This window comes from Plantactinospora endophytica, from assembly GCF_016862915.1.
GTDB classification, from domain to species: Bacteria; Actinomycetota; Actinomycetes; order Mycobacteriales; family Micromonosporaceae; genus Plantactinospora; species Plantactinospora endophytica.
On the sequence record NZ_BONW01000044.1, the window covers coordinates 1 to 228,867 of the forward strand.

Below are 228,867 nucleotides of genomic sequence, written 5' to 3' on the forward strand. Positions count from 1 at the left end.
AGACAACCAGCCGAAACCAGCCACCCGGGGCTCATCTGTCCGCGCCTTCCGTTTCCGTCAGGCACTTTTACTACGTTAGCTGACCGTTTTCGCTTCGTCAAACCGATTGAATTCGGCCCGACATCTGCTCAAAGTCGATCGAGCTTTCCCAGATCAGGACGCAGCCTATCGACTTCGCCGATCAAGGATTCCGGCAGTCCGGCCGCTCGCGGAGTTCCCCACGCGCTCGCCCGGCTCGCTGCCGATCGTTCACTCTACCCGGTCGGGTCCGCAACTCCAAATCGCCCTGTCCGAGCCTCCGGAGTCGCCCCGCCCGCCAGGCCCGATGCGGCGGTTACCCGCCGTCTGACCTGGTACCTCACCTGTAGGTTCCGGCCTTTGCGCGTTTCGCGCCGTTCGTCCGTTCCCCTGCGGGCAGAGAGAAAATTACGCGGCGGGGCGAGCCGGCGTCAAATCCACGGAAGGCATTCCGCGTCACATCACCGCGCCGGCACCAGCTCCACCCCGGCGAACGTCCGCTTGCCCCGGCGGAGTACCAGGAAACGGCCGTGCAGCAGCGCCTCGGACGGAACCGTCGCCTCGACGTCGGTCACCCGCTCGTTGTTCACGTACGCGCCGCCCTCGGTGATCGCCCGCCGTGCCTCGTTCAGGCTGCCAACCAGGCCCGTCTCGCGAAGCAGCCCGGCCACCGGCGGAAGGGTCTCCAGTTGGACCAGGCCGGCCTCGGACAGCGCCGCCCGCAGGGTCTCCGGGGCCAGCTCGTCCAGGGCGCCCCGGCCGAACAACGCCTGGCTGGCGGCGACCGCCTGCCGGGCCTCCTCCTCGCCGTGCACCAGCGCGGTCAACTCCTCCGCGAGCGCCCGCTGGGCCACCCGGGCCGCCGGCCGCTCCGCCGTCGCCTTCTCCAACTCCTCGATCTCCGAGTGCGAACGGAAACTGAAGTAGCGTAGGTACTGCGCCACGTCCCGGTCGTCGCTGTTGACCCAGAACTGGTAGAAGGCGTACGGGCTGGTCATCGTCGGGTCGAGCCAGATCGCGCCGCCCTCGGTCTTGCCGAACTTCGTGCCGTCCGCCTTGGTCACCAGCGGGGTGACGAAGGCGTGCACCGGGCCGGCGCCACGACGGCGTACGTAGTCGACCCCGGCGGTGATGTTGCCCCACTGGTCCGAACCGCCGAACTGCAACGTGCAGCCGTACCGCCGGTGCAGCTCGAAGAAGTCGTTGGCCTGGAGGAGCTGGTAACTGAACTCGGTGTAGCTGATCCCACTCTCCAGCCGGGCCTTGACCACCTCACGGGCCAGCATCCGGTTGACCGGGAAGTGCTTGCCGACGTCGCGGAGGAACTCGGCGACCGACATCTCGCCGGTCCAGTCCAGGTTGTTCACCGGACGCGCCGCGTTGTCACCCTCGTACGACACGAAGGGCGAGAGCTGGGTCCGGATCCGCTCCACCCAGCTCGCCACCACCTCCGGGCTGTTCAGCGTCCGCTCGCCCCGCTCGTTCGGGTCGCCGATCAGACCGGTGGCGCCACCGACCAGCAGCAGCGGCCGGTGACCGGCGAGTTGCAGCCGGCGGGCGGTCAGCACCTGCAACAGGTTGCCGATGTGCAGGCTCGGCGCGGTCGGATCGAACCCGACATAGAACGTCACCGGACCCGAGCGGAAGTGCTGCGCCAGCTCGGCGGGATCGGTCGAGTCGAAGAGGAGACCCCGCCACCGCAGGTCGTCGAGCGGAGACTCCCCGCCGGCGGGCGCGGCGGAGGAAAGGCTGCTGTCGGTCACGGTGCAGATTCTCCACCATGCCGGCGGCCGGCCCGTAGCCGGTTTCGACGGCCGGGCGGCCCCCGGTGGGTGACACCGGACCGTTGACGGGACAGGACGGTCGAAGGCACGCTACCCGGGCCAGCCCGGAACAAATCTCCCGACCCGTGGAGGCGTACCCCCTGTGACCGTGCCGAGTCAGACCCGCCCGCCTGCCTCGGACCCCGTCGCCGACGGCGGCCTGGTCCACCTGCGCCGGGCCGGGGTCAGCCTGCTGCTCGACGGCACCGATCCCGGGATACCGGCAGTGCTGCACTGGGGCGCCGACCTCGGGCCGCTGACCGGTCCGGAACTCGCCGATCTCGGCGCCGCGTTGCGCCGGCCGGCCCGCCCCGGCACCCCCGAGGGCCGGGCGGTCGGCATCCTGCCGGAACACACGTACGCCTGGTTCGGCCGGCCCGGCCTGTCCGGGCACCGCGCCGGCCGCGACTGGTCGCCCCGGTTCCGCCGGACCGACCTGCGGGTGCGGGACGGACAGGACGACACCGGCGCCACGATCGTCGTCACCGCCACCGACGACGCCGCCCGACTCGACCTGGTCCTCGAACTCGAACTGGACCCGGCCGGGCTGCTCCGGCTGCGCGCCGAACTGGCGAACCCGCCGGACGCCGACCCCTACCAGCTCGACGGTCTGGTGCTCGGGCTGCCGGTGCCACCGCAGGCGGACGAACTGCTCGACCTCACCGGCCGCTGGTGCCGGGAACGCGCACCACAGCGGACCCCGTTCACCGTGGGCACCCGGTCCCGGGAGAGCCGGCGCGGCAAGCCCGGACTGGACGCCTCGCTGCTGATGGTGGCCGGTACGGCCGGCTTCGGCTTCCGCTCCGGCGACGTCTGGGGAGTACACCTGGGCTGGAGCGGCAACCACCGGATCTACGCCGAGCGGACCCCGGACGGCGAGGCAGTGCTCGGCGCCGGCGAACTGCTGCTGCCCGGCGAGATCACGCTCGCGCCCGGCGAGCGCTACCGGACGCCCTGGCTCTACGCGTCGTACGGGCACGGGCTGGACGAGCTGTCCGGGCGGTTCCACGCCCACCTGCGCCGGACGGCGGAACCGGAGCGGCGGGCCCGACCGGTGGTGGTGAACACCTGGGAGGCGGTCTACTTCGACCACGATCTCGACCGGCTCACCGCGCTGGCCGACGCCGCCGCCCGGGTCGGCGCGGAGCGGTTCGTCCTGGACGACGGCTGGTTCCTGGGCCGCCGCAACGACCAGGCCGGGCTCGGCGACTGGTACGTGGACCCGGCCGTCTGGCCCGACGGACTGCACCCGCTCGTCGCACACGTACGCGGGCTGGGGCTGGAGTTCGGGCTCTGGGTCGAGCCGGAGATGGTCAACCCGGACTCGGAACTGGCCCGTACCCATCCGGAGTGGATCCTCGCCACCGGGGACCGGATGCCCCGGCAGGCCCGCTGGCAGCAGGTCCTCGACCTGACCCACCCGGAGGCGTACGCACACGTGCTCGGCCGGCTCGACGCGCTGGTCCGGGAGTACGAGATCGCGTACCTGAAGTGGGACCACAACCGGGACCTGCTCGACGCCGGCCACCAGCCGTCCGGGCGTCCCGGGGTGCACGGGCAGACCCTGGCGACCTACCGACTCCTCGACACGCTGCGGGAACGCCATCCGGGCCTACAGATCGAGTCGTGTTCCTCCGGCGGCGGCCGGGTCGACCTGGGCATCCTGGAACGGACCGACCGGATCTGGGGCAGCGACTGCATCGACGCGCTGGAACGGCAGTCGATCCAGCGCTGGACCCAGCTCCTGCTGCCGCCGGAGCTGATCGGCTCGCACGTCGGGTCGGCCCGGGCGCACACCACCGGACGTACCCACGACCTCGGGTTCCGGGCCGGCACCGCGTTCTTCGGCAGTTTCGGCATCGAGTGGGACATCACCGCGGCCAGCGCCGAGGAGGAGCGGGAACTAACCTGGTGGGTGGCGCTCTACAAGCGGCATCGCACACTCGTGCACGGCGGGACGGTGGTCCGGGTCGACCATCCGGACCCCGCGCTGTGGGTGCACGGGGTGGTCGCGCCGGACCGCAGCGAGGCGATCATGGCGATTGTGGCCACCGCGACCGGCACGCCGGTCAACCCCGGTCCGGTACGCCTGGCCGGGCTGGACCCCGACCGCCGGTACCTGGTCCGGGTGGTCGCGCCGGAGAACGCCGACCGCATCCTGCCCGCGCCGCCTGCCTGGACGACCGATCCCGGGGTACGCCTCACCGGACGCGCCCTCGCCCACGCCGGCCTACAAGCCCCGCCGTTGCGCCCGGAACAGCTCCTGCTGGTCCACCTGGACGGCAACTGACCCGGCCGGGATGAGCCGCGTTCCGGCGCACTGCCGGGGACCGCGCCCGACGAGACCGCCCGGCACAACTCCCCGTCCCGGGCTACGGTGTGGTGCCGTCGGGGCCGGGCACCGGTCAGCGGCCCGGTACCGTGACCAGTCCGGTCCGGTAGGCCACGATGACGAGCTGGGCGCGATCCCGGGCGTGCAGTTTGCCGAGCAGCCGGCCGACGTGCGTCTTCACCGTGGCCGGACTGAGCCGCAGATGGCCGGCGATCTCGGAGTTGGACAGGCCCCGCCCGATCAGCGTGAGCACCTCCCGTTCCCGGTCGGTCACCCCGGTCAGCTCGCGGGCCACCGGCCGGTCCGGCTCCGGCCACCGGGCGAACTCGGCGATCAGCCGACGGGTCACGCTCGGGGCGAGCAGCCCCTCCCCGGCGGCGACCACCCGGATCGCCGTCAGCAGATCCTCCGGCGGGGCGTCTTTGAGCAGGAAGCCGCTGGCGCCGGCCCGGATCGCCGCGTAGACGTACTCGTCGAGGTCGAAGGTGGTGAGGATCAGCACCCGGACCCGACCGGCGGTGGGTGAGGCGACGATTCGCCGGGTCGCCTCGATGCCACCCAGCTCGGGCATCCGGACGTCCATCAACACCACGTCCGGGTGCTCCCGCTCGGCCAGCTCCACCGCTGCCGCACCGGTGCCGGCCTCGCCGACCACGGTCAGTCCCGGCGTGGTCTCGATCAGCACCCGGAAACTGCCCCTGAGCAGCGCCTGGTCGTCGGCGATGAGTACCCGGACGGGCTCGGTGCTCACCGGTCGCCGGCCGCCGGGTCGTGCACCGAACCGGCTGCCACGCCGGCTGGCAGGCCATCCGCCCTCAGGTCGGCGGGCCGGATCGGCAGCCTAGCCGAGATCCGGAAACCGCCGCCGCCGGTCGGCGCGGCCTCGAAGGTGCCGCCGTACAGGTGGACCCGCTCGCGCATGCCGATCAGGCCCTGTCCCTTCGGGTCCGCCGGCCGGACCGGTCGACCGGGCTCGTTGACCACCTCGACCCGCAACTCGTCCCCGGACCCCGTCACGGCCACCCGACAACGGACCGGCCCGGCGTGCTTGACCACGTTGGTCAGGGCCTCCTGGACGATCCGGTACACCGAGCGGCCGACATCCTCCGGCGGTCTCGTCCCGTCGGGCAACTCCAGCACCAGCTCCGGAACCAGGCCGGCCGCCGCCGCCCGGTCCAGCAGGCCCGGCAACTCGGCCAGGCCGGGCGCCGGACCGAACTCGGCCGACGCGTCAGGCGTACCGGCCCGGAGCACGCCGAGGGTACGGCGCAGCTCCGCCAGCGCACTCCGGCTGGTCGCCTCGATGTCCCGCAGCGCGTCCCGGACCTCCGTCGGGCGCGACTCCGCCACGTGGTTCGCGATCGCCGCCTTGACCGTGATCACGCTCATGCTGTGCGCCACGATGTCGTGCAGCTCGCGGCTGATCCGCAGCCGCTCGTCGACCGTGGCCTGCCGGGTCAGCTCCACCGCCGACCGGGCCGCGTACGCGCGCCGCTCGCGTACGGCGCGGCCGAGGATCCAGGTCGCGATCAGGAGCAGCAGCAGAAAGCCGATCCCGGCGACCGCCTCGTCCCGGTCCGACGTCTTCGGCAGTACCGCCAGCACGGCGCCGGCCAGTACCAGCGACAACGCCTGGACCGACCGGCGCAGCGGCAGGACGACCGCCGCCTGGTAGAGCGCGAAGGCGACCGCGACGAACACCGGTGGCGAGGCGTAGACCGGTACCACCTCGAACAGCAGGGCGGCGCCCGCGCCGACCGTGACCACGAACAGCACCGGTACCGGCCAGCGTCGGCGTACCGCGATCGGGACCGAGACGGCGAGCGTGAACAGCAGGGAGAGCCAGACCGGCTCGTGCACCAGCGGATCGGGGATCCCGGTCTCCGCCGGCGGATCCGCGGCGGCGTACCCACAGACCAGCGCCAGCCCGACCGCCGCCAGTACGTCGAGGACGATCAGGTCGACCCGGCGCAACCGGCGGGTGAGCAGCGGACGCGGGTGGACGGCGGTCATCCGTCGACGGTAGCGGCCGACCCGGCCCGGCGCGTCCACCCTCGGCGGGTCATCCTCCGGTCTGACCCGCCGTGCGCGGAGGCCGCCGGCATACCCCGCCGGGCCGGGCCGGAAGTGACGGCTCCGCTCCGATGTGCCGGGCCGGCCGATGACCGATCTTCGACGACATGACGGAACTCTCCGACGGCACGACAGAACCAGCCGGAACGACAGACCGAGCCGGGACAGCGGGACCAGCGGGAACGACAGACCGAGCCGGGACAGCGGGACCAGCGGGAACGACAGGACCAGCCGGGACAGCGGGACTGGCCGAAGCGACGGGACGAACGGGAACAGCGGGACCGGCCGGAACGACGCGACGAGCCGGAACGACGCGGCACGAGGGGGCACCGGAGCTGACGGTCGCCGTGCGGCTCCACGAGGTGGTCCGGGCGTACGGCGACGGACCCCGGCGGGTGGCCGCGCTGGACGGGGTGACGGTCGACTTCGACCGGGGTACCTTCACCGCCGTGATGGGGCCGTCCGGCTCCGGCAAGTCGACGCTGCTGCACTGCGCCGCCGGGCTCGACCGGCCGACCGGCGGCACGGTCACCATCGACGGAACCGACCTCGGCACCCTCGGCGAGACCGCGCTGACCCTGCTGCGCCGGGCCCGGGTCGGGTTCGTCTTCCAGTCGTACAACCTGGTGCCGGCGCTGACCGCGGCGCAGAACGTGGCGCTGCCGCTGCGACTGGCCGGCCGCCGGCCCGACCCCGCCGAACTCGACGCCACACTTGCCGAGGTCGGCCTGACCGGGCGGGGCCGGCACCGCCCGGACGAACTCTCCGGCGGCGAGCAGCAGCGGGTGGCGATCGCCCGGGCCCTGATCAGCCGGCCGGCGGTGCTCTTCGCCGACGAGCCGACCGGCGCACTGGACACCCGGACCTCCCGGGACATCCTCCGGCTGCTGCGCGACCTCGTCGACCGGCACCGGCAGACGGTGGTGATGGTGACCCACGACCCGGTGGCCGCCGCGCACGCCGACCGGGTGGTGCTGCTGGCCGACGGACGGGTGGTGGACGAACTCGGCGGCGACCTGGCGGCAGAGACGATCGCGGCCCGGATGACCAGGCTGGAACCGGCATGCTGACCCTCGCCGCGCTGCGGGCCCGCTGGACCGGACTGGTCGGCCCGTTCGTCGCGCTCTGCCTCGGCGTGGCGCTGATGTCGATGACCGCGCTGATCCTGGTCTCCGCGCAGCCCCGGGTGCCGGACCGGTACGCCGGGGCGGCGGTGCTGGTCGCCGGGCCGACCGTGGAAGGGATTCCGGGTACCTTCCACGAGCGCCGCCCCTGGTCGCCGGAGCAGGTCGCCGCGCTGACCGGACGGCTCGCCGCGATCCCCGCGGTGACGGCGGCGGTACCCGACCGCTCGTTCTACGCCCAGGCGGTGCTCGACGGCCGGCCGGTCGGCGAACCGGCGCTGGCGGACCCGCAGGGGCACGGCTGGTCGAGTGCGGCGCTGGCGCCGTACCGGCTGACGGCGGGAGGCCCGCCGGAGCGGCCCGACGAGGTGGTGCTGGACCAGGCGCTCGGGCTCGCCCCGGGCAGCCCGGTCACCCTGCTGACCGCTACCGGACCGGCCCGGTACACCGTGGCGGGCACCCTGGACGGGCCCGGGTTCTACCTCGCCGATCCGGTGGCGGCACCGCTGGCCCGAGGGGTCCGGCTGATCGGCCTGGTGCTCGCGGACGGCGCCGACCGCTCGGCGGTGCGGGTCGCGGCCGAGGCGGTCGTCGGCCGGGACGGCACGGTGCTGACCGGCGACGGCCGGGCGGAGGTCGAGCCGCCCCGGGACGTACGGACCCGGTGGATCGGGATGCAGGTACTGACCGCGATGACGGCGCTGGCCGGATTCGTCTCGATCTTCCTCGTCGCCTCGACGTTCGCGTTCGGGGTCGCCCAGCGGCGCCGGGAGTTCGGGCTGCTGCGTGCCGTCGGCGCCACCCCGGGACAGCTCCGCCGGCTGATGTACACCGAGGCGCTGACGGTCGGTGCCGTCGGGGCGGCCGTCGGGGCGGTGCTCGGTACCGCCTGCGCGCCGGCCTTCGGCGCCGTACTTGTCGACGCCGGCTTCCAGCCCGCCGGGTTCCGGGTCCGGCTCGCGCCCTGGCCACCCGCTGCGGCGTACCTGGTGGGCCTGGTCGTCGCCCTGCTCGGCGTCTGGGCGGCATCCCGCCGGGCCGGCCGGGTACGCCCACTGGAGGCGCTGCGGGAGGCGGTGGTGGACCGTCGGCCGATGACCCGGTCACGGTGGATCGGCGGGATCGTCAGCACGGGCGGTGGACTGCTGCTGACCGTACTGCTGGCCGGGGCGGGACCGGACGACATCGTGAACTACGCGCTGTACGCCTCGATGGCGCTGACCGCCGGGCTGACCCTGCTCGCCCCGGTGCTGGTGCCGCCGCTGACGTACGCGCTGACCTGGCCGTTGGAGCGGCTGCCCGGTGCGACCGGGATGCTGGTCCGGCGCAACGCGCTGACGGCTGTCCGGCGTACCGCGTCGACGTCGGCGCCGATGCTGCTCACCGTCGGGTTCGCCGTGCTGATCGCCGGCTCGGTCGCCACCTCGACCGGCGCGTACGCGAGTCGGGACGCGGGGGCGATCCGGGCCGGTTCGGTGCTCGTTCCGGCCGGTACCCCGGGACTGTCGGACGCGGCGGTGGCCACCGTCGCCGGAACCACGCTGCTGCCCAGCACCGTCTACGCCGAACCGGCGGACGGGGCGCTGTCCGGGGCCGTCGGCGACGCCGGGTGCACCGGCGGCGGGTGCGACCGGGCGGACGGGACCGGCACCGCCGGTGGTGTGCCGGTCGTCGCGGCCGGGGTCGAGCCGACCGGGTTCGCCCGGGTCAACGGGCGGCTCGACGTGCTCTCCGGGGACTTCGCGGCGTTCGGCGGCCCGGAGACCACGGTGGTGACGGCCGGGCTGGCCGAGCGGCTGGGCTGGTCGGCGGGTAGCGGTGTCGGGGTCGGCTATCCGGACGGCACCAGCGGTATCGTCCGGGTGGTGGCGGTGGTCGCCGACGGCTCCGTACCGGTCGAGATGCTGTTTCCCCGGGAGGTGATCCGGGCCCACGACCCGTCCGCGCTCACCGAGGCGGTCTTCACGGCAGGAGCCGCCGGGAACGGGAACGAGGACAGCGGAACAGGAAACGGCGGGGTCGATTTCCGTGCCGCGCTCGGCGCTCGGCTGGTCACGGTCTCGGAGTACGCGGCGGAACGGGACGCGGCCGAGGACCGGCTGGTCTGGCTCGCCACGCTGATCCTGATCGCGGTCTCGGCCGGCTACACCGCCATCGCGCTGGCGAACACCCTGCTGATGGCGACCGCGCACCGGGCCCGGGAACTGCTGGTGCTGCTCCGCTCCGGTGCCACCGTCCGCCAGGTGCTGGCCACGGTCGCGGCCGAGTCGGCGCTGGTGGTGGCGATCGGTACCGCGCTCGGCCTGCTGGTGCCGCTCGTCGCACTGCTGGCGATCCGGTCGGCGCTGAGCGAGCAGTTCGGGGTACCGGTCGACGTGGTGGTGCCCGGTCCGACGATCGGGTTGGTGGTGACCGGCTGCCTGGTGCTGGCGCTGGCCGCCAGCGTGCTGCCGGCCCGGCTGGTACTCCGGGCCGGCCCGGGTGGCGGCGGGCACCGGGTGGAGTGACTCGGACCCGTACAAGATCAGGGGTGTTCCGCGGCGGTGCGGACCGGGAAGAAGCCCCGGGTGGGTCGGGTGGTGGGCCGTCGGTGCCGGTGCGGCCACCGGCGGCAGCCGATCGGACCCGAGCTGGGCGTGGGGGCTTGACTCCCCGGCGCACCGGGTCGACAATCCCTATGGGTTAGGTGGGGAATTGACGCAGCGGTGCGCGGTTGCCCAGCACCCCGTACCCCGTCCCCTGGTACGCCCGGACGTCCGAACTGCCGGCGCCGGCCCCCCGGCCGGAACGCCTCGACCGCCAGCCCGGACAGCCTCCCCCGACCACTTTCCCGGGAAGGAACGCCCGTGCGAAAACTCCTGCTCCTCGCCCTGGTGGGGCTCGGCGCGCAGCTCGTCGACGGCAGTCTCGGCATGGCCTACGGCGTAACCTCCACCACCCTGCTGCTGGCGATCGGCACCAACCCGGCGGCGGCGTCCGCCACCGTGCACCTGGCCGAGATCGGCACCACCCTCGCCTCCGGCGCCGCCCACTGGCGGTTCGGCAACGTCGACTGGAAGGTCGTCGCCAAGATCGGCATACCCGGGGCGGTCGGCGCGTTCGCGGGCGCCACCTTCCTGTCCAGCCTCTCCACCGAGGTCGCCGCGCCGATCATGGCGCTGCTACTGCTCACCCTGGGCGTCTACATCCTGGTCCGGTTCACCGTCGCCGGCATCCCCCGGGACCGGCTCGGCCAGCCGCTGCGCAAGCGGTTCCTGGCCCCGCTCGGACTGGTCGCCGGCTTCGTCGACTCGACCGGCGGCGGCGGTTGGGGGCCGGTCGGCACCCCGGCGATCCTGGCCAGCGGACGGATGGCGCCGCGCAAGGTGATCGGCTCGATCGACACCAGCGAGTTCCTGGTCGCGGTCGCCGCGAGCCTCGGCTTCCTGGTCGGTCTGGGCAGCGAGAACGTCAACTTCGGCTGGGTCGTCGCGCTGCTCATCGGTGGGGTGATCGCCGCGCCGATCGCCGCCTGGCTGGTCCGACACATCCCGCCACGGATCCTCGGCTCGGCGGTCGGCGGCGTGATCATCGTGACCAACACCCGTACCCTGCTGCGCAGCGACTGGATCGACGCGCCCGACAACGTGCGCTACTCCGTCTACGCGATCATCTACCTGGTCTGGGCGCTCGCGCTGGCGTACTCGATCCGGCAGTACCGCGCGCACCGCCACGAGGAGACCGTGGAGGCGATCGACACCGTCGCACCGGCCGCCGCCGGGGACGCGTCGAGCGAGAAGAGTTCCGCGCCGACTCCGGTGTGACGCCGGAGGCGATGCGGCGGGACGTACCCGAAAATGACCGGCGGCCGCGACCTTCCTGGTCGCGGCCGCCGCGCGTGGTGCCCGCCGGTCGGGGCGGGCTACTGCACCGCCAGGATGTCGACCACGAACCGGAGCGGGCCGGCCGGCTGGCCACCGGTCGGGTTGTCGCCGTACGCGAGGTCCGCCGGGATGTCGAGCTGCACCCGACTGCCGGCCTTGACCCCCACCAGGCCCTGGTCCCAGCCGGGGATGACGCCGCCGACACCGATCTGCACCGGGAACGGCTCACCCCGGTTCCACGAGGCGTCGAACTCCTGGCCGGTCTGGTAGGAGACGCCGACGTAGTTGACGGTGATCGTCTGGCCGGCCCGCACCGCCGGGCCGGTCCCCTCGATCAGCGGGGTCACGGTGAGCTTGGTCAACTCACCGCTGCCGCCCTTGACCTCCGGCCGCTGCGCCAGCCGGGGATCCAGGTCGGCGGGCGGCCGGGCCGACGTTCCCGGGCTCTCCGGCGCTCCGGTCGGCGCCGGCGGGGCGGTCGGCGCGTCGGCCGGGGGGTCGGCGGGCGACGGCTCGGCGCTGGCCGCCGGAGCGGCCGAGGACGTCGGCTCGTCCATCAACTGCGGCAACACGACGATGGCGGCGACACCCAACCCGGCCAGGAGGACTCCGATGGTTCCGCCGGCCACCCGCTGCACGCGGGCCCGGGACGCGGCGGCCTGGGCAGCGGCCGCTTCCGCGGCGGCCCGGCGCTCCTGCTTGGTCGGGCGCCGCTGGCTCGTCGGCCCCGGCTGCTCGGGGCTCTGGACCGGATCACTCATCTGATCTTGCACTCCTCGGTGGAAAAGTGGAGTAGGGCGGGACGCCGTCGGCCCGTCGAAGGGCTCCGCACACCGTACCCGCGTCGATGCTGCCAGCTTCGGCACGGTCCGCCGGCACGAGCTGGGACCGGTCGGTGTCGATGCCGCCGGCTCGACCGCCCCCGTCGACTTCGGGGCTTTCGTCGATTTCGGGGCTTTCGTCGACTTCCGGGCCTCGACCGGCGTCGGTGCCTTCAGCGGCTTCGGGGCCGGCGCGTTCGATCGGGTCGTCGGGGCCGTCTTCCTCGGTCCAGCTCATGGTCACCTTCCCGGCCAGTTCGCGGACCAGCCGCAGCGCCTCCTCCACCCCGCCGGTGACGTCCGGGACCGGATACCGCACCGCCCGGACCGTTCGCTCGGCGTCGACGACCAGGGTCAACCGCTTCAGGCGTACGGTGCCGTCGGCCCGGAAGGTCGGCAGCCGCAGCGCGCTGGCGAGTTCGAGCCCGGCGTCGGGGAGCAACGGAGAAAGAGACTCACCTGTCCTAAGCTCTGGCCGGACGGAGTCCACCCCGTCCCCCTCCACCTCGTCCACCCCGTTCACCCGCACGTCGACGGCGACGGGCCGGGACGGAGCCTGCCGCGCCGGGAGGAGTTCGATGCGCGACGTACCCCGGGTCGTCTGGACCCTCGCCGCCGGACGGTTCGTCAACGCCGCCGGTTCGTTCGTCTCGTTCTTCCTGTTCCTCTACCTCACCGGGCCGCGTGGCCTGCCGGTCGGCCAGGCCGGGCTGATCAGCGGCGCGCTCGGCGCCGGAATGCTGCTCGGCAACTTCACCGGCGGCTGGTTCGGCGACCGGTTCGGGCACCGGCGTGCCCTGCTGGCCGCGTCGGCGGTCGCCGGGCTGGGCACGCTGGCCATCCCCTGGCTGCCGGTGCTGACCCTCGGACTGGTCACCCCGTTGATCGGCTATGCCGGCGCCGCCTCGGGAGTGGCCCAGGGCGCGCTGGTCGCCCTCGCCGTACCGGCCGGTGAACGGAGACGCTCGGTGGCGATCACCCGGGCCGCGTTCAACGCCGGCTGCGTGATCGGGCCACCGGTCGGCGCGCTGCTCTCGACGTACAGCTTCAGTTGGCTCTTCGTCCTCGACGGTGTGCTCACCCTGCTGGTCCGCGCGGTGACCGCGCGGCTGCTGCCGGCCGACCCGCCGCGCCCGGCGCACCGGCCGAGCGGGCTACCGGCGCTGTGGCGCGCGGTCCGCGCCGACCGCGGCCTGCTGGTGCTGCTCCCGGCCGTCGTGGTGGTGGACGTCGTGTACCGGCAGCTCTACTCGACGCTGCCGGTCTGGCTGCGCGACCACGGGCAGCCCGTCGGGCTGTACGCCGCGCTGATCGCGCTCGGCTCCGCGATGATCCTCTGTCTGGAGATCCCGGTGACAATGGCACTTGCCCGGCGACCGGCGCTCGCGCTGATCGGTGCCGGTTACTGCCTGGTCGGAGTCGGCTTCGGACTCTTCTCGCTGGGTACCGCCGCCTGGCTGGTGGTCGCCGCGATGGTGGTACTCACCTGCGGGGAGATCCTCTACAAGACGACGGCCACGGCGCACGTGCTCGACGCCGCCCCACCCGCCCTGGTCGGGCAGTACCAGGGGCTCTACATGGGAGCGGCGACCAGCGGCACGATCCTCGCCCCACCGGTCGGCGCCCTGGTCTACACGGTCGCCCCCGGACTGCTCTGGCCACTGTGCGCGATCGCGGCCATCACCGCCGGCCTGGTCGCGTGGAGCACGGGACGGCGGCGGCCGGAGCCGCTCCCCGACCCGTCCGACCCGACCGGGCAGTCCGCTCCGACCGATCCGACCAATTCGGCTGATCCGACCGGGCCGTCCGACAGGTCCGGTCCGACCAGGCCGGACGGACCGGCCGGCAGCGGTGGGGCCGACCGGTCGGAACCGCCTGCGGTCGTCAGCGGCCAGGCCCGGTCGGGGCAGCAGGGCGACTGAGGGGCCTCGTCGTCCGCCCGCTCTCTTCGAGCGCGTCGGCGCCGGCCAACGGGCGCCGGACCGCGCCGGCCGGTCAGCCCAGGACCATCCTCGCCGGGCCCGGATCCGACCCCGGACCGGCCGGCTTCGCAACGGTGGGACTCGGACCGGAAGAGCTCGGACCGGTGGAGCTCGGGCCGGTGGAGCTCGGGCCGGTGGAGCTCGGGCCGGTGGAGCTCGGGCCGGTGGAGCTCGGACCGGTAGGGCGTGGACCGATAGAGCTTGGACCGGTAGGGCTCGGGTCGGTGGGGATCTGACCGGACGGTGACCTGCCGTCGGGCGGGTCGGAGGGCGGCTGCGCGGCGCCCCGGATCGGGCTCAGTGCCCAACGCCGGGCCAGCACGGTCGCCCCGCCCAGTGCGGCGGCCACGATGCCCGCCTCGACCAGCAGCACCGGCGGCGACAGGCTGTAGCCGGTCAGCGCGGCGAACCCCATCGTCACCGGAACGGCCAGGATCCCGGCCGGCGGCACCAGCAGTGCCATCCGGACGACGGTGCGCCCGATCCCGGCGCTGTCCCGCATGCCGTACCGCACCGCGAGCAGGCCGCCGCCGACGAAGACGAGGGCGCTCAGCACGTACCGGAGCAGGACGTTCAGCACCGGATCGGGGCCGGGCAGCACGTGCAGCGGTACCAGCCACCAGGTCCAGACCAGCACGAAGGCCAGCAGCAGCCCGGGTACGCCGCCTGCCAACGCGGTCAGCAGCAGCCGACGGAACTCGTACGGTGCCCGGCGCGCCCCGGCCGCCACGGCGAGTTCGTGGGCGAACCGGCGTACGTCGTCGCCGAGCAACTGCCGTGGCGCCACGCCGTCGGCCGCCGCCCCGACGAGTTCCCGGCGCAGATCTCCGGTCAGGGCGGTCCGCTCCGTCATGACGATTCCCATGGCCCGCCACTCCCGGTCGGCCAGCGCGACGGCGCGTTCGACCGGGTCGTCGGGGCCGTCTTCCTCGGTCCAGCTCATGGTCACCTTCCCGTGCCTCCGGTCGACGGCGCCACGTCGGTCAGCGTGGCGTTGACGGTCTCCACGAATCCGCTCCACTGGCTGGCCCAGAGGTCCAGCGTCTGCCGGCCGGCGGCGGTCAGCGCGTACACCTTGCGGGGTGGTCCGGCCGGGCTGTCCTGCACCTCGTCCGCGACCAGTCCGAGCCGGCGCATCCGGGTGAGCAGGGGATAGACGGTGCCGTACCCGACGGTGCCGAAGCCGACGGCGTTGAGCCGGCCGACCAGTTCGTAGCCGTGCGCGGGTGCGCCGGACAGCAGCGCGAGCATGCACATGTCGAGCACTCCGCGCAGCAGTTGGGTCTGCCGGTCGGCACCGTCGTCACCGCGTCCGGGAGCTGTCATGCGTCACATAATAGTGCCGCTATTAGGTGACGTCCACTAGTTTGCGACACCTGATAGCGGCCCCGAGCCCGGCGAGAAGATCGACTTGTCGTGGCAAGAAATTGGAAAGACCGCCGGCCAGCCGTTTCTGGCATCGTCGGAAGCACCACGACGGGCCGACGAGGGAACATCGGACACCCGGGGCCTGCCCGGCCACGCGTCCAAGGGGGACGTCGGACACCCCGGGGTCCGCCCGGCCACGCGTCCACGCCCGCACGGGTCCGCTCGTCGCGCCCGGAAGCGGGCGGAAGGACGTCGTACGGAGACGGGGGTTCCGGCCGGCCGGCACGCCGACCGGAGCACTCCGCCGCCGATCCGCAGGAGGTGCCATGTCTCTGCCTGTCGCCGCCACGGCACTGCTCGGCATCCTCGGCGCCGCCAACCTGGCGCTGACCCTCTGGCTGGCAACCCGACTGCGCGACCAGGCCAACCAGCTCGCCGAGCTGTCCCGGCCGGCCACCACCCCCTGGACCGGAATGGCGGTCGGCGACTTCACGACCTCGTCGGTCGACGGCGAGCCGGTCAGCCGTGACCTGCTCCGGGAGGACACGCTCGTGGCGTTCCTCGATCCGGCCTGCGCTGTCTCGGAGGAGCGGCTGACCAAGCTGGTGACGTACGCCCGAGCTGTCCGTGGCGGACGGTGCCGGGTGCTGGCGGTGGTGGTCGGCGAGGCCCCGGAGACCGAGGCGTTCGTCGACCGGCTGCGCCCGGTCGCCCGGGTGGTGACCGAGCCGGACCACACCGCCCCGCTCGGCACCGCGTTCCGGGTCGCCGCCTATCCGGTACTGCTCAGGGTCGCGACCGACGCCGCCGGAAAGCTGGTGGTCACCAGCAACAGCCTGGAAATCCAGCGCGTCACGGCATCGAGATGACCGGCAGGACACGTGAGCCCGAACCGCCGGAGCCGCGCCACCCGCTCTCCCGCACCGTCCACCCGAGCAACACCTCGCGCCGAACAGGCGGACGGTGCCGAGCCGGCTACCGCCCGGCTCGGCACCGTTGCCTGCTGCCGGGTCAGCCCACTGCGGAGGAACTCTCCGTCGTCGAACCCGGACGCCCGCCGAGCCGCTGGTGGTCCCGGATGATCTCGGCGTACCGCAGTCCGCTCGCCTTCATCGTCCGCCGCTGGGTGGCGTAGTCGACGTGGATCAGGCCGAACCGCTTGTCGTAGCCGTACGCCCATTCGAAGTTGTCCAGCAGCGACCAGTAGAAGTAGCCGTCGACCGGTACGCCCCGGGCGGCAGCCGCCGCCACTGCCTGGACGTGCTCCTCCAGGTACGCCGTCCGCTCCTTGTCCTCGATCCCGCCCTCCGGGGTGAACGTGTCCGGCCAGGCCGACCCGCTCTCGGTGACCAGGATCCGGCTCGGGGCGTACCGCTCGGTCACCGAGACCAGCAACTCCTCCAGCCCGGTCGGGTACGCCTCCCAGCCCATCGCGGTCTGCACCGAGCCGGGTACCGGAATCTGCCGCGCGTGCGGTACCGGCCCGTCCGGGTCGTCGACGATGACCTGCCGGAAGTAGTAGTTCAGCCCGAGGAAGTCGGTCGGGGCGGCGATGCACTCCAGGTCACCGGGGCGGACCGGCGGCTCGACGCCGTACACCTCCAGCATGTCGGTCGGGTAGCCCCGCCCGTACAGCGGGTCCAGCCACCACCGGTTGACGTGCCCGTCGGCGCGGACCGCCGCCGCGACGTCCTCCGGCCGGTCGCTGCCCGGCTCGCACGGGCTCGGGTTGAGCACGATGCCGACCGACGCCGGCCGGGCCGCCGCGGCCCGGATCGCCGCCATGCCGAGGCCGTGCGCGAGCAGGGTGTGGTGCGAGGTGGCGACCGCCCGGGTCAGGTCCTGCTCGCCGGGGGCCATCCGGCCGTCCAGGTGACCGATCCAGGAGACGCAGAGCGGCTCGTTCACGGTCACCCAGTCGGTGACCCGGTCGCCGAGCGCCCCGGCGACCACCGATGCGTAGTCGGCGAACGCCTCGGCGGTGGCCCGGTCCGGCCAGCCGCCCCGGTCCTGGAGCGCCTGCGGCAGGTCCCAGTGGTAGAGCGTGACCAGCGGCCGGATCTCGGCGGCCAGCAACGCGTCGACCAGCCGGTCGTAGAAGGCCAGCCCGGCCGGGTTGACCCGACCGGTCCCGTCCGGCATCACCCGGGGCCAGGCCACCGAGAACCGGTACGCGTCGACGCCGAGCCGGCGCATCAGGGCCACGTCCTCCGGCCACCGGTGGTAGTGGTCGCACGCCTCGTCACCGGTATCGCCGTTGTCGACGTTACCGGGCACCCGGCTCCACGTGTCCCAGATGGACGGACTGCGGCCGTCCACTCCGACAGCCCCTTCGATCTGGTAGGCCGCGGTGGCGACGCCCCAGGTGAAGTTCGGCGGTAACTTGGACAGATCCGGCACTGGTCGACTCTCCTTCAGATGGTTCGGAGCGTGATGACCGCGCTGGTCATAGCCCGAGATGGACGTGGTTCTGCGGACAGGACGTACTTCACCGCTATTTGACCGCTCCGGCGGTCAGGCCGGCGACGAAGTAGCGCTGGAGGGCGAGGAAGCCGATCACCACCGGGATGCTGACCACCACCGAGGCGGCCATCGCCTGGTTCCAGTAGACGTTGTACTGCGTCGCGTAGCCCTGGAGCCCGACGGCGAGGGTACGGCTGTGCTCGTCGGTCATCACCGAGGCGAAGAGCACCTCGCCCCAGGCGGTCATGAAGGCGTACACGGTGACCGCGACGATGCCCGGCACCGCCGTCGGCAGAATGACCTGGAACAACGTGCGCAGCGGTCCGGCGCCGTCGACCTGGGCCGCCTCGTCGAGCCCGCGCGGGATCGAGTCGAAGTAGCCGACCAGCATCCAGATGGAGAACGGCAGCGAGAAGGTCAGGTAGGTGATGGTCAGCCCGAGCCGGCTGGCGTACAGCTCGATCCCGGTCGCGTTGCCCAGGTTGACGTAGATGAGGAAGAGCGGCAGCAGGAAGAGGATGCCGGGGAACATCTGCGTCGAGAGCACGGTGACCGAGAAGAGCTGCCGACCCCGGAACCGGTAGCGGCTGATCGCGAAGGCGGCGAAGATCGCGATCGCCACCGAGACCACCGCGGCGGAGCTGGCCACCAGCAGGCTGTTCACCAGATACCGGCCGAGCGGCACCGTCTGCCACATGTCCACGAACGGCTGGAAGGTGACCCGGCTGGGCAGCCAGGTGAAGGGGCCCTGCACGTCGCGCAGCGGCTTCAGCCCGGAGCTGAGCATCACGTACAGCGGGGCGACGACGAAGAGGGTCAGCAGGCTGAGCACGATGCGGCGGGCCCAGCGTTCGCCGGTTGACTCACGCATGCTCTCTCCTGCGGTTGGTGACGAGCAGGTAGACGGCGGTGACGACGAGCAGGAAGAGCAGCAGCGCCACCGACATCGCCGACCCGAGACCGAAGTTCCAGGTGACGAAGGAGCTCTGGTAGATGTGGATCGAGATCAGGTCGGCCTGCCTCGGCGCGGAGCCGCCGAACAGCACGTACGGGGTGTTGAAGTCGTTGAAGGTCCAGAGGAAGAGGACCAGCAGCAACACCTGGTTGACCGGCCGGAGCATCGGCAGGGTCACGTCGCGCAGCCGCCGCCAGAAGTTCGCCCCGTCGATCGCCGACGCCTCGTAGAGTTCCGGCGGCACGTTCTGCAACCCGGCCATCAGGCAGAGGAAGGCGAACGGCCAGGACTTCCAGACCGAGACGATCAGCAGGGCGACGAAACTGTTCTCCCCGATCAGCCAGAACGGCGGGTTGGCGCCGTCGATCAGGCCGAGTTGGTCGAGGGCGTGGTTCACCAGGCCGGTGTCCCGCTGGAACATGAACGTCCAGGTGATCACGGCGGTGTAGACCGGCAGCGCGTACGGGGTCAGGAAGAGGGTACGCAGCAGCGCCCGGCCCTTGAACGGCCGTTGCAGGAAGACCGCGGCGGCCAGTCCGAGCATCCAGGAGAAGCCCACCGAGAGCGTGGTGTAGAGCGCGGTGACCCAGAACGAGTGCAGCAGGTCCTTGCCGGTGGCGGAGTCGAAGTCGAAGGTGACCCGGTAGTTCTCGAAGCCGGCGAAGGGCGCGGTGGACCAGTCCCGGATGTGGAACTGGGTCAGTTCGAGCAGGCTCATCCAGACCCCGACCAGCATCGGGACGACGTGGATGCCGAGTTCGAGCAGGGCGGCCGGGACGAGCAGCAGGTACGGCAGGTACGACCGTCGTACGGTACGGCGCTTGCGCCGGCTCGGCGGGCCGTCCTGCGCTGGTCGCCCGGCGGGCCGTACGGGGCCGGGGGCGGTGGTGGTGGCCATCGGATCCTCTCAAGGTGGACCGTGGAGGGGGCGGCGGTCCCCCTCCACGGTCAACCGTCGGCGTCGCGGCTCAGCTGCCCATCTTCTGTTGCGCTACGCCGAGCTTCTCCTTCACCTGCGCCTCGGTGACGGGCTTGCCGCCCGCGGCGTCGGCGAAGAGCTCCTTCATGGCGGTACCGACCAGGGTCTCGAACTGGCTCTCCTCGGGCACCTGCGGCAGCGGCGCGGCGGTGGTGCCGAGCACCTCGCCGAGGACCTTCTGCTCCGGCGCCTGGAACGCCGGGTCGGCGTTGGCCGTCTTGACCGACGGCAGCGAGCCGTAGGTCTTGTTGAGGATCACCTGCTCCGCGTCGCTGGTCATGAACTTCACGAACTCCAGCGAGCCGTCGAGGTTCTCGGTGTGCTTGAAGACCGCCATGTTGATGCCGGCGACCATGCTGTTGACCTTCTTGCCGCCCGGCGGGGTGGTGGCCGGGAACGGCACCGGGGCGATGCCCCACTCCTCGGGGCTCATCCCCTGGGCCTTGAAGTTCGACCCGGCGGCCTGCCAGAGCAGCATCGCCGCCTTGCGGTTGGCGAAGTCGGCGACCGACTGGTTCTGGGCGTACTCGGCGTTGCTGGGGTTGACGATCTTGTCAACCGCCATCAGGTCGATGTAGCGCTTCACGGCCGCGACGTTCTGCGGGGTGTCGAAGGTCGGCTTGCCGGCGGAGTCGAACCACTCGCCGCCCCACTGCTGGCCGAAGGTGAAGGCGTGGTGGGAGTTCTCCGACGGGTTCGCGCCCTCCACCGCCAGGCCCCACTGGCCGGACTTGGTGAGCTTCTTACCGGTCTCGACCAGTTCCTCCCAGGTGGTGGGCGGGGTGGTGACGCCGGCGTCGGTGAACATCTTCTTGTTGTAGTAGAGCGCGTACGCCAGGCTGTAGAGCGGCACGGCGGCCGGCGGCTTGCCGGGGGCACCGGCGGCGGCCAGCGCGGCCGGCACGAACCGGTCCTTGCCGCCCACCTTGGCCAGGGTCGCGTCGTCGAACGGGACCAGCGCGTTGGTGGCCTGCAACGACGCCGACCAGGTGTTGCCGATGTTCACCACGTCCGGGCCCTTGCCCGAGGTGGCGGCGGCGAGCAGCCGGTTGAGCAGGTCCGACCAGGGGACCACCTCGACGTTGACCTTGATGCCGGTCTGCTGCTCGAACTTGTCCAGCTCGGGCTGGAGGGTCTGCTTGTCGAACTCGATGCTGGCGCCCTGGTTGCTGGCCCAGTAGGTGAGCGTCTTGGCGGCGCCCTCGGACGAGTCGCCGGAGTCGCCGCAGGCGGCGATGGAGGCGGTCGTCAGCAGGGCCGCGACAGCCATAACGAGGTGTCGTCTGGACACGACTTGCCCTTCTGCGTCGGCCGGCGGCCTCGCCGACCCGTCGGCGCTGACGCCGGAGCGGGGCTGGTGGGGCGGCCGGGGGTGGTGGAGCGGTACGGGCACGATCACCGTCGGCGGAGGGATGGAGCTGGCGCCACCGAAGGGGGTTCCATCAAGGCTTAATTTACGCGGTTATTAAAGTGTCTAGTAGCTCCGACGTCAAGGAGGAGCCGTACAGTGACACCCGGCGAACCCGGGTTTATCGAGGTGGTGGGTGGACCTGGAACGGACGACGAACCGGATCGTGCGACAGCGCAACCGGTCCGCCCTGCTGTCGAAGCTGTTCCTCGAGGGGCCGCTGACCCGGCAGGATCTCGCCCGCTACACCGGGCTGAGCCAACCCGCCGTCAGCAACGTGGTCGGCGACCTGATCGGGGCCGGCCTGGTGGTCGAGGCCGGTGCCGTGGAGTCCGACGGCGGCCGGCCCAGCATGATGCTCCGGGTGGCACCCCGCTACGCCCTGGTCGCCGGGGTCGACGTCGGCGAGACCCGGATCCGGGTCGAGCTGTTCGACCTGGCGATGACCATGCTGGCCAGCGCGGACTACCCGCTCGACGCGGCCGGGCCGGCACCGGCCGCCGTGGTCCGGCACATCCTGGCCGGGCTGGACGCCGTCACCGAGCAGGCCGGGGTACCCCGGTCGGACATCCTCGGCATCGGCATCGGCGTCTCCGGGGTGGTGGTGCAGGGCGGCGAGGCGATCGTGCACGCCCAGACCCTCGGCTGGCACGGCGTACCACTGGAACGGCTGATCCGGGCCGAGGTCGACCTGCCGGTGCACATCGACAACGGCGCGAAAACCCTCGGCCAGGCCGAGATGTGGTTCGGCGCTGGACGGGGCAGCCGGCACGCCGTCTTCGCGCTGGTCGGCTCCGGTGTCGGCGCGGCGGTGGTGACCAACGGGGTGATGTACCGGGGCGTCTCCAGCAGTGCCGGCGAGTGGGGGCACACCACCCTGGTCTACGACGGCCGCGCCTGCCGGTGCGGTGCCCGGGGCTGCCTGGAGGCGTACGTCGGCGCCGAGGGGATCATCGACCGGTACCGGGAGGCCCGGCGCGGTCACGACGTACCCGGTGCCGACGAGGAGTCCCAGATCGGCGCCCTGATCGAGGCGGCGGACCGGTCCGAGACCGCGCGTCGGGTGCTGGAGGAGACGGCCGGCTACCTGGGCGCTGGCGTGGCGAACCTGATCAACCTGTTCAACCCCGAGCGGGTGGTGCTGGGCGGCTGGGCCGGAGTGGCGCTCGGCGCCCACCTGCTGCCGGCGATCCGGGCGGCGGCGGCCGGGCAGGCGCTGCACCAGCCGTACGAGCAGGCCGCGATCGAGCTGGGCCAGCTCGGCGTCGACGCGGTGGCGCTGGGCGCCGCCACCCTGCCGGTGGCCCGGCTGCTCGCCGCCGGTGGCACCCGCAACTGACCCGGCCAGCCGTCTACGCCCGCCCGGCGGCCCGGCCGCTCGCCGCCGGCGACACCCGCAACTGACCCGCCCCGCCGTCCGTGCCTGTCGGGTGGCCCGACTGCTGGCCGCCGCTGGCGCCCGCAACTGACCCGTCCGGCCGTCCGTGCCCGTCCGGCGGCTGGTCTGGCGGCCCGGCCGGCGCCGCCGACCCCCGTCGATATCGCGGCTTCCGTGCGTTCCGGCATTCGGGATAAATTACGTCGTAATAAATTGATGTCTTGACGCGGCCGGAACGTGGGCGCAACACTCGTGATCCTCCGAGAGCGCTCTCTAACGTCCACAGCCGACCGGTCGACGCCGCCCGCCGTCGGTCGTTCTCGCAGGTCGGCGCCGACATCCGACCCCCGACACCCCACCACGAGCACCGACGAGCACCGCAGGCCGCCGCAGCATCCCCGCGGCCGGCCCATCCACACCGCCACTGGCCCGTCCACTCCCGACCCTGGAGGGGTGGACGGCGCCAGACACCTCCGCACGGACAGGCAGGGTCATGATTTTTCATCGTTTTCCTCCCCGGGCACATCCCGGCGGCCGACCTCGGACCCGGCGGCTCGCCGGCGTACTCGCGGCGACGCTGGTGTTGGTGCTGACCCCGTTCGCCGGCCCCACCCCGGCGGCGAGCGCCGCACCCACGCTGATCTCGCAGGGCAAGCCGGCCACCGCCTCCTCCACCGAGGGCGGGGCGTTCGGCGCCTCGTCCGCGGTCGACGGGAACACCGGCACCCGCTGGTCCAGCGCGTTCAGCGATCCACAGTGGCTCCAGGTCGACCTCGGCGCGAGCGCCACGATCAGCCAGGTCGTGCTGCGCTGGGAGGCCGCGTACGGGCGGGCGTTCCAGATCCAGCTCTCGGAGAACGGCAGTAGCTGGACCAACGCCTACAGCACGACCACCGGCACCGGCGGTACCCAGACGCTGAGCGTCTCCGGCACCGGCCGGTACGTCCGGATGAACGGCACCGCCCGGGGCACCGGCTACGGCTACTCGCTCTGGGAGTTCGAGGTCATCGGCGAGTTCGGCGGTAGCAACCCCGGCGACCCGGTCGAGCCGACCGACCCGCGCAACCCGAACTTCGGGCCGAACACCTTCGTCTTCGACCCGTCCACCCCGACCTCCACCATCCAGGGCCGGCTGAACTCGCTCTTCACCCAGCAGGAGACCGCCCAGTTCGCGCCCCGGCGGTACGCGGTGCTGTTCAAGCCCGGCACCTACACCGCCGACGTCAACCTCGGCTTCTTCACCCAGGTCGCCGGGCTCGGCATGTCACCGAACGACGTCAACCTGAACGGGCACGTCCGGGTGGAGGCGTTCTGGATGGGCGGCAACGCCACCCAGAACTTCTGGCGGGCCGCCGAGAACCTCTCGGTGACCCTGCCGGCCGGCACCATCGTGGAACGCTGGGCGGTCTCCCAGGCCGCGCCGTACCGGCGGATGCACCTGCGCGGCGCCGGCAACCAGATCCAGTTGTGGAACGGCGGCGACGGCTGGTCCAGCGGCGGCCTGATGGCCGACACCAAGATCGACGGCATGGTGGTCTCCGGCTCGCAGCAGCAGTGGTTCTCCCGGAACAGCGAGTTCGGTAGCTGGACCGGCTCGGTCTGGAACATGGTCTTCACCGGAGTCACCGGGGCACCGGCCCCGAACTTCCCGAACCCGTCGCACACCGTGGTCGGCCAGACCCCGGTGGTCCGGGAGAAGCCGTTCCTCTACATCGACGGCACCGGCGAGTACCGGGTCTTCGTACCGGCGCTGCGCACCAACAGCCAGGGCACGAGCTGGTACAACAAGACCCCGGCCGGCTCGTCGATCTCGCTGAGCCAGTTCTTCGTGGTCCGGCCCGGCACCACCGCGGCCACCATCAACGCCGCCCTGGCCCAGGGCAAGAACCTGCTCTTCACGCCTGGTCTCTACAAGACCACCGAGACGATCCGGGTGACCCGACCGGACACCGTGGTACTCGGCCTCGGCCTGGCCACCATCGAGCCGCAGAACGGCATTCCCGCGATGACCGTGGCCGACGTCGACGGGGTGAAGGTCGCCGGCATCATGTTCGAGGCCGGCGCCACCAACTCGTCGGTGCTGATGGAGGTCGGCCCGGCCGGCTCCTCGGCCAGCCACGCCGCCAACCCGACCTCGCTGCACGACGTCTTCTTCCGGATCGGCGGCGCGGTACCCGGCAAGGCCACCACCAGCCTGCGGATCAACTCGCACAACGTGATCGGCGACCACATGTGGCTGTGGCGGGCCGACCACGGTGACCCGGGCACCTACGGCTGGAACATCAACACCGCCGACACGGGGCTGGTGGTGAACGGCAACAACGTCACCATGTACGGCCTCTTCGTCGAGCACTACCAGAAGACCGAGGTGATCTGGAACGGGCAGGGCGGACGGACGTACTTCTTCCAGAACGAGAAGCCGTACGACCCACCGAACCAGGCGGCCTTCATGAACGGGTCGACCCGGGGCTATCCGGCGTACAAGGTGGCGGACTCGGTGACCAGCCACCAGGCGTGGGGGTTGGGCAGCTACTGCTACTTCAACGTCAACCCTGGCGTGGTCAACGAACGCTCGTTCGAGGTGCCGGTCAACTCCGGAGTCCAGTTCCGCAACATGGTGACGGTCTCGCTCGGCGGGGTCGGCACGATCAACCGGATCATCAACAACAGCGGTGGCACCGCCAACACCGCCAACCAGGTGCAGTACCTGACCAACTTCCCGTAGGCCGGCCTCCCACACCCGGCCGGTAGCCCGGGCCCGCGTCGTGACCACCACCACGGCGCGGGCTCGGGCCGCCCCGACTCCGGCGCCGCCACGACCGCACGCCCGGTGCGGTCAGGCCGGCGCGGTCAGGCCCGGCGCGGTCAGGCCCGGTGTGCTCAGGCCCGGTGTCGTCAGGCCCGGTGTCGTCAGGCCCGGTGCCGTCAGGCCCGGTGTGCTCAGGCCCGCCGGGGCACGTGCCGGCGGTAGGCGCTCACCGTCGGGTCGGCGTCGATCCAGAACCGCCACGGCAGGTCGTGCGCGCCGGTGACCCCGACCCGTGGACCGGCCGCGATCGTTTCCGGCGGCAGCGGTGCGGCCGGCGGGCGCAGCCGGACCGGTCCGTCACCGAGCAGGTAACGACCGTAGACGGCCCGGTCCAGGCCGAGCGCCGCGCAGAGCCGGGCGGGTCCGCGCGCCAGATCCACATCCCGGCGTACGGCGGTGCGCCGGCTCCGCGAGATCTCCACCCCGTCGACCACCTCACCGGCCCGGAGCAGCACCGCCGACGCCTCGCCGTCCGGCCCGGTGACCACGTTCACGCACCAGTGCATGCCGCAAGCCTGGCACTAAGCACGTACTTGCCGGCGGGTCTGTCCTCCAAGTTGCAAACGGCCGGGGCGGGTGCGCCAACACCCGATCTCCCCGGCCTTGGCCGACGCAGGAGGTCGACCCGCCTTGAGTGTAGAAGCTGTCTCGTGGGCGCTGAACGATGCGCCCGACGTTCCCCCATCCTGCTTGGCCGTGCTGCTCGGCCTGGCCAACCACGCGCACGCCAACGGCCGAGGCGCGTACCCGTCGCAAGAGCGGCTTGCCCACTACGCCCGTAAGTCGACCCGTTCGGTACGTGCTGACCTGGCCAGCCTCGAACGTCTCGGCATCATCCGTCGTGGCGATCAGCGGCACGTCGCGTTCATCCCCGTTGACCGCCGACCGGTGGTGTGGGACCTGGCCGTAGAGCGCACCCGCCCGATCCCTACGGCACTCGACCGGTTCGCCGAGCCGGTATCGGGTCGCTCAGCCGAGGTTCCTCAGCCTGTGGATAACCGGGCGGAAGCAGAGTTCCGGGCGGTACCCAACCGGGCGGAAGCACAGCGCACGACGGCCGGAAGCACAGCGCAGAGCGGCCGGAAGCCTGCTTCCTACAAACCGTCCTTGAACCATCAAGAACCAACTACCCGCGCGGCAGCGCGGGATGGTGCCGGGTCGTCTGTGGATGCCGGGTCAAACCGGATTGCTTCTCCGAAGGATCAACCCCAAACCTCGGCCCGTCGTGGCTGGGAACCGCCGAGGGGTGCGGCCTTGCCGCCCGCTACGGGTGACGCTCGCTGCACGAAGCCGGGGCACGTAGGCCAGCCTGCCGGTTCCTGCGCCGTCTGCCGCAGTGAGGCGCTTGGGGGTGCCGCGTGACTCCCCTTGCCATCTGGGCTCTGTCCCTTGCTGGCGCCGGGCTCGCCCTGGTCGTCGCCCTGGTCGCCTTCATCTCTCACCACTCGGTCGGCAGCCACGCCGACCAGCTTGCCGACGCCATCGCCCACCGCTCGGACGTTCCCCGCGTCCCCACCCGCCGCTGAGGAGCGTCCCCCGTGAACATCACCTCCATCACTTCCCGCGCAACTACTGCCCTGGTCGCACTCATCGCCGGCTACGCCAGCTTCCGTCACATCGTCCAGGTCGCCACCGAGGCAGGCGAACACTCGTCGGTTGCCGTTGCCCTGCCGTTCGCCATCGACGGCGCGATCCTGGTTGGCACGCTGGCGATGCTCGACGACAAGCGCAGCGGCCGGAAGCCTCGCGTGTCTGCTCGGCTGGCTGTGGCGTTCGGCATCGTCGCCACCCTTGCCGCCAACATCGCCAGTGCACAGCCGACGTGGACTGCTCGTGCCGTTGCCGCCGTTCCCCCGGTCGCCTTCCTGCTCGCCATCGAGGTGCTGTCTCGGCGGGGCAAGCTGATCCGGCCTGAGCCGGTCGACCAGGGCGAGCCAGTCAAGGTGGCTGAGCCGGTCATCGTTGAGCCGGTCGAGAGCCTTGCGGCTGAGCCCGTAGCCGAGCCGGTTGCGGTCGAGCCGGTCAAGGCTCAGCCGGTCAAGGCTCAGCCGGTCAAGGCTCAGCCGGTCAAGCGGGAGCGGACCAGCGAGCCTGCCCGCAAGCCGGTCCCCCGGTCGCTCACCTCGGCTGACCGGATCATGTCGGCTCACCTCGCCGAACCCGAGGCGACTCACGGCCGGATCGCTGAGCTTGCCGGGGTGTCGGTGGCGACGGTGAAGCGGTACCGGCCGACCCGCTCGGCTTCTCCGACGCAGCCTGCGGAGACTGCCACCACCGGCATCATCCCTGAGCTTGCCGGGGTGACGGCATGACCGAGCTTGAGCGGGCTATCCGCAAGCTGCGGCGCAAGCACACCGTGTCGCGGGTGGCCTACCGGTACGTCTCCGGTAGGCCGCTCAGCGGCAAGGCCGGTCACCCGTACCTGAGCCGGGGTGCTGGTCGGCTCGCCGGTTGGCAGCGTCAGGTGATCCGGTTCGCGGTGCCAACCGTTGGGTTGGTCGCAACGGTTCACCCTGAGCCGGTCGGCTCACTGGTCGGCTCAGCCGTTCTGGTCGCTGGCTACCGGCTCAGGCGACGGCTCACCATGCGCCGGTTCAACCGGGAGTACGTCACCCCGACCCTGGCTGCCCTTGCACCCGCGATGGGTCTACAGACGGGCGTACGGCTACACGTTGACCCGTCGTTGGGCAACCTCACTCCTCGGCTGGCCAAGCCTCTGAGTCCGGCTGAGACAGCCGTACGTGCCTGGTACGGCGAGCGGGTAGAGCCGGTGATCCGGTGGCTACCTGAGCGTGCACAGCGGGCAGCCTGGTCGGTGCAGCGCACCGCTCGCCCGGTCACATCCAAACTGGCCGCGTTCCGTCGCCCGGTCGACCCCGACCAGGGTCCGCGTATCGAGCTGACGGCAGACACCCCGTACCTGACCAAGGAACAGCGGCAGTTGGTGTCATCCATCATCGGCAGCAAGATCCCCGTCTCTGACCTGGTCGAGTCGTGGAACCAGGTAGGCCAGCGGGTGCGAGCCGTCTGGACTGTGCGCAAGCGTCCGCCCGCACGGGTCGGTGTCGACCAGGTCGCCGAGCACCTCCCCCGGCTGGCTGAGTGGGAGTTCTACATCGGGCAGGGTGCAGGCGATCGGCCGGTGATCCTGTCTCTACGCGACGACTCCCCACACATCGCGGTGAGCGCCGGATCGGGCGCGGGCAAGAGCGTGCTTGCCGAGCTGGTTGCCGTGCAGGTGCTCGCCCGGGGTGGTCGGGTGGTCATCCTTGACCGCAAGGGCTCGCACCGTTGGGCGCTCGGTCTGGCTGGCGTCGACTACTGCACCCGCCCTGAGCAGATGCATGATGCCCTGGTCAAGCTGGCTGCGCTCGCCGACGAGCGGAATACCCTTGCCCTGCATGAGCCGGAAGACTGGAACCCCGGTGCCCGGGTGCTGGTCATTGCCGAGGAGTTGAACGCGACCATCGGGCAACTCGTCAACTTCTGGGCCGAGGTGCGCAGCAACGGTGACCCCAAGCGGTCCCCTGCCGTGTCGGCTCTGGCTGACCTGCTGTTCATGGGTCGCAGTGCCAAGGTCAACGTGCTTGCCATCGCGCAGATGTTGACCGCTCGGGCGATCGGCGGACCCGAGGCACGGGAGAACTTCGGCATCAGGTGTCTCGCCCGATACACCGCAAACAACTGGAAGATGTTGGTTCCCGAGGCAGCCATGCCCCGGGCATCTCGCACCCTCGGCCGGTGGCAGGTGGTCATCGGTGGACAGGCAACTGAGGTGCAGGTTGCCTACCTGTCCGCCACCGAGGCACGGGCGCTTGCATGTCCCCGGTCCTCGGGGACTTCCGAGGTCAGCGGCCTATCAAGCCCTGCCGGGGACTTCCTGACGCTGCGGCAGGCGATCGATGGTGGCGTGATCCCGTGGAAGTTGGACGCTGCCAAGAAGCGCCTACAGCGCAAGGTGGGCAAGGTGCCTGCGCCGAGGGGTAAGAGCGGCAACGCGGATCTGTACGCCCGAGCAGATCTGGTCCGGTGGGCAGGGAGCGAGAGCGACGAGAGGATCAGTCAGTGATCGAGACCGTGGCCTACGCCAGCCACACCGCGCACATCGACCCGATGACCGGTGAGGGTCTATTGGTCCTGCCGAGGGTCGCCGACGACATCGACCCGCTCGGCGGGGTGGTCACCTTGCACGCCGCTGACTGGGATCACGCCATCGGGGATCTCGGCCAGCGAGGCTGGCAGCCGAGCGAGGATGACGGCGGGGACCTGGTCCACGTCGGCACCACCGTTGACGGTCGCCCGGTCATCGGTCTCTACGGGCGAGAGCCGGTCACCTCGCTGCCGAGTGTCGACCAGGCTGCCGAGTCGTGGCGGGAACTGCTCACCGTCGCCGAGGTTGTCACCGAGTAGGCAGCGAACCAGCGAGCCCGGCTCTCTCACGTCGAGGGGGTCGGGCTCTCGCTGTGCTCAGCCCTGGTCGGGTCGGTTCTCCCTGATCCACTTCTCCACATCACGCCGACGCCAGACCTTGCCCATGATCAGCTTAGCGACCGGATCGGGGAACCCCTTGGAGTTGGTGATCACGTTGGCACGCTGCCGGCTGATGTCGCCGAGCATCGCCCGAATCTCCGCCACTCCGACAAGGTCCACAGCTATTGACGGTAGACGTGGACATGTGCTACGGGAGCGACAACGTCCTAAGACGCGAGCACAGGCCGTTGACGGTCGACTACGTCAAGCGACACCATGTGAGGATGTCCAGCGAGAGCACACCCAAACCGGCCCGGTTGTCGATCTTCCGCCGGAACCGCCCCCGTCCGCTTGTCGCACCAGGCGACACCGTGCACGCTCCCGAGTTCGCGCACTTCCAGCCGTACGACGACACGGCGCGGATACTCGGGGACCTTCGCCTACGGGTTACCGCCATCCCGGTCGGCACGGCGCCAGTACGGGAAGGCTTCCAACTGTTGCGCGGGTACGTGGTCGACGCTGACGGGTTCGAGGCTGTCGCCGAATCCTGGCACTACGTGCGGTTGGCTTCCTGTCGGGTGTCGATGCCACCCGGGGAGCGCCCCTGACCGGCGGTGCGTTGGCTGGACACGTCGAGGGATGGCCCATTGAGCCAGACGCGAAGATGCCCCGGCACCCATCACGGGTGACCGGGGCTCTTGTCGTTCCCGGGAGTCAACGGTACCGCTGGCGTGCCGTCGCAAGCTGCGTCTTGATCGTTTGCTTCGGCACCCCTAGACGGTCCGACAGCACATTGATCGGGGCGGGGTGGCCGGCTGCGTCCAGCATGTCGAACAGCGCAAGAAGGCCACGGTAGTACTCATCCGCTCCCTTGCGCGGACTGTCCGGCATCCTGGCTACAGCGCCCCTCAGAGCACGTGCCGAGATCCCCGATAGGTGCGCTGTCTCGGGCTGGCCGACTACCTCGGCTTGCATCTCGGAGATCAACCGCTCGACCCGGCGGGCTACGCCCGTCGTGTATCCACGAACCTTGACCTTCGGGTCAGCGTCCACGGCCAGCGACACCGACACCTCAGCCGGTCCCTCAGACAGTGGCTTTCCATCCTTGGTCTCCCAGGTCGCGGTGACGATCCAGCCCGCTTCCGTCTTCGTCTTCGTGACCCTGCCTGCTGCGCTCATACCGACAGCCTGACAGGCTCAACCCCGCATTGACAACCTAGGACTGTCAGACATGTGCCGTACATCACTCAGCTCTGGCCTGTCAACCCTGGGTTGGATGGAGTAGATTGGTTGTTGTGGGGCTGACTGCCCCGCGCTGGAAGTTGACAACTCAAGATCAGTGCGAACCGAGGCAGTGCGACCCGGGTCAACCAGCGCGGACCCGACGCAGCGACGAACTACGCCACGACCCGAGGATCGTCCTCGGCGAGCGAGACGGCGTGATGCGACCCGCGCACAGATAGGCGACCGGCCACCGGGGCCGGATGCGAACGACAACGAGAAGGAGCGCATGAGGGGCCCGACCGGCGGGCCTGAATCACGGAAGCAGGTGATCAACCTGACCGACGAACTGCGCGAGATCGCCCGGCGGATCGCCGAGGCTGCACCACCCCTGACCCCCGACCAGCGCGCCCGCTTGCGCGGGCTACTCAGCGCGACCGACCGCCACGGGGTGGCCGAGTGACTGGATACCTGGTCGCCGAGTGGACTCGGTCCGAGGGGTACGCCGATACCGGCATCCGCACCGACACCTACGCCGAGGCCGAGGCTGAGGGGTGCCGGCTGCACCGGACCTACGGTCCACAGTCCCGCTACCTGCCGATGTCCCTGCCACGGGCTATCGACCTGGGTGTGGTCTGGAGTGGTGGCCGGTGAACATCCCCGCAACGTTCAACCCATCTGCCCTTGTCGAGGCGTACAGGCAAGCGCTGAGCGCCTACGACTACTACCGCGAGCTGAAGGCCAAGGGAGACGCCGAGTCGATGGATGAGGCGCGATGCCTGCTCCTCGGCTGGGGCGAGGTCTGGGAACTGCTCGACGCGATCGGCCTGCCAGTCGAGCAGGACGAGGACAGCGACGGAGCCGGTGATGAGGCCATCGACTGATGACCATCAACTTCAACGGCGACCCCTGGGGCGGCATGAACCAGGCGGCACAACGACGGAAGGCCAAGGACCCCCGACACGCGCTGGTCTACCGCGTAGAGGCTGCCGCGATCGGTTGGGCCAACAACATCGGGCATAGCCGGTTCGACGGTTTGACCCTGAGGCAGATCCTCACCGACGGGCGGGGCAACGAACCGAGCCGGCAGATCATCGACAAGGCCGTCCGCAAGGCGAAGGAGCTGGGGCTGATCGAGCCTGAGTCCAACTCCCGGTGCCTGGTCGTGTCTCGTCGAACCTTCCAGCGGGGCGGCCGGGGCTCCTACATCTGCCAGGTACACGGCATCTCGCGGGGACGGTGAAGCCTGGGGGGTGAAGCCTGCGAGGCTTCAAGGTGAAGCCTGTGAGGCTTCGCCATCTGTCCTCTGAGCTGGGAGAACGCAAGCGTTCTCTTATCTCTTCTACACCCTCACCACAACCCGAACGCCGGTAGCGCTGGGGCCCTGTGCGCTTCGCGCGCTGTGCCGCTGCGCTCCTGGTAGTCCATGCAGCGGCGAGAGCATGAGCGGCCGGAGGCCGCAACGCCCGAGAGACCTGCTCAACAGGTTGGGGCCCGTTCGGGCCCACCATCGGGAAGCTTCCTGCCGCTGCCCCGAGGTACCCGGGCACTCTGCTCCGCGCTCGCCACTGCACCGCGAGAGCAACCCCAACTGATCACCCTGCCGACAAGAGCCGGCTATCACCCATGAACGGAGACACCGACCAGTGACTACCCCTCCACCCAAACTCACCAAAAAGGAACGCGAGGCTGCCCGCAACCTTGCCGAGCAGCGATGGGCCCTGGCCCATGACGTCAAGCGCAACGCCGCTGCTCGACTCGCCCAGGTGCAAGCCGATCCCAACTGCACTGCCGACGAGATCACCGAGGCGACCGAGGCACTGAGCGAGGCAACCGCGCTCTACCGCTCTGCCCAGGCTGCCGCTCAGGGTGATCGGTGGTGACCTACGCCTGCCGCGCTCCCCGGAAGCATCGGCTGCGCGCGTCTCGGGTCTGGGATGAGTCGAGCATGATCCTGCCGACGCTGGTCTCTCAGGTACTCACCAACGTCTGCGGGAACCTGGTCGACATCCAACCCTCTGCACCTCGGGGCGAGGTAATGCGACCGGAGATCCGGCCGGCGATCCGGGTACGTCCGAGGTGCATCCCGTGGGTCGAAGGTAACCGGCTGACCGGTCGACTGCTGGTCGTGACGTTCGTTGACGGTGGCGACCCGCTGACGATCAATCCGCTGACCCTGGTCAACCGGGTGACTGGCGACGTGCTTCCCGAGCACATGACCGGCCTGCCCGGGGTGGCGATGAAGCTGCGCACGATGGATCGGCCGATCATCCGCGACAAGATCCCGCACCGCCCGTCCTACGTGGCGCACTACTGGTCGGCTGTCGCGACCCTCTGACCACCAACCCAACCACTACCACCCATCCCGGGCCGGCTACCTGCCGGCCTTCAACTGTCTCTGGAGGAATTCCCGTGGCTACGAAGCCCAACAGCAAGACCACCCGCACCGCTACCGACATCGCTGCCGAGAAGCTGACCGAGGCTCGGGCCCTGGTCGACCAGCGACGCACCGAGCATGAGCAGGCCGAGGAGACGCACGCCGAGCTGATCACGCGGTTAACCCGTGGCGACGCCAGCGTGAGCGCGCTCGACCTGGTAACCGCCGAGGCTGAGATCACCCGTCTTGGCTACCTGGTCGAGGCTGCCCGGAAGGCAGTCACTCCGGCTGAGAAGGCGCTCGACTCCGCGCAAGCGATCGACTCGCCGACGCTGGCCCGGTTCGTTGCTGAGCGGATCGAGGCTGACCCGTTCGCCTTCGGGGTGTACGGCTTCCCGGTGACGGTCAACGCCGACGACCGGACCAAGCCGGGCGTGTACGTCAACCAGGCGACGGCGACCAAGACCGATCCGGGTACCGGCATCATCTCCGGCCACGTCGGCATCACGGTCGTCACGCCGAACGGCTCGCCGATCGATGGCGCTGCCGTGCTGGCCGGTCTGGCTGCCATCGAGCGGGCCGGCGCTGCGCTGGTGAACGCCAACGCCAGCCCGAGCCCTGACGGGGTGACCGTCGATGTTCGGCTGACCGACGTCAAGCCGGACATGCCGACCCTGACGGCCGACATCGACAGCAACGCTCTGCGGAACTTCGCCCTGGACCTGATCGAGAACATCACCAAGCAGGGCGGCTGGTCCAGCCGGGGCGACAGTGACCCGTACGGCGGTGGCCTGTACGGCGGTAGCGGTCTCTGGGATCGCGGAACGAGCGTCAGGCGGATCCTGTCTGGGCTCGACACCGTGACCGTCACCAGTCAAGGGCGAGACGGCGACCAGGAGCAGCGCACCGTGCGGGTTGTCTTCGACCTGTCGTCTCGGCAGTTCGGCGCCCGTGACCTGAGCGAGTTCACCCGGACCAGCATCGGCAACCTGGTCGGCGAGATGGCGGCCGGTATCGGCCGGATCGAGGCTGCCCGCGTGGTGAGCGGGGAGCCGACCATCGAGAAACCAACCCCTGGCCGGGAGTTCAGCGACTCCGCCAAGTCCGGAGTGCGGTTGGTCGTCGAGGTTGACGCTGTCGCCCGGATCGCCGGCTGACAAGACCATGATGGGGCGGGGTGCTGGGTGCGATCCCGGTGCCCCGCCTTCGGCGTATCCGGCGGCCGACCCTGCAACAGTGGCACGTTTCGACACCATCTCAACCAGCATCTGCCCTGCTCAAGGCCGAGATACCCCGATCCGAGCGACTTCGGAACCGTGGCAAGATCTCAGCCGCTAAGACGTGGCGGTAGCGAAGCCCCGGCCGAGGGGGTCATACCCCCAGGTTGCTCGGGCGGAGTGGGCGCCCTGTGGTTGGATCGCCTCATGACGTCACCAGGGCTGTCAACCGCAACACAGTTGCCTGCGCTGATCGTGATCTCGGACCTGGGTAAACCCAGCGTCCTGGATGTCGCGGACTACTTCACGTCAATCGGCGGACTCTGGGCGTGGGCATGGGAAGTTGCTCTGGACGTGACACCCGATGAGGCGAATGACCTGGTTGAGTATCAGAATTGGGCCGTCGAACCGGAGCAACCAGAACTTCTGGCTACCTCGATCCGTCTCGGAAGTCCATTAGAGTCGGTCTTAACGACTGCCGTTGACAACTATCTGCCGATCGCCTACAGCGTTACTGGCATAGCTGTCGTTGAGCGTGTTATTCGTCTGATCATGGATTGGCAGGCGCATCGGCAGACCCTATCGCTGCAACGGCGCGAGATGGACACACAAGAGGCCGAGGAGGCGATGCGGGAGGCAGCAGGCGCCGAATTGCGGCCTCGACGGAGTGGCAGTAGCCAACTTCGGCGGACTGAGACCGCGATCGTCCGGCTAGCGCGACACCGGATCATCGAGGTGCGTCGCGAGGACGGAGGCGAGGGGGCTTGATGTCAGAGCACGACAGCCAACCAGTGATTTCTGAGCGGAAAAACGGGGATCGGCTGATCGGCATCGCCGGTCCGTTGGCTCAAGACCTGTACGACCAGGGCACTCCACCTGTGCACGGACTCGCCAGCAAACCTGTGCCGTCGCCCCGCGTCGCCGACGTGCGGATAGGGGACCGGCTACGAGTGGAGCGGGTAGGCGATCAGTGGACCGTGCGGGACCGTGAGGGGCAGCTCGGCATCCTGCGTTGGCGACGGGCCGACGACGGCAGGCGGCACGCAGTGACGGGCAAGGTTGTCCGGCTACCGCACGCGGGCACCCTGCATGTACAACGGCTCGTCATCGACCCGCAAGGCGCGGTGAAGGACATCGGCGGGTACGTCGAACCGGAGCAGACTCCCGGTCGCTGACCAAGGGTGAGGAAGGCAGGGCCGAAAGGGTCACGTCCCCAGGGCGAATCAGGCTCGTTCACACCTTCGCGGACACCTCTGGCGGTTCATCCTCATCGGGTCGCTGCGGAAGAACGAATCGATGGGTCCAGTCCACTCTTCCAAGGCGAGGCTTCATCGACTCGTGTTTTTCGAGGAACAGACGAAGCGAGGAATTATCCCATGCCTTTAAGTGATCATCGTAGTACACAGTTAGAAGATTTTGCAGCGAAGACACCTCATGCTGCGCGCCGTGAAGCGCTTTGTCGGCAGACTGCGCGCTCCGCTCAACACCCCTGAGCCGTTCACTCTCCTCAACACTCGCAGCCCTTGTCTTTTCAAGCTCTAGGCGCAATTCTTCGTTCTCGCGCTTCGCTACGGCCAACTCTTCTTGCACGCGATCAAGGCTATCCGTAAGGCGGGTCATCATGGTGTCAGCAACCTGTACCGCCTTTTCGGCTATGTTGATCTTCTTCTCTCGCCGATTAAGCAGATGACCGACCAGCAATGAAATCAACGTGCCCAAGCCAAGGGCAGTCGCAATCGCAACACCTATGGCAACCTTCTCGGCCGTAGTCACGTCGCCTGCCCTCGTCAGCTCTGGCACCTAGCCGAGCAGACTACCAACACATGCCCATCCCGCGATCCTCGGAACGGGCGGCCGGTAAAGCCGATCATGTCGGGTCGTGTCCTACACCAACCACGCTCTGCCCACCGTCTGCGAGTCCCCACGCCAACGGGAGTTGCCGAGCCGGGCTCAGTGGTTAGCGCGACAGGCTCGCGCTGGCCAGCTTGCTTCGCCGGTACGCGGACACGGTCGGATCACCCGTCAACCAGTACCGCCAGGGCCAGTCATGCGCCCGGCTGACACCGACCCTCGGTCCAGATGAGACAGCCGCAGGCGGGCGGGCAGGCGGAGCCAACACCAGCGATCCGCCGTCGAGCAGGTGCGCGCCGCTGTGCTGGGTTGTCAGCGCCAACGATTGACCCAGGTTGCCGGGACCACGGGCGAGCGACCGCAGAGCAACGTGCTCACCTCGGCGATGCTGCGCCAGGTCGACCCCCTCGACTACCCGACCAGCCCTGAGCAGGACAGCCGACGCGTCACCCTCGGTGCCGGTGACCACGTTGGCGCAGAAGTGCAGCCCGTGCGACAGGTAGACGTACAGCCGTCCGGCCGGACCGAACATGACGGCGTTGCGGGCAGTCTGACCACGCCACGCATGCGAGGCGGGATCGGTCTCGCCCGCGTACGCCTCGGTCTCGGTCAGCTCGACGGTGACCACGCCGTCAGGTGTGTGATGGGTGAGCGTCCAGCCGATCAGCGCAGGGGCGACCAGGGGGGCGGGTTGCGCCAGGATGGCGAGCGGATCAGGCGACAACGGGTGAACCCTCCCGAGTCTCGGTCTGCGGCATCCGCCAGGTGAGCTGAACGTCTTCACCCCGAGGCAGCCTGGCACCCTTGCGGCGAGGCATCAGGCGGATCGACTCGCACGCGGTCTCGATAATCGTGCGTACCCGCTCGGTCTCCATCTGGTCGATGGCTTCCCACACGGACTCGATGTCCGACAGGTCGACACCAACCCGCGCTGTCGCGATCTCGGCGAGGCGATCACGGATCTCGGTCAGCCGGCTGTCTGCCGCAGCAGTACCGGCGGCAAGCGCAGCCTGGTCGACCGTGCCAGCGACGAACAACTCAGCCAGTGACTGCTTCCGGGCGAGTACGGCGGACTCTTCTACCCGCAGTTGCGTCGACTCCTGCTCGGCTTCCTGGTCGACAGGCTGAACGTTCCACTGGTCCGCTTGGTTGATCAGCCGGCGCAACACGTAGGAGTCGAGCCAGTCGGCAGGGATGGTGATACACCGACCTTCCCGGCAGGTGTAGATCCGGTACCGCTCGCCTGCCTGGTTCTGCTTGGACCAGCCTTGCGACGCCTTCCCGCCACACCGCGAGCAGGTCGCTACACCTACCAGCAACCCCTTGCGCCTGCCACCCCCGCCCGTGTTGCGGCTGGGCTCTGACAGGTGACGGACGGTCGCGCGGTACACATCCTCAGGAACGATCGGTTCCCACGTCGCGGGGTTGCCAGTCTCTGCCCCGTTGTACGTGAGGATGGCAGCGTTCCGCTCGCACATAAGGACATGCCTCAGGTTGGAGGAACGCCAACGGTTGCCCTTCGGGGTGAGGATGCCGGCAGCGTTCCACCTGGCAGCGATCGAGTAGACCGACTGCCCCGTCAGAACATCCGCGTACGCCTGCCGCAACGGCTCAGCCTCGCTCTGCCGGTGATCCCCGTTCCGCTCGAACCCGAACGGGCGAACGGTCCACCAGGGGCGGCCGGTTTGTACCCGCTGGTGTTGCGCTGCCTTCTGCCGGGCGGACTTGATCTCGACCTCTTGCCGTGCGGCGCTGCCGAGGATGCGAGCGAGGAACCGACCGTTCGGCGTCGACAAGTCCAACTCTCCGGACACCGTCGCCAGCGTGACTCCGGTCCGCTCGGTGAGGTCGACCAGGTCTTCAAGGTCTCGCAGGTTCCGGTACATCCGGTCGACCTGCCAGGCAACGACAACGTCAACGGCACCCGAGGTGATCAGGTCGAGCACCTGCCGCCAGCCTGGCCGAACCTTGCGGGTAGAGGCTGAGACCGAGTTGTCGACGATCACCGCAGTGACCTGCCAGCCTCGCTGCTCACACAACTCTCGGCATGCCTGTTCCTGCCGGGCTACGCCCAACCCCTCGCCGGTGGCGTCCAGCGAGATACGCGCGTAAATCACAGCCCGTTTGCCCATCGTGCTATCCTACATGCTCACGGACAGACCTTGCCGTAGGTGAAGTACGCGTAGGCGTACCCGGCCGGCCCGAACATCACCGAGTTGCGTGGCGTACGCCCCCGGTGCGCGTGCGACGCCGGGTCCCCGCCACTGCCGGCGTACGCCTCCACCTCGGTGAGCCGGACGGTGACGCCGCCGGCCGAGAGGGTGGCGCCGAGCAGCCCGCGCGCCGCCGGTACCACCGGGCCGGCCAGCAGGGCGGCGAACTCCTCGACCCGCGTCATCCGGCTAGGACATCACGGTCCGGTGGCCGGGCCTCGGCCGGGGTGGGCAGCACCGGAACCGTTGGCGCTGTCCGGCGTGCTCCGCCGACCCGACACTCAGGTGCCGACGGACTGCTCCGCCGACCCGACGCTCAGGTGGCGACGGGCCAGGGCGACGAAGCCGTCCGCGTCGTCGACGAAGAGGCGCAGTTCGTGCACGGGGTCGTCGGTGCCCTTCGGCACGGGCAGCACGGTCGGCTCGCGCAGCAGGACGTCGACACTGGTCTGGCTGGCGACGCCGACGCTGAGTACGACCCGGGTGTCGGTCCGCTCCACCTGGACGGCCCGGCTGGACGGCAGCGAGCGGTGCCGCCTGCGTACCGTCTCGATCGCCGTCCAGGGCAGCGTGAGGTCGAGCGAGATGCCGTTGCGGATCCGCACGCCCGAGTCGCCGAGCAGGTGGGGATGGACGCGCAGGCTGGCCAGCAGCCCGATCATCCAGAACAGTCCGTAGACGCCCACCACGGCGGCGATGATCCGGGCGATCTTCCAGGGCAGGATCAGGTCGAGGATCGGGATCTCGATCGCGGAGACCACGATGAAGACGATCAGCAGCGGCGTCACGACCCCCGCGTACCCGAAGGGCACCGTCCCGGCCGGGCCGGTCGGCCGGCGCGTTGTCCACCGAAACAGACTGCGCCACATGCCCAGCTCGTAGACGGTGGCCTTGCGCAGCAGTGTCCAGACGGCGCGCAGGACCCGCGCGGCGGTGCTGCGGTTCACCGGTCCCCCTCGGAAGGTTGCTGCCGCGCCGGGTCGAGGCCGCGCAGCCGGTTCAGGATCTCGCCGAGCCCGGCGGTGAGGCAGTCGAGCCGCTCCGCCGGCATCTGCGCGAACAGCAGGTCGGCGAACTCCCGCTGGCCGTGCTCCATCGCCTCGACGGTCCGCAGGCCGCGCTCGGTGAAGGTGACCAGGGTCGCCCGCCGGTCCGTCGGGTGCGGCTGACGGCTGACGAACCCGGTCGCCTCCAGCCCGTCGACCAGCCCGGTGACGGTGCGGGCGCTCACCCGGAGCGCGGCGGCGAGGTCCCGCTGCGGCATCGGACCGTGCCGGCGCAGCTCCCAGAGCAGGTGCGTACGCGAGACGGTCAGCCCGTCCCGGGCCAGGCTCCGGGTCATGTCGTCGTTGATCAACACGACGAGTTCGAGGATCTGGTCGAGTGCGTTGATGCGTCTGTCACCAATCATGTGCCTGCCACACCGTGAGTCATGCTCACTAGTTTGTCACAGCACCGGTACGAGCGTCACCTCCCGGGCGACCGCCGGAGCGATGATTCATGGTGCTCAATTGCTCACTCGCTCGGGATCTCGGTCTCCGGCCTTGCAGGTTGCGATAGGCGAGGCAAAGGTAACTTTCAGTCGCCGAAATGGAGGACCCATCATGTATGTCACCGCGGCAGGGCTCGCCGGGATGGCGTTGGGTTTCATCGCCGGCCTGTGCACCTACCGAACGTCCCGCCGCTGGTGCGCCGCGTGCGGCGGCAGCCTGAGCTGCCCGGCCTGCGCCAGTGTCGGCGTACGCCGGAACACCGCCGCCCGGCGGTTCCGATGAGCGCCACCCCGTCCGCGTCACCGAACGTGCCCCCGGGCACCGTGCTGGAACTCGCCAAGGAGGACTGGCGGTACGGCGGCCACCCGCTCCGGCTCAGAGTCGAGTTCGTCCGCCTCGACCTGTCGACGTACTACGACAACCAGTGGGTCTGGATCAGCGGGCAGCGCCTCGCCCAGGACGGCAGCCCGCTCGGTCACCTGGACGCCCTGGTCCGGGTCTCCGCGCTGTCCTGCCCGGGTGGCGACAACGGACGCGGGACCACGCCCGGGACGTCGGCCGACGGCAGCCGTACCGCTGGTCGTCGCAACGCAACGATGCCTCGGACCGCGCCTCGACAGCGCACCCGGCAGGGCCGCGGCCGACGGTCGGGTGAGGTCGACCGCGGCCCGGACCCGCAGGACGAGCCGCGGCAGGAGCGTCCCGGCGGCGAGAACCGCGAGAACCGAAGCCACCCGTAGCCGCGCCGTCGGCTAGCGGAGCAGAACCGCTCGCTCGGTTCAGCCGTCCGTGGCCGTCGCGACCGCGTCGTGATGCGCCAGTACGCCCCGGGCGGCGGCCAGAGCGGTCTCCGCCTCCGGTGTGCGCGCGCCGGCCGAGCGGACCACGGTACGTAAGTGCTGGTCAACCGCGTCCGCGAGGTGGCGCCAGCGGGCTGGGCGCCCGGTCGCCGGGTCGAGTACCGAGCCGGAGTCGCGGGACCGCAGCGTCTCGGCGAGGGCGGCGTCCAGCCCGCGTACCGCCCGGTCCAGGGACTCGGCGGACCCGTCCGGGGCGGTGTAGCCGGGTGCCTGGTCGAGCACCATCCGGAAGACCGTGACCAGGTCGTCGGCGTGCCCGGAGACCCAGCGCCGGGTCCGGTGGATCCGGCCGAGTTCGGGCCAGCGCTTCCGGGCCGCCTGTCGGGTGCTGCCGGTCGACTCCCCCAGGTCGGCCAGGCTGGCGCCCAGCCACACCGCGTCCGCCGCGTCCTCGGCGGCACACCTGGTCGCCACCTCGGCGAGCAGCGCCTGCGCGGCCTGGCCGGCCCGGACCCGGCGCAGGTACGCCGCCCGGCGGAGCCGCTCGTCGTCGACGTCCCCGGGCTTCGCCGCACCGTCGGCCAGATCGTCGTCCGGATCGTCGGACGCCGGCTGCTCGGCCAGCGTCGTGATGATCCGCCGACTGAACTCCTCGACCAGACCGGTGAGTTCGTCGTACTCCCGCTCGGAGAGCTGGTCGAACGATGCTTCCATCCGGCGTACCCGGGCCATGGTCACACTCCTGACAACCTGAGGTTTACAGCGAGAACCCTAGCACTGTAAACCTCAGGTTCACAACGAGGCGTCAGTGAGCCGTCGAGCCGAGCGTCACCGCCCGCTCAGCGAGCCGAAGAACGCGCGGATCTCGTCGGCGAGCAGGTCCGGCTCCTCGTGTGGCATGAAGTGACCGCCCACCCCCGGCTCGCTCCACTGGCGCAGGTCCGGGCAGGCCCGCTCGGCCAGTTGCCGGGGAAAGCCCGCCATCCCCGGTTCCGTGCTCAGGGTGACCGCCACCGGCACACCAATGTCCGGCCGGGGCGCATTGTGCGGATAGTCGAGGTACTGCCGGAACGACGAACCGACCGCACCGGTCGCCCAGTACAGGGTGATCACGGTCAACAGGGTGTCCCGGTCGAACCGGCTCGCCAGGTCGCCGTGGCAGTCGCTCCAGTCCCGGTACTTGTCGACCAGCCAGGCCGCCAGCCCGGCCGGCGAGTCCACCAGTGCCGCCGCGACGGTGTCCGGCCGGGTACCCATGATCGCGCTGTAGCCACCGTCGGTCTCGTCGTAGCGCTGCTCGGCCTCGACGAAGGCCCGCTCGGCGGAGTCGAGAGGCCGGGCGTCGAAACTCGCCGGGAAGGGCGGATGGATCAGGTGCACCCCGACGACGTGCTCCGGCCACGACGCGCCCAGCCAGCCGGCCACCGCACCACCGATGTCACCACCGAAGACGCCGTACCGCCGGTGGCCGAGCAGCTCGGTCATCAGCCGGTGCAGCGTCCGGGCCATCACGGCCCGGGTGAGCGGCTCCGCCGGCAGCTCGGAGTAGAGGAAACCGGGCATCGACGGCACCACCACGTCGAACGCGGTGGCCGGGTCGGCGCCGTACCGGCCGGGGTCGGTCAGCCGGTCGGCCAGCGGCAACAGCTCCACGAAGCTGCTCGGCCAGCCGTGGTTCAACAACAGCGGCGGCGGCGCCGGCACCCCGGCCGGCCGCCGTCCGGGTATCCGCAGGAAATGCAGGCGCCGGCCGTCGATCTCGGCCAGATACTGCGGGTACGCGTTCAGCGCGCCCTCCCGGGCCCGCCAGTCGAAGCCGTCGGCCCAGTAGCCGACCAGCTCGCGCAGGTAGTCGGGATCGGTGCCGGCCTGCCACGGCCGGTCGGTACTGCGATCGGTGAACCGGGTACGCCGGAGCCGGTCGCGCAGGTCGTCGAGGACCGGATCGGGAATCTCGATCCGGAACGGGGAAATCATCGAAGTCCTCCAGTATGGAGGGCGTCATCCCCTGGCCGGTGCCGGCGCGGAACGCACCGGGGTCAGGGTCAGCGGAGACAGCTGGCCGGAGAGGACGCCCGAACGGAACGGTCGCATCGCATCGGGCTCACCTCCTCTCGGCGCTGACCGCAGGATCCTCGCACGGCCGGCAACGGCCCGCAAACCGGTTTCCCGACCTGCCCCCGGCGCTGCTTGCAGAGCTGGAGGACCTCCGGGAGGTCCGGTGCGGCGCTCAGCTTCGCGGTACGACCTGCTCGGTGGACCACTCCCGCCAGCCGTCGAGCTGGTCGGTGGCGGAGACGAGCTGGTCGGCGACCGGCCCCGGCCCGGTCGAGCCGGGGGTGGTCCGGGCGGCCAGCGCGGAACGGACCGAGAGCACGTCCCGGACACCCGGGTCGAGATGTTCGCTGACCAGCCGCAGGTCGTCGTCGGAGACCTCGTCCAGCTCACAGTTGCGGGCCACGCAGAGCGCCACCAGCCGGCCGGTCACCTCGTGCGCCTCCCGGAACGGCACGCCCTTGCGGACCAGCCAGTCGGCGACCTCGGTGGCGAGCGAGAAGCCGACCGGCGCGGCGGCGGCGAGCCGGTCCACCCGGACCGTCATGGTGGAGATCATCCCGGCCAGTGCCGGCAGCACCAGGTCGAGCGTGTCGATCGCGTCGAACGCCGGCTCCTTGTCCTCCTGCATGTCCCGGTCGTACGCCATCGGCAGGCCCTTGAGCATGGTCAAAACAGTGACCAGCCCGCCGATCAGCCGCCCGGACTTGCCCCGGGCCAGCTCGGCGACGTCCGCGTTCTTCTTCTGCGGCATGATCGACGAGCCGGTGGCGAACGAGTCGTCCAGCTCGATCCAGCCGAACTCCTGCGAGGTCCACATCACCACCTCCTCGCCGATCCGGGACAGGTGCACCCCGAGCAGCGCGGTGACGAAGAGGAACTCGGCCACGAAGTCCCGGTCGGCGACCGCGTCCATCGAGTTGGCGAACGAGGTCCGGAAGCCCAGCTCCTTGGAGACCGCCACCGGGTCGAGCGGCAGCCCCGAGCCGGCCAGCGCGCCCGCGCCGAGCGGGCTCACCGCCGCCCGGTGGTCCCAGTCGCGCAGCCGGTCCAGGTCCCGCAGCAGCGGCTGGACGTGCGCCAGCAGCCAGTGCCCGAAGGTGACCGGCTGGGCGTGCTGCACGTGGGTCATTCCCGGTGCCGGGGTCTCCAGGTTGCGGGCCGCCTGCTCGACCAGCGCGTCGGCCAGCCCGACGATCCGGGCGCCCAGCCCCCGGGCGTGGTCACGCAGATAGAGCCGCAGGTCGGTGGCGACCTGGTCGTTGCGGGACCGACCGGCCCGCAGCTTGCCGCCGAGCGTGCCGAGGCGTTCCAGCAGGCCGCGTTCGAGCGCGGTGTGCACGTCCTCGTCCTCGACGGTGGGCCGGAAGGTGCCGGTCAGCACCGCCGCCTCCAGGTCGTCCAGCGCGGCCAGCATCCGACCGAGTTCGTCCGGGTCCAGCAGGCCGGCGGCGGCCAGCACCCGGGCGTGGGCCCTGGACCCGGCCAGGTCGTACGGGGCGAGCCGCCAGTCGAACTGCACGCTGACCGACAGCCGGGCCAACGCCTCGGCCGGGCCACCGGCGAACCGGCCGCCCCACAGGCTCGTACGGTTGGTTCCGGCGCTGTTCTCGGTCAAGCTCTTGTCGTCCACGCCGAACATTGAACCCTTCACTTGTCGGAGCCGCCCAACCGGGCGTCCCGGGTCGTCGCCAGCCTGCTCGGCGCACCCCACACCCGCACGAAGCCCCTGGCCGAACACGCAATGACGGCCGAGGTGTCCAGCCTCCCGGCGTACGCCGGTACGACGCGCCCACTCATGGTGCGGCGTTCCCTTCGGCATGTTCCTCCCGGCCCGCCCAGGCGGAGAGCTTCTCCCCCAGCGCCGCGCCACCGGTGACCTCCCGGGCCACCACGAGGATGGTGTCGTCGCCGGCGATGGTGCCGACGACCTCCGGCAGCCCCGCCCGGTCCAACGCGCTGGCCAGGTACTGCGCGGCACCCGGCGGGGTACGCAGCACGGCGATGTTGCCGCTCGAGTCGACCCCGTTGAGGAGTTCGCGGAGCAGCCGGATCAGCCGGGCCGGCGCCTGTTCGGCGTCCCGCAACGGCCGCTTGCCGTCCTCCGGGATGAGGTAGACGGCCGGACCGTCGCCGCCGCGCACCTTGACCGCGCCGAGCTCGTCCAGGTCCCGGGAGAGGGTGGCCTGGGTGACCTGCACCCCACCGGCGGCGAGCAGGTCGGCCAGCTCGGTCTGCGAACGGATCTCCCGCTCGCGGATCAGCTCGACGATCCGGGCGTGCCGGGCGGCCCGGGTCAGCGGTCCGGTCATGCCGACTCGCCCACCACGGAGGCGATGACCGAGGCCGCCGACGGCTCGCCGGCCGGCCGCGCAGCCTGTTCCCCGGCGGCGGCCAGCTCCTCGGCGTGCCGGTCCAGCAGCCAGGCGAGCAGCGCCTTCTGGGCGTGCAGCCGGTTCTCGGCCTGGTCGAAGACCACGCTCCGGATGCCGTCGAGCACCTCGTCGGTGATCTCCTCGCCCCGGTGCGCCGGCAGGCAGTGCAGCACCACGACCTGCGGGGCGGCGCCGGCCAGCATCGTCTTGTTGACCTGGTACGGCTGGAAGGCGGTGATCCGGTCCCGGCCGTCGCCCTCCTGCCCCATCGAGGTCCAGGTGTCCGTGGCGACCACGTCGGCTCCGGCGACCGCCTCGGCCGGGTCGCGCAGCACGCGTACCGAGCCGCCGGTGCTGGCGGCGATCTCGGCGGCTCGCGCCACCACGGCCGGGTCGGGGTCGTGACCGGCCGGGCCGGCGACCCGGACGTGCATCCCGGCGGTCGCCCCACCGACGAGGTAGGAGTGCGCCATGTTGTTTGCCGCGTCGCCGAGGTACGCCAGGGTGCGGCCGGTGGTGCCGCCGCAGTGCTCCCGGACGGTGAGCAGGTCGGCGAGGAGCTGGCAGGGGTGGAAGCCGTCGGTCAGCCCGTTCACCACCGGCACCGTCGCGCCCTCGGCCAGCTCGGCGATCCGGTCGTCGCCGAAGGTGCGCAGCACGATCGCGGAGACGTACCGGGACAGCACCCGGGCCGCGTCGACCAGCGACTCCCCCCGACCGAAGTGCGTGACCTGGGTGTCCACCACGATCGGGTGGCCGCCCAGCTCGGCGATGCCGACGTCGAAGGAGAGCCGGGTACGCAGGCTCGGCTTGTCGAAGAGCACCGCGACCGCCCGTGGGCCGGCGAGCGGGCGCAGGGTGTACCGGTCGGACTTCATCCGGGCTGCCAGGTCGAGTACCGCCGACTGCTCGGCCGGGCTGAGGTCGTCGTCGCGCAGGAAGTGCCGGGGCATCAGTGCCCACCCCGGGTCTGCTCGACGACGCCCGGCGCCGACGTGTCCAGCCCCGCCGGGCTGTTCGCGTCAGGCGTTGCCGGGCTGGCCGCATCCAGGGCTGCTGAGCTGGCCGCTGGGCTGGCCGCGTCCAGGGCTGCCGGCAGGGCGGCGAGGAAGGCGTCGGCCTGGTCCAGGCCGAGGATCAGCGGCGGAGCAAGCCGGATCGTCGCCGGCTGCACCGGGTTGACGAGGAAGCCGGCGTCCCGCAGTACCCCGGCGGTGGCGGCAGCGGCCGGCGCCCGCAGCACGATGCCGAGCAGCAGACCCGCGCCGCGCACCTCGGCCACCAGCGGATGGTTCAGCGCCTCCACCCCGCGCCTGATCCGCTCGCCGACCCGCTTGACGTGGTCGAGCAGCCCTTCGTTGGCGATGGTGGAGATGACGGCGAGGGCTGCGGCGCAGCTCACCGGGTTGCCGCCGAAGGTGGTGCCGTGCAGGCCCGGCCGAAGCAGTTCGGCGGCCTCGCCGAAGGCCAGGCAGGCGCCGATCGGCAGCCCGCCGCCCAGCCCCTTGGCCAGGGTGACCAGGTCCGGCTCGATCCCGTCGGCCTGGTGCGCGAACCAGTGCCCGGTACGCCCGATCCCGGTCTGCACCTCGTCCAGCGCCAGCAGCGCGCCGTGTGCGGCGGTGATCCGCCGGGCCGCCGCGACGTAGCCGGGCGGAGGTACGACCACTCCGTTCTCGCCCTGGATCGGCTCCAGGATCACCATCGCGGTCTCGTCGGTGACCGCTGCCGCCAGCGCCTCGACGTCGCCGTACGGGACGTGGGTCACCTCGCCCGGCAGCGGGCGGAACGGGTCGGCCTTGGCCGGCTGGCCGGTGAGCGCCAGCGCGCCCATGGTCCGGCCGTGGAAGCCGCCCTCGGTGGCGACCACGTGGGTCCGGCCGGTGAGCCGGGACAACTTGAAGGCGGCCTCGTTCGCCTCCGCTCCCGAGTTGGCGAAGAAGACCCGGCCGGGACGGCCGGCCAGCGCCAGCAGCAGCTCGGCCAACGCCACCGGGGGTTCGGCGACGAACAGGTTGGAGACGTGTCCGAGGGTGGCGACCTGTCGGGAGACGGCCTCGACCACCGCCGGGTGGGCGTGTCCGAGCGCGTTGACGGCGATGCCGCCGACCAGGTCGACGTACTCCCGGCCGGCCTCGTCGACCACCACCGCGCCGCCGCCTCGGACCAGCGCGAGCTGCGGGGTCCCGTAGTTGTCCATCATGGACTGTGTCCAGCGGTCGACCAGGGTCGAGGTCATGACGGGACCGCCCCGGAATCGGGAACCACCATGGTGCCGAATCCTTCCGATGTGAAAACTTCCAGCAGGGTCGAGTGCGCCACCCGACCGTCCACCACGTGCGCGGCCGGTACCCCGCCGCTGACCGCCCGCAGGCAGGCCTCCATCTTCGGCACCATGCCCGACTCCAACTTCGGCAGCAGCGCGGCGAGCTGCCCCACGGTGATCTCGGAGACCAGGCTGTCGGTGTCCGGCCAGTCGGCGTAGAGCCCGGGTACGTCGGTCAACACCACCAGCTTGCGGGCGTTCAGCGCGACGGCCAGCGCGGCGGCTGCGGTGTCGGCATTGAGGTTGTGCAGTACGCCGTCGGCGTCCGGCGCCACGCTGGAGATCACCGGAATCCGGCCGGCCGAGATCAGGTCGGCGACGGCGGAGACGTTCACCTCGTCCACGTCACCCACCTGGCCGATGTCGACCGGTTCGCCGTCCACGTACGCCGGCCGGCGTACCGCGGTGAAGAGCCGGGCGTCCTCGCCGGAGAGGCCGACCGCGTACGGGCCGTACTCGTTGATCAGGCCGACCAGCTCCCGGCCGACCTGACCGACCAGCACCATCCGGACCACGTCCATCGCCTCCGGCGTGGTGACCCGCAGCCCGCCCTTGAACTCGCTGGTGATGCCGAGCCGGCGCAGCATGGCCGAGATCTGCGGCCCGCCGCCGTGCACCACCACCGGCTTCAGGCCGGCGTAACGCAGGAAGACCATGTCGGCGGCGAACGCCCGCTGCAACTCGGGCTCGACCATGGCGTTGCCGCCGTACTTCACCACGACGGTGGAGCCGGAGAAGCGGGCCAGCCAGGGCAGCGCCTCGATGAGGGTGGCCGCCTTCCGCTGCGCCTCGGTCAGGTCCCGGGTGAGAATCATGTCGAGTACGCCGAGTTCTCGTGCACGTACGCGTGCGACAGGTCGTTGGTCCAGATGGTCGCCTCGGCCGGGCCGGCGTGCAGGTCGATCCGGATGGTCACCTGCCGGCCCGAGAGGTCCACCTTGGCCCGGTCCTCGGCGGCGGCCCCGCCCCGGCAGACCCAGATCCCGTTGACCGCCACGTCGATGTCGTCCGGCTCGAAGGCCGCGCCGGTGGTGCCGACGGCGGCGAGGATCCGGCCCCAGTTCGGGTCGTTGCCGAAGAGCGCGGTCTTGACCAGGTTGTTCCGGGCGACGGACCGACCGACCTCGACCGCGTCGTCCTCGTCGGCCGCACCGACCACCTCGATGGCGACCTCCTTGCTCGCCCCCTCGGCATCGGCTATCAGTTGCCGGGCCAGGTCCCGGCAGGCCTCGGTGACCGCGGCGGTCAGCTCGGCCTGGCTCGGTGCGATTCCGGAGGCGCCGCTGGCCAGCAGCAGCACGGTGTCGTTCGTGGAGAGGCAGCCGTCCGAGTCGACCCGGTCGAAACTGACCCGGCAGGCTTCCCGGAGCGCCTCGTCGAGCACGGCCGGCCCGGCGATCGCGTCGGTGGTGACCACGCAGAGCATGGTGGCCAGGGCCGGCGCGAGCATGCCGGCGCCCTTGGCCATCCCGCCGACCGTCCAACCGGTACCGGCGACCACAGTGGTCTTGGAGCGGGTGTCGGTGGTCATGATCGCCTCGGCCGCCGCCAGCCCGCCGTCGACGGCCAGCTCGGCCACCGCCGCCGTGACGCCGGGCAGCAGCCGGTCCATCGGCAGCCGCTCGCCGATCAGCCCGGTCGAGCAGATCGCCACCTCCCCGGCCCCAATCGCCGGCCCACCACGGCCGGTACCGGTGCCGTCGTCATCGCCGATGCCGATGCCGATGCCGGAGAGGGTCGCGGCGGCGTGCTCGGCGGTGGCGTGGGTGTCCTGGAAGCCGGGTGCCCCGGTGCAGGCGTTGGCGCCGCCGGAGTTGAGCACCACCGCCCGGACCAGACCGGCCCGCAACACCTGCTGACTCCAGAGCACCGGGGCCGCCTTGACCCGGTTGGCGGTGAAGACGCCGGCCGCTGCCGCGTCCGGCCCGTCGTTGACCACCAGCGCGACGTCGCGGGCACCGCCGGACTTGAGTCCGGCGGCGACGCCGGCCGCCCGGAAGCCCCGGGGTGCGGTGACGCTCATGCCATCCCTCCCTGGTCGCCCGTCAGTTCTACCGTCGTCGGTGCCTGCCGATCCATCGTCGTCGGTGCCTGCCGCGTCCGGTCGGCCGCTGCCGCGTCGCCCCCTACGGTTGCGGAGCGGCCCGCCGCCCCGGTCACGGTGCGACTCCGTGCACGGAGAGACCGGTGGTCTCCGGCAGCCCCAGCATCAGGTTGGCACACTGCACCGCCTGGCCGGCGGCGCCCTTGCCGAGGTTGTCGATGGCGCTGACCACGATCAGCCGACCGGAGTCGACGTCGACGGTCGCCTGCAGATGGCAGGAGTTGCTGCCCAGCGTGGCGGCGGTGTGCGGCCACCGACCTGCCGGCAGGACGTGCACGAACGGCGCGTCCGCGTACGCCTGCGCCAGCACCTCGCGCGGCTCGGCCGGGTTGTCGCCGACGGGCGGTGCGGTGACGGTGGCCAGGATGCCGCGCGGCATGGGGGCCAGGACCGGGGTGAAAGACAGTCCGGTCGCCCCGCTGGCCTGCTTGATCTCCGGCACGTGCTGGTGTGCACCGACCTTGTAGGGCGAGAGGTCGCCCATCACCTCGCTGCCCAGCAGGTGCGGCTTGGCGGACCGGCCGGCCCCGGAGGTGCCGGAGGCGGCGACCACCACCACGTCGTCCGGCGCGGCCACCCCGGCGGCGAGCAGCGGCGCCAGGGCCAGGGTGGTGGCGACCGCGTAGCAGCCGGTTGCGGCGACCCGGGTCGCGGTGGCGATCGCCGCCCGCTGGCCGGGCAGTTCCGGGAGCCCGTAGGTCCAGGCGCCGGCATGGCTCCCGCCGTAGTAGCGGGTCCAGGCGGCGGCGTCGGTGAGCCGGTGGTCCGCGCCCAGGTCGACCAGGCGGACCCCGTCCGGCAGGGCGGCCGCCAGTGCCGCCGACTCGCCGTGCGGCAGGGCCAGGAACACCAGGTCCGCGTCGGCGAGCACCGCCGGTTCGGTCCGGCCGAAGACCAGGTCTAGGCCGGTGAGCTGCGGATGTACGGCGGCGACCGGCTGACCGGCCTGGCTGTGCGCGGTGGCGGCGACAAGGTCGAGTTCGGGGTGCCCGGCGATCAGCCGGAGCAGTTCACCGCCCGCGTAACCGCTCGCACCGGCGACCGCTACTCGAATTCCCATGCCCACCTCCGCATTTCTATGCAGAGAGCACGCTAGCAGGGACGGGAATTGACTGCAAGTCTATGCGGTGCACTGAATGGTCTATCGCAGCAGCTGGGCTGCCGAGCTCCGACCAGCCCGGTGGTGCTTCGGCGCAGTGGGTGTCTGCGGTCGGGACTGTCGAGCTGCCCCGTCTGTGCCTCCACCGGACGCGCCGGATGTCGGACGCCCTGGTCAAAGGCGCAGCCGCCACAGACCCAGCCGGTCCGGAGCGGTCCGGCAGACCAGGGCGGTCGACCCGGCCCGGCAGTCCACCACGCCGGCCGGCAGGGCGCCGATGATCCGCAGTTCCGCACCGTCGGCCACGGCCAGCAGCGACCGGCCGCCGTACGCCTCCGGGCGGATCAGGATGTCCGGGGACCAGACGATCGAGTTCCATCCGTACGGCCGGGCCCGGCTCCACTGCTCCGCACCGGTAACCGGGTCCAGGGCGACCACCCGCGACTCGCCGTCGAGGCAGGCCATGCCGGCACAGTCCCGTACCACCTCGCCGGTCCCGGCACCCGGACGGGTCCAGCGCAGGCTCAGTCCGGGCAGGTCGTAGCCGCTGATCGTCGGCTCCTGCCCGACGGGGTGCCGCAGCACCAGCCGGTCGCCGACCACCCGGGGATTGCTCTGCGCGTAGTCCGCCGGCGGCAGTTCCCCCGTGCCGACCAGCGCGCCGGTGGCGAGGTCGTGCAGCTCGGCCGTGACGTTGTCGTTCACCACCAGCACCCGGTCCGGTACGCCGGGCACCGGCTGCACGACCGCGGTCGACGACAGCGGCAGCCGCCACCGCACCTCTCCGGTGGCCAGGTCCACCGCCTCGACCGCGCCCTCCAGCCGGCGACCGGCGCCGGAGACGCTGCGCACCTCGGAGACCCCGAGCCCCACCTCGCTGCCGGCGACCCGGATCACCCGGCCGGGCCGGCTCCACCGGATCTCACCGGTACGGGCCGAGCGGGCGGCGGTCACCGTACGCCGGCCGACCGAGTCCACCTCGGCGACCAGCAGGAGGTCACCGACCCGCTCCGCGTGGTGCCGACCGGCGATGGTGACCGGTACCGTCCAGCGCCGCTCCCCGCTCGGCAGGTCGTACGCGGTGAGGGTGCTCGACCGGCCGACCAGCGCGGCGGAGACGAGCAACACGTCGTCGGCGACGAAGTAGGTGCTCTCGGCCGGTACGTCGAGAGATCCCGTCGGCCGCAGTGCACCGCCGGGCGGGGCGGCGGCGGTGAGCCCGAAGAGCACCAGCAGGCCGGAGAACAGTCCCGCCAGCCAGCGCACCGAGACCCGGCGGGAGCCGGGCGAAGGTGGCGTCTCGGCGTCCGGCAGGCCGCGCTCCACGCCAAGGTCGATGAGCACCGTCATTCCGGCTCTCCACCTGATCTTCCGATCCGACGCGACGCTGACGGGCGCCGGCCAGCCGAGCGTAGCCGGGTTCAGCTCGACGGCAACCGGCGCACACGCCCGCCCACCTGCTATGCGGTCTCCTCCACCAGCCCATGCTGGCGGCGGTACGCCTGAAGCGCCACATCCCATGCCTCGGTGTACTCCGACGGCCCCATCTGGAGGTCACCGTGGCCTTTGACCGCGTACTCCAGCAGGGTGATCAGATCCGGCACGGCCTGGTTCCGCTCCTGCACAAACTCGCCGAAGACCTTGGCGAACCGCTCACCGGTGAGCCGGGCCGCGTGGGACGTCACCGGATCCTTGTCGAGGCTCTCCAGCACGTCACGCCACCGCCTGGTCATCTCGTCGGCCTGCTCGGTCCGCAGCATCCCGAGTTCGTGTTCGCACTCCAGCCTGATCCGCTCCTCCCAGTAGGGACGGAGGCGCTCGCGTACCCGGGGGTCAGGGGTGACCCAGACGTGCACGCTGAACCGGGGTGTCGGGCCGTCGGCGCCCCGGGGCCAGCGCTGGCCACCGAGGTCGGCGTTCAGCGCCCGCTGCAGTTCGTGTGAACGGTGCGGGGCGAAGGTTCGGGCGATGGTGGCGGTCCGCTCCCGGACGAGTACGTTCGCCCAATGGCTGTGCTGGTGCACCCGGTACCGCAGCTCGTCGTAGGTGATCCGGTTCGCGGTCCAGCTGAAGACGGCCCGGATCAGGAAGTCGAAGGCGTCGCCCATCGCCGGCACCACGATCGGCTCTGGCGTCTCCCAGCGCAGTGTCACCACCTCGGGCGGTGGGGGTACCGGTGGCACCGACGGCGGAGGCGGCAGCGGCGGCCCGAACAGACGCCGCCACCAACCGACCTCGGGTTGCGACTCTGAACCGGCCGGCGGTGGCGTCGGCGGCCGACCGGCGGGGAATCCAGGTGTGACAGGGGGAAGTGACATGTCAGCCCTCGATCGTCAGACGGGAGACCCGGAAGAGCAGTTCGTTCCGGGGCATGATGGGACGCCACACGTGCCGCACCTGGTGGTCGAGACGGCGCCGCAGTGGCCGGTCGGTGATGGTCAGGCGGAGCAGTTCCAGGCAGCTGTCGGCGACTTCGGGCCGGCCATCAGCGCGGTTGAGCCAGTAGCCGAGGGTCCGCCAGGACCGGTACGCGGTTTCCGGCAGGGAGAGAGCGACGGCCCAGAGCGCACCCACGTCGGACATCCGCAGCGTTCCGGACCGGACCAGTTCCAGCAGCTCCGGCCAGTGCGCCTGAGGTGGCTCCGCCCAACGTTCGGCGAGGACCCGCAGTGCCCGCGCGGCGTGCAACCGCACCTCCCTGTCGGCCGACCCGGCCCATCGGACCAACGCCGGCACCACCAGATCGGCCGAGCCGGCCTGGTAGATCTCCACCAATGCCCGGACCACGGAGTTGTTCCGGCGCTGCAACCGGGCCCGGGCCACCTTGCCCAGTTGGTCGATCGCGGCTTCGGGCCAGAGCCAGCCGAGGCCGAGCGCGTACGCCCGAGCGACGGTGTCACGTTGGTAGGCGCTGCCGTCCTTTGCCCAGTTGTCCAGTTCGATGCGGATCCGACGCTGCAGTTGGGGCTGCAACGCCGTCGCGACCAGGGCGATCCCGGCGGCCTGCCGTACGCCCGGTCGCCGTTCTCCGGCAAGTTCGCGAATCAACCCGATGGCGGCGCCGGCATCACGTCCGGCGGCCCAGCCGATGGCCCCGGCGGCGGCCTGCCGAGACCCTGGTGCCGCCGTCCGCACCAGATCGGCAAACCAGTTCAGTAGCCGCTCGGGGACGGCCCATTCGCGCCACGCGACATCCAGCATGTTGGCCGGCAGTTGGGCGGACTCCGGCCGGAATCGCAAACTCCGGGCGCCGGGGCGCAGGTCCGGATTCTCCAGCACCGTCGCCTGGCGCAGCGGCGGTCCGAGCAGCAGTTCGAGATCAGGCTGCCGAAGCGTCGATCCCATCCCCGGTTCTTCCGATCCGGGGCCGCCGAGCAGCCGCTCGGCGGCGGCGCCGATCTCGGCAAGGGGTTGTCCGGCGAGCACGGCACAGGAGAGCCGGAAGGCGCGTAGATAGTCGGCTCCGCCGAGTTCCGTCAGCGTGGCGTCCGACCCGGCTGGCTCGAGGATCTCCTGAGCGCGCTGCCGTAGTTGTTCCGGCAACTGACGCCCCAGCAGTTGGGCGAGCGCCGTACCCCTGGGGATACTCTGCGCGATCGCGTCGACCAGCCGGACGACCTCGGCTGGCCGGGGCGAACCGGCCAGGTACGCCCGCAGCGTCGACTGGGTGAGACATTCCCTTGAGATGTAGTCGGATCGGCAGCCGCCGTCGCAACCCGGGCAGCCGGCCAGGCAGCGCCCCCGCAACCGATGCGCAAGCTGCCGACGAAACACCTCCGACGCCTCGGCGGCCTGGTGTTCCACCAGTTCACCGGCGAGATCCTGGCTCTGCCGGGCGAAGTCGCCGATCAGGATCAGGCTGGATCCGAGAGTCTCCATCCTGGCGGCGAGGCCGATCCTGGTGAAACCGTCCACCGGAAGCTGACCAGGGTCGAGCCTCAGCAGATATCCGAATCCACCCCGGAGCAGCCGGTCCCGGCGGATGAGTTCGCCGAGCTGACCGGCGGAGAGCACGGCGACCCGGTCCCCGGCGTGCCGCCGGGCCAAGGCGAGACAGGCGGCGGTGTACCGGCCGGTGCCGGGCCGACCGTCGAGGCAGACCAGATGCTTGCGCTTGAGGAGCAGGTCGAGCCGGTCGTCGGTGGGTGCCGGGGCGTAGCCGCCGTCCATGTCGCGTACGGCCGCCGCCGACAGCACCTGACACCAGATGGTGCTCTCCGTATCGGAGACGGTGATGTTGTTGATCGACCCGATCGCGGTCGCCCCGTGTCCGGTGGCGTTCTGGCCGTCGACCCGCACGTCGCGGACGCCGATCTCCGCTCCCGTCAGGCCGAGCGAGCTGAGCCGGGCGAGTACGTCGCTGGCGGTAGCAAACTCCTCCTCGTCCTCCTCGTCCTCCCCATCCGGGTCTTCCTGGCCGGCCAGGTCGGGAGCATGCTCGGCAGCGGCTTCCGGAGCCTCTTCCCCGACCATCGGCGACGGCGCCTCGCCACCGATGCCGGCACCGGCAGCGAACGGCTGGTCGGGCCGTGGATCCGGATCCGGGACCGACGGTACGGGTGCCGGCCCGATCTGTGGCTCACTCATCGCGCCCGGCCCTCGCCGCCGAAGTTCGCATCTTCACCGATCGACCCGATCGCCATCGCGCCGTGTCCGACAGCGTTCTGGCCGACGACCCGGATCCCGCCGACGTTGATCGCCCCTGCGGGGTCGGCGCCACCGGCGGTCGTACCTGGCAATGCGGGGCCGTCCTCGCTGGATGTGCCGGGTTCCGGCTGGCCGGGCCCGGGTGTCGGCTCGGCGAGGAGCATCTCCGTCGGAACCGCCGACAGGTCCTCGTCCACGACGCAGATCCAGGCGGACTCGCGGAAGTCCTTGTCCGGAAGGTGCACCTCGATTCGCCGAAACCGCTCGGGCCGGAGTTCTTCCGGGTACTCGCTGACCACCTCCCGGTAGATGCCGGAGGAGACGATCAGGGCCACTCCGGCGTCCGGAAACAGGGTCAGCGCCTTCTTCAGTTGACGCGCGTCGCAGAGCCGGCAGACCTCGATCACCGCCGTACCCGGGAAGCCGTTGGCACCGTCGAGGTGGACCAGCCCCTGGTGCAGGGCCACCCGGAGCCGGACCCTCGCCTCCGGCAGCCGGCTGCTGTTGTAGTGCCGCAACCGCCGGTTGAGGTCCGGCACCAGCCGACCGATCACCTGCGGTTCCCTGGCGTCGGCCGGCAGGATCGCCAACTCGCCGTCGCCCGCCTGCTGGGTCTTCCACGAGATCCGGTCCAGACCCACGGCCGTGGCCGCCTCGTGGAGCAACTGTTGAAACGCCTGCTGTGCCTCGTACTGCCGTACATTTCCACGTCTGCTGTACCGCTCCATGTCCACCGAGATGAGCAGCCGTCGCTCCGGGTGGTTCATGCCTGATCCATCCTTTCCGCAGCCGAACGCCCGTCCGGGAGACGGGCGCCGAGGGCACATCAAAGCGGTATCGAGCCATCGAGACTCCGTAGAAGTACGGGTTCTGCCACTACTGCCCGGACACAGTCGGGAAGGCGGCTTTCCCTCCTGGCGAGGGATGCGACGGCAGATCGTCGGTTCTGCTGGGGGAATGGCCCCACTCTGGACAGCACACCTCGCCGACCTGCTCGCCGCAGCGGGCGGACCGCCTCTCGTCGTGCTGGCGGCTCTGTTGCTCGAAGCCCTTCTCCGAGAAGGCGCCCGCCGATATAGATCGCGCAGGGCATCTGTCCGGCTACGCTTCGACGACGTCCGGCCCCATCTCCCAGGAGTCGCCGTGCCGCCTCGACCTGACCTCCCGCCCACAGCCGACTGGCCGCACGGGACGTTGCTGTCCAGACTCGACCCGGACGCCCGTGCGGAACTGCTCGGGCTCGGCGTCCGGCGACGGGTCGCGGCCGGGCAGATCCTGCTGCACGAGGGGGCGGAGGGATCGCATCTGGTGCTGCTGCGGCAGGGTCTGACCAAGGTGACGGCAAGCCATCCCGACGGGCGGAGCACGCTGCTCGCCATCCGGTTCCGCGGCGACCTGGTCGGCGAGATGTCCGCGCTGAACGGACGGCCACGGTCGGCAACGGTCACCACCTGCGGCCCAGCAGTGGTGAACATCATCCAGTTGCACCAGTTCAAACCGTTCCTGCGCAACCATCCGGAGGCGGCTTTCGAGATGACGGCGATGGTGGCGGACCGGCTCCGCTGGTCCAACCAGCGACGGATCGAGTTCACCTCATATCCGGCCCGGGTCCGGGTCGCTCGGATCATTGCCGAACTGGCCCGCAGCCATGGACGCCGTACGCCGGACGGGATCGTCATCGACATCCACCTGACCCAGCCGGAACTCGCCACCGCCTGCGGCGCCGCCGACACCACGATCGAGAAGACGCTGCGCCAACTACGCGCCGACGGAGTCGTGGATACCGACTACCGGCGGATCACCATCCGGGACCTGGGCCAGTTGTGGGAAATCTGCCGCTTCGACCCGATCGACGGCCGCTAGCCTAGGGGCGATGTCGTAAGCGCCGTCATGGTTGATGTTCGGAGCCGTTAGGTGCGGTGAACCAGCCCGCTTCGGCGTCGATGCTGTGCGAGGCGACCGGCAGGAACCGGTTCGGTGGACGCGTGCGTCGACGCGCCCGGGGAGGTGTGCGTCGTCGGGCTTGGCATGACGTTCCGCAGAGTCACGTACGACACGCGCCGCTAGCGTCCCGCCACGTCCGGCCGGTCGGCGGTTCCGCCGGTCGACTGCTGCCCCGGTAGCCGGGTCGCCGCCGACGGCTGGCCAGCCGAGCGTAGCCCGTCGACCGGTACACCCGGCTCCGGCCGCAGTCGGCGGATCTGCCAGATCGCCAGGCCCACCAGCAGTACGCCGACAGCGGCCCAGACCCCGGCGGCGAACGCGGTCGAGCGCTGCTCGGACAGGATCCCGAGGCCGGGACGGGCGACCGCGATCCCGACCCCGGCCAGACTGGTGACCACGCCGAACACGAGGGCGCGGACCCGGCGCGGGGTGGCGTCGTTGGTCAGCACCTCCAGCACCGTCATGCCCAGCGCGTAGCCGAATCCCATCACCGGCAGGAACAGGAACGGGCCGAGCCACTCCGCCTGGCTGACCGCGACCAGGGTGGCGAGGACGAGCAGGAACGACACCGTCAGCGCAGGCCGGCGACGCCGCACCGGGACGTACCCGGCCAGCAGGCCGCCCAACACCGAGGCGGCCGCGAACGCGGCGTACATCCCACCGGTGAGCTGCGCGGAGAGGCCCAGTTCCAGGGCCAGCGGCTGGAACAGGATCCGCGCGCTCCAGCCGAAGAGCAGCAGCAGCACGCCCAGCCACACGGCCTGGCGCAGCCGGACGTCGGTGATTGCGGCCCGGATGTCGGCGACCACGGAGGAGAGTGTCGTGCGCACCCGCGATCCGGCAATCTCCGGCAGGGTGAGGGCGAGCAGGAAGGCCAGGGCGGCCAGCCCGGCGGTCACCGCGAACGGCAGCCGTGGGTCCGCCTGGTAGAGATAGCCGGCGGCCAGCAGCGAGAGCAGTACGGAGCCGCTGCCCACCGCCCGGATCAGCCCGAAGGCCCTGGTCGGGTTGATCTCCAACTCGTCCTGGAGGCAGAGTTCGTAGAGGTAGGCGCTGGCCGCCCCGGAGGTGAGCGCCCAGAGCACGGCCCAGAGCACCCAGGCGGCGAAGAGCATCTGCACGGTACGGATCTGCGTGATCGCCACGAACGTCAGCACCGCCCCGCCGGCCAGCATCAGGTACGCCCGCCGCCGCCCGACCCGGTCCGCCAGCACTCCCACCGGAAACTCGCAGGCCACCGAGACGATCCGGAACACCCCGTCGGCGAGTACCGCGGTGGTCAGTGGAAAGCCGAGGTCCAGCAGGTAGATCAGCCAGACCGGGAACCAGAACTGCACCTCCAGCAGGAACTGGGTGACCGCGAAGGTGCGGATCGCCCGGCTGCGCAGTACCTGCCTCATCCGACCGGCCCGGGTTGCGCGCAAGTCGGTCCGGCGGCGTGCGCTCGGCAGCGACTCACGTGCTGCGGTCCCGCCGGAAGAAGAGGTAGACGATGACCAGCAGCGCGGAGACCACTCCGGAGGTGACCAGGATGGCGTCCGCCGGCTGTGAGGCGACCCAGGCCACCAGGGAGGACCGACCGAGGTCGTAGACGGCCATCTCCGGGTCGGTGGCGATCGACCGGCCGAACTCGGTGACCGCGAGGGCGGTACCCAGGATCGAGGTCATCGCGATGCCCAGCAGGATCAGGTCGGTGAACATCGCCGACCGGGCCGTACGCCGGGCGGCCAGCTCGGCCAGCCGCCGGCCGCAGAGTTCGACCTTGAACATGACCGGCTGCTCCAGCAGCTTCTCGTAGTCCCAGAAGTCGAGGATGGCGTCCATCTCGACCCGTACCGCCCGCTTCAGGTACTTCGACAGGTCCTGGCGCTCCATGATGATCAGCTCGGCCCGCTGGCTCAACCGGGTCAGGTGTCCCCTGAGCTGCTCCAACTCCCAGCGCGAGCCGGCGGCGGCCGAGTCGGCGAGGATCTTCGACAGCCGGGCGTCGACCCGTTCCAGCACACCGTAGAAGACCTGGGCGTAGCGCAGCGCCTCCCACTGGTCGCGGAACGGGTCGCCGGGCAGCATCCGGCCGCCCGCGCCGGCCCGGTCCAGGAACAGGTAGTTCAGCCAGCGGACCAGGTGGTCGGCCTCACCGTCGAGCAGCCGGTCGGCCGGCGGGCGGTGGTCCCCGCTGATCACGACGTCCTTGAGCCAGTGCCGGGTCATCATCTCGGCTCCGGGCGCGGACGGGTCGACCACCAGGCTGCGGGTGACCCAGAGCGTCTCGCCGTACTCCGCCGTCACCGGATCGTCTGCCGGGGTGGCCGCGCGGAGCACCTCCTCGTCCCGGTCCGCCTCGCGCAGCAGGGCGAGTACCGGATCCAGGTACCGCCGGACCACCTCCCGGGCCGCCTCCTCGCCCAGTTCCACCGCCCGGGCCTGCAACCCGTCGAGCCGAACCGGCAGCTCGTCGGCCGGGCCGGCCAGCCACGGGTCCACCTCCGCCAGCAGTTCCAGCAGCATCAGCCCGTGGTCGTAGAGCCGGAAGCTGATCTCGACGATCCCGGCCCAGAGCAGGTCGGCGGAGCACTCGGCCAGGTGTTCGGGGCGCAACGTGCCGGTCAGCACGTGCAGGGTCCGCTCCGCCGCGTGTTCGCTGATGGTCCGGTAGAGGTTCAGGGAGCTGCGCGGCCGGGTGTGCTTCAGCACCACCACCGGCGGCGTCCCGGCGGGTGCCGGCGAGGTGGCGGCCAGCGGTGCCGGCCCGGCGACGTCCGCCGGGACCGGCGGCACGAGCCGGGGCAGCAGTTCGTCCAGCGCCGGTTGCCGCTCGGCCCAGAACCGCGCGTGCGCCTCGGGGTCCCGCAGTGCCGCTCCGGGTACGGCGTAGAAGTCGACCACCACCGGGGTGAGGATCCGTAGCTGGGTCATCGGCCCTCCGTTCCCAGCCGCAGCGCCCGGGCGTCGACGTGCAGTACCCGCCCCTGTGCCGGCCCGTTCGTCAGTTTCACCTCGACCAGGATCCGTGCCGGGCTCGGGCCGGCCCGGTCGACGAACTCCGCCGGCCAGTCGAGCACCTGCGCCCGGGTGCCCTGCGGGGCCAGCAGCACCAGCCGGCCCCGGTCGTCGAGCAGTTCCACCAGCCCGCTCGGGCCGACCGGGTCCAGGGTGACCTCCCGGTGCGCGGACGGATGGAGTTCGGCGACGATCTCCGCGTACTCCTCCGTCTGGCGGAGCTGGGCGAGCACCCGGTTGAACTCCCGCATCACCGGGGCCGCCTCGGCGCTGTCCGCCATCATGAAGTACAGCCCCTCGGCGGAGTGCACCAGCGGGTCGTCGCCCTGGAGGTGGCCGAAGTCCGCGACGTCTCCGGCGAAGGCGGGATCGGCCAGCGCCGCCTGGCCGGAGAGCAACCCCTCGGCGAGTACGTCGATCCGCCCTTCGGCGAGCGCCCGGAAACCGTCCAGCGTGGACGGGAACTCCACGAACCCGGTGACGGCGGACTCCAACTCGTCCCAGTAGTCGTACCCGGTGATCCCGCCGACCCGGAGCGCGCGCAGGTCGGCGGCGGAGGTGATCTTCGGCTGGCCGGCCCGGCGGTCGTAGAAGAGCACGTACTCGAAGTCGACGAGGGGATCCGACAGCAGCAGGTCGGCCCGGCGCGACTCGCTGCCCACCAGCGGGAACGCTCCGACGGTGACGCCGGAACGGACCTGTTCCTCGGCCAGCGACCAGGAGGTGTACCTGATCTCGGGCCGGTACCCGGACCGGTTCAGCACCTCGACCACCAGTTCGGTGACCGGGCCGCCGTCCGGCAGCTCCCGGCCCACGAACGGCGCCCAGTCGCCACTGGAGACCAGTACCGGCCGGGACGGGGAGGTGGGTGACGGGCGGAGTCCGACCACGACGAACACCCCGGCACCGACCACCAGCACGAGCAGGGCGAACACCGGGCCCCAGATCCGGAGCGGCTTGAGCAGTGCGGACAACCTGATGGGGTTCGGCGTCACGTTCGATCTTCCTATCCGGACAGTGACGTCCCGGCTGCCACGGCACGGCGTACCCCGGGACGTTCTCCGCGAGACCGTAGGGTACAAGATCCGCGAAACCGGACGGACCCGCTGCGCCGGTAAAGCGCGCGGTCCACGTCGGAACGACGACGGCCGCCGCGCCTGTGCGCGACGGCCGCCACCTATCCTCCGAACGGGATCCCCCGCGTCAGGCGCCCCGGAGCACCGCACCGAACCGGCGGGCCGCCTCGGCCACCGCCGCGTCCCGGGCCGCCACCGCCTCCTCGCCGGTCAACGTCCGGTCCGGCGCCCGGAACACCAGCTTGTACGCCAGCGACCGGCGTCCCCGACCCAACTGCTCCGCCTCGTACACGTCGAAGAGCCGGATCGACTCCAGCAGTTCACCGGCGCCCTCGGCCAGCGCCCGGCGCACCTCGTCGGCCGGCACGTCGGCGTCCAGCACCAGCGCCACGTCGATCAGCGCGGGCGGGTACCCGGAGATCTGCGGCGCCGGCACCACCGGGGCGGGCGGCAACGCGTCCAGGTCGAGTTCGAGGGCACTGGTCCGGGCCGGCAGGTCCAGCGCGGCCAGCGCCGCCGGATGCAGTTCACCGGCGTGCCCGACCAGTACGTCGTCGACCCGGAACTCGGCACACCTGCCGGGGTGCCAGGGCGCGTACGCCGTCTGCCGGACCACGATCCGGTCACCCGCGATCCCGGCGGCGGCCAGCACCATCCGGCCCGCCTCCACCGCGTCCGCCCAGCCGGCCGGGCGACCGGCGCCCCACCAGCCGGCCGGCTCGACCTCGCCGCTGAGTACGGCGGCGACCCGCCACGGCTGGTCCGGGAGTACGGCGTCGGCGGCCCGGAACTCCTCGTCGCTCGGCCGGTGGTCGACACCCATCGCGGGCGGCGCCCCGGTGTGCGGTCGGGGCAGGAAGACCATGCCGATCTCGTAGAGCGCCACGTCCCGGTGGCCTCGGCCGAGGTTGCGACGCAGCGTGCCGAGCAGGGTGCCGAGCAGCATCGTCCGCATCAGCGGCTCGGTGTCGGCGAGCGGGTTGGCCAGCCGCACCGCGTTCCGGCGCGGGTCGTCGGCGGGCAGACCGAGCCGGTCGAACAGCTCCGGGGCGACGAACGGCGGGGAGAGCGCCTCGACGTAGCCGTTCTCGGCCAGCGTCCGGCTCACCGAGCGGCGCCGCCGCTGCTCCGGGGTCAGCCCCCGGCCGGGCGGCGCGACCGGCAGCACCGACGGCACCTTGTCGTAGCCGTCCAGCCGGATCACCTCCTCGACCAGGTCCGCCGGGTCGGTGAGGTCCGGCCGCCAGCTCGGCGGGGTCACCACCAGGGTGTCCGGGCCGCTCGCGTGCCGCCCCCCGTGCCCGTTGCCGGTCGCGGTACGCCCGTCGCCGATCGCCACCGCGCAGCCGACCCGCTCCAGCAGCGCGATCGTCCGCTCCGGCTCGTACGCCACCCCGGCGCGTCGAGCCGGCAGGTCCGCCTCGATCACGATCCGCTGGGCGGGGCGGACGTGGTCGATGTCCAGCACCTCGGCGCCGGCCGTGCCACCGCCGTACGTGGTGAGCAGCTCGACCGCCCGCTCCAGGGCGACCAGCGGCAGGGCCGGGTCGACGCCCCGCTCCCAGCGCTTGGCTGCCTCGCTGAACAGCCGGTGCCGGCGGGCCGTCCGGCCGACCACCACCGGGTCCCAGTGCGCCGCCTCGAAGAGCACGTCGGTGGTGCTGTCGGCGACCTCGCTGGTCTCGCCGCCCATCACGGCGGCAAGCGAGATCGGCACCCCGCCGTTCGACGCTCCACCGTTCGGCACTCCGCCGTCCCCGGCAGTCCCGCCGTTCCCGCTCGCCCCGCCGGGCAGGCCGGCGTCGCAGATCACCAGGTCCTCGGGGTCGAGGGCCCGGTCGACGCCGTCCAGCGTGGTCAGCCGCTCCCCGGGCACCGCCCGGCGGACCACCAGCTCGCCCCGGAGCGCGGCCAGGTCGAAGGCGTGCATCGGCTGGCCCAGCTCGACCATCAGGTAGTTGGTGATGTCGACCGGCAGCGAGATGGTCCGGATGCCGGCGTGGGTGAGCCGCTGCCGCATCCACTTCGGCGACTCGGCGGCCGGGTCGATCCCCCGTACCACCCGGGCGGCGAACCGGTCGCAGCCGACGGTGTCCAGCACCCGGACCGGGTACGCCGGCTCCGCCGTCGCTCCCGTGGCGGGCGCCAGCCCCGGGTCGCGGAACGGCACTTCGAAGGCGTGCGACAGCTCCCGGGCCAGGCCGCGTACGGAGAGCGCGTACCCCCGGTCCGGGGTAATCTCGACCTCGACGATCACGTCGTCGAGCCCGACCAACGGCCGCGCGTCGTCGCCGGGCTTGGCCGGCACGTCCTCGGGCAGCACCAGGATGCCGTCGTGGTCGTCGCCGATGCCCAGCTCCCGGACCGAACAGATCATCCCGTTCGAGTTCCGCCCGTACGTCTTCCGGGCGCCGATGGCGAACCCGCCGGGCAGTACGCCACCGGGCAGGATCACCACCACCCGGTCACCGACGACAAAGTTCGTCGCCCCGCAGACGATCTCCTGCGGCTCGCCGCTGCCGTTCGCGGCGCCGACGTCGACCCGGCAGAACCGAATCGGCTTCTTGAACCCGGTCAACTCCTCGATTTCGAGCACCTCGCCGACCACCAGCGAACCGGTGACGGTCGTCCGCAGGTCCACGATGGACTCGACCTCGATGCCGAGGTTGACCAGGGCCTGGTCCAACTCCTCGGGGCTCAGCTCGGCCGGCAGGTCGACGTACTCGCGCAGCCAGGAAAGAGGGATTCGCATGACTCAGACCACCGCATCCGTTCCGTCGTCCACCAGGATGTCGTCCATCAGGATGTCGTCCGTCAGGATCACGTCGTTCGCCATCCCGCTCACACCTCGACCCCGAACGCGCGGGTGAACCGCACGTCGCCCTCGGCCATGTCCCGCATGTCGCCGATGCCGTGCCGGAACATCAGCGTCCGCTCGATGCCCATCCCGAAGGCGAAGCCGGAGTAGACGTCCGGGTCGATGCCGCAGGCGCGCAGCACCCGGGGGTTGACCATGCCGCAGCCGCCCCACTCGACCCAGCGCGGGCCGTCCCGGTGCTGGGCGAACCAGACGTCGAACTCGCCGGACGGCTCGGTGAACGGGAAGTAGTGCGGGCGCCACCGGGTCCGTGCCTCGGCGCCGAACATTGCCTTGGCCAGGTGGTCCAGGGTGCCGCGCAGATGCGCCATGGTGATCCCCTCGTCCACCACCAGGCCCTCGACCTGGTGGAAGACCGGGCTGTGCGTGGCGTCCAGCTCGTCGGTCCGGTAGACCCGGCCGGGGCAGACGACGTAGATCGGCGGCTTGCGGGCCAGCATCGTCCGGGCCTGCACCGGCGAGGTGTGCGTACGCAGCACCATTCCCGGCACGTCCAGGTAGAAGGTGTCCATGGTGCCCCGGGCCGGATGGTCCGGCGGGATGTTCAGCGCGTCGAAGTTGGTCCACTCCAACTCGATCTCCGGACCCTCGGCGATCTCGTAACCCATCCCGACGAAGAGGTCGCCGATCCGCTCCGCGAGGGTGCTGATCGGGTGCCGGGCGCCGCGCGGGCGCCGGTCGTAGGGCAGGGTGACGTCCACCCGCTCCTCGGCGAGGATCCGCTCGGCCTGCGCCGCCTGCACCACGGCCAGCCGCTCGGCGTGGGCGGACTCGATCGACCGCCGGGCCTCGTTCACCCGCTTGCCGGCGTCGGACTTCGCGGCCGGCGGCAGGGCGCCGATCTCCCGCCGGGCCAGCGAGACCGGTGCCCGGTCGCCGAGGTGCTGCCGGCGCAGTTCGGCCAGGCCGTCGGGGTCGGTGGCGGCCTCGAACGCGGCCGTCGCGTCGGCGACCGCCGCCGCCAGCGCCGCCGGGTCGAGCAGGGCGACCTGTTTCGGGTCGTACGGGTCGTTGCGATACGTCATGACGTGCAGTCGCTCCCTCTGCGTCGCGGGCGGGATCCCGCTGCCTCCGCGTCGAATGTCCCACCGCGCCGCGCGGGATGCCCTCCCCACCACGCCGGACGCCCGGGTCGGTCCGCTCCACGGCGGTACGGCGACCCGGCGTACGGTCGGTGCACCGGGCAGGACCGGCGACGCCGTGCACAGGTCAGTGGGCGGCCCTCACGGGCGGCCACCAGAGTCTACGGACGCGCGGCTGGGCCGCAGCCCGCCGGTCGGAGGTGCGCAGGGAGGATCTGGAGTCAGCCCTGCCGCCCGCCGAGCGCGGCGGGCCGGCTAAACGAGTGGCGTCGCGGGTCGCGGACACCCCACTCATCGGACTCGGTCATCAGGTCGACAACTCCCTGGTCGGTTCTGCTGCCCCGGGCTCCATTATGCGCCCTCGGGCGCGGAACGGGCGGCCCCGGGTCGCAGGGCTCTGGCCGAAGCGTACAGGCAGACGGCGGCGGCAGCAGCCAGGTTGAGGCTCTCGGCCCGGCCGTGCAGCGGCACGCGTACCCGGGCGTCGGCGGCGTCGGCCAACTCCGCCGGCAGGCCGTGCGCCTCGGAGCCGAACAGCCAGGCGGTCGGCCGGGCCAGGCCACCGGCATCGGTCAACTCGTCCAGGTCGGTCTCGCCGTAGCCGGAGGCGGCCAGCACGGTCAGTCCGGCCGCGCGCAGTTCGGCCAGCACGGCGATCGGGTCGGCGGCCCGGACCACGTCGAGGTGGAAGAGGCTGCCGGCTGACGAGCGCACGCACTTGCCGTTGTACGGGTCGACCGCGTCCCCGGCGAAGACCACCGCACCCGCCCCGGCCGCGTCGGCGGTACGGAGCACGGTGCCGGCGTTGCCCGGATCACGGATCTCGGCCAGCACGGCGACGAGCCGGGGGCGCCTGGCCAGCGCCTCGCCGATCGACACGTCCACCTGGGCGCAGACGGCGACGATGCCCTGCGGGGCGACGGTCTCGGCCAGCGCCGCCAGCCCCTCCTCGGTCACCCCGGAGACCGGCACTCCCGCCCGGCTGGCGGCGTCGGCCAGCTCGGCGTACCGGTCGAGCCCGGCCGGGGTGCCGAACAGCTCGACCAGCACGCCCGGTGCGGCCAGCGCCTCCCGGACGGCCTGCGGGCCCTCGGCCAGAAACCGGCCGGTGGTGTCGCGTTCGCGGCGCCGGTGCAGCCGCCGCGCCGCGACGATCCTCGGGGTACGCGGAGTGAACAGCGGCTGCTCCGCCGCCCGGACATGGTCGAGGCGTCCCACCTGCGGGTTGACCGGCATGCGGGACGCCTCGATCGGGTGTCGCGGAATCAGGCGGCCTGAGCCGACGCGCCACCGGTGCCCTCGGCCGCCACGGCGGCGCGGGCGACCTCGACGATGGCCGCGAAGGCCGTCGGGTCGTTGACGGCGAGGTCGGCCAGGATCTTGCGGTCCACCTCGACGCCGGCCAGCTTCAGGCCCTGGATGAGCCGGTTGTAGGTCATCCCGTTGGCGCGGGCTGCCGCGTTGATCCGGGTGATCCAGAGCTGCCGGAAGTCGCCCTTGCGGTCGCGCCGGTCCCGGTAGGCGTACTGCATCGAGTGCAGCACCTGCTCCTTGGCCTTGCGGTAGAGCCGGGACCGCTGGCCACGGTAGCCGCTGGCGGTCTCCAGCAGCGTACGGCGCTTCTTCTGGGCGTTCACTGACCGCTTGACGCGTGCCATCTCAACTACTCCTTCAGGTCAAGGGGCGCGCGTCAGCGGGCCAGCAACTTCTTGATTCGCTTGAAATCGGCCTTGGCCACCTCGACGGTGCCGGTGAGCCGGCGAGTCCGGGTGGAGGACTTCTTCTCCAGGTTGTGGCGGAGGCCGGCCTGCTGGGCAACGATCTTGCCCTTGCCGGTCACCTTGACCCGCTTGCCCATCCCGGTGTGGCTCTTCATCTTCGGCATCTTGGTGCGTCTCTCCCCTGTTACTCGCCGGTGGTTCCGGCGGGTCCGGCCGGGCCGGGCGCTGCCTCGGCGACCGGCGATGCCTCGGCGACACCGGCCTCCCGCTCACGCGGCGAGCCAGCCCGGGCAGCCGTGGCGGCGGCCTTGGTGGCCCGGTGCGGAGCCAGGACCATGATCATGTTACGGCCGTCCTGCTTGGGAGCGGCCTCGACGTACCCCAGTTCCGAGATCTCGGATTCGAGTCGGCGCAGGAGCCGGTAGCCCAGCTCCGGTCGACTCTGCTCGCGACCGCGGAACATGATCGTCACCTTGACCTTGTCGCCCGCCTTGAGGAACCGCACCACGTGACCCTTCTTGGTCTCGTAGTCGTGCGGGTCGATCTTCGGCCGGAGCTTCATTTCCTTGATGACGGTCTGTTGCTGGTTACGCCTGGCTTCGCGCGCCTTGAGTGCGGACTCGTACTTGTATTTTCCGAAGTCCATGAGCTTGCACACCGGCGGGCGCGCCATCGGCGCAACCTCGACCAGGTCCAGGTCGACGTCCGCGGCCAGCTGCAGAGCGCGCTCCAGTGGGACGATGCCCACCTGCTCGCCCTCAGGGCCGACCAGTCGGACCTCACGTGCCCGGATCTGCTCGTTCACGCGTGGCTCGACGCTGATGGGGCCTCCTCGTGGTGATCCTCACCGGCCGCGCGTCAGCGGTGGCCGGTCCTGTTGTCTTCGACCCAAAGCAGAAGGCCCCGGCACATGCCAGGGCCCGCTCGACCGGTCGTGGCGATCGACGATCGCACCCGAATCGGCAAAGCCGAACCGGTGACCGGACCCGGCCACCGGAGATGGCGACGCGGGTGGGAGCAGGCGCTCCGCTTCTTGACTGCCTGTGGATAGACCCAGACAGTGGTCGACTGGTAAAGACTAGCAGGTCAGCCCGCAGGATGCCAAAACGGGCACGCCGGGGACGGCGGGCCGCCGAGGGACGGTTTTACTCCGCCGGTCCCGCCGGGGCGGCCAACGACGCCGACGGGGCTTCCTGTCCCGGGCCGGGCTCGTGTGGCAGGTGGGCCGCCTGGTGCGCGGCGTGCAGGGCGCGCAGTCCGCGTACCCCGTCGACCGCCAGCTCGCGGTCCACCGCCTGCAACGCCAGCACCGACACCAGCTCGTCGTCGTGCAGCTCCAGGCTGGCCCAGGCCGAGCCCCGGTCGAACCGTACCGCCCGGACCACGTCCCAGGGCAGGTCGTAGCTGCCGAAGACGTTGCGCACCCGGACCCCACGGGCGTCCGCCTCCACCCGGGGCCGGGTGAAGAGCAGCACCACGAAGCCGCCCAGCACGCCCAGCCCCACCATGGCGAGCTGGTCGCCGCGCTGGAAGGTGGCCGCACCCGAGCCGGTCGAGCCGCGCAACCCGATGCTCAGCAGGGCGAACATGACCACCAGCGCGGGAGCCAGGATCCAGCAGACCAGCCGGATGCGTCGCGGACGCACGCTGACGGTGCCGGGATCACGGGCGACGGCGGAATCGGTCACGCCGCCCAGTCTGCCATCCGACACCCGGCCGACCACCGCCAGCCCGGCGCACCGGCCCGAAGATCGGCCGCCCGGCACAGTGAGCCTGCACCGGCGGAGGTCCGGGACGCAGTTGACGCAGCCCGATGCCGATCGCCCGAGTCCCGTCCCGACCGACAGCGGCGGCGGGGCGGTTCAGGTGGCAGGCGGGGCAGTTTAGGTGGCGGCCGGGGTGCCCCGGGCGGCCCGGCCGGAGACCACCACCGCGAGCAGGGTCAGCACCGCGCCGACCAGTACCGCCAGGCTCGCGCCCGGTCCCCCGGGCCGCAGGTCGAGCAGGAGCGCCCCACCCAACTGCCCGGCGACCAGGGCCAGGCCGGTCCGGAGCAGCCCCATCGACCGGATCCCGACCAGCAGTGCCACGGTGATGCTGACGCCGAGCGGGCCGCCGACGTACAGGTACCACTCGTCGGGCCAGTCGACGGCGCCGAGTTGGGCTACTGCGCCGGTCACCGCCGCCACCGGCAGCATCGCCGCGCTGCTCACCGCGAAGTTGACCGCCGTGGCGGCGGCCGGGTTGGCGGTCGTGGAGATCCGGCCGTTCAGCGCACCCTGCACGGCGACCAGCACCCCGCAGACGACACCGAGGAGTACCAGCCCCACCGCCAGGTCGCCGACCGGCCGGCCGAACTGGGCCAGCGCCACCGCCGCGATCCCGAGCAGCGCCCCGGCCACCCGGGACCGGGTCAGCCCCATCCGGCCGGCCGGAGCCAGCCGGGTCCGGTCGACCACGAGTCCGCCGCCACTGTTGCCGGCCACCTGGGCGATCGTGTAGACCGCGACCCCGAGTACCGGGACGATGTACGTCGCCGCGACGATGAAGAACGCCCCGCACAGTCCACCGAGGTACGTCCACCACGGCAGCCGGGTCCGGCGCAGCACCCCCAGCGCGGTACGCATCGACGGCAGCGCGACCAGACCGAGCAGCACCAGCGCCACTCCCCCGGCGTTGTTGACCAGCGCCCCGATGATCGGATGCCCGGCCCGCTCGCCCATCTCGGCGTTGGCCAGGCTCTGCGCCGCCGACCCGACTCCGGCCAGCACGGTCAGGCCGATCGCGGCCCAGCCGGGCAGTACCTTCACCGGGATACCCGGCACCCGTCCCACAGCGACACTCCGTCCAGTCGCACCGTCCGGTCGGGTCGCCGTTCGACCCGCCCCTCGCACAGCGCCGGTCCAGCTTCACAGCCGGCGGGTACGGCTGGCAGTGATCGTGACCAGGATCGCTCCGGCCCGGCCGGGCGCCGTTCGGCGATCACAGCCGATACCTGCGCGATCACAGCCGAGAACTGCGCAATCACAGCCGAGCCTGCGCGATCGCGGCCGTCGGCGGGCGGACGTCGGCGGGCCGGTCACCTGGACCTGGGAGCATTCCGGCGGCGACGGTGGACACCGGCACCGGCGGTCGCTGGTCCGGGGACGACAATCGTCGGGTGGCGAAACGTAGGACCCGCCGGGCGGGCGGCGACGAGTCCGGCCGGCCCTGCCCGTGCGGCGCCGGACCGGCGTACGAGGAGTGCTGCGGCGCACTGCACCAGGGGCGTACGGTCGCGGCGACCGCCGAGGCGCTGATGCGCTCCCGGTTCACCGCGTACGCCGTCGGCGACCCCGGGTACCTGCTGCGGACCTGGCACTCCCGCACCCGCCCGGCGCGGCTGGCGCTCGACCCGGCGGACCGGTGGACCCGGCTCGACATCCTCGACACCGAGCGGGGCGGGCTGTTCGACACCGCCGGCATCGTGGAGTTCCGGGCCCACTACCGTCACTCGGGCCGCCCGGGCGAGCTGCACGAACGCAGCCGGTTCGGTCGCGAGGACGGCCAGTGGCGCTATCTCGACGCGGGATGAGTCCGTCGGTAGCGGCTCGTCTTCACCCCCGACGCGGGTCACCACGCGACCGGTCACCACGCGACCGGTCATCGGGCGACCGGATCGGCGGACGGCAGTGGGCACTGCGCAGTTTCCGCACACTCGACCAGGTCGGCGCAACCGGCCGACAGCGCCGCGCGTAGCGTGTCCGCGACGGTGGTCAGCTCGGCGATCCGCCCCTCCACCTCGGCCAACTTGACCCGGGCCCGCTCCGGCAGGCTGGGCTCGGCTCTTCGGCGCAGCGCCGGCCGGCCGGTGTCGAGCAGTTCGGCGACCTCGGCCAGGCTGAAGCCGAGCCGCTGCGCCGTCTTGATCGCCCGGAGCAGTGTCACCGCCTCCGCCGGGTACGTCCGGTGCCCGCCAGGTGTGCGGGCCGGCTCGGCGAGCAGGCCGCGCCGCTCGTAGTACCGCAGGGTCTGCTGGTTGACCCCGGCTGCCGCCGCGAGCTGGCCGGGGCGCAGGCCGTCAGGCACGGTGCCCGTCTGCCGGTACCCGGGCGGCCAGCGCGTCGAGCACCCGGAGCTGCCCGGCTGGCACGGTGATCTCCCAGCACAGCCGGCCGTCGACCAGACCGAGGTGGAAGGCGAAGAAGGAGCAGCAGCCGGCCTCCCGGACCATCAGGTCGGCGACCCGGGCCGCCACCTGCGGGGTCGGAGTCAGTTCCAGCCGGAGCCGGGCCGGCTCGGCCCGGTACACCGAGCGGACCGCCGTGCCGAGCACCTCGTCGAACTCCGCGAGCCGCAGCGGCTGCTCCGCCGTCGGCAGGGTGCAGGCCGCCGGTACCGCCCCGGACGGGAAGTGTGCGATGTCTGCCATACCTCGACGGTAAGCCGGTACCCCGGTACCGGTTGCAAGCCTGGGGCGGCACAGACCGCTGGCCGCCACGCGGCGTCGGCCGTACGGTGAGCCGGATGTGGGCGCCGTTCGTGCCGGGGCTGCGACTGTGCCGGCTCTTCTACACCGAGGCGGTACGCCCGCTGCTGGTCGAGGCGTTTCCCGGGCTGCGTCACGCGGCGGCCCGGCTCGGGGCCGGGTCGGAGGTGCTCGGCTTCGACACCGAGCGCTCGGTCGACCACGACTGGGGCCCCCGGCTCACCCTGTTCCTCTCCCCCGCCGACCTGGCCCGGTACGGCGAACGGATCCCTGCGCTGCTGGCGGAACGGCTGCCGAAGCAGGTCGCCGGCTGGCCGACCCATTTCCTCCCGGCGGAGGGCCGGTCCCGGGTGCTCGCCCCGACCGACGGGCCGGTGACACATCTGGTGCAGGTCACCGAACTGGGCGCCTGGTGCGACGCACAGCTCGGCTTCGATCCCCGGCGTGGGGTCGACACCTTCGACTGGCTGGCCACCCCGACGCAACTGCTGGCCGAGGCGACCGGTGGTGCCGTCTTCGCCGACGACAGCGGTGAGCTGACCGCGCTGCGGACCGGCCTGCGGTGGTATCCGGACGACGTCTGGCGCTACCTGCTGGCCTGCCAGTGGGCCCGGATCGGCGAGGAGGAGCCGTTCGTGGGACGGGCCGCCGAGGCGGGCGCGGAGGCGGGCAGCCGGATGCTTGCGGCCCGGCTGGTCCGGGACGTGATGCGGCTCTGCCTGCTGCTGGCCCGCCGCTATCCGCCGTACGGGAAGTGGCTGGGCAGCGCGTTCGCGGCCCTGGACGACCCGGCAGCGATCGGCACCGCACTGGACGACGCGTCGGCGATCGGCGCCGCACCGGGCGACGCGTCGGCGATCGGCACCGCACTGGAGGGGGCGCTGACGACCGGGGACCCGGAGCAGCGGCAGGCGGCGCTCTGCACCGCGTACGAGGCGGCCGGGGCGTGGCAGAACCGGCTCGGGCTGGCCGCACCGGTCGAGCCGACCCGACGGTTCTTCCACAGCCGGCCGTACCCGGTGATCGACGCCGGCCGGTTCACGGCCGCCCTGCTGGCCGGGATCACCGACCCCGAGATCACCCGGCTTCCCCTGGTCGGCGGCATCGACCAGTACGTGGACAGCACGCCGTTGACGGCCGGTACCGCCTACGCGCACCAGGTCCGCCGGGCATTCGTCCAAGCTTGGGCCGGCCCCTGCTCCAACGAGTGGGCAGGGCCGGCCGAGCCATCCCCGGCTGTACGGGTTGAGCACAGGCGAGGATCAGATGATCGGCAGGTCGGCTCCGACTGAGCCGAGGCGACGAGGACGAGCAGGGCTGACCCGGCGGTCGCGTCGGTGCCCGCCGAGCTTGACCAGGGCGTTGACGGCCGCCGCGCGGGGCAGTCGGAAGTTCTCACCAACCGTGTACCCGTCCCGGAGCGGCGGGCGAGAACACCGGCCAGCTCCGACAGCAGGGGCGTCGGTCCACTTGCGATGGCCGGCTACCGTCCTGCCACATGACCCACGCAGTGCTGCGCACAACTCGTCACGCCTCCGGCCGTCGCGAGCGGTGGCGGAGTACCGGACCGGTCCATCTCGGTCTCGTCGGACTGTCGCTCCTGGCGTCGGGCTGTACCGGTCAGCAGCCGGCCGCGACGAGGCCCGCAGCACCGCCGGCGGTGACCGCCTCGCCAACCCCGAGCGCCCTGCCTGGCACCGCAACGCCGAACACCCCGCCGGCTGCGGAGGACGGCTGCCCGGTCGACGCGGCGACCCTCTACACGGCGCTCAAGGCCAACCGGGAACTGACCAACGCCCTCAGCGCCGAGATGACCGGCGTCCGGGACCCGGCCTGCCACCGGGGGTACGCGACCGGGACGACGATCGTGCCCCTGGACAAGGCCGACCCGGCCCTGGTCGCCTTCAAGTACGACCGGGACAGTGCGACGTGGACGGCGCTGATGGCCGGTACCGACGGAGTCTGTGAGGATGTCGTCCCGGCCGACATCATTCCGAAATTGCCCGGCTGCATCGGCTCCTGACCACCGGCCGATCATGCCCGATCGGCGTATCATCGCGACCTGGCCCGCCAATTCCGCGTATCGACGGCTCCAAACATGCTCCGGTAGGCTCCTCGGCGATTATCTGAAAATTTCCGGAAGTTGATCCGACCAACTGCCGGAAAGCCACTTTTCCCACCGGACCGATCCGGCCTTCGCGATCCGCAGAGCGGCTGGTGCAGGAGGTGATGGCCGTGGTCGACCGCCCCATTATCGGCGTGCTCACCATGTCCGTCGGTTGCGACTATTTCGGCAGCATTCTCGGTGGAATCGCACGTACGACGGCAGCCGCCGGCGGACGCATGATCGCGATCCAGACGCTGGGCGCCGGGACGTTCGACGTCGACCCACCCGAGGCTCCGGACTTTCCGCACCTGGTGGCCTGGGACCACGTCTCCGCGTTCGTCGTGATCCTCAACTCCGCGCCGTCGGCCTACCTGACGGCGATCCAGCGCACCGGCAGACCGGTAGTAATGATCAGCCACGAAACGCCCGGCGTCTCCTGCCCGGTCGTACTGCCCGACAACCGCAGTGGTGTCCGGCAGGCCGTACTGCACCTGGTCGAACACGGGCATCGGGAGATCGCCTTCGCCGGCTACCTGGAAGTAGGTGACCTGCACGAGCGGTACGAGGCATATCGCGACGCCCTGGTCGAGTGCGGGATAACGCCCCGCGCCGATCTTCATTTCGACACCGGCGACAACCGGGAAAGCGGCGGCGAGCGCGCTGCTCAGGCAATGCTCGCGGCCGGACTGCCGTCCACGGCGGTGATCGCCGGAAACGACCTCAACGCGGTCGGACTGCTCCGCGCGTTGCGGGCGGCCGGCGTCGACGTACCGGGCCGGCAGGCGGTGGTCGGCTTCGACGACATGGAAGGCGTCGTCTACCTCACCCCGAGCCTCTCCACCGTCCGGCAGAGCTTCGACAACCTGGGCCGGGTCGCCGCCGGGCTGGCACTGCGGGCCGTCGCGGGCGAGGAGATCGAGGCCGGCGCCCGCTACGTACCCACCTCGTTCCAGGCCCGCGAATCGTGCGGCTGCCCGGACACCCTGGCTCCGGGTACGCTGCCGGCCGCCTCGGACGACGAGCTGTCGACCGCCGACGACCTGGTCACCCGGCTCGTCACGGCATTCGCCCCCGGCCCGGTCGACCCGGCCCACCGGGCCACGGTCACCCGGGCCGGCAAGCTGGTCGCCGACACCCTCACGGCAGCCGCCGACGGCACGCCGGGGCCGGACCGCCTCGAGTTCCGTCAGGCGCTGATCGGCCTACAGGCGCTGAACCAGCGGCATCCGGAGGAGGTGGCCCGGATGATGCAGTACGTCCGGCGGTTCGGGCTGAACCTGGCCCGGCGTACGGCGGCCCGGGACGAGGCCGGGGCCGAGCGGGTCCGGTCCGGTACCGAGGACATCGTCGTGGCGCTGGCGCAGAGCCGGTCGCGGGCTCGGAAAATCGAGGAGGACGAGTTCCAGACCACCCTCAAGATGCTCTACACGGTCAGCAAGAACCTGCTGCGCAGCCACGAGCGGGATCCCCGGGGACTGGCCTGGATCCAGGACACCAACGCCCGCGGCGGCTGCCTCGGCCTCTGGTCCGGCGCCCCGACCGGCACCGACGACGGCGAGTCCACCCTGGACGTGGTGACCATGTTCGAGCGGGACCGCGGGCCGGTACCGGCGCCGGTCGGCCCGGTGTCGCCCCGGTCGTTCCCGCCGGCCGAACTGGTCGACCTCGCGGACCTGGACGCCGACCAGATGGTCTACGTGGCGCCGCTGCGGATCGGCTCCAGCGACTGGGGGATGCTCGCCCTGGTCGGCCCGATCGAGGCCGACGTGGCCAGCGGCCGGGAGATGATGAACCAGTGGGCGGCGCTGCTGACCATCGCGCTCGACCACGGTGCGGTGCTCAAGTCCCTGCGTGCCCAGGAGGACCTGCTGCGGCACGCGGCGCTCTACGACCCGCTGACCGGGCTGGCCAACCGGACGCTGTTCCTGGACCGGCTCGAGGCGGCGGTGGTCGCCCAGGCCCGCCATCCGGAGCGGCACTACTCGGTACTGCTGCTGGATCTCGACGGCTTCAAGCTGGTCAACGACAGCCTGGGCCACCTGGCCGGCGACCGGCTGCTGATCCAGGTCGCCGAGCGGATCCGGGCCAGCGCCCGGGAGGCCGACGTCGCGGCCCGGTTCGGCGGGGACGAGTTCGCCGTACTGCTGCGACACCGGCCCGGGGGTGAGGACCCGGTCGCGGTGGCGGAGCGGATCCGGGGCGCGCTGGGCGTACCGTTCCGGCTCGGCGAGGAGGAGTTCGTCGTCTCGGCCAGCATCGGCATCTCCCGCAGCACCACCGGCTACCAGCACGCCGAGGACGTGATCCGGGACGCCGACACCGCCATGTACTCGGCGAAGTGGCAGCGCAAGGGCTTGCACGCGGTCTTCGACATCGCCATGCACGAGCGGGTCGTCGGGCGGCTGCGTACCGAGGCGGAACTGCGCCGGGCCCTGGAGGTCGGCGGCTTCGAGCTGCGCTACCAGCCGATCGTCCGACTCGGCGACGGCGGCACCTCCGCCTTCGAGGCCCTGGTCCGCTGGCGGCACCCGGTACGCGGGCTGGTGGCGCCGGGCGACTTCCTGCCGATCGCCGAGGAGAGCGGGCTGATGCCGCCGATCGGGCGCTGGGCGCTGACCGAGGCGTGCCGGCAGCTCGCCGCCTGGCGGGCGAGCGGTTCCGCCCCGGACGGGCTGCGGATGAGCGTCAACGTCTCCAACCGGCAGTTCTGGCACACCCGGCTGCTGGAGGACATCGAGGAGAGCCTGCGGGCGGCCGGGTTGGAGCCGGCGGCTCTGATCATCGAGATCACCGAGGGCGTGATCGTGCACGACGTGCCGGCCGCCCGGACGAAGCTGGCCGCCCTGCACGAGCTGGGCGTGCAGCTCCACATCGACGACTTCGGCACCGGGTACTCGTCGTTGCAGGCCCTGCACCACCTGACGATCGACGCGTTCAAGATCGATCGGTCCTTCGTGGCGCCGCTGGCCACCGACGGCAAGAGCCGCGAGCTGGTGCGGTCGATCGTGTCCATGGGGCTCAACCTGGGGCTGGAGCTGGTGGCCGAGGGCATCGAAACCACCGCCCAGCGGGACCAGTTGCGCCGCTACGGCTGCCATCACGGCCAGGGCTACCTCTTCGCCGGGCCGGTCTCCGGGGCGGAGGCCGAGGCGATCCTCCGCGACGGGATGCCGACCAGCGTCCCCCGGCTGGCGGCCCGGGCCGTCCGCTAGCGGACACCCGCGCCGTCGTCGGCCATCGGGCCGTCCGCCAGCCGGCCGGCGCCGCTCTCGGCCGTCCGGGCCGTCGAGGCCGATCAGCGCCGTTCCCGGCCGTCCGGGCGGTCGGGGCCGATCAGCGCCGTCCTCGGCCGCGTGGGCGGTCGGGGCCGATCAGCGCCGCTCTCGGCGGCGCGGGCCGTCGGGGCCGACCTCCCGATCGGGTACGCCCGGGCCGGCGGTACGCCCGGGCCGCCGTACGCCGGATCGTCGCCGTCGCGCGGCGGTGCGTGCGCGTTCCGGGGTGGCGGAACCATCACTAGACATCGATGGTTGCCGTTGAATATATTTCGATCGACGCTCCGAAATGTTTCAACGCCCACCACCACCGGCAGGGCAAGCCCTGCCATGCGCCGAGGAGTTGCCATGCCCCATCCGCGTTCCGCGCCGAGAGGCCTGTTCGCCATGCTCGCCGCCTCCGCCCTGGCCGTCGCCGCCGGAGCCGTGACCCTCACGGTGGCGACGCCGCCGGTCGCCGCCGCCGCCTGCAACGGCTACGTCGCACTCACCTACGACGACGGCCCCAACAGCGGCACCACGACCGCGCTGCTCAACGCGCTGCGCTCGGCCGGTGCCCGGGCCACCTTCTTCAACGTCGGCCAGCGGGTCCAGCAGAACGCCGCCCTGACCCGCGCACAGCAGCAGGCCGGGATGTGGATCGGCAACCACAGTTGGACGCATCCGCACATGACCCAGCTCAGCACCGCCCAGATGACCTCGGAGATCAGCCAGACCCAGCAGGCCATCCAGCAGGCCACCGGGAGCGCGCCGAGGCTGTTCCGGCCGCCGTACGGCGAGACCAACGCCACGCTCAGGTCGGTGCAGGCCCAGTTCGGACTCACCGAGGTCTTGTGGAGCGTGGACTCCCAGGACTGGAACGGGGCCAGTACGGCCGCGATCGTGCAGGCCGCCAACAGTCTCCAGGACGGCGGCGTCATCCTCATGCACGACGGCTACCAGACCACCATCAACGCCGTACCGCAGATCGTCTCGAACCTGGCCAACCGCAACCTCTGCCCCGGGATGATCTCCCCGACCACGGGCCGGGCAGTCGCCCCCGACGGCACCAACCCGCCCACCAACCCACCGACGAACCCGCCCACCAACCCGCCCACGAACCCGCCGACGCAGGGACCGGGGGGCTGTACCGCCACGGTGTCGCTGAACTCCTGGAACGGCGGCTTCGTGGCCACCGTACGGGTGACCGCCGGTTCGTCCGGCACCAACGGCTGGTCGGTACGGCTGACCCTGCCCTCCGGGGCCACGATCACGAACTCGTGGAACAGCCAGCGCAGCGGCACCAGCGGCGCGGTGACGTTCACCAACGTGAGCTTCAACGGCCGGATCGCCGCCGGCCAGTCGGTCGAGTTCGGTTTCCAGGGCACCGGCAGCGGGAGCGGCATGACCCCCACCTGCACCGCGAGCTGAGCCACGGATGACCGGTGCGGAGGACCGTCCTGACCTTCGTACCGGCACCCGGCCCGGTCGCCGCCAGGACTGCGGCGCGGAGCGCGAGGGCGTACCCGATGGGTCGACGTGTCCTCGGCGGATCACCGATAGGGCAGTGATCTGACGTCGGGCGCCCGGCGGGCCGTGAGGCCGCCAGCCGGGCGCCCGACCCGGACCTCGGGTGTCACGGACGCGCCGCCGCCCCCGGCAGTTCGTCCGCGGCGCCGTCTACGACGGGCCTTCGGTCTCTGCGAAACCTTGTCCCGTCTCCCCCGTTCACGACGACACCTCCCCAGGTTCGCCCGCCCCGGCATAATCCTCTCGGCGTGCCTGCCCGAGCGTTCGCAGCGATGATACGCACACGGCAGGTGATCCCGTCAACATTTGTGGACACCCCTGTGGCATGCTGTAAACCACTGGATCCAGTCCCGAAGGAGGCCGGATGGCTGAGGAGTCGGGCGAGGTCCGCGTTCCCGGGGTGCTGGCCGACCGGCTGGACCGGCTCTTCGACCGGATCCGGAAACCCGACGGCAGCGCGTACAGCCTTCGCGAGGTCGCGGACGCGATCACCGCGCAGGGCGAGTCCATTTCGCACACCTACATCGGACAGTTACGTACCGGCAAGAAACGCGACCCCAACCTCAGCCACCTCCGGGCGCTGGCAAGGTTCTTCGGCGTACCGGTCGAGTACTTCACCAGCGACCGGCTGGCCGCCGACGTCGACAAGGAACTCGACCTCGCCGCCGCGTTGCAGCAGGTACGCGCCCGCACCGTCGCGCTGCGCAAGTCCGTCATCCCGGAGGCACAGTCGGCCATCGACGCCCTCACCGAACTACTCGGCGTGATCCGCGAGCTTGAACAGGGCAAGCCGGACGCGGATGATGGCGCGTGAATGCGGATCGCGGTCTGGCGACAGCACGCCGCACTGAGGGACGGTGGGCCCATGACGCTACGGCAGGTTCGCCGACGCTGTGAGCAGCTCGCGCGCGGTATCCGGGTGCCGGACCCGTTCGATCTCGACACGTTCATCAGCGACTTCGGCACCGACCGGGGGCGTCCGGTCCACCTGATCGCGTTCGACCTGCCGCCGGGAGCACCGTGCGGGCTGTGCGTATCGACCGACGTGGCCGACTACCTGGTGGTGACCTCGGCCGCGACCGGGATGCAGCGGGTGCACATCGCCCTGCACGAGCTGGCCCACCTGCTGCTCGAACACCGACTGCACCTGATCGACGACGTACAGGGCAGCCGGCAACTGTTCCGGCACCTCGATCCGGGCGTGGTCCGCGCGATGTTCGCCCGGACCAACTACAGCAGCCAGGAGGAACAGGAGGCGGAGACGCTGGCCTCGTTGCTCGGGCAACGGGCCGGGCTGTGGCGCCCGCCGGCACCGCGTACCCCGAGCGACCCGGTGGTCGAGCGGCTCGGCCGGTCGCTGGAACACTAGCGTTCACCGGAGCGGTCGCTGAAATCGTCGCCGGAACACCAGCGTTCACCGGAGCGGTCGCTGGAACACCAGCGTTCACCGGAGAGCACTAGAGTGATGCCGGATGGACGGTAAGAGCGGCATCTTCCTGTTCTGCGCGGCGGTGGCGTGGATCGCGGTCGGCTACAAGGTCGCCGCGCTGGCCCGCAACCCCCGCAACCTCAACCTCTGGATCCTGACCCTCTGCATCGCCCTGCCGGCCGCCGGGTTCACCATGGCCATAACGGCCGTCTACACGGCGGTGAGCCGGCTCTTCGGCGTACCGAACCTGGCCTCGCTGCTGGTCTACAGCTGCATCGTCGGCTACAGCATCACCGCGCTGATCATGCTGATGCTCTGGCACATGCCGGCGGCCGAGGCACTGCCCCGGGCCAGGGTGCTGGTGGTCTTCTACGGCCTGGTGCTCGTCGCGATGGCGGTACTCTTCGCTTTCAGCGGGGCCACCGTCGAGAGTCCCAGCGACTTCGACGACATCTACGGCCCCCGGCCGGTCGGCGGCACGTTCCTGCTCGTCTACGTCTCCGCCTTCGCCTTCGGGCTCGGAGTCGCCGCCTGGCGCAGCCTCCAGTTCGCCAACCGGGTCGCCCGGACCGACGGCCGCCCGTGGCTGCGCCGAGGGCTGCGACTGGTCGCGGCCGGATCGATCGTCGCGCTCGGCTACTGCCTCGGCAAGGCGGGGTACGTCATCGCCGCCTGGCTCGGCACCCGACTGCCGGCCCTCAGCGACATCGGTACGCTCTGCGCCTGCCTCGGCGCGCTGGTGATCACCGTCGGCTTCACCATCCCGTCCTGGGGGCCGCGCCTGTCGGCCGGTGCGGACCGGGTCGGACGGGCCCGCAGCTACCTCCGGCTCTATCCACTGTGGCACGCGATGTACCAGGGGATGCCGGAGATCGCCCTGGACCCGCCGACGTCACGCGGGGCCGACCTGCGGATGCTGCGGGACCTCGACTTCGCGCTCTACCGGCGGCTCGTCGAGATCCGGGACGGCCGGCTCGCCCTCGCGCCCTACCTGACGCCGGTCGACGCGGCGGATCTGCCGACCGGCCGGAACGCCCGGTCGGACGACGCGACCCGGGAGGCGATCCGGATCCGCGACGCGCTCACTCGACTGCGGGCCGCCGGCCCGGAACAGCAGCCGGGCGGGGAGGCCCCTACGGCACGACAGGCAGGTCCGACCGCACCGCAGGCAGGTCCGGGGGCGCCGTCGTCGGGCGGTGACGAGGACCCGGCCGGGGACCTCGAATTCACCGTCAGGGTCTCGGCGGCGCTGCGCCGACTGCCACCCGCCGCCGCGCACACCGACCCCGGCGTACCGGCGCGGAGCTGACCGGGACGATGCTGCACCGCCCCGGCCGCTTCGACCGGCTACGCGAGATCCGCCGCCTCGACCCGGTACGGGACAGTCACCGGATCTACCGGACCACCGCACTCTGGGAGTTTCCGTTCGACGTCCGGATGGGACTGCTGCTGGCGTTCTGGCGTACCTTCGCCGTGCCGTCGATCGCCGAACTGTTGGCCGCGACGGGTGAGACGACGCAGCGTACCGAGCGGCGGGCCGACGACACCGGCATCCTGATGTACACGCTGATCGAGCACGGCCTGGACCACCCGCTCGGGCGGGCGGCCACCCGCCGGCTCAACCAGTTGCACCGGCGGTACGCGATCGACAACGACGACTACCGTTACGTGCTCGGCACCTTCGTCTTCGTCGGTCTCCGCTGGCTCGACCGGTACGGCTGGCGCCCGCTCTGCTGTCACGAGCGCACCGCCGTCTACCACTTCTACGCCGAACTCGGCCGTCGGCTGCGGATCGCCGACATTCCGCCGGACCTCGACAGCTACGCGAAGTGGTACGACGCGTTCGAGGCGGAACGCTTCGCGCCCAGCCCCGCCGCGCGGCAGCTCATCACCGCGACCAAGAGCCTGCTCGCCGACCTGCCGAGGCCACTGGTACCGGTCGGCGGCCGGGTCGCCGACGCGCTGCTCGATCCGCCGCTGCGCGAGGCGGTCGGGGTGTCCCCGCCACCGTGGTGGGCCCGGGCACTGCTGGCCGGCGGGCTCGCCGGACGGGCCGCGTACCTGCGGCACGGCGCGACGCCCCGGAGCCGGCAGTATCTCGAAGGTGGCGTGCGGGCCAAGTCCTACCCCGCCGGCTACGACATCGCCACGGTCGGCCCGCCCGACCACCGTCCGGGGCCCGCTCGGGAGCGGACGGAGTTGCGGGTGGAGGTCGTACACCTGCTCGTCGGCCGCGGCCTGCTGATGCTCTCCGGACGACGTACCGGTGGCCCGCTCGCGATCGGAGACATGGTGTCGATCCGGACGCCGGGCGGCGCGACCGTCCGGACCACCATCCGGGTCGTCGAACTGCACGGTCGACCGGGCACGACGACGGTCGGGATCGAGCCCGGCGTCGGCGAGATCCCGGCCGGTTCGGTCCTGCACACCGGCTAGACGTCCGCGCTCCTGGCCGCTGCCGAGGCCGTCGGCGAGATCGGACCGGGCGGGGAGTTCGCGTCCAGCCTGCCACGCTTCAGAGCAGGGACGATCAGCCCGTCCACGCCATGGGAGTTCGCGGCCGGCCACGCTTCCGAGCGGGGACGATCAGCCCGCCCACATCGCCGGCGAGCAGCCCGGCCGCGTTGTCCGCGCGTCCGCCGGACCTCGGCCCGCGTCGTCTCCGCGCCACCCTCACCCGGGCGCGGGGTGGCATCGACGCGATGTCGTTCATATGCGTGTGGCATCGACGCGCTGGCACAATGGCCGCGCTCAGACGCCGGAACGGGGACGGGAGATCGATGGTGACGACGACCGACGAGCGGAACACGCCGGACGAGCGGATGGCGCAGGACGAGCGGAAGATGCACGACGAGCGGATTGTGCCGGACGAGACGACAGTGCCGATGCTGCCCTGCGTGTCGGCGGACGAGACGCTGGCCTTCTGGCGGGCGCTCGGTTTCGAGGTGACCTGGGAGCAGCGGAAGCCGTACCTGTATCTGGCGTTCCGGTGGAGCGGGTTCGAGCTGCACTACGGCGCCGCTACGGCCGGCCTCGACCCGACGGCCGAGAACACCGGCGGCTGCCTGGTGATGGTCGGCGCGGTCGCGCCGTACCACGCGGCGTTCGTGGCGGCGATGCGGAAGACGTACGGGAAGGTGCTCGCCAAGGGGCTGCCGCGGATCACCCGGTACCGGCCGGGTGCCTCCCGGTTCAGCATCGTCGACCCGTCCGGGAACTCGATCGTCTTCATCCGGCGCGACGAGCCGGAAGGACTGGAGTACGGCGGTTCGAAGCGGCTTACCGGGCTGGCCAAGGTACTGGACAACGCCCGCATCCTGCGCGAGTTCAAGACCGACGACAGGGCCGCCTTCCGGGCGCTCAACTCGGGGCTGCGCCGGCACGGCGACGCGGCCACGGCCGTCGAACGGGCCACGGCGCTCGCCGCCCTGATCGAGCTGTCGATCGCGCTCGACGAGCCGGACCGGGTGCCGGAGTGGGGTTCCCGACTGCGGGAGATCCCGCTGAGCGGATCGGACCGGGAGCAGGTGGAACGCGCCGTCGCCGACCCGGCGACGCTGAGCGGGTGGCTGGCTGACGAGGCGTGAGCCTCGGGGCGGCGCGGAGGAGCGCGACGAGGCGTACGGCGAGGGGTTGACCGAGCAGGATGCCGAGGAGAACCAGTACGAGCCCGCAGATCTGTTGCGGCGCCAGGGTCTCGCCGGCCACGGCCGTGCCGAGCAGTACGCCGGTCACCGGGTTGAGCAGCCCGACCAGGCCCACCGTGCCGGCGCTCAGGTGCCGCAGTCCGGTGAACCAGGCGGCGAAGGCGAGCGCGGTGGCCACCACCGTGACGTACCCGAAGCCGGCGACCGCCGGCCAGTCCAGGGCGGGCGGTCGTCCCTCCACCGCGACGGCGGCCGGCAGCAGGACCATGCCCCCGGCGACGAGCTGCCAGGCGGTCAGCGAGAAGACGTCGGTGCCCGCGCTCCACTTCTTGGCCAGCACGTAGCCGAGTGAGGACATCAGCATCGCCGCGACGGAGGCGAGTACGCCGGAGAGGTCCACGGCGACCGCGCCGTCGAGTAGCAGGAGGCAGACGCCGCCGATCCCGATGCCGGCGCCGAGCAGGTGCGTGATCCGGGGACGTTCGGAGAGCGCTGCCCAGGCGATCAGCATCATGCTGACCGGTGCGGTCGCCATGATCGTCGAGGCGATGCTCGTCGGCAGGACCTGTGCCGCCAGGTACACCAGGGCGAAGAACGCGCCCATGTTCAGGGTGCCGAGGACCAGTGACCGCCACCACCACGAGCCGTGCGGAAGATTCCGGCGTACGAGCAGGAGCAGGAGGCCGGCGGGGAGCGCCCGGATGGCCGCCCCGTACAGCGGATAGTCGGCCGGCAGGAACCGGTGGGTGACGAAGTAGGTCGCGCCCCAGGCCACCGGAGCGATCGCGGTCACGGGTACCCATCGGAAGTTAGCTTCCATGGAAGACACCATACCTTCCGAGGAAGGTATAGTGCGAGGGTGACCGAGTACCTGGATCATGTGGCCCGGATCCAGCAGGCCTGGGCCCGCGAACGGCCCGACCTCGACGCGAGCCCCCAGGGCGTGATCGGCCGCCTGCACCGCCTCGCCGACCACCTCGGCGAACAACTCCGGGTCGTCTACCGGCGGTACGGGCTCGGCGAGGGCGAGTTCGACGTCCTCGCCACACTCCGCCGGGCGGGCGCGCCTTTCGAGCGCGCCCCCGGCGAACTGGCTGCCTTCACCATGGTCACCACGGGCGCGATGACGAAACGCATCGACCGACTGGAACGCGACGGGCTGGTCACCCGGCGCCCCAGCACTTCCGACGGACGAGGACGGGTCGTCGCCCTCACCGAGGCCGGTCGGGAACTCATCGACCAGGCGTTCACCGAGCACATGCGCAACGAGCGCCGCCTACTCGACCTGCTGCCGCCGGACGACGCCGCTCAACTCGAACGACTCCTCGCGACCTGGCTCGCGTCCTTCGAGGCGCCACTTCGGACGGAAGTGTCGGACGACGATTCGTAGCCGCGCGGCGCGACGCAGCACAGCCGTGCGGGGTGACGCCACAGCCACTCGGCGTGACGCACCGGGAAACTGTAACCCAACGGTCCCGAACCCCTCCGGCGCCCACTTGAACCGACCTTGCCATTGAGATATGTCTCTATAGATATGTCTAACTCGTAAAGGTATCTACGATGAGCGAAATCCGACGGATCACCACCGAGTCCGCGATCATGCCGGCCAGCCCGAGCGCGGCGAAGACGAGCGCGGCGACGAGCAGGCGACGGGCGAGCACGGGTTGGCCGCCGACCAGGTAGGTGGAGACCCCGAAGGCGCCACCGACGACACTCAACGCCATCGGAATCAGCCTCATAGGCGTGACGTCACCCGAAAAGATCAAGAAGCCGGAGACAACAGCGAAGAAGATCGCTACGTTCGCGAGGGCGTTGCGGAACAGCCGGAAGGAACTCTCCCGCAGTGCCCCGACCTCCTGCTGATATCTCTCAAGTGGCTCCTGTCCCGGCTTGGAGGCTCGTCGCCATACGTCACGCCGCGGTTGCCCTGGGCTCATGGCAGACACGATAGTAACGTCGGGCATTACCGTCAGTCCCAGTCGATCAGGGACCGTCACCGGGACACGCGCCGCTGCTTTCTCGACGCATCGAGTGGGTCGCACACGTCGATGGCAGGTCAAGGGCACTGACCGGGTCGAAGATCGTGAGCAGATCGGGGTGGCTCCGATGCCCTGACAAAGATGCCCCTCACGCTGACTCGCGCGCCCTGCCGGTATCCCGGTACGCCGGACCCGGTGCGGCGGGGGCGTCCTTCCCTCCGCACCGGGTATCCGCCGGCGTCAACTGGCGGCGCCGGTGGGCCGCCGCCGTTGCCTGGCAGCACAGGTGACGCTCGTCCCGGCCCGGATCCGGTGCCGTGGAAGCCGGATCCGGCTCGACGGCCCGGCAACGAGCAGCCGTTCGTAGCTGATGCCCCGCCACCCGCAGGCGGCCCGGCATCGGATCGGTGGCATCCCGCCGGAACCTGACGACAGGTTGCCGAAAACTTCCGATAATCCAGCCCCGTCGATGAACCGTACCACTATTAATACCGATCGGAGCCCGTCCACACAAGACCTGGGTGGGATGGATGTGAGCCCGCCAACAGCTCCCGGAAGAGAGCCGGAACTTCCGGCGCCACGATCGCCCAGCGGTGTCTCCGACCCATGGCCGACCAGCGCTTCCACCCCGGCTCGGCACGGCCGAGCAGGGACTCGCCCGTCCGGGGCCGGAGAAACAGCCTGCGGAACGGGTACGGGTCCCTGCTCGGCAGCACCGATCTAGCTGCGGCGGTACACGGAGACGTGACTCTGGCTGTCGCCGTCGAACGGTCGCCGGTGCCAGTCGGCGTACCGCTCGGCGAGTCGGAGACCGGCCTGTTCCGCCATCTGGTCGATCTGCTCGGGCCAGGCGTACCGCATGCCGAACGGCTTCAGGTGTACGCCCTGAGCGTCGAACCTGATCGTCTGCCGGACGAACGTCTGCGCGGCCCGGTCGAACCGGTGCAGCCGGATGGTCGCCGAGTCTTCCGTCACGTCCCGGACCTGGACCTGCTGCTCGCTCCGGTCCATGTCGGCCGGGTCGGGGACGTACGCCTCGATCACGAATGCACCGTCCGGCGCCAACACCCGGGCGACGTTACGGAAGCAGTCCTCCTGCCGCCGTACGTCGACCAGGTTGAACAGCGTGTTGTAGACCAGGTATGCCAGTGTGAACGGTCCGGTGACCGGTACGTCCGCCATGTCGCCGATGGCAACCGGCAACTGCTCGCCGCCCGGCTTGGCACGGAGTTGCGCCACCATCTCCTCGGACGCCTCGACGCCCTCGACGGCGAGGCCGCGCGCGGCCAGCGGAAGCGCGACCCGGCCCGTGCCGATCGCGAGTTCCAGCACCGGCCCGCCGTCGGCGAGACCCTCGAGGAAGTCCACCGCCGGTCCTGGGTCCGGGTTGGGGCCGTTGTCGTAGCCGGCGGCCCAGAGCCGCCCGAAGAGCCCGGGATCGTCGAGTACGGACATCAGATCCGCCCTCCGCGACCGCCCGGCGCCATCGCCGGGAGCGTGCCGGTCGGACCTGTCCTACCGACCGCCGCCCACGGCGTGTTTGCTGAGATCAGCGTAGTCATGAAGCCTCGTATCTCCTGGGTAGACAACGAATTCCTGCTGGCGGGTCCTCGACGTCGGCCTCATGGTCGTCTCCCTTCGATCGGCTCGGCACAGGACAACAGATGCCCGAACGCGGCGGCAACCGGATTACCTCCCACGCGTCCCGAGCGCTGACGCGCCGCAGCCCACCAGCGGTCCTGCGGGACATGGTCACGAGCGGCGTCGCCAGCACCCGGGCAGGCGCCGGCCGGACGACGACCTGAGCCGGGTCGGCCGACCCGCCGGTTGACCGCTCGTACCGGCACGGCGGGTCCGTGGCGGATCGCTCACGGACGATCCGCCGGAGCGGACCGGTTGTCGCCGGACCCGGCAGACCCTACGGGGAGTTGTGCTGACCGAACGACGGGTGACGCCCGCCAGGGCCACGGCACAACACTGTGCACCGTGACATATCAGGACTCGCCGTACCCGTGGCAGCCGCCACCGCCGGGCCAGGAGTTGGCCCTGCCCGACCGGCACCTGCCCACGCCGTTGCCGCCCACCCTGCCGTTGCCGCTTTCCCCGCCGGCCGTACCGGTCCCGGTGGTACCGATGCCCGTTCCGATGGCGGTTCCGATGGCGGTTGCCGTGCCGCAGAAGTCGGCAGGTGCCGCCGTCGCCCTCGAACTGGTACTCGGACTCTTCGGCATCTTCGGGGTCGGCAACCTCTACGCCGGCCGTACCGCCGCCGGGGTGATCCTGATGCTGTCGTTCTGGGGGTTGTTCTGGGTCAACCTGTTCCTGGTCCTGCTGTTCATCGGCTTCGTGACGATGCCACTGACCTGGGTGGGCTACCTCGTGATCAGTCCACTGCTCGCCGCGCGCGGCGTCGAACGCCACAACGCGCGGGTCCTCACCGGATATCCCGGCTACTAGCTCGTGGTGCCGCCGGACGAAACTACCGGACCGGCGGCGGGCCCCAGCAGGTCCCACCGGTTCCCGGCAACGTCGAGAAACACCGCCACCCGCCCGTACGGCTCGGTTCTCGGTACGGTCACGAACTCGACGCCGGCCGCCACCATCCGGTCGTACGCGGATTCGAAGTCGTCGACGCGGAGGAAGAATCCGACGCGCCCGGCCACCTGGTCGCCGAGCACGGCAGCCTGCCGCTCGCCGTCGGCGCGGGCGAGCAGGATGCCGGTCTCGGCGCCGGGCGGCCGGACCACGACCCACCGTTTCGGCCGGCCGTCGTTCGTCAGCGACGGCGAGTCCTCGACCAGGTCGAAACCGAGCACTCCGGTGAAGAACTCGATCGCCGGCTCGTACTCCGCCACCACGATGGTCACCAGGTCGATCCGCACCCGCCGAAGCCTAGACGCCCCGGCCGGCGCTCGGTCTCGGCGGGCAGGAGCCCACGTCCGCAGTCGCAACGCGGCTGCCGCGAACCCGGGCGATGCTGCCTAGGCGTCCCGGCCGACGCGTACCCGGTCGAGGTAGTCGACCAGCGCGCGCATCTGGTCGGTCGGCCACGGCAGGCGCCGGCCGATCTCCTCGCTGTTCTCGGCCCACATCCGCCGCGCCACCGTCCTGGTCCGTTCGCCGTCGGCGCCGGCCGGGTGGAACCGGTCCGCCAGCGCGTCCCAGCGGTCGACCAGCGCCCGTACCGCCGGGTCGTCGGTCGGGCTGTCCTCCTGTACGTGCCGCAGCAGTTCCGCCACGAGTCCGGCCCACTCCAGCCTGGCCGTCTCCACGCCGTCCGGGCCGAGTGCCGCCCGCCGCTCGGCCAACTGCTCCCGCTGTTCGGTGCTGAACGAGGTGTCGAACACAGAGATCATCTCCAGGGTCGTCAGGAACTGGTCCGGACCGGGCATCGACGCCGATTCGAGCTGGCCGAGCAAGCCGTGCAACCGCTCGGTGAGCTGCCTGAGCCGGATCGCGTGCGTCTCCAGCCCACGCAGTTGGGCCGTCAGCAGCTCACGCATCGCGGCCAGGTCGTCCGCCGTGTCGGCCAGTACCGCCGCGATCTCCTCCAGGGACAGGCCGAGCCCCCGCAGCGCCCTGATCCGGTACAGCCGGCGCAGGTCGCGCTCGGTGTACCGGCGGTGCCCCGACGTGGTGCGTTCGGCCGCCCGGAGTAGGCCGATCTCGTCGTAGTGGTGCAGCGCACGGACCGTCGTCCCGGTGAGCCGTGCCAGCTCACCGATGCTCCACCGACGTCCGGTGGCGTCTCTCCCGGTCACGTCGGGAACGCTACGACCTCCCGTGGCGTCAGGTTCAAGTCCGGCCGGGGCCGACCAGGAACCCCGACGGACCACAGGAACCCCGACGGACCACCGGACACCAAGCACGCGGCCACCGGGCCCCGGGCACCCGGGCGTCTGGGCACCACGCATCTCGGCACCCAGGCATCCGGGCATCCGGGCACGGGACACCCGGCACCGGACATCAGTTCCTCGGGGCGACAGCACGGGACAGCAGCCGGAAGCACGGGCTGCGCCGGGAGCACGGGACAGGGCCCTGAGCTGGATCAACAGCGGAGCGCCGTCCGAAACCCGCCGGGTACGCTGGCTCCCACCACCGGCTCGGCCGACCGTCACGGCTGGGCCGGGGACCGCACCGGAGTCCGCCGAACCGGAAGGACGTACCGAGGAGTCAGCGCCCGATGAGCCGGGAACCGATGGACGTGGCCACCGCCAGTCGTACCCAGGATCTGCTGACCCTCGCCCGCCTGGCGGTCGGTCCGGACGCGGTACGCGGCGTCCTGGACTGGCTCGGTCGGCGCAGTGGCGGCGTCGCCCTGCTGGTCGGGGCCGACGGGAAGGTACTCGCCGGACCCGGTGGCCGACGTACGCCCGAACCCCGGACGCTGCGGTCCGTCGCCTCGGCCGTCGCGGGACTGACCGAGCGTGGGGCCGGCGCCGCCGTCGTCGACACCGACGGGCCGGCCAGCCTCCACCTGCTGCGGCTGGGCGGCACCGTCCCGGACCGGTCCGCCGCGTCACTGATCGCCGGGGCCGAGGAGCAGCTCGCGTACCTGGTGCTGGTCGCCGCCCCGGAGCAACAGCTCGGCGACCTGCTGGCCGACGCCGCGCGGACGCTGTCGCTGTGCTGGCGGGTCGAGCAGGCGGACCGGGCCCGCCGACGGATCGTCGCCGCCGACGCGCACGGCCGGGAGGCGGTGCTGCACCTGCTGATGGTCGGCGACGTGCCACCGGCCCGGCGGATCGCCTCGGCACTCCGCCCACACCTGCCGGACGCGATCCGGATCTGCGTGATCGAGTGTGTCGGTCGGCAACGGTACGAGGTCGCGGCCGAGATCGACCGGTCCCTGACCGGACGTGCCTGGATCATCCCGTGTCCGGTCCGCTCGAACCATCTCATCGCACTCGTGCCGGCCGAGCTGCCGTTCGGCGACGACCGGTCGCCGGGGCACGTGCCGATGCAGCGTGGCAGCGGCCGTACCGATCCGGCGGACCGGCTCGGGCGCCTGATCACCGCCCGCGCCCGGCAGTGCCGGGTCGGGATGAGCGAGCCGGTCGGGCTGCCCGACACCGCCACCGGGTACGAGCAGGCGTTCCACGCGCTGGCGGTGGCCCGGGCGACGAGCGGCGGGTACGCCCGCTTCGACCGGCGGCACGACCTGGTGCCGCTCACCGGCACCGACGGGTACGCCTGGGCACAGCGGCTGCTGCGGCCGTGTCTCGAGTACACCCCGGCCCGCCGGGCCGACCCGGGGGCGGCGGAACTGCTCGGTACGCTCAGCTCGTGGCTCGCCTTCGACAGCGCGGCCAGCCGACACCTCAAGATCCACCGGAATACCCTGGCCAGCCGGTTACGACTGCTCAACACGCTGCTCGGGCTGGATCTCCTCCGGGTCGGTGACCGGTCAGCCGCCTGGTTGGCGCTGCGGCTGCGCGACGCACCCCGGCCGGACGGCCCGGACACCGCGCCGCGCACCACCGAGGGAGCCGGGACGACCACCGGTCAGGGCTCCGGAACGACCGCCCGGGTGAGCGCCGCTCCGGAAGCCGAGACTGTCGCTGCTCCGGGAGCCGGAACGACAGCCCGGACGAGCGCCGCTGCGGAAGCCGAAACAACCGCCCGGACGAGCGCCGCTCCGGGAGCCGGGGCGACGGCCACCGGGTGGGTGTCGGTCGACGGGGAGGTGACCCTCGACGCGCTGCTCGCCACACCGGCCGTGACGGCGTGGGCGCGGAGCCGGCTCCGGCCGTTGCGGACGGGCGACCGGTCCACCGGGTTCGAGACCGTCCGGGCCTGGCTGGCGGCCGACACCAACCTCGCCGCCACCTCGGCCGTGCTCGGCATCTCGCAGTCGGCCACCCGCAAGCGGCTGGCCCGGGCCGAGCAGGCGCTCGACCGCTCGCTGCTGCACGCACCGGACGCCCGACACGAACTCTGGCTCGCCCTTCGCGCGACCGAACTGGCGGACGGCTGACCACCGGATCCGCGTACCGGCGGGCGGGAACCTGGAAGACAGTCGGTGCCGACGGCCCGGAGCAACGTCACTGTGCAGGGCGGAACCGGCAGCCCGGTCGCTGTGCAGATCGCTCCCTCGCGGCCCGGTCCCGGACGGCCGTACGGTGGGCCTGCCGACACGGGGGGACGGGCCACCGGCTGGCGACCCTTCGGAGTGCCACGAGGGCGAGGGGCAGCCAGCCGGGTGGCCCCGGCGACGACGTACGCGCCGCCGGGGAGTCGACCGGGTCCGCCCGGGAGCGGCCGGGAGCGGCCGGGCTACAGCCGGCAGGCGTCGATGGCGGTGACCAGGATCGCCCGGGCACCGACGTCGTACAGCTCGTCCATGATCCGGTGTACGTCCTGGCGCAGCACCATCGCCTGTACCGCCACCCAGCCCTCCCGGTGCAGCGGCGAGATGGTCGGCGACTCGATTCCCGGGGTGAGCGCGGACGCCTTCTCCAGCAGGTCGGCCCGTACGTCGTAGGCGAGCATCACGTAACGCCGGGCGACCAGCACCCCCTGGAGGCGCCGGACGAGCTGGTCCACCTGTGCGTTGGCCGGGGCACCCGTCCGACGCACCAGTACCGCCGACGAACGCAGGATCGGCTCCCCGATGATCACCAGTCCGGCCTGCCGGAGCGTGGCGCCGGTGGAGACGACGTCCGCGACCACGTCGGCCACGCCGAGGCGTACGGCGTTCTCGACCGCGCCGTCGAGCCGGATCACCGTCGCGCTGATCTGGTGTGCGGCGAGATAGCCCTCGACCACCCCCGGATAGGCGGTGGCGATCCGCCGGCCGGCGATCTCGTCGACGGTCGAGACCGTTTCCGGCCGAGCGGCGAAGCGGAAGATCGACCCGCCGAAGTCGAGGTCGACGACCTCCTCGGCCGGGCTGGCCGAGTCGACCAGCAGGTCCCGGCCGGTGATGCCGAGGTCGAGGTCGCCGGAGCCGACGTAGGTGGCGATGTCCTTGGGGCGGAGGTAGAAGAATTCGACGTCGTTGGCCTCGTCCCGGCAGATCAGGTCGCGGTCGTCGGCGCGTTGGCGGTAGCCCGCCTCGCGCAGCATCTGGGCGGCCGGGCCGGACAGGGTGCCCTTGTTGGGAATGGCGATGCGCAGCATCGGAGGTGCTCCTCGCTGGTCAGAGATCGAGATCGGTGGTCGGGGATCGAGATCGGGCTGACGCGCGGCGTCCGGGCCGGAGAGGATGGCCGGGACGCGGCGGGGCACTCACAGATGTCGGTAGACGTCCTTGAGCTCCAGGCCGGTGGCGAGCATCAGCACCTGCGCCTGGTAGAGCAACTGGGAGATCTCCTCGGCGGCCCGCTCCGGGCCTTCGTGCTCGGCGGCCATCCACGCCTCGGCCGCCTCCTCGACGACCTTCTTGCCGATCGCGTGCACGCCGCGCTCCAGCGCGGCCACCGTCGCCGAGCCGGGGGTGCCGGCAGCGGCCTTGGCCTGCAACTCGGCGAACAGCTCCTCGAACGTCTTCACGGCTTCCGATTCTCGCAGCCGGCCGACACCGGTCCGGTCGCCGGGTCGGCCGGCGGCCCACCAGGTGGACCGCCGGCCGCTTCCCACCGCACCCGTCGGGGGGCGTGGTCGTGGTCGAGCCGCACCGTCACGGCGTGGTCGGCGTCGAGTTCTCAGCGCACCGTCACGGTGTGGTCGTCGAGGTACTGCTCGCTCCCGTCGGCCAGGGAGATCGCGTACGCGGTAAGCGTGTACCGGCCAGGCGGCAGCGAGACGGTGAACTTCCGCTCCCCCTGGGCCGGCCCGGCCTCGGAGAGCGTGACGAACTGCTCGCGTACCGTCCGCGATCCCCGCTGGATCCGGAACTGGGCCGTCGCCTCGGGCAGGATGCCGGCGACGTGCACCTGGAAGCTGCGGCCGACCGCGTCGCCGTGCTGCGGCGAGATCAGCCACACCGGGGCCAGCACCTCCATCGCCGGCGCCCGGCGCAGTACCCCGGAGATGTCGACCCGGCCCCAGAGCCGGTCGACCGGTGCGCCGTCGAGCCGCAGCCGCAGCCCGGACACCCCCGGCACCGCCGTCACGGTCCAGACGAGCTGCTGCACGGCCAGCCGCGCGGTGACCTCGTCGACCCCGGCACGGGCGGCACCGGCCAGGTCGACCGTGGCGACGCCGTCGCCGACCGTCACGTCCCGCAGGTCGGTACCCTCCGGCCAGGCGCTGCGGTAGTCCGGGTCCATTCCGACCGGGCTGTCCAGCAGGTTCCGCAGGGCGGCGGTGATCCGGTCCCGGGCCGAGCCGTCGTGCAGCCACAGCCGGTGGAACTCGCGGTAGAGCCGGGGGCGGGCCGGGTCGCCACCGAGGTAGTAGACCGCCAGGGCGGCGGTGGTGGCGGCGGGCGCCGTGGTCTGGGTACCCGTGCTCTGGCCGGCCGACGGGGCGACCGGGCCGCCGGGTGGTGTCGGACCGGGGCGGACGTCGTCGACCGTCGGTACCGGCGTCGCCGACCGTTCCGCGCCGGCCGCGCCCGGCGGCGGCCCGGGCCGCTCGGACGGTGTCGGTACGACCGTGCTGGCCAGCCCGACCACCACCGCTGCCACGTTCAGCGTGGCCACCGTCACCGTGCCGGCCGCCAGCGGCGACCAGCCGCCCCACCGGCCCCGGGCACCCCGGGGCAGCGCCCGACCCGGCCCGCGCCACCAGCGGCGGGCACCGGCCCGGTCACCGGCCCGGATCCGCCGCTGGATGCCGGGCAGCGCGCCCGGTCCCGGCTCGATCCGGTCGGCCTCGGCCGCGAGTACCCGGCGCAGCACCTCCTCGCCCGCCGCCACCGACTCCCCCGGTCCCGACCCCGATCCCGGTCCCGACCCCGATCCCGGTCCCGGTCCCGGCCTGTCGCCGGGAACTCCGCCGTGCCGCCAGCGTCCGTCGTTCATCGTTCTGCCCCCAGGCTCTGCTTCAGCGCGGCCAGTCCCCGGAAGGTGTGGCTCTTCACCGCGCCCCGGCTGACACCCATCAGGTCGGCGGTCTCGGCCTCGGAGAGGTCGAGGTAGTAGCGCAGCACCAGCGCCTCCCGCTGCCGGCCCGGCAGGGTACGCAGCGCGGCGATCACCGCGTCGTGCCGGAGCAGGTCGAGCGCGCCGCTCTCCGCGCTCGGCGCGTCCGCCGCCGGCCCGGTCTCCGCGAGGTACGCGGTCACCACCCGGCGGTGTCGGAGCGCCGACCGGCACCGGTTCACCACACTGGTCCGCAGGTAGCCCACGGCCCGGTCGGCGTCCCGCAGTCGGGACCAGTGCCCGTGCAACGCGACGTAGCCGTCCTGCACGATCTCCTCGGCCGCACCCCGGTCGTGCAGGAGCAGCGTGGCGAGTCGTACCAGCGGGCGGTAGTGGGCGGCGAAGAGGCTGGTGATCGCCTCGTCCGCCGACCACTCCGGTGTGCCCGGTCGTGTCATGGTCCTCCCGCCGGGCGGGTCGGAGACCAGTTGGGTCGTCACGGCAGCATGACGCGTGACCCCCCGTTCCGGTTTACCGTCCGGAGCGGATCGGCACCATCCGACAGGCCGGTGACGGGCCGACATGCCCGGATGGCCGATGGGACGATCTATGGATCTTCGTCGAAGTGTGCCTATGCTGTCGGCCATGGCTCGCCGATCTCTGCCGGTCGCGCTCACGACCGCCACCGTTGTGCTCGCCGCCCTCGTCGGCTGCGCGCCCCAGACTCAACCCACCCCCGGGCCGCCGCAGGCCACCTGCACCAAGGCCGAGTTGAAGACCCGTACGCCGGGCAAGCTGACGATCGCCACCGACGATCCCGCGTACGCGCCGTGGTTCGCCGACAACCTGCCGGCCAACGGCAAGGGCTTCGAGTCCGCCGTCGCGTACGAGGTCGCCAAGCAGCTCGGCTTCGCCCGCATCGACGTGCAGTGGGTACGGGTCAAGTTCGACACCGCGATCGCGCCGGGGCCGAAGGAGTTCGACTTCGACGTCAACCAGTTCTCGATCACCGAGGAGCGCAAGCAGGCGGTCGACTTCACCTCGCCGTACTACCTGGTCCGGCAGGCCGTGGTGGCCGGCAAGGGGTCGAAGATCACGGGTAGGTCGCAACTGGCCGACCTCCAGGGGGCCAAGCTCGGCGCCCAGGTGGGCAGCACCAGCTACCAGGCCATCACCGACGTGATCAAGCCGACCGTCAAGCCGCAGGTCTACAACACCAACGACGACGCCAAGAAGGCCCTCCAGAACGGCCAGCTCGACGGCATCGTGGTGGACCTGCCCACCGCCTTCTACATCACCTCGGCCGAGATCAAGGACGCCACCATCGTCGGGCAGTTGCCGCAGGTCGGCCTGCCGGAGACGTTCGGCCTGCTGCTCGACAAGAACTCACCACTTACCGGCTGCGTCAGCGGTGCCGTCGACGCGCTCCGCTCCAACGGCACGCTCGGCAACCTGGAGAAGACCTGGCTCTCCGAGGTGGCCGGCGTACCCGACCTGACGTGAGCCTGCTCGACCACCACCCCTCCCCGATCGCCCGCGAGCGGGCCGCCTACCGGAAACGGCAGACGGTCCGCTCGGTGCTGGTCGCCGCCGCCTCGACCGGAATTCTCGGCACCCTGCTGGTGGTCGCGGTCACCGGGTCGCCGGGCTGGGAGCGGGTACGACAGTCGTTCCTCGACCCGCGCATCGGCCGCGAGGCGCTGCCGGAGATCCTCAGCGGACTCTGGCTCAACGTCCGGCTGCTGGTCTTCTGCGCTCTCGGCGCGCTCGCCCTCGGGCTGGTGGTGGCAGTGCTGCGTACCCTGCGCGGTCCGGTCTTCTTCCCGGTCCGGGCGCTGGCCGCCGGCTACACCTACACGTTCCGCGGCCTGCCGCTGATCATCGTGATCTACGTGCTCACCCTCGGCGTGCCGGGGCTGCGGTTGCAGGGCATGCCGCCGGTGCTGGTGCTCGGCGGGATCGCCCTGGTCCTCACCTACGGCGGCTATCTGGCCGAGGTGTTCCGGGCCGGCATCGAGTCGATCCATCCGAGCCAGCTCGCCGCCGCCCGGTCGCTGGGGCTCACCTACCGGCAGACGATGCGGCACGTGGTGCTGCCGCAGGCCGTCCGTCGGGTCGCCCCGCCACTGCTCAACGACGTGGTCGCGTTGCAGAAGGACGTCGGGCTGGTCTCGCTGGCCGGGCCGATCGACGCGGTACGCGCCGCGCAGATCGCCACCGCCGAAAGCTTCAACTACACGCCGTACATTCTCGCGGGGGTGCTGTTCGTGCTGCTCGCCGTTCCGCTGATCGCGGTCACCGACTGGGTGACACTGCGCGCCGCCCGCCGGCAGGCCGCCCGATGAGCCCGCCCGTGTTGAGCTGTCGGGGCATCCGGAAGGTCTTCGGCGGGCAGGTCGTACTCGACGATCTCGACCTGGACGTGGCCGAGCACGAGGTGGTGGCGCTGATCGGCGCCTCCGGCTCCGGCAAGTCCACCCTGCTGCGCTGTGCCAACCTGCTGGAGGAGATCGACGACGGCACCATCGCACTGGACGGCGAACACATCACGGACCCGCGCACCGACCCCGACCTGGTACGCCGACGGATCGGCATCGTCTTCCAGGCGTACAACCTCTTCCCGCACCTGCGGGTGCTGGACAACATCGCCCTGGCGCCGGTCCGGGTGCACCGGCGGGACCGGGCCGAGGCCGAGGCACAGGCGCGCGAACTGCTCGCCCGGGTCGGGTTGGCGGAGAAGGCCGGGGACTATCCCGACCGGCTCTCCGGCGGCCAGCAGCAGCGGGTGGCGATCGTCCGGGCACTTGTCAACTCGCCCCGGCTGCTGCTGCTCGACGAGGTGACCTCGGCGCTCGACCCGGAACTCGTCGGCGAGGTGCTGACGATGATCCGGGACCTGAAGGCGGACGGGATGACCATGGTGCTGGCCACCCACGAGATGAGCTTCGCCCGCGAGGTCGCCGACCGGGTCTGCTTCCTGGACGGCGGACGGATCATCGAGGAGGGACCGCCGGAGCAGGTGCTCGGCGAGCCGACCCAGCCCCGTACCCGGCAGTTCCTCCGCCGGATCATCGAGGCGGGCCGGCTCCAGGTCGGCTGACCGCCGATCACCGCGCGGGTTCGGCGCCCGCTTCGTGCGAGGTCGGGAAGTACCGGACCCTCACCAGCATCACGGGCGGGCGGCGATGTCCCGGATCGCCACGGCGGCCTCCAGCGCGGCCGTGGTGGCCGCCCAGCCCTTGTCCTCGGCCGACTCCGGCAGCCCGGCCCGGTCCCGGGCCTGCTCCAGGTTGTTCACCGTCAGCACGCCGTGCGCCACCGGCGTCGCGCTGTCCAGCGCCACCCGGGTCAGCCCCTCGGTCACCGACTGGCACACGTAGTCGAAGTGCGCGGTGGCGCCCCGGATGACCACGCCGAGCGCCACCACCGCGTCGTAGCGCCGGGCCAGCGCCTGGGCCACCACCGGCAGTTCCACCGAGCCGGCCACCCGGACCACGACCACGTCGTCCACCCCGCACGCCTTCGCCGCCGTCACCGCCCGGTCGACCATGTGGTCGGTGAGTTCGCCGTGCCAGCGCGCGGCCACCACCCCCACGGTCAGCCCGGACGCGTCCACCGTCGACAGTCCCGGCTCTCCGAACCCCGCCATCGTCACGCCAACCTTTCCGTCATCTCCGCGAGCTGCGTCAACGTCCCGGCGTCGGCCGGAGTCTCCAACCCGTCCAGCAGGTGCCCCATCCGGTCCCGCTTGGTCCGCAGGTACCGCACGTTCTCCGGGGTGGCCCGGACCGGCATCGCCTCCCGGCCCACCACGGTCAGGCCGTAGCCCTCCAGCCCGGCCCGCTTGGCCGGGTTGTTGGTCAGCAGCCGCATCGAACGCACGCCGAGGTCGTAGAGGATCTGCGCGCCGGTGCCGTAGTCCCGGGCGTCGGCGGGCAGGCCGAGGTCCAGGTTCGCGTCGACGGTGTCCCGGCCGAGGTCCTGCAACTGGTACGCCTGGAGCTTGTGCAGCAGCCCGATGCCGCGCCCCTCGTGGCCGCGCATGTAGAGGACCACGCCCCGCCCCTCGGCGGCGACCCGGTGCAGGGCGGCGTCGAGCTGCGGCCCGCAGTCGCAGCGCAGCGAGCCGAAGACGTCCCCGGTGAGGCACTCGGAGTGCACCCGGACCAGCACGTCCTGGCCGTCGCCGAGATCGCCGTAAACCAGCGCGATGTGCTCGGCGCCGTCCTGCCGGGCCCGGTAGCCGACCGCCCGGAACGGCCCGTACGGCAGCGGCAGCCGGGTCTCGACGACCTGCTCGACATCGGTCTCGGTACGCCGCTGGTGTGCGATCAGGTCGGCGATGGTGATCAGCGTGAGGCCGTGCTCGGCGGCGAACTTCGCCAGGTCTGGCAGGCGCATCATGGTGCCGTCGTCGTTGACCAGTTCGCAGAGCACCCCGGCCGGCCGGAGCCCGGCGAGCCGGGCGAGGTCGACGGCCGCCTCGGTGTGCCCGGGCCGGCGCAGTACGCCACCGGCCTTGGCCCGCAGCGGCACCACGTGTCCTGGCCGGCTCAGGTCGGTGGCGTCGGTCGACGGGTCGGCGAGCAGCCGGATGGTGTGCGCCCGGTCGGCGGCGGAGATGCCGGTGCTGACCCCCTCCCGCGCGTCCACCGTCACCGTGTACGCCGTCCCGCGCTTGTCCTGGTTGGTGTGGTACATCGGCGGCAGTTCGAGGCGGTCGCAGTCCTCCTCGGTGAGCGGCGCGCAGATGTAGCCGGAGGTGTAGCGGACCATGAACGCCAGCAGTTCCGGGGTGGCCCGGTCGGCGGCGAAGATCAGGTCGCCCTCGTTCTCCCGGTCCTCGTCGTCGACCACGACGACCGGACGGCCGGCCGCGATGTCCGCCAACGCCGCCTCGATGGTGCCGAATTCAGTACTCATGCCGGCCGCTCCGCTGCGCTCCGGCCCGTCATGAGACTCATCCGCACTCAACTGGCTGATTCGCTCGCCCCGCTCGCTCATGCCACGGCCTCCAGTCCGTCGACCGGCAGGCGCCCACCGGTCGTCAGCAGTCGTTCGACGTACTTGGCGAGGACGTCAACCTCGAGGTTGACCGGCTCGCCGACACCCTTGCGGCCCAGCGTGGTGGCGGCCAGCGTGGTCGGGATCAGCCCGACCGAAAAGGTCTGCGCGGTCAGCCCGGCGACGGTCAGCGACACCCCGTCGACGGTGATCGAGCCCTTCTCCACCACGTAGCGGGCCAGTTCGGTGGGCAGGCCGAAGGTCACCGTCTCCCACTGCTCGGCCGGCTGCCGTCCGACGATCTCGGCGACCCCGTCGACGTGGCCCTGCACCAGGTGCCCGCCGAGCCGGCTGCCGAGGGTGGCGGCCCGTTCCAGGTTGACCGGGTCACCCGGCCGCAGCGCCCCCAGGGCGGTACGCCGGAACGTCTCGCCCATCACGTCGGCGGTGAACGTGTCGCCGTCGATCTCCACGACGGTCAGACAGACGCCGTTGACGGAGATCGAGTCGCCGTGCCGGGCGTCCGAGGTGACGACCGGGCCACGGATCGCGACCAGGGCCGAGTCGCCGCCCGTGTCGTCGCGTCGGACCAGTTCGCCCAGCTCTTCCACGATGCCGGTGAACATCTTCAGTCAGCCCTCCGTCTTCCGGGGAAACGCGGTGACCCGCAGATCGGGGCCGACCGGCGTGATGTCGGTGAACTCCAGGTCGATGACCTCTGAGATGGAACGCGCGCCGGCGTCGCCCAACGCCGCCGGGCCGGCGCCGAGCAGCTTGGGCGCCAGGTAGCCGACGACCTTGTCGACCAGGCCGGCGGCGAGGAAGGCGCCGGCCAGGGTCGGACCGCCCTCCAGCAGCGCCGCCCGGACGCCGCGCCGGTACAGCTCGGCGAGCAGCCGGGGCAGGTCGACGTGGCCGTCCGGGCCGGTGCCGACCTCCTTCGCGGTCGCCACCCAGGTGGGCGCGGCGCCGTCCCGGACCCGGGCGTCCAGCGGGGTACGCCCGTCGCTGTCCACCACCACCCGCAGCGGCTGCCGGATGGCCAGGGTGCCGTCGCGCAGATTCCGCACGGTCAGTCTCGGGTCGTCGGCGAGCACCGTGCCGACCCCGACGACAACCGCGTCCACGGTGCCGCGCAGCGCGTGCACGTCGATCCGGGCCGCCTCGGAGGTGATCCACATGCTGGTGCCGTCGGCCGCCGCGATCCGACCGTCCAGGGTCGCCGCGTACTTCCAGATCAGGTACGGCCTCCTCCGGCGTACGGCGGTCAGCCAGGCCAGGTTGCCGGCCTCCACCTCGGCGGCGCGTACCCCGACCTCGACCTCGACCCCGGCGGCACGCAGCCGCTCGATCCCGCCCGCCGCGATCGGGTTCGGATCGGCGACGCCGACCACCACCCGGCGGACCCCGGCCGAGATCAGCGCCCCGCTGCACGGCCCGGTACGCCCGGTGTGGTCGCACGGTTCCAGGGTCACCACGGCGGTACCGCCCCGGGCCCGCTCGCCGGCCTGGGCCAGCGCGACGATCTCGGCGTGCGGCCCACCCGCGTACGCGTGGAAACCCTCGCCGACGATCTCGCCGCGCGGGTCGAGCAGGACACAGCCGACCAGGGGATTGGGGCTCGTCGTGCCCAGGCCACGGGCCGCCAGCGCGATGGCCCGGCGCATCGCCTCGTCGGCGGAGACGCCCCCCATGCCGTTCCCTTCCCCTTCGCATCGCCCGTCGTCGTGACGCGCGGGCGGGTGTGGGAGGGGTGCCGGCCGGTGGCCGGACGTGCGGCGGCGGAGCATGGGAACGGCAGTCGCCGACCCCGAGGGAACGCGGGTCGGCACACACGGCCGCCCACGGACCCATCCGTCCCGCGCGCTGTCTCCCATCCGGACTGTCTGGGCGCGGAATGCTCCGCTCCCAACCGTCGGCCCTGGGTTCTCACCAGGTCCACCGGGCGGCCGAGGCCGACCGGGTCGCGGGCTTACCGGGCTTGCGCCCGGATCACCGCCGGTTCGGAATTACACCGAGTCCCGCCAGCGCGTGGTGGGTACGGATCGAGTCTTACACGGATTCGGGGCTCTCGGGTCGTCGAGGCGACCGACCTCACAACGACGTGACCGTGGTCACTTCGCGCCGCGCCGCCGCTCGCCCGCCTCCTCCGCCGATCCGCCCGGGGTACGCCGCCGGTCCATCGCCACGTACGACCCGGGTTGGCTCTTGGCGACCGTCTTCATCTCGGAGGCCGCCGCGATCACTTCGAGCGGGTCGGTGAACCGTCGCTCGGGCACCGACAGCGAGACCCCGATGGAAAGGGTCACCAGGTGCGCCCGCTGGATGTTGCCGCGCCGGTCCTTCAGCTCGACATAGCCACGCTTGGCGTCCTGCGGGTCGTACAGCTCGTCGGCAGTCTTCTCGAAGTCGATCACGGCCCGTTCGGTGAGCGGCCGGACCTGCTCCGGAGCGCAGACGATCACGAAGTCGTCGCCGCCGATGTGGCCGAGGAAGGCCGGCGGCAGCCCGACCGAGACCACCGCCCGGTGCAGGCTGCGGGCCAGCGCGCTGATGAACTCGTCGCCCCGGACGAAGCCGTACCGGTCGTTGACGCTCTTGAACCGGTCGATGTCGACGTAGCCGACGGCGTAGTCGACGCCACTGCGTACCCGGTCCCCGATCTCCCGGCGGACCCGGGTGTTGCCGGGCAGCCCGGTCAGCGGGGAGACCTCGCGGAACTCCTTGTTACGACGCAGCGTGGAGCTGATCCGGGCGACGAGTTCGGCGGTGTCGAAGGGCTTGACCAGGTAGTCGTCGGCGCCGGCGGTGAGGCCGTGCACCTTGTCCACGGTCAGCCCCTTGGCGGTCAGCATGATCACCGGCAGTGCCGAGGTCATCGGGTTGGCCCGCAGTCGCCGGGTCAGCTCCAGCCCGTCGATCCGGGGCATCCGCAGGTCGACGACGGCGAGGTCGGGCCGGCGCTGCTCGATCACCTCGAGCGCCTCCTGGCCGTCCCGGGCCTGCACCACCTCGAAGCCGTGCAGCCGCAGATTGAACGAGACGAACCGGACGATGTCCTCGTCGTCGTCGACCACCAGGATCAGGTCGGGCCGCTCCTCGGCGGCGCCGTCGACGCTCATGCCCGCCCTCCGCTCCGCTCCGTGCGGGCACGAGGCTCTCCCGCACTGCGCTGACTGGTTCGCTCGCTGCGCCCGCTCATGCCCGCCCCCCGCTCCGCTCCGGGCGACCATGAGGCACCCCTGCACTGAGCTGACTGGTTCGCTCGCCGCGCCCGCTCACGGCTGTGGCGCGGCGCGCTCGGCGAGCCGCCGGAGCTGGGTCACCGCCGCGGCCGGGTCCGCCGCGCCGTAGACGGCGGTGCCGGCGACGAACGCGTCCGCACCGGCCGCCGCCGCCTGCTCGATGGTGTCGGCCGCGATGCCGCCGTCGACCTCGATCCGGAGTTCGAGGTGACCGGCGGCGGCGTGCCGGCGGGCGGTCCGGACCTTGTCGAGCAGTTCGGGGATGAACCGCTGCCCCCCGAAGCCCGCCTTGATAGTCATGATCAGCAATGTATCGAAGCTGGGCAAGAGGTCAAGGTACGGTTCGATCGGAGTGTCCCGGTCGATCGCCAGCCCCGCCTTCGCCCCGGCCGACCGAAGGTCCTTGGCCAGCGAGACCGGGTTGTCGCACGCCTCGGCGTGGAACGTCACGTTGTACGCACCGGCGTCCGCGTAACTCGGCGCCCACCGGCGCGGATCGTCGATCATCAGGTGTACGTCGAACGGCAGCGCGGTCGCGGCCAACAGGCTCTGCACCACCGGCAGCCCGATGGTCAGGTTGGGCACGAAGTGGTTGTCCATCACATCGACGTGCAGCCAGTCCGCCGTGGCCTCCACCGCCTGCACCTCGTCGGCGAGCCGGGCGAAGTCTGCGGCGAGGATGCTGGGCGCGACGATCGGCGCTGGTACGGTCACCGCGCCAGTGTACGAATGCCGGCCACCCCGCCCGCCCGTCACCCTCCGATCGCGCTCGCCCCTGCTCGGCGACGCGCTCGCCGTGCGCGACGACAGCCGGGTCGGTCGTCAGCGGACCACTGACGCCCCGTCGGCGAAGAACCGGTCCGGGGTGATCGGCAGGTCGCGGACGCGTACCCCGGTGGCGTGCTGCACGGCGTTGGCGATCGCCGCGGCGGTGCCGACGATGCCCAGCTCACCGATGCCCTTCGACCCCATCGGGTTGACGTACGGGTCGTCCTCGGCGAGCAGGTGCACCTCGACCGTACCGACGTCTGCGTTGGTCGCGATGTGGTAGTTGGCCAGGTCGTGGTTGACCACGTGCCCGAACCGGGGATCGAGTACGCACTGCTCGTGCAACGCCATCGACAGCCCCATGGTCATTCCGCCGAGCAGTTGGGACCGGCCGGTCTTCGGGTTGATGATCCGGCCGGCGGCGAAGACGCCGAGCAGCCGGGGCACCCGTACCTCGCCGGTCGCCTCGTGCACCCGGACCTCGGCGAACTGGGCGCCGAAGGCGTACATCGAGAAGCGCTCCCGGTCGGGGTTCTCCGGCATGTCGGCGGCGGCCTCGATCCCGGACGCCGGTATCCCGTCGACGTGCTCGGCGGCCTCCCGGGCGCGGAGCCGACGGGCGGCCTCGACCACCGCGCTGCCCCACGAGGTCATCCCGGACGAGCCGCCCGCCGCCATCGCCGGCGGCAGTGCCGTGTCACCGATCCGCAGGTCGATCCGTTCGACCGGTACGGCCAGCGCGTCGGCGGCGATCTGGGCCAGCGTGGTCCAGGTGCCGGTACCGAGGTCGGCGGCGCCGATCGACACCACGTACCGGCCGTCGGGCTCCAGTCGGATCGTCGCCGACGAACCGGGAAGCTGGTAGACCGGGTACACCGAGGACGCCACCCCGGTGCCGACCAGCCAACCGCCGGCCGCCCGACGTACCCCCGGAGTCGGGTCCCGGCCGGCCCAGCCGAACCGGCGGGCGCCGTCGCGCAGGCAGGCGACCAGGTTACGGGTGGAGAACGGCAGGTCCAGTTCGGGATCGACCGGCGGCTCGTTGGCGATCCGGAACTCGACCGGGTCCTGCCCGCAGGCGATCGCCATCTCGTCCATCGCCGACTCCAGCGCGTACATCCCCGGGGTCTTCCCCGGGGCGCGCATGATCGTCGGCACCGGCACGTCGAGCCGGACCATCCGGTGCGTGGTACTGCGGTGCGGCGCCGCGTACATCACCCGGGTCGGCGTGACGGTCTGCTCGGCGAACTCCTTGTGCCGGGCCGTCTGCTGCACCGCCTCGTGGCTGACCGCGACCAGCTTCCCGTCCCGTCCGGCGCCGAGCCGGATCCGCTGGAACGACGGCGTGCGGTAGCCGACCTGGGAGAACATCTGCTGCCGGGTGAGCGCGAGCTTCACCGGCCGGCCGGGCACGGCGAACGCGCACAGCACCGCGAGTACGACGTCCGGATGGGCGTGCAGCTTGCCGCCGAACGCGCCGCCGACGTACGGCGAGATGATCCGGATCCGCTCCGGTTCGAGCCCGAAGAGGGTGGCCAGCGAGTCCCGCAACCGGTGCACGCCCTGACTGCCGACGTAGAGGGTGAGCCGGTCGCCGGCCCAGGTGGCGATCGTGGCGTGCGGCTCGATCTGCGCGTGCTGGTACCAGGCGGTGGTGTAGGTGGCGTCCAGGCGTACCGCCGCCTCGGCCAACGCCGCCTCCGGATCGCCGTGCACGCTGTCGGTGGCGAACCCGCCGTTCACGACCGCCGGGGCGTACCGGTCCGGGTGGTCGGGCCGCAGCTCGACGTCGTGCGGGCCGGTCCGGTAGTCCACTCCGACCAGGTCGGCGGCCCGGCGGGCGGCCTCCGAGGTCTCCGCCACGACGGCGGCGACGAACTGCCCCCGGTACGCCACCTCGGGCGTCTGCAGGATCGTCATCTCCGCGTCGTCGGTGGAGGCGACCCGGGGCGCGTTCTCGTGGGTCAGCACGGCCAGCACTCCCGGCTCGGCCAGCGCGGCCTCGGTGTGCACCGCGACGATCCGCCCGACGGCGACGGTGGCCTGCACCGGGAACAGGTAGGCCGGCCGGTCGACGGGGTGCTCGAAGGCGTACCGGGCGGTGCCGGTGACCTTCGCCGGCCCGTCGAACCGGTCCAGCGGCCTGCCGATGGCCCGGACCGCCAGCGTCTTCCCGTCCACACCTGACAATCTAGGTGCGGAAACGCCGCCGGCTGCCCGCTTCGGTGGAAGTGGGCAGCGGCCGGTGGTCAGCCCCGGCGCAGCACCGCCAGGAACATCGCGTCCGTGCCGTGCCGGTGCGGCCAGAGCTGCACGGTCGGGCCGTCGCCGAGGCCGGGCATGCCGGCCGGCAGCAGCGGCCGGGCGTCCACGAAGTCGACGGGTACGCCGGAGCGGCGGGCCGCCTCGGTCACCGAGACGTGCGTCTCCACCACGTGCGGCGAGCAGGTCACGTACGCCACCACCCCGCCGGGGCGGACCGCCCGGAGCGCGGCACCGAGCAGCTCCCGTTGCAACCGGGTCAGTGCCGGCAGGTCGGACGGCTGGCGGCGCCAGCGGGACTCGGGACGCCGTCGCAGCGAGCCGAGACCGGTGCAGGGCGCGTCGACGAGTACCCGGTCGAAGGTGTCCTCCGGCAGGTCCGGGTCGCGCCCGACGGTACGGCCGTCGGCGGTCAGCACGGTCACCGGCAGCCCGCGTACGGCCTGGGAGACCAGGTTCGCCCGGTGCTCGGCCACCTCGACGGCGGTCAGTCGGGCGCCCCGCTGCGCGGCCAGTGCGCCGAGCAGGCCGGCCTTGCCGCCCGGCCCCGCGCAGAGGTCCAACCAGCGCTCGTCGGTGCCGTCGAGTTCGGCGGCGGTGAGCGCGGCGGCCACCAACTGCGAGCCCTCGTCCTGCACGTGTGCCCGCCCGTCGGCGAGCACGGCGAGTTCGCCGGGTGCACCGCCGGGCAGGTAGACCGCGTACGGCGAGAACGCACCCGGGGCGCCGCCCACCTCGTCGGCGACCTCGACCGCGTCCGCCCGGCCCGGACGGACGCAGAGGTGTACCGGCGGTCGCTGGTTGTCCTCGATCAGCAGCCGGGTGGTCTCGCCCAGGTCGCCGCCGAGCGCCTCGGAGAAGGCCCGGACGATCCACTGCGGATGGCTGTAGGTGAGCGCGGCGTGCCCGATCGGGTCGGTCTCGGCCGACGGGGCCAGCTCGGTCAGCCAGGTGTCGACGTCCTTGCCGGCGACCTCCCGCAGCACGGCGTTGGCGAACCCGGTCGCACCCGGGGCGACGGAGCGGACCAGGTCGACGGTGGAGGAGACGGCGGCGTGCGCCGGCACCCGGGTGTAGAGGAGCTGGTAGGCGCCGAGCCGCAGCGCGTCCCGGGGCTGCGGGTCGATCCGTGCGACGTCCCGGCCGGCGGCGGCGGTCAGGATCGCGTCCAGGGTGCCCCGGACCCGCAGCGTGCCGTAGGTCAGTTCGGTGGCGAAGGCCGCGTCCCGGCCGTGCAGCCGGCGGTCGCGCAGGATGCCGGGCAGGACCAGGTTCGCGTACGCGTCGTCCCGGTGCACCGCCTCGATCGCCTCGTACGCCGCCTGCCGGGGCAGGTCCACCGCCGGGCGTCCGGCTCGCGGCGACCGCCCGTCGCGGTCCCGCTGTCCCCCGCCGCCGCCCCGGGCACCCCGGTCGGCACCGCCGCGCGCACCGGCCCGGTCCGCGCCGAACCTGCCGCCCCGGTCGGCGCCGCCCCGCGCGCCCGTCCGGTCGGCCGCAGCCCGGCCGCCCCGGTCGGCGCCGAACTGGCCGGTACGGCCACGGCCCTCGCGTCGCCGGTCGGTGTCGTCCTGCCCCCGGTCGCCCCGGCTCCGCTCGGTGCCGCCGACCTGTTCCGTACGCTCGCTCATCCGAACTGCTCCCCACCGGCCACCCGGACGCCTCTGGCCCAGTCCGGCGCCGGCATCGCCCGCTTGCCGGCCGCCCGCACCTCACCCAGTTCCACAGGCGTGCTGGCGGTACCGGCCAGCACCCGGCCACGCTCGACCAGCAGCTCGCCGGGCTTGAGTTCGGGGCCGTCGCCGACCGGCCGCACCGGGCCGAGCTTGACCCGGTCGCCCCGGAAGGTGCTCCAGGCGCCGGGAGCCGGAGTGGCGGCCCGGATCCGCCGGTCGACCGCGAAGGCCGGCTCCGACCAGCGGACCTCGCCGTCCGCGACGGTCAGCTTCGGCGCCAGCGAGACCCCGTCGGCGGGTTGCGGCACCGCCCGCGCGGTCCCCTGCCCGATCGCGTCGAGCACGGTGACCAGCAGCCCGGAGCCGCTGGCGGCCAGCCTTTCCAGCAGGTCGCCTGCGGTGTCGGTGGGCCGGACCTCCTCGGTCACCGTGCCGAAGACTGGCCCGGTGTCCAGCCCGGCCTCCAGTTGGAAGACGCTGGCGCCGGTGACCTCGTCGCCGTGCAGCACCGCGTGCTGCACGGGAGCAGCGCCCCGCCAGGCGGGCAGCAGCGAGAAGTGCAGGTTGACCCAGCCGTGCGCGGGGATCTCCAGGGCCACCGGCGGCACCAGCGCGCCGTAGGCGACCACGGGTACGCAATCCGGGGCGAGCTGGCGCAGTCGGTCGAGGAACTCCGGCTCCCGGGGCTTGGCCGGGGTCAGCACCTCGACGCCCCGCTCGTCGGCCCAGGCGCCGACCGGTGACCGGGCCAGCCCTCGGCCCCGCCCGGCGGGGGCGTCGGGCCGGGTGACCACGGCCAGCAGTTCGTGCCCGGAGGCGGCGATGGCGTCCAGGGCGGGCAGGGCGACGGCCGGCGTACCGGCGAAGATCAGGCGCACCGGGCGGTCACCGGCCCAGGCCGAACGGGCTGGCCGGGCGCTCCGGGCCGCCGAGGCCGAGTTTGGCGGCGAGACCCTGGCGCCGGTTGGCCGGCGGGTCGTGCGGGCTGACCTTGACGACCGGCGGGGCGTCCTTGTCGTACCAGTCGGCCTGCCGGATCGCCTTCATCGCCTCCTTGCGCCCCTCGGCGTCCAGCCGGTCGAGGAAGAGCACCCCGTCGAGGTGGTCGGTCTCGTGCTGCACGCACCGGGCCATCAACCCGGTGCCGACGATCTGCATCGGGTCGCCGTACTCGTTGAAGCCCTTGGCGACGACGTTGAGCCGGCGCTTGGTGTCGAAGTAGAGCCCGGGGATGGAGAGGCAGCCCTCCGGACCGTCCTGCTCGTCCTCGTCGGGGAACTCCAGTACCGGGTTGACCAGGTGCCCGAGCACGTCGTCGACGTCGAAGGCGAACACCCGCAGGCCCACGCCGAGCTGCGGCGCGGCAAGGCCGGCGCCGTTGCTCTCGCGCATCGTGTCGGTCAGGTCGGCGACCAGTCTGCGCAGCTCGGCGTCGAAGTCGACGACCGCTTCGGCCGGGGTGCGCAGCACCGGGTCCCCGAAGAGACGGATGGGCTGGACGGTCACGCGGGAGGGCTCCTTCACGAAGGTGTTTCGGTGCGGCCGTACACCAGTCTACGGGCGCACTCCGGGCCCGACCGGCGAGCGGGCGGCACCGGTCGGGCATGGTCGCCGGAGCGGCATCCGGCTGCCGCGCCACGCGGTCCGGCGGGACGGGGTTCGGGTGGAACCAGGGATCGGGTGGGACGGGGATCGGGCGTGACGTCGGTCACGACACCGTCGGCTCTCCGGTCGACGGATGGTGCGGACTCCGACGGCTGGGGGTCAGGGCTGGGTGCCCGGCTCGCCGGCCAGTACGGCGTCGGTGCGCTCCAGGATGTGCTCGGGCAGCGGGAGCTGGGTGCCGTGCGCGGCGTCCCAGTCGTAGATCACGCTCAGTCCGACCTCGGCCCGGAAGTACTCGATGGCGCTGAGCCCGCCGACCACCTGCTCGTCGCACTCGGCGACGAGTTGGCCCGGCACCAGCTTGAAGCCGTTGCGCAGCGCCGCACTGAGCCGCCGGTGCCCGTCGACCACGAAGAACTTCTCGCCGGTGTAGCCGATCCGCAGCGGCTCCAGCGCTTCCTCGCCGGCCTGCCCGATCTCCGCGACGTAGTCCGACTCCCAGAGGCCGCGCAGCCCCTGGATCTCCTGGGTCGGGTAGATCCGGGCCGGGTCGAGCAGCAGCAGCGGGGGGGAGTCGCGGAGGATCTGCTGGCCGAAGGAGCCCTCGTAGGCGGCGATGACGTGCGCCACCACCTCGTCGGCGGACGCCTTGGTGCTGTCGCAGATCAGGTCGTAGTTGCGCAGCTTCGCCTTGTCGACGCCGTACCGGACGAGGAAGCGGTTGCGCTCGCTCTCGCTGCGCTCGTGCAGCTTGGCCCGGGCCTCCTCGATCGAGGTGTAGCTCTCGGCCGGTCCGGACGGCCGGGCGAGCACCCGGCGGGCCGCCTCGGTCGGCTCGGTGATCATGTGGATCTTCAGGGCGTGCTTGAAGAAGTGCCAGGCGAGCCGGCTGTCCACGATCAACTGCTCGCCGGAGTCGGCGATGTCCTGCTGGAGCTGGTCGACGTAGCCGTCGACCGCCTGGTCCAGCTCGGCGTGCAGGTTGAGCTGGAGCGCGGTCATCTGCCGCTGCTGGGCCATCTCCCGGTAGAGGTCACCCACGCTGACCCGGCGCAGCCCGAGCCGCTTGGCCAGCTCGATGGAGACGGTGCTCTTGCCACTGCCAAGGTCACCGTTCAGGACGATCGACTGACGACCGGTCACGACCTACCCACCCCTGATCCCAGGTTGTTCAAGATCAATAGATTGAACGCCGAACCGGCGCGGTCACTCTCCGTCACGTCTCCCGCGTGGAGCATGAGGGGCGATGGTATCACCCGAATCCCCGACCACCGGTCGGACTCCGGGTCCGTCAGGCTCCCGTTACCCACTCCGGACGGTAACCGAAACAACCCTCCGTGTCGGATTCTCGGTCAGCATCCGGTCAGAAGATGTCCTGCGGATCGACTCAGAACATGTCCGGGGATCGATTCAGAAAATGTCCTGCGGATCGACCTGGATCCGTACCGGCTGGCCCGCCTTGCGGGCGGTCCGCAGCGCCGCCGCACCGTGCAGGGCGGCGGCCAGGGCGGCAGCCTGGGACCGGGGCACCCGGACCAGCATCCGTTCCTGCCCCTCGGCCGCCGGCACCGGACCGAGCACCTCGGCCGCCGGCGGCAGCCGGGCCTCGTCGAGCAGCTCCGCCACCGCCGCCGCCGTGCCGGTCAGGCTGGCCATCCGGGCGGCCGGCGGAAAGCCCAACTCGCGCCGCTCGGCCAACTCCCGACCGGCGAACCAACCGGGGTCCCAGCGCAGCAACGCCTGCACCGGCGCCAGCGCACCGTCCGCGACCACCACCACCCGGCCGCCGGCCGGGGCGGGCCGGGCCAGCGCCGCCGCCGCCAGCCAGCGGCGCAGCGCCTCCTCCCCGGCCCGCAGGTCGGCCCGGGTCAGCAACGCCCAGGAGTCGAGCAGCAGCACCGCGCCGTAGCCGCCGTCGGCGACCGGCTCGGCGCCGGGTGTCGCGATCACCAGGCCGGCGTCGCCGGGCACGGTACGCAGCACCTCGTCCCGCCCCGAGGTCCGCACCGGCACACCGGGAAACGCCCGGCCGAGTTCCTCGGCGGTACGCCGCGCACCCACCACCGCCGCCCGGAGCCGCCGGGCGCCGCACTCCGGGCAGGCGTACCCGGCCGCCACCCGGGCACACCAGCGACAGGTGGGAGTGGCGCTGGCCGAGCGCAGCGCCAGTGGACCGGCACAGTGCGGGCAGCGGGCCGGGGTCCGGCACTGTGCGCAGGCCACCGCCGGCAGGTAGCCACGGCGGGGCACCTGGACCAGTACCGGCGAGTCGGCCTTCAGCGCCGCCCGGGCCGCGTCCCAGGCCAGGCTGGGCAGCCGGGCCGAGGCTGCGGCGGGATCCCGGGCAAGCTGTGGGTCGTCGCCGGTCGGCGTGATCCTCGGGGTACGCGCCCGCAGCGTCGACCGGTCCGGCACGATCTCCCTGGCCCACCCGGTCTCGACCAGCAACCGCGACTCGGCGGTACGGGCGTACCCGCCGACCAGCACCGCCGCGTCGGCAAGCTGCGCCCGGGTGAGCAGCACCTCCCGGGCGTGCGGGTACGGCGCCCGGGGCTCGGCGTGCAGGTCGTCCCCGTCGTCCCAGATCGCCACCAGACCGAGATCGGCGACCGGGGCGAACATCGCCGCCCGGGTGCCGATCACCACCGGCACCCGCCCGCGACAGGCGGCGAGGAAGGCCCGGTACCGCCGGGCCGGCCCGAGTGCGGCGGAGAGCGCCACGTGCCGTCCGGGGCCGAGCAGCCCGGTCAGCGCGGTGTCGAGCCGTTCGAGGTCACCGGCGTCGGCGACCACTGCCACCACGCCCCGACCACCGCGTACGGTCGCCGCCGCCGCCTCGGCGAACCGGGTCGCCCAGTCCTCGCCGGGCAGCGCCGACCAGACCGCCCGGGGCGCCCGGCCGTCGGCCAGGGCCCGCAGGAACCCCGGCCCGGCCGGATAGCTCCACCAGCCTCCGTCGGCAACTCCGGCGGCCCCATCGACTCCGGGGGCCCCAGCGACTCCGTCGGCCCTGCCAACTCCGTCGGCCCCAGCGACTCCGGCGTCCTCGCCAGTTCCGGCGGCCTCGGCGACTCCGTCGGCCGGCTCGCTCGCGCGGGCCGGAGTCGCCACTACGGTCGCGTCGGCGGGGGTCAGCGACTCGGTCGGGTCAGCCGGAGTCAGCGGCTCGGCCGGATCGGCCGGGGTCACCGGCACGGCCGATGCGGCCGGGGTCAGCGGCTCGGGCGGATCAGCCGAGGTCACCGGCACGGCCGGTGCGGCCCGGTCGGACGGCGCCACCGGCTCGGTCGGGTCGCTCAGTGCGGCCGGCTCGGTCGGGTGGGCCGGTGCGGCCAGCTCCGGAGTGTCGGTCGGTGCGGCCGGCTCGGAGGTGTCGGTCGGTGCCGCCGGGTCGGGCGTGTCGGTCGGTGCGGCTTCGCGCTCGACCCGGGCGTGCCGGGGCGGGACGGCCAGCCGGAGCACGTCGGCCAGGTTGCCGGCGTACCTGTCGGCCACCGCCCGGGCCAGTCGGGCGACCTCCGGGGTCAGCACCGGCTCGGGCGAGACCAGCCGTTCCAGGTAGCTCAGCCGACCCTCGTGGGCGGAGAGTTCGGCCCGGTCCAGCAGCCAGCCGTCGACCAACTGGCCGGCGAAGCGCACCCGGACCCGGGTGCCCGGTCGGGCCTGGTCGGCGAGTTCGGCCGGGACCAGGTAGTCGAACGGCCGGTCCAGATGGGCCAGCGGCACATCCACGCAGACGCGAGCGACCGGCAGCCCGTCGGCGGGCTGCCGGTCGCTGCGCTTGCCGGTGGTCAGGCTGCCGCGGCCGACTTGAGGTCGGCGGCGCGGTCAGTGTTCTCCCAGGTCAGGGTGGGCAGCTCACGGCCGAAGTGGCCGTAGGCGGCGGTCTGCCGGTAGATCGGGCGGAGCAGGTCGAGGTCCCGGATGATCGCCGCCGGACGGAGGTCGAAGACCTCGCCGACCGCGTGCTCGATCCGGTCCACCGGGACGTTCTCGGTGCCGAAGGTCTCGATGAAGAGGCTCACCGGGTGGGCCTTGCCGATCGCGTACGCGACCTGCACCTCGCAGCGCTCGGCCAGCCCGGCGGCCACCACGTTCTTCGCCACCCAACGGGTCGCGTACGCCGCCGAGCGGTCGACCTTGGACGGGTCCTTGCCGGAGAACGCGCCACCGCCGTGCCGGGCGTACCCGCCGTAGGTGTCGACGATGATCTTGCGGCCGGTCAGCCCGGCGTCACCCATCGGGCCACCGATCTCGAACCGGCCGGTCGGGTTGACCAGCAGCCGGTAGCCGTCGATGTCGAGGCCCAGCTCCTCCAGCTCCGGCGCGATGACGTGCTCGCGGATGTCCGGGGTGAGCAGCGACTCCAGCGAGATGTCGGCGGCGTGCTGCGACGACACCACGACGGTGTCCAGCCGCACCGGGCGCAGCCCGTCGTATTCGATGGTCACCTGGGTCTTGCCGTCCGGCCGCAGGTAGGGGATGGTGCCGTCCTTGCGGGTCGCGGAGAGCCGGCGGGCCAGCCGGTGCGCCAGGGCGATCGGCAGCGGCATCAGCTCGGGCGTCTCCGAGCAGGCGAAGCCGAACATCATGCCCTGGTCGCCGGCACCCTGGGCGTCAAGCGCACTCTCCGAGGAGCCGGAGCGCAGCTCGATCGCGCTGTCCACGCCCTGGGCGATGTCCGGGGACTGCGACCCGATCGACACGCTGACGCCGCAGGAGGCGCCGTCGAAGCCCTTCTTCGACGAGTCGTACCCGATGCCGAGGATCGTCTCGCGGACGATCGCCGGGATGTCGGCGTACGCCTTCGTGGTCACCTCGCCCGCGACGTGCACCTGCCCGGTCGTGATGAGGGTTTCGACCGCCACCCGGCTACGCGGGTCCTGGTCCAGCAGCGCGTCGAGGATTCCGTCGCTGATCTGGTCAGCGATCTTGTCCGGGTGGCCTTCCGTGACCGACTCCGAGGTGAACAAGCGACGTACCACGGTGCTCCTAAAGATCTCGAATTCAGATGTGCGCGGCAGTGTAGTCACGGCCGCCTGGTCCCCCGACCATGCCTGTAGGGTGCTACCCGCTCATGACAGGGCGGTTAAGCGCGTTACTACCAGATCCCAGACGCCGTCGGCGAGATCTTCCTTGGATTGCTCCGGAAACGCTGTCGTCGACCCGTCAGCGCCGAGTACGACGGCGGTGTTCGTGTCGGCGCCGAACACCTTGTCGGGTCCGACCTCGTTGACGACGATGAGGTCGGCACGTTTGCGGACGAGCTTGGCCCGGGCGTTGGCCTCGGCGTCGGTGGTCTCCGCCGCGAAGGCGACCAACACCTGGTCGGGCCGTCGACGCTCGCCCAGCTCGGCGGCGATGTCGGGGTTGGCCACCAGGTCGACGCTGAGGGTGGCGCCCCGGTCGGACTTCTTGATCTTCTCCGGGGCGTACGTCGCCGGCCGGAAGTCGGCCGGTGCCGCCGCCATCACCACCGCGTCCGCCGCCTCGGCCGCCTCCAGGGTGGCCTTGCGCAACTCCTCGGTGGTGGAGACCCGGACCACGTCCGCGCCGGCCGGGTCCGGCAGCGCCACGTTGGCGGCGATCACCGTCACCCTGGCTCCCCGGGCCACCGCCGCCCGGGCGAAGGCGTAACCCTGCTTGCCCGACGACCGGTTGCCGAGGAAACGCACCGGGTCGAGCGGCTCCCGGGTGCCTCCGGCGGTGACCACCACCCGGCGGCCGACCAGGTCCCGGGGCTCGCCGACGCCCCGGGCGAGCACCCGGCGGGCCACCGCGAAGATCTCGGCCGGGTCGGGCAGCCGGCCCTTGCCGGTGTCGACGCCGGTCAGCCGGCCGCTCGCCGGCTCGATCACCAGGACACCCCGGCGACGCAGCGTCGCGACGTTCTCCACCGTGGCCGGGTGCTCCCACATCTCGGTGTGCATCGCCGGGGCGAGCAGCACCGGGCAGCGGGCGGTCAGCAGCGTGTTGGTGAGCAGGTCGTCGGCGAGCCCGTGCGCGGCCTTGCCGAGCAGGTCGGCGGTGGCCGGGGCGACGACCACCAGGTCGGCGGCTTGGCCGAGCCGGACGTGCGGCACCTCGTGCACGTCGGCCCAGACCTCGTCGGCGACGGGCTGGCCGCTCAGTGCCGCCCAGGTCGGCGCGCCGACGAAGCGCAGCGCGGACGCGGTCGGCACGACCCGGACGCGGTGCCCCGACTCGGTGAAGAGTCGGAGCAGCTCACATGCCTTGTAGGCGGCGATGCCACCGCCCACCCCGAGTACGACCGCGGTCATCGCCGACGCCCGGACGACCCTACGGCTGGTCGGTCGGCTCGGCGGTGAGCAGACCCGCGTTGATCTCCCGCATCGCGATCGAGAGCGGCTTCTCCTGCGGCGTGGTCTCCACCAGCGGGCCGACGTATTCCAGGAGGCCCTCGCCGAGCTGGCTGTAGTAGGCGTTCACCTGGCGGGCGCGCTTGGCGGCGAAGATCACCAGAGCGTACTTGGAGGTGGTCTTCTCGAGCAGCTCGTCGATCGGCGGGTTGGTGATGCCTTCGGGACTGGCGATGGATCCCACGGAGATAAACCTCGGTGTCTTCTCGACCGCCCGGCGGCGGTCGGGTCGGAGTTGGCTCAGGTCTGTGCCCGACTCGAATCCGCGTCGACCGCGTCGGCGGCACCCACGTGCGGCTGCCCAGGTCGGGGCTGCCCGCGTCGGCGGCGCCTCAGGTCGGCGTCAGAAAGGACGAACCGAGCAAGCCTACCAGTTCGTCCGCAGCGCGCCCGACCACGTCGTTCACGACCGTCGCGTCGTATTCACGGCCGGCCGCGCGGGCCTGCGCCGGGGTCGCGGCGAGGTAGACCAGCCGCGCCTGCGGCATCGCCGCCCGCACCTGCCGGGCGCCGCCCGGATCGATCGGGAGCAGCACCGGCCGGCCGGCCGACAACCGGATCCGCACCGGTTCGCGTGGCGTCCCGTACCGGTGGACGCCAATTTCCGACCACTCCAGCAACGCTCCGGCGTCGAGCAGTCGGCCGAATTCGGCCCGGTCGACGAAGCGATAGTGCACCCCGTCGATCTCGTACCGCCGACGGGGGCGGGTGGTCACCGGGATCGAGAGCCACAACTGCGGCGATCGGGCCCGGACAAGTTCCGTCACGCTGTCCTTGCCGGCCCCGGAGGGACCGGCAAGGACCGTGAGACGAGCCGCGCAGCGGACATCGTCATGCGTACCCACTGCTTGTTTCTACACGGCGAGTGGAACTAGTTCGCCGCGAATTCTCCAAGCAGTGCCTTGCGCTGCTGCTCACCGAGGCCACGGAGGCGACGGCTGTCGGCGATCTTGAGCTTCTCCATGATCTGGGTGGCCCGGATCTTGCCGATTCCCGGCATGGCCTGAAGTACGGCCGATACCTTCAGCTTGCCGACGACGTCGTCCGACTCCGCACGGTCGAGGACGGCGGCGAGGTTGGTCTTGCCCTGCTTGAGCTCTTCCTTGAGCTTCGCCCGGGCCTTGCGGATCTCCGCGGCCTTCTCCAGCGCGGCTGCGCGCTGTTCGGGGCTCAGTTGGGGGAGCGGCACCAGCTCTCCTCAGGTCCCTATCGCGACGGGCGGGAAGCGCCGTCGCATCTGTGAAACGTGGTGTGCCTGGCAACCAAAGGGGTATGTGGTTCCCAGCGCGGGGAAAACTAGCGGCCAACGGAGGTTTCGGCAACGTGGGCACGCCATGATCATGTCAGCGTAACCAGAAGATCACTGACCGGCAGCGGTCAGCGCGGCCCGACAGTCGGCCAGCGCCCGGTCCGCGGCGGCGCGCAGCGCGGCCGGATCGGGGCCCGCCCCGAGCACCTCCCGGGAGTACGACGGGAGCACCTTGGAGAGCTCGTTCCCGAAGACCGTCCGCAGGTCGTCGGCGCGTCCGCCCTGCGCGCCGAGGCCCGGAGCGAGCAGCGGACCGCCCACCCCGGAGAGGTCGTGTCCGGTCTCGCCGATGGTGGCACCGACCACCAGCCCGAAGCTGCCGAGCGGCTCGGCACCCGCGTTGAGCTGCGAAATCTCTTCGATGATCGTTTGCGCGACGGTGCGCCCGTCGGCGCCGACGGCGCGCTGGACGCTGGCGCCCTCGGGGTTGGAGGTGAGCGCCAGCACGAAGACGCCGCCGCCGTACTTGCGCGCCGTGTCGAACATCGGGGCGAGCGAGCCGACCCCCAGGAAGGGGCTCGCGGTGACCGCGTCGACATACATCGGGCTGGATGGATCCAGGTACGCGTCGGCGTACGCGGCGACCGTGGAGCCGATGTCGCCGCGCTTGACGTCAAGCAGAACGAGCGCACCCGCGCCCCGCAACTGTCGGATAATTGACTCAAGAACTCCGACCCCTTGCGACCCGAACCGCTCGAAAAATGCCGACTGCGGCTTGACGACCGCGACCCGGTCGCCGAGCGCGTCGACGACGGTCTCGCTGAACCGGGTCAGCCCGGCGATGTCGTCCGACAGACCCCACCGGGCGAGTAGCGCGGGGTGCGGGTCGATGCCCACGCAGAGCGGTCCGCGCTCCGCCATCGCCCGGTGCAGCCGGCTGCCGAAGGTCTCCATGCGGCTCTCCTCTCCGCAGGCGCCATGACCACCTGTCGTGGCGCCACGACTCGCTGTCACGATCTCGACCGGACCGGCCCCCCCGGTCGGCGTACCGCACCGGGGCGTCGACGGGGCCGGCTCAGCCGGCCTTGGCCGCCGCGCCGATCGCCGCACAGATCCGGGCGACGTCGTCGTCCCCGGTGACGTACGGCGGCATCGTGTAGATCAGATCCCGGAACGGGCGCAGCCAGACGCCGTACGCCACCGCCGCCTCGGTCGCCGCCGCCATGTCGACGTCGTGGTCGAGCTGCACCACCCCGATCGCGCCCAGCACCCGGACGTCGGCCACCCCGGCGGAGCCCCGTAACGGCGCCAGGCCGGCCGAGAGCCCGTCGGAGATCCTCTGCACGTCCATTGCCCAGTTTCGGGCCTGTAGCAGCCCGATAGAGGCGTTTGCGACGGCACAGGCAAGCGGGTTCCCCATGAACGTCGGCCCGTGCGCCAACACTCCGGTCGCGGAGATGCCCTCGGCGACCGCCGGGGTGCAGAGCGTCGCCGCCAGGCTCAGGTAGCCGCCGGTGAGCGCCTTGCCCAGGCACAGCACGTCCGGAGTCACCCCGGCATGCTCCGCCGCGAAGAGCGCGCCGGTCCGGCCGAACCCGGTGGCGATCTCGTCGAAGATCAGCACGATGTCGTACGCGGTGCAGACCTCGCGGAGCAGCCGCAGGTATTCCGGGTTGTGGAAGCGCATCCCGCCGGCGCCCTGCACCACCGGCTCGACGATCACCGCGGCGAGTTCGCCGGCATGCCGGTGCAGCGCGTCGACGAGCGCGGTCGCGTACGCCTCGTCGACCGGGGCGTCGAAGCCGGGCGGGGGCAGGCCGGCGAAGACCTGCCGGGGCAGTACGCCGGTCCACAGCGAGTGCATCCCGCCGACCGGGTCGCAGACGCTCATCGGATGGAACGTGTCACCGTGGTAGCCGCCCCGCCAGGTGGCCAGCCGCTGCCGCTCCGGGCGGCCCCGACCGCGCTGGTACTGCAACGCCATCTTGACCGCCACCTCGACCCCGACCGAGCCGGAGTCGCAGAGGAAGACGTGCTCCAGGCCGGGCGGGGTGATCTCGACCAGGGTGCGGGCCAGCGCGACGGCGGGCTCGTGGGTCAGCCCGCCGAACATCACGTGGCCCATCCGGCCGAGTTGGTCGGTGACGGCGGCGTCCAGCACCGGATGCCGGTACCCGTGGATCGCCGCCCACCACGACGACATGCCGTCGACGAGTTCCCGGCCGTCGGCCAGGCGCAGCCGGACCCCCTCGGCGCTCTCCACCACGTACGGGTCGGTGCGGGCCGGCATCGGGGCGTACGGGTGCCAGACGTGCGCCCGGTCGGCCGCGACGATCTCCTCCGGGGTCACGGACGTCCCTCCGATCCTGTGGCGGCCTCCCCGGGGCTCACGGCCGGGTCGCCCGGGCCACCGCGCGGACCAGTCCCGGCCCGCCGTAGACGAAACCGGTGTAGAGCTGCACCAGACTGGCTCCGGCGTCGAGCAGCGCGGTCGCGTCCGCCGGGTCGAGGATGCCGCCCACCCCGACCACCGGCAGCGCGCCGTTGGTCTCGCGGTGTACGAACGACACCACCTCGCGGGCACGCGCGGTCAGCGGCCGGCCGGAGAGCCCGCCCGCCTCACCGGCCCGGTGCGCGTCGGCCGGGGCGATCCCGTCCCGGCCCAGCGTGGTGTTGGTGGCGATCACGCCCGCCGCACCCCGGTCCAGGCAGACCTGGAGCACCTCGGCGACGGCCGCCTCGGTCAGGTCCGGGGCGATCTTGACCAGGATCGGCTTCTCCCCCACCAGCGCGGTCAGCAGCGCGTCGAGGTGCGCCCGGTCCTGCAACGCCCGCAGCCCCGGGGTGTTCGGCGAGGAGACGTTGACCGCGAAGTAGTCGCCGTACGGCGCCAGCGCCCGGTAGGAGGCCAGGTAGTCGGCGACCGCGTCGTCCAACGGGGTGACCTTGGACTTGCCGAGCGAGATGCCCAGCGGCACCCCCAGCGGCCGGCGCAACGCGGCCAGTCGCCGGGCCAGCGCCTCCGCACCGGCGTTGTTGAAGCCCATCCGGTTGATCACCGCCGCGCTGCCCGGCAGCCGGAACAGCCTCGGCCGGGGATTGCCCGGCTGCGGGTACGCGGTGACCGTGCCGACCTCGACGAAGCCGAAGCCCAGCGCCGGCCAGGCCGGCAGCGCGGCGCCGTCCTTGTCCATCCCGGCGGCCAGCCCGACCGGGTTCGGGAACCTGACCCCGAAGACGGTGCGCGGGGCGGCGACGGCGTACCGGGCCCGGAGCAGTGCGAGCGCGGCCGGACTGCGGGACAGCCCGGCCAGCCGACGCAGCGTCCACTCGTGCGCGGTCTCGGCGTCGCCGCCGCCGAGCCGGAACAGCGCCGGCCGGACGAGGCGGTCGAAGACCGCTCCCCCGCCCGCCGTGCGCCGGCCCGCCCCGGTCTCCGTCGTCGTCGGCGGGCTCACTCGCCGGCCCGCAGCGCCGTGTGCAGCTCCTGCAACGGCCGGACCACCAGGTCGCCCCGGATCAGCGCCTCGATCCCCATCACCGCCGCCGCCGCGCCGGGCACGGTGGTGATGCACGGGATGTCCGCGCCGACCGCCGCGCTGCGGATCTCGTACCCGTCGGAGCGCGCGCTGGCCCCCGAACCCTGCGGGGTGTTGATCACCAGGTCCACCTCGCCGGCCGAGATCAGCGAGACCGCGTCCGGCGAGTCGGCGCCCTCCTCGTAGTGCTTGCGGATCAGCGTGCAGGAGATGCCGTGCCGGCGCAGCACCTCGCCGGTGCCGGTGGTGGCGACGATCTCGAAGCCGAGGTCGGCGAGGCGCTTGACCGGGAAGATCATGCCCCGCTTGTCCCGGTTGGCCACCGAGACGAAGACCTTGCCCTTGACCGGCAGCGAGCCGTACGCCGCCGCCTGCGACTTGGCGAAGGCTTGCCCGAAGGCGGTGTCGATGCCCATCACCTCGCCGGTGGACTTCATCTCCGGGCCGAGCAGCGAGTCGATGCCCTTGCCGGTCGGGGTGCGGAACCGCTTGAACGGCAGCACCGCCTCCTTCACCGCCACCGGGGCGTCGGCCGGGGTGGTGGTGCCGTCGCCGGTCGGCGGAAGCAGCCGCTCGGCGCGCAGCTCGGCGATGCTCGCACCGAGCATGATCCGGGCCGCCGCCTTGGCCAGCGGCACCGCCGTCGCCTTGGAGACGAACGGCACCGTCCGGGACGCCCGAGGGTTCGCCTCCAGCACGTAGAGGGTGTCGTCCTTGAGGGCGTACTGGACGTTGAGCAGGCCGCGTACCCCGATGCCCCGGGCGATCTCCACGGTGTAGTGGCGTACCGCCGCCAGGTGCGAGCTGGCCAACGTGATCGGCGGCAGCGCGCAGGACGAGTCGCCGGAGTGGATGCCGGCCTCCTCGATGTGCTCCATCACCCCGCCGACGTAGACCTCGCCGTCGGCGTCGCAGAGCGCGTCCACGTCGATCTCGATCGCGTCGTCGAGGAAGCGGTCCACCAGCACCGGATGGTCCGGCGAGATGTCGGTGGCCCGGGCGATGTACCCGCGCAGCGTGTCGTCGTCGTAGACGATCTCCATGCCCCGCCCGCCGAGCACGTACGACGGCCGGACCAGCACCGGGTACCCGATCTCGGCCGCGATGCCCTGCGCCTCGGAGAAGGAGGTGGCGGTGCCGTGTGCCGGCGAACGCAGCCCGGCCCGGTCCAGCAGCGCGCCGAACGCGCCCCGCTCCTCGGCCAGGTGGATCGACTCCGGGCTGGTGCCGACGATCGGCACCCCGGCGTCCTTGAGCCGCTGCGCCAGGCCCAGCGGGGTCTGCCCGCCGAGCTGCACGATCACCCCGACCACGCCCGGCCCGCCGGCCGCCTTGCCGGAACTGTCCTCGGAGTGCCAGACCTCCAACACGTCCTCGAAGGTCAGCGGCTCGAAGTAGAGCCGGTCGGCGGTGTCGTAGTCGGTGGAGACGGTCTCCGGATTGCAGTTGACCATCACCGTCTCGTAGCCGACCTCCCGGAGTGCCATCACGGCGTGCACACACGAGTAGTCGAACTCGATGCCCTGACCGATCCGGTTCGGGCCGGAGCCGAGGATCAGCACCTTCGGCCGGTCCGACGGGGTCACCTCGGTCTCTTCGTCGTAACTGCTGTAGTGGTACGGCGTACCGGCGGCGAACTCGGCGGCGCAGGTGTCCACGGTCTTGTAGACCGGGCGTACCCCGAGCCGGTGCCGGAGCGTACGCACCCCGTCCTCGGCGGCCAGTTCCGGGCGAAGCGCGGCGAGCTGCCGGTCGGAGATCCCGGCCCGCTTGGCCCGGCGCAACAGCTCCTCGTCGAGTACGGCGGCGGCGACGATCTCGGCGCGCAGCTCGACCAGCCCGGCGATCTGGTCCAGGAACCAGGGGTCGATCCCGCCGGACGCCTCCGACACCTGGGCCACCGAGGCGCCGAGCCGGAGCGCCCGCTCGACGCCGTAGAGCCGCCCGTCGTGCGGCATCCGCAGCGCCGCGAGGGTGCCTTCGACAGTGGCGCCCTCGGGATCGGGGAGGGTCCAGAAGCCACCCTCCTTGGTCTCCATCGAGCGCATCGCCTTGTTCAGCGCCTCGGGGAAGTTCCGGCCCAGGCTCATCGCCTCGCCGACCGACTTCATCGTGGTGGTGAGTTCCCGGTCGGCGGCCGGGAACTTCTCGAAGGCGAACCGGGGGATCTTCACCACCACGTAGTCGAGGGTCGGCTCGAACGCAGCCGGCGTCTTCAGGGTGATGTCGTTCGGGATCTCGTCCAGGGTGTAGCCGACGGCCAGCTTCGCGGCGATCTTCGCGATCGGGAAGCCGGTCGCCTTGGAGGCCAGCGCGGACGAGCGGGAGACCCGGGGGTTCATCTCGATCACGACCAGTCGGCCGTCGCGCGGGTTGACCGCGAACTGGATGTTGCAGCCGCCGGTGTCCACCCCGACCTCGCGGAGCACCGCGATGCCCAGGTCACGCAGGCGTTGGTACTCCCGGTCGGTAAGGGTCATCGCCGGTGCGACGGTGACGCTGTCCCCGGTGTGCACGCCCATCGGGTCGACGTTCTCGATCGAGCAGACCACCACGACGTTGTCGTGCCGGTCCCGCATCAGTTCGAGTTCGTACTCCTTCCAGCCGAGCACGCTCTCCTCGATGAGTACCTCGTGCACCGGGCTGGCCGCCAGGCCCGACCCGGCGATCCGTTCCAGGTCCTCGTCGCTGTGCGCCATCCCGGAGCCGAGGCCGCCCATCGTGAACGACGGCCGGATCACCACCGGCAGGCCGAGGTCGGCGACGGTCGACCGGACCTCGTCCATCGAGTGACAGACCCGGCTGCGCGGGGTCTCGCCGCCGGCCTTGGCGACGATCTCCTTGAAGAGCTGCCGGTCCTCGCCGCGCCGGATCGCGTCGATGTCGGCGCCGATCAGCTCCACGCCGTACTTGGCGAGCACACCGGACTCGTGCAGCGCCACGGCGGTGTTCAGTGCGGTCTGGCCGCCCAGCGTGGGCAGCAGCGCGTCCGGCCGCTCCTTGGCGATGACCAGCTCGACGAACTCCGGGGTGATCGGCTCGACGTACGTGGCGTCGGCGAACTCCGGGTCGGTCATGATGGTCGCCGGGTTGGAGTTGACCAGGCTGACCCGCAGCCCCTCGGCGCGCAGCACCCGGCAGGCCTGGGTACCGGAGTAGTCGAACTCGCAGGCCTGACCGATCACGATCGGCCCCGAGCCGATCACCAGTACGTGCTTGAGGTCTGTCCGCCTGGGCATCAGGAGCCCTTCTTCTCGCTCGGTCCGGCGCCCGGCCGACCCTCGATCAGTTCCGCGAAGCGGTCGAAGAGGTAGTCCGCGTCGTGCGGGCCGGCCGCCGCCTCCGGGTGGTACTGCACGGTGAACGCCGGTACGTCCTTCGCCCGCAGCCCCTCGACGACGTTGTCGTTCAGGCAGACGTGGCTCACCTCGACCCCGCCGAAGTCGGTGTCGATCACCTTGTTCAGTGGCGCGTCGACGGCGAACCCGTGGTTGTGGCTGGTCACCTCGACCTTGCCGGTGGACTGGTCCAGCACCGGCTGGTTGATGCCCCGGTGGCCGTACCCCAGTTTGTAGGTGCCGAAGCCGAGCGCCCGGCCCAGGATCTGGCTGCCGAAGCAGATCCCGAACAGCGGGATCTGCCGGCGCATCACCTCGCGGGCCAGCCCGGTCGGATGGTCGGCGGTGGCCGGGTCGCCCGGCCCCGGCGAGAAAAAGACCGCGTCGGCGCCGGTGGCCAGCAGGTCGTCGATGGTCGACGAGGCCGGCAGCACGTGCGTGGTGACGCCCCGCGCGGCGAGCCGGCGCGGCACGTTCCGCTTGATCCCCAGGTCGAGCGCGGCCACCGTGAACCGGTGCTCCCCCTCGGCCTCGACGACGTACGGCTGCGCCGTGGTCACCTCGGCGGAGAGGTCGGCCCCCTCCATCCGGGGCGCCTCCCGGACCCGGGCCAGCAACTCCTTCGGGTCCTCGGTCAGGCTCGACACCCCGACCCGCATCGCGCCGCGCTCCCGCAGGTGCCGGGTGAGTGCCCGGGTGTCCACCCCGGCGATCCCGACCACGCCCTCGGTGGCCAGCCGGTCCTCCAGGGCGCCGGTGGCCCGCCAGTTCGAGCCGATCCGGGCCGGGTCCCGGACGACGTATCCGGCCACCCAGATCCGGCCCGACTCGTCGTCCTCGGTGTTCACCCCGGTGTTGCCGATGTGCGGCGCGGTCTGCACCACCACCTGGCGGTGGTACGACGGGTCGGTCAGCGTCTCCTGGTAACCGGTCATCCCGGTGTTGAAGACCGCCTCGCCGAAGGTCTCCCCCACACTGCCGTACGCCTCGCCCCGGAAGGACCGGCCGTCCTCCAGCACCAGGATCGCCGGTCGTCTGCGGTTGCCCACCTCAGCGCACCGCCTTTCCGTCCAGCACCGTCGGCTCGCCGCGCAGGAAGGTCGCGACGATCCGGCCGGGCAGGGTCAGCCCGGCGTACGGCGTGTTGCGGCTGCGGCTGGCCTGCTCGCCCGGGTCGACGGTGCGGCGGGCGGCCGGATCCACCAGGGTCAGGTTGGCCGGTACCCCCGGAGCGGGGTTGCGCCCGTGCTCGGTCAGTCCGGCGATCCGGGCCGGGGTCCGGGACATCCGCTCGGCGATCAGGTCCCACCGTTCGCCGAGTACGTCGAGCAGCACCGAGAGCGCCGTCTCCAGCCCGAGCATGCCCGGCCGGGCGTACGCCCACTCGCACTCCTTGTCCTCCAGCGCGTGCGGGGCGTGGTCGGTGGCGACGATGTCGATGATCCCCTCGACCAGCGCCGCGCGCAGCGCGCTGACGTCGGCGGCGGTACGCAGCGGCGGGTTCACCTTGAACACCGGGTCGTAGCTGGCGGCCCGCTCGTCGGTCAGCAGCAGGTGGTGCGGGGTCACCTCGGCGGTGACCCGTACCCCGCGCTTCTTGGCGTGTCGGAGCACCTCGACGCTGCCGGCGGTGGAGAGGTGGCAGACGTGCAGCCGGCTGCCGACGTGCTCGGCGAGGAGCACGTCCCGGGCGATGATCGCCTCCTCGGCGACCGCCGGCCAGCCGGTCAGGCCGAGCCGGGTGGAGACCTCACCCTCGTGCATCTGGGCGCCCTCGGTGAGCCGGGGCTCCTCGGCGTGCTGCGCGATCACCCCGTCGAACGCCTTGACGTACTCCAGTGCCCGGCGCATCAGCTTCGGGTCGGCGACGCAGTGCCCGTCGTCGGAGAAGATCCGCACCCGGGCGGCGGAGTCGGCCATCGCGCCCAGCTCGGCGAGGCGCTCGCCGGCCAGCCCGACGGTGACGGCGCCGATCGGCTGCACGTCGACCAGCCCGGCCTCGCGGCCGAGCCGCCACACCTGTTCGACCACGCCGGCCGTGTCGGCGACCGGCGAGGTGTTGGCCATCGCGCAGACGGCGGTGTAGCCCCCCAGCGCCGCCGCCCGCGAACCCGACTCGACCGTCTCGGCGTCCTCCCGGCCCGGCTCCCGCAGGTGCGTGTGCAGGTCGACCAGGCCGGGCAGTGCGACCAGCCCGGCACCGTCGACCACCCGCGCCCCCCGGGCGGCCAGGCCACGGCCGGTCTCGGCCACCACGCCGTCGGAGATCAGCAGGTCGGTCGGCTCGGCGCCGACCACCCGCACACCCCGGATCAGGTACGCCGGCTTCGCGGCGTCCGGATCACCTCCGGCGGTGAACTCGGTCATCACTTCATTCCCCCCAGCAGCAGGTACAGGACGGCCATCCGGACGGAGACGCCGTTGGCGACCTGTTCGACGATCGTGGAGCGGGACGAGTCGGCCACCTCGGGCGCGATCTCCATCCCTCGGTTCATCGGACCCGGATGCATCACGATGGCGTGGTCCGGCAGTCGGGCCATCCGGGGCCCGTCGAGGCCGTACCGCCGGGCGTACTCCCGGGCGGACGGGAAGTAGGAGTCGGCCATCCGCTCCCGCTGCACCCGCAGCATCATCACCACGTCCGAGGTGGGCAGCACCGCGTCGAGGTCGTAGGAGACCTCGGTGCCGGGCGCCAGCGCGGTACCGATGTCGACCGGGATCAGCGTCGGTGGCCCGACCAGGGTCACCTTGGCGCCCAGGGTGGCCAGCAGCAGCACGTTGGAGCGGGCGACCCGGCTGTGCAGCACGTCCCCGACCACCGCGACCGAGAGCCCGGCGATCCGCCCCAGCCGGGCCCGCATCGTGTACGCGTCCAGCAGCGCCTGGGTCGGGTGCTCGTGGGTGCCGTCCCCGGCGTTGAGCACGGAGCCCTCGACCCAGTTGGCGAGCCGGTGCGGCGCCCCGGAGGCCGGGTGCCGGACCACCACCGCGTCGGCGCCCATCGCCTGGAGGGTCAGCGCGGTGTCCTTGAGGCTCTCGCCCTTGGAGACGCTGGAGCCCTTGGCCGAGAAGTTGATCACATCGGCGGAGAGTCGCTTGGCCGCCGCCTCGAAGGAGATCCGGGTCCGGGTGGAGTCCTCGTAGAAGAGGTTGACCACGGTACGGCCGCGCAGCGCGGGCAGCTTCTTCACCTCGCGTCCGGCCACCGTCGCCATCTCGGCGGCGGTGTCCAGGATCAGCGTGGCGGTGTCCGCGTCGAGATCCGCCCCGGAAAGCAGGTGCTTGAGCACTATGCCGCCCCTCCGATCAGCCTGACCTCGTCGGCACCGTCAGTCTCCGCGAGGGTCACCCTGACGCTCTCGGCGAGCGCCGTCGGAATGTTCTTCCCCACGTAGTCGGCCCGGATCGGCAGCTCCCGGTGGCCCCGGTCGACCAGCACGGCGAGCTGCACCGAACTGGGCCGGCCGAGGTCGCTGAGCGCGTCGAGGGCGGCCCGGACGGTACGGCCGGAGAAGAGGACGTCGTCGACCAGGATCACCCGTTTGCCGTCCACCCCCTCCGGGGGCACCTGGGTCGGCCCGATCGCGCGTACCGCGTGCCGGCGGAGATCGTCACGGTAGAGAGTGATATCGAGCACACCCACCGGTATGTCGATTCCTTCGAAGGCGTTGATCCGGGCGGCCAGCCGGCGGGCCAGCGGAGCGCCCCGGGTGGGGATACCGAGCAGGACGGTACCGGCCGCGCCCTGTGTCTTCTCCAGGATCTGGTGTGCGATTCGGTCCACCACCCGGGCCAGTTCGGCGCTGGTCAGGATGACCTTCACGGACGGTGGTGAGACCGGCTGCGGCTGGGCAGCCTGCGGGTACGCCACGGCGGACCCCCTTCCCCGCCTCACGGGACGGGTCGTTAAAGGACGTCGGATTCCGGCGCTTGCCTACAGCGGCCCGGGCCGGGGCTCTAGTCACGTTACCACTGGCCACAGGGCCGGCCCCGGCGGGTCGCTGACCCCCGGATCAGCGAGTCCAAACCGCCCGGCTGAACACGATCTTTGTAATAGGTAGGTAACTAGCACTTGACCACGTGTCGCAATCCCCGTACCGTCACGCTCCGTAGCGATCGCTGGGGAGATCCCCGACCAGCACTGGGAGTGCCGAATGCCCTCTGAATACGCCAAGTCGTTGGGCGCGCGCCTGCGCTCTATCCGTCAGCAGCAGGGACTGTCCCTGCAGGGGGTGGAGGAGAAGTCAAACGGACGGTGGAAAGCCGTCGTGGTCGGCTCGTACGAGCGGGGCGACCGGGCGGTGACGGTGTCCCGTCTCGCCGAGCTCGCGGACTTCTACCGGGTGCCCGTTTCGGAACTGCTGCCGGACGGCAGTGGCGTCCGTCACGAGCCGACGAACAAGATCGTGCTCGACCTGGAGCGGCTGTACGACGAGGCCTCCGAGGACCTCGCCTACGTCGCCCGCTATGCCCGAGCCATCCAGCAGCAGCGGGGTGACTACAACGGGCGGGTGCTGTCGATTCGCGCGGACGACCTGCGGGCGCTCGCGATCGTCTACGACTCCTCCCCCTCCGGGCTGATCGAGCGGCTCACCGAGCACGGCGTGCTCGTCGCCGACCCCCGGGCGCTCTTCGCGTCCTGATCCCCCCGACTCGCGGGGTCCGTGCCCACCCGGCACGGGCCCCGCGAGCCGTTTCGCCCCGGAATGCCCCCGGGCGACGGGTCCCTGCCCCCGCGACCGTGCCGCCCTCCCCGACCGTTACCGCCCCTCGCGACCGCGCCGCCCTTCCTGACCGTTACCGGCCCGCGCGACCGTGCCACCCGTCACGACCGTTGGCGGCCCTCAGGACCGCGCCCGTCCCTCGGGACCGCCGTCCCCCAGGGAACCGTGCTGTCTTCCACGACCGGCCGGCTCTGATGATCTCCGCGCCCCTGGCGGCCCCCTGCCGATCACCACGGCCTCCGCCGCGCGTCCAGCCCCGCGAAACGCCGAAGGGGCGCACCCACGGTCGGGTGCGCCCCTTCGGAGCGGGCCGAAGGCCCGGGCAGGTCAGCGGGTCGCGTACTCGGCGATCCGGCCGAGGATGCCGTTGAGGAACCGGGGCGAGTCGTCGGTCGACATCTGCCGGGCCAGCTCGACCGCTTCGCTGATCGCGACCGCGTCGTCGATCTCGTCGACGTAGAGCAGCTCGTAGATGGCGATCCGGGCGAGGTTACGGTCGACGACCGGCATCCGGTCCAGGGTCCAGCCCTCGGCGTAACTGTCGATCAGCTCGTCGATCCGGGCCTGGTGCTCGGCCACGCCCTCGATCAGGCCGACCGCGTAGCCCATGTGCTCCGGGTGTGGCCGTTCCAGCCGCTGCAGATAGCCGGCCAGTACCTCGACGGCCGGGCGGGCCCGCAGGTCCGACTCGTAGAGGACGTCCAGTGCCCGCTTGCGTGCCTTGCGGCGGGCCGGCATCTGCTGCTTGGGGCCCTCGGCCATCAGGCTCGGCCGAGATAGCGGCCGTCGCGGGTGTCGACCTTGATCTTCTCGCCGGTGGTGATGAAGAGCGGCACCTGGACGGTGGCACCGGTCTCGACCGTCGCCGGCTTGTTGCCGCCGGTGGAACGGTCACCCTGGAGGCCGGGCTCGGTGTAGGTGATCTCCAGCACCACGCTGGTCGGCAGCTCGACGTAGAGCGGCACACCCTCGTGGGTGGCGACGATCGCCTCCGCCTCGGGCAGCAGGTAGTTGGCGGCCTCGCCGACCGTGCCACCGGGCACCGGGATCTGGTCGTACGTCTCCAGATCCATGAAGACGTAGTCCTCGCCGTCGATGTACAGATACTGCATGGTGCGCTTGTCGACGGTGGCCGTGTCGACCTTGGTGCCCGCGTTGAACGTCTTGTCGACCACCTTGCCGGACAGCACGTTCTTGAGCGTGGTGCGTACGAAAGCGCCGCCCTTGCCGGGCTTGACGTGCTGGAACTCCACGACGGCCCAGAGTTCGCCGTCGAGGTTGAGAACCAGCCCGTTCTTCAGGTCGTTGGTGGTGGCCATTTCCTGCCTTGATCTTCAATTCGGGCGGACGGACCCGGCAAGTCTACTAGCAGCGTCCAGTTGATCTTGACCAGCCTGTTCGGCGGCTCCGCCCGACGGATCAGCCGCCCGTGGACCGGTCCCGCAGCGCGGCCAGGTGCAGCAGGGCCAGCCGGTACCCGTCCACCCCGAGGCCGCAGATCACCCCGGTCGCCACCGCCGAGACGACCGAGTGGTGCCGGAACTCCTCCCGGGCGTGGATGTTGGAGATGTGCACCTCGACCAGCGGGCCACGCAGCATGGCGCAGGCGTCCCGGACCGCGTACGAGTAGTGCGACCAGGCGGCCGGGTTGAGCACCACCCCCGCTTCCTCGTCGGCCGCCTGGTGCAGCCAGCCGATCAACTCCGCCTCGGCGTCGGTCTGCCGGACCTCCACGTCCAGCCCCAGTTCCTTGCCGGTGGTCTGGCAACTCGTCACCAGGCCGGCGTAGCTGGTCGCGCCGTACACCTCGGGTTGGCGGATGCCGAGCCGGCCCAGGTTGGGCCCGTTCAGCACGTAGACCTTCATGCCGTCACCTCGGCGTACGCGTCGAAGAGCAGGTCGTCGTCCGGGCCGTCCAGGATGCCGGTCTCGGCCAGCCCGTCCAGCACCACGAACCGCAACCGGCTGCCCCGGGCCTTCTTGTCGACCCGCATCGCGGCCAGCAGCTCCGGCCAGGCGTCCGCCCGGTAGCCGGTCGGCAGCCCGAGCGTGGTCAGCACCGTGCGGTGCCGGGCGGCCGTCGGCTCGTCCAGCCGGCCGGCCCGCCAGGCGAGCCCGGCGGCGTAGACCAGGCCGACCGAGATCGCGTGCCCGTGCCGCCAGCGGTAGCCCTCGACCTTCTCGATCGCGTGCCCGAGGGTGTGGCCGTAGTTCAGGATCTCCCGCCGGCCCGCCTCGCGCAGGTCGCCGGAGACCACGTCCGCCTTGACCCGGATCGCCCGCTCGACCAGCTCCCGGACGACCAGCCCGGACGGGTCCGTCGCCGCCGTCGGATCGGACTCGATCAGCTCCAGGATGGCCGGGTCGGCGATGAAGCCGCACTTCACCACCTCGGCCAGCCCGGCGGTCAGGTCGACCGCCGGCAGCGAGTCCAGCATCGCCAGGTCGCAGAGCACCCCCACCGGCGGGTGGAAGGCACCGACCAGGTTCTTGCCGGCGGCGGTGTTGATCCCCGTCTTGCCGCCGACCGCCGCGTCGACCATGCCGAGCAGCGAGGTCGACACCGGCACCCAGCGGACCCCGCGCAGCCAGCATGCGGCGACGAAGCCGGCCAGGTCGGTCACGGCACCGCCGCCCACCCCGACCACCGCGTCGGTACGCGTGAAGCCCGCCGCGCCGAGCCGCTCCCAGCAGCCGGCGGCGACCTCGATGTCCTTGCCGGCCTCGGCGTCCGGCACCGGTACGGTCAGCGGGGTGATCCCGGCGGCGCGCAGCCGCTCGGCCAGCTCGTCGGCGTGCGCCTTCAGCGGCGGCGCGTGCAGCACCGCGGCGCGCTCGGCGCCGTCCAGCAGCGGGGGCAGCGCGGCCAGCAGGTCCCGGCCGACGAGGACGTCGTACGGCCGGTCGCCGCCGACCGGAATGCGGGTCAGTTCGTCCATCGGGTCAGAGCCTAGAGGATCGGGTCCGTCGGCAGGGGTGGCCGGCGGGCGGCGTAGTCGGCGAGGGCACCGGCGTGCTCGACGACGGCGGTACGCAGTTCGTCCGGGCGGAGCACGGTGAACGGCCAGCCGAGGCCGGCGAGGAGCTGCGCCATCCCGGGCAGGCTCTCGGCCCGGGTCCGCAGCAGAATGCCGTCGGCGGTGGCGGTCAGCTCGGCGGCGCTGGGCGGCACCCGCCGCCGGGCCTCCGCCAGATCGGTCTCCAGCAGCACCTCGACCTCCCACCGGTACGCCACTGCGGTCAGGGACCGGGTGACGTGTCCGACCGGATCGAACCCGGCCGGTACGGCGAAGCTCTCGGTGCCGGCCTCGACCGAGACGATCCGGTCGAGCCGGAACGTGCGGACCTCCCCGCGCCGGTGGTCGTGTCCGGTGACGTACCAGCGGCCGGCGTGGAACACCAGCCCGTACGGGTCGAGGTCGCGTACGGACGGCTCGCCGCGCCAGGAGCGGTAGCCGATGGTGACCCGGTGCCGGGAGCGGGTGGCCGCCCCGAGCGCGAGCAGCGTCGCGGTGGCCGGCCGGGGCGCGTCGTCCCGGCGCCGCAGGCTGAACCCGAGGCTCTGGGTCACGCCGTCGAGCCGGTCCGCGAGCGGGCCGGGCAACACCCGGCGGATCTTCGCCTGGGCCAGGCCGGTGGCCGGAGCCGCCGTACCCAGTCCGAGGTGTTCGGCGGCGATCAGGCCGAGCAGCACCGCCACCGCCTCGTCGTCGGTGAGCATCAGCGGTGGGAGCCGGTAACCGGGCTGGAGCCGGTAGCCGCCGTACCGGCCCCGGGCGGCGGTCACCGGGATGCCGAGTTCGACCAGGGTGTCGGCGTACCGCCGGACGGTCCGCTCGTCCACGCCGAGCCGGTCGGCCAGCTCGGGGCCGGTCAACCGGTGGGAACTCTGCAACAGCTCCAGCATCCCGAGCACCCGGGCGGCGGGATGTGGCACGGGTCACCCTCCGAATCCGGGCGGAAGTCGCCCGGATTCGACTCTAGCGTCGAGGCACGGATCGCCAACCGAAGGAGTGTGCCGATGGCCACGTTCGTGCTCGTACCCGGTTTCTGGCTCGGCGCCTGGGCCTGGCGGGAGGTGACCGAGGGGCTGCGCGCGGCCGGGCACCAGGTGCACCCGCTCACCCTGACCGGGGTGGCCGACCGGGCCCACCTGGCCGGTCCGGAGATCGGACTGGCGACGCACACCGCCGACATCGTCCGGCTGATCGAGACGGCGGACCTGCACGACGTCGTACTCGTCGGGCACTCCGGCGGCGGGATGCCGGTGCAGCAGGCGGCGGACCAGCTTCCCGACCGGATCGCCCGGGTGGTCTACCTGGAGAGCGGGCCGCTGCCGGCCGGGACGGCGCAGTTCGACACCCAGCCTCCGGAGGAGCAGGAACGGCTCCGGACGCTGGTCGGCGACGGGCACCTGCTGCCGCCACCGGCCTGGGACCCGGCCACCGACCCGGTCAACCTGGCCGGCCTGGACGACGAGACCCTGAACCTGCTGCGGACCCGCACCACCGGCCAGCCGCTGCGCGCCGGCACCGACCCGGTGACGCTGCCGCACGGCGGCACGGTGCCGACCACGCTGATCGTCTGCACGTTTCCGGTGCAGACGGTGCGGGAGATGATCTCGCAGGGACACCCGTTCTTCGCCGGGCTGGCCGGCGCCGACGTGCACGGCCTGCCGACCGGGCACTGGCCGATGTTCAGCGAGCCGAAGCGCCTGACCGAGCTGCTGGACGGGATCGGCCGGACCGTCCCCGCCGGGGCCGAGCAGCCGCCGACCGGGTGACGCAGGCGGCTCCGGCCGGTGTCGGAACCGCTCAGGCGACCCAGTGCGGGCGACGGGTCGCCGAGGACGGCGCGACCCGGTCGGCGAGGGCGGTGGCCAGCCGGCGTACGGCCTCGCCCAGCGTCTCCGGCGCCAGCGTGTACGGAATCCGCAGCCGCTGCTCGAAGACGCCCGGGTCGGAGGCGAAGAAGCCGCCGCCCTCGATCCGTACCCCGTAGTCGAGGGCCCGCTCGGCGAGGGCGGTGGCGACCGGCTCGCCCAGGTCCACCCAGAGCGACAGGCCGCCGGGCGGCGACCGCCAACTCCACTGTGGAAGGTGTTCGGTCAGCGCGGCCTCCAGCGCCGCACGCTGCTCGCGCAACCGCGCCAACCGGGGCGGCAGCAGGTCGTCGGCCCGGGCCAGCAGGTTCAGCGCGAGCAACTGGTCCAGCACCGAGCCGCCCATGTCGGTGGCGACGCGCTGCCCGGCCAGCTCGGTGACGAGCCGGGCCGGGGCACGCAGCCAGCCGATCCGCAGCCCGGCCCAGTGCGTCTTGCTCATCGAACCGATCGTGACGACCTGGCCGGTGCCGCCCGGCGGGCCCTGCGTGGCGGTGGGCGGCGGGGCGGGAACGTCGAGGGCGAGGTCGGCCAGGGTCTCGTCGACGACCAGCCAACCACCGGAGCGGGCGGCGGCCCGCAGCAGGCGACCCCGCTCCGGGTCGGGCAGCAGCGCGCCGGTCGGGTTGTGGAAGTCCGGGATCAGGTACGCCAGCCGGGGCACCACCTGACGCATGGTGGACTCGATGATCTCGATGTCCCAGCCGGCGTCGGTGACCGGCACCGACACGGTACGCAGCCGGGCCCGGCGCAGCGCCTCCAGCGCGTTCGGATAGGACGGGCTCTCCACCAGCACCCGGTCACCGGGACGACAGAGCAGCCCGACGACCAGCGTGAACGCGTGCTGGGCACCGGAGGTCACCAGGATCTGCTCGGGCACCGTGGCCAGGCCGCGCCGGGTGAACCGCTCGGCGACGGCGGCCCGCAGCTCCGCCAGCCCGTACGGGTGGTAGCCCGGGGTGTGGGTGTGCTCGGCGAGCTGCGGGGTGACCTGGGCGAGGGCGTCGGCGAGCAGCCCTGCCGGAAGCCCGGTGGGTGCGGCCCGGGCCAGGTCGATCGCGCTCTCCTCCGGGGCCAGCAGGCGGCTGATCCCGCTGGGCCGGCGGCCCTCCGGCAACTCCGTCCAGGTGCCGGAGCCCTGGCGACTGCGCGCGAACCCGCGCTCGCGCAGCAGGTCGTAGCCGGCGGTGACGGTGGCCCGGCTGGTGTCCAGGGCGGTGGCCAGTTCCCGCTCGGCGGGCAGCCTGACGTGCAGCGCGATCCGACCGTCCAGGATCAGTGCGCTGATCGCCTGGGCCAGGTGCCGGTAAGCCGGTCGCGCGCCGGCCAGGTCCGGCAGCATCGCCGCGAGCTGGCGGCTGCCCAGCGTCCGGTCGCCACGTTCCGCCGGGCTCACCGGCGGCAGCGGGATCGGCAGGGTCGGGGTAGCCATACCGGCCATTCTCCCAGGATTGGCCATGTAATCCAGACCAATGCTCCGACAGACTTGCCGGATTGGCCTTGGTCCGAGCGAACCGTCTGGAGGACGCCCGCATGGCGCAGGAGATTCTCGACCGGCACGAACGGCGTACCGGTCCAGCCCCGCCTCCGCTCGGCTACGTCCGCCTCGCCGAACGCCCGTGGCGACGCCTCCCCCAACTCTTCGTCGGGCTCGCGCTCTACGGCTTCAGCCTCTCGGTCATGCTGCGGGCCTCGCTGGGGGTCAACCCGTGGAGCGTGCTCTACGACGGCCTGACCCGGCACATCCCGCTGAGCTTCGGCACGGTCAGCGCCGTCGTCGGCCTGCTCGTCCTGCTGTTCTGGATTCCGCTGCGGCAGGTGCCGACATTCGGCACCGGTGCGAACATCGTCGTCCTGGCGCTCTCGGCCGATCTCGGCCTGGCACTGCTGCCCGAGCGGCTGGGGCTGCCCGCCCGGATCGGCCTGCTCGTCGGCGGGATACTGCTCAACGGACTCGCCATCGCCGTCTACGTCGGCGCCCGGCTCGGCCCCGGACCCCGGGACGGCCTGATGACCGGCGCGTCCCGGTTGACCGGACGCTCGATCCGGCTGGTCCGTACCCTGATCGAACTCACCGTGCTGGGCGTGGGCTGGCTGCTCGGCGGGACCGTGGGCGTCGGCACGGTGCTCTACGCCCTCGCGGTCGGGTCGGTCGCGCAGTACTGCCTGCGCTGGTTCGCCTACCGCAGCAGCGCCGAGCGCGCGTCCGTCTCGACCGGCCCGCGCAGCGCCCGGGGCGGGGCGGCACCGGCACGGGCGGCCCCGGCAGCAGAGAGCGCGAGCACGCGGAGCCAGGCGGCCCCGGCAGGGGAGGGCGCGAGCACGCAGTGCCAGGCGGCCCCGGCCGCGGAGCGCGCGAGCCCGCAGAGTCAGGGGGCACCGGCCGCGAGCACGGAGGCGACGAGCGGTGACATGCCATGGCGGCCGTAGGGCCCGGCCGTCAGTCGGTCCGCTCGCCGGCCAGCCCGGCCAGGATCTCGTCGGCCACCTGCTCCGGGGTCCGCCCGTCGGTGACCACGGTCCAGGTGGCCACCTCGGAATAGAGCGGACGACGCTGGTCGAGCAGGTGCTTGAGGGTGGCCCGGGGGTTGATCGCGAGCAGTGGCCGGCCGGTGCCGAGGCCGACCCGCTTGGCCGCGTCCGACAGCTCCACGGAGAGGTAGATGACCCGGTGCCCGGCCAGCGCGGCCCGGTTCTCCTCGGCGAGGATCGCGCCGCCGCCGAGCGCCAGCACCCCGTCGAAGGAGGCCAGCGCGGTCGCCACGGCGGCCCGTTCCAGGGTACGGAAATGCTCCTCGCCGTCGTCCACGAAGATCTCCGGGATCGGCTTGCCGGCGGTCGCCTCGATGTCCCCGTCGGTGTCCCGGAAGTCGACGCCGAGCCCCTTGGCGACCAGCATCCCGGTGCTGGTCTTGCCGGCCCCCATCACCCCGACCAGCACGCAGACCGGTGCCATCAGTGGATCACCAGGTTGTCCAGGTAGCCGGCGAGGTTGCGGCGGATCTCGGCCACCGAGTCACCGCCGAACTTCTCCAGCGCCGCCTCGGCCAGCACCAGCGCCACCATGGTCTCGGCGACGATCGCGGCGGCGGGTACGGCGCAGACGTCGGAACGCTGGTTGATCGCGGTCGCCGGCTCACCCGTGGCGACGTCCACGGTGGAAAGTGCCCGGTTGAGCGAGGAGATCGGCTTCATCGCGGCGCGTACCCGCAGTGGCTCGCCGGTGGTGATGCCGCCCTCCAGCCCGCCGGCCCGGTCGGTGACCCGGCGTACCCCGGTGGCGGTGGGGACGATCTCGTCGTGCGCCACCGAGCCCCGGGACCGGGCCTGCTGCCAGGCGTCACCGATCTCCACGCCCTTGATCGCCTGGATGGACATCAGCGCGGCGGCGAGCCGGGCGTCGAGCTTGCGGTCCCACTGCACGTGGCTGCCCAGCCCCGGCGGTACGCCGTAGGCGAGCACCTCGACGATGCCGCCGAGGGTGTCGGCGTCGGACTTGGCGGCGTCCACCTCGGCGACCATCCGGGCGCTGGCCTCCGGGTCGAGGCAGCGCAGCGGGTCGGCGTCGATCCGCTCGGCGTCCTCGGGGCGGGGCTGTAGGCCGGGCTTGGCGGCGACCGAGCCGAGTTCCACCACGTGCGAGACGATCTCGATGCCGAGCGCCTGCCGGAGCAGGGCCCGGGCGACGGTGCCGACCGCGACCCGGGCGGCGGTCTCCCGGGCGCTGGCGCGTTCCAGGATCGGCCGGGCGTCGGTGTGGCCGTACTTCTGCATGCCGGCCAGGTCGGCGTGGCCGGGCCGGGGCCGGGTCAGGGCTGCGTTGCGGGCCTGACCGGCCAGCAACTCCGGGTCTACCGGGTCGGCGGCCATCACCGTCTGCCACTTCGGCCACTCGGAGTTGCCCACCCGGATCGCCACCGGGCTGCCCAGGGTCAGGCCGTGCCGGAGACCGCCGACGATCTCCACCTCGTCCCGCTCGAACGACATCCGGGCGCCCCGGCCGTAGCCGAGCCGGCGGCGGCCCAACTGGCGGACGATCTCCTCGCTGGTCACCTCGACCCCGGCCGGCAGCCCTTCGAGCAGCGCCACCAGAGCAGGTCCATGCGACTCCCCCGCCGTCAACCAGCGCAACACGACCAACCCTCTCCTCGTCGCGACCGGGCGCCGGCCGCCGGACGGTCAAGTTTGGCACGAACCCGGTGTACTCCGGTGCACCGCCCGTGCCGTCCCGCTCTACGGACGGGCAGGATCGGCCGGCTGGGCGGCCCGTTCCTGGTCGGTAAGCAGGTCGGCCAGCCGGTGCAGTTGTCCGGCGGCCCGCACGACGTCCCGCCGGGCCGGCTCGTCGAGCCGGTGCAGCGCGTCGAGCAGCAGATCGCGGCGGTGCGCGACGTACTCGCCGATCCGGACGTGCGCGGCCGGGGTCAGCCGGAGCCGGACCACGCGGCGGTTTTCCGGGTCCCGGGTCCGCTCCAGAAGGCCGGCTCCGGCGAGGTCGCCGACCAGGGTGCTGACGGTGTTGGCGGCGGTGTGCAGCCGCTCCGCCGTCTCCTTGACGCTGATCTCCGGGCAGCGCTCGACCAGCCGCAGCACCTCCACCTGGGCGTCGGGCAGCGGCGGCCGGCCGATCCGCCGGCTGGTCGAGCGGCGCAGTACCCGGTGCAGGTCGGCCACGGCCCGGCCGAGCGCCTCGGCCGCGCCGGCCGTCGCGTCGTCGGTCATCCCCGGTCCCCCGTTCCCCGTTCCCGTCGGCTACTTCACATCGCAATAGCTCTGCTCACAGAGCTAAAGTGTCGGTCTGTCCCAAGACTAGGGGGAACGCCGTGGGCGAAGCACGCCCCGCAGCAGCGCCCGCACGCCCCGCAGCACCGCCCGGACGCGCCGCCGGAGCCGGCCAACTGCTGCTGCTCGGCACCCTGACCGCGGTGGGTCCACTGTCCCTGGACATGTACCTGCCGGCCTTCCCGGAGATGACCGGCGACCTCGCCACCAGCCCGACCGACGTACAGCTCTCGCTGACCACCTTCCTGTTCGGCCTCGCCCTCGGCCAACTCGTCACCGGGCCGCTCAGCGACCGGTACGGGCGGCGCCGGCCGGTGCTGATCGGCGTCGCCGCGTACACCGTGGCCAGCCTGCTCTGCGCGTTCGCGCCGTCGGCCGAGGCGCTGGCCGGACTCCGGCTGCTCCAGGGGGTGGCCAGCGGAACCGGGGTGGTGGTCGCCCGGGCGATCGTCCGGGACCGCTACTCCGGCGTCGCGGCGGCGAAGTACTTCTCCCGGCTCATCCTGATCTTCGGTGTCGCCCCGGCCGCCGCACCGGCGCTGGGCACCCTCGTGCTCCAGGTCGGCAACTGGCGGGCCGTCTTCGTCGCCCTGACCGGAATCGGCCTACTGCTGCTCGGCGCGGTCGCCCGATGGCTACCGGAGACACTTCCCGCCGAACAGCGGAACACCGGCGGGCTGGCCGGCACCGCCCGGGCGATGTGGGGACTGCTCACCGACCGGGTCTACCTCGGCTACGTACTCACCCAGGGGTTGGCGTTCGCCGCGCTGTTCGCGTACATCTCCGGGTCCTCGTTCGTGATCCAGGACGTCTTCGCGCTCTCCGCCGGCTGGTTCACGCTGATCTTCGGGCTGAACGCCGCTGGGATGACCGCCGTCGGTCAGCTCAACGCCCGGCTGCTCGACCGGTACGGCACCCGCCGGCTGCTCGGCACCGCCCTGCTCGCCAGCCTGCTGGCCGCCGCCGCCCTGCTCGGCGGGGCGGCCACCGACAACCTGCCGACCGTACTGGTCGCGCTCTTCGTCTTCGTCTCCTGCGTCGGCATGACCCTGCCGAACGGCCTGGCGCTGGCCCTGGACCGGCATCCCCGGCACGCCGGTACCGCTGCCGCGCTGCTCGGGGCGCTCCAGTTGAGCATCGCCGCCGCCCTGGCACCACTGGCCGGCCTCGGCCCGGACGACAGCGCGCTGCCGATGGCCGTACTGGTGCTCGGCAGCACCGCACTCTCCGCGCTGGTGGTCTTCACCCTCACCCGGAGCGGGCGGCAGCCAGTGCCGAACGCATCGCGTCCACCGGCGCCGGTACCCCGGTGAACTGCGTGAACTGTCCCACCGCCTGGGCCAGCAGCAGGTCGAGGCCGGAGACGATCCGGCAGCCGGCCGTCGCGGCTGCGGCCGCCAGCGGAGTCGGCCACGGGTCGTAGACGACGTCGAAGAAGACGGTCTCCGGCCGCCAGGACCGGGCCACCTCGGCGAAACCGTCGGCGGCGCCCTTCGGCACGGTGGAGATGACCAGGTCGGCGCCGTCCCGCTCGCCCGGGGCCGCCCAGTCCGCGATCTCGAACCGCAGGCCGAGCGTGTCGGCCAGCCGGGCCAGCTCGGCACCGGCGGCGGGCCGGCGTACCCGGCAGGTGACCCGGCGGGCGGAGAGCCGTACGGCGGCGGCCAGCGCGGCCCGGGCGGTGCCCCCGGCACCGAGCAGCAGCACCTCGGCGTCGGCCGGTACGCCGGCTCCGACCAGCACGTCGACCATGCCCGGTACGTCGGTGTTGTCGGCGGCCCACGAGCCGTCCGGTCGGCGTACCAGAGTGTTGGCGGCACCGATCGCGGCGGCGACCGGCGAGACCTCGGTGGCCACCGCGAGCGCCGCCTCCTTGAGCGGCATGGTCAGGGAGAGCCCCGCCCACTCCGGGCCGAGCCCGGCCACCCGGTCGGGCAGCTCGGCCTCGGCGCACTCGATCGCCGTGTAGGACCAGCCGGTCAACCCGGCCGCCGCGTAACCGGCGTTGTGGATGACCGGGGAGAGCGAGTGGGCGATCGGCTTGCCCAGCACCGCCGCCCGGCGCTCCTCCGTCACGTCGTCGTCACCGTCACCGTCACGTCGTCGTCACTGTCACGTGTCGTCACCGTCGCGGCGTCGCCACCCGCACGTGTCGTCACCTCAGAGCACGCCGTTCTTCCGGGCCTCTTCGATGTTGCGCTCGTGCTCCTCGTTGGTGGTGGCGAACTTCGAGCGGCCGTCCTTGTCGACGGCCACGAAGAACAGCCAGGTCCCCTTCGGCGGGTTCATCGCCCCTTCGAGGGCCTTCTGCCCCGGGTTGTTGATCGGCCCCGGCGGCAGCCCCGCCTTGCCGTGCATCCGGTAGGGGTTGTTCTTGTCGAAGAGGTCCGCGTCGGTCATGTCCCCGGAGCGCTTGGTCTTCTTGCCGGTCCGCTCCCAGTAGTAGTTGACCCCGACGTCGAACTCCAGGCAGCCGGTCAGCCCGTTGCCGTTCTTGCAGTAGTGGTCGCCACTGTAGATCCGGTTGTACGCCACCCGGGCGACCTTGCCGAGGTCGATCTCGTTACCCGCCTCGGCCTGGGCCAGCGACGCGACGATCAGTGCCTCGTACGGGCTGATCTCGCGCTCCTTCTGCACCCGGTCGACGAAGTCGATGTCCTCGGCGACCGACATGAAGCGCTGCACCATCAGCTTGAGGATCGCCTCGGCGCTCGCGTTCGGGGGCAGCTCGTAGGTGTCCGGGAAGAGGAAGCCCTCGATCGTCTTGTCGACCTTCTGGCCGTCGTCGCGCTTGAACCAGAAGTCCGCGATGCCGAGCCCCTTCAGGTCCTTGGCGGCGGTCTCGAAGTCCTTGACCGGGAGCTTGGTCTCCGCCGCCAGCGCCTTGAAGATCTGCTTGACGGTGGCGCCCTCCTTGACGAGGAAGCCGTTGACGAGCTTGTTCTTCAGGTCCAGCAGCAGGCCCAGCGCCGCCTCCGCGTTCATCTCCTTGCGGACCTTGTAAACCCCCGGCTGGATGTTGCCGCTGCGGGAGTTCGCCTGGGCCGCCTCGATGAACGCCTTGGTGCTCTTGACGACTCCGGCCGAGACCAGCGTGTTGGCGATCTCGGCGATGGTCTGGCCCTCCTCGACCTGGACCTGGACCTCACCGCTGCCGGTGCCGTCGTAGTCCGGGGTGACGAAGTAGCCCTGCACCCGGTCGAAGCCGTACCAGCCTGCGCCGCCCAGGACGCCGAGCAGCACGAACGTCATCAGCAGGGCCGCGATCGTCCGGCCCCGCCCGCCACGCTTCTTCTTGCCGTTGCGGTTGCGCGCGCCGCGCCGGTGCCGTCCCTTCTCCGCACGCTCGTCGAACGCGAGCTCCAACTCGTCGATCATCCCGTCCGCCTCCGCTGCCCATCTAGCCAGCTCTGCAGAATCTCCACCGCGGCCGCCTGATCGACCACCGCCCGTTGACGCCGTCCTCGGACGCCCCGCTCGGCTAGCCTACGAGAAGCCACGACGGTCGACATCCTTTCATCCACCAGATCCACCGGCACCGGCGTGATCGCCGCACCGAGCCGCCGGGCGTACGCCTTCGCCTGGGTCGCCGCCGGTCCGTGCGTCCCGGCGAGTGTCACCGGCAGACCGACCACGACCGTGACCACCTGGTGGAGTTCGACGAGCCGCGCGATTTCCGAGATATCGGCCGGAACCGCCTCATTATCGGTCTTCAGGTCCCGGGGCAGCGTCACCAGCGGGGTTGCCAGGATCCCGTCCGGATCGGAGAGCGCGACACCCACGCGTACCTGACCGACGTCCACGCCGAGCCGGACGCCCCGGGGAAGGGTCGTCATCGCGTCGTGCCAGGAAGGGGTCGGTTCATAGCGCTATGCCACCGGAAAACTGGATCATCCGATTTCTGTCGGCCGGTTCCGGGCAGATCCGCCCGAACCGGCGGGCCGTCATGGCTGAAGATCCAATCACAACGGCCCGCCGGGGAGCAACCAGAAGCCGCACGTCACGCCTCGGCGAGCGCCTTCTCGACCGCCGCCAGCAGGCTGGGCGCCTCGCTGGCCGGCAGGCCGCCGCCCTGGGCCAGGTCGGCGTTGCCGCCACCCCGGCCGGAGAGCGCGCCCTTGACCAGGGCCGCCGCCGAGACGCCCCGGTCCTTGGCCGCGCCGTTCACCGCCACCACCAGGGACGCCTTGCCGTTCGCCCGGGCCGCCACCGCGACCACCGCCGGGCGGGCCGGGTCGATCTTGCCCCGGATCTCCTGGGCGAGGGTACGCACGTCGTTGCCGCCCGCGCCCTCCGGCGCCTCGGTGCCGACGAAGGCCACCCCACGGACGTCCCGGGCCGCCGAGGCGAGCGCCGCCGCACCGCCGAGCACCAACTGGGCGCGCAGCTTCTCCAACTCCCGCTCGGCGTCCCGCAACTGCGCCACGGTCTGCTCGACCCGGTCGGCGACCTGGTCGCCCGGCACCCGGTACAGCTCGGCCAGCCGGGAAACCAGCAGGTGCTCCTTGGCCAGGAACTGGAACGCGTCCAGCCCGACGAGCGCCTCCACCCGGCGTACTCCGGAGCCGATCGACGACTCGGAGAGGATCTTCACCAGGCCGAGCTGGGCGGACCGGGCCACGTGGGTACCGCCGCACAGCTCGCGGGCGTACTCGCCGACCTCGACGACCCGCACCTCGTCGCCGTACTTCTCGCCGAACAGCGCCATCGCGCCGAGCCGGCGGGCCTCCTCCTGCGAGGTGATGAAGGCGTGCACCTCCAGGTCGGCCAGCAGCACCTCGTTGACCTGCTGCTCCACGTCGTGCAGCACGCTCGGCGCCACCCCGGTCGGGGTGTTGAAGTCGAACCGCAGCCGCCCCGGCGCGTTCAGCGAACCGGCCTGGGTCGCCGACTCGCCGAGGAAGTTGCGCATCGTCTGGTGCACCAGGTGGGTCGCGGTGTGCGAGCGGGAGATCGCGCGGCGGCGTACCACGTCGATCTCGGCCAGGCCGGCCTCGCCACGGCGTACCTCGCCGCGGACCACCCGGGCCCGGTGCACGATCAGCCCCGGCAGCGGCTGCTGCACGTCGAGCACCTCGACCTGGCCCTCGCCGACCGTGATCAGGCCGACGTCGGGCTGCTGGCCGCCGCCCTCGGCGTAGAACGGGGTCGCGTCCAGCACCAGCTCGATCGTGTCACCCTCGCCGGCCACCTCGACCGGGGTACCACCGGCACCGAGCAGCGCCCGCACCGACGACTCCCGGGACACCTCGGTGTAGCCGGTGAACTGCACCGGCCCGCCGGCGTCGAGCACGGAACGGTAGGCCGACAGGTCGACGTGGCCGGTCTTGCGGGCCTGCGCGTCGGCCTTGGCCCGGGCCCGCTGGTCGGCCATCAGCCGGCGGAACCCGTCCTGGTCCACCGACAGCCCCTGCTCGGCGGCGATCTCCAGGGTCAGGTCGATCGGGAAGCCGTACGTGTCGTGCAGTTGGAACGCCTTGTCGCCGGAGAGCTTCGCCCCGCCGGCCGAACGGGTCTCGGCGATCGCGGTGTCCAGGATCGTGGTGCCGGCACGGAGGGTGGACAGGAAGGCGTCCTCCTCGGCGTACGCGTACGACGAGATCCGGTCGAACTCCGCCGCCACCTCCGGGTACGACGGGGACATGCAGTCCCGGGCCACCGGCAGCAGCTCGGGCAGTGCCCGCTCCTGCCAGCCGAGCAGCCGCATCGCCCGGATCGCCCGCCGCATGATCCGACGGAGCACGTAGCCGCGCCCCTCGTTGGCCGGGGTCACCCCGTCACCGATCAGCATCAACGCGGTCCGCACGTGATCGGCGACCACCCGCAGTCGTACGTCGTCCGGGTGCGACTCGCTCGCCGCGTGCCCCGACTTCGCGCCGTAGCGTCGGCCGGTCATCTCGGCGGCCCGGTCCAGGATCGGCCGCACCTCGTCGATCTCGTACAGGTTGTCGACGCCCTGGAGGATCGCCGCCATCCGCTCCAGGCCCATGCCGGTGTCGATGTTCTTCGCCGGCAGGTCACCAAGGATCGGGAAGTTCTCCTTGTCGGTCCCCGGACCCCGCTCGAACTGCATGAAGACCAGGTTCCAGAACTCCAGGTAACGGTCCTCGTCGACCGCCGGACCACCCTCGGCCCCGTACGCCGGACCCCGGTCGTAGTAGATCTCCGAACACGGCCCGCACGGCCCCGGGATACCCATCGACCAGAAGTTGTCCGCCTTGCCGCGCCGGACGATCCGCTCCGCCGGTACCCCGATCTTGCGCCACAGCGCCTCGGCCTCGTCGTCGTCCAGGTAGACCGTCGGCCAGATCCGCTCCGGGTCCAACCCGAAACCGCCGTCCGCGACCGGCTTGGTGACCAGTTCCCAGGCGAGCGCGATGGCGCCCTCCTTGAAGTAGTCACCGAACGAGAAGTTCCCGTTCATCTGGAAGAACGTGCCGTGCCGGGACGTCTTCCCCACCTCGTCGATGTCGGGGGTACGGATGCACTTCTGCACCGACACCGCCCGTCGGAACGGCGGCGACTGCTGACCGAGGAAATACGGCACGAACTGCACCATGCCGGCGTTGACGAACAGCAGGTTCGGGTCGTCGATCGCCGGCAGCGGAGCGGACGGCACCACGGTGTGCCCGTTGGCCTCGAAGTGCGCCAGGTAGCGCCGCTTGACTTCCGCCGTCTTCATCTCGTGCCTTCCTCCGGAAACAACTCGCGATCGCCGATCCTCGGGTCCTCGCGCAGGTCCTCGAACTGGTCGTCGAAGGCCACGCCCTCGGCGAACGCCTGGTGGATCTGCTGCTCACGCTCGGCCATGCCGTCCCGGACGTCGTCCGCGAAGTCCCGCAACGACGCCACCACGCCACCCGCGGACTGGGCCAGCGAGCCCGCGATCCCCTGCGGCGTGTACGCCTGCGCGGTGCGGGTCAGCTTGCGGACGACCAGTGCGCCGACGGCCAGCCCGATGCCCAGCCAGAGCAGTCGCTTCATGGCCTCATCCTTCCGCCGAGCCGGCGCGGCGGTCACGCCGGGATGCCCGACGCTGCTGCTTCAGGACGGCGCGTACGTCGCGCTCCTCCTCGGCGTGCCGGCGGGCGGCGGCGGCCTTGCGCACCCCGTACCCGAAAGCAGCGACCTTGACCAGCGGGTTCGCGGCGGCGGCCGAGACCACGGTGCTGAGGTTGGCGATGTTGGCGGTGACGTTCTGGGCGTGCCCGGTCATCGTGTCGATCTTGGCGAGCTGGATGTTCACCCCGTCCAGCGAGGTGTGCACCTGCCCCAGCGCGGTGTTCACGTTCTCCACCGTGACGTTCATGTTGGCGAGCAGCGGTGCCGTGCGGTCGTTGATGTCGTTGATCGCCCGGGTCGCCGCGTCCACCGTGTTGCCCAGCCGCCAGATCGGCCTGGCCAGCACCAACACCAACATCAGGAACGCACCGGCCGCGACGAGCGCCGCGATCTGTCCGACCTCTCCAGCGTCCACCCGTGTCCTCCTCTAAGCACCGTCTAGGAAATCGCTCTGCGCACCGTCTGCGGATCTGGGCACCGTCCGGGACGTCGCGCGCGACCGTCTCACCCGGACGTCCGGCACCGCGTCGCGGCGTTCTCCGGAATGCCCATCGAGTACCAACCGTGAACCCTACCGTCGGTGACGACCGCCGGCCTCACGACGGGGTGGGTGTGGGCGTCAGCCCGCCGAGTGGGCTGTCGGTCAGCAGCGGGTCCGGGTCCACTCCGGTGAGCGACGGATCGGTGGTCGGCTGCGGGCCGACCCGGTCGTCCTCGATCGCGTTCCGCACCTTGATCGACACGCGCGAACCGTCACAGTTCGCGGCGTCCGGGCCGGCCGCGCCGGGCGACGGGACGGCACCGGGCGCGCTGACCGCCGGGTCGGGACAGGCCGGCGGGCGTACCCACATGTCGAGGGTCAACTCGTCCCGCCGCCAGCAGGTGTAGCGCCCCTCGACCGGCTGTTCCGGACAGAGCGCCACCTTCCACGGTTGCCACCCCTCACGGGCCAGCGCGGTCTCGTAAACCTGCGCCGTCTCCTCCCACTGCCGGTCCGACTCGACGGTCCGCTCCCGGAACCGGCACTCGATCAGACACCACCGGCTGCCGCTCACCCCGTCGACCGTGTCGGTCGCGGCCCAGGCCGGCACCGCCAGCGCATCCAGCGAGTTGAACACCGGATCCCGGGTGGCGGCCCGGACCCCGAAGTACGTCGGCAGCGCGCCGAGCACCAGCAGGCTGGCCAGGAGCAGGGCGATCGTCTTCAGCCGACGCTGCTCGCGAAGTTGTCGGCGCAGTTCCGCCCGGGCACCCCGGACCGGCTCCGCCGACGCGTCCGCCGGATCGGACCGGTCCGGTCCACCCGCCCCGTCCGGCCGGACGCCGGAGGCCGGGGGCACGGCGGCGGAGCGTACCGCCACGTCCGGCCGGGATGGACCGTCGGGGCGTGCGGGGCCGTCCGGGCGTACCGGTGGGCGGGGCGGCGCGTCGGGTCGGACCGGCGGGTCGGGGCGTACCGCCTCGTCCCGGCGGGCCGGACCGTCCGGCCGGCTCCCCGGCGCGGAACGGGGCGGAGTCGCCCGGCCCGGCTCACCCGGTGCGGGCCGACCGGGCGTACCGGCCGGATCGCGGGGCGGGCCGGACGGAGGCGCGACCCCCGGCCCGGGATGTACCGGCGCCGCCGGCCCCCGGGCCGACGCCCGAGCCGGTACGCCGGAGCCGGGAGCACCAGCCGGCCTACCCGGTACGCCACCGTCGAAGGCGGCACCACCCGGGCGACCGCCGGCACCGTCGAGGGGCGCGCCGGGGCGACCGGCACCGGCACCGTCGAGGGGCGTGCCGGGGCGACCGGCACCCGGGCGCGGGGCGGGACTCTCCCCCCGCCCTGGGCCGGAGACCGGCGGGCCGCCCCGGTCGGCCGGCTCGACCGCGTACCTGCCACCCGGCATGCCACGCCGATCCGCCGGTTCCACCGGAGACCGGCCGAGTCCGGCGGCGCCACGCGACGTCCCCGGGTCGACGCCCGGCTCGCTCACCCGGGGGGTACCGCCACGCGGCGAAGGCATGTTCCGTGGACCGCCCGGCTCGGGCGCACCGACGCCTCCGGCGGGACCTCCGGTCGTCGGGGAATCGCCGCGCGTCCCACCCCCGGGCGGTGGTGCGACCGCACCGTGCCGCCCCGGCACCACCGGCGGCAGCCCGCCGTGCCGACCACCGCCCGGCCCGTCGGTGCGCAACGGTGGCCCGGACGGTCCCGCCCCGGCAGGTCGTACCCGGGAAGCCCGTCCGGCATCCCGGAAGTCCTCGGCCGGCGGCGCCTCGTGCCGGCCTGTCTCAGGCCCCGGAGCGGGGTGTCCGCCGTCGAGGCCGTCCGGACCGGCGGGCGGCCGGTTGGCTGCCCGACCCGGCCCGGCCAGCGGATTCGGTCCACCGGCGGACCGGCTGCCCGGCTCGACACCGGCCGGACCACCCGCGACCGGCGGAAGACCTCCGGCGGCACCGGCTCCGGAACCGGGGGCCGGTGGCCCGTAGCCGGCGGCCGGCGTGACCGGACGGATGCCCCGGCCGGCCTTCCGGATCCAGTCCGCCGGACGCTCCGGATAGCCGACTGGCGGCCCGGACGGACGGCCCTCCCGATCGGCGGCGGCATGCGCCCCACCGGAAGCGGGTTGCGGACCTACCCCGGGCGGGCCGCTGACGGCCGCATGCGCGCCGCCTCCGGCCGCCTGCCCACCAGCTCCGGCCGTGTGTCCACCAGTTCCGGCCGGGTGTGCGCCGCCGGGGGCGGAGTGCGACCCGCCGCCGGGGGCGGCATGTGCGCCCGTGCCGGGGGCGGAATGGCTACCCGCGCCAGCCGCGTGTGCGCCGGACGGCGGCGGTGCGGCGCCGGGCCGGCGTGCACCGAGGATCCCACCCCGGCCCGGGTCGCCCGGGTCGTATTCCGGAACACCGGGCCGGCCCGGTGCCCCGGCCGCAGGACCGGTCGGGACCGCAGGGGCGTTGCCAGACGCGGGTACGACAAAGTCACCGCTCGTGGGTGCGCCCGGTGCGTCGAACCGCCCGCCAGCGCCGGCCGGGCCGCCGAAGTCGCCGGACGCGGGGCCGGCCGGCCGGCCCAGCCGACCGTCGGCCGGTTCGGTCGGCGCCGCCCGACGTCCCGGGGACGTCTCTTCGGCCCGGCCACCCGCCGCACGCCGACCCGCAGCCGGCTCGACCGGTGTACCGCCGTGCCGTGGCTGGCGCCCGGCGGACGGTACCGGCTCACCCGGCCACGGTGTGGCACCGGGCCGCAGGCCCGACGACTCGGCGCGGTCGCCCGCCGCATGCCGCTCCGGAGCCGACCCGGACCACGCCCCCGGAGGAGCCGGCTCGGCCGAACGGCCCGGCCGGCCGAGCGGTGGCGCCGGAACGACCGGTGGCACCACGGGCGGCGGCGGTCCGGCCGGTGAGTGTGGCTCGGCGCGGGCCGGCTGCGGTCCGGCGTTCCGCGCGGGCTGGCCCGGTTCCGGGAACTCCGGCCCGCGCCGGGGCGGCGCCTGCGGCTCCGGTGCCGGTCCGTCACCTCGACGCCCGCCCGGTCCGGCCATCGGGGCACCCGAAGCGGGCGGGCCGGCGTCGTCCTGTCCGGCCTCCGGTAGCCGCTCGTACGCGGCGGGCACCCGGGCCGGCGGGTCGGCCGAGGTCGTACCGTCGGCCGGGCCGATGTCGGCCTTCTGCTCCTTGGCCGTACGCAGGTCGGTGATCCAGCCGAGTTCCTCGCCGCTGACCTCCGGCTCCGTGGCGGGAATCTCCTCCGACTTGCCCCGGCCCCAGCGGCGTCCCTTGCCCCGTGGTTCCCGCCGCTCGTCCTGGCCGTCCTCGCCCCGGTCCGAACCGCGCGATCTCACTGGTCTTCCTCCCCTGCGGGTGTCCCGCCGCCGTCTGCCGTCACCTTGCCGTGCACGCCGTCCTCCGGCCCCCTGCCGGGATCGTCCGGCTCCCCCGCGCCGCTCACGGCCACTTCCGTCCCAGCTCCGCTCACGGCCTGCTCCCCCAGCCTGCCGTTCGCGGCCGGCTCCACCGCTCTGCCGCTCGCGGCTGTCTCTGCCGTGCCGCCGCTTGCGGATGGCCCTGCCGCAGTGCCGTTCGTGGCTGGCCCTGCCGTGCCGTTGCTCGCGGATGGCCCTGGCGCAGTGCCGTTCGTGGCTCTGCCCGGCGCGGTGCCGCGCGTGGGCTGCCCCGACTCGGGAGCGTTCGCGGGCTGCCCCGCAGCGGTGCTGTTCGCTGGCGGGGGTTGTCCCCGGACGATCCGGCGCAGCAGGGGCAGCCGGGTGCCGACCGCCCGCTCCGCGCCGTGCCCGCTCGGCTGGTAGTAGTCCATCCCGACCAGGTCGTCCGGTACGTACTGCTGGGTGACCACGCCCCGGTGGTCGTCGTGCGGATAGCGGTAGCCGGCGCCGTGCCCCAGTCCGCGCGCGCCGGAATAGTGCGCGTCGCGCAGCGCCCGGGGCACCGAGCCGCCCCGACCGGCCCGTACGTCGCCGATCGCCGCGCCGATCGCCGTGGTCGCCGAGTTGGACTTGGGTGCGGTGGCCATGTGGATCACGGCCTGTGCCAGGTTGAGCTGCGCCTCCGGCAGTCCGACGTACTCCACGGCGTGCGCGGCGGCGGTGGCCACGCTCAGCGCGGTGGGGTCGGCCATCCCGACGTCCTCACTGGCGAAGATCACGATCCGCCGGGCGATGAAGCGGGCGTCCTCACCGGCCACCAGCATCCGGGCCAGCCAGTGCAGCGCGGCGTCCACATCGGAGCCGCGCATGCTCTTGATGAACGCGCTCACCACGTCGTAGTGGGCGTCACCGTCCCGGTCGTAGCGCACCGCCGCCACGTCGACCGCCTGCTCGGCGGTGGCCAGGTCGATCACGGTCTCGCCGAGCGCCGTCGCCGAGCCGGCCGCCGCCTCCAGCGCGGTCAGCGCCTTGCGTACGTCGCCGCCGGCGAGCCGGACCAGGTGCTCCTCGGCGTCGGCGGCGAGGGTGAGCGCGCCGGCCAGTCCCCGCTGGTCGGCGACGGCGCGACGGAGCAGTCCCCGTACCGCGTCGTCGTCCAGCGCCTGCAGGGTGAGCAGGACGCACCGGGAGAGCAGCGGCGAGATGACCGAGAAGTACGGATTCTCCGTGGTGGCCGCCAGCAGGGTGACCGTACGGTCCTCCACCGCGGCCAGCAGTGAGTCCTGCTGGGTCTTGCTGAACCGGTGCACCTCGTCGATGAACAGTACGGTGGGTCGGCCACCGGCCCGCCGTTCCCGACGGGCGGTGTCGATCACCGCACGGACGTCCTTGACCCCGGCGGAGAGCGCCGACATCGCCACGAAGCGTCGCTCGGTGGCGTGTGCCACCAGGTGGGCGATGGTGGTCTTGCCGCTGCCCGGCGGTCCCCACAGGATCACCGACATCGGTGACGTCCCGGTCACGAGCTGTCGCAGCGGCGCCCCGGGGGCGAGCAGGTGCTCCTGTCCGACCAGCTCGTCCAGGCTGGCCGGACGCATCCGCACCGGCAGCGGAGAATCCGCGGAGGGTACGGTGAAGCCCTCGGCGGCGGTCCCGGTCGGCGCGCCACGCCCGCCGACGGGATCGACGAGAGAGAATAGGCCGTCGGACTCCATCACGAAGACATTACCGGCCCGGTTTCCAGTGCCGGAAATGCACCGATAACCGGGCCGGTCGCGATCCGACGACGATCAGCCCCGACCAGGCCGGCGGCCCCGGTACCAGCGCCCGCCGCCGCCGCCGGCGGTGCCCGGCCCACGGCCGACCCCGGCGAGGTAGAGGGCGAGGCAGAGCAGACCGATCAGCACCAGGGTCGGGAAGTTGAACAGGTCGGGTGCACCGAGGTTCTCGTCGAACAGGTCCAGCAGCAGTGCGAAGGCGAAAACTCCGGCGGCGATGTAGGCGAGCATCAGTTCCTCCCGGCGGGGGTTCCAGTAGGTCGGCCAGGATGTACCCGACCGCGTCCCGCGCCAATCCACCGACACCGGCCACCCCGTTCCGGCCCGGTCAGGCGTCGGGCGGCGCTACGCCCGGCTCGGATTCCCCGACCCGCTCGCCCGGACCTCGGTGGGGGTCGGCTGACCGCTCGACGCCTGAACGCCGGGGCGGTGACGCTGGTCCGGCCCGGCCGGCGCCGCCGGTCCCGGCTGCTCCGGAATCTGCTTGGACACCGTCGCGCCGGGATCCGTCGGGCGGGTGGTCGGCTCGGATCGGTCCGGACCGTCGGGGGTCGCGGCGCGGCGGTCCGCCCACCAGGCGGGCAGGTAGAGCGGGGCCGCGACGGCCAGCACCACGCCGCCGACCAGCATCGCCGTACTGACCGTGGTGGCCGCCGCCAGCGAGGTGAGCAGGACACCGCCGAGTGCGCCGGACGGCTGCGCCACCATCGAGTTCAGCGAGATGACACTGTTCCGGTACGGCCCGTCGACCTGTCGGTGCAGTAGTCCGGAGTGCAGCGGGTTGGCCGCGCCGTGCACGGCGTAGCAGAGCAGGTAGGCCGTGATGATCCCGATCGGCCCGGCCAGCAGTGCCATCCCGACGACGGTGGCTCCCTGGAGGATGCGAAGCAGGCCGGCACTGAGCGGCACCCCCAGCCACCGGCTGGCGTACGCGATCAGCGCCGCGCCGCCGGCCGACGCCAGCCAGGCCGCGGACGCCGTCGGGCCGAGCAGCGCCGCCGCCTGGTCCCGGTCGCCGAGCACCTCGGCGAGCCGGACCGGCAGCAGGGTCTCGAAGGTCACCATCCCGAAGCCCCAGAACAACTCCACCGCGATCAGGGCGAGCACGATCCGGGACCGGCGGGCCAGCCCGAGTGCGCCGCCGATCGCGCTCGGCACCGCCCGGAGCGAGCCGCGCAGCGCGGCGACACCGGCCGCCGGGCGTACCTCGACCAGCAGCAGGAGCAGGGCGGTCAGGGCGACGACCTCAAGGGCGACCGACACCAGCACCGGCAGGGTGAGCGCGCTGACGCCGCCGACCGGCCCGAGTGCGACGAGACCACCGCTGAGCAGCGCTCCGGCGCCGATGCACACGCCGAGGACGACTCCGCCCGCGCTGAGCCCGCGCTCGATCGGCGCGTCGGGGTCGGCGGCCAGGGCGGCGTCGACGTACCAGGACTCCAGTGGGCCGCTGTCCAGGGCCCGGAAGATCCCCTGGAGGACGAACGCGAGAAGGAACAGAACGAAGCTGTCGGCGGTCAGGAAGAGCAGCAGCGAGCCGAGGTTGACCAGCCCGGCCGCGACCATCACCGGCTTGCGGCCCAGTGCGTCGGCGAGACCCCCGGTCGGCAGTTCCAGCGCCAGCACCACGAGTCCCTGCGCGGCGGCGACGAAGCCGACCTCCGGCAGGCTGAGGCCGCGCTCCAGCAACAGCAGCATGAGTACCGGAATCAGCAGCCCGATCGGCAGCCAACGCAGCCCGTGCAGGATCAGGTAACGCCGCCGGACCTGGCGGCCGGTCAGTACGGTCATCCCCGTTCCCCGTTCTCCTCGACGCCGCCGGCCAGCGGGATCGGCCCCCGCACCGGAAAACTGTGCAGGTAGAGCAGCACCTGCTCGGTGCCGTCGCCCGGTTCGGGCAGGTCCATCCCGTCGACCGCCGGTACGGCGTGCCGGTAGCGGTCGATCACCGCGTGCAGTTCGTCGTTGAGCTGCCGCAACTGCGGCGGGTCCAGCCGGAGCAGCACGTCCGAGAAGTTCGCCGCGTCACGCCACTCGGCCGGGTACGTGTGCTGCTCGGTGACCCAGCGCTCGGTCAGGTCGGCGTGCAGCCGGATCGCGTGCCGGTAGAGCCAGTCGGCGGCGGCGAGCGCGTCCGGGTCGTCGGCGAAGTCGGTGCTGCGCCAACTGCTGAACTGGTGCGCCGCCCGCCACCACCGCTGCCGGCCGGCGCCCAGGTCGGGCTCCTCCACGACCAGCCCCGCGTCGGCGAGTTGCCGCAGGTGGTAGCTGGTGGCGCCGGTGTTGGTGCCGAGCGCCTGGGCCAGCCGGGTCGCCGTGGCCGGGCCGTCCGACCGGAGCGCGATCAGCAGCCGGGCCCGGAGTGGATGGGCCAGCACCCGGATCTGCGCACTGTCCAGGGCCACCACCGAGGGCGGCGGCTCGCTCTGGTTCGACCGCTCACTGTCCATACACGCACAATAACTGTGCACAGATCCTGTGCACAATAGCTATGCATAGAATCTGTGCATGCTTGACCGAACCCGAACCCGAACCCGAACCCGAACCCGAACCCGAACCCGAACCCGGAGTCGGAGCCAGAGCCGACGCGGCCCGACAGCCGGCTGACGCTGCGCGGGCCGGACGCCGAACGGGCCGGACGCTGAACGGGCGTGCCGGCCGGATCGGTAGATCGATCCGGCCGGCACGCCCGCTGTCTGGCACCGCCCCCGCGACCCGCCCGAGCGGGCGGCGTCGTCGGCCCGGTCAGCCGCCCGGGAAGGCGTTCGGGTCCACCTCGCTGGTCTGCGCGTTGCCACCCGCGACCGGAGTCAGCGTGATCGTCCAGATCGTGTACTGGGACGACGTGGTGGTGAACTTGAAGGTGTCCTCGAACCGCTGGAAGTTGCAGTTCCGGCTGAACGCCTTGGCCCGGGCGTCCCAGTCCTTACCGCCGGTCATGTAGATGCGGTACGTGCCGTCCTTGACCGAGGAGACGGTGTGCTTGCCCTTGGCCCGGACGTACACGCTGACCGTCGGGGACTTGGCGCTGCCCAGCACCAGGTTGATGACCGCGTCGCTGCTGCCGCCGTTCTCGATCTTGAGTTGGCCCTGACCGCTGCGCACCCGCTTGATGTACGCGCCGTTGCTGAGCCGCCGGTTGCCGTCCGCCGTCTTCTTCGGTACGAACTTGCCGACCTGGTACGGCTGCGCCGGGTCCGCCGCGGCGAGCGCCTGCTGCGCCGTGCGGATGTCGTCGGCGGAGGTGTCCCGGCTGAGTCGGGCCAGCGCCGACGAGCCGAGGCAGACCTCCCCCGCCCCGGCGGCCGAGCCGGTCTCGGTGATCGAGTCGATCATGCCTTCCAGCCCACGCAGCAGGTCGGCGTGCGCCGTCGCGGCGTTCTGCGGCGGTACCACCCTCGACAACGCCGAGATCTGCTGGTCGAGCGCCCGGCCGATGGTGCCGGCGGCGATACCCACCGCCTTGGGGTTCTTGGCCGCGCCGAGCTGTGTGAAGCCCGGTGCCACCGCCTTGTCCACCTCGGCCAGCAGAGCCTGGTATTCCTGGGCGCTGATCGGCGCGGCGCTCGGCGAGGGCTCGCCCCCGGCGCCGGAGGCGGACCGGTTGGACGGCGGGTCGTCGTCCCGGTTGCCGGCCCAGATCAGCAGCGGCACCGCCAGCGCCACCAGCAGCACCACGGCGACGGCGCCACCGACGATGGCGATGATCTTGCCCCGCCCCGACTTCCGGGGCGGCGGCGGAAACGCTCCGAACTGCGGCGGCGGCCCGTACGGCGGGCCGGGCGGGCCGGCACCGAACGGAGCCGTCGGCGGACCCGAAACCGGCGGAGTCCCGTAGGGACCCGTGGGCGGACCCGACACCGGCGGAGCACCGTAGGGACCCGTGGGCGGACCCGACACCGGTGGCGGCGCACCGAAGGGATTGGTCGGTGGCCCGGACACCGGCGGAGTCCCGTAGGGCGCGGCGGAGACCGGCGGCGCACCGAAGGGATTGGTAGGCGGTGCCGACACCGGCGGGGTCCCGTAGGGCGCGGTCGGCGGAGCCGAGACCGGCGGACCCGCACCGAACGGAGTGGTCGGCGGCCCGGACACCGGCGGCGTACCGAAGGGCGCGGTCGGCGGGGCCGACACCGGCGGCGCACCGAACGGGGTGGTCGGCGGGGCCGACGTCACGGGCGGGACCGGACCGGGCGCACCGAAGGGGGCCGCTCCGAAGCTCATGGGGACCGTACCGCCTCCGCCCGGCACGATCCGGACCTGCACGTACGCGTCCCGGGGCGGACCACCGGGCGCGGTCGCCGGCCCGATGCCGGGCAGCCGCAGGATGGCTCCGTCGCTGAGCCCGGCCGGAATCCGCAGCGGGGTGCTCTGGCCCGACCAGGGCAGTACGACGGTCTTGACAACCTCGGATCCCGCCTCGCTCGGGTCCAGGTCGATGAACAGATCAGGGTTTGGCGCCATGGACCGAGTATGAGCATCCGAAGCAAGTCGATTGCCGGCCACCCCCGTCCGGCCCGAACCACCGGTCCGGACCGACGGGCAGCGATGCCTTCCGAAGCGCCTGGCAGGGCGTCCGAAATCACGGACCGGTCATCGGACCGGCGCTCCGGAAGGCGGTGCCGACGAACTGGAAGGCCGCGGCGACGAACTGGAAGGCGGTGCCGACGAGGCAGGCCGGGCCGGCCAGGAGAGCCGCGCCGGCCCGCCAGGCCGTTGACCGACGGATGCCGCTGACCGACGGATCAGGAGGGTTCGACCGGGGCGGCGACCCCGGCGGTGCCGCCGTGCGCCGGTACCGCCGGCTTCGGCTTGGCGTCGATGCCGGCCTCGGCCCGCTGCTGACTGGTGATCGGAGTAGGCGCGCTGGTCAGCGGGTCGAACCCACCCCGGGTCTTCGGGAACGCGATCACCTCGCGGATCGACTCGGCCCCGGACAGCAGCATGCAGACCCGGTCCCAGCCGAACGCGATGCCGCCGTGCGGCGGCGGGCCGTACTTGAACGCCTCCAGCAGGAAGCCGAACTTGTCCGCCGCGTCCTCCGGGCTGATGCCGAGCAGGTCGAAGACCCGCCGTTGTACGTCGCCACGGTGGATACGGATCGAGCCGCCGCCGATCTCGTTGCCGTTGCAGACGATGTCGTACGCGTACGCCAGCGCCCGGTCCGGCGCCTCCTCGAACCGGTCCACCCAGTCGGCGTTCGGCGAGGTGAACGGGTGGTGCACGGCGGTCCAGCCACCCGCCCTGCCGTTCTCCTGGTCGGAGGCCGGCTCGAACATCGGCGCGTCGACCACCCAGCAGAACGCCCAGGCGCTCTCGTCGACCAGGCCGGCCCGCTTGGCGATCTCGACCCGGGCGGCACCGAGCAGCTCCTGCGCCTCCCGCCGCTGCGCACTGGCGGCGAAGAAGACCGCGTCGCCCGGCTTCGCCCCGACGGCGTCGGCCAGCCCGGCCAGGTGCTCGGCCGACAGGTTCTTGGCCACCGGCCCCCGGGCCTCGCCCGACTCGGCGTCCAGCACCACATACGCCAGGCCGCGGGCGCCGCGCGCCTTGGCCCAGTCCTGCCAGCCGTCGAGTTCCTTGCGGCTCTGCCCGGCCCCGCCCGGCATCACCACCGCGCCGACGTAGCCGCCCGCGTCGATCGCCCCGGCGAAGACCCGGAACTCGGTGCCGCGCAGGTAGTCGGTCAGCTCGGTCAGCTCGACGCCGTAGCGCAGGTCGGGCTTGTCGGAGCCGTACCGGTCCAACGCGTCGTGCCAGGTGATCCGGGGGATGGGCTGGCTGATCTCGTGTCCGGCCAGTTCCCGCCAGAGGGTGGCGACGATCTCCTCGCCGAGGTCGATCACGTCGTCCTCGGTGACGAACGACATCTCGATGTCCAGCTGGGTGAACTCCGGCTGCCGGTCGGCCCGGAAGTCCTCGTCCCGGTAGCAGCGGGCGATCTGGTAGTAGCGCTCCATCCCGCCGACCATCAGCAACTGCTTGAAAAGCTGCGGGGACTGCGGCAGGGCGTACCAGGTGCCGGGCTGGAGGCGTACCGGCACCAGGAAGTCGCGGGCGCCCTCCGGCGTCGACCGGGTCAGGGTCGGCGTCTCGATCTCCAGGAAGTCGCGGCCGTGCAGCACCTTCCGGGCGAGCTGGTTGGCCGCCGACCGCAGCCGCATCGCCCGGGCCGGACCGCTGCGCCGCAGGTCTAGGTAGCGGTACTTGAGGCGTACGTCGTCACCGGCCTCCACCTGGTCGTCCACCGGCAGCGGCAGCGGCGCCGCCTCGGAGAGGATCTCCAGTTGGCTGACCGTCACCTCGACCTCGCCGGTGACCAGTTCGGGGTTGTCGTTGCCCTCGGGGCGCCGGGTCACCTCGCCGGTGACCTGGACGCAGTACTCGTTGCGCAGCGCGTGGGCCGACTCCATCCCCTCGCGGAACACCACCTGCACCACGCCGGAGGCGTCCCGCAGGTCGACGAAGATGACTCCGCCGTGGTCCCGCCGGCGGGCGACCCAACCGGCGAGGGTCACCGTGCTACCGGCATCTCCCGCGCGCAGGGTGCCGGCGTCATGGGTACGGATCACGACAGGTGTCTCCTCACGTCTGTCCGGGCGGTCCGGGCTGCTGCCCTGACATTCTGTCAGGAGGGCCCGGACCGCCCGGCGCCCCACCCTTCGGGTCAGCCCCCCGCTCCGGGTCAGCCCACACTTCGGGCCGGCCCGCCCGCCGGTTCGGATCCCGACCGGCACCTCTCCGCACCCGATTCGTACGTGCGTTCGATTGTCGAGTACCGTGGCCGGATGACGACCGGCGCCTACCAGCCCTCGATGCTGGATTTCGCGACCGGCGACGGGATCGCCGGGGACGGCGCCGGGCTCGGTCCGCTCGTCGGGGCGCTCCGCCGGCACGAGTTGAGCCGTGGCGCCTGGGTCGACCACCTGCCCGGCTGGGTGCGGGGCTCCGACGCCGTGCTGGGCATCCTGCTCGACGAGGTCGACTGGCAGGCCGAGCGCCGCCGGATGTACGACGGCGTGGTCGACGTCCCCCGGCTGCTCCGCTGGTATTCCGGCACCGAGCCGCTGCCCCATCCGGTGCTCGGCACGGCCCGGGAGCGGCTTACCCGGCACTACGCCGCCGAGTTGGGCGAGCCCTTCGTCACCGCCGGGATGTGCCTCTACCGCGACGGGCGGGACAGTGTCGCCTGGCACGGCGACACCATCGGCCGCTCGGCCCGGGAGGACACCATGGTCGCGATCGTCTCGTTCGGTTCGCCCCGGCCGCTGCTGCTGCGCCCGCGCGGCGGCGGGCCGAGCCTGCGCTTCCCGCTCGGACACGGCGACCTGATCGTGATGGGCGGCTCCTGCCAGCGCACCTGGGAACACGCCGTACCGAAGACGTCCCGGGCGGTGGGTCCCCGGGTCAGCGTGCAGTTCCGGCCCGCCGGAGTGGCCTGAGCCGGTGAAACGGCGGCGGGGCCCCTACCTCCGAGGGACCCCGCCGGGACAGTTCGGTGCCGTCAGCCGTGGTGGATGTCGTCGTACCAGGGCCTGGTGTCCGAGACGAGGCTACGGATCTGCCCGATGGTGGCGTTCGGGGCGAGGATCGCCATCCGCCACCGCCGGATCATCATGGTCGCCTCCCCCACTGCGGTACGCAGTTCGGAGACCTCCCGGCTGGCCTTCTCCACCTGCTGCCGGGCGACGATCGTCTCCGCCTCCAACTCCGCCACCCGCACCTTCAGCGGTTGGACCAGGGTGAGGGCGGTGTCGGTGAGGACGTCCGCCGCGTCCGCCCGGAACCTGCGACGTTGCAGCAGGACCGCGGCGACCGAGGCGACCCCGCCGCCGCCACCGAGGATGCCGATGGCGGAGAGCAGGATCTGGATCCAGGGCGGACCCGAGTCAGGGGGCACTGGAGGGGTCACGGGCTGCTCCTTCTACGGGCATCGGTACCTCGATCTTGTGGCGCAACTCCTGCGCCCGGGCCAGTCGGTGCAGGTCGCGGACGATCTGCACACACCTCCACCAGGAGGAGACGGCTAGCGCGGCGATGAACAGACCGGCGGCGATCCCCGGTCGGCCGGCGATCACGAAGACAGCTATGGCGTACATTCCGGTGACGCTGCCGAACCCCAGCAGCGCGCCGAGTTCGACGCCGAGGGCGGTGGCGAGTTGCCCCTGCCAGGCGACCCCGCAGAGCCCTGCGACGCCGGCCACGATGAGGCCCACCGCCCAGATCTGCTCAAGCAGGTTGGGCATGGCGGCGGCCACCGACCGGGGTCGGCTGTCGAGCCCGACCAGGGACACCCCGCAGACCACCGCAGTGGCCAGCGAAGTCACCTCGAACGGCTGCCAACCCGAGGTCACGCTGAGGGGTCGCCGTCGGCGCCGCCCGGAACGTCGCCCCACGGCGCGCTCACTCATGCCCGACCGGCTGACCGTTGTCGAACCAGACGTTGGTCCGCTCCCAGGTCAGTCCACGATGGACGGGACGGGCGATGATCCCGGTGCGGTGGTGCCGGCCGAAGACGTTGCGCCGGAACGCCACCGCCGAGGCGGCCAGGTCGGGGCGGATCGAGATGGTGTAGTTGCCGCCGTCGCAGTAGTTCTCCTCGACCCGGAGGTTGTGCACGGCGAGGCCGAGCGCGAGGCAGGAGTTCATCGCCTCGGACGTACTCGGGCGGTAGGCGTCCAGCCGGTTGTGCCGGAGGACGACGTCACCGACGCCGACCACCCGTACGCAGTCGTTGTGCGAGCCGGGTACCCGGACCAGATCGTGGATCCACGAGTCGACGACGTTGACCCGGGACCCGATCCAGAGCCCGTCCTGTACGTGGTGGAGGTTCACCCGGCGCAGGGTGAAGTCGTCGAAGCAGACCCCGACCGGGGACCGGCCCCGACCGTCTATCTCGACGTCCTCGACGACGAGGTTGACCGCCGGGTCGAAGGTACGGATCGGAAAGGTGGCGCCGTCGGAGGTGATCCTCGACCGCCGGATCGTGACGTTCCTGGCGTAGACGCTCACCCGTCCGGTGATGTTCAGGTTGGTGATCACCTGACCGTCCCGACGCAGCTCCAACGAGCCGGACGGGGTGAGGACGGTGTTGGCCGGTACGCCGGTGGTGTCCGGGCCTGGCCAACGGGTCAAGGGTACGAGCGGTGTGGGCATGGGTCTCTCCCGAAAAGACCTCGTGGGGCGCGGGCTACCGCGACAGGTGCACTCCCCGACGCCGCTCCGCCCACCCCGCAGGTCTTACAGGTCACTGCCCAGCCGCTGAATGGGTCGCCAGGTCGATGATCGACGGACTCGGTCACCCCGGATATCACTCATGTTACTGATGTACCGGACACGAGACATTTGCTGCGGCAGACAAATCACGGACAGACCGGGCTATCCACCCAGGGCGTCAGCCGGCCCGCTCCGGCCGCTTCTCCTGCCGGGTCTCGTTCCAGCGGTCGATGAGCGCACCCATCTCGTCCTGCACGAAGAACAGGAAGTCCCGCATGTCGGCCAGCCGGATACCGGCGGGTGAGTCGTCACCCACCGCCAGTACGCCCTGGTGCATCATGTCGCCGAGCTTGCGGTAGACCCCGCTCTGCACCGCCGCCGTGTACCAGATGTCGTCCGGGGCGTGGTAACGGTCCCGCCGGGAGTTCGGCACCGGCTCCCGCAGCACCAGGTTGACGTGCAGCAGATAGCGCAGCGCACCGGAGATCGCGGCGGCACTGACCCCCAGCCGCTCGGCGATCTCCCCGGCGGTGAGCCCGGGTTCGTCGGCCACCATCAGGGCACCCAGCACCCGGGCCGCCATCCGGGGTACTCCCACCTCGCTGAAGGACAACGCGAACTGCTCGACGAAGCGGCGTACGGCCTCCTCGTCCCGAGGACCCTCGATTCGCGTCATTTCCGTCCTTCGCTCGTTTCTGAAGATCGTGTAATTGTGCCTCAACACCGCGTGAGCGGGCCAACGACGCCGGCCGCGCCCTGCGGGCGCGGCCGGACTGTGCTGCGGGTCAGAGTGCCAGGTCACGCCGCCGGAACAGGATCAGCCCGGCGGCACCGAGCGCCACCGCCACCACGCCGAGCAGCACCAGCGGGGTCGCGGTGACATCGGCGGAGGGCAGCGCTGGCACGTGGCTGAACGGGGAGACGTCCCGCACCGCCTGCGGCAGGTTCAGCAGCTCGCCGAGCTGGCCGAAGACCAGGCTGACGGCATAGCCGAGCCAGGCCAGCGCGACGGTCAGCCGGGGTGCCAGGCCGAAGAGCAGCACGACGTACCCGATCATGATCAGTGCCGGCGCGGCCTGCACCAGCGCGGCGGCGCCGAGATCGACGAGCCGGTCGCCGAGGTCGCCGTTGCCCAGCCCGGCGACCAGGCCCGCCGAGACGCCGGCGAGCAGCAGCAGGGCGACCGCGCCGAACGCCGCGACGACCAGATGACCACCGAGCCAGCGCAGCCGGCCGGTGGCGGTGGCCAGCACCGGTTCCACCCGCCCGCCGGCCTCCTCGGACCGGAGCCGCAGCATCGCCTGCACCACGTACCCGGCGGCCATCGCACCGACCATCGCCAGCATCGCGGTGAAGAACGCGTCGCTCAGTGCCCCGCCGCCGCCCAGTTCCCGGATGGTCCGGGCCGCTCCCTCGTTGCCGGCGAACGCGTCCTCGACCGTGCCGGCCAGGGAGCCGATGGTCACCCCGAACAGGCCGATCGCGACGGCCCAGCCGAACAGCGTGCCGCGTTGCAGCCGCCAGGCCAGGCCGAGCGGGCTGAGCAGTCCGGCGGCGGCCCTGGCCGGGCCGGGCCGGGCGGCGAGCATGCCCATCCCGATGTCCCGGCGGTCGGCCAGCGCGAAGGCCGTGCCGAGCAGGGCGGCGAAGAACACCGCCGGCAGTACCAGCACCGCCCAGCGGTTTCCGGCGAACGGTTGGACCAGCGTGGTCCAGCCGATCGGGGAGAGCCAGGAGGGCCAGGCACTGGTCATGGTGTACCCGTCCGGTTGCACCTCGCCGAAGGCGTCGCCGAGTCCGCGTACCAGATAGGCGGCCCCGATCGCGGCGGCGGCTATCCCGTTCGCCGCCCGCGCGCCCTGGCTCACCTGCGCGGCGACCGCCGCGATCGCCGCGAAGGTCAGGCCGGCGGCGCCGACGCCCAGCCCGAACGCGACCGATCCGGCGGCCGGCAGGCCGTTGCCGATCAGGGCGAGCGCGAGCAGCGCGGCCAGCACCAGGTTGGCCCCGGCGGTGACGATCATCGCCGCGGTCAGGCTGGCGTGCCGGCCGACCACCATCGAGCCGATCAGCTCGGACCGGCCGGTCTCCTCGTTCTGCCGGGTGTGCCGGACCACGGCCAGGGTGCTCATGAACCCGGCCAGCACCGCGAGGAAGGCGAGGATCTGGAAGGCCATCATGTCGCCGTCGCTGGTCCCGGTCGGGGCGTTGCGCAGCATCAGGATCGCCGGGGCGTCGACCGCCGTACGCAACGCGGTGACCCGGTCGGCCTCGGTCGGGAACTGCTCCCGTACGGCGGTGTAGCTGGTCGAGGACAGCACGGTCGTGCCGAGGATCCACAGTGGCAGTTGGATCCGGTCACGGCGCAGCGCGAGCCGGGTCAGCCGGACGGTACCGGTGAGGTTGCCGCCCATCACACACCGGCCATTCTGGAGTCGGCACCCCGACCACCGTCGCCGTCACCGCTGCCGCTGCCGTCGTCGCCGGTACCGGTGCCTGCGTCGTTGCCGTAGTGCCGCATGAACAGTTCCTCCAGGGACGGCGGTGTACTGGTCAGTGCGCGCAGCTCGAACCGGTGCAGGTGCTGGAGCACCGCGTCCAGCTCGGCCGAGTCGACGTCGAACCGGGCGTGCGTGCCGTCCACCCGGGCGTCGTGCACGCCGGGCAGCTCGACCAGCCCGTCGATCGACCGGGCCGTCTCGACCGAGATGGCGGTACGGGTCAGGTGTCGCAGCTCGGCCAGGGTGCCGGCCTCGACGGTCCGGCCCTGCCGGATGATGCTCACCCGGTCGCAGAGCGCCTCCACCTCGGAGAAGATGTGGCTGGAGAGCAGTACGGTCCGGCCCTGCCGCTTCACCTCGCGTACGCACTCCTGGAAGACCGCCTCCATCAGCGGGTCGAGCCCGGAGGTCGGCTCGTCGAGGATGTAGAGCTCGACGTCGGAGGCGAACGCCGCGACCACGGCGACCTTCTGCCGGTTCCCCTTCGAGTACGTCCGGGCCTTCTTGGTCGGGTCGAGTTCGAAGCGCTCCAGCAGCTCGTCGCGGCGACGCCGGTCCAGCCCGCCGCGCAGCGCCCCGAACAGGTCGATCGCCTCGCCGCCGGTCAAATTGGGCCAGAGGTTCACGTCACCGGGCACGTACGCCAGCCGCCGGTGCAGCGCCACCGCGTCCCGCCACGGGTGCCCGCCGAGCAGGCTGACCTGCCCGGCGTCGGCCCGGAGCAGTCCCAGCAGCACCCGGATGGTGGTCGACTTCCCGGCGCCGTTCGGGCCGAGGAAGCCGTGCACCTCGCCTACGTCGACGGAGAGGTCCAGCCCGTCCAGCGCGCGGCTCCGGCCGAAGGACTTGACCACGCCGGAGACCGAGATAGCAGTAGTCATGGATCCGACGCTACGCTCGTTTCACAAATTTGTGAAAACTCAGAAGCGTCAGGATTTCGTCAAGAACCCGGCCGGCCGGGAGCGGCGCGTCGACCGGGAGGGCTGCCCGGAGTCGGTACGGCGGGTCGGTCCCGGCACGCGGTGGCCGTAACCTCATCGAAATCTCTGACTGACACGATCCGTCGAGTCCTCGCCCGCTGCGGAGGTGTTGATGTTTCTCACCCGTCACGAGCAAGAACGGCTGATGGTCCATGTCGCGGCCGATCTCGCGTGGCGCCGACGTGAGCGCGGGCTGCGGCTCAACCATCCGGAGGCGGTCGCCGTGATCACGGCGTTCCTGCTGGAGAGCGCCCGGGACGGGCGTACCGTCTCCGAGCTGATGGAGACCGGGCGGAACGTGCTCGGCCGCGAGGACGTACTCGACGGTGTGCCGGAGATGATCGCGGAGGTGCAGGTGGAGGCGACCTTCCCGGACGGTACGAAGCTGGTGACCGTACACGAGCCGATTCCGTGACGGGGGCGGGCATGATCCCCGGCGAACTGCTGCCCGGAACGGGCGACGTGACGATCAACCCCGGCCGGCCCGTCCGTACCCTGGCCGTGGTCAACACCGGCGACCGGCCGGTCCAGGTCGGCTCGCACTACCACTTCGCCGAGGCGAACCCGGCGTTGGAGTTCGACCGGGCGGCGGCCTGGGGACACCGGCTCGGCGTACCGGCCGGCACGTCGGTGCGGTTCGAGCCGGGCATCGGCCGGGACATCGACCTGATTCCGCTCGGTGGCGCCCGGATCGTCCCCGGGCTACGCGGCGAATGCGCCGGCCCGCTGGACCGGACCGACCCGCCCGATCCCGACCCCGAGCCCGCCGCGCCGGAGGCCGCCGGGGAGGTGGCGTGAGCACCCTGGACCGGCGACGGTACGCCGCCCTCTACGGCCCCACCGTCGGCGACCGGATCCGGCTCGCCGACACCAACCTGCTGATCGAGGTCGAACAGGACCACTGCGGGTACGGCGACGAGGCGGTCTTCGGCGGCGGCAAGGTGATCCGCGAGTCGATGGGCCAGTCCCTGGTCACCCGCGCCGACGGCGCCCCCGACACGGTGATCACCGGCGCGCTGGTGCTGGACCACTGGGGCGTGGTCAAGGCCGACGTGGGCATCCGGGACGGCCGGATCGTCGCGCTCGGCAAGGCCGGCAACCCGGACACCATGGACGGGGTCCACCCCGACCTGGTGATCGGGCCGGGCACCGAGATCATCTCCGGCAACGGCAAGATCCTCACCGCCGGTGCGATCGACAGCCACGTACACCTGATCTGCCCGCAGATCCTGGAAACCGCGCTGGCCAGCGGGATCACCACGATCATCGGCGGCGGTACCGGCCCGGCCGAGGGGACCAAGGCGACCACTGTCACCCCGAACCCGTGGTATCTCGGGCGGATGCTGGAGGCGCTCGACCCTTGGCCGGTGAACGTACTGCTGCTGGGCAAGGGCAACACGGTCAGCGAAGAGTCGATGTGGGAACAACTGCGCGGCGGGGCCGGCGGCTTCAAGCTGCACGAGGACTGGGGCACCACCCCGGCCGCGATCGACGCCTGTCTGCGGGTCGCCGACGCCTCCGGAGTGCAGGTCGCGATCCACACCGACACGCTCAACGAGGCCGGCTTCGTCGAGGACACCCTGCGGGCGATCGGCGGACGGTCGATCCACGCGTACCACACCGAGGGGGCGGGCGGCGGGCACGCACCGGACATCATCCGGGTCGCCGCCGAGCCGAACGTGCTGCCGTCGTCGACCAACCCGACCCGGCCGTACACCCGGAACACCCTCGACGAGCACCTCGACATGCTGATGGTCTGCCACCACCTCAACCCGACGGTGCCGGAGGACCTGGCGTTCGCGGAGAGCCGGATCAGGCCGAGCACCATGGCCGCCGAGGACGTACTGCACGACCTGGGCGCGATCTCGATGATCGGCTCGGACTCACAGGCGATGGGGCGGGTCGGCGAGGTGGTCATCCGCACCTGGCAGACCGCACACGTGATGAAGGCCCGGCGTGGCGCGCTGCCCGGTGACGGCGCCGCCGACAACGCGCGGGCCCGCCGGTACGTCGCCAAGTACACGATCTGTCCGGCCGTCGCGCACGGCATCGACGCCGAGGTCGGCTCGGTCGAGCCGGGCAAGCTCGCCGACCTGGTGCTCTGGGATCCGGCCTTCTTCGGGGTACGCCCGCACCTGGTGCTCAAGGGCGGCATGATCGCGCTGAGCCAGATGGGTGACGCCAACGCCTCGATCCCGACCCCGCAGCCGATGCTGCCCCGGCCGATGTTCGGCGCCTACGGCGCGGTACCGGCCGCGACCAGCCTCGCCTTCGTCGCCCCGGCCGCCATCGACGCGCTGCTCGGCGACCGGATCGGGATCCGCCGCCTGCTGGCCCCGGTGGCCGACACCCGCTCCCGGGGCAAGGCCGACCTGCCGTTGAACGACGCGCTCCCCCGGATCGAGGTCGCTCCGGACACCTTCACGGTCCGGATCGACGGCGAGGTCGTCGAGCCGGAGCCGGTGACCGAACTGCCGATGGCCCAGCGCTACTTCCTCTTCTGACCACATGACCTCCCCTTCCGCCCGCATGGCCGACCTGTTCCCCACCGCCGACCCGCGCCGCACGACCGGCCCGACCCGCGTCGCCGACCGGCCCCGCGTGGCCGACCCGCCTCGCAAAGTCGACCCGTCCCGCGATGCCGGCCCGTCCCGCGTGAACGGCCCGCCGGCCGCCGTCGCGGGGCTCGCCACCCTGCTGGTACTCGCCGACGGCCGGCTGCCGGCCGGCGGTCACGCACACTCCGGTGGGTTGGAAGCGGCGGTGACCAGCGGCCGGGTCCGCGACCTGGCCGGGCTGACCGCCTTCCTGCGCGGCCGGCTCGCCAGCACCGGGCGGGTCACCGCAGCCTTCGCCGCAGCTGCCTGCGCCGCCGCCTGGCCGACCGACGGACCGCCCGGAAACGCGCCCAACCAGCCAGCGGACGCGCCCTCCAAAAGCACCGATCGGCACGCGGACCCGTCGTCCGGCAGTGCCCCCGATCGGCACGCGGACCTGTCGTCGGGAAGTGCCACCGACCGGCACGTGAGCCTGGCGTCGGGAGGTGCCACCGACCGGCACGTGCACCTGTCGTCGGGAAGTGCCACCGACCGGCACGTGGCCGGGGTGCCGGGAAGTGCCACCGAGCGGACGCCCGGGAGGACGGCCGACGCGGGGGCTCGGATCGAGGCGCTCGACCAGGGGATGGACGCCCGTACCCCGTCACCGGCGCTGCGCCGGGCGTCCCGGGCCCAGGGGCGTGCGCTGCTCCGGGCCGGCCGGGCGATGTGGCCGGTCGACGTGGCGATCCGCAATCCGCACCATCCGGTGGCCCTCGGCGTGGTGGCCGCCGCCGCCGGGCTCGCCCCGGCCGAGGCTGCGGTCGTCGGGGCGTACGGAACGGTCAGCGGTCCGGCCAGTGCCGCCGTACGGCTACTCGGGCTGGACCCGTACGCCGTGCACGCACTCCTGGCCGAGTTGGCCGGCGAGTGCGACCGGCTGGCCGCGCTGGCGGTGGCCGGGGTGGACGATCCCGTCGACCTGCTGCCCGCCGACTCCACTCCGCTGCTGGAGATCGGCGCCGAGGTTCACGCGAGCTGGGAGGTGCGTCTCTTTGCGTCCTGACCGATTGCCACTCGACCGACCCGAGCACGGGACCGGCACACACCGACACGCCGGCGCCACCGCGCCGCACGAGCACGCCGGGGGCGAAGTGCCGCACCAGCACGCCGAGCGGGACGCGCAGCTCCAACACGCCGAGGGCGAGGTGTCGCACGAACACGCCGAGGGCGAGGTGTCGCACGAACACGCCGAGGGCGAGGTCCCGCACCGGCACCCGGACCCGGCGGTCGATCCCCATCAGCCGGTGGAGCGGCCGGGCGGTGCCGGGCCGGTGCGGATCGGCATCGGCGGCCCGGTCGGCTCGGGCAAGACCGCGCTGGTCGCCGCGCTGTGCCGGACGCTCGCCGCCGAACTGCGGCTGGCCGTGGTCACCAACGACATCTACACCACCGAGGACGCCGACTTCCTGCTCCGCAACGGGGTGCTGCCGGCCGAACGGATCCGGGCGGTGGAGACCGGCTGCTGCCCGCACACCGCTATCCGGGACGACATCTCCGCCAACCTGGACGCGGTGGAGGAGTTGGAACTCCTGCTCGGGCCGCTGGACCTGATCCTGGTGGAGAGCGGCGGGGACAACCTCACCGCCACCTTCAGCCGGGGACTGGTACACCGGCAGATCTTCGTGGTCGACGTGGCCGGTGGCGACAAGGTGCCCCGCAAGGGCGGGCCGGGCGTCACCGCTGCCGACCTGCTGGTGGTGAACAAGACCGACCTGGCTCCGCTGGTCGGCGCGGACCTGTCGGTGATGGCCCGGGACGCGGCGGCCCGGCGCGGCGCACTGCCCACGGTCTTCCTCTCGCTGGTCGAGGACCCGGCCGCGACGGCGGTCGCCGACTGGGTACGGGGCCTGCTGGCGGCACCGGCCGGGCGGGCCGACGGGCGCGCGGGGCACCGGGGCTGATGCGGGCGCTGGCCCGGATCGTCGCCGAGGCCGACCCGGTCCGGGGAACCCGACTCACCGTGCTGCGCGGGGAACCGCCGCTGCTGCCGCGCCGGACCGGACCGGTCGGGCCACCCGACCCGGAGCGCGAGGTCGAACTGCACCTGGTCGGCGGGGCGGCCGGCCCGCTCGGCGGCGACCGGCTGCGGATCGAGATCGAGGTCGGGCCGGGTGCCCGGCTCTGCGTACGGAGTGTCGCCGCCGCGCTGGCCCTGCCGGGGCGCGACGGTGCCGAGTCCCGGCTAACGGTGCTGGCCCGGGTCGCGTCCGGTGGGCGGCTGCGCTGGCTGCCCGAGCCGCTGATCGGGGCGGCCGGCTGTACGCACCGGACGGTCTGCGTCGTGGAGCTGGCCGAGGGTGCCGCGCTGTGCTGGCGCGAGGAGTTGGTCTGTGGCCGGTACGCCGAGCCGGTCGGCGACGTACGACTGGAGATGACGGCGCGGTACGGCGGTCGTACCCTGCTCCGCAGCGATCTCGCGGTCGGACCCGGCGCCGCCGGCTGGTCCGGCCCGGCGATCCTCGGCGGCGCCCGGGCTGCGGGTTCGGTGCTGGTGGTGGATCCGGCCTGGGCCGGGTCTGCGCCGCCGGGGCCGGCCCCCTACGACTCGGCGGCACCGTCCGGTCCGGGCGCACCAGTCCCCGTCCAACCGTCGGGCGCGGCTGATTCGGCCGGCCCGGACGGCGCGGTCCCGGTGGCGGTGGCGGTGCTGCCGCTGGCGGGCGGGCCGGCCGTGCTGGTCAGCGCGGTCGGCGCGGATGCCCGGACGGTGCGGACCCGGCTCGACCATGCGGTCACCCGGACGATCGACTCTCCTCGACGATCAGATCTCCTTGGACAACTGTCGATGTAATCTCCCCTAGGACTGATGCCCAGGGCCCGACCGCCCGCCACACTCATGAGGTCGCCCGGCTCACACGCTCGCCACGTTCCGTCCCCGCCAGAGCCTGGCGCCCGGACCCGGGCCGCCGAACCACGTCCGTCGAGGTCGGCCTGCTCGACCAGGTCTCGGAGCTCGTCCCGACTGACCGCCTGGTCACGTAGGGTGACGACATGCCTCCGGTGCCCTGGTGGGCGGTCTTCTCGGCGGCGGCGCTCCCGGTGCTGCTGGTCATCGGATGGACCACTGCGGCGGTCCGGCAGCCGCCCGGGTACGACCCGTGGGGCGACACTGTCAGCTCGCTCTCCTCGTACGGGATGATGGACCGGCAGATCCTGATCGGCTGTCTGGCCGGGCTCGGCGTGGCCCACCTGGTCACCGCGATCGGCTTGCGCCCGGTCCGTACCGCCGCCCGGGTGGTCTACGGCATCGGCGGGGTGGCGACCGTGCTGGTGGCGGCGGTGCCGAAGACCGACGCCGAGACGCCACCGGCACACGGGATCGCCGCCGTGGTCGCCTTCGTGGCCCTGGCCACCTGGCCGGCGGTGGCCGCCCTGCCGCTGCCCCGGCGCCGTCACCCGGACCGGCATCCCGAAGCGGTGGCGGCCACCGGCCCGTCCAGCACCGATCGGGCCACCGACGCCGACTCCCGAAACCGGGACCGGGACCGAAAGCGCGACCGAAACCGGGACCGGGACCGGGACCGACCCTGGGTACTGCGTCCGGTGGTCGGCGGCACCGTCTCGCTGGTGATGCTCGCCCTCGGGCTGTGGCTGGCGCTGCAACTGCCCGACGGTGCCCTGGCAGGGCTGGCCGAACGGCTCACCGCCGGTACGGAGGCACTCTGGCCGCTGGTGGTGGTGCTGACCCTGTTCCGCCGCACCCGGCGGCACCCGGCACACCGATCGGCGTGACCGGGGCGGTGGGTGCCGGCCGCTCGCCAGCCACCCACCGGGGTTCCCGATCACGCCGATCGATCACCGGCTGGGATCAGCTCAGTAGACGCTCACGCCGTACGCGTTGAGCGCCTCGACGACGGGCTGGAAGTACGTGGTGCCGCCGGAGGTGCAGTTGCCGCTGCCGCCGGAGGTCAGGCCGAGCGCGGTGTTGCCGGCGAAGAGCGGGCCGCCGCTGTCGCCCGGCTGGGCGCAGACGGTGGTCCGGATCAGGCCGGAGACGGTGCCGCTGCCCTGGTAGGTGACGGTGGCGTTGAGCGCGGTGACCCGGCCGCTGCGCAGCCCGGTGGTGCTGCCGCTGCGCTGCACCGACTGGTTGACGGTCGGGTTGGCCGCACCGGTGATGTCCCGGGTGCCGCTGTACAGCCAGACGTCGCCCGGCTGCTGCGCGGTGCTGCTGTAGCGCACGATGCCGTAGTCGTTGCCGGGGAAGCTGCTGCCGGCCCGGGTGCCGATCACCGAACCGCCGGAGCTGCCCGACCAGTTCGCCCCGGCGTTGGTGCAGTGGCCGGCGGTGAGGAAGTAGTAGGTGCTGCCGCTACGGACGTTGAAGCCCAGCGAGCACCGGCTGCCGCTGGTGTAGATCGCCTGGCCGCCGGAGATGGTGGTGCTCAGGGTGCCGGGGATCGCCTGGATCCGTACGGCGCCGCCGAACCGGGCGGTGACAGACTTGATCTTCGCGAGCTTGGCGCCGGTGACCGTGCTGTCCACGTCGACCGCGACCTGGTTCGTCACCGGGTCGACGTACCACGCGGTGCCGGGGATCCTGGCGTAACGGTCCAACTCGGCGGTCACCTGGGCCAGCTCCGCCGAGCCACGGGCGACGACCTTGGCGGTCGCGCCGGAGGCCCGGACCTCGCGGGCCGCCGCCTCGTCGGTCACGGTGACGACCATCTTGCCGTCGGCGCCGAGGTACGTGCCGGCGGACCGGGCGCCCAGCCGCTCGGAGAGCGCCGTCGCGCCCTCCGGCGACGCGACCGGTGCGGCCTGCGCGGGTACGCCGAACAGCATGCCGGCGACAAGGGATCCGGCCGCCGCCGCGATGGCGGCACTGCGGATCGAGGACCTTGTGGGTCGCATGTGGAGCCTCCCAAGGGGGGTTTGGAGGTGTCTGCGCCGAGTTGGCAGATCTCATACGAGTATTCAGACATCTAAGATCATGAACAAGAGACCTAACATATCGCCTGCAACGGGGCGTTCGCCTTATGGTCACTTCCGTTGTGGAGACTCAGGTCGCTCTATATGATCTGCCCACCTCAGCCGGCTCAGGCAACCGCGATCCGGAGGCCGCCCATGTCCGCTCCCCGCCGCACCACCACCCTGCTCTCCACACTCCTCACCGCCGTCGTCCTCGTCACCTCGGTCGGACTCGTCGCCAGCCCGGCGAGCGCCGACCCCGGCCCGCCGCCCGCCTCGATGGCCAGCCTGGGTGACTCGATCACCCGGGGTTTCAACGCCTGCGGCTGGTACGTCGACTGCCCGTCCCGCTCGTTCAGCACCGGCGACGACACCGGCGTGAACAGCCACTACCTGCGCATCCGAGCGGTGAACCCGGCGATCAACGGTCGCAACCACAACGACGGCGAGTCCGGCGCCGAGTCCGCGGACATGGCCGGCCAGGCCGACGCCGCCGTCTCGCAGGGCGTCGGCTACGTGACGATGCTGATCGGCGCGAACGACGCCTGCGCCAGCTCCGAGTCGGGCATGACCCCGGTGACGACGTTCCGGAGCAACATCGACGCGGCACTGGGTCGGCTGAAGTCCGGGCTGCCGAACGCCCGGGTGTTCGTGATCAGCGTCCCCGACATCCAGCGACTCTGGTCGGTCGGCCGGAGCAGTTTCGCCGCCCGTTCGGCCTGGTCGCTCTTTGGCATCTGCCAGGCGATGCTGGCCAACCCGACCTCCAACGCGCAGGCCGACGTGGACCGGCGCAACCGGGTACGGCAACGGGTGGTCGACTACAACACCCAGCTCGCCCAGGCCTGCGCCGCGTACGGGTCGAACTGCCTCTTCGACGGCAACGCGGTGTTCAACTACCCGTTCGCGCTCGGGCAGTTGTCCGGCTGGGACTACTTCCACCCCAACGCCTCCGGGCAGCAGGCACTGGCCCAGATCTCGTACGCCGCCGGTTTCGGCTGGTAGCAGTGGTCGGGCGGGCCGCCGGAGACCGTTCCGGCGGCGCCGCCCGCGCGGCACGACCGACGCCGCCAAGCCGCTGGTCGCCCAGCCGCGCCGCTTCCGGTCCGTCCCGCTCCCCGGCTCGGCGCAGCGATGCCACGCTCGCACCGGTGCCACGCCGTTGCACGGGATCCCGGACGCCGCCCGGGTCGCTCAGTTCCGACGCCGCGCGCCGGGGCCGGGGCGGGGCAGCACGTCCCGGGGCGAGGCCACGTCATGGCCGTCCGCACAGCGCAGCACGACCCGCACCTCGGCGGCACAGTCCCGGTGCACGGTCCGCAACGGCGGGCCGCCCGGGTCGGCGAGATAGCGGTCGCCCCACTCCAGCACCGCCACCAGCACCGGCCACAGGTCGAGTCCCTTCTCCGTGAGCCGGTACTCCTGCCGCAGCCGGGCACCCGGCTCCCGGTACGGCTCGCGGCGCAGTACGCCCTCGTCGACCAGCATCGCCAGCCGGTCGGTGAGCACCTGACGGGGAATCCCGGTGCGCTGGCGCATGTCGTCGAAGCGCCGGATCCCGCTGAACACCTCGCGCAGCACGACGATGGTCCAGCGCTCGCCGAGGATCGTCATGGCGCGCCCGATGGTGCAGTTCTCGACCGACCAGTCAAGCGCCTCGGGTGCCACCATGTGGCAAAGGCTAAGTCTCGTTGACAGACTCAGCAACCCCTGGGAAGCTCCGTCCATGACGCAGACTCAGCCTGGCCGGCGCCACCGTACCTTCTCCTGGGCCGACCCGGCGGCCAGCGCCGCCCAGCTCGGCCAGCGCACCGGGCTCGAACTGCTGCACGCCATGATCGCCGGCGAGCTGGCCGGACCGCCGGTGATGGAACTGATCGGGATGGACCGGATGACCGCCGAGGAGGGCCGGGTCTCGGTCGAGATGACCGCGCGGGAGTTCCACTACAACCCGCTCGGCACGGTGCACGGCGGTGTGCTGTCGATCCTGCTGGACACCGCCGCCGCCTGCGCCGTGCACACCACGCTGCCCGCCGGGGTGGGCTACACCACGATGGATCTCAACGTGAAGTTCCTCCGTCCGGTGACCGTGCGGAGCGGAACGCTGCGTTGCGAGGGCACGGTCATCCAGCGGGGCCGCCGGACCGCCCTCGCGGAGGCACGGCTGACCGACGGGACCGGCCGCCTGGTCGCGCACGCCACCTCGTCCTGCCTGATCTTCGAAACCCCGACCGGGCCCGCTGCCGAGCCGTCCGGCACCACCTCCAACGGCCGTCTCGACACCTCCTCCGACCGCGTACCCGGCGTCTCGTCCGACGGTCGGCTCGGCGCCTCGCCGGTCGGCTAACACGGGCGGCTCGGCGTCGCACTGGTCGGACAGTGCCGACGGCTCGGTGCCCGGCACGGTCGGTCGGCGACTCGCCGGACGGCTGGCACGGTCGGTCTGCTGCCCAGCGGTGGCCGCAGGCGGAGCTGTCAGAGGCGGGCGGGCGGGGGCCGGTAGCCGAGCAGCCCGTCCCCGGTCGCCACCACCAGCAACTCGGGCAGCGCCACGAGGGCGGTCACCGGGGCGGTCAGCTCGACCACCTGGCCCGGTATCCCCACACCGTCGAGCGGGTGCCACCGGAGCACACTGCCGTCGACCGCCACCAGCCAGTTGACCGGGTCGGCCGGGACGACGGCGAGCGAACGTACCGGCCGGGTGGCTGTCAGCACGACGGCGGGCTCGGGTGCCACCTCGTCGATCGCCGGTGCGGCGGGCCGCGCAGACCGGACCAGGTCGGTGAGGTCGACGCAGCGGACCTGCCCGTTCCGACCGGCGGCGAAGACCAGGCCGCGCCCGTCGACGGTGGCGGTCGCCACGGCGTACGCGACACCGCCGTGCCCGTCCAGCACCGTACGGCCCGGCGACCCCCAGGCGTCCAGCTCCCAGAGTCGTACGGTGTCGTCGTCGGCGGCGGTCAGCCCGACGGGTATCCCGGCCAGCTCGCCGATCGCCACCGCCCGGATCCGGCCGGAGTGCGCAGTCACCGGGCCGTCCAGCCGACCACTCGCCACGTCCAGCAGGAACAGCGCGGCTCCGGCGGCCAGCAGCAGCACCCGACGGCCGTACACCAGGCCCGAGGCGGCTGGGCCCACCGCTCCCGCGCCAGATCGCACCGTGCCGGCCGGACCGGCGTCTCCGGCCGGCACCGTTGCGATCCGCGCACCGGTTTGGGGGTCCCACAGTTCCAGGCGATCCGGGCCGGGCCCGGCCAGCACCGGGTGCTCCCCCGGCACCAGCGTTGCCCCGGCGGGAATCCCGTCGAGCGGCAACCCGACCTCCTCACCGGTGACGGGATCGAACCCGCGAACCTGCTCACCGGGCAACTCCGCGAGCAGTACGGAACGGCCGGCGACCCCTGCCACAGCAAGGCGGTAACCGGCAAGATCTCCGAGATCCCGCCCCTCGGGCAGGTCGTCAGAGCGCAGCTCAGCAGAGCCCGGATCGGCAGAGCGCAGCTCGGCAGAACGCAGGTCGGCAGAGCCCGGGTCGGCGGCGGGCAGGCCAGCAGGGGGCGGATTGGCGGAGGGTGGTTCGGCGGCGGGCGGGTCGGGCCGGAACGGGTACGGCTGCTCCGGGTCCCAGACCCACACCAGGCCCGCGCCGTCCCCGGTGACCAGCATCGGCCGTCCAGAGATCTCCACCGCGATCGTCCGGGTCGGCGCCGCCTCGTACGGATAGCGGAACGCCTCGCCCAGTTGCCGGCCGCTCTCCGGTAGCCAGGCCCGTACGGTCGCGTCGTCACCGCTCCACAGCACCGCACGGTCGCCGAGCCGGCCGGCGAGTACGGAGTTGACCTGGCCGGTGTGCCCGGTGAACGGCGGACCGAGCGGCCGGCCGTCGCGTACGTCCCAGGACTGGGCCACCCGACCGGCGGCGCCGAGCAGGATCCGCCGGCCCTGCCAGTCGGCGAACCCCAGCACGGTGACCAGCCCCGAGACCTCGAAGCCGTGCTCGCCGAGCGACTCGACCCGGAGGTCGTCGCCGGTGCCCGGTACCAGGTCGAGCCGCCACAGCGACACCCGACCGGCGCTGGTGCCGACCGCCAGTACGACCGCCTCCCCCACCTCGGTCGCGGCCAGTACGCTGATCCGCTCGCCACCGGTCCGGAGGGTGTGTAGCCGGGTCCCCCGGTCGGCGCCGAGCGACCAGATTTCCACGTGCGGCGATCCGCCGGTCAGTACCGCGATCGGGCGGCCGGCCAGCGTTACGGTCGCCAGGGAGCGCACGTCGCCACACCACTGCCGCCAGCGGGACCGTCCACTGTCGAGGTCACTGACCTGGAGGTACCCGGCACCGGCACCCGAGACGATCAACTGCTCGCCGTCGATCCGGGTGGTCGCGGAGGCCCTCGCGTGGGCCCGTTCGTCCACGGCGCCGACCAGTCCGCCGTCCAGCAGATCGAGCACCACCCGGGCCCCGGCATAGCTGGTGACCAGCGCGCGCGGCCGGCCGGTGCGGTCGTCGACGAAGCCGTCCAGCGCGGTCACCCAGGCCGGCACCGGCTGGTACGGCCCGGGTCGCGCCGGCAGCGGCCGCGGTTGCCGGCCCGCGACGCCCCGAGTCCAGAGCGGCCGGCCGGTCCAGGCCGGTTCGACAGGGGCACGGCGGACGGACCATTCCGGCGTACGCCGGCTCGCTCCGCCGGTCATCGGCGGTTCGCCGTCCCGGAATGCAGACCTTCCGCCGGGCCGACGGCGGGCGAACGCAGAAACACGATCGGACGATCCCTTGTGGAAACGTGGTCGAAGCCAGATCTGTTGCCGGAATCGAATGGCGGATCGACCGGAACGAAAAGGAAATGATCAGGCAAGAACGCCGCATCGGCGATCAATCACCGCATCTTAGTCCGGCTGCTGTGCCCGGCTCGGCCCCTCGCAAGGAGCGGCATGCCCGACACGGGTGGCATGCCCGACACGAGAGGCACGACCGACACAACCAGGCGGAAGATCTGTCGGCTCCCGGCCGGAAATCCCGACGCCCACCCGGTCGGGAATCCCGATGCCCACCCGAAAACGCCGATGCCCAACCGGAGATCCAAAATCCAAGCGGAGACCCCGACGCCGAGCGGGAGGAGCCCGACGCCGAGCGGCAGATTCCGACGCCTAGACAGAGATGCCGACACCTAGACGGAGATGGCGATGCCTAGACGGAGATGCCGATGCCTAGACGGAGAGCAGCGAATGAACGGACGGGTCGCGCAGGTCGCTCCGGTCACCGGCCCGGACCACCTCCCCGGCGTCCAGGATCACGAACCGGTCGGCGAGCCGCAGCGCCAGGTCCAGGTACTGCTCGACGAGCAGGATGGCCAGCCCGAGTTCGCTGTGCAGTCGCTGTACCGCCTCCTCGATCTCCAGGATGATCGACGGCTGGATCCCCTCGGTCGGCTCGTCCAGCAGCAGCATCTTCGGACGACTGACCAGCGCGCGGGCGATGGCGAGCTGCTGCTGTTGGCCGCCGGAGAGGAAGCCGGCCCGCCGCTTCAGCAGCGCCGGCAGCGCCGGGAAGAGGTCGAGGGCCTCGTCCACCGCCCCCTGGCTGACCTGACCGGCCGCCTCCGCCGCCACCTGGAGGTTCTCCGCGACGGTGAGCTGCGGGAAGGTCTCGTGGCCGGGCGGCACGTACCCGAGACCCCGGCGTACCCGCTCGTGCGTCTTCAGCCCGGTGATGTCCTCACCTGCGAAGGAGACCCGACCGGCCCGGACCGGCAGTACGCCCATGATCGCCTTGAGCAGGGTCGTCTTGCCCACCCCGTTGCGGCCCATCACGCAGACCAGCGAGCCGCCCGGCGCGACCAGGTCCACCCCGAAGAGCACCTGCGCCCGCCCGTACGCCACGTCCAGGCCCTGCACCGTCAGCATCACGACGCCTCCTTGACCAGCTCGGCACTTTCCTTGCGGGTACGGCCGAGATACACCTCCTGCACCCGGGGATCGGCCTGCACCTGGGCCACCGTCCCCTCGCAGAGCAGCCGACCCTCGTGCAGCACGGTGACCGTACTGGCGAACCGGCGCAGGAAGTCCATGTCGTGTTCCACCACGATCACCGTGTGCTCCTTGGCGACCAGCCGGAGCAGTTCACCGGTCCGGGCCCGCTCGTCCCGGCTCATCCCGGCCACCGGCTCGTCCAGCAGCAGCAGGCTGGGCCGCTGGGCGAGCAGCATGCCGATCTCCAGCCACTGCCGCTGGCCGTGCGAGAGCACCCCGGCCGGGCGCTCCGCCAACTCGGCCAGCCCGGTGATCTCCATCGCCTCGGCCACCTGGTCGGCGATGCCCCGCCGACGGCGCAGCAGCGTACCGAGCGGGCGTCGGAAGGTCGCCGCGAGATCGAGGTTCTCCAGCACGGTGAGCTGCTCGAAGACCACCGACGTCTGGAAGGTACGGCCGATGCCGAGCCGGACGATCTGGTGCTCGCGGCGCCCCAGCAGTTCCTCGCCGGCGAAGCGTACGGAGCCGGAGGTGGGCCTGGTCAGACCGGTGATCACGTCGATCAGGGTGGTCTTGCCGGCCCCGTTCGGCCCGATCAGGAAGCGTAGTTCACCGGCGCTGACGGTGAAGTCGAGGTCGGTGACGGCCCGGAAGCCGGAGAAGACCACGTTCAGGCCACGTACCTGCAACAGCTCGGTCATGCCGGCTCCTCTCCCCGCTGGGCGGCCACCGCCGGCACCCCGGTCGGCTCGATCTGGTCGGCGGGCCGCGCATCGTCCACCGGACGCGCGGGATCGACGGGGTCGGCCGAACCCGGCGGGGCGGATCCGTTGGCTGACGGCGTACCCGATGGGATCGGGGCCGCGACGGACCGGGACGGCGGGCGGCGCCGGTGCCGGACGGCGGCCCGGGCGTCGGCGGCGAGTCCGGCCAGGCCGCGCGGCGCCCAGATCATCACGATGACGAACATGGCGCCCTGGAGGTAGATCCAGTTGTCCGCCGACTCCTCGCTGAAGATGGTCTTGGCGTAGTTGACCAGCAGCGCTCCGCCGACCGCGCCGGCCAGCGAGAACCGGCCGCCGATCGCCACCCCGATCAGCAGTTCGAGCGAGGCGACGATGCCCAGGTTGGCCGGGCTGAGCAGGCCGACCATCGGCACGAAGAGCGCACCGGCGATCCCGGCCATCCCGGCCGAGACGGCGAACGCGATGGTCTTCACCACGGCCGGCTCGTAGCCGAGGAACCGCACCCGGTCCTCGCCGTCCCGGACGGCCACCAGCAACTGCCCGAAGCGGCTACGACTCAACTGCCAGGCGAGCAGGAACATCGTTCCGAGCACCGCCACCACCACCAGGTAGAGGAACCGCTTGTCGCCCGGCTGGTAGAGGTCCAGGCCGTAGAACATCTGGAAGTTGGTCAGCCCGTTCGTGCCGCCGGTCAGCCCCTGCTGGCCGACCAGCAGGATCACGAAGGCGGCGGCCAGCGCCTGGGAGAGCACCGCGAAGTAGGCGCCCCGGACCCGCTGCCGGAAGACCAGCAGGCCGAGCAGCACCGCGACGGTGACCGGCAGCAGCACCACCATGGCGAGCGCGAAGACCGGGTTGGCGAACGGCCGCCAGAGCGCCGGCAGGCTCTCCACCCCGCTCCAGACCATGAAGTCCGGCAGCCCGCCGGGGCCGGCCTCCCGCAGCTTCAGGTGCATGCCCATGGCGTAGCCGCCGAGGCCGAAGAAGACGCCCTGGCCGAGGGTGAGCATGCCGCCCCGACCCCAGGCCAGGCCGATCCCGACCGCCACGATGGCGTAGCAGAGGTACTTGCCGAGCAGGTCCAGCCGGAACGGCGACAGCACCGCCGGAGCGACCGCCACCAGCAGCAGGCCGACCGCGACGAAGAGCGCCGGACCGGCCAGCCGCCGGGATCGGGACAGCGGCGCCGGACCGGGACCGGCCGTCCGGTCCGGCACGGTCGCGACCGCCCCGGTCACGACAGTGCCCGGGTACGCACGACGAACATCCCCTGCGGGCGGAGCTGGAGGAATGCGATGATCACGGCGAACACCACCACCTTGGCGAAGCTGGCCCCGTTGTCAACCCAGAATTCGACGAAGCTGTTCAGGATGCCGAGGGCGAAGGCGGCGATGACCGCGCCCCGGAGCTGCCCGAGGCCGCCCGCGACGACCACCAGGAACGCGTCCACGATGTAGTTGGTGCCGAGGGTGGGCCCGACCGGGCCGATCAGGGTCAGCGCGACCCCGGCCACCCCGGCCAGGCCGGAGCCGATGAAGAAGGTGAGCTGGTCGACCCGTTCGGTGGCCACCCCGCTGACCGCGGCGAGCTGCCGGTTCTGCATCACCGCCCGCATCCGGCGGCCGTGCCGCATCCGGGTCAGGTAGAGCCAGATCGCCACCACGCAGCCGACCGCGAGCACCATGATGAAGACCCGGTTGTACGGCAGCCGTACGCCACCGAGGTCGAGGCCGCCGGTGAGCCAGCCCGGGGCGCGTACCTGCACGTTCGGCGCACCGAAGATGTCCCGGGCGACCTGTTGCAGGATGAGGCTGATCCCCCAGGTGAGCAGCAGGGTGTCCAGCGGCCGGCCGTAGAAGTGCCGGATCGCCAGCCGTTCGAGGATCAGCCCCAGCACCCCGGCGACGGCGAACGCCACCGGCAGGGCGACCAGCACCGACTGCGTACCGACCAGCGGTTGCAGCAGGTACGCGGTGTAGGCGCCGGCCATGATGAACTCGCCGTGGGCCATGTTGATCACGCCCATCTGACCGAACGTGAAGGTCAGACCGAGGGCGATCAGGAGCAGCACCGCTCCGATGCTCGCCCCGATCACCAGTTGGTTGAGTGTCGCCATGGGCCGGCGCCTCCGTCCCGGTTCGCAGCCGTCAGTCGGGGATCCGTGCGGTACTCAGGACAGGCCGGTGGCCCACGGGTAGCCCTTCAGGTAGGGGTCCGGTTTGATCGGCTTGCCGGAGTTCCAGACCTCCTTGATCTGGCCGTCCGGCTGGACCAGCCCGATCCGGGCGGTCTTGAAGACGTGCTGGTTCTCGCCGTCGATGGTGACGGTCCCCTCCGGGGTCTCCAGCGAGATGCCGGCGGACGCCTTCTTCACCGCCTCCACCTCCACGCTGCCGGCCTTCTTCACCGACTCGGCCCAGAGGTAGACGGCGTTGTAGCCGGCCTCCATCGGGTCGGAGGTGACCTTGGCTGCGCCGTACTTGCCCTTGAACGCCTTGACGAAGGTGTCGTTCCTCGCCCCGCTGGTGGTCTGGTAGTAGTTCCAGGCGACCAGGTGCCCGGCCACGTTCTCCGGGCCGATGCCGACGACCTCCTCCTCGGCGACGCTGACCGAGACGGTCGGCATCGCGGCGGCGGTGATGCCGCTGCTGCGCAACTGCTTGAAGAAGGCGACGTTGCTGTCCCCGTTGAGGGTGTTGAAGACCGCGTCCGGCTTGGCCTGCTGGAGCTTGTTCACCACGGTGCTGTACTCGGTGTGCCCGAGCGGGGTGTACTCCTCGCCGAGCACGGTCATCCCGTTCGCCGCCGCGTACGCCTTGATGATCTTGTTTGCGGTACGCGGGAAGACGTAGTCGCTGCCGACCAGGAAGATGCTCTTCTTGCCCTGCTCCTTGAGGTAGTCCAGCCCCGGCACGATCTGCTGGTTGGTGGTCGCCCCGGTGTAGAAGATGTACGGCGAACTCTCCAGCCCCTCGTACTGGACCGGATACCAGAGCAGCGCCTTGTTGCGCTCGAAGACCGGCAGCATCGCCTTGCGGCTGGCCGAGGTCCAGCCGCCGAAGACGGTGGCGACCTTGTCCTGCGAGATGAGCTTCTGCGCCTTCTCGGCGAAGGTGGGCCAGTCCGAGGCGCCGTCCTCGACGACCGGCTCGATCTTCTTGCCGAGCACCCCGCCGGCCGCGTTGATCTCCTCGATGGCGAGTAGTTCGGCGTCCCGTACGGTCACCTCGCTGATCGCCATGGTGCCGCTCAACGAGTGCAGGATGCCGACCTTGATGGTGCTTCCACTGCCAGCTCCCGACGCCGCTGTCGGATCTTCGGCACATCCGGTCGCGGACAGCAGCAACGCCGCCGCGACCGCCATGACCAGCGGTTTCCGTACGCCTCGTGGCATCCGCCTTACCCCTTTCGCCGAGGGCTGCTGCGTGGTGCCCCGAACCGTAGGAATGGCGGATTTCAGAAATCTGAGCCCATCGATGTCCGCCGTGTTAACGAACCCTCACAACGCAAATCGATCACCACGGTTACGCAGACGGTACGCACCCCGGCTATACATCCGGTGTATACGCCTGGTGTAGAGTCCCCGGGCATGTCGATCGGACAGACTTTCCTCGGCCTGCTGGAGGCCAGCCCACGACACGGCTACGAGCTGAAACGGGTCTACGACGAACGCTTCGGCCAGGGCCGACCGCTGCACTACGGGCAGGTCTACTCGACCCTCGCCCGGCTGCTCAAGAGCGGCCTGGTGGAGGTCGACGGGGTGGAGCCCGGCGCCGGCCCGGAGCGCAAGCGCTACGCCATCACCGCCGCCGGGGTCACCGACGTGGCGCGCTGGCTGGCCCAACCGGAGAAGCCCGACACCTACCTGCAGAACACCCTCTACGCCAAGGTGGTGCTCGGGCTGCTCACCGGCCGGGACGCCGCCGACATCCTGGACGTGCAGCGCGCCGAGCACCTCCGGCTGATGCGCGCGCTGACCCGGCGCAAGGCCGACGGCGACCTCGCCGACCAGCTCATCTGCGACTTCGCGCTGTTCCACCTGGAGGCCGACCTGCGGTGGCTGGAGTTGACCGCCGCCCGGCTCGACCAGCTCGCCGCGACGCTGCGCGTCCCGGCCCCACACCCGGACAGGAGTACTCCGTGACCAGCCCCACCCCGGCCGACGACCGCCCACTGCTCTCGGCCGTCGACCTGCACAAGGCGTACGGGTCGACCCCGGCGCTGGACGGCGCGACCCTGCACCTCCGGGCCGGCGAGATCGTCGCCGTGATGGGCGCGTCCGGCTCCGGCAAGTCGACCCTGCTGCACTGCCTGGCCGGGATCGTCCCGCCGGACGCCGGGCAGGTGCACTACCGCGACCGGGAACTTTCCGCGATGTCGGACGCCGAACGCAGCGCGCTGCGGCGTACCGAGTTCGGCTTCGTGTTCCAGTTCGGTCAACTGGTGCCCGAACTGAGCTGCCTGGAGAACGTCGCGCTGCCGTTGCGGCTCGGCGGGACGCGCCGCCGGGTGGCGGAACAGCGGGCCGCCGAGTGGCTGGGCCGGCTGGAGGTCACCGAGGTGGCCGGACACCGCCCCGGCGAGGTCTCCGGCGGGCAGGGACAGCGGGTCGCGGTGGCCCGCGCCCTGGTCACCGCACCCCGGGTGCTCTTCGCCGACGAGCCGACCGGTGCACTCGACTCGCTCAACGGCGAACAGGTGATGCGACTGCTCACCGAGGCGGCCCGGCACACCGGCGCGGCGGTGGTGCTGGTCACCCACGAGCCACGGGTCGCCGCGTACGCCGACCGGGAGATCGTGGTGCGCGACGGCCGTACCCGCGAGACCGTGCTGGCGGAGCGGTGACGCCCCGGCGCGGGCGTTTCGGCCGGGTCGCCGACCTGGCCCTCGGCGCCCGGCTGGTCTTCGCCGGTGGGCGCAGCGGAGTGTCCCGGACCCTGATGACCGTGGTCGGGGTGGGGCTCGGCGTGGCCCTGCTGCTGACCAGCACCTCCATCTCCACCATGATGGACGGCCGGTCGGAGCGGGCCGCCGCCCGCGACGACCAGTTCTACGGTGTCGACGAGCCGCCACCCGGCGACCGGACCGTCCTCGTCGCGGTGGCCGACACCGTCTATCGGGACGAGGCGATCCGGGGGCGGCTGCTCCAGCCCGAGGGCGCCCGGCCGCCGCTGCCACCGGGGCTGACCCGGCTGCCCGGCCCCGGCGACATGGTCGTCTCCCCCGCGCTGGCCCGGCTGCTCGACTCGCCGGACGGGGCGCTGCTGCGGCCCCGGCTCGACCACCGGATCGTCGGCACCATCGCCGACCCGGGTCTGGCCGGCCCGGGCGAGTACGCCTACTACCTCGGCACCGACCAGCTCCGCGCGGGCGGCGGCACGATGCGGATCGACCACTTCGGTGCCGAATCCACCGGCGAGGGGCTCGACCCGATACTGATGCTGCTCGTCCTGATCATCTTCGTGGTGCTGCTGCTGCCGATCGCGGTCTTCATCGCCGCCGCCGTACGGTTCGGCGGCGAGGCACGGGACCGGCGGCTCGCCGCGCTCCGGCTGGTCGGGGCGGACGCGGCGATGACCCGCCGGATCGCCGCCGGGGAGGCGCTGGTCGGCGCCGTCCTCGGCCTGCTGGCCGGTGCCGCCTTCTTCCTGCTCGGCCGGCAGCTCGTCGAGCGGTTCACCCTCGAGGGGGTCAGCGTCTTCGCCGGGGACGTCCGGCCCGACCCGGTGCTCGCCGCGCTGATCGTGCTGGCGGTACCCGCCGTCGCCGTGGTCGTCGCCCAGCTCGCGCTGCGCCGGATCGTCGTCGAGCCGCTCGGCGTGGTACGCCGCTCCGCCGGCCGGCGACGCCGGCTCTGGTGGCGGCTGACCCTGCCGATCGTCGGCGCCGCCCTGCTCGCCCCGCTGCTCGGCGGAATCGACCAGACCGGCGCCGCCTTCAACCAGACCCAGGTGATCCTCGGGGTCGTACTGCTGCTCGTCGGGGTGGCCGCGCTGCTGCCCTGGCTGGTCGACGCGGTGGTACGGCGACTGCGTGGCGGCAGCGTCTCCTGGCAGCTCGCCATCCGCCGGCTGCAACTCGACACCGAGTCGTCGGCCCGGATGGTCAGCGGTGTCGCGGTCGCCGTCGCGGGCGGAATCGCGTTGCAGATGCTCTTCGCGGGCGTGCAGCACGCCTACGTCCGGCCCACCGGCCAGGACGTCGACCGGGCCCAGGCGATGGTGGTGATCCGTGCCGGCCTGCCCGGGGCGGCCCCCGACGCGCTGGCCGAACGGTTCCGCACCCTGCCCGGGGTCGACGGTGCGGTCGCCGTACTCGACACCGCCGTCTTCCCGGTCGGCTCCGCACCGGACGAGCACGGCGAGCGGCCCGGCAGCCCGCTGCGGATCGCCGACTGTGCGGCGCTGCGCGAACTCGCCACCCTGGACCGGTGCGCCGACGGCGACGCGTTCCAGGTCGTCGGTGAGCCGGCACCGGGCCGGCCCGCCCGCAGCCTGCCCGCCCCGGGACGGTCGGTGGAGATCGGGTTCGGCGCACCGGGAACGACCACCCGGTGGACCGTTCCGGCCGGGCTGCGGACGGTGCCCGGCCGGAACGACCCGGCCGGCGACGAATCCACCGGCCTGCTCGCCACCCCCGGCGCGCTCGCCCCGGCCACGCTGCGCGGGCTCGGCGGCCGGGTCTTCCTCGACCTGGACCTGAGCCGCCGGGACACCATCGAACTGGTCCGCAACGCGGCGGCCGGGATCACCCCGACGGCGGAGGTGCATCGGTTGCGCCCCACCGAGGAGGTCACCCGGTTTGCCCAGATCCGCCGTGCCCTCTTCATCGGGGTGCTGGCGACGCTGCTGCTGCTCGGAGCCAGCCTGCTGGTCGGCATCCTGGAGCAGTTGCGGGAGCGGCGGCGGACGCTGGCCGTACTGGTCGCGTTCGGCACCCGGCGCGCGACGTTGAGCGCGTCGGTGCTGTGGCAGACGGCCGTACCGGTGCTGCTCGGGCTGGCCCTGGCGATCGTGCTGGGTACGGTGCTCGGCGGCACCCTGCTGGCAATGGTCAACCAGGCCGTACGCCCCGACTGGCCGAGCATCGCCATCATGTCCGGGATCGCCGGAGCGGTCGTGCTGCTGGTGACCGGGCTGAGTCTGCCGGCACTGTGGCGGCTGCTGCGTCCGGGCGGCCTGCGCACCGAATGAGCGCCGCCCCGGCCCGGTGAACCGTCCGACTGCCATCGACGGTCGACATTCTCCGGGCCGGGGAACGGTGCCGGTTGCGCGATATCGAAATTCGGGTGCGGATTGCCGAAGGATCACTCGGTTCTGCCGCTTTCGCTCTTGCCCACGGATGTTAGACAGGGGGCCCGGTCCGGGACGTCCGAGCGGAGTGGACATGAGCGATCAGGATTCGGTGGCCCGGCGGCTGCCATCTGGGCGGTGGCCACGGCGTGCCGTACTCGGCACCGGTCTGCTGGTCGGCGGCGCCGGGCTTCTCGCCGAGCCGGCCCGGGCCCGTCCGGTCGGGGTGCCGGGGGCGGAACCGCTGCCCGGCGCGGAACGGCTCCGCCCCGAGGCGGCCTTCCTCGGCCCGGCCAGGCCGGTCATCGACCCGGCGTACGAGATCTCGCCGCCGTCCGATCCCGAGGCGCTCTGGGACGTGCCCGAACTGTCCGACAGCGACGCCCGGCGGCTCGCCCCGATTCCCGAATCGACTCCGGGAGTCGCGGCGCTCTCGTCGTCGAGCGCGATACCCGGAATTCCGTTCGAGTTCAGATACCACCCGTTCGAGATCCGCGACCTTCCCGACGGCATCCGGCCGTACTACCTGCGCACCGCGGTGCCGTTGGTGGACACCGGCGTGCACGATTCGACCGGGGTACGGATGTCGCTGCGCAACGGCCGGCTCTACGACCATCCGGTCGGCCAGGCACAGTACGGGCTGGCGCTGCTGGAGGCGTACCGGATCACCGGTAACAGCGTCTATCTGGACCGGGCCAGGAAGCAGGCCCAGCGCCTGGTCGACCGGCGGGTGGTGCACGGCGGCGGCTGGTTCTTCCCGTACCCGTTCCGGTTCGTCCTGCACGGCACCGAAGAGGTCTACGACCCACCGTGGTACTCGATGATGGCCCAGGGCCAGGCGCTCAGCCTCTTCTGCCGGCTCTACAAGCTCACCAGGGCCGGCATCTGGCTGGCCGCCCTCAACGGCACCTTCGCCTCCTACCTGGTCCCCCCGGTCGCCGGCCGCCCCTGGGGCGTCTACGTGGTCGGCGGCCGGCTCTGGCTGGAGGAGTACGCCCATCCGAAGCGGATCTCCGGCGACCTCACCTACAACGGGCACAACTTCTCGCTCTACGGCCTCTGGGACTTCTTCGTGCTGACCGGGGACGAGCGGGCGAAGGTGCTGTTGCAGGGCGCGCTGACCACGATGCGCGACAGTTACGCCGGCATCCGCAACCGGCACTGGCGCAGCAGGTACTGCCTGCGGCACGGCAGCGACGCCAACACGTACCACACCATCCACACCACCCAGCACGTCCAGTGCTACGCGATGACCGGTGACACGATCTTCGCGCAGGTCGCCGAGCTGTACTACACCGACTTCCCGCCGCACGGCGTCGCCGGGCCGGTCACCTTCCAGCCCGGCCGGCACACCGGCTACAAGTTCAACAGCTCCGGTGCGGTCACCGCCAGCAGGACGATCACCGTCGGCCGGCGGAGCAGCGCGCCGTCCGCCGCCCGACTCAAGGTCCGCCGTCAGGACGGGATCTGGTACCAGATCAGTGCCGGCTCGCTGGCCGGCTACCACCTGAGGGAGATCCGGCAGCACTCGTACCAGACCGGCGAGGCGGCGTCGATGGGTTACCGGATCCTGCGGCCGGCGACGATCGCCCGGGCGCCGCTGACCGCGTACACCATCACCCCGGCCGGTTCGATGACCTCGGTGGTCACCGACTTCGAGGTGGGCGACGCCGTCAACCTGGACCGGCGGGCCGCGCTGAACGGGGTGGCGCACCTGCGGTTCGCCGACGGCGACCACGCCGAGCGGTGGGCGGGCTACACCGCTATCAACCGGATCTGACCGGGCCCGCGCCTCGTCGTCCGGGTGTGTGCGGGGGTCAGTCGCGGTTGAGTCGGGCCTGGCGGGCGTCCCGCTTCTCCTCGAACCGGGCCGCCGCCTGGTCCAGCCCGTCGAGCTGCGCCGCCAACTGCTCGCGGGCGGCCTCGCCGTCGCCGTCCAGCCCGGTGACGTTCCAGACGTCCCACTGCCGCAGCACCGGCAGCAGTACGTCGTCGCGGTGCTGGCGCAGGTCGTAGATGCCGGCCAGGGCCATCGCCACCGACTTGCGGGCGAAGCCCTCGATGCCGTTGCCGGGCATCTGGAAGTCGGCGACCACGTCGGCCACCGCCCGCATCGTCTGGCTGGGCGCCAGTTCGAGGGCGGCGCCGAGCAGGTTGCGGTAGAAGACCATGTGCAGGTTCTCGTCGGCGGCGATCCGGGCCAGCAACTGCTCGCAGCGCGGGTCGCCGGTGACCCGACCGGTGTTGCGGTGCGAGATCCGGGTGGCGAGTTCCTGGAACGAGACGTACGCCAGCGAGTGCAGCATCTCGGTGTCGTGCGCGTTGGAGTAGCCGGCGGACATGTGCGTCATCCGGGCCCGCTCCAGCGCCACCGGGTCCACCGCCCGGGTGACGGTGAGGTAGTCCCTGATCGCCGTGCCGTGCCGCCCCTCCTCGGCGGTCCACCGGTGCACCCAGGTCCCCCAGGCGCCGTCCCGACCGAACAGCGTCGCGATCTGGTGGTGGTACGACGGCAGGTTGTCCTCGGTGAGCAGATTTACCACCAGCGCGGTCCGGGCGACCTCCGGAACCCGGCTGTCCTCGGGCGCCCACGCCTCTCCGTCGAGGATTCCGTCGAAGGTCCGTCCCTCGCCCCACGGCACGTACTCGTGCGGGAACCACTCCTTGGCCGACTTGAGATGCCGGTCGAGGTTGGTCGCGACGACCGGCTCCAACTCGATCAGCAACGCGGTCTGGGACAGCGGTGCGGCGGGGGTGACGGTCACGGTTCTCCCTACGGTGGCGTAAGTTACGTTCGCGTAGGTTACGGCCGTCACCCCCGGTGACGCAAGATCAGCCCACTGTCGGCCAGAGATCCACCGTCGGTGGCTGCCAGACGTCCGGCGCCGCCGCCACCTGGTCGCCGGAGCGGATGTCCTTCACCTCGTCGCCGACCCCGTCCGCACCCGGGAACCAGACGTACGGGATGCCGCGCCGCTCGGCGTACCGGATCTGCTTGCCGAACTTCGCCGCCGACGGCGACACCTCGGTCGGGATGCCCCGACGGCGCAGCGCGTCGGCGATCCGGTTGCTCTCCGGCCGGCGCTCCTCCGACGCCAGCGCCACCAGCACACAGGTCGGTACGCTCCGGGAGACCGTCAACGCCTCCGCGCCGAAGAGCAGCCCGAGCAGCCGGGTGACCCCGATCGAGATGCCCACCCCGGGAAAGCGGGCGTTGGCGTCGCTGGCCAGGTTGTCGTACCGGCCACCGGAGCTGATCGAGCCGAACCGCTCGTACCCGCGCAACTGGGTCTCGTAGACCGTGCCGGTGTAGTAGTCCAGCCCCCGGGCGATCCGCAGGTCCGCCACGCAGAGCCCGGGTGCGTGCGCGACGGCGTTCTCCAGCACCGCGACGAGTTCGGCCAGGCCCTCGTCGAGCAGCGGATCGGTCACCCCGAGCGCGCGTACCGCATCCGCGAAGGACGGGTCCGGTGCGGCGATCTCGGCCAGCGCCAGGCACGCCTTGGCCTGTGCGTCGGTCGCCCCGGCCGTCTCGGCCAACAGCGCCGTCACCCGGTCCGGGCCGATCTTGTCGAGCTTGTCCACCGCGCGCAGCGCCGCCACCGGGTCGGTCAGCCCGACCCCCCGATAGAAGCCTTCGAGCAGCTTGCGGTTGTTCACCTGGATGGTGATCGGCAGTCCGCCGTCGGAGTTGCCGATCGGCAGCCCGGCGAGCGCGTCGCCGATCACCAGCGGGATCTCGGCCTCGTGGTGCGGGGCCAGGGTGTCCCGGTCCACGATGTCGATGTCGGCCTGGAGGAACTCGCGGTAGCGCCCCTCCTGCGGGCGCTCGCCCCGCCAGACCTTCTGGATCTGGTAGCGCCGGAACGGGAACTGGAGCCGGCCGGCGTTCTCCAGCACGTACCGGGCGAACGGCACGGTCAGGTCGAAGTGCAGCCCCAGGGTGCCCTCGCCGGTGGCGGCCGGCCCCTCCTCCTGGAGGCGGCTAATCAGGTAGACCTCCTTGGAGGTCTCGCCCTTGCGCAGGAGCTGGTCCAGCGGCTCGACGGCGCGGGTCTCCAGCGGCGCGAAGCCGTACAGCTCGAAGGTGCGGCGGATCCGGTCGAGCACGTACTGCTCGATCATCCGCTGCGGCGGCGCCCACTCGGGGAAGCCGGAGATCGGGGTTGGCTTGCTCATGACGCTCCTGTCGGATCTCGCGCAACCGCGCGAGCGGGGATTACCAGCCCCGGGTGGGCGCAACCTGCGGCCCGTCGAGGCCGGCGACCTCGATCAGGTACGGGTTGCTCGCCCGCTCGCGGCCGATGCTGGTCGCGGGGCCGTGGCCGGGCAGCACGACGGTGTCGTCGGCGAGCGGGAGTACCTTCTCCCGCAGGCTCTTCACCATGGTCGGCAGGCTGCCGCCCGGCAGGTCGGTGCGGCCGATCGACCCGGCGAAGAGCACGTCGCCCGCCAGGCAGATCTGCTCCGCCGCCCAGTCCACACCCGGTGGAAGGGGCAGGTCGGACCGGAGTGCCGAGCCCACGCCCGGCAGCCGGAACAGCACCGACCCGCCGGTATGGCCCGGCGCGTGGTCGACGGTGATCTCCAACCCGGCCAGCGCCAGGGTCGCCCCGTCGGTCAGCTCGGCCACGTCCTCCGGCTCGGAGTACGGCAGCCGGCCGCCGAAGAGCTGGGTCAGGTCCATCGAGAGCGCCTTGGCCGGGTCGGCGAGCAACTCGCGGTCGCCCGGGTGCACGTAGGCGGGAATCCCCCGGGCGCCGCAGACCGGCGCGACCGAGAAGGTGTGGTCGAGATGACCATGGGTCAGCAGCACTGCCGCCGGGCGCAGCCGATGCTCGGCCAGCAGGTCGTCGAGCCGGTCCAGCACCCCGATGCCGGGGTCGACGACGACACACTGTTCCCCGGGCGCGGTGGCCACCACGTAGCAGTTGGTGCCGAACGCGTCCGCAGGGAAGCCGGCGACGAGCACGTCCGCTCCTCCCATCCGACGATCTCGCTAGCGCTGCGACCCTCAGGTCTCAACAGCGGTTCGACCCGCAGGTATCCGCAGCGGTTCGACCCCACCATATCGGGCGGGCCGCGCGGCCGGTCGCCCATATACACCTGCCCCGGCAGGCATCAGGAGACACAGTGATAATCTCCGATGGCTTGCAGGTGACCTCGTACAACACTTTCCCAGCGGATACCCGTACACTCTGGCGGGCGTGTGGCGTGGCGCACTTGACGCCGGGGCGGTGGACCATACGGTTCCTCACGCGACCGCCGGCACGGCGACCAGAGGTAAGACGACGACCAGGGGCACAGGGAAAGGGGAGCGCGGGTGGCTTCCAGCAGGGACCGGCAGCGCAAACTGGCGCGGGCCAAGCTCGACCGGCAGATGGCCCGGCGGGCGGCGACCGCCCGGCGCAAGCGGCAGATCCGGGCCGGTATCGGCTCCGCCGTCGCGCTGCTGTTGATCGTGCTGGGCTCGTTCTGGGCGCTCGGCGGCTTCGACCGCGACAAGGCCGAGGACACCGCCGCCGCCGAGACGTGCGCCTGGACCACCCAGGACGCCCAGGCGAACACGAACCTGAAGGACGTCGGCACGCCGCCCACCCGCGACCTGCCCACCACCGGCACCCGGCCGATGACGATCACGACCGACCAGGGCGCCCCGGTGACCGTCGAACTGGATCTGGCCAGCGCGCCGTGTGCGGCGGCCAGCTTCACCCACCTGGCCGGCAAGTCGTTCTTCGACAACACCAAGTGCCACGAGCTGACCGCCGAGGGAGCGCTGCGCTGCGGCGACCCGAGCGGTACCGGACAGGGCGGCCCGACGTACACCTTCTTCAGCGAGAACACCCCGGACGCCCCGGCGCCGACCCCGTCCGCCGACCCGTCGGCCAGCGCGAGCCCGTCGCCCAGCCCCAGCGCCACCACGCCGGCCGCGCCGCTCTACCCGGTCGGCACCGTCGCCATGATCGGCGGCACGCCGGGCGCCAACGGCAGCCAGTTCCTGATCTTCTTCAAGGACTTCAGCCCGGCGCAGCCCAACTACCCGATCGTGGGCCGGGTGACCGGCGGAATCGACGTGATCAAGAAGATCGGCGCCATGGAAACCGTGGACAATGGTTCTGGCGTCAAAATCAAGCCGAAGACCGACGTGGTGATCCAGAGTCTCACCGTCGGTGAACCGGCGTCGGCCGACCCGACGGCGGTGCCGTCGGCGGCGACCCCGACGCCGCCCGCGCCGTCGGCCACGCCGACGGTCGCCGGGCAGCCCTGAGAACCGCAGAGACCAGCCCAGCCGCGGACCCCGGCCGCGCTGCACATAGTCCAGGAGGAGCCACCGTGACGTCCACCAGAGAGCGGCAGCGCGCCGCGGCGCGGGCCAAGCTGGAACGGGAGATGGCCGAGCGCGCCGCCGCCGCCCGCAAGCGCCGGCAACTGCAGGCGAGCATCGGCGCGGGCGTGGCGTTGCTGCTGGTGGTCGCCGGCACGGTGTGGCTGGTGATGAGCCTCGGCGACGACAGCGACAACGCGACCCAGGCCGGCGGGGCCACCTGCGCCTGGACCGACATCCCGGCCGACCAGCGCACTCCGACGACCAAGGACGTCGGGCTGCCGCCGACCTCGGTGAAGAACACCGGCAGCCAGACGATGACCATCGACACCAACCTCGGCCCGATCACCGCCAAGCTGAACCTGGCCGACGTACCCTGCACCGCCGCCAGCTTCACCCACCTGGCCGAGAAGAAGTTCTTCGACAACACCAGGTGCCACCGGCTGGTCACCCAGGGGCTCCAGGTGCTCCAGTGCGGCGACCCGAGCGTCACCGGCACCGGCGCGAACTGGAAGGAGACCGACGGCACCGGCGGGCCGACGTACCGGTTCGCCGAGGAGAACCTGCCGACGGACAAGCGCCCGCCGTACCCGGCCGGGGTGATCGCGATGGCCAACTCCGGTCAGCCCGGCAGCACCGGCAGCCAGTTCTTCATCGTGTACGGCGACTCGCAGCTCCCCGCCTCGTACACCGTGCTCGGCACCGTCACCGGCGGCCTGGACCTGGTCGCCCAGGTCGGCGCCGCAGGTGACGACGGAGCCTTCGCGCAGCAGGCCGGCGGCGGCCACCCGAAGAAGGAAGTCCAGATCAAGTCGCTGACCATGAGCGCCCCGGTCGGCTGACCAGAGGCGACAGCGTCACGGCGCCGCGCCGCCCCGGAAGGGGTGACGCGGCGCCGTTGCGTTGCGGGAGGTGCTGACCCCGCGCGCCGTTGCCTTTGCAGGTCCTACCGCTGGAGCAGCGGGCGGGGCCAGGCCGGCCGCCGGCTCAGGCGCCCGAGGTGACCCGGTAGGCGTCGAAGACGCCGTCCACCTTGCGGACCGCAGCGAGCAGGTGCCCCAGGTGCTTCGGGTCGGCCATTTCGAAGCTGAACCGGCTGACCGCCACCCGGTCCCGGGTGGTGGTGACGGTGGCGGAGAGGATGTTGACCCGCTCGTCGGAGAGCACCCGGGTCACGTCCGCGAGCAGCTTGTGCCGGTCGAGCGCCTCGACCTGGATCGCGACCAGGAACGTCGACGCCGAGGTGAGCCGCCAGCTCACCTCCACGACCCGCTCGGTCTGCGCCTTGAGCTCCTCGGCGTTCGCGCAGTCGTCCCGGTGCACGCTCACCCCGCCGGAGCGGGTCACGAAGCCGAACACGGTGTCCGGCGGCACCGGCGTGCAACAGCGGGCGAGCTTGATCCAGACGTCGCTGACCCCCCGGACCACCACACCCGGGTCGTTGCTGTTGCCCCGGCGCTGCGGACGGGTGGCGACCGCGGTCTCGGCGAGGTCCTCGGCGGCCCCCTCCTCGCCGCCGTAGCCGGCCATCAGCTTCTGCACCACGGACTGGGCGGAGACCTGGCTGTCGCCGACCGCCGCGTAGAGCGAGGCGACGTCGGCCAGGTGCAGATCCCGGGCGATGGTCATCAGGTTGTCCGTGCTCAGCATCCGCTGCAACGGCATGCCCTGCTTGCGCATCGCCTTGACGATCGCGTCCTTGCCGGCCTCGATCGCCTCCTCGCGCCGCTCCTTGTTGAAGTACTGCCGGATCTTCGTCCGCGCCCGAGGGCTCTTGACGAAGCCCAGCCAGTCCTGCGTCGGGCCGGCGGTGTCGGACTTCGAGGTGAAGATCTCGATCACGTCGCCGTTGGAGAGCGTCGACTCCAACGGCACCAGCTTGCCGTTCACCCGCGCGCCGATGCACTTGTGCCCCACCTCGGTGTGCACCGCGTACGCGAAGTCGACCGGGGTCGAGGCGGTCGGCAGCGGGATCACGTCCCCCTTGGGGGTGAAGACGTAGACCTCCTGGCTGGACAGGTCGAAGCGGAGCGCGTCGAGGAACTCGCTCGGGTCGGCCGCCTCGCGCTGCCAGTCCAGCAACTGCCGCAGCCACGTCATCTCGTCGATGTGTGCCGGCGGGCCGACGACCGTCTCGCCCTTCTTCTCCTTGTACTTCCAGTGCGCCGCGATGCCGAACTCGGCCGTACGGTGCATCGCGTACGTCCGGATCTGCATCTCGACCGGCTTGCCGCTCGGCCCGATCACCGTGGTGTGCAACGACTGGTACATGTTGAACTTCGGCATCGCGATGTAGTCCTTGAACCGGCCCGGCACGGGCTGCCAGTTCGCGTGGATCACACCGAGTGCCGCATAGCAGTCCCGCACCGTGTCGACCAGGATGCGTACGCCGACCAGGTCGTAGATGTCGTTGAAGTCCCGACCCCGGACGATCATCTTCTGGTAGATCGAGTAGAGGTGCTTGGGCCGGCCGGTGGTCTCCGCCTTGATCTTGGCGGACCGCAGGTCGACCTGCACCTTCTGGGTCACCTGCCGGAGCAGCGCCTCACGCTGCGGCTGGTGCTCCCCGATCAGCCGGTTGATCTCCTCGTAGCGCTTCGGGAAGAGGTTGGCGAACGCCAAGTCCTCCAACTCCCACTTGATGGTGTTCATACCGAGCCGGTGCGCCAGCGGCGCCAGGATCTCCAGCGTCTCCTTGGCCTTCTGCTCCCGCTTGGCAGGCGGCAGGAAGGTCAGGGTACGCATGTTGTGCAGCCGGTCGGCCAGCTTGATGACCAGCACCCGGGGATCCTTGGCCATCGCCACGACCATCTTGCGGATCGTCTCCGCCTTGGCCGCGTCGCCCAGCTTGACCTTGTCCAGCTTGGTGACGCCGTCCACCAGCAGGGCGACCTCGGCACCGAAGTCGACCTTCATCTGGTCGAGCCCGTAGTCGGTGTCCTCGATGGTGTCGTGCAGCAGCGCCGCGACCAGGGTGGTGGTGTCCATGCCCAGGTTGGCCAGGATGGTGGCGACCGCGAGCGGGTGCGTGATGTACGGGTCGCCGGATTTACGGTACTGCCCGGAGTGCCACCGGGCGGCCATGTCGAAGGCGCGTTGCAGCAGCCGGGCGTCCGCCTTGGGGTGGGCCGCGCGGTGCGTCGCGATCAGCGGCTCGAGCACCTCGCTCACCTGCGGGGTCTGCCACGGCGCGTTGAACCGGGCCAGCCGGGCCCGGACCCGGCGCCCGGTGGGCGCGTTGGCCAGCGCGAAGCTGGTCGCGGGCGGCTGCGGAACCTCGCTGGCCATCCCGGCGAACTCGCCCGCCGTGCCGACGCCCACGCCGGCACCGATGCCGGCCGGAACGACCGGCGTGCCGGCGTCGACGGCGGGCGCGACGAGCGGAGCAGCGAGGCCGTCGGGCTGGTTGCCGGCGGCCGGCTGGGCCGCACCCAGCGGCCGGGTCGCCGCACCCTCCCGCCCGGAAGCCGCCGTACCGCCTCGGCCGGAACCGGTCTGCCCACCGTCGGCGGCAGACGTCGGCCCGGCCGGCCCGGAGAGCCCGTCAGGCCGGACGGTTGCGCTGGCCGGAGGTTGTGCACCGCCGGCACCGTTTGCGACGTTGGCAGGGGTATCAGCCTCGTTGGTGGGATGCACCGTGCCCTCCGCCGGAGGGGCCACATCGTGAGACACCGGCCTCCTCAACACCTCGCCGGGAATGAGCCGACCGTAGCCGGTCGACCCGGTCCTGCGCCAGTCACGGGCTGATCGCCCGGGCCGGCCACGAAGGGCAATCGTACCCGCCCCACCGGGCTGGTGGCCGTCCTCCGGACGTACGGACCGGTCGAGACGGTCAACCGGGACTAGACGCTCAGAAGGGCATGAACCGGTCGGGGCGCGAGCCGGTTCCGGCCGTCCAGGAAGCTCAACTCCAGCAGGACGGTGAACCCGGCCACCGTACCGCCGGCCCGCTCCACCAGCTCCAGGGTGGCCTGGGCCGTCCCACCGGTGGCGAGTACGTCGTCGACCACCAGCACCCGGTGTCCGGCCGTGAAGGCGTCCTGGTGCACCTCCAGGGTGGCCTCGCCGTACTCCAGCGCGTAGGAGGCGGCGTAGGCGGCCCGGGGCAGCTTGCCGGCCTTGCGCACCGGCACCACCCCCACCCCGGTGGCGTACGCGATGGCGGCGGCCACCACGAAGCCGCGCGCCTCGATCCCGACCACCACGTCGAACGAGTCCCGGCCGTGGTACGCGACGATGTCGTCGATCACCTGCCGGAACGCCGCACCGTCGGCGAACAACGGCATCAGGTCCTTGAACATGATGCCCGGCTTCGGGAAGTCGGGCACGTCCAGCACCCGGCTGGCCACCAACTGGGCGGTGACCGGTCCGCTGTCGCCGCGTACCTCGGTCGGGGTCTCCGTCACACTGCGTCCTTTCCGGGCGAAGGCGCCCGACGCGCCGCCTGGGGCGACGTGTCGGGCGCCTTGGTGTTCCGTTCGTCCGGCTCAGCGCCGCTTGCCACCGGGCCGGTTGCCGCCGGAGCGACCGCCCCGGGCACCGCCACCGGACCGCTTGCCCGACGGCCGGGTGCCGACCTTCGGTGCGGCGCCCGCCAGCGCGGTCGCCTCGCTCGCCGGGACCGGAGCCTCCTCGTCCACCGGCTGCTCGGCCGGCGTCTCGGTGTCCGGGCGGCCCTGGCTGGGCTGGCGGGCCGGGCGACGCGCGGCCGAGGTGTCCCGGCCGCCACCGGCCCGCCGGGCGAGCACCCGCTGGGTGTGCGTGCGGATCCTCGGCTCCCGCTCCTTCAGCGACACCAGCAGCGGCGTGGAGAAGAAGATCGAGGAGAAGAACGCGGCGCCCATACCGACGAAGAGCACCAGACCGAGGTCCTGGAGCGTGCCGGCACCGAGCAGTCCGGCCCCGATGAAGAGCAGGCCGCCCACCGGCAGCAGCGCGACCACCGAGGTGTTGATCGACCGCATCAGGGTCTGGTTGAGCGCCAGGTTGGCCGCCTCGGGGTACGTCTGGGTGCTGCCTCCGGTGATGCCCCGGGTGTTCTCCTGGATCTTGTCGAACACCACGACCGTGTCGTAGAGGGCGAAACCGAGGATGGTGAGGAAGCCGACGATGGTCGACGGGGTCACCTCGAAGCCGACCGCCGAGTAGATGCCGGCGGTGAGCACCAGGTCGAGGGCGAGACCGGCGACCGCGGCGATCGCCATCCGCAACTCGAACCGGAGCACCAGGTAGCCGGTGACCAGTACCAGGAAGATCACCAGACCGATCACGGCCCGCTGCGTGACCTGGGCCCCCCAGGCCGCGCTGACCCGGTTGTCGCTGATGGCGTCGACCTCGATGCCCAACTCACCGGCGATGGCGGTGCGTACCTCGGTGGCCTGGGTCTGGTCCAGCGGCGAGGTCCGGAACAGGTAGGTGGTGTCACCGACCTGCTGGCTGGAGACCACCTCCGCCGGCCCGTCCGCCGTCGTCTCACCGGCGAGCGCGGCGTGCACCGCCTCCTCGGCCCGGTGCATGGTGCCGACGCTGGTCGGCACCTGGAACTCGTTGCCGCCCTTGAACTCGATGCCGAGGCTGAAGCCCTGGATGATGAAGCTCAGTACGGTCAGCAGGACCAGACCACCGGAGATGCCGAACCACAGCTTCCGGCGGGGGACGATCGCGAGACCGGCTTCACCGCGGTACAAGCGGCCGGCGAGACCACTTCTGCTCATCTCATGCCTCCTTCACGCGGGTCTTGCCGGTCGTCGGCGCCTCGTTCTCGGTGTGCGACTCCAACGCCCGCCCCAGTCCGCTGACCCGTGGCGACAGGAACGCCGGGGTACGCGCGAACATCGTCATGATCGGATGCCGGAACAGGAAGACGACCACCAGGTCGAGCAGGGTGGCCAGACCCAGCGCGAAGGCGAAGCCCTTCACCGTGCCGACCGAGACCAGGTAGAGCACCACGGCGGCCATGATCGAGATCGCGTTCGCCGAGATGATCGTCCGACGGGCCCGGATCCACGCCCGGGGCACCGCGCTACGCGGGCTCCGGCCCTCCCGGATCTCGTCCTTCAGTCGTTCGAAGTAGATGACGAAGGAGTCGGCGGCGACACCCAACGAGACGATGAAGCCGGCGATCCCGGCCAGCGTCAGGGTGAAGCCGATCTGCCGGCCGAGCAGCACCAGCGCGCCGAAGACCAGCGCGGCGGAGAGGACCAGGCTGAGGAAGATCACCGAGCCCAGCAGCCGGTAGTAGAAGAACGCGTAGATGACCACCAGCAGCATGCCGATGCCGGCGGCGAGCAGACCCGCCCGCAGGTGCTCGGTACCGAGCGTGGCGGTGATGTTCTGCGCCTCCTGCGCCTGGAAGGTCAGCGGCAGGGCGCCGTAGCGGAGCTGGCTGGCGAGTTCGCTGGCGGAGGCGTTGGTGAAGCTGCCGGTGATCTGCGAGTCGCCAGTCAGCACGCCCTGGATCTCGGGCGAGGAGATGATGTGGTTGTCGAGTACCACGGCGACCCGGCACTTGCCCTCGTCGCCCAGCGCCGCCTGGTCGCACTGGTTGTCGGTGTTGTTGAACGCCTCGCGGGTGAGGTTGGTCCACTTGCTCTGGCCGTCACCGGTGAAGTCCAGGCTGACCACCCACTGGCTGGTGGTCTGGTCCATCACGCCGTCGGCGTCCTGGACGTCGGTCCCCTCGACCTTGGCCACGTCCAGCAGGTTCTTCTGCTGCCCGCCCTCACAGGCGACCGCCTGCTCCTTGGACTCCTTGATCGAGCCCGGCGGGCGCTGGTCGAGCTTCTCGCAGGTGATGGTCGGAACGTTGAACTGGATGTTCGCCGGCAGCGCCCGGATCTCCTGCGGCGTCAGGTCGGCGAACGGCTTGAGCTTCTCGGCCAGCGTCGGGTCCGCGCTGAAGTCGGCCGGCGCCTGGAGCGCGCTCGCGGCGGCCCAGGCCGCCGCGCCGACCTTCTGCTCCACCGCCGCGCGCTGGGCCGCCACGGTCTGGTCGACGGGCGCGGCCGGCGGTGCGCTGGCCGGGGCGCTCGGCGTCGGCGAGGCGCTGCCGGACGGCGTGGGCGTCGGAGCCGGTGCGCCGCCACCCTGGCCACCACCGGCGCCCGGCGACGAGGTCACCGCCGGGGACGGGCTGCCGGACGGGGCGGGGCTGCCGGACGGGGCCGGGCTGGCGGAGGCGCTGGGAGCCGGCTGGGTGTTGACCGGGCCGCCGCCGTCGACGGTCTTGAGCACCTTGCGGAAGCGCAGCTCGGCCGGGGTGCCGACGTCGTCGAGGTCGGCGTTCTGCCCCGGTACGGAGATCACGATGTTGCGGTTGCCCTCGGTCACCACCTCGGCCTCGGCGACGCCACGGCCGTCCACCCGCGCCTGGATGATGCCCCGGGCCTCCTCCAGCGAGCCGGCCGGCGGCGCCTGGCCGGCCTCGGTGGCCGCCTCCAGGGTCATCCGGGTGCCGCCGATGAGATCCAGGCCGAGCTTGGGCTCAAGCCGATCCATCCAACCGCCCTTGGCCCCGGCGGCGAAGAACACCAGAAGGTAGAGGACGGTGAAGATCAACCCTAGGACGGCCAGCTGCCGCCCGGGTCGCATCTGTCCCTGAGGTGGTGCCACGGCTTTCCTGTCTCCCTGCGCGGTTCGGCCGCTAGTGGTGGGCGGCGGGTCGGGCGGGCGGCGGCGAAGTCCGACGCCATGCGTAGCGCACCGGTGGGTGGTCCCACCGGTCCGTCAATCAATTATTGTCGATGCCGGACCTGCCCCGTCGGGCGGGTCGGTCATTCCTTGGCGTCGACCTCTTCCGGCACCGACTCGACCCGCTCGGCGGTCTTGGTGACCCGGGCGATCGCCGGTCGCGCGTACCGGGTCTGCACACCGGGCGCCACCTCGAGCATCACGGTCTCGTCGTCCACGCTGGTGACGGTGCCGTAGAGACCGCCGATGGTGACCACCTCGTCGCCGGGGCCGATCGAGGACTGCATCTGCTCGGCCTCACGGCGCCGCTTCTGCTGCGGCCGGATCATCATGAAGTACATGACGACGAAGAGCAGGACAATCATGAGGAGCGGCATGAAACTGCCGGGCCCGCCGCCGCTCTGTGCTGCCAACAAAGGCACTGTTACGACCTTCCCTCGGCCTCGTCACGGCATCGGAATGCCGGAGCGGAGGCAGGAACTCACGTCCTGTACAAACCGCGGCGAGTCTAGTCCCTGCACCTGAGAACGCCGAATGCGGCACGGATCACGAACGGATCACACATCCGGGGACCCTGTGGCGAAGAGATCGGGCACCGCGGGCCCGCTAGTACCAAATGTACCATTAGGGGGAGTACGTCCCAAGTGCCGCCAAGCAGCCTCGGTGGCCACCCGCCCCCGGGGCGTACGGGCCAGCAGACCGGCCCTGACCAGGAAGGGCTCGCAGACCTCCTCGACCGTGTCCGGCTGCTCCCCCACCGCCACCGCCAGGGTCGACAGCCCCACCGGCCCGCCCCGGAACGAGTCGACCAGCGCGGTCAGCACCGCCCGGTCCAGCCGGTCCAGGCCCAGCTCGTCCACGTCGTAGACGCGCAGCGCGGCCTGTGCGGTCTCCAGCGTCACCGTCCCGTCGGCCCGGACCTCCGCGAAGTCGCGTACCCGCCGGAGCAGGCGGTTGGCGATCCGGGGCGTACCCCGGGACCGGCCGGCGATCTCCGCCGAACCGCCCTCGGTGATCGGCACCCGGAGAATCCGCGCCGACCGCTGGAGCAGCACGTCCAACTCGTCCGGGGAATAGAAGTCGAGGTGCGCCACGAAGCCGAACCGGTCCCGCATCGGGCCGGTCAGCAGCCCGGACCGGGTGGTCGCGCCGACCAGGGTGAACGGCTCCACGTCCAGCGGGATCGCGGTCGCCCCCGGCCCCTTGCCCACCACCACGTCGACCCGGAAGTCCTCCATCGCGCTGTAGAGCAGCTCCTCGGCCGGCTTGGCGATCCGGTGGATCTCGTCGATGAAGAGGACGTCGCCCTCGGTCAGGCTGGTCAGGATCGCGGCGAGGTCACCGGAGCGCTCGATCGCCGGACCGCTGGTCACCCGGATCCCGGCGCCCAGCTCGGCGGCGACGATGTTCGCCAGGGTCGTCTTACCCAAGCCGGGCGGCCCGGACAGCAGAATGTGGTCCGGTGGGGCGCCCCGGCCCATCGCGCCGCGCAGCAGCAGGTCGAGCTGGTCGCGTACCCGGTGCTGGGCGATGAAGTCGGCGAGCCGCTTCGGGCGTACGGTCGCCTCGGCGTCCCGCTCCGCGTCGCTGGCGTACGCCGAGATCAGCCCCTCCGGATCGGTCACCGGGTCCTGCCCAGCAGCCGGATGGCCTGCTTCAGCAGCACCGGCACCGGCGGGACCTCACCGTCGACGGTCTCCGCCACCGCCGCCACCGCCTGGTCCGCCTGGGACGCCGTCCAGCCCAGCCCGACCAGCGCCTGCCGTACCTGCTCCGGCCAGGCACCGGCGGTGACCCCGGCCGCGCCGTCCGGGCCGACCGGGATCGGGCCGATCCGGTCCCGCAACTCCAGCACCAACCGCTCCGCGCCCTTCTTGCCGATCCCGGGCACCCGGGTCAGGGTGCCGGTGTCGCCGTTCGCGATCGCCTTGCGCACCACGTCCGGGGCGTGCACGGCGAGCACCGCCTGGGCGAGCCGGGGGCCGACCCCGCTGGCGGTCTGGAGCAACTCGAAGAGCTGCTTCTCGTCGTCGTCGGCGAAGCCGTAGAGGGTCAGCGAATCCTCCCGGACCACCAGGCTGGTGGCCAGCCGGGCGGGCGAGCCGACGCGCAGCCCGGCCAGGGTCCCCGGCGCGCACTGCACTGCCAGCCCCACCCCGCCGACCTCGATGACCGCGCCGTCCGGGGACAGCCCGGCGACCACACCCCGGACACTGGCGATCATCGCGTTCCTCCCTGTCGCTTCGGGCCGGGCCGGCCCGGTGCGCCCGGTCGGGCGCCCGTCCGGGACGCGGCCGTGCGCTGCCGGACCGCGTCGGCCGCCGCCGCGATCCTGGCCCGGGTGCCGCCGCGCCAGATGTGGCAGATCGCCAGCGCCAGCGCGTCGGCGGCGTCGGCCGGCCGGGGCGGCTCGGCCAGTCGCAGCAGCCGGGTCACCATCGCCATCATCTGCGCCTTGTCCGCCTGGCCGGAACCGGTGATCGCCGCCTTGACTTCGCTCGGGGTGTACGTCTGCACCGGCAGTCCGGCCCGGGCACCGGCCAGCACCGCCACCGCACTCGCCTGCGCGGTGCCCATCACCGTCCGCACGTTGTGCTGGCTGAACACCCGCTCCACCGCCACGCTCTCCGGCCGGTGCTCGGCGACCAGCCGGGTCAGTTCGGTGTCCAGGTGCAGCAGGCGCAGCGGCAGCTCGTCGGCCGGATCGGTGTAGACGACGTAGTACGCCACCAGGGTGCACGGCCGGCCGGGCACGCCCTCGACCACGCCGACCCCGCACCGGGTCAGCCCCGGGTCGACGCCCAGCACCCGCACGCCGCCCCCTCCCCGTGCCGCAGCACGTACGTGTGTTCGACACCCTACCGACCTGCGCCGGGGCCGGAAACGCCGACACGCCCGTACCCGATCATCAGCGGCGCCGGCTGGCCGACCCCGGCGGTGCACCGGCCGATCTCGGTCAGGCTCACCGGGCGAAGCTGACCCGGCGACACCGCTCCGGGTGGGGCGGCCAGCACTGCTCCGCCTTCCGGGCCCGGTAGCCGCCACATAGGCCCGTACCGGAGTATGTGGCCGCCGCCCATGTGCCGCCGCCCGGTTGGCTCGTAGCTTTTTCGGCCATGACGGTAGAACCCGGTCGGGACGACCAGGCCGCGCGGCGGCGGCAACAGGAGCCCGGATCGCCGGGTGCTGCGGACGGTGCCGACCAGGCCGTCGCGCAGGTCGTCCGGCTCGACCTGTCCGGCCGGACCGCCCTGGTCACCGGCGGCGCCAGCGGTATCGGCCGGGCCTGCGCCGTCCGGCTGGCCGCAGCCGGCGCGAAGGTGATAGTCGTCGACCGGGACGCCGACCGGGCCGAGGCGGTCGCCGCCGAGATCGGCGGTCGGGCGCTCGGGCTGGACCTCGCCGACCCGGGTGCCGCCGAGCGGATCGACGCCGGGCTGGACATCGTGGTCAACAACGCCGGGCTCCAGCACGTGGCGCCGGTCGACGAGTTCCCGCCGGACCGCTTCGACCACCTGCACCGGGTGATGGTGACGGCGCCCTTCCTGATCGTCCGGCGGGCGCTGCCGCACATGTACGCGCACGGCTGGGGCCGGGTCGTCAACATCTCCTCGGTGCACGGGCTGCGCGCCTCGCCGTTCAAGTCGGCGTACGTCTCGGCGAAGCACGCGCTGGAAGGGCTCTCCAAGGTCGTCGCGCTGGAGGGCGCGGCGCACGGGGTGACGGCCAACTGCGTCAACCCGGCGTACGTGCGGACTCCGCTGGTCGAGGGCCAGATCGCCGCGCAGGCGAGCGCGCACGGCATCGCCGAGACCGAGGTGATCGAACGGATCATGCTGGCCCGGGCGGCGATCAAACGGCTGATCGAGCCGGCCGAGGTCGCCGAACTCGTCGCCTACCTCTGCTCCCCCGCCGCCTCCTTCCTCACCGGCGCGTCGATCCCGCTCGACGGGGGCTGGACGGCGAACTGAGGTGGGTGCCTCCGGCGGGATCGACGAGGGCACCCCCGGCAGCACCCGTATGGGCGCCTCGCGCGGTGCCGAGCTGGGCACCTCCCGCAGAATGGACCCCGTGTCCTCGCCGATCGAGTTCCTGGAGCTGCTCGCCCGGGAGGCCGCTCCGGTCGAGTTCGAGGGGCCGCTGGTGGCCGCCCGGGCCGCCGGGGTACCCGCCGAACGGCTTGCCGAGCTTGAGGCGTCAAAGGTGGTCGCGCTGCGGGTACGGGCCCTGCTGGAGCGGCGACGGCGCCGCGAGGCGGAGCTGTCCGGCCTGTACGACACCGCCAGCGACCTGGCCGGGCTGCGCGACTCGGACGCCGTACTGCGGGCGATCGTGCACCGGGCCCGGCACCTGCTCGGCACCGACGTGGCGTACATGACGCTTGTCGACGACGACCGGGGCGACACGTACATGCGGGTCACCGACGGGTCGATCTCGGCCCGGTTCCAGGGGCTCCGGCTGCCGATGGGCGCCGGACTCGGTGGCCTGGTGGCCCAGACCGGCAGCCCGTACGCGACCGCGAACTATCCCGAGGACGCGAGGTTCCACCACACCGGGGAGATCGACGCCGGGGTGGGCGAGGAGGGCCTGGTCGCCATCCTCGGGGTACCGCTGCGGCTCGGCTCCCGGGTGATCGGGGTGCTCTACGCGGCCAACCGCTCGGCCCGGCCGTTCGCCCGGGAGGAGGTGTCGCTGCTGCTCTCGCTGGCCGCGCATGCGGCGGTGGCGATCGACACCGCGCGGCTGCTCGCCGAGACCCGGGCCGCGCTGGCGGAGCTGTCGGCGGCCAACTCGACCATCCAGGCGCACAGCGCGTCGGTGGAGCGGGCCGCCGCCGCGCACGACCGGATGACCTCGCTGGTGCTGCGCGGCGGCGGGGTGGAGGACGTGGCGGCGGCGGTGACCGAGGTGCTCGGCGGCGCGCTGCTGGCGCTGGACGCCGAGGGCCGGACGCTGGCCCGGGTCGGCGAGATCGGCGAGCCGGACCGGACGGCGCTGGACGAGGCGGTGGTGGCGTCGCGTACCGAGGGGCGCAGCGTGCGCCGGGGCGACCTCTGGTACGCCGCCGTGGTCGCCGGTACGGAGAACCTCGGTGCCCTGGTGTCCCGCCCGGACGAGGAACTGGTCGACGCCGACCAGCGGATCCTGGAGCGGGCGGCGCTGGTCACCGCACTGCTGTTGCTGTTCCGGCAGAGCGTCGCCGAGGCCGAGGGGCGGGTCCGGGGCGAACTGCTGGACGACCTGATCGCCCGGCCGGTGACCGACGTCGCCGCGCTGCGCGGCCGGGCCCGCCGGCTCGGCGTGGACCTGGACGCCCCGCACGTGCTGGTGGCGGTCGGCGACGACGCGATGGCCGACAGCACCTCGGTCCGGCAGCGGGTCACCTCGTGGGCCAGCACGTACGCCTCGGCCCAGGGTGGCCTGGCGGCGGCCCGGGACGGCCGGGCGGTGCTGATGCTGCCGGGCGGTGACGCCGGTGCGGCGGCCCGGACGGTGGTCCGGGACCTGTCCCGGGCGCTGGGCCGGCCGGTCACCGCCGGGGCGGGCGGGCCGGCGGCCGGTCCCGCCTCGCTGGCCGGGGCGGCCCGGGCGGCCGACCGCTGCCTGACCGCGCTGCGGGCGCTGGGTCGGGCCGGCGAGGGCGCCAGCAGCGCGGAACTCGGCTTCGTCGGGCTGCTGCTCGGCGCGGTCGAGGAGGGCGGCGACCGGGAGGTGGCCCGGTTCCTCGTCGACACCGTCGGCCCGGTGGTCGACTACGACGCCCGTCGGGGCACCGCGCTGGTGAAGACCCTGGAGGCGTACTTCGGGGTCGGTGGCAGCCTGGCTCGGGCGGCGGAGGTGCTGCACGTGCACGTGAACACGGTGACCCAGCGGCTGGACCGGGTCGGGCAACTGCTCGGGCCGGAGTGGCAGAAGCCGGAGCGGGCGCTGGAGGTGCAGCTCGCCCTGCGCCTGCACCGGCTGCGTGCCGCCTCCGGCGCGGCCGGCGCCGAAAGCCGGACAGACCTGGTCTGAGTAGTCGGAAAACCGTCGGTCAGCGGGCGACGATGCCGGCGATGACCGCGTCGACGATCCGGGCCGGCAGGTCGCGCTCGTCCAGGTCGGGCTGGGCGCGGAGCAGCCGCTGCATCAGCAGCGGCGCGGTGAGCAGCGCGAGGGTCAGCTCGACGTCGAGATCGGCCCGCAGCTCGCCGAGGTCGATGCCCCGGCGCAGCACCTCACGGATCATCCGCCGCCTCGGCTCGACCAGCTCCTGGTAGAGCCGGTACTGCTCCGGGCTGCGGCTGATCGTCGGCATCAGGCAGGGCATGATCTGCCGCATCCGGGGATCCGGGTTGTGCCCGGTGTTGCCGACCAGTGCGATCAGGTCCTCGCGGACGGACCGGCCGGGCGGTGGCGGCGGTGGCGGCTTCAGCCGGCGCAGCGCGTCGTGCAGCAGCGCCTCCTTGCCCGACCAGCGCCGGTAGATGGTCGCCTTGCCCACGCCCGCCCGGGTGGCGATCGCCTCGATCGACAGCGCCTCGATGCTGCTGCCGTCGGCGAGCAGGTCGAGGGCGGCCTCCAGGATCGCCTCGTCCGCGCGGATGCTCCGCGGGCGTCCTGGCGCCCGCGGAGCATCCGTCGTTTCGGTCACGTTAACCATTGTCCCCTGTCGCTCAGGCGGCGACCAGTTCGGGATCGGCCACCGGCTCCGGGGGCAGCACCTGCTCCTCGGCCGAGCGGCCGGGCAGCCAGCGCAGCACCACCAGGATGCCGAGGGCGGCGACCACCGACGACAGCCCGGCGGCCCAGTGCATGGCCGAGACGAAGGCGTCGTTGGCCGCGCTGGTCACCACCGAACCGGCCGGGCCGAGCCGCTCGGCGACCGCGTACGCCCCGGAGACCGACTCGGACGCGGCGTCCCGGACCGGCGCGGGCAGCGCCCGGGCGGCCGGCTCGATCTGGTCCCGGTAGACCCCGGAGAGCACCGAGCCGAGCACCGCGACGCCGAGCGCACCGGCCACCTGGCGGACGGTGTTACTGACCGCCGAGCCCACCCCGGCCTTCTCCCGGGGCAGCGCCGACATGATCGACTCGGTTGCCGGCGGCATGATGTTGGCCATCCCGACGCCCTGGACGAAGAAGATCAGCCCGATGATCCAGATCGGGGTGGTCGCGGTGGCGAAGGCGAACGCGACGAGCGCCGCCGTGGTCAGCCCGAGCCCGGCCACCGCCACCGCCCGGCCGCCGTACCGCTTGACCATGGTGGCGCTGCGCGGGGCGAAGACGAGTTGGGCGGCCGCGAACGGCAGCATCAGCAGGCCCGTCTCCAGCGGGCTGTAGCCCCGGACGAGTTGCAGGTAGAAGGCGCTGAAGAACATCACGCCCATGGCGGCGAAGAAGACCAGGCCGATCACGGCGACCGGGGCGGCGAACCGGGGTACCCGGAACAGCCGTACGTCCAGCGACGGGAACTCGATCCGGCGCTCGTAGGCCACGAAGGCGGCGAGTACGGCCAGTCCGCCGACGATCGACGCCCAGACCAGCGGCCGGCCGAAGCCGTGCTCGCCACCGTCGATGATCCCGTACGACAGCGCCACCAGACCGATCACCGACAGCAGTACGCCGACCACGTCGATCCGGCCCGGTTTCGGGTCCCGCGAGTCCGGCACCAGCAGGGTCACCGCGACCAGCCCGATCAGCACCACCGGCACGTTGATCAGGAAGACCGAGCCCCACCAGTAGTTCTCCAGCAGCAGGCCGCCGAGCACCGGGCCGATCGCCACGCCGAGGCCGATCGCGCCGGCCCAGACCCCGATGGCGCGACCGCGCTCCCGGGGGTCGAAGACGTTCGAGATGATCGACAGCGTCACCGGCATCACGGCGGCGGCGCCGAAGCCCATCAGGGCGCGGGCCCCGATCAGTTGACCCGGGCTCTGCGCGTACGCCGACAGCAGCGAGGCGAGTCCGAAGATCGCCAGGCCGACCAGCAGGAACCACTTGCGCCCGTACCGGTCGCCGAGCACGCCGAAGGTGAACAGCAGCCCGGCGAAGACCAGGGTGTACGAGTTGATCGACCACTCCAGCTCGCCCTGGCTGGCGCCGAGGCCGTGCACCGGGTCGGCCAGGGTACGCAGTGCGACGTTCAGGACCGTGTTGTCCAGCACGATCACCAGCAGGCTGACCACGAGTACGCCGAGAATGGCCCAGCGCCTCCGGTGCCCGGTGTTTTCCGTTAACTCCATGCCTTGGTGTCCCCCCGAGACCCCGCGTGGCCGGATTCGGCTGCGGGGAAGTTTCTGAATCCGCACTGACACTAACCAGCGGAAAACCGAAACGACACCGTTCCGTATCGTATTGTGAGCGGCCTCACCCCGGCCGGTTCCCACTGCCCGGGAGGCGCGACCGTCAGCGGGACGGGGGCAGACCGCAGAGCGCGAGTACCAGGTGCAGCCGCCGCTCGGTCGGGTCGGCGAGGGGCGGCACCAGCAGGGTCGGGATGCCGGCCTCGACCGCCGCGCCGTCGTGGCCGGAGCGGTCCCCGACCATCAGCGCCGCGCCGGGCTCCACCCCGAGTTCCGCCAGCGCGATCCGGAAGATCGCCGGATCGGGCTTCTGCACGCCGTGCTCGTAGGAGAGGACGAAGCTGTGCACGTACTCGTCCAGACCGGCCGCCGCGAAGACCGGCCGCAGGTCGAAGTGGATGTCGCTGAGCACACCGACCCGGATGCCGGCGCCGTGCAGCGCGGCCAGGGTGGCCGGTACGTCCGGGGCGAACGGGTTCTCGGTCGGGTCGGACTCGACCTGGTAGAGCGCCTCGGCGAGCGGGTCCGTGATCCCGGCGGCGGCGAACAGCAGGTCGTAGCTCGCCCGGTGCCGGGCCACCGACCGGTCCGCCTCCGCGTCGGCCCGGGCCACCTCCGGCTGCCGGAACGCCGCCAGCAGTGCCGCCTCGATTCGTCGCACCTCCGCCGGGCCGGCATCCAGCCCGGCCCTGCGCAGCGACCGCTCGACCCAGACCGACAGCGGCGGGGTGAAGACCAGGGTGCCCCGCCAGTCCAGCAGTACGGCTTCGATCGACGCCAACGGTCCCTCCACAGGTGGCCGGACGGATCGCCGAGGGTGGGCGGGGCGGGGTCGCCCCGCCCACCGGCCCGGCGACGGTGTGCTACCGAGACCCGGTCGTCGCGGTACCGGTCACATCTTGCAGTCCGCCGACGGTGGCCGGAACGCCTCCTCCGCCGGGATGGTCTTGAGGATCTTGACGTAGTCCCACGGCTCGGTCACCTCGACCGGCGGCTTGACCTGCGCCAGGTACGCGTCGTGCACCACCCGGTGGTCCTCGGCCCGGATCCTGCCGTTGCGCAGGAAGACGTCCTCGATCTCCTTGCCCTCCAGTTCGCCGACGACCGCGTCCGCGTCGTCGCTGCCGGTCGCCTGCACCGCCTCCAGGTACTGCAACGCGGCCGAGTAGTTGGCGGCGTGCGCGAACGTGGGCCGGGTACCCGTCTCCGCCTGGAACCGGTCGGCGAACTTCCGGTTCCGTACGTCGTAGTCCCAGTACCACGCGTCGGTGTAGACGGTGCCGGAGAGCGCGGCCGGCCCGAGTGCGTGGATGTCGGTGAGGAACATCAGCCCGACGGCCAGCCCGATCCCCTCGTCCCGCAGCTTCAACTTGTTGTACTGCTTGACGAGCTCAACCAACTCGGTACCGGCCTGCATCGTGCCGAGCACGTCCGGCCGGGGCTCCAGGGTCCGCGCCTTTCGCAGGTACGTCGAGTAGTCGCCGTCGGTGTTCGGGAACGGCACCCCGTCCCGGGCGACCACCTGGCCGCCGACCGCCTCGACCGCCTCCGAGAAGCTCCGCTGCATGTCCTGGCCGAACTGGTAGTCCGGATAGACCAGGTACCAGTTCCGGGCGCCCTGCGCGGTGCTGTTCCGGCCGGTCCCGTTCGCCACCATGTAGGTGTCGTAGGCGTAGTGGAAGGTGTAGCGGTTGCACTTCGCGCCGGTGAGTGTGGTGGTGCCGGACGTGATGACGAAGTACGGCCGCCGGCTCTGCTTCGCCACGTCCGCCACCATCTCCGCCGCCGACGAACTCGGCACGTCGAAGATCGCGTCGACCGCCTGCCGGTCGACCATCTCGACGGCCTTGGTCCGGGCGTCCTCCGGTTTGTTCCGATGGTCGGCGGTGACCACGGTGATGTCGCCGGTCACCGCCTTGTCGGCGTACTTCGCGGTGAAGTCCGCGATCGCCATCTCGACCGCCTTGACCGAGTTCTTTCCGGAGAGTGCGGAGTAGGCGCCCGACTGGTCGTTGAGCACGCCTAACACAATCTTGTTATCGGTGAGCTGGCGCTCACCACCGGACTGCGGAGCTGCGGTACCACATCCGGCGATCAGCAGCACGGCGGTCGACGCCGCCGTGACAGCCACGGTTGCACGCATGGCCGATCCTTTCGCTCGCGGACCGGGGGGAGCGGTCCGCAGGACCTGGGCGAGGGCGAGCCGCTGTCGCTCGCCGCCGGGGACGGTAGCGGCCGGAGCCCCGTGTCGTGCGGATCCCACGAGGGAGATCGCGAAGATTCGTTCGAGCGGCCAGGCAAGATCCGCGCAGTCGTCGATCCAGGTACCCGACCGGGCGACCGGCACCGCCGGCAGGGTGAGCCGGCGGGCCACCGAAAAGCTCGGAAACCGCCCGGTCGTCGGGTACCCGGCAGCTCACCGCCGTTGGCCCCGACCGGCCTCCGACCGCGACGGACACCGCTGCTGCCCACCCGCCCCGGCCCAGGTTCCTCGGTCGACGGCCGGGGCTCGTGCTCCAGCACGCCGGAACGACGCGTCCGATCGGCCGTCAGACAGAACGACGCCTCCGATCGCCGCCAGATGCCGGAACGAGGCGTCCGATCGCCGCCAGACGACGGCGCGGTACCCGAGCAGGCTGGTCGACATGGAAAAGGTTGTTTCAGCACAGGCTCGGGTACTGGCCGGGAAGGTCGCCTTCGTCACCGGCGGCAGCCGGGGCATCGGTGCGGCGGTGGCCGTACGGCTGGCCGAGGACGGTGCCGACGTGGCGCTCACCTACCGGCAGGACGCCGAGGCGGCCGGCGCGGTGGTGGCCCGGATCGAGGCGCTCGGCCGGCGCGGGCTGGCGATCCGGGCGGACAGTGCCGACCCGGGCGCGATCGGCGCGGCGGTGGACCGGGCGGCGGGTGAGTTCGGCCGGCTCGACGTACTGGTCAACAACGCCGGGGCGTTCCTGGTCGGACCGCTGGCGGAGGTCGGGCTGGCCGAGTTCGAGCAGACCGTCGCGGTGAACGTCCGGGCCCCGTTCGTCGCCGCGCGGGCGGCGGCCCGGCACATGGTCGACGGTGGACGGATCATCAGCATCGGCAGCAACGTGGCCGAACGGGCACCGTTCCCGGGCTTCGCGCTCTACTCGATGAGCAAGACCGCGCTGATCGGGCTGACCAAGGGACTCGGCCGGGACCTCGGTCCCCGGGGCATCACCGTGAACCTGGTGAACCCCGGCCCGACCGACACCGACGCGAACCCGGCCGACAGCCCAATGGCCGACACCGTCCGGGGGTTCACCGCCGTCGGCCGGTACGCCGAACCGGCCGAGATCGCGGCGACCGTCGCCTGGCTGGCCGGCACCGACAGTTCGTACGTCACCGGGGCGACGATCAACGTCGACGGCGGATTCACCATCTGACACCCCCGCCCGGGTCACCACCCCCGGGGCGGGACGTCGTGGCGGCCAACACCACCACGACGTCCCGCCCCGGCGTGACCCTCGGGCGGAACGCCGGATCAGCCCGCGTTGCGGAGCACCAGCAGCCCGTGGTTGTAGTCGGTCAACACGGCGTCGACCCGGCCGTCGCCGTCGACGTCGCCCAGGGCCAGCCCCTGCGCCGGATAGTGGCTGGCGTACGGCAGGTACTCGTACACCGGCGTGCCGAGGGTGCCGTCCGGCTGCTGCGGCCAGGTGCTGAGCGCGTAGTAGCCGCCGTGCGGCAGCACCACGTCGTTGCGCCCGTCACCGTCGACGTCGGCCGCCTCCACCGTCTCCGGGTTGTCGTACGCCCGCTGGACGACGGGGCTCGCCAGGCCGCCGCCGGCGGTCTGGGTGAAGACCTGGAGCTGGGACCGGGGCTGGTTCCAGCCCAGCGTCACCACCACGTCGGAACGCCCGTCCCCGCTCACGTCGGCGACCTCGATCCCGCCGATCACGGTCGCACCGTCGTCGGCTACGACCTGGCCACGGCTCCAGCCACCGGCGGCGGTACGACGATAGGCGTTGACCTGCCGGAGCCCCTGCCCGACCACGTCCGCACGGCCGTCGCCGTTCACGTCGCCGACCTCGACCTGGATGCTCGGGTCGGTGGTCACCACGGACGGGGTGAGCGTCCCGTCCGCACCCCGGACGAGTTGCTCGATGCCGAGGTGGCCGCCCGTGACGAGATCGGCGTCACCGTCGGCGTCGACGTCAGCGGCGACGACGGCCCGGGCGGCCCGGGAGCCGGGCACGATCCCCCGGCTCTCCAGCGTCCCGGCGGCGGTCTGCTGGAAGATCTCCACCCCGGCCAGGGTGGCCAGTGCGACGTCGAGCCGACCGTCGCCGTCCCGGTCCAGCAGGGCCACCCCGGCGCCGCCACCGTCCTGGTAGACCAGGCGCGTCGGGTACCGGATCGCGGCGGCCAGCGAGCCGTCGGCCTGCTGTGCGAAGACGAAGAGCTTGTAGTCGTTCTCCGGGTCGAAGTGGCTGCTGCTGGTGAGCACCACGTCGGCCCGGCCGTCGCCGGTCACGTCGCCGATCGTGACGCTCTCCGGGGTCGTCGACCCGGTCGGGATGGCCTCGACCGGTTGGAAGAGTTCGGATGCCCGGACCTGGTTGTCCGTCCCCGCCGCCGCCTCGGCCGGCCCGCCGGTGGCGAGCAGCGCGGGCAGCAACAGCAGAGCGGACGCAGAGCGAAGCCGCATATTTTCCCCCATGTATGGAAAGTTGACCCGAGGAGTCAACCAGAAAGTCGCCGGTCCGGCGACCCTCCACACTGGAGCGCGTCACTGTCGCCGGGCGGTGCGGGCCGGATCGCCGTTCCGGCGGAACAGCGCGCACTCCGGCGCAGCCACCACCGGCACGGCCAGCCGGGCCGCCGAGTGCCGGGGCTTGTCGCTGGTGGCGGAACCGGTGGCGGTCAGGCTGCCGGCGGTGGGGCCGGCGACCAGCGTGCCGGCCAGGCCGAGGCCCGAGACCACGATCGCCGCCACCAACGCGCGCGGGTGAGAGCCTGCCATCAGTCGACCCCCTTCCGGGTACGCCCACAGCCAGCCTGACGACAACCACTGGACAGCGACTGGACGACCGCTGAACCTCACCCCTCCCCGGCCGGGCGGTACCCCCCTCAGGCGTGCCGATCGGGGACGTCGAGCCGGTGCAACCGGGCGCCGACCTCGGCGGCGTCCGGATGGTGCAGTTGACGCAGCAGGTCCAGCGCCTGCCGCCAGGCGTGACCGGCCCGCTCGGGGTTGCCCGCCGCCTCCTCGGCGTCGCCGAGCTTGGCCAGGGTGTCGGCCTGCTGGTAGCGCGCCCCGAGATCCCGGAACAGGTCGAGGGCCCGGTGGTAGCAGGCGACCGCCTGCCCGTGCCGGCCCAGATGGTGGTACGCGAAACCAAGACTGTCCCAGGTGGTGGCCTGACCGTGCCGGTCACCGAGCCGGCTGAGTTGCCGCAGCGCCGGTTCGCAGCAGACGATCGCCTGCTCGTGGTCGCCGAGCAGCGAGTGGAACCAGCCGACGCTGTTCAACGCGTTCGCCTGCCCGCTGTCGTGCCCGGTCGCCCGGTGCAGTGCGAGGCTGCGCCGGGCGTACTCGAGCGCCTCCCGGTACCGCCCCCGACGCTCGAAGACCCGCGCCAGCACGTGCTGGGTGTACGCCTGACCGACCCGGTCGTCCAGCCCGACGAAGAGTTCCAGCGCCTCCCGCAGGTGCCGGTCCGCCTCGTCGTAACGGCCGAGCTGGAGATAGGCGCGGGCCAGCAGGCGGTGCGCCTGCGCCTGTCCCGCCCGGTCCGCCAGCCGGTCGGTGGCGGCCAGCGCCGCCCGCTGGGCGACCACCTGGAGATCCCACCGGCCCCACCGGTCGAAGAACACGGTCAGCGTCCGGGCGAGCTGGCAGCGGTGCCGGTCGAAGCCGGGCCCGCCCGGCTGCTGGACGGCGGCCAGCAGCACGGTGTGCTCGGCGGCGAACCACTCCAGGGCCGGCCCGTGCCCGGTCAGCCGCTCCGGCGTCACGCCCGGCCGGGCCGGGGCCGGGCTGACCGGGTCACGGTGCGGGTCGAGCAGCTTGGCAGCGGTGTGCGCGGTGTGCAGGTAGTGGTCCAGCAGCCGGTGCCGGGCCTCCTCCCGGGCCGGGCCGGGCTGCCCGGCCCGCACCTGCTCGCCGGCGAAGAGCCGGACCAGGTCGTGCATCCGGTACCGGTCCGGCAGATGCTCGTGCAGCAGGTGCGCCCCGGTCAGCTCGCGCACCAGCCGGCGTACCCGGACGACGGGCAGGCCGGCCAGGCTGGCCACCGCCGGCAGGCCGACATCGGGGCCGGGGGCGAGCCCGAGCAGCTCGAACAGCCGGGCCGCGTCCGCCGACAGGGCCCGCCGGGAGCAGGCCAGCACCGCCCGCAGGTTGGCCGCGAGTTCCCCGGCGTCGAGCGCGTCCAGCCGGGTACCCTCCTCGCGCAGCTCACCGGCGAGGCCGCGCAGGGAGAACCCCGGATCGAGGGCGGCCCGGGCCGCGACGATGCCGAGCGCCAACGGCAGGCCGGCGCAGTGGCGTACGAGTTCGTCCACCGCCTCGCCCTCGGCGGCGACCCGGGTGGCGCCGAGGTGGCCGGTGAGCAGGTCCCGTGCCTCCGCGCCAGCAAGCGCGTCGAGCGCGAGCGGTCGGGCGCCGTACCCGGTGAGCAGGCCGGCCAGCCGGTTCCGGCTGGTCACCAGGACCGCGCAGCTCGGCGTGCCGGGCAGCAGCGGGAGTATCTGCTCGGTGTCCCGGGCGTTGTCCAGCAGCACCAGCATCCGGCGGCCGGCGATCAGGCTCCGGTACAGGCCGGTCTGCGCGTCCGGGTCCGGCGGCACCGACGCCGCCGGTACGCCGAGCGCGTCCAGCAGCGCCCGCACCGCCACCGACGGCGGCACCGGCTCGCTCGCCGGGTCGAACCCGCGCAGGTTCAGGTAGAGCTGCCCGTCCGGAAAGCGGGCCAGATTCTGGTACGCCCACCGGACCGCCAGCCAGGTCTTGCCGATTCCGCCCAGGCCGCCGATCGCCGAGATCACCACGGTCTCCGGTCGCCCGTCCGGGCCGGCCGTCATCGCCCGGTCCAGGTCGGCGAGTTCCCGGCACCGTCCGGTAAACGACGGCGGTGGCGGCGGCAACTGTCGGGGTACCGGGGTGGTAGCCGCGCGCTGCCCGGCGCCGGCACCGCTCCCCTCCCGGACCTCGACCACGCTGAGCTGCCCGGAAGTGCCGCCGGCCCCGTCCCGAGGCTCGACCACGCCGAGCTGCCCGGCAGTGCCGCCGGACCCGCGCTCGACTGACGTGACCGGGGCGGGCCGGTCCGAGCCGGATCGCGGGGTGGGCAGGGTCAGGGCCGGGTCGCCGGTCAGGATCTGCCGGTGCAGCCGGCACAGCGGGGCGCCCGGATCGGCGCCGACCCGGTCGGCCAGGAGCAGCCGGAACCGGTGGTAGTGCTCGAGCGCCTCGGACTGCCGGCCGGACCGGTAGAGCGCGACCATGAGCTGTCCGCAGAGCCGTTCGTCCAGCGGATGCTCGGCGGCGCGTACGGTCAGCTCGTCCAGCAGTTCGGTGTGCCCACCCCGGGCGAGGACCAGCTCGTTGCGGGCCAGTTCGGCACCGAGCCGCTGCCGGTGCAGCGCCACCCGGAGATCGTCGAACCACGGGGTGTCCAGGCCGGCGAAGGCCTCCCCGTGCCACAGCGCCAGCGCCTCCCGGTACAGCGCCTCCGACCGTACGGCGTCCGCACCGGGCCGGGCCTGCGCGCCAAATGACGCCTCCCCGCCCGGCGACGCCTCCCCGGCGGGCCAAGCCTGCCCGCCGGGCCAGGCCGCCGCTACGGATCGGGCCTGCCGGAGCAGGTGCTGGAACCGGTGCAGGTCCACCGCCATCGGATCGACCGCGAGCAGGTAACCGGCCGGCTGTCGTACCGGTCCGGGGTGGTCGGCGGCGGCAAGCGCCTGGCGCAGCCGCGACAGGTAGCCGTGCAGCGTCTCCCGGGCCCGCTGCGGCAGCCGCTCCCCCCAGGCCCGGTCCAGCAGCCGCTCGACCGGCACCGGCCGCTCCGGCTCGACCAGCAGAGCCGCCAGCACGCACCGCTGCCGGGCGTGTCCGATGTCGACGACACGTCCGCCGACCCGCACCTGCACATCGCCGAGCACGCGGAACTCCACCGCCATCTCGACCACCGCCCCTGTCCCCCCGGGCGGCCCGTCCGGGTACGCCGAGCACGGCTGCCGGCGGTCCGCCTGCGGGCCATCGTCGCCCGCGGATCGACGGGCGGCCCCGGCTCTGTCACGCACCCGACCGGGCGACCACCGTCGACAGCGCCGTGACCAGCGGATCCAAGGATCGCCGAAGTTTTACCGCGTACCGGCGTCCCATCCTGTTCCACACCTGTCCAACACCTCGGACCACTGAAGGGACAACGGCATGCACCTCACCACCAGATTCGCCGCGTTCACCGGCGCGGTCCTGTTGATCACCGGTGGCCTGGCCGCCGGCGCCGGACCGGCCGGCGCGGACGACGACCCGCCACCCCAGCAGGCCTGCTACGCCGCCGTACCGACGATGGTCGGCGGTGCCGGCAACGACATCCTGCTCGGCGGCCCCGGGCCGGACGTGATCGACGGCCAGGGCGGCAACGACACCATCCTCGGCCTCGGCGGCGACGACGTCATCCTGGGCCGGCTCGGGGCGGACACCATCGACGCCGGTGCCGGCGACGACCTCGTCTGCGCCGGGCCGCAGGACGACCAGGTCAACGCCGACGAGGGAAACGACACCGTCTACGGCGAGCCGGGCGACGACGCCGTCTGGGCCGGCGAGGGCGACGACAGCATGTTCGGCGGTGACGGCGACGACTTCCTCTCCGGCGAGGCCGGGAACGACCAGGGGGCGGGCGGAATCGGCGTCAACTTCTGCGCCCCGTCCACCGAGGTCCAGGTCAACTGCTGAAAGCCGGGCACGCCCGGTGGCGGATTTCCGCCACCTCCCGAGCGGGACGGCGCGACGCCGTCCCGCTCGACGCGGCGGCGGCTCGGCGGGCAGGGCGGTAGGCTCGGCCGACCATCCGGAGAGGCCGGTGGACGAGACGGCGTACGCGACCCGCAGCCGCCGCCGAGCGTCCGGAGAGGAGCAGGCGTGACGCGGAGTTCCGGCAGCACACCGTCGGCGTCCTCCGACGTACGGCCGATCGGGCGGGTCGAGTCCCCGCTGGTCGACCGGGCGTCGGCGCCGAGGCAGGGCGACGAGGGCTCGCCGGAGGCGTGGCTGGTCTTCGAGCCCGAGGTACGCGACGGGCTGCGCGACCTCCGGGCCGGCACCGACGTCCTCCTGTTGACCTGGCTCGACCGGTCCCGCCGGGACGTGCTGGTGGTACGTCCCCGGGGCGACACGAACCGGCCGCCGACCGGAGTCTTCAGCACCCGGTCCCCGGACCGGCCGAACCCGATCGGGCTGCACCGGGTACACCTGCTGGAGATCGACGACCTCAGAATCCGGGTAAGCGACCTGGAGGCGCTGGACGGCACCCCGATCCTGGACGTGAAACCGGTGCTCGACCGGGACACCGAGCGCTAACCAGCCGCGCCAGGTCCGGTGGGCGGGTCGTCGTAGGTGATGGTCACGTAGCTGGTGTACGCCCCCGGCGCGTCCCGGTCCGGCTCGCGGTCCGGCGGCTCCGCCGGGCCGTCGCTCCAGACCTTCGTGGCCCGGTACGCGAAGCCGTCCTGCCCGGGTGCCTCCGCGTGGAACCAGACCCGCTGCCCCGGCGCCAACGTGCGGTAGCCGGGGGCGGCGATGGCGGAGAAGTGCACCCAGCAGCCGCCGGGGGTCTCGGGGGCGTCGAGCACGCCCCATCCCCGGTCGGCGTCGAAGTCGCGTACCAGGCCGACGATGGTCACCGCGGATCGCCGGTCAGTGGTGCGACTTCGCCAGGCTGACGAACGCCTGCCAGGCGGCCGGGCCGAACGTCAGCGTGCCGCCGTCCCGGTCCTTCGTGTCCCGGACCAGGACCCGGCCGGGAAGGTTGTCGGCCACCTCGACGCACGCGCCACCGTTCGAACCACTACGACTGGACTTCCGCCACGTCGGTTCAGTTGTGCTCATCGATAATCCTCAGGATCAGGTCTCGGGACAGGCCACACGGAAGCGCGAGGCCACTCAAACTCTCCCACGTCCGGTCGAGTTCGCGGATATCCTCGGCGTCCGCTACGGTCCGTCCCCGCAACTGGTCGTCCAGGTAACCGAGGCGAGGACTCCCGGCCCCGGGCAGGCTGGCGACGACGAAGGCGCCGGTCAGGCCGGCGTGCAGGCCGGCTGACATCGGCAGGATGCGGACCTGCACGTTCGGCGCCTCGCCGGCTTCGACGAGGTGCGCCAACTGCTCCTTCATGAGCGCTCCGTCGCCGTAGCGCAGGGCCGCCTCGCTGATGATCGCCACGAGCGTCGGTGGATCGTCACGGTCGAACGCGGCGACTTGGCGAGCGATCCGCGCGGTGGTCAACTCGTCCAGCTTGTCCCGTCGGTGCGGCCCGACGGTGAGGATCGCCCGCGCGTACGCCTCCGTCTGAAGTAGCCCGGGGATCAGGGAGTGTTCGAACCAGCGGATCAGCGTTGCCCGCTGCTCGTTGTCGGTCCAGGGCCGCAGCCAGGTCGGCCGGGCATCGTCGCGTGCCTCCTGCGCCAAACGTTGGATCTCGTCGCCGGTCTTGAACAACTCGTCCAGCAGCCGCGCCGTATCCGGCTGGGGAATCATCCGCCCCTGCTCGAAAGAGGCGATCGAGGCGCCGCTGAGACCGACGACCGCCCCCACCTGATCGCGGGTCATCTTCGCCCGGTTTCGCTGTTTCCTGAGGACTTCCCGTACATCGCTCATGTACTCCACCCGACTCCAGCTCAACTCGCAAGGTTCCAGCAGGACTCTGTTCCGTTCATATTCCGCTCCTAAGGCGTTCTGGTCCAGGGTGGACTTCAGGCGAAGGATTCATTGCGTGGCGGCCCACGAGCGTTCCGGGAGTGTGGCTGCAAAGACCCGCTCCATGGCGGGTCGCCTCCGCCGACGGGGGCGGGGATGGCTCGGGGCGTACCGAGCTGCCCCGCCCCTTCTCCCACCCGCTTCCCGAGGGGCAGAGAGGTGACCCGAATGAGAATCCGCGAGGTACGACGCCATTGCCGGGCGTGGTGGCTGCGCTGGCTGTTCTGTCGCTGCGGGCGCCGCTGGCGCTGCCCCGCCTTGACTCGATCGGCATCGGTTCCGCCGGACCGCGCCGCATTCCGGGCCGGGGTTCGGCACTTCCAGACCGAAGCCGCGATCGTTCGCACGGCTGCGACCGCGCGGCAGGCCCAACCGGCCCCGGGAAACAACCAAGCCAACCGCTACTACGGGTGGAACGGGCCGACGTGGGCGCGGCCGGCGTTCGATGCCGGTCGGCCGGGTGATCTCACTCCGGCACAGCGGCACCGGGCCCGGCACGCCGAGCGGGTGTAGACCGTGATCGGGCCGTGGGTGCGATGGCATCGGCACGTCGCCCGACGGCGGTCCCTCCCGCGTAGGCGCGTGGCGGCCGGGCAGCACGTCCCCACGGACACCTACGCGTGTCGAGAATGCGAACACGACTGGCCCTGTCAGGACGCCCGCCTGGCTCTGCTGACCGGGTTCCACGGTGACCGGGTGGGGCTGATGATGTACCTCGCCGCACACCTCGCCCGCGCCCTGGAAGCGCTGCCCGACCGGCATCCCGCGCTGATCGTCGGCCAGATCATCTACTGGGTGCCACGCCGACGCTGAGCAGCTTGCCTCATCACCCGACACCCGCCCCGGGCCGTCATCTCTTCCCCCACAGCATGGCGGCCCGGGGTGGGCCGACGGTGGCCGGAACCACCACCGTCGACAACGGCCGCCCGGAGGCCAGCAGGTTCTACCGCCACTTCCACAGCGAAGGCGCCCGTCGAGTACGACCGGGCTACTTTCTCGTGAGCGTGGCCGGCCGGCGCTGTCTCCGGTTGCCTCACCGCCGGCCGCGTCGGCGGCGTCGCGCACCCCCGCCGCCCCACCGCTGCGCCGTTCTCGTGCGTCCGCGACGGCCTTTCGCCGGTGAAGGCGCTGCGGCGTCGCGCGGGCTGACCCACCACCCGAAGACCATCCCGGCCAGGACCAGGCAGAAGGTGCCGACGATCAGGCTCTGCTGCCACTCATCGTCCGGCGGCCACGCCTTCGACGACCCCGGCCCGACCACCCGAGCGTCAAGGGCGAGCGGAGATCCCGCCACACCCGGGTCCTCGTCGAAGTGGCTCTCGTACCGGACCCCGCTGAGCCGCAGCCTGCCGTCGCTGGAAACGAAGGTGCCGTGACACCACCACGGGTTGCCCTTGCCCCACTCGTCGAGGGCGCACCGGTCGACCGTCAGGGTCCCACCGACGCCCCACTTCTGGGCCCGCAAACTGTCGACGCCGGCGCTCAGCGGCGTCAAGGCGAGGAAGAGGAAGAAGCCGACAACGGCCACCCCCACGAGGTTGAACCACCCTTGGTCCCACACGTGGTCCACCCGCCGTAGCAGTGCCCTGCCTACCCGCGACATGCCGGCCACGGTAGGTGGTCCCCGCGAGCCCGGCACCCGTGCAGATCCGCCAAAACACGGCCGGCGCGTGCCCGGCTGGTGTTCCCCGGTTTCCCGGAGTCTCCGAGCTACCGGGGGAACCTCAAGGTGACGTCGGAGTACTAGCTGAGTTCCGCGAGCATCTCGTCGGAGACGTCGAAGTTGCCGTAGACGTTCTGCACGTCGTCGGAGTCTTCCAGCGCGTCGATCAGCTTGAACACCTTCCGGGCGCCGTCCTCGTCCAGCGGTACGGTCACGCTGGGCACCAGCGAGGACTCGGCCGACTCGTAGTCGATGCCGGCGTCCTGCAACGCGGTCCGGACGGCGATCAGGTCACCGGGCTCGGAGACCACCTCGAACGCCTCGTCCAGGTCGTTGACCTCCTCGGCCCCCGCGTCGAGTACGGCGAGCAGCACGTCGTCCTCGGACAGGCCGGCCTTCGGCACGATCACCACGCCCTTGCGGGAGAACATGTACGACACCGAGCCCGCGTCCGCCAGCGAGCCGCCGTTGCGGGTCAGCGCGGTGCGTACCTCGGTCGCGGCCCGGTTGCGGTTGTCGGTCAGGCACTCGATCAACAGCGCGACGCCGCCCGGGGCGTACCCCTCGTACATCACCGTCTGCCAGTCGGCGCCGCCGGCCTCCAGGCCGGAACCGCGCTTGACGGCCCGGTCGATGTTGTCGTTCGGCACCGAGTTCTTCTTCGCCTTCTGGATGGCGTCGAAGAGGGTCGGGTTACCGGCCGGATCGCCACCGCCGGTACGCGCCGCGACCTCGACGTTCTTGATGAGCTTGGCGAACATCTTGCCGCGCTTGGCGTCGATGACCGCCTTCTTGTGCTTCGTCGTCGCCCACTTTGAGTGGCCGGACATACCTGACCTCCATTGCTACCCGGCGTCTGTGTCGACGGCACCGCGCGTTTTCCACGAAGAACTGCCGAACCCGCGGCAATCCTACCGACGCCGGTCCGGCGTATTCACGCCCGGCACGGGTCGGATCAGCCGGTTCCCGCCCGGCCGTCCCGATCCGGGCCTGTTCCGGGTCGGTCAGCGAGCGGACTCGCCGGCCCGGCCGACAAGATCCACGAACCACTGGTGCAGCCGGCGGTCGCCGGTCAGCTCCGGATGGAAGGCGGTGGCGACCGCGTTGCCCTGCCGGACCGCGACAATCCGGCCGGCCGCCGGCCCGTCGGTCACCCGGCCCAGCACCTCCACCCCGTCGGCGACCCGCTCGACCCAGGGCGCCCGGATGAAGACGGCGTGGAAGCTCGGCCCGGGAATGCCGGTGATCTCCACCGGCGCCTCGAAGGAGTCGACCTGCCGGCCGAACGCGTTCCGCCGGACGGTCATCTCGATGCCGCCGAAGCTCTGCTGGTCGGGACGACCGTCCAGCACCTCGGTGGCGAGCATGATCATCCCGGCGCAGGAGCCGTAGACCGGCATGCCCGCGCCGACCCGCTTGCGGATCGGGTCGAGCAGGTCGAACGTCTCGGCCAGCTTGCTGATGGTGGTCGACTCGCCGCCCGGAATCACCAGGGCGTCGACCTGCTCCAGTTCCTCCGGTCGGCGTACCGGCCGGGCGACCGCGCCGGCCTCGGCCAGCGCGGCCAGGTGCTCCCGTACGTCGCCCTGCAACGCCAGCACCCCGACGGCAGAAGACCGCGCGCTCACCGAACCACCAGCCGCTCGCGACTGCGGGGCTCGCAGACCCGGCTCACTCCTCGCGCTCACCAACCCGCCGTCCGCTCGCGACTGCGGGCCTCGCAAACCCGGCTCGCTCACCAACCCCGCTCCGCGAGGCGGTGCGGTACCGGGATGTCGTCGACGTTGATCCCGACCATTGCCTCGCCGAGTCCGCGCGACACCTTGGCCAGCACGTCCGGGTCGTCGTAGAAGGTGGTGGCCTTGACGATCGCGGCGGCCCGCTGTGCCGGGTTGCCGGACTTGAAGATCCCGGAGCCGACGAAGACGCCCTCCGCGCCGAGCTGCATCATCATCGCCGCGTCCGCCGGAGTGGCGATGCCGCCCGCGGTGAAGAGCACCACCGGCAGCTTCCCGGTCTCGGCCACCTCCCGGACCAGCTCGTACGGCGCCTGCAACTCCTTGGCGGCGACGTACAGCTCGTCGGTGGGCAGCGAGCCGAGGCGGCGGATCTCGTCCCGGATCTTCCGCATGTGGGTGGTCGCGTTGGAGACGTCCCCGGTGCCCGCCTCGCCCTTGGAGCGGATCATCGCCGCGCCCTCGGTGATCCTGCGCAGCGCCTCGCCCAGGTTGGTGGCGCCGCAGACGAACGGCACGGTGAAGGCCCACTTGTCGATGTGGTTGGCGTAGTCCGCCGGGGTCAGCACCTCGGACTCGTCCACGTAGTCGACGCCGAGCGCCTGGAGCACCTGGGCCTCGACGAAGTGGCCGATCCGGGCCTTGGCCATCACCGGGATGGAGACCGCGGCGATGATGCCGTCGATCATGTCCGGGTCGCTCATCCGGGAGACGCCGCCCTGGGCCCGGATGTCGGCCGGTACCCGCTCCAGCGCCATCACCGCGACCGCCCCGGCGTCCTCGGCGATCTTCGCCTGCTCGGGGGTGACCACGTCCATGATCACGCCACCCTTGAGCATCTCGGCCATACCCCGCTTGACCCGCGCGGTGCCGACCACTCCGGTGGCGCTGACGGTCTGCTCCGCAGCGGCGGTCGACTGGTCGGAACCGGACTTGGCGGTGGATTCGGACACGACGTTTTCGCTCCTCGGCAGTGGTGTGGGCGGGTGAGGTCCGGACTCGATGCTACGCGGGGTGCAACGCCGGACCGACAGCCAATCAGACCCCGGGTGGCCTGCCCTGTGGCCCGCCTCACGCCCGGTACACGCCCCGGTGCAGGCCCGGTGCGTGCCGCAGGCGGCCGGGGCACCGGCCGGGGCGGGTCAGCCGACGGAGAGTTCGGGGCGGGTGTTCAGGGTCGGGTCGTCGATGTCGAAATAGCGCGGGCGCTCGTGCTTACGGGACATCCGGAACAGGCGTACGAGGGGGCGGCGGCGCAGGAACAGCGCGTCGCGTACCAGGTCGGTGTGCACCTGCCGGGCCAGTACCAGCCGCCGGCTGGCGCCGATCACCGCCGCCGCGGCCGGCTCCTCCGGGTCCAGCGGGCTGCTGCGCAGTTGCCGGGTCAGGTCGTTCTCGGCGGCCTCCCGCTCGTCGACCTCGGCGTCCAGTGCGATCCGGGACGCCGCATACAGCTCGACCGCATATCGCTCCTCGGCCAGCACGGCCGCTGCCGCCGCCCGGCGGAGCAGGTGCGCGTCGAGCGCGCGGGCCGCCGACTCCACCCGGACGTGCAGGCGGTCGACCCGGGCCGCGATCCAGGTCAGGTACGCCGTTGCCAGGACGACCGCCGCGACGACGCCCACCACCCACCACATGCCCGGCATCGTAGTGCGGCCCCACTTCCGTCTCCCTGGCACGTCACCGGCGCCACCAGCGTCACCGGCGTCGCCCGGGTCACCACCGTCACCGGCGCCGCCGACGTCACCGGCCGGTCCGGCTCAGGCCGGTCCGATCCACTCCTCGTCGAACACCCGACCGTCGGTGGCCTCGATCGCGGTGGCGTACACCTCGAGGACCCGGCGGGCGACCACCGGCCAGTCGAAGGCCCCGACCACCTCCCGGGCGCAGGCGGACAGCTCCGCCCGGCGCGCCGGGTCGTCGAGCAGGCCAGCCAGGGTGTTCCGCAGCGCCACCGCGTCCCCGGTCGGGAACAGCTCCCCGGCCCGGCCGCCGTCCAGCACCCGGCGGAAGGCGTCCAGGTCGCTCGCCACCACCGTCGTCCCGGCGGCCATCGCCTCGGTCAGGATCATGCCGAACGACTCGCCCCCGATGTTCGGTGCGACGTAGAGGTGCACGCTGCGCAGCATGCGCGCCTTGTCCGGCTCGGAGACCTGGCCGAGGAAGGTGATCCGGTCCCGCAACCCCTCCGGTACGCCCTCGTGCAGCTCGGCCACGTCACCCGGGCCGGCGACCAGCAGCCGCAGCCCCGGCCGCTGCGCGGCGAGCGACACGAACGCCTCCCGGAGCACCCCGAACCCCTTCCGGGGCTCGGTGAACCGGCCGAGGAAGCCCAGCGTGCCGCCCTCGCCCGGACCGCACGGGCCGGGCCAGCCGGGCAGCGGCTCGGCGTCGGCGAACTTCGCCACCGCCACCCCGTTGGGGATCTCCACCGCCCCGCCGTCGAGGTGCTCGACCTGGACCTTGCGGGCCAGCGCGCTCACCGCGATCCGGGCGGTGATCCGCTCCAGCACGAACTGCAACACGCCCTGGGCGGCGGCCAGTGCCCGGGACCGGGTCATCGCGGTGTGGAAGGTGGCCACCACCGGCCCCCGGGCGGAGAGCACGGCGAGCAGCGAGAGGCTGAGCGCGAACGGCTCGTGCACGTGCAGCACGTCGAACTGTCCCCGGGCCAGCCAGCGGCGTACCCGGGCGGTGGAGACCGGCCCGAAGGTGATCCGGGCGACCGACCCGTTGTACGGGAACGGCACCGATCGCCCCGCCGACACCACGTACGGCGGCAGTGGCGAGTCCTCGTCCGCCGGTGCCAGCACGCTCACCTCGTGGCCGAGCCCGATCAGCGCCTCGGCGAGATCGATCACGTGGTTCTGCACCCCGCCCGGGACCTCGAACGAGTACGGACACACGATCCCGATCCGCACTGCGCCTCCCCTCAGGCCGACTCGGAGATCGACGGTGTGCCCGTCGTCCCCGGACCTGTTCCCGCCGCTCCGGCGGCCACTCCGGTCGACCCGGCGGCCCGGCCCGGCTCGTCGATCCAGACCCGTTGCAGCATGTGCCAGTCTTCCGGACGCCGGGCGATGCCCTCGGCCAGGTGGTCGGCGATCCGCTGGGTCAGCGTCCGGACCCGCTGGTCGAGCGGGCCGCTGTCCGGCGCCGGCACCTCCAGCGGCCCGGTCAGCCGACCCCGTGGACCGGCCGGGTCGTACCAGAGGGCGGCCACGTAGAGCGGGGCACCGGTCCGGATGGCCAGCAGCGCCGGACCGGCCGGCATCCGGGCCCGGCCGTCGAAGAACCGCACCTCCACCCCGCGCGCCGACAGATCCCGGTCGGCGAGCAGCGGCACGAGGTGACCGGCGGCGACCCGCTCGGCCAGCACGTCGAAGGGTGCCCGGGCACCGCCGTGGGTGGGCAGGATCTCCATGCCGAGCCGGCGCCGGAAGTCGAGGAAGCGTTCGTACACCCCCTCCGGCTTGAGGCGTTCCATCACGGTGGCGATCGGCCAGCCGTTCGCGGCCACCCAGGCACCGGCGGCGTCCCAGTTGCCGGAGTGCGGCAGCGCCACCACGGCGCCCCGGCCGGCCGCCATGTCGGCGGCGAGCAGGTCGGCGCCGTCGAGCTGGAAGTCGTCACGAAGCTGCTCCCGGCTGCGCGACGGCAGCCGGAACACGTCGAGCCAGTACCGCGCGTAGGAGCGCATCCCCCGCCGGACCAGCTCCTCCAGCTCGGCCTCCGGCAGCTCGGGGCCGACCACCCGGCGCAGGTTGGCGGCGAGCCGGACGGTCCCCCGGTCGCGCTTGCGGTAGCCGTAGTCGGCGGCGGCCCGGAACAGCGCCGCGGCGGCCGGCCGGGGCAGCGCGCGGACGATCCGCCAGCCGGCCAGGTAGGCGAACTCGACCGGAGTCACCGGCCGGCCCGCCGCGCTGTCACGCGGCCACCCGCCCGGTCACGCGGGCCCGCCCGGGCCGGTTCGCGCGCCCGCGCGTCGGCCGGGTCACACGCCCACGCCCGACTCGGCGCGCTGCGCCTGCCGGTAGACGTGCGTCATCCGCTGCCCGACGGTGAAGACGGAGACGGCGGCGAGCAGCCAGAGCGCGGTGACCAGTGCCCAGTCCAGCCCGAGGCCGGTGAGCAGCCCGCCGACCCCGACGATCAGCAGCCGCTCGGTCCGCTCGGCGATCCCGACGTTGCAGGTCATCCCGAGCCCCTCGGCGCGGGCCTTGACGTACGACACGAGCCCGCCCGCGACCAGGCAGATCAGCGCGGCGGCGACCCCGACGTGGTTGTTCTGGGTGGCCAGCCAGTATGCGACGGCGCCGAAGACCGCGCCGTCGGAGACCCGGTCCATGCTCGAGTCGAGGAAGGCGCCGAACCGGCTCGACCCGCCACTCATCCGGGCCATCGTGCCGTCGAGCAGGTCGGTGAGGGCGAAGAAGGTTACCACCAGTGCCCCGGCGACCAGGTAGCCCCGGGCGCCGAGCACGACCGATCCGACCACCACGCCGAGCGTGCCGGCCACGGTGACGGCATTGGGAGTCACCCCGACCCGCAGCAGGGTCCGGGCGATTGGTTCAACGACGCGGGTCATGCCGGCACGGGCCGACACCTGGAAGATCTTCGCCATGGCCGTCCCACCATAACGGGCGGCGAACGGCGGCGGTACGCCCGGTGGCGCATAGTTCACGCCGCAGGCTTGTGTCACGACTTGTACGGGTGTGAGATCGGAGCAGGAGACGTGACGTCGCTCACCTGTTCCCCGCCACGTCGCCGACAGCACGGCAGGCCACCCGAGGATATCGCCGCGGAGTCGCCAGGGCAGCTCCCCCGTCGCGCGCGGCGGTCGCCACCAACCACCGGCTTAGGGAGGTGCGCCCGATGGCGCAGAAGAGTTCGGAGAAAGGGGTCACCGGCCCGGCGCCGGTGGTGGACGAGCCCGGCAGGGTTCGCAACGTGGTGCTCGTCGGCCACTCCGGCGCGGGGAAGACAACCCTGGTCGACGCCCTGCTGGCGGCGACCGGCACGATCTCGCGGCCAGGTTCGGTCGTCGACGGCACCACGGTGTGCGACCACGATCCGGCGGCGGTACGCCAGCAGCGTTCGATCAGCCTGGCCTGTGCGCCGCTCCAGCACGACGACGTCAAGGTCAACCTGTTGGACACCCCCGGCTACGCGGACTTCGTCGGCGAACTCCGGGCCGGACTGCGCGCCGCCGACGCGGCCCTCTTCGTGGTGTCGGCGGTGGACGGGATGGACGGGGCCACCGCCGCGCTCTGGCAGGAGTGCGCCGCCGTGGGGATGCCCCGGGCCGTCGCGGTGACCCGGCTCGACCACCAGCGGGCCGACCTCGACGAGACGGTGGCGCTCTGCCAGCGGGTCTTCGGCGACAACGTGCTGCCGCTCTACCTGCCGATGCTCGACGACGAGGGTGTCGACGTGGTCGGTCTGATGGGGCTGATCACCCGTCGGGTCTTCGACTACTCCGCCGGACTGCCGGCGGCGGTCCGGGATCCCGACCCCGAGCACCTGCCGGCGATCGGCGACGCCCGCAACGAGCTGATCGAGGGCATCATCGCGGAGAGCGAGGACGAGACCCTGCTGGACCGCTACCTCGGCGGTGAGGAGATCGAGGTCGAGGTCCTGATCGACGACCTGGAGAAGGCGGTCGCCCGGGGGCACTTCTATCCGGTGGTGCCGGTCTGCGCCGAGACCGGACTCGGCATCGACGTGCTGCTGGAGCTGCTGACCTCGGCGTTCCCGACCCCGCTGGAACACGACCTGCCCACCGTCACCGGCGTCGACGGCTCGCCGCAGCCGCCGCTGACCTGCGACCCGGACGGCCCGCTGGTGGCCGAGGTGGTCAAGACCACCATCGACCGGCACGTCGGTCGGGTCTCGCTGGTCCGGGTCTTCTCCGGCACGCTCCGACCCGACCAGGTCGTACACGTCTCCGGGCACGGCATGGCCGAGCGCGGCCATCCGGACCACGACGCCGACGAACGGATCGCGCACATCTACTCCCCGCTCGGCACCGCGCTGCGCGAGGTGCCGCACTGCGTGGCCGGCGACATCTGCGCGATCACCAAGTCGGGTACGGCGGAGACCGGCGACACCATCTCGGCCAAGGACCAGCCACTGCTTATCGCGCCGTGGGAGATGCCCGAGCCGCTGCTGCCGGTGGCGATCGTGGCGAAGAGCCGGGCCGACGAGGACGCGCTGGCCAAGAACCTGGCCCGGCTGGTCGCCGGGGACCCGACGATGCGACTGGAGCGCAACCCGGAGACCCACCAGCTCGTGCTCTGGTGCATGGGCGAGGCGCACGCCGAGGTGGTACTCGACCGGCTCCGCGGCGGCGGGGTGGACCTGGAGACCGAGCCGGTACGGGTGGCGCTGCGGGAGACCTTCGCGGTGGCCTCGAAGGGGCACGGCCGGCACGTGAAGCAGTCCGGCGGGCACGGCCAGTACGCGGTCTGCGACATCGAGGTGGAGCCGCTGCCCCGGGGCGACGGCTTCGAGTTCGCCGACCGGGTGGTGGGCGGCGCGGTGCCGCACAACTACATCCCGTCGGTGGAGAAGGGGGTACGCACCCAGATGGGCCGGGGCATCGTCGCCGGCTATCCGGTGGTGGACCTGAGGGTGACCCTGGTGGACGGCAAGGCGCACAGCGTCGACTCGTCGGACGCCGCGTTCCAGACCGCCGGTTCGCTGGCCCTGCGCGACGCGGCGGAGAAGGGGCAGGTCACCCTGTTGGAGCCGGTCGACGAGGTGGTCGTCCGGGTGCCCGACGCCAACGTCGGCGCGGTGATGAGCGACATGTCCGGGCGGCGTGGCCGGGTGCTCGGCACCGAGCCGGACCCGGCCGGCACCGAGCACACCCTGGTCCGGGCGGAGGTACCGGCGACCGAACTGATCCGGTACGCCGTCGAGCTCCGCTCGATGACCGCCGGTGGCGGCACCTTCCGGCGCTCGTTCGCCCGGTACGAGCCGATGCCGAGCCACCTGGCCGACCAGATCCGCAAGGAGCACAGCAGCAGCGGGCGGTGAGCCGCCGCCCCCGGACGCTATGCCCGGCCGAGCAGGCGCTGCACCTCGGCGACCTGGTCGGCCGGCAGC

At 72.1% G+C, this 228,867-nt stretch carries 210 protein-coding genes, 6 pseudogenes and 1 riboswitch (1 of these 217 only partly in view); of the genes and pseudogenes, 68 read left to right on the plus strand and 148 right to left on the minus strand.

All coding sequences use genetic code 11. The features are described from left to right. Nucleotides 1-479: 479 nt before the first annotated feature. A complete protein-coding gene (tyrS, locus tag Pen02_RS36165; RefSeq protein ID WP_203870702.1) occupies nt 480-1,781 on the minus strand; it encodes a tyrosine--tRNA ligase in 1,302 nt (433 codons plus the stop codon). Nucleotides 1,782-1,944: 163 nt separating this feature from the next. On the opposite strand from tyrS, the gene Pen02_RS36170 reads away from it, so the two are divergent. Beyond that, nucleotides 1,945-4,131 (plus strand): alpha-galactosidase, encoded by a 2,187-nt coding sequence (locus tag Pen02_RS36170; protein WP_307837763.1) that lies wholly within the window; start codon nt 1,945-1,947, stop codon nt 4,129-4,131. 115 nt (nt 4,132-4,246) lie between these two features. Here the strand turns inward: Pen02_RS36170 and Pen02_RS36175 are convergent, their stop codons facing one another. Then, on the minus strand, nt 4,247-4,924 hold the full coding sequence (locus tag Pen02_RS36175) for a response regulator (protein ID WP_203870703.1): 678 nt from the start codon (nt 4,922-4,924) through the stop codon (nt 4,247-4,249). Further along, entirely contained in the window at nt 4,921-6,186 is a 1,266-nt protein-coding gene (locus tag Pen02_RS36180) for a sensor histidine kinase (RefSeq protein WP_203870704.1), read from the minus strand. Before Pen02_RS36180 ends, Pen02_RS36175 begins: the two co-directional genes overlap by 4 nt. Nucleotides 6,187-6,593: 407 nt before the next feature. On the opposite strand from Pen02_RS36180, the gene Pen02_RS36185 reads away from it, so the two are divergent. The 3 genes from Pen02_RS36185 to Pen02_RS36195 all read left to right on the plus strand — a co-directional run bounded on the left by Pen02_RS36185 (nt 6,594) and on the right by Pen02_RS36195 (nt 11,173). Beyond that, nucleotides 6,594-7,316, plus strand: a complete 723-nt coding sequence (locus tag Pen02_RS36185) for an ABC transporter ATP-binding protein (protein ID WP_239141869.1) — start codon at nt 6,594-6,596, stop codon at nt 7,314-7,316. Then, nucleotides 7,310-9,877: an ABC transporter permease gene (locus tag Pen02_RS36190; protein ID WP_203870706.1), complete on the plus strand. Its 2,568-nt coding sequence runs from the start codon at nt 7,310-7,312 to the stop codon at nt 9,875-9,877. Before Pen02_RS36185 ends, Pen02_RS36190 begins: the two co-directional genes overlap by 7 nt. Nucleotides 9,878-10,216: 339 nt before the next feature. Continuing rightward, nucleotides 10,217-11,173 carry a sulfite exporter TauE/SafE family protein gene (locus tag Pen02_RS36195; protein WP_203870707.1) on the plus strand — a complete coding sequence of 319 codons (957 nt, stop codon included), beginning with the start codon at nt 10,217-10,219 and terminating at the stop codon, nt 11,171-11,173. A 98-nt stretch (nt 11,174-11,271) separates the two neighbouring features. Here Pen02_RS36195 and Pen02_RS36200 read toward each other — a convergent pair whose 3' ends face one another. Continuing rightward, on the minus strand, nt 11,272-11,994 hold the full coding sequence (locus Pen02_RS36200) for an FKBP-type peptidyl-prolyl cis-trans isomerase (protein WP_203870708.1): 723 nt from the start codon (nt 11,992-11,994) through the stop codon (nt 11,272-11,274). Next, nucleotides 11,987-12,568 carry a thioredoxin domain-containing protein gene (locus Pen02_RS36205; RefSeq protein WP_203870709.1) on the minus strand — a complete coding sequence of 194 codons (582 nt, stop codon included), beginning with the start codon at nt 12,566-12,568 and terminating at the stop codon, nt 11,987-11,989. Before Pen02_RS36205 ends, Pen02_RS36200 begins: the two co-directional genes overlap by 8 nt. 64 nt (nt 12,569-12,632) lie before the next feature. Here Pen02_RS36205 and Pen02_RS36210 point away from each other — a divergent pair, with 64 nt between their 5' ends. Continuing rightward, complete coding sequence (locus tag Pen02_RS36210) at nt 12,633-13,976, plus strand: MFS transporter (RefSeq protein WP_203870710.1); 1,344 nt, start codon at nt 12,633-12,635, stop codon at nt 13,974-13,976. A gap of 73 nt (nt 13,977-14,049) precedes the next feature. Here the strand turns inward: Pen02_RS36210 and Pen02_RS36215 are convergent, their stop codons facing one another. Next, nucleotides 14,050-14,979 carry a Bax inhibitor 1 family protein gene (locus Pen02_RS36215; RefSeq protein ID WP_203870711.1) on the minus strand — a complete coding sequence of 310 codons (930 nt, stop codon included), beginning with the start codon at nt 14,977-14,979 and terminating at the stop codon, nt 14,050-14,052. A gap of 2 nt (nt 14,980-14,981) precedes the next feature. Continuing rightward, nucleotides 14,982-15,362, minus strand: a complete 381-nt coding sequence (locus tag Pen02_RS36220; protein WP_203870712.1) for a PadR family transcriptional regulator — start codon at nt 15,360-15,362, stop codon at nt 14,982-14,984. A gap of 368 nt (nt 15,363-15,730) precedes the next feature. On the opposite strand from Pen02_RS36220, the gene Pen02_RS36225 reads away from it, so the two are divergent. Further along, nucleotides 15,731-16,273, plus strand: a complete 543-nt coding sequence (locus tag Pen02_RS36225) for a thioredoxin domain-containing protein (RefSeq protein WP_203870713.1) — start codon at nt 15,731-15,733, stop codon at nt 16,271-16,273. A gap of 142 nt (nt 16,274-16,415) precedes the next feature. Here the strand turns inward: Pen02_RS36225 and Pen02_RS36230 are convergent, their stop codons facing one another. The 4 genes from Pen02_RS36230 to Pen02_RS36245 form a co-directional block, all read right to left on the minus strand. After that, the gene (locus Pen02_RS36230; RefSeq protein WP_372445741.1) at nt 16,416-17,804 is read right to left on the minus strand and encodes a GH1 family beta-glucosidase; all 1,389 of its coding nucleotides are present in this window, start codon (nt 17,802-17,804) and stop codon (nt 16,416-16,418) included. Nucleotides 17,805-17,898: 94 nt separating this feature from the next. Beyond that, entirely contained in the window at nt 17,899-18,738 is an 840-nt protein-coding gene (locus tag Pen02_RS36235; protein WP_203870714.1) for a carbohydrate ABC transporter permease, read from the minus strand. Further along, complete coding sequence (locus Pen02_RS36240) at nt 18,731-19,720, minus strand: carbohydrate ABC transporter permease (protein WP_203870715.1); 990 nt, start codon at nt 19,718-19,720, stop codon at nt 18,731-18,733. Before Pen02_RS36240 ends, Pen02_RS36235 begins: the two co-directional genes overlap by 8 nt. 70 nt (nt 19,721-19,790) lie before the next feature. Beyond that, complete coding sequence (locus Pen02_RS36245; protein ID WP_239141871.1) at nt 19,791-21,071, minus strand: ABC transporter substrate-binding protein; 1,281 nt, start codon at nt 21,069-21,071, stop codon at nt 19,791-19,793. Nucleotides 21,072-21,345: 274 nt separating this feature from the next. Between Pen02_RS36245 and Pen02_RS36250 the strand changes: the two genes are divergently transcribed. After that, nucleotides 21,346-22,548 (plus strand): ROK family transcriptional regulator, encoded by a 1,203-nt coding sequence (locus Pen02_RS36250; protein WP_203870717.1) that lies wholly within the window; start codon nt 21,346-21,348, stop codon nt 22,546-22,548. A 532-nt stretch (nt 22,549-23,080) separates the two neighbouring features. After that, the gene (locus Pen02_RS36255) at nt 23,081-25,312 is read left to right on the plus strand and encodes a discoidin domain-containing protein (protein ID WP_203870718.1); all 2,232 of its coding nucleotides are present in this window, start codon (nt 23,081-23,083) and stop codon (nt 25,310-25,312) included. Nucleotides 25,313-25,527: 215 nt separating this feature from the next. On the opposite strand, the pseudogene Pen02_RS36265 reads toward Pen02_RS36255, so the two are convergent. After that, nucleotides 25,528-25,905 (minus strand): annotated as a pseudogene (locus Pen02_RS36265) (DNA-3-methyladenine glycosylase); the annotation flags it as partial. A gap of 187 nt (nt 25,906-26,092) precedes the next feature. Here Pen02_RS36265 and Pen02_RS43115 point away from each other — a divergent pair. From Pen02_RS43115 to Pen02_RS36290, 5 genes are read left to right on the plus strand one after another with little or no spacing between them, the layout of a single operon-like run. Then, entirely contained in the window at nt 26,093-26,758 is a 666-nt protein-coding gene (locus Pen02_RS43115; RefSeq protein ID WP_203870720.1) for a helix-turn-helix domain-containing protein, read from the plus strand. Beyond that, nucleotides 26,755-26,922, plus strand: coding sequence for a hypothetical protein (locus tag Pen02_RS36275; RefSeq protein ID WP_203870721.1), 168 nt, complete (start codon nt 26,755-26,757; stop codon nt 26,920-26,922). The genes Pen02_RS43115 and Pen02_RS36275 overlap by 4 nt, the downstream gene beginning before the upstream one ends. A 12-nt stretch (nt 26,923-26,934) precedes the next feature. Next, nucleotides 26,935-27,708, plus strand: coding sequence for a DUF2637 domain-containing protein (locus Pen02_RS36280; protein ID WP_203870722.1), 774 nt, complete (start codon nt 26,935-26,937; stop codon nt 27,706-27,708). Continuing rightward, the gene (locus Pen02_RS36285; RefSeq protein ID WP_203870723.1) at nt 27,705-29,465 is read left to right on the plus strand and encodes a type IV secretory system conjugative DNA transfer family protein; all 1,761 of its coding nucleotides are present in this window, start codon (nt 27,705-27,707) and stop codon (nt 29,463-29,465) included. The genes Pen02_RS36280 and Pen02_RS36285 overlap by 4 nt, the downstream gene beginning before the upstream one ends. After that, the gene (locus Pen02_RS36290) at nt 29,462-29,806 is read left to right on the plus strand and encodes a hypothetical protein (RefSeq protein WP_203870724.1); all 345 of its coding nucleotides are present in this window, start codon (nt 29,462-29,464) and stop codon (nt 29,804-29,806) included. The genes Pen02_RS36285 and Pen02_RS36290 overlap by 4 nt, the downstream gene beginning before the upstream one ends. A 57-nt stretch (nt 29,807-29,863) precedes the next feature. On the opposite strand, the gene Pen02_RS36295 is transcribed toward Pen02_RS36290, so the two are convergent. Continuing rightward, the gene (locus tag Pen02_RS36295) at nt 29,864-30,046 is read right to left on the minus strand and encodes a hypothetical protein (protein ID WP_203870979.1); all 183 of its coding nucleotides are present in this window, start codon (nt 30,044-30,046) and stop codon (nt 29,864-29,866) included. 104 nt (nt 30,047-30,150) lie between these two features. On the opposite strand from Pen02_RS36295, the gene Pen02_RS36300 reads away from it, so the two are divergent. Then, the gene (locus tag Pen02_RS36300; RefSeq protein WP_203870725.1) at nt 30,151-30,474 is read left to right on the plus strand and encodes a hypothetical protein; all 324 of its coding nucleotides are present in this window, start codon (nt 30,151-30,153) and stop codon (nt 30,472-30,474) included. Nucleotides 30,475-30,580: 106 nt separating this feature from the next. Here the strand turns inward: Pen02_RS36300 and Pen02_RS36305 are convergent, their stop codons facing one another. Then, nucleotides 30,581-31,045 carry a hypothetical protein gene (locus Pen02_RS36305; RefSeq protein WP_203870726.1) on the minus strand — a complete coding sequence of 155 codons (465 nt, stop codon included), beginning with the start codon at nt 31,043-31,045 and terminating at the stop codon, nt 30,581-30,583. A gap of 331 nt (nt 31,046-31,376) precedes the next feature. Here Pen02_RS36305 and Pen02_RS36310 point away from each other — a divergent pair, with 331 nt between their 5' ends. The 9 genes from Pen02_RS36310 to Pen02_RS36350 all read left to right on the plus strand — a co-directional run bounded on the left by Pen02_RS36310 (nt 31,377) and on the right by Pen02_RS36350 (nt 35,856). Further along, entirely contained in the window at nt 31,377-31,550 is a 174-nt protein-coding gene (locus Pen02_RS36310; protein ID WP_203870727.1) for a hypothetical protein, read from the plus strand. Beyond that, complete coding sequence (locus Pen02_RS36315) at nt 31,547-31,741, plus strand: hypothetical protein (RefSeq protein ID WP_203870728.1); 195 nt, start codon at nt 31,547-31,549, stop codon at nt 31,739-31,741. Before Pen02_RS36310 ends, Pen02_RS36315 begins: the two co-directional genes overlap by 4 nt. Beyond that, nucleotides 31,738-31,971 (plus strand): hypothetical protein, encoded by a 234-nt coding sequence (locus Pen02_RS36320; protein WP_203870729.1) that lies wholly within the window; start codon nt 31,738-31,740, stop codon nt 31,969-31,971. Before Pen02_RS36315 ends, Pen02_RS36320 begins: the two co-directional genes overlap by 4 nt. Then, nucleotides 31,971-32,330 carry a hypothetical protein gene (locus Pen02_RS36325; protein ID WP_203870730.1) on the plus strand — a complete coding sequence of 120 codons (360 nt, stop codon included), beginning with the start codon at nt 31,971-31,973 and terminating at the stop codon, nt 32,328-32,330. Before Pen02_RS36320 ends, Pen02_RS36325 begins: the two co-directional genes overlap by 1 nt. Before the next feature lie 403 nt (nt 32,331-32,733). Then, on the plus strand, nt 32,734-32,970 hold the full coding sequence (locus tag Pen02_RS36330) for a hypothetical protein (protein WP_203870731.1): 237 nt from the start codon (nt 32,734-32,736) through the stop codon (nt 32,968-32,970). Between the two features lie 65 nt (nt 32,971-33,035). After that, nucleotides 33,036-33,425, plus strand: coding sequence for a hypothetical protein (locus tag Pen02_RS36335; RefSeq protein WP_203870732.1), 390 nt, complete (start codon nt 33,036-33,038; stop codon nt 33,423-33,425). Between the two features lie 74 nt (nt 33,426-33,499). Beyond that, nucleotides 33,500-34,621, plus strand: coding sequence for a flagellar FliJ family protein (locus Pen02_RS36340; RefSeq protein WP_203870733.1), 1,122 nt, complete (start codon nt 33,500-33,502; stop codon nt 34,619-34,621). A gap of 267 nt (nt 34,622-34,888) precedes the next feature. Further along, nucleotides 34,889-35,449, plus strand: a complete 561-nt coding sequence (locus Pen02_RS36345) for a hypothetical protein (RefSeq protein ID WP_203870734.1) — start codon at nt 34,889-34,891, stop codon at nt 35,447-35,449. Next, nucleotides 35,449-35,856: a hypothetical protein gene (locus Pen02_RS36350; RefSeq protein ID WP_203870735.1), complete on the plus strand. Its 408-nt coding sequence runs from the start codon at nt 35,449-35,451 to the stop codon at nt 35,854-35,856. Before Pen02_RS36345 ends, Pen02_RS36350 begins: the two co-directional genes overlap by 1 nt. A gap of 58 nt (nt 35,857-35,914) precedes the next feature. On the opposite strand, the gene Pen02_RS36355 is transcribed toward Pen02_RS36350, so the two are convergent. The 6 genes and pseudogenes from Pen02_RS36355 to Pen02_RS36380 form a co-directional block, all read right to left on the minus strand. After that, nucleotides 35,915-36,481 (minus strand): hypothetical protein, encoded by a 567-nt coding sequence (locus Pen02_RS36355; protein WP_203870736.1) that lies wholly within the window; start codon nt 36,479-36,481, stop codon nt 35,915-35,917. A gap of 157 nt (nt 36,482-36,638) precedes the next feature. Then, nucleotides 36,639-37,256, minus strand: coding sequence for a DNA-3-methyladenine glycosylase (locus Pen02_RS36360; protein WP_203870737.1), 618 nt, complete (start codon nt 37,254-37,256; stop codon nt 36,639-36,641). Next, entirely contained in the window at nt 37,246-38,664 is a 1,419-nt protein-coding gene (locus tag Pen02_RS36365) for a recombinase family protein (protein ID WP_203870738.1), read from the minus strand. The genes Pen02_RS36360 and Pen02_RS36365 overlap by 11 nt, the downstream gene beginning before the upstream one ends. 32 nt (nt 38,665-38,696) lie before the next feature. Next, nucleotides 38,697-38,930 (minus strand): annotated as a pseudogene (locus Pen02_RS36370) (DNA-3-methyladenine glycosylase); the annotation flags it as partial. A 96-nt stretch (nt 38,931-39,026) separates the two neighbouring features. Further along, nucleotides 39,027-39,692: a hypothetical protein gene (locus tag Pen02_RS36375; RefSeq protein WP_203870739.1), complete on the minus strand. Its 666-nt coding sequence runs from the start codon at nt 39,690-39,692 to the stop codon at nt 39,027-39,029. Further along, nucleotides 39,689-40,156, minus strand: coding sequence for a MarR family winged helix-turn-helix transcriptional regulator (locus Pen02_RS36380; RefSeq protein WP_203870740.1), 468 nt, complete (start codon nt 40,154-40,156; stop codon nt 39,689-39,691). Before Pen02_RS36380 ends, Pen02_RS36375 begins: the two co-directional genes overlap by 4 nt. Nucleotides 40,157-40,349: 193 nt before the next feature. Here Pen02_RS36380 and Pen02_RS36385 point away from each other — a divergent pair, with 193 nt between their 5' ends. Both Pen02_RS36385 and Pen02_RS36390 read left to right on the plus strand, forming a co-directional pair. After that, nucleotides 40,350-40,520 (plus strand): hypothetical protein, encoded by a 171-nt coding sequence (locus Pen02_RS36385; RefSeq protein WP_203870741.1) that lies wholly within the window; start codon nt 40,350-40,352, stop codon nt 40,518-40,520. Beyond that, complete coding sequence (locus Pen02_RS36390; protein WP_203870742.1) at nt 40,517-40,978, plus strand: hypothetical protein; 462 nt, start codon at nt 40,517-40,519, stop codon at nt 40,976-40,978. Before Pen02_RS36385 ends, Pen02_RS36390 begins: the two co-directional genes overlap by 4 nt. A 39-nt stretch (nt 40,979-41,017) precedes the next feature. On the opposite strand, the gene Pen02_RS36395 is transcribed toward Pen02_RS36390, so the two are convergent. The 14 genes from Pen02_RS36395 to Pen02_RS36460 all read right to left on the minus strand — a co-directional run bounded on the left by Pen02_RS36395 (nt 41,018) and on the right by Pen02_RS36460 (nt 56,411). Continuing rightward, nucleotides 41,018-41,770 (minus strand): hypothetical protein, encoded by a 753-nt coding sequence (locus Pen02_RS36395; RefSeq protein WP_203870743.1) that lies wholly within the window; start codon nt 41,768-41,770, stop codon nt 41,018-41,020. A 96-nt stretch (nt 41,771-41,866) separates the two neighbouring features. Further along, nucleotides 41,867-43,015, minus strand: a complete 1,149-nt coding sequence (locus Pen02_RS36400) for an epoxide hydrolase family protein (protein WP_203870744.1) — start codon at nt 43,013-43,015, stop codon at nt 41,867-41,869. A 253-nt stretch (nt 43,016-43,268) separates the two neighbouring features. Next, nucleotides 43,269-44,735 carry an argininosuccinate lyase gene (gene argH, locus Pen02_RS36405; RefSeq protein ID WP_203870745.1) on the minus strand — a complete coding sequence of 489 codons (1,467 nt, stop codon included), beginning with the start codon at nt 44,733-44,735 and terminating at the stop codon, nt 43,269-43,271. Nucleotides 44,736-44,743: 8 nt separating this feature from the next. Beyond that, nucleotides 44,744-44,893 carry a hypothetical protein gene (locus Pen02_RS36410; RefSeq protein WP_203870746.1) on the minus strand — a complete coding sequence of 50 codons (150 nt, stop codon included), beginning with the start codon at nt 44,891-44,893 and terminating at the stop codon, nt 44,744-44,746. Beyond that, nucleotides 44,890-45,405: an arginine repressor gene (locus Pen02_RS36415; protein ID WP_203870747.1), complete on the minus strand. Its 516-nt coding sequence runs from the start codon at nt 45,403-45,405 to the stop codon at nt 44,890-44,892. The genes Pen02_RS36410 and Pen02_RS36415 overlap by 4 nt, the downstream gene beginning before the upstream one ends. Continuing rightward, nucleotides 45,402-46,421: an ornithine carbamoyltransferase gene (gene argF, locus Pen02_RS36420; RefSeq protein WP_203870748.1), complete on the minus strand. Its 1,020-nt coding sequence runs from the start codon at nt 46,419-46,421 to the stop codon at nt 45,402-45,404. The genes Pen02_RS36415 and argF overlap by 4 nt, the downstream gene beginning before the upstream one ends. Continuing rightward, nucleotides 46,421-47,707: an acetylornithine transaminase gene (locus Pen02_RS36425; RefSeq protein WP_203870749.1), complete on the minus strand. Its 1,287-nt coding sequence runs from the start codon at nt 47,705-47,707 to the stop codon at nt 46,421-46,423. The genes argF and Pen02_RS36425 overlap by 1 nt, the downstream gene beginning before the upstream one ends. Then, nucleotides 47,704-48,609: an acetylglutamate kinase gene (argB, locus tag Pen02_RS36430; RefSeq protein ID WP_203870750.1), complete on the minus strand. Its 906-nt coding sequence runs from the start codon at nt 48,607-48,609 to the stop codon at nt 47,704-47,706. Before argB ends, Pen02_RS36425 begins: the two co-directional genes overlap by 4 nt. After that, a complete protein-coding gene (gene argJ / locus Pen02_RS36435) occupies nt 48,606-49,817 on the minus strand; it encodes a bifunctional glutamate N-acetyltransferase/amino-acid acetyltransferase ArgJ (protein WP_203870751.1) in 1,212 nt (403 codons plus the stop codon). The genes argB and argJ overlap by 4 nt, the downstream gene beginning before the upstream one ends. Before the next feature lie 133 nt (nt 49,818-49,950). Then, nucleotides 49,951-50,958: an N-acetyl-gamma-glutamyl-phosphate reductase gene (gene argC / locus Pen02_RS36440; RefSeq protein ID WP_203870752.1), complete on the minus strand. Its 1,008-nt coding sequence runs from the start codon at nt 50,956-50,958 to the stop codon at nt 49,951-49,953. 213 nt (nt 50,959-51,171) lie between these two features. Next, nucleotides 51,172-52,347 carry an outer membrane protein assembly factor BamB family protein gene (locus Pen02_RS36445; RefSeq protein WP_203870753.1) on the minus strand — a complete coding sequence of 392 codons (1,176 nt, stop codon included), beginning with the start codon at nt 52,345-52,347 and terminating at the stop codon, nt 51,172-51,174. 110 nt (nt 52,348-52,457) lie between these two features. Then, entirely contained in the window at nt 52,458-53,150 is a 693-nt protein-coding gene (locus tag Pen02_RS36450; protein ID WP_239141873.1) for a hypothetical protein, read from the minus strand. A gap of 166 nt (nt 53,151-53,316) precedes the next feature. Further along, nucleotides 53,317-55,584 (minus strand): ATP-binding protein, encoded by a 2,268-nt coding sequence (locus tag Pen02_RS36455; protein ID WP_203870754.1) that lies wholly within the window; start codon nt 55,582-55,584, stop codon nt 53,317-53,319. After that, the gene (locus Pen02_RS36460) at nt 55,581-56,411 is read right to left on the minus strand and encodes a hypothetical protein (protein WP_203870755.1); all 831 of its coding nucleotides are present in this window, start codon (nt 56,409-56,411) and stop codon (nt 55,581-55,583) included. Before Pen02_RS36460 ends, Pen02_RS36455 begins: the two co-directional genes overlap by 4 nt. A gap of 376 nt (nt 56,412-56,787) precedes the next feature. Here Pen02_RS36460 and Pen02_RS36465 point away from each other — a divergent pair, with 376 nt between their 5' ends. Further along, a complete protein-coding gene (locus tag Pen02_RS36465; protein WP_239141875.1) occupies nt 56,788-57,507 on the plus strand; it encodes a Crp/Fnr family transcriptional regulator in 720 nt (239 codons plus the stop codon). 200 nt (nt 57,508-57,707) lie between these two features. Here the strand turns inward: Pen02_RS36465 and Pen02_RS36470 are convergent, their stop codons facing one another. The 11 genes from Pen02_RS36470 to Pen02_RS36520 all read right to left on the minus strand — a co-directional run bounded on the left by Pen02_RS36470 (nt 57,708) and on the right by Pen02_RS36520 (nt 70,179). After that, the gene (locus Pen02_RS36470) at nt 57,708-58,988 is read right to left on the minus strand and encodes an MFS transporter (protein WP_203870757.1); all 1,281 of its coding nucleotides are present in this window, start codon (nt 58,986-58,988) and stop codon (nt 57,708-57,710) included. A gap of 55 nt (nt 58,989-59,043) precedes the next feature. After that, nucleotides 59,044-60,504, minus strand: a complete 1,461-nt coding sequence (locus tag Pen02_RS36475; RefSeq protein WP_203870758.1) for a hypothetical protein — start codon at nt 60,502-60,504, stop codon at nt 59,044-59,046. Next, entirely contained in the window at nt 60,501-61,583 is a 1,083-nt protein-coding gene (locus tag Pen02_RS36480) for a substrate-binding periplasmic protein (protein WP_203870759.1), read from the minus strand. The genes Pen02_RS36475 and Pen02_RS36480 overlap by 4 nt, the downstream gene beginning before the upstream one ends. Before the next feature lie 208 nt (nt 61,584-61,791). After that, nucleotides 61,792-64,416: a phenylalanine--tRNA ligase subunit beta gene (locus tag Pen02_RS36485; RefSeq protein WP_203870760.1), complete on the minus strand. Its 2,625-nt coding sequence runs from the start codon at nt 64,414-64,416 to the stop codon at nt 61,792-61,794. 89 nt (nt 64,417-64,505) lie between these two features. Then, the gene (gene pheS, locus Pen02_RS36490; protein WP_203870761.1) at nt 64,506-65,567 is read right to left on the minus strand and encodes a phenylalanine--tRNA ligase subunit alpha; all 1,062 of its coding nucleotides are present in this window, start codon (nt 65,565-65,567) and stop codon (nt 64,506-64,508) included. Nucleotides 65,568-65,975: 408 nt separating this feature from the next. Beyond that, the gene (locus Pen02_RS36495; protein WP_203870762.1) at nt 65,976-66,860 is read right to left on the minus strand and encodes a TrmH family RNA methyltransferase; all 885 of its coding nucleotides are present in this window, start codon (nt 66,858-66,860) and stop codon (nt 65,976-65,978) included. Between the two features lie 29 nt (nt 66,861-66,889). Further along, nucleotides 66,890-67,282 (minus strand): 50S ribosomal protein L20, encoded by a 393-nt coding sequence (gene rplT, locus Pen02_RS36500; RefSeq protein WP_101366673.1) that lies wholly within the window; start codon nt 67,280-67,282, stop codon nt 66,890-66,892. Nucleotides 67,283-67,314: 32 nt separating this feature from the next. After that, the gene (rpmI, locus tag Pen02_RS36505; RefSeq protein ID WP_101366674.1) at nt 67,315-67,509 is read right to left on the minus strand and encodes a 50S ribosomal protein L35; all 195 of its coding nucleotides are present in this window, start codon (nt 67,507-67,509) and stop codon (nt 67,315-67,317) included. 20 nt (nt 67,510-67,529) lie between these two features. Continuing rightward, nucleotides 67,530-68,150: a translation initiation factor IF-3 gene (gene infC / locus Pen02_RS36510; RefSeq protein WP_203870763.1), complete on the minus strand. Its 621-nt coding sequence runs from the start codon at nt 68,148-68,150 to the stop codon at nt 67,530-67,532. Nucleotides 68,151-68,490: 340 nt separating this feature from the next. Continuing rightward, nucleotides 68,491-69,033, minus strand: coding sequence for a PH domain-containing protein (locus Pen02_RS36515; protein ID WP_239141877.1), 543 nt, complete (start codon nt 69,031-69,033; stop codon nt 68,491-68,493). 195 nt (nt 69,034-69,228) lie between these two features. Beyond that, complete coding sequence (locus Pen02_RS36520) at nt 69,229-70,179, minus strand: DMT family transporter (protein ID WP_239141879.1); 951 nt, start codon at nt 70,177-70,179, stop codon at nt 69,229-69,231. Between the two features lie 326 nt (nt 70,180-70,505). On the opposite strand from Pen02_RS36520, the gene Pen02_RS36525 reads away from it, so the two are divergent. Then, the gene (locus tag Pen02_RS36525; protein ID WP_239141880.1) at nt 70,506-70,919 is read left to right on the plus strand and encodes a YchJ family protein; all 414 of its coding nucleotides are present in this window, start codon (nt 70,506-70,508) and stop codon (nt 70,917-70,919) included. 68 nt (nt 70,920-70,987) lie between these two features. On the opposite strand, the gene Pen02_RS36530 is transcribed toward Pen02_RS36525, so the two are convergent. Together Pen02_RS36530 and Pen02_RS36535 are read right to left on the minus strand one after the other, a co-directional pair. Beyond that, nucleotides 70,988-71,413, minus strand: a complete 426-nt coding sequence (locus tag Pen02_RS36530; protein WP_203870764.1) for a MerR family transcriptional regulator — start codon at nt 71,411-71,413, stop codon at nt 70,988-70,990. Continuing rightward, entirely contained in the window at nt 71,406-71,756 is a 351-nt protein-coding gene (locus Pen02_RS36535) for a hypothetical protein (RefSeq protein WP_203870765.1), read from the minus strand. The genes Pen02_RS36530 and Pen02_RS36535 overlap by 8 nt, the downstream gene beginning before the upstream one ends. Before the next feature lie 95 nt (nt 71,757-71,851). On the opposite strand from Pen02_RS36535, the gene Pen02_RS36540 reads away from it, so the two are divergent. From Pen02_RS36540 to Pen02_RS36580, 9 genes are all read left to right on the plus strand, one after another. After that, nucleotides 71,852-73,105: a DUF4037 domain-containing protein gene (locus Pen02_RS36540; protein ID WP_203870766.1), complete on the plus strand. Its 1,254-nt coding sequence runs from the start codon at nt 71,852-71,854 to the stop codon at nt 73,103-73,105. A gap of 368 nt (nt 73,106-73,473) precedes the next feature. Then, nucleotides 73,474-73,836, plus strand: a complete 363-nt coding sequence (locus Pen02_RS36545) for a hypothetical protein (RefSeq protein ID WP_203870767.1) — start codon at nt 73,474-73,476, stop codon at nt 73,834-73,836. Nucleotides 73,837-74,030: 194 nt separating this feature from the next. Continuing rightward, nucleotides 74,031-77,132 (plus strand): EAL domain-containing protein, encoded by a 3,102-nt coding sequence (locus tag Pen02_RS36550; protein WP_203870768.1) that lies wholly within the window; start codon nt 74,031-74,033, stop codon nt 77,130-77,132. 411 nt (nt 77,133-77,543) lie between these two features. Next, nucleotides 77,544-78,605: a polysaccharide deacetylase family protein gene (locus Pen02_RS36555; RefSeq protein WP_239141882.1), complete on the plus strand. Its 1,062-nt coding sequence runs from the start codon at nt 77,544-77,546 to the stop codon at nt 78,603-78,605. Between the two features lie 463 nt (nt 78,606-79,068). Continuing rightward, on the plus strand, nt 79,069-79,518 hold the full coding sequence (locus Pen02_RS36560; RefSeq protein WP_203870770.1) for a helix-turn-helix domain-containing protein: 450 nt from the start codon (nt 79,069-79,071) through the stop codon (nt 79,516-79,518). Nucleotides 79,519-79,569: 51 nt separating this feature from the next. Beyond that, nucleotides 79,570-80,073, plus strand: coding sequence for a hypothetical protein (locus Pen02_RS36565; RefSeq protein WP_203870771.1), 504 nt, complete (start codon nt 79,570-79,572; stop codon nt 80,071-80,073). Between the two features lie 103 nt (nt 80,074-80,176). Continuing rightward, nucleotides 80,177-81,442, plus strand: a complete 1,266-nt coding sequence (locus tag Pen02_RS36570; RefSeq protein WP_203870772.1) for an MAB_1171c family putative transporter — start codon at nt 80,177-80,179, stop codon at nt 81,440-81,442. A gap of 8 nt (nt 81,443-81,450) precedes the next feature. Then, entirely contained in the window at nt 81,451-82,569 is a 1,119-nt protein-coding gene (locus Pen02_RS36575) for an oxygenase MpaB family protein (RefSeq protein WP_203870773.1), read from the plus strand. A gap of 344 nt (nt 82,570-82,913) precedes the next feature. Beyond that, nucleotides 82,914-83,720, plus strand: coding sequence for a DUF8817 family protein (locus tag Pen02_RS36580; RefSeq protein WP_239141884.1), 807 nt, complete (start codon nt 82,914-82,916; stop codon nt 83,718-83,720). Between the two features lie 64 nt (nt 83,721-83,784). Here Pen02_RS36580 and Pen02_RS36585 read toward each other — a convergent pair. Continuing rightward, a pseudogene (locus tag Pen02_RS36585) lies at nt 83,785-84,660 on the minus strand (EamA family transporter); the annotation flags it as partial. Here Pen02_RS36585 and Pen02_RS36590 point away from each other — a divergent pair. After that, nucleotides 84,640-85,170, plus strand: coding sequence for a MarR family winged helix-turn-helix transcriptional regulator (locus Pen02_RS36590; RefSeq protein ID WP_203870774.1), 531 nt, complete (start codon nt 84,640-84,642; stop codon nt 85,168-85,170). The pseudogene Pen02_RS36585 and the gene Pen02_RS36590 sit on opposite strands and share 21 nt — an antisense overlap. A 148-nt stretch (nt 85,171-85,318) precedes the next feature. On the opposite strand, the gene Pen02_RS36595 is transcribed toward Pen02_RS36590, so the two are convergent. Together Pen02_RS36595 and Pen02_RS36600 are read right to left on the minus strand one after the other, a co-directional pair. Next, on the minus strand, nt 85,319-85,519 hold the full coding sequence (locus tag Pen02_RS36595) for a hypothetical protein (RefSeq protein ID WP_203870775.1): 201 nt from the start codon (nt 85,517-85,519) through the stop codon (nt 85,319-85,321). 960 nt (nt 85,520-86,479) lie between these two features. Further along, nucleotides 86,480-87,214: a class I SAM-dependent methyltransferase gene (locus Pen02_RS36600; RefSeq protein WP_203870776.1), complete on the minus strand. Its 735-nt coding sequence runs from the start codon at nt 87,212-87,214 to the stop codon at nt 86,480-86,482. A 531-nt stretch (nt 87,215-87,745) separates the two neighbouring features. On the opposite strand from Pen02_RS36600, the gene Pen02_RS36605 reads away from it, so the two are divergent. Further along, complete coding sequence (locus tag Pen02_RS36605; RefSeq protein ID WP_203870777.1) at nt 87,746-88,216, plus strand: hypothetical protein; 471 nt, start codon at nt 87,746-87,748, stop codon at nt 88,214-88,216. Here the strand turns inward: Pen02_RS36605 and Pen02_RS36610 are convergent. Both Pen02_RS36610 and Pen02_RS36615 read right to left on the minus strand, forming a co-directional pair. Continuing rightward, on the minus strand, nt 88,213-88,641 hold the full coding sequence (locus Pen02_RS36610) for a VOC family protein (protein ID WP_203870778.1): 429 nt from the start codon (nt 88,639-88,641) through the stop codon (nt 88,213-88,215). The genes Pen02_RS36605 and Pen02_RS36610 overlap by 4 nt on opposite strands. A gap of 99 nt (nt 88,642-88,740) precedes the next feature. After that, the gene (locus Pen02_RS36615; RefSeq protein ID WP_239141886.1) at nt 88,741-89,520 is read right to left on the minus strand and encodes a MerR family transcriptional regulator; all 780 of its coding nucleotides are present in this window, start codon (nt 89,518-89,520) and stop codon (nt 88,741-88,743) included. Nucleotides 89,521-89,942: 422 nt separating this feature from the next. Here Pen02_RS36615 and Pen02_RS36620 point away from each other — a divergent pair, with 422 nt between their 5' ends. Further along, a complete protein-coding gene (locus tag Pen02_RS36620) occupies nt 89,943-91,736 on the plus strand; it encodes a helix-turn-helix domain-containing protein (RefSeq protein ID WP_203870779.1) in 1,794 nt (597 codons plus the stop codon). A gap of 299 nt (nt 91,737-92,035) precedes the next feature. Here the strand turns inward: Pen02_RS36620 and hisG are convergent, their stop codons facing one another. The 4 genes from hisG to Pen02_RS36640 form a co-directional block, all read right to left on the minus strand. After that, a complete protein-coding gene (gene hisG / locus Pen02_RS36625; protein WP_203870780.1) occupies nt 92,036-92,881 on the minus strand; it encodes an ATP phosphoribosyltransferase in 846 nt (281 codons plus the stop codon). Between the two features lie 108 nt (nt 92,882-92,989). Next, a complete protein-coding gene (locus tag Pen02_RS36630; RefSeq protein ID WP_101366712.1) occupies nt 92,990-93,253 on the minus strand; it encodes a phosphoribosyl-ATP diphosphatase in 264 nt (87 codons plus the stop codon). Nucleotides 93,254-93,405: 152 nt separating this feature from the next. Next, the gene (locus Pen02_RS36635) at nt 93,406-94,563 is read right to left on the minus strand and encodes a GerMN domain-containing protein (protein WP_203870781.1); all 1,158 of its coding nucleotides are present in this window, start codon (nt 94,561-94,563) and stop codon (nt 93,406-93,408) included. 101 nt (nt 94,564-94,664) lie between these two features. Next, nucleotides 94,665-95,186, minus strand: a complete 522-nt coding sequence (locus Pen02_RS36640; RefSeq protein ID WP_203870782.1) for a SigE family RNA polymerase sigma factor — start codon at nt 95,184-95,186, stop codon at nt 94,665-94,667. Nucleotides 95,187-95,373: 187 nt separating this feature from the next. Here Pen02_RS36640 and Pen02_RS36645 point away from each other — a divergent pair, with 187 nt between their 5' ends. Genes Pen02_RS36645 through Pen02_RS36655 form a run of 3 tightly spaced genes read left to right on the plus strand, consistent with a single transcriptional unit; the run spans nt 95,374 to nt 97,828 of the window. After that, the gene (locus Pen02_RS36645) at nt 95,374-96,231 is read left to right on the plus strand and encodes an ABC transporter substrate-binding protein (RefSeq protein ID WP_203870783.1); all 858 of its coding nucleotides are present in this window, start codon (nt 95,374-95,376) and stop codon (nt 96,229-96,231) included. Further along, nucleotides 96,228-97,073, plus strand: a complete 846-nt coding sequence (locus tag Pen02_RS36650; RefSeq protein ID WP_372445743.1) for an amino acid ABC transporter permease — start codon at nt 96,228-96,230, stop codon at nt 97,071-97,073. Before Pen02_RS36645 ends, Pen02_RS36650 begins: the two co-directional genes overlap by 4 nt. Next, the gene (locus tag Pen02_RS36655) at nt 97,070-97,828 is read left to right on the plus strand and encodes an amino acid ABC transporter ATP-binding protein (protein WP_203870784.1); all 759 of its coding nucleotides are present in this window, start codon (nt 97,070-97,072) and stop codon (nt 97,826-97,828) included. The genes Pen02_RS36650 and Pen02_RS36655 overlap by 4 nt, the downstream gene beginning before the upstream one ends. Before the next feature lie 69 nt (nt 97,829-97,897). Here the strand turns inward: Pen02_RS36655 and ribH are convergent, their stop codons facing one another. From ribH to pyrR, 25 genes are all read right to left on the minus strand, one after another. Continuing rightward, complete coding sequence (gene ribH, locus Pen02_RS36660) at nt 97,898-98,377, minus strand: 6,7-dimethyl-8-ribityllumazine synthase (protein WP_203870785.1); 480 nt, start codon at nt 98,375-98,377, stop codon at nt 97,898-97,900. A 2-nt stretch (nt 98,378-98,379) separates the two neighbouring features. Further along, nucleotides 98,380-99,651: a bifunctional 3,4-dihydroxy-2-butanone-4-phosphate synthase/GTP cyclohydrolase II gene (locus Pen02_RS36665; protein WP_203870786.1), complete on the minus strand. Its 1,272-nt coding sequence runs from the start codon at nt 99,649-99,651 to the stop codon at nt 98,380-98,382. Nucleotides 99,652-99,728: 77 nt separating this feature from the next. Next, a complete protein-coding gene (locus Pen02_RS36670; protein ID WP_203870787.1) occupies nt 99,729-100,358 on the minus strand; it encodes a riboflavin synthase in 630 nt (209 codons plus the stop codon). A gap of 6 nt (nt 100,359-100,364) precedes the next feature. Then, nucleotides 100,365-101,426, minus strand: a complete 1,062-nt coding sequence (ribD, locus tag Pen02_RS36675) for a bifunctional diaminohydroxyphosphoribosylaminopyrimidine deaminase/5-amino-6-(5-phosphoribosylamino)uracil reductase RibD (RefSeq protein ID WP_203870788.1) — start codon at nt 101,424-101,426, stop codon at nt 100,365-100,367. A 167-nt stretch (nt 101,427-101,593) separates the two neighbouring features. Continuing rightward, nucleotides 101,594-101,765: riboswitch (FMN riboswitch) on the minus strand. Between the two features lie 81 nt (nt 101,766-101,846). Next, nucleotides 101,847-102,854 carry a GGDEF domain-containing response regulator gene (locus Pen02_RS36680; protein ID WP_203870789.1) on the minus strand — a complete coding sequence of 336 codons (1,008 nt, stop codon included), beginning with the start codon at nt 102,852-102,854 and terminating at the stop codon, nt 101,847-101,849. A gap of 156 nt (nt 102,855-103,010) precedes the next feature. Beyond that, nucleotides 103,011-103,691, minus strand: coding sequence for a ribulose-phosphate 3-epimerase (gene rpe / locus Pen02_RS36685; RefSeq protein WP_203870790.1), 681 nt, complete (start codon nt 103,689-103,691; stop codon nt 103,011-103,013). A 108-nt stretch (nt 103,692-103,799) separates the two neighbouring features. After that, on the minus strand, nt 103,800-105,926 hold the full coding sequence (locus tag Pen02_RS36690; RefSeq protein WP_239141888.1) for a xanthine dehydrogenase family protein molybdopterin-binding subunit: 2,127 nt from the start codon (nt 105,924-105,926) through the stop codon (nt 103,800-103,802). A gap of 68 nt (nt 105,927-105,994) precedes the next feature. Further along, nucleotides 105,995-107,638 (minus strand): RsmB/NOP family class I SAM-dependent RNA methyltransferase, encoded by a 1,644-nt coding sequence (locus Pen02_RS36695; RefSeq protein WP_372445745.1) that lies wholly within the window; start codon nt 107,636-107,638, stop codon nt 105,995-105,997. Further along, a complete protein-coding gene (fmt, locus tag Pen02_RS36700) occupies nt 107,635-108,561 on the minus strand; it encodes a methionyl-tRNA formyltransferase (RefSeq protein ID WP_203870791.1) in 927 nt (308 codons plus the stop codon). The genes Pen02_RS36695 and fmt overlap by 4 nt, the downstream gene beginning before the upstream one ends. Before the next feature lie 7 nt (nt 108,562-108,568). Next, the gene (gene def / locus Pen02_RS36705) at nt 108,569-109,189 is read right to left on the minus strand and encodes a peptide deformylase (protein WP_203870792.1); all 621 of its coding nucleotides are present in this window, start codon (nt 109,187-109,189) and stop codon (nt 108,569-108,571) included. 258 nt (nt 109,190-109,447) lie between these two features. Next, the gene (locus Pen02_RS36710) at nt 109,448-110,431 is read right to left on the minus strand and encodes an AAA family ATPase (protein WP_203870793.1); all 984 of its coding nucleotides are present in this window, start codon (nt 110,429-110,431) and stop codon (nt 109,448-109,450) included. Nucleotides 110,432-110,698: 267 nt separating this feature from the next. Continuing rightward, entirely contained in the window at nt 110,699-113,020 is a 2,322-nt protein-coding gene (locus tag Pen02_RS36715; RefSeq protein ID WP_239141890.1) for a primosomal protein N', read from the minus strand. Between the two features lie 59 nt (nt 113,021-113,079). After that, on the minus strand, nt 113,080-114,273 hold the full coding sequence (gene metK, locus Pen02_RS36720) for a methionine adenosyltransferase (RefSeq protein ID WP_203870794.1): 1,194 nt from the start codon (nt 114,271-114,273) through the stop codon (nt 113,080-113,082). Between the two features lie 90 nt (nt 114,274-114,363). Beyond that, on the minus strand, nt 114,364-115,569 hold the full coding sequence (gene coaBC, locus Pen02_RS36725) for a bifunctional phosphopantothenoylcysteine decarboxylase/phosphopantothenate--cysteine ligase CoaBC (RefSeq protein WP_203870795.1): 1,206 nt from the start codon (nt 115,567-115,569) through the stop codon (nt 114,364-114,366). 19 nt (nt 115,570-115,588) lie between these two features. Beyond that, nucleotides 115,589-115,852, minus strand: coding sequence for a DNA-directed RNA polymerase subunit omega (gene rpoZ, locus Pen02_RS36730; protein WP_101366725.1), 264 nt, complete (start codon nt 115,850-115,852; stop codon nt 115,589-115,591). Nucleotides 115,853-116,000: 148 nt separating this feature from the next. Next, nucleotides 116,001-116,513, minus strand: a complete 513-nt coding sequence (locus Pen02_RS36735; protein WP_203870796.1) for a nucleoside/nucleotide kinase family protein — start codon at nt 116,511-116,513, stop codon at nt 116,001-116,003. Nucleotides 116,514-116,539: 26 nt separating this feature from the next. After that, nucleotides 116,540-116,857 carry an integration host factor, actinobacterial type gene (mihF, locus tag Pen02_RS36740; protein ID WP_203870797.1) on the minus strand — a complete coding sequence of 106 codons (318 nt, stop codon included), beginning with the start codon at nt 116,855-116,857 and terminating at the stop codon, nt 116,540-116,542. 171 nt (nt 116,858-117,028) lie between these two features. Further along, a complete protein-coding gene (gene pyrF / locus Pen02_RS36745; protein ID WP_203870798.1) occupies nt 117,029-117,871 on the minus strand; it encodes an orotidine-5'-phosphate decarboxylase in 843 nt (280 codons plus the stop codon). Nucleotides 117,872-117,992: 121 nt separating this feature from the next. Next, nucleotides 117,993-119,267 (minus strand): adenosylmethionine--8-amino-7-oxononanoate transaminase, encoded by a 1,275-nt coding sequence (locus Pen02_RS36750; RefSeq protein ID WP_203870799.1) that lies wholly within the window; start codon nt 119,265-119,267, stop codon nt 117,993-117,995. Nucleotides 119,268-119,304: 37 nt separating this feature from the next. Next, nucleotides 119,305-120,375, minus strand: coding sequence for a quinone-dependent dihydroorotate dehydrogenase (locus tag Pen02_RS36755; RefSeq protein ID WP_203870800.1), 1,071 nt, complete (start codon nt 120,373-120,375; stop codon nt 119,305-119,307). After that, on the minus strand, nt 120,372-123,695 hold the full coding sequence (carB, locus tag Pen02_RS36760; protein ID WP_203870801.1) for a carbamoyl-phosphate synthase large subunit: 3,324 nt from the start codon (nt 123,693-123,695) through the stop codon (nt 120,372-120,374). The genes Pen02_RS36755 and carB overlap by 4 nt, the downstream gene beginning before the upstream one ends. Continuing rightward, complete coding sequence (gene carA / locus Pen02_RS36765) at nt 123,695-124,843, minus strand: glutamine-hydrolyzing carbamoyl-phosphate synthase small subunit (RefSeq protein ID WP_203870802.1); 1,149 nt, start codon at nt 124,841-124,843, stop codon at nt 123,695-123,697. The genes carB and carA overlap by 1 nt, the downstream gene beginning before the upstream one ends. A gap of 1 nt (nt 124,844) precedes the next feature. Beyond that, a complete protein-coding gene (locus Pen02_RS36770) occupies nt 124,845-126,161 on the minus strand; it encodes a dihydroorotase (RefSeq protein WP_203870803.1) in 1,317 nt (438 codons plus the stop codon). Beyond that, nucleotides 126,161-127,084, minus strand: a complete 924-nt coding sequence (locus Pen02_RS36775; RefSeq protein ID WP_203870804.1) for an aspartate carbamoyltransferase catalytic subunit — start codon at nt 127,082-127,084, stop codon at nt 126,161-126,163. The genes Pen02_RS36770 and Pen02_RS36775 overlap by 1 nt, the downstream gene beginning before the upstream one ends. Further along, nucleotides 127,084-127,665, minus strand: a complete 582-nt coding sequence (gene pyrR, locus Pen02_RS36780; RefSeq protein WP_203870805.1) for a bifunctional pyr operon transcriptional regulator/uracil phosphoribosyltransferase PyrR — start codon at nt 127,663-127,665, stop codon at nt 127,084-127,086. Before pyrR ends, Pen02_RS36775 begins: the two co-directional genes overlap by 1 nt. A 283-nt stretch (nt 127,666-127,948) precedes the next feature. On the opposite strand from pyrR, the gene bldD reads away from it, so the two are divergent. Further along, on the plus strand, nt 127,949-128,437 hold the full coding sequence (gene bldD, locus Pen02_RS36785) for a transcriptional regulator BldD (RefSeq protein ID WP_101366736.1): 489 nt from the start codon (nt 127,949-127,951) through the stop codon (nt 128,435-128,437). Nucleotides 128,438-128,845: 408 nt separating this feature from the next. Here the strand turns inward: bldD and nusB are convergent, their stop codons facing one another. From nusB to Pen02_RS36810, 5 genes are all read right to left on the minus strand, one after another. Next, complete coding sequence (nusB, locus tag Pen02_RS36790) at nt 128,846-129,256, minus strand: transcription antitermination factor NusB (RefSeq protein ID WP_203870959.1); 411 nt, start codon at nt 129,254-129,256, stop codon at nt 128,846-128,848. 23 nt (nt 129,257-129,279) lie between these two features. Next, on the minus strand, nt 129,280-129,837 hold the full coding sequence (gene efp, locus Pen02_RS36795; protein ID WP_203859951.1) for an elongation factor P: 558 nt from the start codon (nt 129,835-129,837) through the stop codon (nt 129,280-129,282). Between the two features lie 100 nt (nt 129,838-129,937). Next, nucleotides 129,938-130,384, minus strand: coding sequence for a type II 3-dehydroquinate dehydratase (gene aroQ, locus Pen02_RS36800; protein WP_203870806.1), 447 nt, complete (start codon nt 130,382-130,384; stop codon nt 129,938-129,940). Beyond that, nucleotides 130,381-131,457, minus strand: a complete 1,077-nt coding sequence (gene aroB, locus Pen02_RS36805) for a 3-dehydroquinate synthase (RefSeq protein ID WP_203870807.1) — start codon at nt 131,455-131,457, stop codon at nt 130,381-130,383. Before aroB ends, aroQ begins: the two co-directional genes overlap by 4 nt. A gap of 11 nt (nt 131,458-131,468) precedes the next feature. Then, the gene (locus Pen02_RS36810; protein ID WP_203870808.1) at nt 131,469-132,455 is read right to left on the minus strand and encodes a helix-turn-helix transcriptional regulator; all 987 of its coding nucleotides are present in this window, start codon (nt 132,453-132,455) and stop codon (nt 131,469-131,471) included. A gap of 84 nt (nt 132,456-132,539) precedes the next feature. Between Pen02_RS36810 and Pen02_RS36815 the strand changes: the two genes are divergently transcribed. Continuing rightward, the gene (locus Pen02_RS36815; protein WP_203870809.1) at nt 132,540-133,301 is read left to right on the plus strand and encodes an alpha/beta fold hydrolase; all 762 of its coding nucleotides are present in this window, start codon (nt 132,540-132,542) and stop codon (nt 133,299-133,301) included. Between the two features lie 31 nt (nt 133,302-133,332). On the opposite strand, the gene yczR is transcribed toward Pen02_RS36815, so the two are convergent. Then, nucleotides 133,333-134,832 carry a MocR-like transcription factor YczR gene (gene yczR / locus Pen02_RS36820; RefSeq protein WP_203870810.1) on the minus strand — a complete coding sequence of 500 codons (1,500 nt, stop codon included), beginning with the start codon at nt 134,830-134,832 and terminating at the stop codon, nt 133,333-133,335. 113 nt (nt 134,833-134,945) lie between these two features. On the opposite strand from yczR, the pseudogene yczE reads away from it, so the two are divergent. Beyond that, nucleotides 134,946-135,569 (plus strand): annotated as a pseudogene (yczE, locus tag Pen02_RS36825) (membrane protein YczE); the annotation flags it as partial. Between the two features lie 271 nt (nt 135,570-135,840). On the opposite strand, the gene Pen02_RS36830 reads toward yczE, so the two are convergent. The 3 genes from Pen02_RS36830 to Pen02_RS36840 form a co-directional block, all read right to left on the minus strand. Then, nucleotides 135,841-136,356: a shikimate kinase gene (locus Pen02_RS36830; protein WP_203870811.1), complete on the minus strand. Its 516-nt coding sequence runs from the start codon at nt 136,354-136,356 to the stop codon at nt 135,841-135,843. Next, nucleotides 136,356-137,534 carry a chorismate synthase gene (gene aroC / locus Pen02_RS36835; RefSeq protein WP_203870812.1) on the minus strand — a complete coding sequence of 393 codons (1,179 nt, stop codon included), beginning with the start codon at nt 137,532-137,534 and terminating at the stop codon, nt 136,356-136,358. Before aroC ends, Pen02_RS36830 begins: the two co-directional genes overlap by 1 nt. A gap of 99 nt (nt 137,535-137,633) precedes the next feature. Continuing rightward, the gene (locus Pen02_RS36840) at nt 137,634-138,122 is read right to left on the minus strand and encodes a MarR family winged helix-turn-helix transcriptional regulator (RefSeq protein WP_203870813.1); all 489 of its coding nucleotides are present in this window, start codon (nt 138,120-138,122) and stop codon (nt 137,634-137,636) included. Between the two features lie 101 nt (nt 138,123-138,223). Here Pen02_RS36840 and Pen02_RS36845 point away from each other — a divergent pair, with 101 nt between their 5' ends. Beyond that, on the plus strand, nt 138,224-139,495 hold the full coding sequence (locus tag Pen02_RS36845; RefSeq protein ID WP_203870814.1) for a multidrug effflux MFS transporter: 1,272 nt from the start codon (nt 138,224-138,226) through the stop codon (nt 139,493-139,495). On the opposite strand, the gene Pen02_RS36850 is transcribed toward Pen02_RS36845, so the two are convergent. The 13 genes from Pen02_RS36850 to aspS all read right to left on the minus strand — a co-directional run bounded on the left by Pen02_RS36850 (nt 139,431) and on the right by aspS (nt 157,460). Further along, nucleotides 139,431-140,258: a shikimate dehydrogenase gene (locus Pen02_RS36850; RefSeq protein ID WP_203870815.1), complete on the minus strand. Its 828-nt coding sequence runs from the start codon at nt 140,256-140,258 to the stop codon at nt 139,431-139,433. The genes Pen02_RS36845 and Pen02_RS36850 overlap by 65 nt on opposite strands. A gap of 84 nt (nt 140,259-140,342) precedes the next feature. Further along, nucleotides 140,343-141,560 carry an endolytic transglycosylase MltG gene (gene mltG, locus Pen02_RS36855; RefSeq protein WP_203870816.1) on the minus strand — a complete coding sequence of 406 codons (1,218 nt, stop codon included), beginning with the start codon at nt 141,558-141,560 and terminating at the stop codon, nt 140,343-140,345. Next, complete coding sequence (gene ruvX, locus Pen02_RS36860; RefSeq protein WP_203870817.1) at nt 141,557-142,018, minus strand: Holliday junction resolvase RuvX; 462 nt, start codon at nt 142,016-142,018, stop codon at nt 141,557-141,559. Before ruvX ends, mltG begins: the two co-directional genes overlap by 4 nt. Before the next feature lie 164 nt (nt 142,019-142,182). After that, the gene (gene alaS, locus Pen02_RS36865; RefSeq protein WP_203870818.1) at nt 142,183-144,864 is read right to left on the minus strand and encodes an alanine--tRNA ligase; all 2,682 of its coding nucleotides are present in this window, start codon (nt 144,862-144,864) and stop codon (nt 142,183-142,185) included. Then, nucleotides 144,861-145,166 (minus strand): hypothetical protein, encoded by a 306-nt coding sequence (locus Pen02_RS36870; protein WP_203870819.1) that lies wholly within the window; start codon nt 145,164-145,166, stop codon nt 144,861-144,863. The genes alaS and Pen02_RS36870 overlap by 4 nt, the downstream gene beginning before the upstream one ends. Before the next feature lie 4 nt (nt 145,167-145,170). Beyond that, a complete protein-coding gene (locus Pen02_RS36875) occupies nt 145,171-145,659 on the minus strand; it encodes a DUF948 domain-containing protein (protein ID WP_203870820.1) in 489 nt (162 codons plus the stop codon). 181 nt (nt 145,660-145,840) lie between these two features. Beyond that, a complete protein-coding gene (locus Pen02_RS36880; RefSeq protein WP_203870960.1) occupies nt 145,841-146,482 on the minus strand; it encodes a hypothetical protein in 642 nt (213 codons plus the stop codon). A 2,585-nt stretch (nt 146,483-149,067) separates the two neighbouring features. After that, entirely contained in the window at nt 149,068-150,828 is a 1,761-nt protein-coding gene (locus tag Pen02_RS36885; RefSeq protein WP_239141893.1) for a replication-associated recombination protein A, read from the minus strand. Nucleotides 150,829-150,903: 75 nt separating this feature from the next. Next, nucleotides 150,904-151,122, minus strand: a complete 219-nt coding sequence (locus Pen02_RS36890; RefSeq protein WP_203870821.1) for a hypothetical protein — start codon at nt 151,120-151,122, stop codon at nt 150,904-150,906. Nucleotides 151,123-151,236: 114 nt separating this feature from the next. Continuing rightward, entirely contained in the window at nt 151,237-152,682 is a 1,446-nt protein-coding gene (locus Pen02_RS36895) for an MFS transporter (RefSeq protein ID WP_203870822.1), read from the minus strand. Then, nucleotides 152,679-153,341 carry an ArsR/SmtB family transcription factor gene (locus tag Pen02_RS36900; RefSeq protein WP_203870823.1) on the minus strand — a complete coding sequence of 221 codons (663 nt, stop codon included), beginning with the start codon at nt 153,339-153,341 and terminating at the stop codon, nt 152,679-152,681. The genes Pen02_RS36895 and Pen02_RS36900 overlap by 4 nt, the downstream gene beginning before the upstream one ends. Nucleotides 153,342-153,636: 295 nt before the next feature. After that, entirely contained in the window at nt 153,637-155,352 is a 1,716-nt protein-coding gene (locus Pen02_RS36905; protein ID WP_203870824.1) for a hypothetical protein, read from the minus strand. Between the two features lie 281 nt (nt 155,353-155,633). After that, entirely contained in the window at nt 155,634-157,460 is a 1,827-nt protein-coding gene (aspS, locus tag Pen02_RS36910) for an aspartate--tRNA ligase (RefSeq protein ID WP_203870825.1), read from the minus strand. A 216-nt stretch (nt 157,461-157,676) separates the two neighbouring features. Between aspS and Pen02_RS36915 the strand changes: the two genes are divergently transcribed. Continuing rightward, entirely contained in the window at nt 157,677-158,330 is a 654-nt protein-coding gene (locus Pen02_RS36915; protein ID WP_203870826.1) for an alpha-ketoglutarate-dependent dioxygenase AlkB, read from the plus strand. A 62-nt stretch (nt 158,331-158,392) separates the two neighbouring features. Here Pen02_RS36915 and Pen02_RS36920 read toward each other — a convergent pair whose 3' ends face one another. From Pen02_RS36920 to Pen02_RS36945, 6 genes are all read right to left on the minus strand, one after another. Beyond that, entirely contained in the window at nt 158,393-158,800 is a 408-nt protein-coding gene (locus tag Pen02_RS36920; RefSeq protein ID WP_203870827.1) for a hypothetical protein, read from the minus strand. Beyond that, a complete protein-coding gene (locus Pen02_RS36925) occupies nt 158,778-159,299 on the minus strand; it encodes a hypothetical protein (protein WP_203870828.1) in 522 nt (173 codons plus the stop codon). The genes Pen02_RS36920 and Pen02_RS36925 overlap by 23 nt, the downstream gene beginning before the upstream one ends. Beyond that, on the minus strand, nt 159,292-160,044 hold the full coding sequence (locus Pen02_RS36930; RefSeq protein WP_203870829.1) for a hypothetical protein: 753 nt from the start codon (nt 160,042-160,044) through the stop codon (nt 159,292-159,294). The genes Pen02_RS36925 and Pen02_RS36930 overlap by 8 nt, the downstream gene beginning before the upstream one ends. A 238-nt stretch (nt 160,045-160,282) precedes the next feature. Beyond that, nucleotides 160,283-160,780, minus strand: a complete 498-nt coding sequence (locus Pen02_RS36935) for a GbsR/MarR family transcriptional regulator (protein WP_203870830.1) — start codon at nt 160,778-160,780, stop codon at nt 160,283-160,285. Nucleotides 160,781-160,889: 109 nt separating this feature from the next. Continuing rightward, nucleotides 160,890-162,518: an ABC transporter permease gene (locus Pen02_RS36940; RefSeq protein WP_203870831.1), complete on the minus strand. Its 1,629-nt coding sequence runs from the start codon at nt 162,516-162,518 to the stop codon at nt 160,890-160,892. Next, the gene (locus tag Pen02_RS36945; protein ID WP_203870832.1) at nt 162,518-163,486 is read right to left on the minus strand and encodes an ABC transporter ATP-binding protein; all 969 of its coding nucleotides are present in this window, start codon (nt 163,484-163,486) and stop codon (nt 162,518-162,520) included. Before Pen02_RS36945 ends, Pen02_RS36940 begins: the two co-directional genes overlap by 1 nt. Nucleotides 163,487-163,697: 211 nt before the next feature. On the opposite strand from Pen02_RS36945, the gene Pen02_RS36950 reads away from it, so the two are divergent. The 7 genes from Pen02_RS36950 (at nt 163,698) to Pen02_RS36980 (ending at nt 169,917) form a co-directional block, all read left to right on the plus strand. Further along, nucleotides 163,698-164,000: an urease subunit gamma gene (locus tag Pen02_RS36950; protein WP_203870833.1), complete on the plus strand. Its 303-nt coding sequence runs from the start codon at nt 163,698-163,700 to the stop codon at nt 163,998-164,000. Beyond that, nucleotides 163,997-164,383: an urease subunit beta gene (locus tag Pen02_RS36955; protein ID WP_239141895.1), complete on the plus strand. Its 387-nt coding sequence runs from the start codon at nt 163,997-163,999 to the stop codon at nt 164,381-164,383. Before Pen02_RS36950 ends, Pen02_RS36955 begins: the two co-directional genes overlap by 4 nt. Beyond that, a complete protein-coding gene (locus tag Pen02_RS36960) occupies nt 164,380-166,089 on the plus strand; it encodes an urease subunit alpha (protein ID WP_203870834.1) in 1,710 nt (569 codons plus the stop codon). The genes Pen02_RS36955 and Pen02_RS36960 overlap by 4 nt, the downstream gene beginning before the upstream one ends. Before the next feature lie 4 nt (nt 166,090-166,093). Next, nucleotides 166,094-167,188 carry an urease accessory protein UreF gene (locus tag Pen02_RS42275; protein ID WP_239141897.1) on the plus strand — a complete coding sequence of 365 codons (1,095 nt, stop codon included), beginning with the start codon at nt 166,094-166,096 and terminating at the stop codon, nt 167,186-167,188. 4 nt (nt 167,189-167,192) lie between these two features. Beyond that, a complete protein-coding gene (gene ureG / locus Pen02_RS36970) occupies nt 167,193-168,086 on the plus strand; it encodes an urease accessory protein UreG (RefSeq protein ID WP_443678492.1) in 894 nt (297 codons plus the stop codon). Next, nucleotides 168,086-168,976: an urease accessory protein UreD gene (locus Pen02_RS36975; RefSeq protein WP_203870835.1), complete on the plus strand. Its 891-nt coding sequence runs from the start codon at nt 168,086-168,088 to the stop codon at nt 168,974-168,976. The genes ureG and Pen02_RS36975 overlap by 1 nt, the downstream gene beginning before the upstream one ends. A 200-nt stretch (nt 168,977-169,176) precedes the next feature. Then, nucleotides 169,177-169,917: a DUF998 domain-containing protein gene (locus tag Pen02_RS36980; RefSeq protein ID WP_203870836.1), complete on the plus strand. Its 741-nt coding sequence runs from the start codon at nt 169,177-169,179 to the stop codon at nt 169,915-169,917. A gap of 81 nt (nt 169,918-169,998) precedes the next feature. Here Pen02_RS36980 and Pen02_RS36985 read toward each other — a convergent pair whose 3' ends face one another. Next, a complete protein-coding gene (locus Pen02_RS36985; protein ID WP_203870837.1) occupies nt 169,999-171,039 on the minus strand; it encodes a S1 family peptidase in 1,041 nt (346 codons plus the stop codon). A gap of 213 nt (nt 171,040-171,252) precedes the next feature. On the opposite strand from Pen02_RS36985, the gene Pen02_RS36990 reads away from it, so the two are divergent. Further along, nucleotides 171,253-172,101 carry a GDSL-type esterase/lipase family protein gene (locus Pen02_RS36990; protein WP_203870838.1) on the plus strand — a complete coding sequence of 283 codons (849 nt, stop codon included), beginning with the start codon at nt 171,253-171,255 and terminating at the stop codon, nt 172,099-172,101. A gap of 189 nt (nt 172,102-172,290) precedes the next feature. Here the strand turns inward: Pen02_RS36990 and Pen02_RS36995 are convergent, their stop codons facing one another. After that, on the minus strand, nt 172,291-172,767 hold the full coding sequence (locus Pen02_RS36995; protein WP_203870839.1) for a winged helix-turn-helix transcriptional regulator: 477 nt from the start codon (nt 172,765-172,767) through the stop codon (nt 172,291-172,293). A 55-nt stretch (nt 172,768-172,822) separates the two neighbouring features. Here Pen02_RS36995 and Pen02_RS37000 point away from each other — a divergent pair. Then, nucleotides 172,823-173,326 (plus strand): annotated as a pseudogene (locus Pen02_RS37000) (PaaI family thioesterase); the annotation flags it as partial. Nucleotides 173,327-173,571: 245 nt separating this feature from the next. Here Pen02_RS37000 and Pen02_RS37005 read toward each other — a convergent pair. From Pen02_RS37005 to urtA, 7 genes are all read right to left on the minus strand, one after another. Then, entirely contained in the window at nt 173,572-175,629 is a 2,058-nt protein-coding gene (locus Pen02_RS37005; RefSeq protein WP_203870841.1) for a WD40 repeat domain-containing protein, read from the minus strand. A gap of 158 nt (nt 175,630-175,787) precedes the next feature. Then, complete coding sequence (locus Pen02_RS37010) at nt 175,788-175,973, minus strand: hypothetical protein (RefSeq protein ID WP_203870842.1); 186 nt, start codon at nt 175,971-175,973, stop codon at nt 175,788-175,790. Nucleotides 175,974-176,304: 331 nt separating this feature from the next. Then, on the minus strand, nt 176,305-177,000 hold the full coding sequence (urtE, locus tag Pen02_RS37015; protein WP_203870843.1) for an urea ABC transporter ATP-binding subunit UrtE: 696 nt from the start codon (nt 176,998-177,000) through the stop codon (nt 176,305-176,307). Continuing rightward, nucleotides 177,000-177,767: an urea ABC transporter ATP-binding protein UrtD gene (gene urtD / locus Pen02_RS37020; protein WP_203870844.1), complete on the minus strand. Its 768-nt coding sequence runs from the start codon at nt 177,765-177,767 to the stop codon at nt 177,000-177,002. Before urtD ends, urtE begins: the two co-directional genes overlap by 1 nt. Beyond that, entirely contained in the window at nt 177,764-179,050 is a 1,287-nt protein-coding gene (gene urtC / locus Pen02_RS37025) for an urea ABC transporter permease subunit UrtC (protein WP_239141899.1), read from the minus strand. Before urtC ends, urtD begins: the two co-directional genes overlap by 4 nt. After that, nucleotides 179,047-179,928, minus strand: a complete 882-nt coding sequence (urtB, locus tag Pen02_RS37030; protein ID WP_203870845.1) for an urea ABC transporter permease subunit UrtB — start codon at nt 179,926-179,928, stop codon at nt 179,047-179,049. The genes urtC and urtB overlap by 4 nt, the downstream gene beginning before the upstream one ends. Nucleotides 179,929-179,982: 54 nt before the next feature. After that, nucleotides 179,983-181,206, minus strand: a complete 1,224-nt coding sequence (urtA, locus tag Pen02_RS37035; RefSeq protein WP_203870846.1) for an urea ABC transporter substrate-binding protein — start codon at nt 181,204-181,206, stop codon at nt 179,983-179,985. Nucleotides 181,207-181,401: 195 nt separating this feature from the next. On the opposite strand from urtA, the gene Pen02_RS37040 reads away from it, so the two are divergent. From Pen02_RS37040 to Pen02_RS37055, 4 genes are all read left to right on the plus strand, one after another. After that, nucleotides 181,402-181,956, plus strand: a complete 555-nt coding sequence (locus tag Pen02_RS37040) for a PadR family transcriptional regulator (protein WP_203870847.1) — start codon at nt 181,402-181,404, stop codon at nt 181,954-181,956. Next, nucleotides 181,953-182,657: an ABC transporter ATP-binding protein gene (locus tag Pen02_RS37045; protein WP_203870848.1), complete on the plus strand. Its 705-nt coding sequence runs from the start codon at nt 181,953-181,955 to the stop codon at nt 182,655-182,657. Before Pen02_RS37040 ends, Pen02_RS37045 begins: the two co-directional genes overlap by 4 nt. Continuing rightward, nucleotides 182,654-185,005: an ABC transporter permease gene (locus Pen02_RS37050; RefSeq protein ID WP_203870849.1), complete on the plus strand. Its 2,352-nt coding sequence runs from the start codon at nt 182,654-182,656 to the stop codon at nt 185,003-185,005. The genes Pen02_RS37045 and Pen02_RS37050 overlap by 4 nt, the downstream gene beginning before the upstream one ends. Before the next feature lie 193 nt (nt 185,006-185,198). Then, complete coding sequence (locus tag Pen02_RS37055) at nt 185,199-186,884, plus strand: D-glucuronyl C5-epimerase family protein (protein WP_203870850.1); 1,686 nt, start codon at nt 185,199-185,201, stop codon at nt 186,882-186,884. A gap of 37 nt (nt 186,885-186,921) precedes the next feature. Here the strand turns inward: Pen02_RS37055 and Pen02_RS37060 are convergent, their stop codons facing one another. The 3 genes from Pen02_RS37060 to Pen02_RS37070 all read right to left on the minus strand — a co-directional run bounded on the left by Pen02_RS37060 (nt 186,922) and on the right by Pen02_RS37070 (nt 190,076). Further along, nucleotides 186,922-187,869, minus strand: coding sequence for an acyl-ACP desaturase (locus Pen02_RS37060; RefSeq protein WP_239141901.1), 948 nt, complete (start codon nt 187,867-187,869; stop codon nt 186,922-186,924). A 67-nt stretch (nt 187,870-187,936) separates the two neighbouring features. Next, nucleotides 187,937-189,283: a histidine--tRNA ligase gene (hisS, locus tag Pen02_RS37065; RefSeq protein ID WP_203870851.1), complete on the minus strand. Its 1,347-nt coding sequence runs from the start codon at nt 189,281-189,283 to the stop codon at nt 187,937-187,939. Between the two features lie 40 nt (nt 189,284-189,323). Next, nucleotides 189,324-190,076, minus strand: coding sequence for an MBL fold metallo-hydrolase (locus Pen02_RS37070; protein WP_203870966.1), 753 nt, complete (start codon nt 190,074-190,076; stop codon nt 189,324-189,326). A gap of 351 nt (nt 190,077-190,427) precedes the next feature. Here Pen02_RS37070 and Pen02_RS37075 point away from each other — a divergent pair, with 351 nt between their 5' ends. Together Pen02_RS37075 and Pen02_RS37080 are read left to right on the plus strand one after the other, a co-directional pair. After that, nucleotides 190,428-191,372, plus strand: coding sequence for a peptidylprolyl isomerase (locus tag Pen02_RS37075; RefSeq protein ID WP_203870852.1), 945 nt, complete (start codon nt 190,428-190,430; stop codon nt 191,370-191,372). Between the two features lie 65 nt (nt 191,373-191,437). Further along, entirely contained in the window at nt 191,438-192,271 is an 834-nt protein-coding gene (locus Pen02_RS37080; RefSeq protein ID WP_239141903.1) for a peptidylprolyl isomerase, read from the plus strand. Nucleotides 192,272-192,416: 145 nt separating this feature from the next. Here Pen02_RS37080 and Pen02_RS37085 read toward each other — a convergent pair whose 3' ends face one another. The 8 genes and pseudogenes from Pen02_RS37085 to ruvC all read right to left on the minus strand — a co-directional run. Continuing rightward, entirely contained in the window at nt 192,417-195,065 is a 2,649-nt protein-coding gene (locus tag Pen02_RS37085; protein WP_372445747.1) for a RelA/SpoT family protein, read from the minus strand. A 206-nt stretch (nt 195,066-195,271) separates the two neighbouring features. Beyond that, entirely contained in the window at nt 195,272-195,835 is a 564-nt protein-coding gene (locus tag Pen02_RS37090; RefSeq protein ID WP_203870853.1) for an adenine phosphoribosyltransferase, read from the minus strand. 81 nt (nt 195,836-195,916) lie between these two features. Beyond that, nucleotides 195,917-197,143, minus strand: coding sequence for a protein translocase subunit SecF (secF, locus tag Pen02_RS37095; RefSeq protein ID WP_203870854.1), 1,227 nt, complete (start codon nt 197,141-197,143; stop codon nt 195,917-195,919). 1 nt (nt 197,144) lies between these two features. After that, nucleotides 197,145-199,040, minus strand: coding sequence for a protein translocase subunit SecD (gene secD, locus Pen02_RS37100; protein WP_203870855.1), 1,896 nt, complete (start codon nt 199,038-199,040; stop codon nt 197,145-197,147). A gap of 161 nt (nt 199,041-199,201) precedes the next feature. After that, nucleotides 199,202-199,534: a preprotein translocase subunit YajC gene (gene yajC / locus Pen02_RS37105; protein WP_203870969.1), complete on the minus strand. Its 333-nt coding sequence runs from the start codon at nt 199,532-199,534 to the stop codon at nt 199,202-199,204. Between the two features lie 141 nt (nt 199,535-199,675). Further along, complete coding sequence (gene ruvB / locus Pen02_RS37110; RefSeq protein ID WP_203870856.1) at nt 199,676-200,743, minus strand: Holliday junction branch migration DNA helicase RuvB; 1,068 nt, start codon at nt 200,741-200,743, stop codon at nt 199,676-199,678. Continuing rightward, nucleotides 200,740-201,342 carry a Holliday junction branch migration protein RuvA gene (ruvA, locus tag Pen02_RS37115; RefSeq protein ID WP_203870857.1) on the minus strand — a complete coding sequence of 201 codons (603 nt, stop codon included), beginning with the start codon at nt 201,340-201,342 and terminating at the stop codon, nt 200,740-200,742. Before ruvA ends, ruvB begins: the two co-directional genes overlap by 4 nt. Before the next feature lie 77 nt (nt 201,343-201,419). Further along, nucleotides 201,420-201,932, minus strand: a pseudogene (gene ruvC, locus Pen02_RS37120) (crossover junction endodeoxyribonuclease RuvC); the annotation flags it as partial. Nucleotides 201,933-202,234: 302 nt separating this feature from the next. On the opposite strand from ruvC, the gene Pen02_RS37125 reads away from it, so the two are divergent. After that, nucleotides 202,235-203,089 (plus strand): 3-hydroxybutyrate dehydrogenase, encoded by an 855-nt coding sequence (locus tag Pen02_RS37125; protein ID WP_203870859.1) that lies wholly within the window; start codon nt 202,235-202,237, stop codon nt 203,087-203,089. Nucleotides 203,090-203,180: 91 nt separating this feature from the next. Further along, nucleotides 203,181-205,133, plus strand: coding sequence for a helix-turn-helix domain-containing protein (locus Pen02_RS37130; RefSeq protein WP_203870860.1), 1,953 nt, complete (start codon nt 203,181-203,183; stop codon nt 205,131-205,133). A 19-nt stretch (nt 205,134-205,152) separates the two neighbouring features. On the opposite strand, the gene Pen02_RS37135 is transcribed toward Pen02_RS37130, so the two are convergent. From Pen02_RS37135 to Pen02_RS37150, 4 genes are all read right to left on the minus strand, one after another. Beyond that, nucleotides 205,153-205,761: a TetR/AcrR family transcriptional regulator gene (locus Pen02_RS37135; RefSeq protein WP_203870861.1), complete on the minus strand. Its 609-nt coding sequence runs from the start codon at nt 205,759-205,761 to the stop codon at nt 205,153-205,155. Between the two features lie 13 nt (nt 205,762-205,774). Further along, the gene (locus Pen02_RS37140; protein WP_203870862.1) at nt 205,775-207,343 is read right to left on the minus strand and encodes an MFS transporter; all 1,569 of its coding nucleotides are present in this window, start codon (nt 207,341-207,343) and stop codon (nt 205,775-205,777) included. Between the two features lie 163 nt (nt 207,344-207,506). After that, the gene (locus tag Pen02_RS37145; RefSeq protein ID WP_203870863.1) at nt 207,507-208,184 is read right to left on the minus strand and encodes an HAD family hydrolase; all 678 of its coding nucleotides are present in this window, start codon (nt 208,182-208,184) and stop codon (nt 207,507-207,509) included. A 111-nt stretch (nt 208,185-208,295) separates the two neighbouring features. Beyond that, nucleotides 208,296-209,546 carry an ABC transporter substrate-binding protein gene (locus Pen02_RS37150; RefSeq protein WP_203870864.1) on the minus strand — a complete coding sequence of 417 codons (1,251 nt, stop codon included), beginning with the start codon at nt 209,544-209,546 and terminating at the stop codon, nt 208,296-208,298. A gap of 502 nt (nt 209,547-210,048) precedes the next feature. Here Pen02_RS37150 and Pen02_RS37155 point away from each other — a divergent pair. Continuing rightward, nucleotides 210,049-210,813: an SDR family NAD(P)-dependent oxidoreductase gene (locus tag Pen02_RS37155; RefSeq protein ID WP_203870865.1), complete on the plus strand. Its 765-nt coding sequence runs from the start codon at nt 210,049-210,051 to the stop codon at nt 210,811-210,813. A gap of 98 nt (nt 210,814-210,911) precedes the next feature. Here the strand turns inward: Pen02_RS37155 and Pen02_RS37160 are convergent, their stop codons facing one another. From Pen02_RS37160 to Pen02_RS42710, 3 genes are all read right to left on the minus strand, one after another. After that, a complete protein-coding gene (locus Pen02_RS37160) occupies nt 210,912-212,081 on the minus strand; it encodes an FG-GAP repeat domain-containing protein (protein ID WP_203870866.1) in 1,170 nt (389 codons plus the stop codon). Nucleotides 212,082-212,162: 81 nt separating this feature from the next. Further along, nucleotides 212,163-212,396 carry a hypothetical protein gene (locus Pen02_RS37165; RefSeq protein WP_203870867.1) on the minus strand — a complete coding sequence of 78 codons (234 nt, stop codon included), beginning with the start codon at nt 212,394-212,396 and terminating at the stop codon, nt 212,163-212,165. 107 nt (nt 212,397-212,503) lie between these two features. Further along, nucleotides 212,504-215,560: an AfsR/SARP family transcriptional regulator gene (locus Pen02_RS42710; RefSeq protein ID WP_203870868.1), complete on the minus strand. Its 3,057-nt coding sequence runs from the start codon at nt 215,558-215,560 to the stop codon at nt 212,504-212,506. Nucleotides 215,561-215,813: 253 nt separating this feature from the next. Between Pen02_RS42710 and Pen02_RS37175 the strand changes: the two genes are divergently transcribed. Then, nucleotides 215,814-216,338, plus strand: coding sequence for a calcium-binding protein (locus Pen02_RS37175; RefSeq protein WP_203870869.1), 525 nt, complete (start codon nt 215,814-215,816; stop codon nt 216,336-216,338). A gap of 186 nt (nt 216,339-216,524) precedes the next feature. Then, entirely contained in the window at nt 216,525-216,962 is a 438-nt protein-coding gene (tsaA, locus tag Pen02_RS37180) for a tRNA (N6-threonylcarbamoyladenosine(37)-N6)-methyltransferase TrmO (protein ID WP_203870870.1), read from the plus strand. Here tsaA and Pen02_RS37185 read toward each other — a convergent pair. The 11 genes from Pen02_RS37185 to pgsA all read right to left on the minus strand — a co-directional run bounded on the left by Pen02_RS37185 (nt 216,959) and on the right by pgsA (nt 226,381). Then, a complete protein-coding gene (locus tag Pen02_RS37185) occupies nt 216,959-217,285 on the minus strand; it encodes a cold-shock protein (RefSeq protein ID WP_203870871.1) in 327 nt (108 codons plus the stop codon). The two genes, tsaA and Pen02_RS37185, sit on opposite strands and share 4 nt — an antisense overlap. 13 nt (nt 217,286-217,298) lie before the next feature. Further along, nucleotides 217,299-217,490, minus strand: coding sequence for a DUF397 domain-containing protein (locus Pen02_RS37190; RefSeq protein ID WP_203870872.1), 192 nt, complete (start codon nt 217,488-217,490; stop codon nt 217,299-217,301). Further along, complete coding sequence (locus tag Pen02_RS37195) at nt 217,477-218,259, minus strand: helix-turn-helix domain-containing protein (protein ID WP_203870873.1); 783 nt, start codon at nt 218,257-218,259, stop codon at nt 217,477-217,479. Before Pen02_RS37195 ends, Pen02_RS37190 begins: the two co-directional genes overlap by 14 nt. A 1,132-nt stretch (nt 218,260-219,391) precedes the next feature. Next, entirely contained in the window at nt 219,392-219,961 is a 570-nt protein-coding gene (locus Pen02_RS37200; protein WP_203870874.1) for a hypothetical protein, read from the minus strand. A 140-nt stretch (nt 219,962-220,101) separates the two neighbouring features. Then, nucleotides 220,102-220,851, minus strand: a complete 750-nt coding sequence (locus tag Pen02_RS37205) for a YebC/PmpR family DNA-binding transcriptional regulator (RefSeq protein ID WP_203870875.1) — start codon at nt 220,849-220,851, stop codon at nt 220,102-220,104. Between the two features lie 174 nt (nt 220,852-221,025). Next, entirely contained in the window at nt 221,026-221,649 is a 624-nt protein-coding gene (pdxT, locus tag Pen02_RS37210; protein ID WP_239141905.1) for a pyridoxal 5'-phosphate synthase glutaminase subunit PdxT, read from the minus strand. Between the two features lie 107 nt (nt 221,650-221,756). Continuing rightward, nucleotides 221,757-222,635, minus strand: a complete 879-nt coding sequence (gene pdxS, locus Pen02_RS37215) for a pyridoxal 5'-phosphate synthase lyase subunit PdxS (RefSeq protein WP_203870971.1) — start codon at nt 222,633-222,635, stop codon at nt 221,757-221,759. A 264-nt stretch (nt 222,636-222,899) separates the two neighbouring features. Then, on the minus strand, nt 222,900-223,403 hold the full coding sequence (locus tag Pen02_RS37220) for a hypothetical protein (RefSeq protein WP_203870876.1): 504 nt from the start codon (nt 223,401-223,403) through the stop codon (nt 222,900-222,902). A 114-nt stretch (nt 223,404-223,517) separates the two neighbouring features. Continuing rightward, nucleotides 223,518-224,678 (minus strand): glycosyltransferase family 4 protein, encoded by a 1,161-nt coding sequence (locus tag Pen02_RS37225; RefSeq protein ID WP_203870877.1) that lies wholly within the window; start codon nt 224,676-224,678, stop codon nt 223,518-223,520. 11 nt (nt 224,679-224,689) lie between these two features. Beyond that, nucleotides 224,690-225,664, minus strand: a complete 975-nt coding sequence (locus tag Pen02_RS37230; protein ID WP_203870878.1) for a phosphatidylinositol mannoside acyltransferase — start codon at nt 225,662-225,664, stop codon at nt 224,690-224,692. An 87-nt stretch (nt 225,665-225,751) separates the two neighbouring features. After that, nucleotides 225,752-226,381 carry a phosphatidylinositol phosphate synthase gene (pgsA, locus tag Pen02_RS37235; RefSeq protein ID WP_203870879.1) on the minus strand — a complete coding sequence of 210 codons (630 nt, stop codon included), beginning with the start codon at nt 226,379-226,381 and terminating at the stop codon, nt 225,752-225,754. 251 nt (nt 226,382-226,632) lie between these two features. On the opposite strand from pgsA, the gene Pen02_RS37240 reads away from it, so the two are divergent. Next, a complete protein-coding gene (locus Pen02_RS37240) occupies nt 226,633-228,798 on the plus strand; it encodes an elongation factor G-like protein EF-G2 (protein ID WP_203870880.1) in 2,166 nt (721 codons plus the stop codon). A gap of 17 nt (nt 228,799-228,815) precedes the next feature. Here Pen02_RS37240 and Pen02_RS37245 read toward each other — a convergent pair whose 3' ends face one another. Next, nucleotides 228,816-228,867: the end of an aldo/keto reductase gene (locus Pen02_RS37245; RefSeq protein ID WP_203870881.1), read on the minus strand. 938 nt of this gene lie beyond the right edge of the window; 52 of the gene's 990 nt are visible here — the last part of the coding sequence; the start codon falls outside the window, past its right edge; its stop codon occupies nt 228,816-228,818.

Excerpts from the sequence above, each read along its gene's own strand:
- rplT (WP_101366673.1), bottom strand. The coding sequence starts at position 67,282 with ATGGCACGCGTCAAGCGGTCAGTGAACGCCCAGAAGAAGCGCCGTACG.
- efp (WP_203859951.1), bottom strand. The coding sequence starts at position 129,837 with ATGGCCACCACCAACGACCTGAAGAACGGGCTGGTTCTCAACCTCGAC.
- Pen02_RS36985 (WP_203870837.1), bottom strand. The coding sequence starts at position 171,039 with ATGCGACCCACAAGGTCCTCGATCCGCAGTGCCGCCATCGCGGCGGCG.
- Pen02_RS36990 (WP_203870838.1), top strand. The coding sequence starts at position 171,253 with ATGTCCGCTCCCCGCCGCACCACCACCCTGCTCTCCACACTCCTCACC.
- ruvA (WP_203870857.1), bottom strand. The coding sequence starts at position 201,342 with ATGATCGCCAGTGTCCGGGGTGTGGTCGCCGGGCTGTCCCCGGACGGC.
- Pen02_RS36390 (WP_203870742.1), top strand. The coding sequence starts at position 40,517 with ATGAGCGCCACCCCGTCCGCGTCACCGAACGTGCCCCCGGGCACCGTG.
- Pen02_RS37195 (WP_203870873.1), bottom strand. The coding sequence starts at position 218,259 with ATGAGCGATGTACGGGAAGTCCTCAGGAAACAGCGAAACCGGGCGAAG.
- secF (WP_203870854.1), bottom strand. The coding sequence starts at position 197,143 with ATGAGCAGAAGTGGTCTCGCCGGCCGCTTGTACCGCGGTGAAGCCGGT.
- Pen02_RS37220 (WP_203870876.1), bottom strand. The coding sequence starts at position 223,403 with ATGCCGGGCATGTGGTGGGTGGTGGGCGTCGTCGCGGCGGTCGTCCTG.
- Pen02_RS37205 (WP_203870875.1), bottom strand. The coding sequence starts at position 220,851 with ATGTCCGGCCACTCAAAGTGGGCGACGACGAAGCACAAGAAGGCGGTC.
- Pen02_RS37140 (WP_203870862.1), bottom strand. The coding sequence starts at position 207,343 with ATGGAGTTAACGGAAAACACCGGGCACCGGAGGCGCTGGGCCATTCTC.
- Pen02_RS36345 (WP_203870734.1), top strand. The coding sequence starts at position 34,889 with ATGACGTCACCAGGGCTGTCAACCGCAACACAGTTGCCTGCGCTGATC.
- Pen02_RS36935 (WP_203870830.1), bottom strand. The coding sequence starts at position 160,780 with ATGACGCGAATCGAGGGTCCTCGGGACGAGGAGGCCGTACGCCGCTTC.
- Pen02_RS36995 (WP_203870839.1), bottom strand. The coding sequence starts at position 172,767 with ATGGTGGCACCCGAGGCGCTTGACTGGTCGGTCGAGAACTGCACCATC.
- Pen02_RS36570 (WP_203870772.1), top strand. The coding sequence starts at position 80,177 with ATGGACGGTAAGAGCGGCATCTTCCTGTTCTGCGCGGCGGTGGCGTGG.
- Pen02_RS36485 (WP_203870760.1), bottom strand. The coding sequence starts at position 64,416 with ATGCGAATCCCTCTTTCCTGGCTGCGCGAGTACGTCGACCTGCCGGCC.
- Pen02_RS37125 (WP_203870859.1), top strand. The coding sequence starts at position 202,235 with ATGACGGTAGAACCCGGTCGGGACGACCAGGCCGCGCGGCGGCGGCAA.
- Pen02_RS36240 (WP_203870715.1), bottom strand. The coding sequence starts at position 19,720 with ATGGCCACCACCACCGCCCCCGGCCCCGTACGGCCCGCCGGGCGACCA.
- Pen02_RS37240 (WP_203870880.1), top strand. The coding sequence starts at position 226,633 with ATGGCGCAGAAGAGTTCGGAGAAAGGGGTCACCGGCCCGGCGCCGGTG.
- Pen02_RS36925 (WP_203870828.1), bottom strand. The coding sequence starts at position 159,299 with ATGAGTGAGCGCGCCGTGGGGCGACGTTCCGGGCGGCGCCGACGGCGA.
- Pen02_RS37150 (WP_203870864.1), bottom strand. The coding sequence starts at position 209,546 with ATGCGTGCAACCGTGGCTGTCACGGCGGCGTCGACCGCCGTGCTGCTG.
- coaBC (WP_203870795.1), bottom strand. The coding sequence starts at position 115,569 with ATGACCGCGGTCGTACTCGGGGTGGGCGGTGGCATCGCCGCCTACAAG.
- Pen02_RS37175 (WP_203870869.1), top strand. The coding sequence starts at position 215,814 with ATGCACCTCACCACCAGATTCGCCGCGTTCACCGGCGCGGTCCTGTTG.
- Pen02_RS36600 (WP_203870776.1), bottom strand. The coding sequence starts at position 87,214 with ATGTCCGTACTCGACGATCCCGGGCTCTTCGGGCGGCTCTGGGCCGCC.
- Pen02_RS36410 (WP_203870746.1), bottom strand. The coding sequence starts at position 44,893 with ATGAGTGGGCGCGTCGTACCGGCGTACGCCGGGAGGCTGGACACCTCG.
- argH (WP_203870745.1), bottom strand. The coding sequence starts at position 44,735 with ATGTTCGGCGTGGACGACAAGAGCTTGACCGAGAACAGCGCCGGAACC.
- Pen02_RS37055 (WP_203870850.1), top strand. The coding sequence starts at position 185,199 with ATGAGCGATCAGGATTCGGTGGCCCGGCGGCTGCCATCTGGGCGGTGG.
- Pen02_RS36210 (WP_203870710.1), top strand. The coding sequence starts at position 12,633 with ATGCGCGACGTACCCCGGGTCGTCTGGACCCTCGCCGCCGGACGGTTC.
- Pen02_RS36255 (WP_203870718.1), top strand. The coding sequence starts at position 23,081 with ATGATTTTTCATCGTTTTCCTCCCCGGGCACATCCCGGCGGCCGACCT.
- Pen02_RS37135 (WP_203870861.1), bottom strand. The coding sequence starts at position 205,761 with ATGGTTAACGTGACCGAAACGACGGATGCTCCGCGGGCGCCAGGACGC.
- Pen02_RS36830 (WP_203870811.1), bottom strand. The coding sequence starts at position 136,356 with ATGGCACCGGTCTGCGTGCTGGTCGGGGTGATGGGGGCCGGCAAGACC.
- Pen02_RS36560 (WP_203870770.1), top strand. The coding sequence starts at position 79,069 with ATGGCTGAGGAGTCGGGCGAGGTCCGCGTTCCCGGGGTGCTGGCCGAC.
- Pen02_RS36325 (WP_203870730.1), top strand. The coding sequence starts at position 31,971 with ATGACCATCAACTTCAACGGCGACCCCTGGGGCGGCATGAACCAGGCG.
- alaS (WP_203870818.1), bottom strand. The coding sequence starts at position 144,864 with ATGAAGACGGCGGAAGTCAAGCGGCGCTACCTGGCGCACTTCGAGGCC.
- Pen02_RS36455 (WP_203870754.1), bottom strand. The coding sequence starts at position 55,584 with ATGAGTGAGCCACAGATCGGGCCGGCACCCGTACCGTCGGTCCCGGAT.
- mltG (WP_203870816.1), bottom strand. The coding sequence starts at position 141,560 with ATGATCGACGAGTTGGAGCTCGCGTTCGACGAGCGTGCGGAGAAGGGA.
- Pen02_RS37190 (WP_203870872.1), bottom strand. The coding sequence starts at position 217,490 with ATGAGCACAACTGAACCGACGTGGCGGAAGTCCAGTCGTAGTGGTTCG.
- argB (WP_203870750.1), bottom strand. The coding sequence starts at position 48,609 with ATGATTCTCACCCGGGACCTGACCGAGGCGCAGCGGAAGGCGGCCACC.
- Pen02_RS36245 (WP_239141871.1), bottom strand. The coding sequence starts at position 21,071 with ATGGCTGTCGCGGCCCTGCTGACGACCGCCTCCATCGCCGCCTGCGGC.
- Pen02_RS36380 (WP_203870740.1), bottom strand. The coding sequence starts at position 40,156 with ATGATTGGTGACAGACGCATCAACGCACTCGACCAGATCCTCGAACTC.
- Pen02_RS36335 (WP_203870732.1), top strand. The coding sequence starts at position 33,036 with ATGATCCTGCCGACGCTGGTCTCTCAGGTACTCACCAACGTCTGCGGG.
- Pen02_RS36595 (WP_203870775.1), bottom strand. The coding sequence starts at position 85,519 with ATGAGGCTGATTCCGATGGCGTTGAGTGTCGTCGGTGGCGCCTTCGGG.
- Pen02_RS36890 (WP_203870821.1), bottom strand. The coding sequence starts at position 151,122 with ATGCTCGCCTACATCGCCGCCGGAGTTTTCGCCTTCGCACTGCTGCTG.
- Pen02_RS36640 (WP_203870782.1), bottom strand. The coding sequence starts at position 95,186 with ATGACACGACCGGGCACACCGGAGTGGTCGGCGGACGAGGCGATCACC.
- Pen02_RS36425 (WP_203870749.1), bottom strand. The coding sequence starts at position 47,707 with ATGACCTCGACCCTGGTCGACCGCTGGACACAGTCCATGATGGACAAC.
- bldD (WP_101366736.1), top strand. The coding sequence starts at position 127,949 with ATGCCCTCTGAATACGCCAAGTCGTTGGGCGCGCGCCTGCGCTCTATC.
- Pen02_RS42710 (WP_203870868.1), bottom strand. The coding sequence starts at position 215,560 with ATGGCGGTGGAGTTCCGCGTGCTCGGCGATGTGCAGGTGCGGGTCGGC.
- Pen02_RS36395 (WP_203870743.1), bottom strand. The coding sequence starts at position 41,770 with ATGGCCCGGGTACGCCGGATGGAAGCATCGTTCGACCAGCTCTCCGAG.
- Pen02_RS36620 (WP_203870779.1), top strand. The coding sequence starts at position 89,943 with ATGAGCCGGGAACCGATGGACGTGGCCACCGCCAGTCGTACCCAGGAT.
- aroB (WP_203870807.1), bottom strand. The coding sequence starts at position 131,457 with ATGGACGAACTGACCCGCATTCCGGTCGGCGGCGACCGGCCGTACGAC.
- Pen02_RS36470 (WP_203870757.1), bottom strand. The coding sequence starts at position 58,988 with ATGAGGCAGGTACTGCGCAGCCGGGCGATCCGCACCTTCGCGGTCACC.
- Pen02_RS36695 (WP_372445745.1), bottom strand. The coding sequence starts at position 107,638 with ATGAGCGAGCGTACGGAACAGGTCGGCGGCACCGAGCGGAGCCGGGGC.
- Pen02_RS42275 (WP_239141897.1), top strand. The coding sequence starts at position 166,094 with ATGACCTCCCCTTCCGCCCGCATGGCCGACCTGTTCCCCACCGCCGAC.
- Pen02_RS37130 (WP_203870860.1), top strand. The coding sequence starts at position 203,181 with ATGGACCCCGTGTCCTCGCCGATCGAGTTCCTGGAGCTGCTCGCCCGG.
- urtA (WP_203870846.1), bottom strand. The coding sequence starts at position 181,206 with ATGCCACGAGGCGTACGGAAACCGCTGGTCATGGCGGTCGCGGCGGCG.
- Pen02_RS36350 (WP_203870735.1), top strand. The coding sequence starts at position 35,449 with ATGTCAGAGCACGACAGCCAACCAGTGATTTCTGAGCGGAAAAACGGG.
- pyrF (WP_203870798.1), bottom strand. The coding sequence starts at position 117,871 with ATGGAGACCTTCGGCAGCCGGCTGCACCGGGCGATGGCGGAGCGCGGA.
- Pen02_RS36180 (WP_203870704.1), bottom strand. The coding sequence starts at position 6,186 with ATGACCGCCGTCCACCCGCGTCCGCTGCTCACCCGCCGGTTGCGCCGG.
- ribD (WP_203870788.1), bottom strand. The coding sequence starts at position 101,426 with ATGGGGGGCGTCTCCGCCGACGAGGCGATGCGCCGGGCCATCGCGCTG.
- Pen02_RS37155 (WP_203870865.1), top strand. The coding sequence starts at position 210,049 with ATGGAAAAGGTTGTTTCAGCACAGGCTCGGGTACTGGCCGGGAAGGTC.
- Pen02_RS36950 (WP_203870833.1), top strand. The coding sequence starts at position 163,698 with ATGTTTCTCACCCGTCACGAGCAAGAACGGCTGATGGTCCATGTCGCG.
- Pen02_RS37200 (WP_203870874.1), bottom strand. The coding sequence starts at position 219,961 with ATGTCGCGGGTAGGCAGGGCACTGCTACGGCGGGTGGACCACGTGTGG.
- rpmI (WP_101366674.1), bottom strand. The coding sequence starts at position 67,509 with ATGCCGAAGATGAAGAGCCACACCGGGATGGGCAAGCGGGTCAAGGTG.
- hisG (WP_203870780.1), bottom strand. The coding sequence starts at position 92,881 with ATGCTGCGCATCGCCATTCCCAACAAGGGCACCCTGTCCGGCCCGGCC.
- Pen02_RS36770 (WP_203870803.1), bottom strand. The coding sequence starts at position 126,161 with ATGACCGAGTTCACCGCCGGAGGTGATCCGGACGCCGCGAAGCCGGCG.
- Pen02_RS36220 (WP_203870712.1), bottom strand. The coding sequence starts at position 15,362 with ATGACAGCTCCCGGACGCGGTGACGACGGTGCCGACCGGCAGACCCAA.
- hisS (WP_203870851.1), bottom strand. The coding sequence starts at position 189,283 with ATGAGCAAGCCAACCCCGATCTCCGGCTTCCCCGAGTGGGCGCCGCCG.
- Pen02_RS37040 (WP_203870847.1), top strand. The coding sequence starts at position 181,402 with ATGTCGATCGGACAGACTTTCCTCGGCCTGCTGGAGGCCAGCCCACGA.
- Pen02_RS36495 (WP_203870762.1), bottom strand. The coding sequence starts at position 66,860 with ATGCCGGTCAACCCGCAGGTGGGACGCCTCGACCATGTCCGGGCGGCG.
- Pen02_RS36655 (WP_203870784.1), top strand. The coding sequence starts at position 97,070 with ATGAGCCCGCCCGTGTTGAGCTGTCGGGGCATCCGGAAGGTCTTCGGC.
- argJ (WP_203870751.1), bottom strand. The coding sequence starts at position 49,817 with ATGAGCGTCACCGCACCCCGGGGCTTCCGGGCGGCCGGCGTCGCCGCC.
- Pen02_RS36300 (WP_203870725.1), top strand. The coding sequence starts at position 30,151 with ATGTCCAGCGAGAGCACACCCAAACCGGCCCGGTTGTCGATCTTCCGC.
- Pen02_RS36670 (WP_203870787.1), bottom strand. The coding sequence starts at position 100,358 with ATGTTCACCGGCATCGTGGAAGAGCTGGGCGAACTGGTCCGACGCGAC.
- Pen02_RS36475 (WP_203870758.1), bottom strand. The coding sequence starts at position 60,504 with ATGACCCAGCTACGGATCCTCACCCCGGTGGTGGTCGACTTCTACGCC.
- Pen02_RS36385 (WP_203870741.1), top strand. The coding sequence starts at position 40,350 with ATGTATGTCACCGCGGCAGGGCTCGCCGGGATGGCGTTGGGTTTCATC.
- Pen02_RS36680 (WP_203870789.1), bottom strand. The coding sequence starts at position 102,854 with ATGAGCGTCGACGGCGCCGCCGAGGAGCGGCCCGACCTGATCCTGGTG.
- Pen02_RS36285 (WP_203870723.1), top strand. The coding sequence starts at position 27,705 with ATGACCGAGCTTGAGCGGGCTATCCGCAAGCTGCGGCGCAAGCACACC.
- urtB (WP_203870845.1), bottom strand. The coding sequence starts at position 179,928 with ATGGCGACACTCAACCAACTGGTGATCGGGGCGAGCATCGGAGCGGTG.
- aroQ (WP_203870806.1), bottom strand. The coding sequence starts at position 130,384 with ATGAAGGTCTACGTGCTGAACGGGCCCAACCTGGGCCGGCTCGGCATC.
- Pen02_RS36915 (WP_203870826.1), top strand. The coding sequence starts at position 157,677 with ATGACGACCGGCGCCTACCAGCCCTCGATGCTGGATTTCGCGACCGGC.
- Pen02_RS36215 (WP_203870711.1), bottom strand. The coding sequence starts at position 14,979 with ATGAGCTGGACCGAGGAAGACGGCCCCGACGACCCGGTCGAACGCGCC.
- urtE (WP_203870843.1), bottom strand. The coding sequence starts at position 177,000 with ATGCTGACGGTGCAGGGCCTGGACGTGGCGTACGGGCGGGCGCAGGTG.
- Pen02_RS36885 (WP_239141893.1), bottom strand. The coding sequence starts at position 150,828 with ATGGAGTCCGACGGCCTATTCTCTCTCGTCGATCCCGTCGGCGGGCGT.
- Pen02_RS36190 (WP_203870706.1), top strand. The coding sequence starts at position 7,310 with ATGCTGACCCTCGCCGCGCTGCGGGCCCGCTGGACCGGACTGGTCGGC.
- ribH (WP_203870785.1), bottom strand. The coding sequence starts at position 98,377 with ATGGCGGGGTTCGGAGAGCCGGGACTGTCGACGGTGGACGCGTCCGGG.
- Pen02_RS36555 (WP_239141882.1), top strand. The coding sequence starts at position 77,544 with ATGCCCCATCCGCGTTCCGCGCCGAGAGGCCTGTTCGCCATGCTCGCC.
- pheS (WP_203870761.1), bottom strand. The coding sequence starts at position 65,567 with ATGACGTATCGCAACGACCCGTACGACCCGAAACAGGTCGCCCTGCTC.
- Pen02_RS36235 (WP_203870714.1), bottom strand. The coding sequence starts at position 18,738 with ATGCGTGAGTCAACCGGCGAACGCTGGGCCCGCCGCATCGTGCTCAGC.
- argC (WP_203870752.1), bottom strand. The coding sequence starts at position 50,958 with ATGGGAATTCGAGTAGCGGTCGCCGGTGCGAGCGGTTACGCGGGCGGT.
- urtD (WP_203870844.1), bottom strand. The coding sequence starts at position 177,767 with ATGACCGAGCTGTTGCAGGTACGTGGCCTGAACGTGGTCTTCTCCGGC.
- Pen02_RS36900 (WP_203870823.1), bottom strand. The coding sequence starts at position 153,341 with ATGGACAGTGAGCGGTCGAACCAGAGCGAGCCGCCGCCCTCGGTGGTG.
- Pen02_RS36940 (WP_203870831.1), bottom strand. The coding sequence starts at position 162,518 with ATGGGCGGCAACCTCACCGGTACCGTCCGGCTGACCCGGCTCGCGCTG.
- Pen02_RS36365 (WP_203870738.1), bottom strand. The coding sequence starts at position 38,664 with ATGGGCAAACGGGCTGTGATTTACGCGCGTATCTCGCTGGACGCCACC.
- Pen02_RS37165 (WP_203870867.1), bottom strand. The coding sequence starts at position 212,396 with ATGGCAGGCTCTCACCCGCGCGCGTTGGTGGCGGCGATCGTGGTCTCG.
- Pen02_RS36535 (WP_203870765.1), bottom strand. The coding sequence starts at position 71,756 with ATGGCAGACATCGCACACTTCCCGTCCGGGGCGGTACCGGCGGCCTGC.
- Pen02_RS36305 (WP_203870726.1), bottom strand. The coding sequence starts at position 31,045 with ATGAGCGCAGCAGGCAGGGTCACGAAGACGAAGACGGAAGCGGGCTGG.
- Pen02_RS36840 (WP_203870813.1), bottom strand. The coding sequence starts at position 138,122 with ATGACCGACGACGCGACGGCCGGCGCGGCCGAGGCGCTCGGCCGGGCC.
- ruvX (WP_203870817.1), bottom strand. The coding sequence starts at position 142,018 with ATGACGACCCTTCCCCGGGGCGTCCGGCTCGGCGTGGACGTCGGTCAG.
- pgsA (WP_203870879.1), bottom strand. The coding sequence starts at position 226,381 with ATGGCGAAGATCTTCCAGGTGTCGGCCCGTGCCGGCATGACCCGCGTC.
- argF (WP_203870748.1), bottom strand. The coding sequence starts at position 46,421 with ATGCCCCGGCACTTCCTGCGCGACGACGACCTCAGCCCGGCCGAGCAG.
- Pen02_RS37160 (WP_203870866.1), bottom strand. The coding sequence starts at position 212,081 with ATGCGGCTTCGCTCTGCGTCCGCTCTGCTGTTGCTGCCCGCGCTGCTC.
- Pen02_RS36460 (WP_203870755.1), bottom strand. The coding sequence starts at position 56,411 with ATGAACCACCCGGAGCGACGGCTGCTCATCTCGGTGGACATGGAGCGG.
- Pen02_RS36225 (WP_203870713.1), top strand. The coding sequence starts at position 15,731 with ATGTCTCTGCCTGTCGCCGCCACGGCACTGCTCGGCATCCTCGGCGCC.
- Pen02_RS36540 (WP_203870766.1), top strand. The coding sequence starts at position 71,852 with ATGTGGGCGCCGTTCGTGCCGGGGCTGCGACTGTGCCGGCTCTTCTAC.
- Pen02_RS36870 (WP_203870819.1), bottom strand. The coding sequence starts at position 145,166 with ATGAAGCGACTGCTCTGGCTGGGCATCGGGCTGGCCGTCGGCGCACTG.
- Pen02_RS36645 (WP_203870783.1), top strand. The coding sequence starts at position 95,374 with ATGGCTCGCCGATCTCTGCCGGTCGCGCTCACGACCGCCACCGTTGTG.
- Pen02_RS36665 (WP_203870786.1), bottom strand. The coding sequence starts at position 99,651 with ATGAGTACTGAATTCGGCACCATCGAGGCGGCGTTGGCGGACATCGCG.
- Pen02_RS36945 (WP_203870832.1), bottom strand. The coding sequence starts at position 163,486 with ATGACTACTGCTATCTCGGTCTCCGGCGTGGTCAAGTCCTTCGGCCGG.
- Pen02_RS36415 (WP_203870747.1), bottom strand. The coding sequence starts at position 45,405 with ATGACCGGACCGCTGACCCGGGCCGCCCGGCACGCCCGGATCGTCGAG.
- Pen02_RS36310 (WP_203870727.1), top strand. The coding sequence starts at position 31,377 with ATGAGGGGCCCGACCGGCGGGCCTGAATCACGGAAGCAGGTGATCAAC.
- Pen02_RS36400 (WP_203870744.1), bottom strand. The coding sequence starts at position 43,015 with ATGATTTCCCCGTTCCGGATCGAGATTCCCGATCCGGTCCTCGACGAC.
- Pen02_RS36930 (WP_203870829.1), bottom strand. The coding sequence starts at position 160,044 with ATGCCCACACCGCTCGTACCCTTGACCCGTTGGCCAGGCCCGGACACC.
- Pen02_RS36580 (WP_239141884.1), top strand. The coding sequence starts at position 82,914 with ATGGTGACGACGACCGACGAGCGGAACACGCCGGACGAGCGGATGGCG.
- Pen02_RS36895 (WP_203870822.1), bottom strand. The coding sequence starts at position 152,682 with ATGACCGTACTGACCGGCCGCCAGGTCCGGCGGCGTTACCTGATCCTG.
- Pen02_RS36445 (WP_203870753.1), bottom strand. The coding sequence starts at position 52,347 with ATGACGGTGCTCATCGACCTTGGCGTGGAGCGCGGCCTGCCGGACGCC.
- carB (WP_203870801.1), bottom strand. The coding sequence starts at position 123,695 with ATGCCCAGGCGGACAGACCTCAAGCACGTACTGGTGATCGGCTCGGGG.
- nusB (WP_203870959.1), bottom strand. The coding sequence starts at position 129,256 with ATGCCGGCCCGCCGCAAGGCACGCAAGCGGGCACTGGACGTCCTCTAC.
- Pen02_RS36975 (WP_203870835.1), top strand. The coding sequence starts at position 168,086 with ATGCGGGCGCTGGCCCGGATCGTCGCCGAGGCCGACCCGGTCCGGGGA.
- Pen02_RS36575 (WP_203870773.1), top strand. The coding sequence starts at position 81,451 with ATGCTGCACCGCCCCGGCCGCTTCGACCGGCTACGCGAGATCCGCCGC.
- yczR (WP_203870810.1), bottom strand. The coding sequence starts at position 134,832 with ATGGCTACCCCGACCCTGCCGATCCCGCTGCCGCCGGTGAGCCCGGCG.
- Pen02_RS36905 (WP_203870824.1), bottom strand. The coding sequence starts at position 155,352 with ATGGCGCCAAACCCTGATCTGTTCATCGACCTGGACCCGAGCGAGGCG.
- Pen02_RS36815 (WP_203870809.1), top strand. The coding sequence starts at position 132,540 with ATGGCCACGTTCGTGCTCGTACCCGGTTTCTGGCTCGGCGCCTGGGCC.
- Pen02_RS36200 (WP_203870708.1), bottom strand. The coding sequence starts at position 11,994 with ATGAGTGATCCGGTCCAGAGCCCCGAGCAGCCGGGGCCGACGAGCCAG.
- Pen02_RS36980 (WP_203870836.1), top strand. The coding sequence starts at position 169,177 with ATGCCTCCGGTGCCCTGGTGGGCGGTCTTCTCGGCGGCGGCGCTCCCG.
- Pen02_RS36565 (WP_203870771.1), top strand. The coding sequence starts at position 79,570 with ATGACGCTACGGCAGGTTCGCCGACGCTGTGAGCAGCTCGCGCGCGGT.